At 39.5% G+C, this 230,686-nt stretch carries 241 protein-coding genes, 2 pseudogenes and 2 riboswitches (2 of these 245 running past the window's edge); of the genes and pseudogenes, 89 read left to right on the forward strand and 154 right to left on the reverse strand.

Translation table 11 applies throughout. From position 1 onward, the window contains the following. The 3 genes in view from CEY16_RS10585 to CEY16_RS10595 are tightly spaced (at most 10 nt apart) and all read left to right on the forward strand, a layout consistent with a single transcriptional unit that may run on beyond the window. On the forward strand, positions 1–849 hold the 3' portion of the coding sequence (locus CEY16_RS10585) for an ABC transporter ATP-binding protein (protein ID WP_101331990.1). Its footprint begins 159 nt before the window's first position; 849 of the gene's 1,008 nt are visible here — the last part of the coding sequence; its start codon lies beyond the left edge, outside the window; it ends in the stop codon at positions 847–849. Then, a complete protein-coding gene (locus CEY16_RS10590; protein ID WP_101331992.1) occupies positions 815–1,792 on the forward strand; it encodes an ABC transporter ATP-binding protein in 978 nt (325 codons plus the stop codon). Before CEY16_RS10585 ends, CEY16_RS10590 begins: the two co-directional genes overlap by 35 nt. Positions 1,793–1,802: 10 nt before the next feature. Next, positions 1,803–2,675, forward strand: a complete 873-nt coding sequence (locus CEY16_RS10595; RefSeq protein ID WP_101331993.1) for a DUF1028 domain-containing protein — start codon at positions 1,803–1,805, stop codon at positions 2,673–2,675. Between the two features lie 346 nt (positions 2,676–3,021). Here the strand turns inward: CEY16_RS10595 and CEY16_RS10600 are convergent, their stop codons facing one another. The 5 genes from CEY16_RS10600 to CEY16_RS15515 form a co-directional block, all read right to left on the reverse strand. Then, the gene (locus CEY16_RS10600) at positions 3,022–3,561 is read right to left on the reverse strand and encodes a YwhD family protein (RefSeq protein WP_101331995.1); all 540 of its coding nucleotides are present in this window, start codon (positions 3,559–3,561) and stop codon (positions 3,022–3,024) included. Positions 3,562–3,770: 209 nt separating this feature from the next. After that, positions 3,771–4,139 (reverse strand): DUF423 domain-containing protein, encoded by a 369-nt coding sequence (locus tag CEY16_RS10605; protein WP_101331997.1) that lies wholly within the window; start codon positions 4,137–4,139, stop codon positions 3,771–3,773. 23 nt (positions 4,140–4,162) lie between these two features. After that, positions 4,163–4,471 carry a YwdI family protein gene (locus tag CEY16_RS10610; RefSeq protein WP_101331999.1) on the reverse strand — a complete coding sequence of 103 codons (309 nt, stop codon included), beginning with the start codon at positions 4,469–4,471 and terminating at the stop codon, positions 4,163–4,165. A 69-nt stretch (positions 4,472–4,540) separates the two neighbouring features. Next, positions 4,541–5,920 (reverse strand): sodium-dependent transporter, encoded by a 1,380-nt coding sequence (locus CEY16_RS10615; RefSeq protein ID WP_101332001.1) that lies wholly within the window; start codon positions 5,918–5,920, stop codon positions 4,541–4,543. A 241-nt stretch (positions 5,921–6,161) separates the two neighbouring features. Then, positions 6,162–6,293, reverse strand: a complete 132-nt coding sequence (locus CEY16_RS15515; RefSeq protein ID WP_274379940.1) for a hypothetical protein — start codon at positions 6,291–6,293, stop codon at positions 6,162–6,164. 258 nt (positions 6,294–6,551) lie between these two features. On the opposite strand from CEY16_RS15515, the gene CEY16_RS10620 reads away from it, so the two are divergent. Beyond that, positions 6,552–7,907 (forward strand): YjiH family protein, encoded by a 1,356-nt coding sequence (locus CEY16_RS10620; RefSeq protein WP_101332002.1) that lies wholly within the window; start codon positions 6,552–6,554, stop codon positions 7,905–7,907. Between the two features lie 49 nt (positions 7,908–7,956). Here CEY16_RS10620 and CEY16_RS10625 read toward each other — a convergent pair whose 3' ends face one another. The 7 genes from CEY16_RS10625 to CEY16_RS10655 form a co-directional block, all read right to left on the reverse strand. Further along, entirely contained in the window at positions 7,957–9,192 is a 1,236-nt protein-coding gene (locus CEY16_RS10625) for a helix-turn-helix domain-containing protein (RefSeq protein ID WP_101332004.1), read from the reverse strand. Between the two features lie 127 nt (positions 9,193–9,319). Continuing rightward, positions 9,320–10,555, reverse strand: a complete 1,236-nt coding sequence (locus CEY16_RS10630) for an aminopeptidase (protein WP_101332005.1) — start codon at positions 10,553–10,555, stop codon at positions 9,320–9,322. A gap of 108 nt (positions 10,556–10,663) precedes the next feature. Then, complete coding sequence (locus CEY16_RS10635) at positions 10,664–11,467, reverse strand: TerC family protein (protein WP_101332007.1); 804 nt, start codon at positions 11,465–11,467, stop codon at positions 10,664–10,666. A gap of 370 nt (positions 11,468–11,837) precedes the next feature. Continuing rightward, positions 11,838–12,923 carry a DctP family TRAP transporter solute-binding subunit gene (locus tag CEY16_RS10640; RefSeq protein ID WP_101332363.1) on the reverse strand — a complete coding sequence of 362 codons (1,086 nt, stop codon included), beginning with the start codon at positions 12,921–12,923 and terminating at the stop codon, positions 11,838–11,840. Positions 12,924–13,017: 94 nt separating this feature from the next. Then, on the reverse strand, positions 13,018–14,283 hold the full coding sequence (locus tag CEY16_RS10645) for a TRAP transporter large permease (protein WP_101332008.1): 1,266 nt from the start codon (positions 14,281–14,283) through the stop codon (positions 13,018–13,020). Between the two features lie 24 nt (positions 14,284–14,307). Further along, positions 14,308–14,913 (reverse strand): TRAP transporter small permease, encoded by a 606-nt coding sequence (locus CEY16_RS10650; RefSeq protein ID WP_101332010.1) that lies wholly within the window; start codon positions 14,911–14,913, stop codon positions 14,308–14,310. 454 nt (positions 14,914–15,367) lie between these two features. Further along, entirely contained in the window at positions 15,368–17,164 is a 1,797-nt protein-coding gene (locus CEY16_RS10655) for a cation:proton antiporter (RefSeq protein WP_101332012.1), read from the reverse strand. 189 nt (positions 17,165–17,353) lie between these two features. Between CEY16_RS10655 and CEY16_RS10660 the strand changes: the two genes are divergently transcribed. Further along, the gene (locus CEY16_RS10660) at positions 17,354–18,925 is read left to right on the forward strand and encodes an FMN-binding glutamate synthase family protein (RefSeq protein ID WP_101332013.1); all 1,572 of its coding nucleotides are present in this window, start codon (positions 17,354–17,356) and stop codon (positions 18,923–18,925) included. Between the two features lie 88 nt (positions 18,926–19,013). Continuing rightward, entirely contained in the window at positions 19,014–19,319 is a 306-nt protein-coding gene (locus tag CEY16_RS10665; RefSeq protein ID WP_101332017.1) for a DUF3243 domain-containing protein, read from the forward strand. Between the two features lie 56 nt (positions 19,320–19,375). On the opposite strand, the gene lipA is transcribed toward CEY16_RS10665, so the two are convergent. Next, positions 19,376–20,311: a lipoyl synthase gene (gene lipA / locus CEY16_RS10670; RefSeq protein ID WP_101332019.1), complete on the reverse strand. Its 936-nt coding sequence runs from the start codon at positions 20,309–20,311 to the stop codon at positions 19,376–19,378. 19 nt (positions 20,312–20,330) lie between these two features. Next, positions 20,331–21,152, reverse strand: coding sequence for a lipoate--protein ligase family protein (locus tag CEY16_RS10675; protein WP_101332021.1), 822 nt, complete (start codon positions 21,150–21,152; stop codon positions 20,331–20,333). Between the two features lie 276 nt (positions 21,153–21,428). Between CEY16_RS10675 and CEY16_RS10680 the strand changes: the two genes are divergently transcribed. Further along, positions 21,429–21,761, forward strand: a complete 333-nt coding sequence (locus CEY16_RS10680; RefSeq protein WP_101332023.1) for a helix-turn-helix domain-containing protein — start codon at positions 21,429–21,431, stop codon at positions 21,759–21,761. 22 nt (positions 21,762–21,783) lie between these two features. On the opposite strand, the gene CEY16_RS10685 is transcribed toward CEY16_RS10680, so the two are convergent. From CEY16_RS10685 to CEY16_RS10755, 15 genes are all read right to left on the reverse strand, one after another. Continuing rightward, positions 21,784–22,401: a class D sortase gene (locus tag CEY16_RS10685; protein WP_101332025.1), complete on the reverse strand. Its 618-nt coding sequence runs from the start codon at positions 22,399–22,401 to the stop codon at positions 21,784–21,786. Between the two features lie 9 nt (positions 22,402–22,410). Continuing rightward, positions 22,411–23,037 carry a TasA family protein gene (locus tag CEY16_RS10690; protein WP_101332027.1) on the reverse strand — a complete coding sequence of 209 codons (627 nt, stop codon included), beginning with the start codon at positions 23,035–23,037 and terminating at the stop codon, positions 22,411–22,413. Positions 23,038–23,118: 81 nt separating this feature from the next. Beyond that, positions 23,119–23,988: a TasA family protein gene (locus tag CEY16_RS10695; protein WP_101332028.1), complete on the reverse strand. Its 870-nt coding sequence runs from the start codon at positions 23,986–23,988 to the stop codon at positions 23,119–23,121. 97 nt (positions 23,989–24,085) lie between these two features. Continuing rightward, positions 24,086–24,640 (reverse strand): signal peptidase I SipW, encoded by a 555-nt coding sequence (gene sipW, locus CEY16_RS10700; RefSeq protein ID WP_101332029.1) that lies wholly within the window; start codon positions 24,638–24,640, stop codon positions 24,086–24,088. Between the two features lie 33 nt (positions 24,641–24,673). After that, entirely contained in the window at positions 24,674–25,717 is a 1,044-nt protein-coding gene (gene tapA, locus CEY16_RS10705; RefSeq protein ID WP_101332030.1) for an amyloid fiber anchoring/assembly protein TapA, read from the reverse strand. Positions 25,718–26,093: 376 nt separating this feature from the next. Beyond that, positions 26,094–26,273: an SE1832 family protein gene (locus CEY16_RS10710; RefSeq protein WP_101332031.1), complete on the reverse strand. Its 180-nt coding sequence runs from the start codon at positions 26,271–26,273 to the stop codon at positions 26,094–26,096. Positions 26,274–26,335: 62 nt separating this feature from the next. Next, positions 26,336–26,860: a hypothetical protein gene (locus CEY16_RS10715; protein WP_101332032.1), complete on the reverse strand. Its 525-nt coding sequence runs from the start codon at positions 26,858–26,860 to the stop codon at positions 26,336–26,338. 102 nt (positions 26,861–26,962) lie between these two features. Further along, positions 26,963–27,925 (reverse strand): formimidoylglutamase, encoded by a 963-nt coding sequence (hutG, locus tag CEY16_RS10720; protein WP_143484625.1) that lies wholly within the window; start codon positions 27,923–27,925, stop codon positions 26,963–26,965. Continuing rightward, positions 27,912–29,177, reverse strand: a complete 1,266-nt coding sequence (gene hutI, locus CEY16_RS10725) for an imidazolonepropionase (RefSeq protein WP_101332034.1) — start codon at positions 29,175–29,177, stop codon at positions 27,912–27,914. The genes hutG and hutI overlap by 14 nt, the downstream gene beginning before the upstream one ends. An 18-nt stretch (positions 29,178–29,195) precedes the next feature. Next, positions 29,196–30,854, reverse strand: coding sequence for a urocanate hydratase (hutU, locus tag CEY16_RS10730; protein WP_101332035.1), 1,659 nt, complete (start codon positions 30,852–30,854; stop codon positions 29,196–29,198). A 13-nt stretch (positions 30,855–30,867) separates the two neighbouring features. After that, positions 30,868–32,346, reverse strand: coding sequence for a histidine ammonia-lyase (gene hutH, locus CEY16_RS10735; RefSeq protein WP_101332036.1), 1,479 nt, complete (start codon positions 32,344–32,346; stop codon positions 30,868–30,870). A gap of 97 nt (positions 32,347–32,443) precedes the next feature. Continuing rightward, positions 32,444–32,890: a hut operon transcriptional regulator HutP gene (hutP, locus tag CEY16_RS10740; protein ID WP_101332037.1), complete on the reverse strand. Its 447-nt coding sequence runs from the start codon at positions 32,888–32,890 to the stop codon at positions 32,444–32,446. Between the two features lie 123 nt (positions 32,891–33,013). Further along, positions 33,014–33,541, reverse strand: coding sequence for an acyl-CoA thioesterase (locus CEY16_RS10745; RefSeq protein WP_101332038.1), 528 nt, complete (start codon positions 33,539–33,541; stop codon positions 33,014–33,016). A 425-nt stretch (positions 33,542–33,966) separates the two neighbouring features. Further along, on the reverse strand, positions 33,967–34,161 hold the full coding sequence (locus tag CEY16_RS10750) for a hypothetical protein (RefSeq protein ID WP_101332039.1): 195 nt from the start codon (positions 34,159–34,161) through the stop codon (positions 33,967–33,969). Positions 34,162–34,398: 237 nt separating this feature from the next. Next, the gene (locus tag CEY16_RS10755) at positions 34,399–35,964 is read right to left on the reverse strand and encodes a BCCT family transporter (RefSeq protein WP_101332040.1); all 1,566 of its coding nucleotides are present in this window, start codon (positions 35,962–35,964) and stop codon (positions 34,399–34,401) included. Positions 35,965–36,275: 311 nt separating this feature from the next. On the opposite strand from CEY16_RS10755, the gene CEY16_RS10760 reads away from it, so the two are divergent. After that, on the forward strand, positions 36,276–36,758 hold the full coding sequence (locus CEY16_RS10760; RefSeq protein ID WP_162297920.1) for a tetratricopeptide repeat protein: 483 nt from the start codon (positions 36,276–36,278) through the stop codon (positions 36,756–36,758). A 41-nt stretch (positions 36,759–36,799) separates the two neighbouring features. Here the strand turns inward: CEY16_RS10760 and CEY16_RS10765 are convergent, their stop codons facing one another. From CEY16_RS10765 to CEY16_RS10790, 6 genes are all read right to left on the reverse strand, one after another. Next, positions 36,800–37,744, reverse strand: coding sequence for an L-threonine 3-dehydrogenase (locus CEY16_RS10765; protein WP_101332364.1), 945 nt, complete (start codon positions 37,742–37,744; stop codon positions 36,800–36,802). 32 nt (positions 37,745–37,776) lie between these two features. Further along, on the reverse strand, positions 37,777–38,967 hold the full coding sequence (locus CEY16_RS10770; protein WP_101332042.1) for a glycine C-acetyltransferase: 1,191 nt from the start codon (positions 38,965–38,967) through the stop codon (positions 37,777–37,779). A 316-nt stretch (positions 38,968–39,283) separates the two neighbouring features. Beyond that, positions 39,284–40,297 carry an ABC transporter ATP-binding protein gene (locus CEY16_RS10775; protein WP_101332043.1) on the reverse strand — a complete coding sequence of 338 codons (1,014 nt, stop codon included), beginning with the start codon at positions 40,295–40,297 and terminating at the stop codon, positions 39,284–39,286. Beyond that, the gene (locus tag CEY16_RS10780; RefSeq protein ID WP_101332044.1) at positions 40,275–41,297 is read right to left on the reverse strand and encodes an ABC transporter ATP-binding protein; all 1,023 of its coding nucleotides are present in this window, start codon (positions 41,295–41,297) and stop codon (positions 40,275–40,277) included. Before CEY16_RS10780 ends, CEY16_RS10775 begins: the two co-directional genes overlap by 23 nt. A gap of 21 nt (positions 41,298–41,318) precedes the next feature. Beyond that, positions 41,319–42,239 carry an ABC transporter permease gene (locus CEY16_RS10785; protein WP_101332045.1) on the reverse strand — a complete coding sequence of 307 codons (921 nt, stop codon included), beginning with the start codon at positions 42,237–42,239 and terminating at the stop codon, positions 41,319–41,321. 15 nt (positions 42,240–42,254) lie between these two features. After that, positions 42,255–43,154: an ABC transporter permease gene (locus tag CEY16_RS10790; protein ID WP_101332046.1), complete on the reverse strand. Its 900-nt coding sequence runs from the start codon at positions 43,152–43,154 to the stop codon at positions 42,255–42,257. 275 nt (positions 43,155–43,429) lie between these two features. On the opposite strand from CEY16_RS10790, the gene CEY16_RS10795 reads away from it, so the two are divergent. Beyond that, positions 43,430–45,103: a glutathione ABC transporter substrate-binding protein gene (locus CEY16_RS10795; protein WP_101332047.1), complete on the forward strand. Its 1,674-nt coding sequence runs from the start codon at positions 43,430–43,432 to the stop codon at positions 45,101–45,103. A gap of 209 nt (positions 45,104–45,312) precedes the next feature. Next, positions 45,313–47,952 carry a thermonuclease family protein gene (locus CEY16_RS10800; RefSeq protein ID WP_101332048.1) on the forward strand — a complete coding sequence of 880 codons (2,640 nt, stop codon included), beginning with the start codon at positions 45,313–45,315 and terminating at the stop codon, positions 47,950–47,952. A 148-nt stretch (positions 47,953–48,100) separates the two neighbouring features. On the opposite strand, the gene typA is transcribed toward CEY16_RS10800, so the two are convergent. From typA to CEY16_RS10815, 3 genes are all read right to left on the reverse strand, one after another. Then, complete coding sequence (typA, locus tag CEY16_RS10805) at positions 48,101–49,927, reverse strand: translational GTPase TypA (protein WP_101332049.1); 1,827 nt, start codon at positions 49,925–49,927, stop codon at positions 48,101–48,103. A gap of 178 nt (positions 49,928–50,105) precedes the next feature. Next, positions 50,106–50,555 carry a hypothetical protein gene (locus tag CEY16_RS10810; RefSeq protein ID WP_101332050.1) on the reverse strand — a complete coding sequence of 150 codons (450 nt, stop codon included), beginning with the start codon at positions 50,553–50,555 and terminating at the stop codon, positions 50,106–50,108. A gap of 13 nt (positions 50,556–50,568) precedes the next feature. Continuing rightward, complete coding sequence (locus CEY16_RS10815; RefSeq protein WP_101332051.1) at positions 50,569–50,859, reverse strand: HesB/YadR/YfhF family protein; 291 nt, start codon at positions 50,857–50,859, stop codon at positions 50,569–50,571. A gap of 154 nt (positions 50,860–51,013) precedes the next feature. Between CEY16_RS10815 and rarD the strand changes: the two genes are divergently transcribed. Together rarD and megL are read left to right on the forward strand one after the other, a co-directional pair. Continuing rightward, entirely contained in the window at positions 51,014–51,910 is an 897-nt protein-coding gene (rarD, locus tag CEY16_RS10820; protein WP_101332052.1) for an EamA family transporter RarD, read from the forward strand. 113 nt (positions 51,911–52,023) lie between these two features. Further along, complete coding sequence (megL, locus tag CEY16_RS10825; protein ID WP_420795532.1) at positions 52,024–53,196, forward strand: methionine gamma-lyase; 1,173 nt, start codon at positions 52,024–52,026, stop codon at positions 53,194–53,196. Between the two features lie 275 nt (positions 53,197–53,471). Here the strand turns inward: megL and CEY16_RS10830 are convergent, their stop codons facing one another. The 3 genes from CEY16_RS10830 to ltaE all read right to left on the reverse strand — a co-directional run bounded on the left by CEY16_RS10830 (position 53,472) and on the right by ltaE (position 55,701). After that, positions 53,472–53,909 (reverse strand): DUF6376 family protein, encoded by a 438-nt coding sequence (locus CEY16_RS10830; RefSeq protein WP_101332054.1) that lies wholly within the window; start codon positions 53,907–53,909, stop codon positions 53,472–53,474. A 72-nt stretch (positions 53,910–53,981) separates the two neighbouring features. Beyond that, the gene (locus CEY16_RS10835) at positions 53,982–54,635 is read right to left on the reverse strand and encodes a lytic transglycosylase domain-containing protein (protein WP_101332055.1); all 654 of its coding nucleotides are present in this window, start codon (positions 54,633–54,635) and stop codon (positions 53,982–53,984) included. A 40-nt stretch (positions 54,636–54,675) separates the two neighbouring features. Continuing rightward, positions 54,676–55,701, reverse strand: coding sequence for a low-specificity L-threonine aldolase (gene ltaE, locus CEY16_RS10840; RefSeq protein WP_101332056.1), 1,026 nt, complete (start codon positions 55,699–55,701; stop codon positions 54,676–54,678). A 177-nt stretch (positions 55,702–55,878) separates the two neighbouring features. On the opposite strand from ltaE, the gene CEY16_RS10845 reads away from it, so the two are divergent. Then, positions 55,879–58,377: a sensor domain-containing protein gene (locus CEY16_RS10845; protein WP_101332057.1), complete on the forward strand. Its 2,499-nt coding sequence runs from the start codon at positions 55,879–55,881 to the stop codon at positions 58,375–58,377. Between the two features lie 8 nt (positions 58,378–58,385). Here CEY16_RS10845 and pabB read toward each other — a convergent pair whose 3' ends face one another. The 3 genes from pabB to CEY16_RS10860 all read right to left on the reverse strand — a co-directional run bounded on the left by pabB (position 58,386) and on the right by CEY16_RS10860 (position 61,820). Beyond that, positions 58,386–60,125: an aminodeoxychorismate synthase component I gene (gene pabB / locus CEY16_RS10850; protein WP_101332058.1), complete on the reverse strand. Its 1,740-nt coding sequence runs from the start codon at positions 60,123–60,125 to the stop codon at positions 58,386–58,388. Continuing rightward, on the reverse strand, positions 60,122–60,715 hold the full coding sequence (locus tag CEY16_RS10855; protein ID WP_101332059.1) for an anthranilate synthase component II: 594 nt from the start codon (positions 60,713–60,715) through the stop codon (positions 60,122–60,124). Before CEY16_RS10855 ends, pabB begins: the two co-directional genes overlap by 4 nt. A gap of 550 nt (positions 60,716–61,265) precedes the next feature. Further along, entirely contained in the window at positions 61,266–61,820 is a 555-nt protein-coding gene (locus CEY16_RS10860; RefSeq protein WP_101332060.1) for a flavin reductase family protein, read from the reverse strand. Between the two features lie 119 nt (positions 61,821–61,939). Between CEY16_RS10860 and kynU the strand changes: the two genes are divergently transcribed. Further along, positions 61,940–63,214 carry a kynureninase gene (gene kynU / locus CEY16_RS10865; RefSeq protein WP_101332061.1) on the forward strand — a complete coding sequence of 425 codons (1,275 nt, stop codon included), beginning with the start codon at positions 61,940–61,942 and terminating at the stop codon, positions 63,212–63,214. Between the two features lie 18 nt (positions 63,215–63,232). Continuing rightward, positions 63,233–63,853, forward strand: coding sequence for an arylformamidase (kynB, locus tag CEY16_RS10870; protein WP_101332062.1), 621 nt, complete (start codon positions 63,233–63,235; stop codon positions 63,851–63,853). A 125-nt stretch (positions 63,854–63,978) separates the two neighbouring features. Here the strand turns inward: kynB and kynA are convergent, their stop codons facing one another. Continuing rightward, positions 63,979–64,806, reverse strand: a complete 828-nt coding sequence (kynA, locus tag CEY16_RS10875) for a tryptophan 2,3-dioxygenase (protein WP_101332063.1) — start codon at positions 64,804–64,806, stop codon at positions 63,979–63,981. 113 nt (positions 64,807–64,919) lie between these two features. Here kynA and CEY16_RS10880 point away from each other — a divergent pair, with 113 nt between their 5' ends. The 12 genes from CEY16_RS10880 (at position 64,920) to CEY16_RS10935 (ending at position 78,491) form a co-directional block, all read left to right on the forward strand. Further along, positions 64,920–66,911, forward strand: a complete 1,992-nt coding sequence (locus CEY16_RS10880) for a PAS domain-containing protein (protein ID WP_101332064.1) — start codon at positions 64,920–64,922, stop codon at positions 66,909–66,911. Between the two features lie 88 nt (positions 66,912–66,999). Beyond that, the gene (gene cysK, locus CEY16_RS10885; RefSeq protein WP_101332065.1) at positions 67,000–67,929 is read left to right on the forward strand and encodes a cysteine synthase A; all 930 of its coding nucleotides are present in this window, start codon (positions 67,000–67,002) and stop codon (positions 67,927–67,929) included. Positions 67,930–68,095: 166 nt separating this feature from the next. Then, entirely contained in the window at positions 68,096–69,223 is a 1,128-nt protein-coding gene (locus CEY16_RS10890; RefSeq protein WP_101332066.1) for a Fe(3+) ABC transporter substrate-binding protein, read from the forward strand. 202 nt (positions 69,224–69,425) lie between these two features. Then, positions 69,426–71,024: an ABC transporter permease gene (locus CEY16_RS10895; RefSeq protein ID WP_101332365.1), complete on the forward strand. Its 1,599-nt coding sequence runs from the start codon at positions 69,426–69,428 to the stop codon at positions 71,022–71,024. Positions 71,025–71,030: 6 nt separating this feature from the next. Beyond that, positions 71,031–71,768, forward strand: coding sequence for an ABC transporter ATP-binding protein (locus tag CEY16_RS10900; protein ID WP_101332067.1), 738 nt, complete (start codon positions 71,031–71,033; stop codon positions 71,766–71,768). Positions 71,769–72,093: 325 nt separating this feature from the next. Then, the gene (locus tag CEY16_RS10905) at positions 72,094–73,305 is read left to right on the forward strand and encodes an MFS transporter (RefSeq protein ID WP_101332366.1); all 1,212 of its coding nucleotides are present in this window, start codon (positions 72,094–72,096) and stop codon (positions 73,303–73,305) included. Between the two features lie 247 nt (positions 73,306–73,552). Further along, positions 73,553–74,350, forward strand: a complete 798-nt coding sequence (pdxK, locus tag CEY16_RS10910; RefSeq protein WP_420795535.1) for a pyridoxine/pyridoxal/pyridoxamine kinase — start codon at positions 73,553–73,555, stop codon at positions 74,348–74,350. A gap of 141 nt (positions 74,351–74,491) precedes the next feature. Next, on the forward strand, positions 74,492–75,127 hold the full coding sequence (locus CEY16_RS10915; RefSeq protein ID WP_101332069.1) for a class I SAM-dependent methyltransferase: 636 nt from the start codon (positions 74,492–74,494) through the stop codon (positions 75,125–75,127). A 46-nt stretch (positions 75,128–75,173) separates the two neighbouring features. Then, a complete protein-coding gene (locus CEY16_RS10920) occupies positions 75,174–75,647 on the forward strand; it encodes an S-ribosylhomocysteine lyase (RefSeq protein ID WP_101332070.1) in 474 nt (157 codons plus the stop codon). A 3-nt stretch (positions 75,648–75,650) separates the two neighbouring features. Then, positions 75,651–76,574, forward strand: coding sequence for a PLP-dependent cysteine synthase family protein (locus CEY16_RS10925; protein ID WP_101332071.1), 924 nt, complete (start codon positions 75,651–75,653; stop codon positions 76,572–76,574). A gap of 3 nt (positions 76,575–76,577) precedes the next feature. After that, positions 76,578–77,714 carry a bifunctional cystathionine gamma-lyase/homocysteine desulfhydrase gene (locus tag CEY16_RS10930; RefSeq protein WP_101332072.1) on the forward strand — a complete coding sequence of 379 codons (1,137 nt, stop codon included), beginning with the start codon at positions 76,578–76,580 and terminating at the stop codon, positions 77,712–77,714. A 159-nt stretch (positions 77,715–77,873) separates the two neighbouring features. After that, positions 77,874–78,491 carry a spore coat protein gene (locus CEY16_RS10935; protein WP_101332073.1) on the forward strand — a complete coding sequence of 206 codons (618 nt, stop codon included), beginning with the start codon at positions 77,874–77,876 and terminating at the stop codon, positions 78,489–78,491. Positions 78,492–78,581: 90 nt separating this feature from the next. On the opposite strand, the gene CEY16_RS10940 is transcribed toward CEY16_RS10935, so the two are convergent. Then, complete coding sequence (locus CEY16_RS10940; RefSeq protein WP_101332074.1) at positions 78,582–79,391, reverse strand: ion transporter; 810 nt, start codon at positions 79,389–79,391, stop codon at positions 78,582–78,584. A gap of 121 nt (positions 79,392–79,512) precedes the next feature. Continuing rightward, positions 79,513–79,613, forward strand: a riboswitch (guanidine-I (ykkC/yxkD leader). 45 nt (positions 79,614–79,658) lie between these two features. Here CEY16_RS10940 and CEY16_RS10945 point away from each other — a divergent pair. The 8 genes from CEY16_RS10945 to phoU all read left to right on the forward strand — a co-directional run bounded on the left by CEY16_RS10945 (position 79,659) and on the right by phoU (position 86,177). After that, the gene (locus CEY16_RS10945; RefSeq protein ID WP_101332075.1) at positions 79,659–80,009 is read left to right on the forward strand and encodes a DMT family transporter; all 351 of its coding nucleotides are present in this window, start codon (positions 79,659–79,661) and stop codon (positions 80,007–80,009) included. Further along, the gene (locus CEY16_RS10950; protein WP_101332076.1) at positions 79,997–80,311 is read left to right on the forward strand and encodes a DMT family transporter; all 315 of its coding nucleotides are present in this window, start codon (positions 79,997–79,999) and stop codon (positions 80,309–80,311) included. The genes CEY16_RS10945 and CEY16_RS10950 overlap by 13 nt, the downstream gene beginning before the upstream one ends. Positions 80,312–80,324: 13 nt before the next feature. Continuing rightward, complete coding sequence (locus tag CEY16_RS10955) at positions 80,325–81,503, forward strand: MDR family MFS transporter (protein WP_101332077.1); 1,179 nt, start codon at positions 80,325–80,327, stop codon at positions 81,501–81,503. A 265-nt stretch (positions 81,504–81,768) separates the two neighbouring features. Beyond that, on the forward strand, positions 81,769–82,779 hold the full coding sequence (locus CEY16_RS10960) for a PstS family phosphate ABC transporter substrate-binding protein (RefSeq protein WP_238378834.1): 1,011 nt from the start codon (positions 81,769–81,771) through the stop codon (positions 82,777–82,779). 94 nt (positions 82,780–82,873) lie between these two features. Next, the gene (gene pstC, locus CEY16_RS10965; protein ID WP_101332078.1) at positions 82,874–83,827 is read left to right on the forward strand and encodes a phosphate ABC transporter permease subunit PstC; all 954 of its coding nucleotides are present in this window, start codon (positions 82,874–82,876) and stop codon (positions 83,825–83,827) included. A gap of 1 nt (position 83,828) precedes the next feature. Beyond that, positions 83,829–84,713, forward strand: coding sequence for a phosphate ABC transporter permease PstA (gene pstA / locus CEY16_RS10970; RefSeq protein ID WP_101332079.1), 885 nt, complete (start codon positions 83,829–83,831; stop codon positions 84,711–84,713). Positions 84,714–84,725: 12 nt separating this feature from the next. Continuing rightward, positions 84,726–85,496, forward strand: coding sequence for a phosphate ABC transporter ATP-binding protein PstB (gene pstB, locus CEY16_RS10975; RefSeq protein WP_101332080.1), 771 nt, complete (start codon positions 84,726–84,728; stop codon positions 85,494–85,496). 24 nt (positions 85,497–85,520) lie between these two features. Continuing rightward, complete coding sequence (phoU, locus tag CEY16_RS10980) at positions 85,521–86,177, forward strand: phosphate signaling complex protein PhoU (RefSeq protein WP_101332081.1); 657 nt, start codon at positions 85,521–85,523, stop codon at positions 86,175–86,177. Positions 86,178–86,316: 139 nt separating this feature from the next. Here the strand turns inward: phoU and CEY16_RS10985 are convergent, their stop codons facing one another. From CEY16_RS10985 to CEY16_RS11005, 5 genes are all read right to left on the reverse strand, one after another. Next, positions 86,317–87,789 carry a UDP-N-acetylmuramoyl-L-alanyl-D-glutamate--2,6-diaminopimelate ligase gene (locus CEY16_RS10985; protein ID WP_162297921.1) on the reverse strand — a complete coding sequence of 491 codons (1,473 nt, stop codon included), beginning with the start codon at positions 87,787–87,789 and terminating at the stop codon, positions 86,317–86,319. 175 nt (positions 87,790–87,964) lie between these two features. Beyond that, positions 87,965–89,272 carry a M20 family metallo-hydrolase gene (locus CEY16_RS10990; protein WP_101332083.1) on the reverse strand — a complete coding sequence of 436 codons (1,308 nt, stop codon included), beginning with the start codon at positions 89,270–89,272 and terminating at the stop codon, positions 87,965–87,967. A gap of 90 nt (positions 89,273–89,362) precedes the next feature. Then, a complete protein-coding gene (locus CEY16_RS10995; RefSeq protein ID WP_101332084.1) occupies positions 89,363–90,289 on the reverse strand; it encodes an ABC transporter substrate-binding protein in 927 nt (308 codons plus the stop codon). A 40-nt stretch (positions 90,290–90,329) separates the two neighbouring features. After that, positions 90,330–91,025, reverse strand: a complete 696-nt coding sequence (locus CEY16_RS11000) for an ABC transporter permease (RefSeq protein ID WP_101332085.1) — start codon at positions 91,023–91,025, stop codon at positions 90,330–90,332. After that, positions 91,022–91,987 carry an ABC transporter ATP-binding protein gene (locus CEY16_RS11005; RefSeq protein WP_101332086.1) on the reverse strand — a complete coding sequence of 322 codons (966 nt, stop codon included), beginning with the start codon at positions 91,985–91,987 and terminating at the stop codon, positions 91,022–91,024. The genes CEY16_RS11000 and CEY16_RS11005 overlap by 4 nt, the downstream gene beginning before the upstream one ends. Positions 91,988–92,184: 197 nt before the next feature. On the opposite strand from CEY16_RS11005, the gene CEY16_RS11010 reads away from it, so the two are divergent. Next, on the forward strand, positions 92,185–93,027 hold the full coding sequence (locus CEY16_RS11010; RefSeq protein WP_101332087.1) for a putative RNA methyltransferase: 843 nt from the start codon (positions 92,185–92,187) through the stop codon (positions 93,025–93,027). A gap of 241 nt (positions 93,028–93,268) precedes the next feature. On the opposite strand, the gene CEY16_RS11015 is transcribed toward CEY16_RS11010, so the two are convergent. Continuing rightward, positions 93,269–93,655, reverse strand: coding sequence for a hypothetical protein (locus tag CEY16_RS11015; RefSeq protein ID WP_101332088.1), 387 nt, complete (start codon positions 93,653–93,655; stop codon positions 93,269–93,271). A 73-nt stretch (positions 93,656–93,728) separates the two neighbouring features. On the opposite strand from CEY16_RS11015, the gene CEY16_RS11020 reads away from it, so the two are divergent. Then, entirely contained in the window at positions 93,729–94,196 is a 468-nt protein-coding gene (locus tag CEY16_RS11020) for an ASCH domain-containing protein (RefSeq protein ID WP_101332089.1), read from the forward strand. On the opposite strand, the gene CEY16_RS11025 is transcribed toward CEY16_RS11020, so the two are convergent. The 11 genes from CEY16_RS11025 to CEY16_RS11075 are packed head-to-tail and all read right to left on the reverse strand — an operon-like array spanning position 94,184 to position 101,909. Then, entirely contained in the window at positions 94,184–94,513 is a 330-nt protein-coding gene (locus tag CEY16_RS11025) for a thioredoxin family protein (protein WP_101332090.1), read from the reverse strand. The two genes, CEY16_RS11020 and CEY16_RS11025, sit on opposite strands and share 13 nt — an antisense overlap. 51 nt (positions 94,514–94,564) lie before the next feature. Beyond that, positions 94,565–95,485: a type II secretion system F family protein gene (locus tag CEY16_RS11030; protein WP_101332091.1), complete on the reverse strand. Its 921-nt coding sequence runs from the start codon at positions 95,483–95,485 to the stop codon at positions 94,565–94,567. 4 nt (positions 95,486–95,489) lie between these two features. Continuing rightward, on the reverse strand, positions 95,490–96,452 hold the full coding sequence (locus tag CEY16_RS11035) for a type II secretion system F family protein (protein WP_101332092.1): 963 nt from the start codon (positions 96,450–96,452) through the stop codon (positions 95,490–95,492). 2 nt (positions 96,453–96,454) lie between these two features. After that, positions 96,455–97,900, reverse strand: coding sequence for a TadA family conjugal transfer-associated ATPase (locus CEY16_RS11040; protein WP_101332093.1), 1,446 nt, complete (start codon positions 97,898–97,900; stop codon positions 96,455–96,457). Between the two features lie 15 nt (positions 97,901–97,915). Then, entirely contained in the window at positions 97,916–98,725 is an 810-nt protein-coding gene (locus tag CEY16_RS11045) for a CpaE/TadZ family protein (RefSeq protein WP_162297922.1), read from the reverse strand. A 36-nt stretch (positions 98,726–98,761) separates the two neighbouring features. Beyond that, positions 98,762–99,469, reverse strand: coding sequence for a Flp pilus assembly protein CpaB (gene cpaB / locus CEY16_RS11050; protein WP_101332095.1), 708 nt, complete (start codon positions 99,467–99,469; stop codon positions 98,762–98,764). A 9-nt stretch (positions 99,470–99,478) separates the two neighbouring features. Then, positions 99,479–100,381, reverse strand: a complete 903-nt coding sequence (locus CEY16_RS11055) for a pilus assembly protein TadG-related protein (protein ID WP_101332096.1) — start codon at positions 100,379–100,381, stop codon at positions 99,479–99,481. Positions 100,382–100,396: 15 nt separating this feature from the next. Further along, on the reverse strand, positions 100,397–100,786 hold the full coding sequence (locus CEY16_RS11060; RefSeq protein ID WP_101332097.1) for a TadE/TadG family type IV pilus assembly protein: 390 nt from the start codon (positions 100,784–100,786) through the stop codon (positions 100,397–100,399). After that, positions 100,787–101,302 carry an A24 family peptidase gene (locus CEY16_RS11065; protein WP_101332098.1) on the reverse strand — a complete coding sequence of 172 codons (516 nt, stop codon included), beginning with the start codon at positions 101,300–101,302 and terminating at the stop codon, positions 100,787–100,789. Positions 101,303–101,350: 48 nt separating this feature from the next. Beyond that, positions 101,351–101,548, reverse strand: a complete 198-nt coding sequence (locus CEY16_RS11070; RefSeq protein ID WP_101332099.1) for a Flp family type IVb pilin — start codon at positions 101,546–101,548, stop codon at positions 101,351–101,353. Positions 101,549–101,564: 16 nt separating this feature from the next. Next, entirely contained in the window at positions 101,565–101,909 is a 345-nt protein-coding gene (locus tag CEY16_RS11075) for a DUF192 domain-containing protein (RefSeq protein ID WP_101332100.1), read from the reverse strand. 142 nt (positions 101,910–102,051) lie between these two features. Then, a riboswitch (cyclic di-GMP riboswitch) is annotated at positions 102,052–102,139 on the reverse strand. A 409-nt stretch (positions 102,140–102,548) separates the two neighbouring features. On the opposite strand from CEY16_RS11075, the gene CEY16_RS11080 reads away from it, so the two are divergent. Next, the gene (locus tag CEY16_RS11080) at positions 102,549–103,898 is read left to right on the forward strand and encodes a hypothetical protein (protein ID WP_101332101.1); all 1,350 of its coding nucleotides are present in this window, start codon (positions 102,549–102,551) and stop codon (positions 103,896–103,898) included. Between the two features lie 151 nt (positions 103,899–104,049). Here the strand turns inward: CEY16_RS11080 and CEY16_RS11085 are convergent, their stop codons facing one another. From CEY16_RS11085 to CEY16_RS11095, 3 genes are read right to left on the reverse strand one after another with little or no spacing between them, the layout of a single operon-like run. Further along, positions 104,050–104,346 carry a 4a-hydroxytetrahydrobiopterin dehydratase gene (locus CEY16_RS11085; protein ID WP_101332102.1) on the reverse strand — a complete coding sequence of 99 codons (297 nt, stop codon included), beginning with the start codon at positions 104,344–104,346 and terminating at the stop codon, positions 104,050–104,052. Positions 104,347–104,405: 59 nt separating this feature from the next. Beyond that, complete coding sequence (locus CEY16_RS11090) at positions 104,406–104,861, reverse strand: SRPBCC family protein (RefSeq protein ID WP_162297923.1); 456 nt, start codon at positions 104,859–104,861, stop codon at positions 104,406–104,408. 13 nt (positions 104,862–104,874) lie between these two features. Then, complete coding sequence (locus CEY16_RS11095; protein WP_101332104.1) at positions 104,875–105,606, reverse strand: DUF3784 domain-containing protein; 732 nt, start codon at positions 105,604–105,606, stop codon at positions 104,875–104,877. A gap of 139 nt (positions 105,607–105,745) precedes the next feature. Between CEY16_RS11095 and CEY16_RS11100 the strand changes: the two genes are divergently transcribed. The 4 genes and pseudogenes from CEY16_RS11100 (at position 105,746) to CEY16_RS11110 (ending at position 107,202) form a co-directional block, all read left to right on the forward strand. Continuing rightward, positions 105,746–105,949, forward strand: coding sequence for a hypothetical protein (locus tag CEY16_RS11100; RefSeq protein ID WP_101332105.1), 204 nt, complete (start codon positions 105,746–105,748; stop codon positions 105,947–105,949). Between the two features lie 30 nt (positions 105,950–105,979). Next, a pseudogene (locus CEY16_RS15520) lies at positions 105,980–106,183 on the forward strand (GAF domain-containing protein); the annotation flags it as partial. Continuing rightward, the gene (locus CEY16_RS11105) at positions 106,166–106,717 is read left to right on the forward strand and encodes a GGDEF domain-containing protein (RefSeq protein WP_274379943.1); all 552 of its coding nucleotides are present in this window, start codon (positions 106,166–106,168) and stop codon (positions 106,715–106,717) included. The pseudogene CEY16_RS15520 and the gene CEY16_RS11105, both read left to right, overlap by 18 nt. A gap of 20 nt (positions 106,718–106,737) precedes the next feature. Continuing rightward, on the forward strand, positions 106,738–107,202 hold the full coding sequence (locus CEY16_RS11110) for a hypothetical protein (RefSeq protein WP_238378835.1): 465 nt from the start codon (positions 106,738–106,740) through the stop codon (positions 107,200–107,202). Positions 107,203–107,256: 54 nt separating this feature from the next. On the opposite strand, the gene CEY16_RS11115 is transcribed toward CEY16_RS11110, so the two are convergent. Continuing rightward, on the reverse strand, positions 107,257–109,002 hold the full coding sequence (locus tag CEY16_RS11115) for an aromatic amino acid hydroxylase (protein ID WP_101332108.1): 1,746 nt from the start codon (positions 109,000–109,002) through the stop codon (positions 107,257–107,259). 412 nt (positions 109,003–109,414) lie between these two features. Between CEY16_RS11115 and CEY16_RS11120 the strand changes: the two genes are divergently transcribed. Further along, entirely contained in the window at positions 109,415–110,326 is a 912-nt protein-coding gene (locus CEY16_RS11120; RefSeq protein ID WP_101332109.1) for a helix-turn-helix domain-containing protein, read from the forward strand. A gap of 96 nt (positions 110,327–110,422) precedes the next feature. On the opposite strand, the gene CEY16_RS11125 is transcribed toward CEY16_RS11120, so the two are convergent. Beyond that, entirely contained in the window at positions 110,423–111,799 is a 1,377-nt protein-coding gene (locus CEY16_RS11125; RefSeq protein WP_101332110.1) for a bifunctional diguanylate cyclase/phosphodiesterase, read from the reverse strand. 246 nt (positions 111,800–112,045) lie between these two features. After that, entirely contained in the window at positions 112,046–112,192 is a 147-nt protein-coding gene (locus tag CEY16_RS15245) for a hypothetical protein (RefSeq protein WP_162297924.1), read from the reverse strand. A gap of 171 nt (positions 112,193–112,363) precedes the next feature. Here CEY16_RS15245 and CEY16_RS11130 point away from each other — a divergent pair, with 171 nt between their 5' ends. Both CEY16_RS11130 and CEY16_RS15605 read left to right on the forward strand, forming a co-directional pair. Further along, positions 112,364–113,266 (forward strand): helix-turn-helix transcriptional regulator, encoded by a 903-nt coding sequence (locus tag CEY16_RS11130; RefSeq protein ID WP_101332111.1) that lies wholly within the window; start codon positions 112,364–112,366, stop codon positions 113,264–113,266. Positions 113,267–113,314: 48 nt separating this feature from the next. After that, positions 113,315–113,614 (forward strand): TIGR04104 family putative zinc finger protein, encoded by a 300-nt coding sequence (locus tag CEY16_RS15605; RefSeq protein ID WP_101332112.1) that lies wholly within the window; start codon positions 113,315–113,317, stop codon positions 113,612–113,614. Between the two features lie 39 nt (positions 113,615–113,653). Here CEY16_RS15605 and CEY16_RS11140 read toward each other — a convergent pair whose 3' ends face one another. Beyond that, positions 113,654–114,244, reverse strand: a complete 591-nt coding sequence (locus tag CEY16_RS11140; protein ID WP_101332113.1) for a hypothetical protein — start codon at positions 114,242–114,244, stop codon at positions 113,654–113,656. A gap of 187 nt (positions 114,245–114,431) precedes the next feature. Between CEY16_RS11140 and CEY16_RS11145 the strand changes: the two genes are divergently transcribed. Continuing rightward, complete coding sequence (locus CEY16_RS11145) at positions 114,432–114,752, forward strand: ArsR/SmtB family transcription factor (protein WP_101332114.1); 321 nt, start codon at positions 114,432–114,434, stop codon at positions 114,750–114,752. A 60-nt stretch (positions 114,753–114,812) separates the two neighbouring features. Continuing rightward, positions 114,813–115,679 (forward strand): permease, encoded by an 867-nt coding sequence (locus tag CEY16_RS11150; protein WP_101332368.1) that lies wholly within the window; start codon positions 114,813–114,815, stop codon positions 115,677–115,679. A 156-nt stretch (positions 115,680–115,835) separates the two neighbouring features. Here CEY16_RS11150 and CEY16_RS11155 read toward each other — a convergent pair whose 3' ends face one another. Next, positions 115,836–117,263: an MDR family MFS transporter gene (locus CEY16_RS11155; RefSeq protein WP_101332115.1), complete on the reverse strand. Its 1,428-nt coding sequence runs from the start codon at positions 117,261–117,263 to the stop codon at positions 115,836–115,838. Positions 117,264–117,486: 223 nt separating this feature from the next. On the opposite strand from CEY16_RS11155, the gene CEY16_RS11160 reads away from it, so the two are divergent. Beyond that, the gene (locus CEY16_RS11160) at positions 117,487–117,765 is read left to right on the forward strand and encodes a hypothetical protein (protein WP_101332116.1); all 279 of its coding nucleotides are present in this window, start codon (positions 117,487–117,489) and stop codon (positions 117,763–117,765) included. A 104-nt stretch (positions 117,766–117,869) separates the two neighbouring features. Here the strand turns inward: CEY16_RS11160 and CEY16_RS11165 are convergent, their stop codons facing one another. Further along, a complete protein-coding gene (locus tag CEY16_RS11165) occupies positions 117,870–119,138 on the reverse strand; it encodes a YeeE/YedE family protein (protein WP_101332117.1) in 1,269 nt (422 codons plus the stop codon). Positions 119,139–119,304: 166 nt separating this feature from the next. After that, the gene (locus CEY16_RS11170) at positions 119,305–119,820 is read right to left on the reverse strand and encodes a VanZ family protein (RefSeq protein ID WP_101332118.1); all 516 of its coding nucleotides are present in this window, start codon (positions 119,818–119,820) and stop codon (positions 119,305–119,307) included. Between the two features lie 137 nt (positions 119,821–119,957). Here CEY16_RS11170 and CEY16_RS11175 point away from each other — a divergent pair, with 137 nt between their 5' ends. Further along, entirely contained in the window at positions 119,958–120,395 is a 438-nt protein-coding gene (locus tag CEY16_RS11175; RefSeq protein ID WP_101332119.1) for an SRPBCC domain-containing protein, read from the forward strand. Between the two features lie 17 nt (positions 120,396–120,412). Here CEY16_RS11175 and CEY16_RS11180 read toward each other — a convergent pair whose 3' ends face one another. The 5 genes from CEY16_RS11180 to CEY16_RS11200 form a co-directional block, all read right to left on the reverse strand. Beyond that, positions 120,413–120,931, reverse strand: a complete 519-nt coding sequence (locus CEY16_RS11180) for a GNAT family N-acetyltransferase (RefSeq protein ID WP_101332120.1) — start codon at positions 120,929–120,931, stop codon at positions 120,413–120,415. 32 nt (positions 120,932–120,963) lie between these two features. Further along, the gene (locus CEY16_RS11185; protein WP_101332121.1) at positions 120,964–121,485 is read right to left on the reverse strand and encodes a GrpB family protein; all 522 of its coding nucleotides are present in this window, start codon (positions 121,483–121,485) and stop codon (positions 120,964–120,966) included. A 109-nt stretch (positions 121,486–121,594) separates the two neighbouring features. Further along, the gene (locus CEY16_RS11190) at positions 121,595–122,077 is read right to left on the reverse strand and encodes a nucleoside deaminase (RefSeq protein WP_162297925.1); all 483 of its coding nucleotides are present in this window, start codon (positions 122,075–122,077) and stop codon (positions 121,595–121,597) included. A gap of 171 nt (positions 122,078–122,248) precedes the next feature. After that, complete coding sequence (locus CEY16_RS11195; RefSeq protein ID WP_101332123.1) at positions 122,249–122,794, reverse strand: macro domain-containing protein; 546 nt, start codon at positions 122,792–122,794, stop codon at positions 122,249–122,251. A gap of 113 nt (positions 122,795–122,907) precedes the next feature. Continuing rightward, entirely contained in the window at positions 122,908–123,729 is an 822-nt protein-coding gene (locus CEY16_RS11200) for an STAS domain-containing protein (RefSeq protein ID WP_101332124.1), read from the reverse strand. A 137-nt stretch (positions 123,730–123,866) separates the two neighbouring features. Here CEY16_RS11200 and CEY16_RS15335 point away from each other — a divergent pair, with 137 nt between their 5' ends. Together CEY16_RS15335 and CEY16_RS11210 are read left to right on the forward strand one after the other, a co-directional pair. Continuing rightward, a complete protein-coding gene (locus tag CEY16_RS15335; RefSeq protein ID WP_202908627.1) occupies positions 123,867–124,376 on the forward strand; it encodes a hypothetical protein in 510 nt (169 codons plus the stop codon). Between the two features lie 59 nt (positions 124,377–124,435). Next, positions 124,436–125,125 carry a GDSL-type esterase/lipase family protein gene (locus CEY16_RS11210; RefSeq protein WP_162297926.1) on the forward strand — a complete coding sequence of 230 codons (690 nt, stop codon included), beginning with the start codon at positions 124,436–124,438 and terminating at the stop codon, positions 125,123–125,125. 64 nt (positions 125,126–125,189) lie between these two features. On the opposite strand, the gene CEY16_RS11215 is transcribed toward CEY16_RS11210, so the two are convergent. After that, positions 125,190–125,897, reverse strand: coding sequence for a DsbA family oxidoreductase (locus CEY16_RS11215; RefSeq protein WP_101332126.1), 708 nt, complete (start codon positions 125,895–125,897; stop codon positions 125,190–125,192). 151 nt (positions 125,898–126,048) lie between these two features. On the opposite strand from CEY16_RS11215, the gene nadE reads away from it, so the two are divergent. Continuing rightward, positions 126,049–126,789 carry an NAD(+) synthase gene (gene nadE / locus CEY16_RS11220; protein WP_101332127.1) on the forward strand — a complete coding sequence of 247 codons (741 nt, stop codon included), beginning with the start codon at positions 126,049–126,051 and terminating at the stop codon, positions 126,787–126,789. 5 nt (positions 126,790–126,794) lie between these two features. Beyond that, positions 126,795–127,349 carry a cysteine hydrolase family protein gene (locus CEY16_RS11225; protein WP_101332128.1) on the forward strand — a complete coding sequence of 185 codons (555 nt, stop codon included), beginning with the start codon at positions 126,795–126,797 and terminating at the stop codon, positions 127,347–127,349. Positions 127,350–127,405: 56 nt separating this feature from the next. Here CEY16_RS11225 and CEY16_RS11230 read toward each other — a convergent pair whose 3' ends face one another. The 5 genes and pseudogenes from CEY16_RS11230 to CEY16_RS11250 form a co-directional block, all read right to left on the reverse strand. Then, a complete protein-coding gene (locus CEY16_RS11230; protein WP_202908628.1) occupies positions 127,406–127,678 on the reverse strand; it encodes a hypothetical protein in 273 nt (90 codons plus the stop codon). Between the two features lie 204 nt (positions 127,679–127,882). Further along, entirely contained in the window at positions 127,883–128,248 is a 366-nt protein-coding gene (locus tag CEY16_RS11235) for a DUF779 domain-containing protein (protein WP_101332129.1), read from the reverse strand. Between the two features lie 28 nt (positions 128,249–128,276). Beyond that, positions 128,277–129,797, reverse strand: coding sequence for an aldehyde dehydrogenase (gene adh / locus CEY16_RS11240; RefSeq protein WP_101332130.1), 1,521 nt, complete (start codon positions 129,795–129,797; stop codon positions 128,277–128,279). 334 nt (positions 129,798–130,131) lie between these two features. Then, positions 130,132–130,566 (reverse strand): annotated as a pseudogene (locus CEY16_RS11245) (peroxiredoxin-like family protein); the annotation flags it as partial. Between the two features lie 314 nt (positions 130,567–130,880). Next, entirely contained in the window at positions 130,881–132,077 is a 1,197-nt protein-coding gene (locus CEY16_RS11250; protein ID WP_238378836.1) for a multidrug effflux MFS transporter, read from the reverse strand. Positions 132,078–132,317: 240 nt separating this feature from the next. Between CEY16_RS11250 and CEY16_RS11255 the strand changes: the two genes are divergently transcribed. The 5 genes from CEY16_RS11255 to CEY16_RS11275 are packed head-to-tail and all read left to right on the forward strand — an operon-like array spanning position 132,318 to position 136,520. Continuing rightward, on the forward strand, positions 132,318–133,043 hold the full coding sequence (locus CEY16_RS11255) for a hypothetical protein (protein ID WP_101332132.1): 726 nt from the start codon (positions 132,318–132,320) through the stop codon (positions 133,041–133,043). A gap of 15 nt (positions 133,044–133,058) precedes the next feature. Beyond that, entirely contained in the window at positions 133,059–133,454 is a 396-nt protein-coding gene (locus CEY16_RS11260) for a GntR family transcriptional regulator (protein WP_101332133.1), read from the forward strand. Continuing rightward, positions 133,454–134,326: an ATP-binding cassette domain-containing protein gene (locus CEY16_RS11265; RefSeq protein ID WP_101332134.1), complete on the forward strand. Its 873-nt coding sequence runs from the start codon at positions 133,454–133,456 to the stop codon at positions 134,324–134,326. Before CEY16_RS11260 ends, CEY16_RS11265 begins: the two co-directional genes overlap by 1 nt. 12 nt (positions 134,327–134,338) lie before the next feature. After that, the gene (locus CEY16_RS11270; RefSeq protein ID WP_101332135.1) at positions 134,339–135,271 is read left to right on the forward strand and encodes an ABC transporter ATP-binding protein; all 933 of its coding nucleotides are present in this window, start codon (positions 134,339–134,341) and stop codon (positions 135,269–135,271) included. Beyond that, the gene (locus CEY16_RS11275; protein ID WP_101332136.1) at positions 135,264–136,520 is read left to right on the forward strand and encodes an ABC transporter permease; all 1,257 of its coding nucleotides are present in this window, start codon (positions 135,264–135,266) and stop codon (positions 136,518–136,520) included. Before CEY16_RS11270 ends, CEY16_RS11275 begins: the two co-directional genes overlap by 8 nt. 316 nt (positions 136,521–136,836) lie before the next feature. Here CEY16_RS11275 and CEY16_RS15250 read toward each other — a convergent pair whose 3' ends face one another. Continuing rightward, a complete protein-coding gene (locus CEY16_RS15250) occupies positions 136,837–137,001 on the reverse strand; it encodes a hypothetical protein (protein WP_162297927.1) in 165 nt (54 codons plus the stop codon). A 288-nt stretch (positions 137,002–137,289) separates the two neighbouring features. Between CEY16_RS15250 and CEY16_RS11280 the strand changes: the two genes are divergently transcribed. Next, complete coding sequence (locus CEY16_RS11280) at positions 137,290–138,045, forward strand: 3-hydroxybutyrate dehydrogenase (protein ID WP_101332137.1); 756 nt, start codon at positions 137,290–137,292, stop codon at positions 138,043–138,045. Positions 138,046–138,112: 67 nt separating this feature from the next. Here the strand turns inward: CEY16_RS11280 and CEY16_RS11285 are convergent, their stop codons facing one another. Beyond that, positions 138,113–139,897: an alpha/beta hydrolase family protein gene (locus tag CEY16_RS11285; protein ID WP_101332138.1), complete on the reverse strand. Its 1,785-nt coding sequence runs from the start codon at positions 139,895–139,897 to the stop codon at positions 138,113–138,115. Between the two features lie 212 nt (positions 139,898–140,109). Here CEY16_RS11285 and CEY16_RS11290 point away from each other — a divergent pair, with 212 nt between their 5' ends. Further along, positions 140,110–141,276: a PQQ-dependent sugar dehydrogenase gene (locus CEY16_RS11290; protein ID WP_101332139.1), complete on the forward strand. Its 1,167-nt coding sequence runs from the start codon at positions 140,110–140,112 to the stop codon at positions 141,274–141,276. A 1-nt stretch (position 141,277) separates the two neighbouring features. Beyond that, on the forward strand, positions 141,278–141,622 hold the full coding sequence (locus tag CEY16_RS11295) for a nuclear transport factor 2 family protein (protein WP_162297928.1): 345 nt from the start codon (positions 141,278–141,280) through the stop codon (positions 141,620–141,622). Between the two features lie 4 nt (positions 141,623–141,626). On the opposite strand, the gene CEY16_RS11300 is transcribed toward CEY16_RS11295, so the two are convergent. Beyond that, on the reverse strand, positions 141,627–142,265 hold the full coding sequence (locus CEY16_RS11300; protein ID WP_101332141.1) for a hypothetical protein: 639 nt from the start codon (positions 142,263–142,265) through the stop codon (positions 141,627–141,629). A 229-nt stretch (positions 142,266–142,494) separates the two neighbouring features. On the opposite strand from CEY16_RS11300, the gene CEY16_RS11305 reads away from it, so the two are divergent. Continuing rightward, a complete protein-coding gene (locus tag CEY16_RS11305; protein WP_101332142.1) occupies positions 142,495–142,764 on the forward strand; it encodes a hypothetical protein in 270 nt (89 codons plus the stop codon). A 71-nt stretch (positions 142,765–142,835) separates the two neighbouring features. Here CEY16_RS11305 and rlmN read toward each other — a convergent pair whose 3' ends face one another. Next, complete coding sequence (gene rlmN, locus CEY16_RS11310; RefSeq protein ID WP_101332143.1) at positions 142,836–143,912, reverse strand: dual-specificity RNA methyltransferase RlmN; 1,077 nt, start codon at positions 143,910–143,912, stop codon at positions 142,836–142,838. A gap of 164 nt (positions 143,913–144,076) precedes the next feature. Then, positions 144,077–145,246: a TraB/GumN family protein gene (locus CEY16_RS11315; RefSeq protein WP_101332144.1), complete on the reverse strand. Its 1,170-nt coding sequence runs from the start codon at positions 145,244–145,246 to the stop codon at positions 144,077–144,079. A 169-nt stretch (positions 145,247–145,415) separates the two neighbouring features. Between CEY16_RS11315 and CEY16_RS11320 the strand changes: the two genes are divergently transcribed. From CEY16_RS11320 to CEY16_RS11330, 3 genes are all read left to right on the forward strand, one after another. Further along, the gene (locus CEY16_RS11320; RefSeq protein WP_101332145.1) at positions 145,416–146,174 is read left to right on the forward strand and encodes an SDR family NAD(P)-dependent oxidoreductase; all 759 of its coding nucleotides are present in this window, start codon (positions 145,416–145,418) and stop codon (positions 146,172–146,174) included. 177 nt (positions 146,175–146,351) lie between these two features. Then, positions 146,352–146,807 (forward strand): GNAT family N-acetyltransferase, encoded by a 456-nt coding sequence (locus CEY16_RS11325; RefSeq protein WP_238378837.1) that lies wholly within the window; start codon positions 146,352–146,354, stop codon positions 146,805–146,807. A 57-nt stretch (positions 146,808–146,864) separates the two neighbouring features. Beyond that, positions 146,865–147,530 carry a hypothetical protein gene (locus CEY16_RS11330; RefSeq protein WP_101332146.1) on the forward strand — a complete coding sequence of 222 codons (666 nt, stop codon included), beginning with the start codon at positions 146,865–146,867 and terminating at the stop codon, positions 147,528–147,530. 99 nt (positions 147,531–147,629) lie between these two features. Here the strand turns inward: CEY16_RS11330 and CEY16_RS11335 are convergent, their stop codons facing one another. After that, a complete protein-coding gene (locus tag CEY16_RS11335; RefSeq protein ID WP_101332147.1) occupies positions 147,630–148,034 on the reverse strand; it encodes a hypothetical protein in 405 nt (134 codons plus the stop codon). Positions 148,035–148,068: 34 nt separating this feature from the next. After that, entirely contained in the window at positions 148,069–149,379 is a 1,311-nt protein-coding gene (locus CEY16_RS11340; RefSeq protein WP_101332148.1) for a TraB/GumN family protein, read from the reverse strand. Positions 149,380–149,572: 193 nt separating this feature from the next. On the opposite strand from CEY16_RS11340, the gene CEY16_RS11345 reads away from it, so the two are divergent. Together CEY16_RS11345 and CEY16_RS11350 are read left to right on the forward strand one after the other, a co-directional pair. Then, positions 149,573–151,066, forward strand: coding sequence for a UDP-N-acetylmuramoyl-L-alanyl-D-glutamate--2,6-diaminopimelate ligase (locus CEY16_RS11345; protein WP_101332149.1), 1,494 nt, complete (start codon positions 149,573–149,575; stop codon positions 151,064–151,066). 103 nt (positions 151,067–151,169) lie between these two features. After that, the gene (locus CEY16_RS11350; RefSeq protein ID WP_101332150.1) at positions 151,170–152,639 is read left to right on the forward strand and encodes a phospholipase D family protein; all 1,470 of its coding nucleotides are present in this window, start codon (positions 151,170–151,172) and stop codon (positions 152,637–152,639) included. Between the two features lie 199 nt (positions 152,640–152,838). Here CEY16_RS11350 and CEY16_RS11355 read toward each other — a convergent pair whose 3' ends face one another. The 3 genes from CEY16_RS11355 to CEY16_RS11365 form a co-directional block, all read right to left on the reverse strand. Beyond that, entirely contained in the window at positions 152,839–153,981 is a 1,143-nt protein-coding gene (locus tag CEY16_RS11355) for an ABC transporter permease (RefSeq protein WP_101332151.1), read from the reverse strand. 12 nt (positions 153,982–153,993) lie between these two features. Continuing rightward, positions 153,994–154,902: an ABC transporter ATP-binding protein gene (locus CEY16_RS11360; RefSeq protein WP_101332152.1), complete on the reverse strand. Its 909-nt coding sequence runs from the start codon at positions 154,900–154,902 to the stop codon at positions 153,994–153,996. A gap of 154 nt (positions 154,903–155,056) precedes the next feature. Then, on the reverse strand, positions 155,057–156,487 hold the full coding sequence (locus tag CEY16_RS11365) for a hypothetical protein (protein WP_101332153.1): 1,431 nt from the start codon (positions 156,485–156,487) through the stop codon (positions 155,057–155,059). Positions 156,488–156,698: 211 nt separating this feature from the next. Here CEY16_RS11365 and CEY16_RS11370 point away from each other — a divergent pair, with 211 nt between their 5' ends. After that, positions 156,699–156,881 carry an H-type small acid-soluble spore protein gene (locus CEY16_RS11370; protein WP_101332154.1) on the forward strand — a complete coding sequence of 61 codons (183 nt, stop codon included), beginning with the start codon at positions 156,699–156,701 and terminating at the stop codon, positions 156,879–156,881. A 106-nt stretch (positions 156,882–156,987) separates the two neighbouring features. Further along, positions 156,988–157,854: an SDR family oxidoreductase gene (locus tag CEY16_RS11375; RefSeq protein WP_101332155.1), complete on the forward strand. Its 867-nt coding sequence runs from the start codon at positions 156,988–156,990 to the stop codon at positions 157,852–157,854. Positions 157,855–157,914: 60 nt separating this feature from the next. Here the strand turns inward: CEY16_RS11375 and CEY16_RS11380 are convergent, their stop codons facing one another. The 3 genes from CEY16_RS11380 to CEY16_RS11390 all read right to left on the reverse strand — a co-directional run bounded on the left by CEY16_RS11380 (position 157,915) and on the right by CEY16_RS11390 (position 160,955). Next, positions 157,915–158,739: an ABC transporter permease gene (locus tag CEY16_RS11380; RefSeq protein WP_101332156.1), complete on the reverse strand. Its 825-nt coding sequence runs from the start codon at positions 158,737–158,739 to the stop codon at positions 157,915–157,917. 26 nt (positions 158,740–158,765) lie between these two features. Then, a complete protein-coding gene (locus tag CEY16_RS11385) occupies positions 158,766–159,701 on the reverse strand; it encodes an ATP-binding cassette domain-containing protein (protein ID WP_101332157.1) in 936 nt (311 codons plus the stop codon). Between the two features lie 147 nt (positions 159,702–159,848). Further along, positions 159,849–160,955: a hypothetical protein gene (locus tag CEY16_RS11390; protein ID WP_101332158.1), complete on the reverse strand. Its 1,107-nt coding sequence runs from the start codon at positions 160,953–160,955 to the stop codon at positions 159,849–159,851. A gap of 236 nt (positions 160,956–161,191) precedes the next feature. On the opposite strand from CEY16_RS11390, the gene CEY16_RS11395 reads away from it, so the two are divergent. Further along, the gene (locus CEY16_RS11395; protein WP_143484618.1) at positions 161,192–161,743 is read left to right on the forward strand and encodes a SurA N-terminal domain-containing protein; all 552 of its coding nucleotides are present in this window, start codon (positions 161,192–161,194) and stop codon (positions 161,741–161,743) included. A gap of 98 nt (positions 161,744–161,841) precedes the next feature. Here CEY16_RS11395 and argH read toward each other — a convergent pair whose 3' ends face one another. Then, a complete protein-coding gene (gene argH, locus CEY16_RS11400) occupies positions 161,842–163,221 on the reverse strand; it encodes an argininosuccinate lyase (protein WP_101332160.1) in 1,380 nt (459 codons plus the stop codon). A gap of 18 nt (positions 163,222–163,239) precedes the next feature. Continuing rightward, positions 163,240–164,487: an argininosuccinate synthase gene (locus tag CEY16_RS11405; RefSeq protein ID WP_101332161.1), complete on the reverse strand. Its 1,248-nt coding sequence runs from the start codon at positions 164,485–164,487 to the stop codon at positions 163,240–163,242. A gap of 655 nt (positions 164,488–165,142) precedes the next feature. On the opposite strand from CEY16_RS11405, the gene ectA reads away from it, so the two are divergent. From ectA to CEY16_RS11435, 6 genes are all read left to right on the forward strand, one after another. Continuing rightward, entirely contained in the window at positions 165,143–165,682 is a 540-nt protein-coding gene (gene ectA, locus CEY16_RS11410; protein ID WP_101332162.1) for a diaminobutyrate acetyltransferase, read from the forward strand. An 81-nt stretch (positions 165,683–165,763) separates the two neighbouring features. After that, positions 165,764–167,041 (forward strand): diaminobutyrate--2-oxoglutarate transaminase, encoded by a 1,278-nt coding sequence (gene ectB / locus CEY16_RS11415; protein ID WP_101332163.1) that lies wholly within the window; start codon positions 165,764–165,766, stop codon positions 167,039–167,041. Positions 167,042–167,060: 19 nt separating this feature from the next. Then, positions 167,061–167,447 carry an ectoine synthase gene (locus CEY16_RS11420; RefSeq protein WP_101332164.1) on the forward strand — a complete coding sequence of 129 codons (387 nt, stop codon included), beginning with the start codon at positions 167,061–167,063 and terminating at the stop codon, positions 167,445–167,447. 301 nt (positions 167,448–167,748) lie between these two features. Next, positions 167,749–168,540 carry a transporter substrate-binding domain-containing protein gene (locus CEY16_RS11425; RefSeq protein WP_101332165.1) on the forward strand — a complete coding sequence of 264 codons (792 nt, stop codon included), beginning with the start codon at positions 167,749–167,751 and terminating at the stop codon, positions 168,538–168,540. 92 nt (positions 168,541–168,632) lie between these two features. Further along, positions 168,633–169,295 (forward strand): amino acid ABC transporter permease, encoded by a 663-nt coding sequence (locus tag CEY16_RS11430; RefSeq protein WP_101332166.1) that lies wholly within the window; start codon positions 168,633–168,635, stop codon positions 169,293–169,295. A 1-nt stretch (position 169,296) separates the two neighbouring features. Beyond that, a complete protein-coding gene (locus CEY16_RS11435; protein ID WP_101332372.1) occupies positions 169,297–170,019 on the forward strand; it encodes an amino acid ABC transporter ATP-binding protein in 723 nt (240 codons plus the stop codon). An 81-nt stretch (positions 170,020–170,100) separates the two neighbouring features. Here the strand turns inward: CEY16_RS11435 and CEY16_RS11440 are convergent, their stop codons facing one another. Both CEY16_RS11440 and CEY16_RS11445 read right to left on the reverse strand, forming a co-directional pair. Beyond that, complete coding sequence (locus CEY16_RS11440; protein ID WP_101332167.1) at positions 170,101–171,024, reverse strand: peptide ABC transporter permease; 924 nt, start codon at positions 171,022–171,024, stop codon at positions 170,101–170,103. Further along, positions 171,021–171,920, reverse strand: a complete 900-nt coding sequence (locus CEY16_RS11445) for an ABC transporter permease subunit (RefSeq protein ID WP_101332168.1) — start codon at positions 171,918–171,920, stop codon at positions 171,021–171,023. The genes CEY16_RS11440 and CEY16_RS11445 overlap by 4 nt, the downstream gene beginning before the upstream one ends. Positions 171,921–172,137: 217 nt before the next feature. On the opposite strand from CEY16_RS11445, the gene CEY16_RS11450 reads away from it, so the two are divergent. Then, the gene (locus CEY16_RS11450; protein WP_101332169.1) at positions 172,138–172,437 is read left to right on the forward strand and encodes a hypothetical protein; all 300 of its coding nucleotides are present in this window, start codon (positions 172,138–172,140) and stop codon (positions 172,435–172,437) included. A gap of 79 nt (positions 172,438–172,516) precedes the next feature. Here CEY16_RS11450 and CEY16_RS11455 read toward each other — a convergent pair whose 3' ends face one another. Continuing rightward, positions 172,517–173,734, reverse strand: coding sequence for a threonine synthase (locus CEY16_RS11455; RefSeq protein ID WP_101332170.1), 1,218 nt, complete (start codon positions 173,732–173,734; stop codon positions 172,517–172,519). Positions 173,735–173,879: 145 nt separating this feature from the next. Beyond that, complete coding sequence (locus tag CEY16_RS11460; RefSeq protein WP_101332171.1) at positions 173,880–174,500, reverse strand: DUF3298 and DUF4163 domain-containing protein; 621 nt, start codon at positions 174,498–174,500, stop codon at positions 173,880–173,882. 172 nt (positions 174,501–174,672) lie between these two features. Between CEY16_RS11460 and CEY16_RS11465 the strand changes: the two genes are divergently transcribed. Then, a complete protein-coding gene (locus CEY16_RS11465) occupies positions 174,673–175,701 on the forward strand; it encodes a staygreen family protein (RefSeq protein WP_101332172.1) in 1,029 nt (342 codons plus the stop codon). A gap of 40 nt (positions 175,702–175,741) precedes the next feature. On the opposite strand, the gene CEY16_RS11470 is transcribed toward CEY16_RS11465, so the two are convergent. From CEY16_RS11470 to CEY16_RS11485, 4 genes are all read right to left on the reverse strand, one after another. Beyond that, a complete protein-coding gene (locus CEY16_RS11470; RefSeq protein ID WP_101332173.1) occupies positions 175,742–176,458 on the reverse strand; it encodes a sulfite exporter TauE/SafE family protein in 717 nt (238 codons plus the stop codon). Between the two features lie 163 nt (positions 176,459–176,621). Continuing rightward, on the reverse strand, positions 176,622–177,206 hold the full coding sequence (locus CEY16_RS11475) for a DedA family protein (protein WP_101332174.1): 585 nt from the start codon (positions 177,204–177,206) through the stop codon (positions 176,622–176,624). Between the two features lie 141 nt (positions 177,207–177,347). Beyond that, entirely contained in the window at positions 177,348–179,033 is a 1,686-nt protein-coding gene (locus CEY16_RS11480; RefSeq protein ID WP_238378838.1) for an ABC1 kinase family protein, read from the reverse strand. 28 nt (positions 179,034–179,061) lie between these two features. Then, positions 179,062–179,364 (reverse strand): phasin family protein, encoded by a 303-nt coding sequence (locus tag CEY16_RS11485; RefSeq protein WP_101332175.1) that lies wholly within the window; start codon positions 179,362–179,364, stop codon positions 179,062–179,064. 221 nt (positions 179,365–179,585) lie between these two features. On the opposite strand from CEY16_RS11485, the gene CEY16_RS11490 reads away from it, so the two are divergent. Further along, on the forward strand, positions 179,586–180,476 hold the full coding sequence (locus CEY16_RS11490) for a fructose bisphosphate aldolase (RefSeq protein ID WP_101332176.1): 891 nt from the start codon (positions 179,586–179,588) through the stop codon (positions 180,474–180,476). A 107-nt stretch (positions 180,477–180,583) separates the two neighbouring features. On the opposite strand, the gene CEY16_RS15050 is transcribed toward CEY16_RS11490, so the two are convergent. The 14 genes from CEY16_RS15050 to CEY16_RS11545 form a co-directional block, all read right to left on the reverse strand. Continuing rightward, a complete protein-coding gene (locus tag CEY16_RS15050; RefSeq protein ID WP_143484620.1) occupies positions 180,584–180,790 on the reverse strand; it encodes a hypothetical protein in 207 nt (68 codons plus the stop codon). Between the two features lie 78 nt (positions 180,791–180,868). Beyond that, positions 180,869–181,306 carry a VOC family protein gene (locus CEY16_RS11495; protein ID WP_101332177.1) on the reverse strand — a complete coding sequence of 146 codons (438 nt, stop codon included), beginning with the start codon at positions 181,304–181,306 and terminating at the stop codon, positions 180,869–180,871. A gap of 312 nt (positions 181,307–181,618) precedes the next feature. Further along, positions 181,619–182,185, reverse strand: coding sequence for a hypothetical protein (locus CEY16_RS11500; RefSeq protein ID WP_101332178.1), 567 nt, complete (start codon positions 182,183–182,185; stop codon positions 181,619–181,621). Between the two features lie 70 nt (positions 182,186–182,255). Then, a complete protein-coding gene (locus CEY16_RS11505) occupies positions 182,256–182,450 on the reverse strand; it encodes a hypothetical protein (RefSeq protein WP_101332179.1) in 195 nt (64 codons plus the stop codon). Between the two features lie 61 nt (positions 182,451–182,511). Then, a complete protein-coding gene (locus CEY16_RS15255; RefSeq protein ID WP_162297929.1) occupies positions 182,512–182,664 on the reverse strand; it encodes a hypothetical protein in 153 nt (50 codons plus the stop codon). Between the two features lie 76 nt (positions 182,665–182,740). After that, positions 182,741–183,259: a DUF4871 domain-containing protein gene (locus tag CEY16_RS11510; protein ID WP_101332180.1), complete on the reverse strand. Its 519-nt coding sequence runs from the start codon at positions 183,257–183,259 to the stop codon at positions 182,741–182,743. Positions 183,260–183,389: 130 nt separating this feature from the next. After that, the gene (locus CEY16_RS11515) at positions 183,390–183,776 is read right to left on the reverse strand and encodes a VOC family protein (RefSeq protein WP_101332181.1); all 387 of its coding nucleotides are present in this window, start codon (positions 183,774–183,776) and stop codon (positions 183,390–183,392) included. Between the two features lie 199 nt (positions 183,777–183,975). Continuing rightward, the gene (locus CEY16_RS11520; RefSeq protein ID WP_162297930.1) at positions 183,976–184,875 is read right to left on the reverse strand and encodes a phosphotransferase; all 900 of its coding nucleotides are present in this window, start codon (positions 184,873–184,875) and stop codon (positions 183,976–183,978) included. 24 nt (positions 184,876–184,899) lie between these two features. Continuing rightward, the gene (locus tag CEY16_RS11525) at positions 184,900–185,310 is read right to left on the reverse strand and encodes a hypothetical protein (RefSeq protein WP_101332183.1); all 411 of its coding nucleotides are present in this window, start codon (positions 185,308–185,310) and stop codon (positions 184,900–184,902) included. A 71-nt stretch (positions 185,311–185,381) separates the two neighbouring features. Beyond that, the gene (locus tag CEY16_RS11530) at positions 185,382–185,804 is read right to left on the reverse strand and encodes an NUDIX hydrolase (protein WP_101332184.1); all 423 of its coding nucleotides are present in this window, start codon (positions 185,802–185,804) and stop codon (positions 185,382–185,384) included. A gap of 33 nt (positions 185,805–185,837) precedes the next feature. Beyond that, positions 185,838–186,200, reverse strand: coding sequence for a DUF2200 domain-containing protein (locus CEY16_RS11535; protein ID WP_101332185.1), 363 nt, complete (start codon positions 186,198–186,200; stop codon positions 185,838–185,840). Positions 186,201–186,272: 72 nt separating this feature from the next. Then, positions 186,273–186,401: a hypothetical protein gene (locus tag CEY16_RS15525; protein WP_274379941.1), complete on the reverse strand. Its 129-nt coding sequence runs from the start codon at positions 186,399–186,401 to the stop codon at positions 186,273–186,275. Between the two features lie 109 nt (positions 186,402–186,510). Continuing rightward, complete coding sequence (gene mqo, locus CEY16_RS11540; protein WP_101332186.1) at positions 186,511–188,013, reverse strand: malate dehydrogenase (quinone); 1,503 nt, start codon at positions 188,011–188,013, stop codon at positions 186,511–186,513. A gap of 248 nt (positions 188,014–188,261) precedes the next feature. Continuing rightward, positions 188,262–188,642 (reverse strand): DUF4440 domain-containing protein, encoded by a 381-nt coding sequence (locus CEY16_RS11545; protein WP_101332187.1) that lies wholly within the window; start codon positions 188,640–188,642, stop codon positions 188,262–188,264. 337 nt (positions 188,643–188,979) lie between these two features. Here CEY16_RS11545 and CEY16_RS11550 point away from each other — a divergent pair, with 337 nt between their 5' ends. From CEY16_RS11550 to CEY16_RS11560, 3 genes are all read left to right on the forward strand, one after another. Beyond that, entirely contained in the window at positions 188,980–189,450 is a 471-nt protein-coding gene (locus CEY16_RS11550; RefSeq protein ID WP_238378839.1) for a DUF421 domain-containing protein, read from the forward strand. Positions 189,451–189,545: 95 nt separating this feature from the next. Further along, on the forward strand, positions 189,546–190,367 hold the full coding sequence (locus tag CEY16_RS11555; protein WP_101332188.1) for an MBL fold metallo-hydrolase: 822 nt from the start codon (positions 189,546–189,548) through the stop codon (positions 190,365–190,367). Positions 190,368–190,466: 99 nt separating this feature from the next. Further along, a complete protein-coding gene (locus tag CEY16_RS11560) occupies positions 190,467–191,276 on the forward strand; it encodes a DUF2935 domain-containing protein (RefSeq protein WP_101332189.1) in 810 nt (269 codons plus the stop codon). A 195-nt stretch (positions 191,277–191,471) separates the two neighbouring features. On the opposite strand, the gene CEY16_RS11565 is transcribed toward CEY16_RS11560, so the two are convergent. The 3 genes from CEY16_RS11565 to CEY16_RS11575 are packed head-to-tail and all read right to left on the reverse strand — an operon-like array spanning position 191,472 to position 194,353. Beyond that, a complete protein-coding gene (locus tag CEY16_RS11565) occupies positions 191,472–192,029 on the reverse strand; it encodes a TetR/AcrR family transcriptional regulator (RefSeq protein WP_238378840.1) in 558 nt (185 codons plus the stop codon). Positions 192,030–192,063: 34 nt separating this feature from the next. Then, positions 192,064–193,473, reverse strand: coding sequence for an efflux RND transporter permease subunit (locus CEY16_RS11570; protein ID WP_101332190.1), 1,410 nt, complete (start codon positions 193,471–193,473; stop codon positions 192,064–192,066). Further along, complete coding sequence (locus CEY16_RS11575; RefSeq protein ID WP_101332191.1) at positions 193,466–194,353, reverse strand: MMPL family transporter; 888 nt, start codon at positions 194,351–194,353, stop codon at positions 193,466–193,468. The genes CEY16_RS11570 and CEY16_RS11575 overlap by 8 nt, the downstream gene beginning before the upstream one ends. 341 nt (positions 194,354–194,694) lie before the next feature. Here CEY16_RS11575 and CEY16_RS11580 point away from each other — a divergent pair, with 341 nt between their 5' ends. The 3 genes from CEY16_RS11580 (at position 194,695) to CEY16_RS11590 (ending at position 197,770) form a co-directional block, all read left to right on the forward strand. Then, on the forward strand, positions 194,695–196,011 hold the full coding sequence (locus CEY16_RS11580) for a chloride channel protein (RefSeq protein WP_101332192.1): 1,317 nt from the start codon (positions 194,695–194,697) through the stop codon (positions 196,009–196,011). A 277-nt stretch (positions 196,012–196,288) separates the two neighbouring features. Next, complete coding sequence (locus tag CEY16_RS11585; RefSeq protein WP_101332375.1) at positions 196,289–197,287, forward strand: tRNA dihydrouridine synthase; 999 nt, start codon at positions 196,289–196,291, stop codon at positions 197,285–197,287. Positions 197,288–197,452: 165 nt separating this feature from the next. After that, complete coding sequence (locus CEY16_RS11590) at positions 197,453–197,770, forward strand: hypothetical protein (protein ID WP_101332193.1); 318 nt, start codon at positions 197,453–197,455, stop codon at positions 197,768–197,770. Between the two features lie 183 nt (positions 197,771–197,953). Here CEY16_RS11590 and CEY16_RS11595 read toward each other — a convergent pair whose 3' ends face one another. The 24 genes from CEY16_RS11595 to paaA all read right to left on the reverse strand — a co-directional run bounded on the left by CEY16_RS11595 (position 197,954) and on the right by paaA (position 221,401). Further along, positions 197,954–199,066, reverse strand: a complete 1,113-nt coding sequence (locus CEY16_RS11595) for a flavin monoamine oxidase family protein (protein WP_101332194.1) — start codon at positions 199,064–199,066, stop codon at positions 197,954–197,956. Positions 199,067–199,135: 69 nt separating this feature from the next. Continuing rightward, complete coding sequence (gene mqo, locus CEY16_RS11600) at positions 199,136–200,626, reverse strand: malate dehydrogenase (quinone) (RefSeq protein WP_101332195.1); 1,491 nt, start codon at positions 200,624–200,626, stop codon at positions 199,136–199,138. Between the two features lie 228 nt (positions 200,627–200,854). Then, on the reverse strand, positions 200,855–201,844 hold the full coding sequence (locus CEY16_RS11605) for an aldo/keto reductase (protein WP_101332196.1): 990 nt from the start codon (positions 201,842–201,844) through the stop codon (positions 200,855–200,857). Between the two features lie 114 nt (positions 201,845–201,958). Then, entirely contained in the window at positions 201,959–202,753 is a 795-nt protein-coding gene (locus CEY16_RS11610) for an ABC transporter ATP-binding protein (RefSeq protein WP_101332197.1), read from the reverse strand. Continuing rightward, a complete protein-coding gene (locus CEY16_RS11615) occupies positions 202,746–203,729 on the reverse strand; it encodes an ABC transporter permease (RefSeq protein ID WP_101332198.1) in 984 nt (327 codons plus the stop codon). The genes CEY16_RS11610 and CEY16_RS11615 overlap by 8 nt, the downstream gene beginning before the upstream one ends. Before the next feature lie 62 nt (positions 203,730–203,791). Beyond that, positions 203,792–204,793: an ABC transporter substrate-binding protein gene (locus CEY16_RS11620; protein ID WP_101332199.1), complete on the reverse strand. Its 1,002-nt coding sequence runs from the start codon at positions 204,791–204,793 to the stop codon at positions 203,792–203,794. A 55-nt stretch (positions 204,794–204,848) separates the two neighbouring features. Next, positions 204,849–206,291, reverse strand: a complete 1,443-nt coding sequence (gene lpdA, locus CEY16_RS11625; protein WP_101332200.1) for a dihydrolipoyl dehydrogenase — start codon at positions 206,289–206,291, stop codon at positions 204,849–204,851. Next, the gene (locus CEY16_RS11630; RefSeq protein ID WP_101332201.1) at positions 206,292–207,509 is read right to left on the reverse strand and encodes a dihydrolipoamide acetyltransferase family protein; all 1,218 of its coding nucleotides are present in this window, start codon (positions 207,507–207,509) and stop codon (positions 206,292–206,294) included. It lies immediately after the preceding gene. Between the two features lie 12 nt (positions 207,510–207,521). Next, entirely contained in the window at positions 207,522–208,541 is a 1,020-nt protein-coding gene (locus tag CEY16_RS11635; protein ID WP_101332202.1) for an alpha-ketoacid dehydrogenase subunit beta, read from the reverse strand. Positions 208,542–208,544: 3 nt separating this feature from the next. Next, a complete protein-coding gene (pdhA, locus tag CEY16_RS11640) occupies positions 208,545–209,600 on the reverse strand; it encodes a pyruvate dehydrogenase (acetyl-transferring) E1 component subunit alpha (protein WP_101332203.1) in 1,056 nt (351 codons plus the stop codon). Positions 209,601–209,628: 28 nt separating this feature from the next. Continuing rightward, positions 209,629–210,777, reverse strand: a complete 1,149-nt coding sequence (locus tag CEY16_RS11645; RefSeq protein WP_101332204.1) for a Leu/Phe/Val dehydrogenase — start codon at positions 210,775–210,777, stop codon at positions 209,629–209,631. Between the two features lie 23 nt (positions 210,778–210,800). Beyond that, entirely contained in the window at positions 210,801–211,193 is a 393-nt protein-coding gene (locus tag CEY16_RS11650; protein WP_101332205.1) for a thioesterase family protein, read from the reverse strand. A 141-nt stretch (positions 211,194–211,334) separates the two neighbouring features. Next, positions 211,335–212,303, reverse strand: coding sequence for an NAD(P)H-dependent flavin oxidoreductase (locus CEY16_RS11655; protein WP_101332206.1), 969 nt, complete (start codon positions 212,301–212,303; stop codon positions 211,335–211,337). Between the two features lie 88 nt (positions 212,304–212,391). After that, on the reverse strand, positions 212,392–213,171 hold the full coding sequence (locus CEY16_RS11660) for an enoyl-CoA hydratase-related protein (RefSeq protein WP_101332207.1): 780 nt from the start codon (positions 213,169–213,171) through the stop codon (positions 212,392–212,394). A 6-nt stretch (positions 213,172–213,177) separates the two neighbouring features. Then, on the reverse strand, positions 213,178–214,380 hold the full coding sequence (locus CEY16_RS11665) for an acetyl-CoA C-acyltransferase (RefSeq protein WP_101332208.1): 1,203 nt from the start codon (positions 214,378–214,380) through the stop codon (positions 213,178–213,180). After that, positions 214,377–215,252, reverse strand: coding sequence for a 3-hydroxyacyl-CoA dehydrogenase (locus tag CEY16_RS11670; protein WP_101332209.1), 876 nt, complete (start codon positions 215,250–215,252; stop codon positions 214,377–214,379). Before CEY16_RS11670 ends, CEY16_RS11665 begins: the two co-directional genes overlap by 4 nt. Before the next feature lie 33 nt (positions 215,253–215,285). Continuing rightward, positions 215,286–216,803 (reverse strand): aldehyde dehydrogenase family protein, encoded by a 1,518-nt coding sequence (locus CEY16_RS11675; RefSeq protein WP_101332210.1) that lies wholly within the window; start codon positions 216,801–216,803, stop codon positions 215,286–215,288. A 23-nt stretch (positions 216,804–216,826) separates the two neighbouring features. Next, entirely contained in the window at positions 216,827–217,603 is a 777-nt protein-coding gene (locus tag CEY16_RS11680) for an enoyl-CoA hydratase-related protein (RefSeq protein WP_101332211.1), read from the reverse strand. Between the two features lie 3 nt (positions 217,604–217,606). Then, a complete protein-coding gene (locus tag CEY16_RS11685) occupies positions 217,607–218,380 on the reverse strand; it encodes an enoyl-CoA hydratase/isomerase family protein (protein ID WP_101332212.1) in 774 nt (257 codons plus the stop codon). Then, positions 218,361–218,678: an EthD family reductase gene (locus CEY16_RS11690; RefSeq protein WP_101332213.1), complete on the reverse strand. Its 318-nt coding sequence runs from the start codon at positions 218,676–218,678 to the stop codon at positions 218,361–218,363. Before CEY16_RS11690 ends, CEY16_RS11685 begins: the two co-directional genes overlap by 20 nt. Positions 218,679–218,699: 21 nt before the next feature. Further along, complete coding sequence (gene paaD / locus CEY16_RS11695; protein WP_420795534.1) at positions 218,700–219,200, reverse strand: 1,2-phenylacetyl-CoA epoxidase subunit PaaD; 501 nt, start codon at positions 219,198–219,200, stop codon at positions 218,700–218,702. Positions 219,201–219,225: 25 nt separating this feature from the next. Continuing rightward, positions 219,226–220,062 carry a 1,2-phenylacetyl-CoA epoxidase subunit PaaC gene (paaC, locus tag CEY16_RS11700; protein WP_101332215.1) on the reverse strand — a complete coding sequence of 279 codons (837 nt, stop codon included), beginning with the start codon at positions 220,060–220,062 and terminating at the stop codon, positions 219,226–219,228. Next, positions 220,038–220,397, reverse strand: a complete 360-nt coding sequence (gene paaB / locus CEY16_RS11705) for a 1,2-phenylacetyl-CoA epoxidase subunit PaaB (RefSeq protein ID WP_101332216.1) — start codon at positions 220,395–220,397, stop codon at positions 220,038–220,040. The genes paaC and paaB overlap by 25 nt, the downstream gene beginning before the upstream one ends. A gap of 14 nt (positions 220,398–220,411) precedes the next feature. Then, entirely contained in the window at positions 220,412–221,401 is a 990-nt protein-coding gene (gene paaA / locus CEY16_RS11710; protein ID WP_101332217.1) for a 1,2-phenylacetyl-CoA epoxidase subunit PaaA, read from the reverse strand. A gap of 476 nt (positions 221,402–221,877) precedes the next feature. Here paaA and paaX point away from each other — a divergent pair, with 476 nt between their 5' ends. Beyond that, positions 221,878–222,699, forward strand: coding sequence for a phenylacetic acid degradation operon negative regulatory protein PaaX (gene paaX, locus CEY16_RS11715; RefSeq protein WP_101332218.1), 822 nt, complete (start codon positions 221,878–221,880; stop codon positions 222,697–222,699). A gap of 56 nt (positions 222,700–222,755) precedes the next feature. Here paaX and CEY16_RS11720 read toward each other — a convergent pair whose 3' ends face one another. Next, positions 222,756–223,286 carry a gamma carbonic anhydrase family protein gene (locus CEY16_RS11720; protein WP_101332219.1) on the reverse strand — a complete coding sequence of 177 codons (531 nt, stop codon included), beginning with the start codon at positions 223,284–223,286 and terminating at the stop codon, positions 222,756–222,758. A gap of 162 nt (positions 223,287–223,448) precedes the next feature. On the opposite strand from CEY16_RS11720, the gene CEY16_RS11725 reads away from it, so the two are divergent. Then, positions 223,449–224,435: an NAD(P)/FAD-dependent oxidoreductase gene (locus tag CEY16_RS11725; RefSeq protein ID WP_101332220.1), complete on the forward strand. Its 987-nt coding sequence runs from the start codon at positions 223,449–223,451 to the stop codon at positions 224,433–224,435. Between the two features lie 126 nt (positions 224,436–224,561). Here CEY16_RS11725 and CEY16_RS11730 read toward each other — a convergent pair whose 3' ends face one another. Further along, positions 224,562–225,857: a DUF2254 domain-containing protein gene (locus CEY16_RS11730; RefSeq protein WP_238378841.1), complete on the reverse strand. Its 1,296-nt coding sequence runs from the start codon at positions 225,855–225,857 to the stop codon at positions 224,562–224,564. A gap of 329 nt (positions 225,858–226,186) precedes the next feature. Between CEY16_RS11730 and CEY16_RS11735 the strand changes: the two genes are divergently transcribed. Together CEY16_RS11735 and CEY16_RS11740 are read left to right on the forward strand one after the other, a co-directional pair. Then, positions 226,187–226,777, forward strand: coding sequence for a DUF6241 domain-containing protein (locus CEY16_RS11735; RefSeq protein ID WP_101332222.1), 591 nt, complete (start codon positions 226,187–226,189; stop codon positions 226,775–226,777). 161 nt (positions 226,778–226,938) lie between these two features. Beyond that, the gene (locus CEY16_RS11740) at positions 226,939–227,427 is read left to right on the forward strand and encodes a pyridoxamine 5'-phosphate oxidase family protein (RefSeq protein WP_101332223.1); all 489 of its coding nucleotides are present in this window, start codon (positions 226,939–226,941) and stop codon (positions 227,425–227,427) included. Between the two features lie 225 nt (positions 227,428–227,652). On the opposite strand, the gene CEY16_RS11750 is transcribed toward CEY16_RS11740, so the two are convergent. The 4 genes from CEY16_RS11750 to CEY16_RS11765 form a co-directional block, all read right to left on the reverse strand. Beyond that, positions 227,653–228,687, reverse strand: a complete 1,035-nt coding sequence (locus CEY16_RS11750; RefSeq protein ID WP_143484622.1) for a hypothetical protein — start codon at positions 228,685–228,687, stop codon at positions 227,653–227,655. Positions 228,688–228,867: 180 nt separating this feature from the next. Then, on the reverse strand, positions 228,868–229,491 hold the full coding sequence (locus CEY16_RS11755; protein ID WP_101332226.1) for a class I SAM-dependent methyltransferase: 624 nt from the start codon (positions 229,489–229,491) through the stop codon (positions 228,868–228,870). Between the two features lie 133 nt (positions 229,492–229,624). Continuing rightward, a complete protein-coding gene (locus tag CEY16_RS11760) occupies positions 229,625–230,512 on the reverse strand; it encodes an AbaSI family restriction endonuclease (RefSeq protein WP_143484623.1) in 888 nt (295 codons plus the stop codon). A gap of 66 nt (positions 230,513–230,578) precedes the next feature. Then, a protein-coding gene (locus CEY16_RS11765) for a TetR/AcrR family transcriptional regulator (RefSeq protein WP_101332228.1) crosses the window boundary here: on the reverse strand, positions 230,579–230,686 show its 3' end. The gene runs 504 nt beyond the window's last position; the window shows 108 of its 612 coding nt (coding positions 505–612); its start codon lies off the right edge, out of view — the gene reads right to left on this strand; it ends in the stop codon at positions 230,579–230,581.

A 230,686-nucleotide genomic window follows, 5' to 3' on the forward strand; every position in this document is an offset into this window, starting at 1 on the left:
TCAATGATGCAATTACTTCCGAATAATGGTGAGATTTCTCAAGGGGAAATTCTATTTAATGGTCAAGACTTAACAAAATTATCGCAAGTGGAAATGCGTCAAATCCGAGGGAACGACATCTCAATGATCTTCCAAGAACCAATGACAGCGCTTAATCCAGTTTTCAATGTCGGATTTCAGCTGCGGGAACCTCTTCGTATACATAAAAAAATGTCTAAGAAGCAGGCCCATAACCAAGGAATAAAGCTTTTGAACCAAGTCGGCATTCCTTCTCCTGAGAAACGTATGCACCAATACCCTCACGAGCTGAGTGGCGGAATGAGGCAACGCGTGATGATAGCCATTGCACTTGCGTGTTCACCACAACTATTAATTGCGGATGAACCTACTACAGCACTTGACGTGACGATTCAATCACAAATCCTCGATCTAATTGACGACTTGAAGAAAGAGTTCAATATGGGTGTGGTATTAATCACCCATGATATGGGTGTTGTAGCAGAAGTCGCGGATCGGGTCATGGTCATGTACGCAGGAGAAAAAATAGAAGAGGCGGATGCTTATAGCATTTTTAATCATCCACAACATCCTTACACAAAAGGTTTGTTAAAGTCCGTCCCTAACGTCGATGATAAAGAACACAACTTAGAGCCTATCCCAGGGCAACTGCCAAGTTTAAAAGATCGATCAGATGCCTGTCCGTTTGTCGACCGCTGTGAATTCGCGATGGAGAAATGTGCGATACACTCTCCGCCGACATTTAACCCAGGAGTTGATCATTCCGTACGTTGCTGGCTACAGGAGGAAGATGAATATGAGCGAAACAACTCAGCCAATATTGAAACTTGAACAACTGAATAAGCACTTCCCCATTCGCGGCGGAATTCTTAAGCGTGTTCAAAACCATGTTTATGCAGTAAATGATATTTCAATTGAAGTCGAAACCGGGGACTCAGTCGGCATCGTCGGCGAATCAGGATGTGGTAAGTCCACTTTAGGTAGAACGATCCTAGGACTTGAAGAAGCTACCAAAGGAAAAGTTTATTTTAAGAATCACGATATCACCAATATCAAAGAAAAAAGCTTCAAAAAGTTTAAGAAAGACATGCAAATGATTTTCCAAGACCCATTTGCATCACTTGATCCGCGGCAAAGAATTGGCGATACATTAGAGGAACCATTCGTCATTCATACGGATCTATCAAAGAAGGAACGTCAAGAGCGTGTAGTTGGTCTTTTAAATGAAGTTGGTTTAAACGCCTCTCATTATTACAATTACCCTCACCAGTTTAGCGGTGGGCAACGTCAAAGAATCGGGATTGCTAGAGCAATTGCGCTTAATCCGGAATTGATTGTATGCGATGAGGCTGTCTCCGCACTAGACGTGTCTGTACAAGCCCAAGTCTTGAAGTTACTTCAAACCATTCAGGATAAGTACGAATTAACGTACCTATTTATCTCTCATGATTTAGGTGTAGTCAGACATTTTTGCAACAAAATTCTAGTAATGTATCTCGGGCACATGGTGGAATGGGCTCCAATTGACGAATTGTATGAAAACCCTACCCATCCTTATACAGAAGCACTCTTGAATGCGATTCCTCGTCCAATACCTGGTCGTAAACAGGAAAAAATCAAACTTACAGGTGATTTACCAAGTCCTTCAGACCCACCGAAAGGATGCCCATTCCACACTCGTTGCCCAATCGCAACGGAAGTCTGTAGTGAGCAGAAACCAGAGTGGGTAGAAATCAGTCCCGATCATTTTGTAGCCTGCCATCACCGTACTTAGGAGGAAGATTATGAGCGAATATTCGAAAGACATTGTCTCGACCTTTTCTATCGTAGGTTTCGACCCCGAAACAAACGAACTAGGAATAGCTGTCCAATCTAAGTTTTTAGCAGTAGGTGCAGTTGTACCTTGGGCAAAAGCTGGCGTTGGAGCCGTGGCGACACAATCAATGGCAAACACTTCTTACGGCCCAAGAGGTCTAGAATTGTTGGAAAAAGGATACTCTGCAGAGGAAGCATTAGATCAATTAATTAAAGAGGATGAAAATCCTTCCATGCGTCAAGTCGGAATTGTTGATTCAAATGGAAATAGTGCAACATACACCGGGCCCGATTGTTATTCTTGGGCCGGTGGACAATCAGAACCTCATGTGGCTGCACAAGGGAATATACTTGTTAATAAAGAAACTGTTACATCGATGAAGGAAACCTTTCAGTCCCAAAAATCTCTTCCGCTTGCTGAGCGTTTATTAAATGCTCTTGAGGCCGGTAATAAGGCTGGTGGTGATAGCAGAGGAATGCAATCAGCTGCCTTGCTCATTGTAAAAGAACAAGGCGGTTACGGTGGCTTCAACGATCGAGCCGTTGACTTAAGAGTTGACGATCACAAAAGCCCAATACAAGAGTTAATGAGGGTTTATCAACTACAACAACTCTATTTTGGTCAAACTGATCCAAATGATGTCGTAGAGATAAATCCTTCGTTACAGGCACAACTCACTGACAAGTTAGTCGAGAACGCATTTTTAGAAAATGCGAACCGCACAGATGATAACGCATTTTACAAAGCACTCCGTGACTATATTCATTCGGAGAATTTCGAAGAGCGCGAGCAAGATTACGGAAAAATCGATCAAAAAATAGTCGATTACATGTTGAAATAAATAAATTTATGTTATCCCCTTAACATATACCGTCTCTTACCCCAAATGAGAGACAAGAAGGCCTCAGCTTAAGCTGAGGCCTTTCCTTTTCACCCATTCACATTTCATTATTACCTTTGATCACACCTGTTGCTATCCTTTGTAGTGTTACAACACCATTCATGACAATATAAACCGGGGAAATACATTCTTATAAAATATAAACGGGGTTGACCGATAGAAGAAGATCAGCCAACCCCGTTTATGTGTCCTAATAAACATGATAACCCCATGTTTGACTCCATTTTACAAAGGATTTTCAAAAAGTACAATTGAAACGTGAAATGTTCACAATTCATTCATAAATTTAGGCTAAGATTCCCTTAAGCACCAAGCGGGAGTTAGCCCAATATTCTTCATTGAAATCCATCAGAAAATCACGCAGTAGCTTTTTTGAATGATCATCCATATGTTCCAGAACATAGCGACCTTTCAGTGATTTATCCATATGGTTCACGTGTTCAGCTAAAATTTTGTATCCTCTACGAGCTTCCCGGTCCACTAAAAGTTCACTCGCGGCAGCTCCATAATAATGAGGTCCACCATCCCCTCGTTCAACTGTGACCCACACAATCCAATATGGCTTTCCATTTGGAACATCCTCTTTATTCGTAGAGAAGCGGATTCGTTTTTCCACTGCACTTCTAGCATGCATTGCCGCCATATCAACCCATACCTTGTCTTCATTAGGGTCTACAATCAACGGAGACATATTTTCAAGGCTGATCGTTCCGACACCATAACCACCATGGCCGTCCGTTGAGTCATCTTTCATTATCGTGAACTGGTTACTCTTCTTTTCACCATTATTTTCATTATTGTTATTCATTTGATCGAATGATTTCATGCTTATACCTCCCTTTACGACTACTCATTCTTTATTTTGCCACATAACCCATGAATGATAAAGTAATCTATTTATGTACTTAAAAAATAAACTCTATGCGATTAGTAGGTGTCGTTGAAAATGAAATAGGTTTGGTTAAATCAGAAATAGGTTCAGTTAATTAATCAAAAACTGACGCTCTCCTGTTAGAAAGCGTCAGCTAATGTCTATTATACGATTTTCGTTACTGCGTACCCAAGGATGATCCAACCAATCAAGAAAGCCAAGCCTCCCACAGGGGTAATCATCGCGAGCGCTTTGATTCCAGTAACAGAGTAGATATATAAACTTCCGGAAAACAGTACAATTCCGATTAAAAATACCCAACCTGCTGTTGAAAAGCTTGATATTTCACTTCTCATGAGTAGTACTGCTGCAATGAAGATGGCCATCGTATGGAACATCTGATATTGCACAGCCTTCTCCCATGTCTGAAGCATCTTTTCGCTTAAGCGGCTTTCTAGTCCATGGGCACCAAATGCTCCTAGTGCCACAGCAATAAATCCGTTAATAGCTCCAATTAATAATAAGATTTTCATTTCAAGAACGCTCCTTCAAGCGGTTAAAAATCAAAAATTGACTCCCCATTCGCATCCTGCTCATCCAATCGGTTCTGGGATTTTGAAGGCTTTTTGAGTCCCATTGCCCTTGCTTCCATGTCAGAAACTTCACTTTCTGTTTCAGCCTTTTCAGGAGCATAGTTTTCAACTGGTTTAGAGGAGAAACCATCTCCTTTAGATGACAGAACAACATCAGCAAGTGATTGGATCGCATACATTTTCGAATGGATGTCTTTTTCTGAAGTATGATCGTCAATATCATTTAATTCCCGCTTCATTTTTTCAATAATGGTTTGATAGGAAATAGACATTCTTTTCCCTCCGCTTTTCATCGATCGTTCTCATTATAACATCCATTATTGGAACGTTCAGATCTGAAACTACATTGTCAGTAAAAGTTCAATCAAATAATCAATTATTCCTAACTGGAACAAGAAAATCACAATCATTAATACTGGTATCACAAATTTGACTAAGAAATACCATACTGAAGTCAAGCCCTGACTCTCGATTTCGCTGAATCTAGCTGCTCGTTTCTTCGGTAAATACCAACCAACGAATAGCGCGATGAGCAATCCACCTAACGGGAGCATGATATTAGCCGTAATATAGTCGATGGAATCAAGGATGCCGTTATCACCTATTGGCGTGACACCACTCCATATACCGAAACCAAGTGAAGATGCAATACCTAATATGAAGATAAATACTCCACACACTAGGGTAGCTACTTTCCTGGACCAACCTAATGTTCTATTGAAAAATGCGACCGGTAATTCTAATAATGACAAAGCTGATGATAATGCGGCCATTGTAAGTAATATGAAGAATACAATTCCAACCACATTACCCAAAGGCATACTTTCGAAAATCGTCGGAAGTGTAATGAACACTAATGGAGGTCCACTTGCAGGATCAACACCGAAGCTGAACACTGCTGGGAAAATCATTAGTCCTGCAATCACCGCAAAAAGAGTATCCATTAAACCAATACCGACAGTCGCGGCCGGTAGGCGGTCTTTTTCTTTGAGGTAACTACTATAAGTTAACATTCCACAAATCCCTATACTTAGAGAGAAGAATGCTTGGCCTAATGCCATAATATACACTTGTGGGTTAGATAGCTGCCCCCAGTCAGGTGTGAATAGGAACTTGACCCCTTGCATAGCATTATCGAGCGTCAACCCATAAACCGCCATTATTATCATCAATAGCGCGAGGGCAGGCATCAAGAAGTTGTTCGCTTTCTCAATTCCACCTTTAATTCCGCGCATGACGATAAAAATGGTGACACCTAAAAACAATGCTTGCCAGAAAAGCGGAGCATATGAGTTGGAGATCCACGCACCAAACGCAGCTCCAAATCCACCATCCGGTTCGTTCCAATAAGCGCCTGTTATATATTTATATAGATAGAATAATGACCAACCAGACACGACACTATAGAAACTTAGAATCAAGATGCCACCAATGACACCCATTAATCCAGTCAAATACCATTTCGTTTTTGGGGCTAATTTCCTGAATGACCCCACTGCATCCAATTGTCCCGCTTTACCAATACTGAACTCCGCCAAAAGTAAGGGAATTCCGATCAATAAGACAAAAAATAGATAAACGAGTAGGAATGTTGCTCCACCGTTCTCCCCGGCAACATAAGAAAATCTCCAAATGTTACCTAGTCCCACTGCTGAACCCATGGCAGCCAGCATGAAACCTAGTCTTGTTCTCCATTGATCTGAACCTTGTAAATCGTTCATCTCTTTTCACCTCGATCACATTTTAATAAATAACTCTGTTAAAGTATTAATGAATAAAAAATGCCACCGCCTAGCCATGACGAGTAGCTACTTTTTTTATTGTTTCGCATACTATAACACATGGAAAGGTTTTCACCAAAGGATGAATTTAATTTTTTTCACAGAAAAATTCTCCAAATATAATAGAAGGTATTTCAGGAAAATAAAAACACTGCCTTCATAAGCAGTGCCCCCGTCTGTTCTATCTACTTTTACCTTCTTTTTCGCTTTTATGCTTCTTTGTCATCCAACTGATAAATTCAATTTCTTCCTCTTTAAGATCCCTTTTTAACTCTTTTTCAAATTTGCCCTTTAAGCTATTTAATTCATACATAAAAAATTACTGCCTCCCCACAACCATTAAATAAAATGGCGAACCATCAATAAATCATATGAATTCTAACGACAAATATTCAATCAATTACTATTATACTATAAATTTCTACAAATGTTTAGAAGTTTTTTAAAAATTCTAACATTTTTCTGAAATACTATTGTAGTATACGATTACGTACGTTCATATAGTTTCAAATTGTCGTATATTAATTAGTATGTAATAATAAAATAAACAAATTTGATGGGAGGCTTAAAGATGAATGACTCACATAGTTTCACGAATCATTTGAAATTTATCATCTTATCCTTAGTCGGTATTTTATTATTCATGACACCGATTTCTTACAACGGGGAGACGAGTATCCCTGTCGCTATTTTGGCAGATGAATTATTGATTCTCCTTGGACCCACTGCAGTTTTACTGGTGGTACTACTCATTTCGATCGCTGCAATCATTTCATTATTCACTTTCATATACGACAAAATGAACCCAGGAAAACTCGATAGAGATTCCTTTTTCGGATCGCTATTTTTAGTTGGACCTGTTTGGCTTTCCGTGCGTTTACTTGGAATGATTTTCGTTCTACTCACATATTTCGAGATTGGTTGGGAAGGAATCTATTCAGGCGCAACCGGTGGGATGATACTTGGGGACTTATTAAGCTTTTTGATTGCTGTGTTCCTTTTCGCCGGTCTTTTACTACCATTACTATTAAATTACGGTTTACTTGAATTCATCGGCGCATTACTTACAAAAATTATGCGCCCAATATTCACACTTCCCGGCCGTTCAACTGTCGACAATTTAGCTTCATGGCTAGGTGACGGTACGATCGGTGTTCTTTTAACAAGCCGACAATACGAAGACGGCTATTATACGAAAAGAGAAGCTGCCGTTATCGGAACGACATTTTCTGTCGTTTCTATCACATTCACGATCGCAGTTGTGCAACAAGTCGAACTCATGCACCTATTTTTACCTTTATACGGAACGATATTTGCAGCTGGATTAGTAGCAGCTGTCATTATGCCGCGCATACCACCTTTATCAAAAATTAAAGATACCTATTATGATGAAAATCAGCAACCGTTGAATGAAGATATTCCTAGCCAGCATAATCCACTAAGTTGGGGGTATAAACAAGCTGTCAATCGAGCAAGTAAGTCGCCTGGATTATTAGGTTACTCTAAAGAGGCAGTCAAAAACGTCTTAGACATGTGGATTGGAGTATTACCAGTAGTTATGGCAATTGGTACGCTCGGGGTGATAGTAGCTGATACGACCCCCATTTTCACTTGGATCGGGCTACCCTTCATTCCAATTCTAGAATTGTTACAAGTTCCTGATGCTGCAGCAGCTGCGGAAACGATCTTGGTCGGATTCACGGACATGTTCTTGCCAGCACTGATTATTGGAACAGAGGTCAGTGAAATGACTCGCTTCATCGTTGCAGCATTAAGTGTTGTCCAATTGATCTATTTATCTGAAGTCGGTGGAGTTCTATTAGCATCCAAAGTACCAATCAACTTTACAAAACTAGTATTCATTTTCCTATTGCGTACCCTTATAACATTGCCAATCATCATCTTGATTGCTCATATTATTTTTTAAGATAGAAAAAGAAGTCCACTCGCCAATCAGACGGGTGAACTTCTTCTTTTTATACCATGAAGTCTTCCGTAGCCTTCATCAGGTACTCAGCAGACTTCTTATATCGATTCAATTCAAAGAGAACTTGGCCGATGAGATAATAATAATGCTTCAGTTCGGCTTCCTCTCCATTCTGTTCAAAAAATGGGATGGCCGTTTTACTCAAGTATGCTACTAAGTCCTCTTTTCTCTTATTCAATCGAAGGTCTAGCACGTTGAACTTAATATTATATCTTTTATTCGAGTAAACTCTAGCAATGTCAAACCCTTCCTGAATCTCTTTCTTTGCTGCTTCCATTTGGTCCCTTCTAAAATAGATAAACGATAAAAGGTACTTAGCGTTCAGGAAATCATTAGGACTAACTTGTAATTCAAGAGCTTTTCTAAAACATGCTTCGGCTTGATCATATTCGTATTTCTGAAAATGTATATACCCAATATGATGCTGTATACTAGCTCTGGTATTTGGAAAGACATGTTCAGCGTCGAGATTTTCCACTCGATTAAAATAAGCTTCTGCTGAACTAAAATCACCAACTAGACAGTAGTTGTTTCCTAATACGATCTGGCAATCAATGATTCTAGTATAGTACAGTTTCTCCTGAAATATTTTAAACGCTCGTTGGGCATATTTGTTCGAAATTAGGATCTCATTCAGTCGACTATAAACTGTGGCCATCACTAAATAAAGCTCAGGATCGATTTCATCCCCTAACTCTTGTTCTGCAATCCTTAAGTGCTCAATAGCATTAGAATACATACCTTTTCTTCTGTAGTAGATTCCGATGAATTTGTGGTAGCTATATGGGTAGAATTCTTTTAATATTACTTTCTTACTTTCTACCTCATCAATGAAGTCCTCTACTTCTTTCATACGATCAGTCACCAAATAATGCCCAAATAAGCATATGAGGTACAGGAAATATACATCAACATGGAGCTGTTCAGGTCTTAGATCTTTAACTTCGGTAAATATATCTTCAGACGGAGGTACATCGTATTCGTGGAGGTAGTCCAGCCATTTTTCAAGCTGAGACTTCAACTGCCAATCTACTTCACCTACAATGGTTTCTCGATCAAATTCCAACTTGGAACAAATGTGAGTCAATTGATCGTCACTGATGGAGGCATTATCATTTTCCAGCTTACTTACTTGAGCCACTGAACAAACCCCTTGGGCTAACTTTTCTTGTGTGAATCCCAGTTGGTTTCTACGCCATTTTATCGTTTTTCCGATCAAAGACATTTTTTCACCTCATAGTTCAATGAGAAAACTCGGCTTATTACCCAGCCCTAATGCGTTTACTCATACTTGATTACTTTAACAGAGATAATAATGCTTAACTGAGCAAAGTCAGCACTTTACTCAGGTACTAATTGATAGCCCAATCGCCATTTTCAATGATTGCTTCTTTATTACCTTCTTTAGTCACACCATAAACTTTCAAGTCGGCTGAACCGATCATGAAGTCTTCGTGAATAAGACTAGTATTAATACCATTTTCCTTTAATTCATCTTTGCTCATCTTTTCACCGTTTTTCACATTCGTCGGATAAGCTTCTCCCAAAGCTAAATGGCATGATGCATTTTCATCATACAACGTATTGAAAAAGATCAATCCTGATTGCGAAATTGGTGATGAATGCGGAACTAGTGCGACTTCACCTAGTCGAACCGCTCCTTCATCTGCTTCAAGCAAATGTTTTAAGGTATCATAGCCAGTTTCAGCCTCATAAGAAACCACTTTACCATTCTCGAATTTCAACTCAAAACCATCAATCAAGTTGCCATTATAGTTCAATGGCTTCGTGTTCTTTACCGTTCCATTGACCCCATCACGGTGAGGAGCTGTAAACACTTCTTCTGTCGGCATATTCGGATTGAATTCAGCACCTGTCTCAGCTTTTGCTCCTCCACCAGCCCATATATGGCCTTCAGGAAGTTCAATTCTTAGCTGGGCATTCTCTGATTCATATTCTAATGCTTCGTACTGTTTATTGTTTAAATAGTCTCTGATGGTATATAGTGTTTGATTATGTTGTTTCCAAGCTTCAATCGGATCATCTTGATCAACTCTTACAATTTTGAAGATTTGGTCCCACAGTTCTGATACCCCTTCTTCAGTATCTTTATCAGGGAATATTTTCTTCGCCCATTTATCCGTTGGCACGGACACGATTGACCACTGTACACGGTCGTTCATCATATAACTTCTGAATTCACTTAAAGCTTCTCCAGATGCTTTTGATGCCTTAGCAATCTTTTCAGCGTCGATTCCCTCTAATAAATCTGGGTTTGGCGCATAAATGGATAATACACCTCCACCATTCTTCACATGGTCAACTTGTCTTTTGACTACCCAATCAGGTACATTTTCAAGAACGGACATCGGTTCACGTTCATAACGCATACGAGTTAACACTTCATCTGTCCAATTAACATATACGTTTTCCGCACCTTCATCATAAGCTGCTTCTACCACGTGATGCACGAAATCTCTTGCTTCGATCGGAGCATTGATATATAGTGCTTGACCTTTTTGAATACCTACTCCCATTTCTACTGTTAGTTTTGCATACTTGTTCAGTTGCTCTTTAGTTGGTTTCATTGTTCCACTCCTTGAAAAATTTTCATCCGAATACATTATTTCATACTCTGTTGCTTTTAAAAAGCATTCTCAGCGCTTTTCTGTTAATTTTATAGTTCTTTTGTTGCATTATTTTTCTAATTTCTCAATCGTTTCTTCATGATCTTCTGCTGGTTGTTTAGGTGAAGTGAACCAACCGATCAATGCGATAGCCACTAGCACAATATAGAAAGTGAGTTTCCATCCTGCAGAGTGAGCGAAATCGTATGGAATCACTCCGATATCCTCATGAGACAACGTAATAACGAGTAACTTGACCCCTACCCAACCTACTATGACGAAGGCGGCCATTTCCAAGCCTGGACGTTGCTTCAGTAACTTCACAAAAACAGTAGCTGCAAAACGCATAATGATTACACCAATCAAACCACCAAAGAAGACGACTAGGAATTTACCCCCATCCATCCCACCGATCATTGGAAGTGGCGTTTCAGGTAATGCCATTGCTAGTGCAACTGCAGCTAAGATTGAATCTACTGCGAAAGCAATATCAGCAAATTCGACTTTCAATACAGTCATCCAAAAGCTAGAACCTTTCGTTTTAATCCCTGACTTTTCTTTCACACCTTCTTGCTCTTCACGTTTCACCACAAACTTCCTGAAAATATGGTTAATAGCAATAAATAGTAAGTAAATCGCCCCTAGTGCTTGTACCTGCCATACATCTACCAGGAAGGAGATGATAAATAACGAACCTAGTCGTAATACGAAAGCACCTGCTAAACCATAAAACAATGCTCTTTTACGTTGTTCTTCAGGTAAATGTTTTACCATGATTGCAAGGACTAACGCGTTGTCTGCCGCAAGAATCCCCTCTAACCCGATTAATACGATCAGAACCCATCCGTATTCAAGTAATAAGCCTACATCCATTTACTTTCTCTCCTTATTTGCATGAGTTATTAAATGATGCCAAATATTCTAGACCAAAAAATAACGGCCCTTACCAGACAGCTGGTAAAGGCCACATAAAAAGACCTTTACGCACATAGCATGTCCACGTAAAGGTCTCGCTAACAACAGAATGTTTGCTGCCACCATAGCCGGAGATTAGATCTCGTAATGACGACTATAATGTAACAAGCTACTCCCCTTTATATAAGTAAAATATTTGTCATTATTTATTTTATAATTTCACTTTACTCCCTAGGTTAAGTAAAGTCAACTATTATCAGAAAAGCAAGATTTATTATTATGTAAAAAAACAGCCCTGCTCGTGCAGGACTGTTTTCAAAGCCAAGATTTATTCACCTGACATAGATTCTATTTCTTCCATAAGCTTATCAAGAATAGCACCATCTACAGTAGAAACTTCATCACGATAGAAGTCACGAACTGGTTCAGCAAGTTTTCTGAACTCGTCACGCTGTTCTTCAGTTAGTTCGATGATTTCTGTAGGGTTTTCAGTATCTTCTTCAATTACAGTTAGATACTCTTCGTTCTGGCGCTCTTGCTCTTCATAAACCCACTCTTGCATTTCTTCAGTTGTTTCATCAATCATAGTTTGAATGTTTTCATCTAAGCCTTCGTACCATGTAGTGTTAACAGTAGTCATCGCTACATAGTTGTTGTGGTTAGAAATAGTCATTGTGTCCTGAACTTCGTGGAAAGATGCATCCGCAATAAAGAAGATCGGGTTTTCTTGCCCTTCAACTGTACCTTGGTCTAAACCAGTGTACAATTCACCCCAACTCATAGATTGTGGGCTAGCACCATACGCTTCATAAGACTCCATAATTAAAGGAGAAGTTTGAACACGCATTTTCAGATTTTCAAAGTCAGATGGTTCTTGAATACCTACATTACTGGTCCACTGCATAGCACCTTCAGTCCAGTAAGCTAGAGGAGATATATCATACTCTTCATAGCGCTCACGTAGATCTGTGTTTAATGCTTCACTTTCGTTCAAGATGTCTTGAACTGCTCTTGTGTCATCCGGTAATAGGAAGTGCAATGCGAATAACTGTCCTTCAGCTACCATGTTACCAGTGAAACCTGGAGACATAACAGCCATTTCAACGTTACCACTTTGTAACTGCTCTACCTGGTCCGTTTCACTACCTAGACCACCGAACTCATATACTTCAATGTTGATTTTTCCATCAGATTTCTCGCTCATACGATTAGCAAACTCTTCAGCATATACATACTGAACTTGTCCTTGTACTTCTTCAGTAACGAATCTCCAAGTCTGTTCCTCAATATCTGAAGAACCTTCACTTGCTTCTTCGTCACCGCCTTCACTTGAATCGTCGCCACTTGACTCATCTGTAGTGTCATCTCCAGAATCACCTTCTGAATCATCGCCACCACAAGCAGCTAAAAGCATACCTAATGTTAAAACTAATACCAAACTTAACAAAAACTTTTTGTTAAAAATAATGGTAATTACCCCCTAATAAATTATTTTTTCAAAGATTCTCTTACAATAACGCAAGAGAAATCTGTGGAAACAGAATTAATAGTATTGATATGACCACCATCATTAAAATGTATGGTGGTGTTCCTTTGATGACCTCCATATAAGGCCGGTTAAATACGGCACTTGCCGTGAATATGTCAACCCCAAACGGTGGTGTTGCTGAACCTAATGCCGCTTGGAAGGTGATAACGATTCCTAAATGTACAGGATCAATTCCTGCAGCACTTGCTGCCGGCATGAAGATTGGTGTTAATACTAATATAACAACAATCGGATCCACAAACATACAACCTACGAAGAAGAAAATCGTTACAATCACTAGCACATAAATTGCACTAGGGTCACTTCCTAAGACTGCTTCCGACAACATTTGCGGAACTTTTTCAATATTGATTAAGTAAGTAAACACTTGCCCACCTGCAACAAGAATGAATACTGCAGATGTTACTAACCCCGTTGATAAAGCAATGCTTGGGATCTTTTTGATATGAATAGAACGGTAAATAATTACCTCAAGAATGAATGCGTATAATACGGATACACCTGCTGCTTCTGTAGCAGTGAAAGTACCTGTGTAGATACCACCGATTACTACAATCGGGAAGCCTAAAGGCAATAAAGCTCTTATGAAAAATTGCCCTCTTTCTTTCCATGTTGCTTTCGAAGCAAGCGGTACTCCCTTAACTTTTGCATAAATCATACTATATATAGCGAATGTTAAGAATACCAATACACCAGGTAGAATACCAGCGATAAACAAGTCCCCGATTGAAGTATTAGAAGCTAAACCATAAATGATCAGTCCAATACTTGGAGGTACTAGTAAAGCTACGTCACTGGCATTAATTATTAAAGCTATAGCACTAGAATCTTTATAGCCATTTCTAAGTAAACGTTCGCGCATAGGTTTACCAATGGCAACAACCGTTGCCTGGGTAGAACCCGAAATCGAACCGAACATGGTACAAGCTGCAGCTGTTGTAACTGCATAACCACCTCTAATATGTCTAACGAATGAACCAATGAAATCTAGTAAACGATCCGCTGTCCGACCAGAGGTCATGATATCAGCAGCGAATATAAATAACGGTACACATAGCAATTCGTATGTTTCGATACCAGTGATTAACTGTCCCACCATTATCGACGAATCAAAAATTGGCAGATAAATCATTGCCACTACAAAAGGAGCAATAATCAATGGGATCATCATTGGGAAATTCAGCATCAATAGTACAAACATGATTCCTAGCAATAATGATAGCATGTAGATTTCCTCGCTTTATATTTTTTATACTTGTAGGTTATCATCTAATTCTCGTTTTTCGGGCTCGATATCATTATAGTCTAATGCATCTGTACCAATATAAACCTCTTTGTTGAAGATGTTTACGAGCATGTTACGTACATACTGGATGGCACCTAACAAAAAGCCAATCGGGAGGAACATATACATTAAATAAATCGGTACCCGGAGCGATGTTGTCGTGGTTCCTCGTTCATATGCATTCTGCACATATTGGAACGAAACGTATGCAAGGACGAACAATGCAATCGCTGTACCAAGAGGAATCAAAATAGCCATGAACTTCCTGAATTTGAAAGGCACTGAATCATAAATCGCTGACATACTAATATGCCTGCCTTTCCGGGCACCATAGCTTATTCCCATGAAGGTAGCAATGATAATAGCAAATTGAGCGACCTCAGCATGGAAATAAATACTTGGTCCAAATAACTCACGACTGATTACATTTCCACAAATCATAAGAGAAATGACAATGACTGATGCACTAAGGATGAATTCTTCCATCTTTAAGATCGCCTGATCAAGCATATTAAGGGCTTTCCCTATTCCTCGGAAGAATGGGTTATCAAAAAACGCACCTTTTTTCATGTTCCCTCCCCTTTCACTTATTACCTATATCTTTAGACTGATTAATTAATTCACATAAGACGTACATTTAATCGTACCTTACAAATTGTAAGCTCTACAACTCCTAAAAAAATTCATATAGCACAAATAAATCACTTATGCCGTGAAGAATTCAACTTGAAAAATACTATCCTTTTTTATCATCCACATATCTTTCATATAATTCAGAATGCTTATTTTTTGCAGGTTGACTGGATTTTATTTTTTATAGTATGTGTGTATTTATTATATTTATAAAATATTTCATACTTGAGAAAATTGTCGGAATATGAATTCTGAATTATTAAAAAATTATATCATGTCAAAGTACCCACAAGCAACCATACTGCTCTCATATAGTTACTATCAAAGGAGAAAACTAATAAAAAAATCTCCGCCACTTTATTTTAATGGCGAAGATTTTTAATTTATGAACTTAATGGTTATTAGGTTTTGTTAGACTGATTACTGTATCTCCAACCTCAGCCTTCGTGTCATTAGAAGGTGAAAAGAAGTCGATAGAACCTGATTTTCGAGCAACCATTAATAGTACACTTCCTTCTTCACGGTCCGCTAGATATTGCTTGAAGGAATATTGATCTGTGATTGAAGTTTTCTTAAACATATAACCACCATTGATCTTTTCATTCAACGATGTCCAGTTAGCTCCTTCTTCAAATAACTGCTTACCACTTATATGCTTACTTACATCTTCAAGGTGATCACCTTGATTCACTTGCAAAGGTAATTGATACAGATGTTCTCTTCCGAAAGAAGGAACGAATGTTGAACTGATCAAAGTGTTGTAAGAATCATATTCTGTCACACTAATCATGTATTCAAAAGGTGTCAGATCTATTTGGTAATCCGTCTGCTCAGATAAAATTTCGCAGTTCTCATAAGGTACATCCAATCTTCTAGCATGTGATAATCTACTCCAAGAAGAATCCGAAACCAAGACTGGAATATTTAAATCTTGTAGTACTTTCGCAAAATTGACTGAAAATTTACTAGACCCTACAATTAACACTCCTGGCTTACTTTCTGTAGATAACCCCAGCTTTTTAGACATCCATCCTAAAGAAAAACCATGGATTACAACCGTTGAAAATACTAAGCCGAAAGTGAGTGAAGTTAAAATCACCGCATCGTCGAATCCGGCCTCTAGTAGTATCCCAGCAAAATAACCAGAAACCGTCAGTGCTACAATACCTCGAGGTGCGATCCACCCTACTAATAGCTTCTCTTTGAACTGAAGATCCGTGCCGATTGTGGACAAGAAAATCGTTAATGGTCGAGCGACAAATAACATCAGTAAGATGAATGCAATGATGTTCCAATCAAAAATAGAAAGCAATGTCTCACGATTAAGGGATGCTGTCAGCATGATGAAAATTGCAGAAACCAGTAAAATGGAGATATTTTCTTTAAAGTGTCTCATATCACCAATTGAGGATATATGCATATTGGCCAGTGTCATCCCCATGACAGTAACAGCCAATAGCCCAGTTTCATGCATGACTGTATCACTTAGAACAAAGGCCATAATGACCGTGATCAAAACAATCGGTGACTTCAAGAATTCTGGAACGAAGCCATTTTCGAACATCCAACCGACACCGTACCCGAAGAAAACACCGATGACTACTGCTAACAACGAGCCCGTCAAGAAGGCCAATACTGTTGCAAATGTCACAGTATCGATTGTCAGAAACTTGATGAACTCAAATGCGAAAACGGCGATCAACGCGCCGAAAGGATCAACAATAATGCCTTCCCACTTCAAAATAGCGGCAGGCCTCGGCTTCAATTTGGCTTGGCGTAAAAGAGGTAAGATTACCGTAGGACCTGTCACGATGAAAATACCACCGATAACAAATGATACTGCCCAAGATAAATCAGCGACATAATGAGCGGCCAACGAACCTAATAGCCAAGCTAATAATGCGCCTATGGATACAATCCGAAAAATAGGCTTTCCTAAGCCTCGAATTTCTCGCAAATCTAGACTTAAACTTCCTTCGAATAAAATAATTCCAACCGCAATAGAAATTAACGGTGAGTATAATTCCCCTAGATCATTTTGCGGGTTCATAATTCCAAAGATCGGTCCAGCCATCAAACCGACAATCGCCATGACAACGATTGCTGGTAAACGAAAACGCCAAGCAACCCATTGGGATAACACTCCTAATGAACCGATCAACATTAATTTGAAGAGTAAACTTTCCATAAAATGCCCTCCCGCTAAAATGGTACAAACTGCTTAACTTATGTACTATTGTGGTATATAGACAAGTAAGGGGAACTGGTCTGGATAAAAGTTTATAAAAAAACGTGTTTTTATAATTAAAAACGCTCAGAACAATGCACACTTAGTAAGTCATGATAGCAATTATATATTTGAATAGGAGGGGAGTCAATGGCTGACATATTATCTAACGTACTATTAATATTCATTACTCTAATTTTAATTTTACCGGGTCTTTTAATGCTTTACGCTTTTTTCGTCGATCGCAACCAAAAGAAACATTCTGTTCTTAGAAACTATCCTTTAGTGGGACGAATGCGTTACTTTTTAGAAATGGTCGGTCCCGAACTAAGGCAATACTTGTTTTCTGAAGACGGGGATGCACTCCCTTTTTCCAGAAAAGATTATCAAGACATCGTAGTCCCTGCCAAATACAAAAATCGTATGGTCAGCTTCGGTTCAAAGAGAAATTACGATGACCCAGGTTATTATGTGAAAAATTCAATGTTCCCTAAACTTGAACAAGAAATGGCTATTACCCGAGAGCCAATGGTGCCTTCGTACTTGTATAAGATAGAAAAGGAATACTTATTTTCCCGAAAAGAGCACAGGGAAAAAGCTGAGGTAGACCCATACTTATTAAGTAAGGACTACGAAGTGGTGATCGGTAAACATGCAAGGCACCCTTTCCATGTTCAAGGAATGGTTGGAATGTCTGCGATGAGTTACGGAGCATTAGGTGATCGTGCAATTACAGCCCTATCAATCGGACTTGGCCGAGCAGGCGGTACTTGGATGAATACAGGTGAGGGCGGCGTTTCCGACTATCATTTAAAAGGGAACGTAGACTTAATTATGCAAATCGGTCCCGGCTTATTCGGTGTTCGTACAAAAGAAGGCGAATTTTCATGGGAATTGCTTAAAGAAAAGGCTGAAATAGAACAAATCAAAGCATTTGAAATCAAACTGGCCCAAGGCGCTAAAACACGTGGAGGCCATGTCGAGGCTGAAAAGGTGACACCAGAAGTTGCTAGAATACGTAACATTGAACCTTATCAATCTGTCGATAGTCCAAACAGATTCAAAGAGTTTGACGATCCAGTTTCAATGTTAGAATTCATTGATCAAATTCGTGACGTTTCAGGACTCCCTGTTGGAATGAAAATCGTTGTCGGGCAAGAAGAAGATGTCGTTCAACTAGCTGAAGCTATTAAAGAAACAGGCATCGCGCCAGACTTCATATCCGTTGATGGAAGTGAAGGCGGAACAGGAGCAAGTTACCAAGAGCTAGCTGATTCTGTCGGTCTTCCGATCAAAGCAGCTATTCCAATTCTTCATAAAAGCTTGAAAGAAGCTGGTGTACGCGACCAGGTCAAAATCATTGCGTCAGGAAAGCTTTTCACACCTGACAGAGTCGCGATCGCTCTAGCATTAGGAGCAGATTTGGTACAATTGGCTCGTGCTTTCATGGTGACAGTCGGCTGTATCATGGCCCAAGTTTGCCATACCAACCATTGTCCAGTAGGAGTGGCTACCACCGACGGGAAATTGCAACGCGCACTGAATATTGAAGAGAAATCTTACCGCGTGACCAATTACGTCATTTCGACGCGAGAAGGCTTGTTCAATATCGCAGCTGCTGCAGGACTGGAGTCACCTACTGAATTTAAAGACGAACATGTATCGTTCAAAGATTTACATGACGTAATCTATGAAAATCATTTATTAACGAACAAACAGTAATTCAATACAGCTTAATGTTTAAAAGTCTCTCTCACGGGAATGCATTTAGTAGGTACCAGTAATACCCAAATGAGAGGAGTTTTACAGAATGGCTGAAAATCCAGAAAAGAAAGTCGCTCATATGAAGGAAGAAAAGAAAGATGAGATCATGCAAAACTTCCAATACTTTAAAGACTATTTAGGAGATAAAGTTGAAATGGGAGAAAAAATTGGTCTTGATGACGACCAATTAACTAAATACGCAAAAAAAGTTGCAGATTATCTAGCAAAACAAGAAAAACCGCGTAACCGCGAAGAATATTTACTAAATGAAATGTGGAACGTGGCGAACGAAAAAGAACGCGAAAACATTGCACACGTATTAGTAAAAATGGTAGATCGCACGAACGATTAATCTGAGTGCATAAATTAACCCGGACCAATTAAATTTGGTCCGGGTTTTTAGTGTACTTAGATTGATGAAGCTGGTTGATTCTTAATGTAGTTTTCTTCGAATTGCTCACGACGAGCTTTTGAAGCTTCACTAACTTGTTCATCCGCGTGATAACTTGAGCGGACTAATGGACCAGCTTGGCAATGCTGGAACCCTTTTTGGAAAGCGATCTTACGTAGCTCCGCAAATTCGTGTGGCTCATAATAGCGCTCTACCTTTAAGTGATTACGTGTCGGCTGTAAATATTGACCGATCGTTAAAATATCTACATTGTGAGCTAAAAGGTCATCCATCGCTTCGATGATTTCCTCTTTCGTTTCACCAAGACCTACCATGATACTTGATTTCGTAGGAACATCAGGTGCGACTTCCTTAACTCTTTTCAATAATGTCAGTGAACGGTCATAAGTAGCTCTCGAACGAACCGTAGGGGTCAATCTACGAACTGTTTCAATATTGTGGTTAAAGATATCAGGCCCTGCATCCATTAACATATGCAAGCTATTGTAATCACCTTTCATATCTGAAGGCAATACTTCTACTGTCGTTCCTGGGTTACGTTTACGAATAGCTTTCACTGTCTCAGCGAAAACCGCAGCACCACCATCTTGAAGATCGTCTCTCGCTACCGCTGTAACAACCGCGTGACGTAAGCCCATGATTTCAACGGACTCTGCTACACGCTCAGGTTCTTGCCAATCGATTTCAGTCGGTAAGCCAGTTTGTACAGCGCAGAAACGACACCCACGTGTACACACCTTACCTAAAATCATGAACGTAGCTGTTTTACGAACCGCCCAGCACTCGTGGATGTTCGGGCAACGGGCCTCTTCACAGACAGTGTTCAAGTTTTTCTCACGCATCATCTTTTTCAAGCCAGTGTAGTTCTTGTTCGTGTTAAGTTTAATCTTCAACCACTCAGGTTTTCTAACGTATTCTTCTTTCTTAGACAAGCGATCCACCCCTTAAAGATTATTTGGCAAAATTCCATTCCTTCATTAGATACTTGCTATCAGCTAATTCTTTTACTTCTTGTTCTTGCTCTGGTGATAATTCTAATGGTTTAAACTCGACCTCTAGTCCTTCTTGAAAACCTTCATAGAAAGCCTGTTCAACTTCTTCCAATGAAAGCTTACGATTCAGAAAATCTTCCATTGTAGTAGCTTTTTCACTAAAGATTTGTTTTGCTTTTGCTTTTGCTTGTTCAGTCGGGTAGACGAACATATCGAATAACTTGTCCGTGTCCATCCCGATCGGCACTGACCCGTGCTGGAGAATGACACCTTTTTGCCTCGTTTGAGCACTTCCTGCAGCCTTTTTACCTTCAATGACTAACTCGTACCAAGAAGGTTCATCAAAACAAACGGCAGATCCCGTTCGGTTCAATTTCCCTTCAGGTACTGCAAGATCAGCTTCGATTCCTAACTTGCGGTAACCATCTAACAATCCTTGTGAAATCACTTTATAAGCTTCTGTTACTGTTTTCGGCATATCTGGATGTTTTTCAGAAACAACTATACTATATGTAAGCTCGTGATCATGAAGTACAGCACGTCCACCCGTCAAACGGCGGACTAAATCGAAGCCGTATTCCTCAATCGCTTTAACATTTATTTTTCCATCAATTTTCTGAAAGTACCCTAAAGACATCGCCGCAGGTTCCCACGTATAGAAACGCAAAACCGGAGGAATAATACCTTCGCTGTGCCACTTCAATAGACATTCATCCATCGCCATATTGTAAGCAGCGGACTGACTTCCTGAATTCAAAAACAGCCATTTCTCTTTTCCCATAGGATACACTCTTTCATTTTGTAACATATCATTTGTTAAAACACTAACATCATATCAATTATTATACCTAGTGTAAAACGTTTATACACAAATGAGAAGGATATGATTTTAATGGTGCACCACTTTATTGATATGAAGCATAAAATCTTCTTTATCTACTCCATATGACCTAAATCGTTTGATAATTGAAGAAATTATTAACTTTTTGTGCTATATTCTAAGAAGGAATTAAAAAAAGAGAAGAGAAGAAGCGTCGCTTTAAAGGGGGTACCGCCTATGATCGGTGAAAGAGTAAAAAGATATCGCAAAGCCATGGGTATGTCGTTAACTGAATTGGCAGAACGTGCTGGTGTGGCAAAGTCATATTTAAGCGCTTTAGAGAGAAATATACAACAAAACCCTTCCATACAATTTCTAGAAAAAATCGCATCCGAATTGAATGTGTCCGTCGACCAATTATTGAATGAACCAAAAGAGGGTAGTGAAGATCCAGACCCCTTAGATAACGAATGGACAAAGTTAGTGAAAGAAGCGATGGACTCAGGAATATCCAAAGAAGAATTCAAAGACTTCCTAGAATATAATAAATGGAAACAAAGTCAAAAATAAAAACCTTCCACGTGGAGGTTTTTTATTTTGAGGAATCTTCTATTTTTTTAGCGTGTACGATCAACCGATGCGTCGGATCAATCATCGGGTCACAAGTAATTAATGTAACTACTGACTGTTCCCCCATAGGATCCAGTACAGATAAATCGTCCGGAGTAACAACCACTTTTTCGAACACTTGATATGTTGTTTGGCCGTCTGTCGTTTCGATTTCGATTGTGTCTCCACTCTCAAGCTCGTCTAACCGGTTGAATTGTCTTCCATACGTATGACTTCGATGAGCCGCAATTGCCGTATTCCCGATCTCCCCCAATGGCGTCGTGTCACTCATGATACCTGCCCCAATTTTAAGGTTCTCTTCAGTAGCACCATGTAAAACAGGAAGCGTTAAATCCAATTTTTCTATGGTCAGGACGCTATGAACTTGGTCAGTAATCTCTGCTTCATCTTCAGATTCTTGAGTGTGAGTTGATTCCCCTTCTAACTCTGCTTCATCAACCTCGGCAAACACCCGATCTAGTGACTGAAACTCCGACACCAGCTGATTCTCTTGTGACGAATAATAACTATTTTCAAGCGTTGGGAAAAAGATCGTAAGAATTCCACCAATGATGAACACTAACCCTATCAAACGCTTCATCTGGCATCATCACCCTACATCTTTTCTTCTAGCTTTAAAATAGATGGTTCCACCTAAAGCTATCGCCAAACCACCAATGATGAAGTAGATGATCGATGACTCTTCACCAGTTTGTGGGAGGAAGCCATTGAATGATGGTTTATCAGAATTATCGCTGACGACCGGTTCGATCGGTTCACCATCCGCCCATATTTCAATTAAGAAGTCCATTTCAAGTCCCTGAAATTCATTTCCAGATTCATATGGAAATTCAGCTACAAATAACAACTCTTCTGATTCACCAGAAGCTAACTGGCGAGGTTCAAAACCAAAAAAGTCCCCAAGACTACCCTCAAATAGCGTTTCTCCATCATTTATGACAGTCAGTTGGAACTCATTATAAAGCTTTTTAGAACCGCTCGTTTGCTCAGCTTTAGATTGATAATAGTAATCCTTTGCACCATCATTGTTAATTGAGATGTTTCTTTCCACACGATCCCCAGGCTTCATGTTAGTTATATCAAACAACACCTCTGTTGGAGAGGTAATTAAACTTACTGAATCTTGTTCAAATGCACTAGATTCTAATCCCGGAAGAATAAAAATTAATGCAAATGAGGTGTACAAAAAGGCAACGAAAAAAATAAACCGCTTCATAAACTATGCCTCTTTTCTTCATGATATTGATTTAATAAAAAGGCAGGGACTCCCTGCCTTTTTATTTATGAATTCTAACTACTAGTTCCCAGTATTTGAATCGTCGACTACTTCATTACCATCATATTTTCCGTTGCCTTTTGTTTCTGGAGTAGCAACAGGATTACCGTCTCCATCAGTAGCATTTGGTGCAATCTTGTTATTTACTTCTCCATTACCCTCAGGAGTGTCAATATGGTAACCATTCCACTGAGTAGCTTCTAAGTTAAAGTAGAAGTCGACTTCATTTGTTTGGAATTTGTTTTGTATAAATTCTGAATAGTCTCCCCCAACTCTGTTCTGGTCATCCTTAAAAGTTATTTGAATAAATACAGCATCCTGATCATTCGGTTCAACTGGTAAACCTATTCTTGTATGGTCAGCATCTCCTGGTAATACTAAAGGTACTAAATTTATTCGTGGCGTACCATCTGTAGCTTTGAAATCATCTTTTACAGAACTTAGATCCTCTCTGAATAAGTCCCCTAATGTTAATGTTTCTCCAGACTTAACAATATTTTCTCTAGGTTCGTGACGTGGAGATTCACCGTCTTCATTCATAAAATCAATTTCAAATTGATCTAGGAAATCTTCCATATCCTGATTATAGCCTTGATCAGCATCAAAGTTATCTGCAGTTACATTTAATAACACTTCCTTAATAGCTAAAGAACCGACATTATTTAATTTGAAAATTCTTTGAACATTATCGCCTGGCTTCATGTTACCTAAATCAAAGTTCATGGTGTGACTAGAGTGATTTTTTCCAACTTCTAAATCTAATGTTCCTGCTGCAAAGTGGTTATTAATTGTAGCAGTGTCGTTAAAGGCTGCGTAAGTTCCACCCCCTACTAACGATAGACCCATTACCCCGGTCAATACTCCCATTCCAATTTTCTTCTTAATACTCATAAAAAAATCCTCCCTCTCCTACCCCACCCAACATGAGGTATGTAAATTAATTTATTTCATCGCTAGACCTATAAAAGGCTAGTCGATAAAAACTTGATTAAATTGAATCGGATTGCACATCTTCTTTCCTTAACCTTATTGCCTGATAAATTGATTTAATAGAGCTTAGTAATAGAATGATTCCAGGTATAATCAGTAAGGTAGCTACTCCCATAGAACTGTTTGCATAATCCATCATGTATCCTACGAAAGGAATATTAATCGAAGAGTGAACTCCATAAACGTTTTCTGCTTGAACAGGGTTAATATCAGCACTTTCATTGTTGTCACCCTTGGTTGTATATAGAACTCCACTATCGTTTTGGGTAACATCCATTACCCTGTGTGTTACGTAGACTCCTGGTTCAGATTGGAACATAATAACTTCCCCAACCTTTATGGAGTTTTTATCTATATTTGGATTGATTCCAATTACAGCACCCGTTTTAATCTCAGGTTCCATTGATCCGGAATAAACTACCTTTAGTTCTTGCCCAAAAATTTGCGGAGGTCCGTCTGATGACAGATTGGTAAACACTAATATTGATGTGAAAACTAGTGCTACAATTAAAAACACATTCACAACTTTGCCAATCCACTTAATTGCTTTCATATAATTCACACCTTCCTAACAATTGTCCACGGTTTATTCATCTGAATCTGTGTTTACTTTTTTGCTATTATCCGAATCTACATTTTCAACTTTATCCGTGTCAGGACCAACATTTTCTTTTTTCGCATCTTCTTCAGCTTGATCAGATTCTTCATCAGATGTTTGGTTGTTTTCAGACTCTGTATTATCTTCAGAAACTTCTACTTGTGAATCAGATCCGCTTGTTTCTTTCTTGTCTTCTTTGCTAGAATTTTTTTTGTTCTTTTTATCTTCACCAGTAGTAACGTTCTCTTCACCTGACTTAGAATCTTTATTGTCGGACTCATCGGCTTGTTCACTTGCGTCTTTAGTTCCGTCAGACTGTTCACGCTCTTTATCATCTACGTCATCATTTTCTTGACTCTCTTGTTGAGGTTTCTGAATACTGTTTTTTTCATCTTCTTCTTCAGAAATTTCATTTTCTACGTCCATTGTTTGCACTTCTATTTCGCTGCCTTCAAACATTTCTTCTGTTATTGTGATGGTACTACTGTAACCTCCAGAACTTTCTGATTCATTAATCGAAAGGTTCTTTCCTTTACCTTTGCCGTTTCCATTGGCATGCTCATCTGGTCGGATGAATCTGAATTTATAATCTCCAGGTTCAATTGGTCCGTCATAAATCAATTTTGCTTTATCACCTGATTTTATTAGAGGCGTTTCGCCTTCAAAATCCTCAATTTTTTCTCCGTCTTTATATACGTAATAGATCCAACTTGATTCCATGTCACCATCACCACCATTTTTCACCCAAGCAAACAGTTCATCTAAAGTTCCTCCAACATCCATTCCATCAAAGTCGAGAGAACTGTTATCCCAATCTCCTTCACCGCAAACGTACTCACCTTTATCATTTACATGCCAAACGCACGTTGATATGGATTCCTTAATTGTCTCTACATCATTAAACTGTGCATCCGTTCCACCTGTGCTTAGAGAAATACTTAAAAATGTAATGTATAACACCAAGAAAGCTTTCAAAAAGATCCTACGCTGCAATTGTTTTTTTCTCATCATAGTTAATCTTCCTTTTCTCAACCCAAACCCTCCTGGGATTCATTAGTTCTTAAATAAGAACAAAAAGAATCTATTAATCTATTTTTTGTTCTATATAAAGAACTATGATTCATAGTATAGTCATAAGAATCTACTTTGCAAACCTTCAAAAAAGGCCAAATATTCTAAATAAAGAACATTAATTGTTCTTTATAACGCATTTACTTCGATTTACTCACAATTTCTATCTTTTTTAACTTTTTTCATTTTTGCTCAGTACAAATGGATTAATCATAAAGTCTCATTATCTAAGCGCTTTCCTCACTACCTGTTAAATATATTGGATGGGGACCTGAATTATTCCCTAAAAATGCACAAAAAAATAACCACCCGATTTTGAGTGGTTATTAGTCATTATTTATTCTGCTTCTTGTAATTTTTTACGTACATCGGCGATTTCTTGTTCCAAACGCTTTAAATGTTGTTCAATCGGAATGGTCCGACCACCGATCGATTCCATCTTTTCTACATCGCCTTGAATTCGTATATAATCCATCTTTAAATGTTGTAGTTCTGCTTCTAATTCTGCTTTGTTCATGAAATCACTCCATTCTGTGTACATTGTAATCGAAGGAGTGGCAAAAGTTCAAGGTCGCTTATCTACTGTGCGTAAAATATGAAGTTATCTAAATCTAATAGTTGGGATTTCTCTTTCCCTTTCACTTCATAATTGATTTCGAATCCTCTTAAATCGTAATCGTACCCAGGATCATGCAAAGTTATTTTCATCACTAACTTCACGTTCTCTTTATTCAGTTGGTATTCTTCAACTGAATGGTAACCATCAATGATTGCTTTCGATTCCTCATTGACCGAATAAATGACATTTGTTTTTCTTTTCTCGTCTATAAACAAGTCAATTGAAATTTCTTCATTGTTTTCGAATTCACTGCCATCACTTTTGATGATTTTCACGTTTTGAATCACAGGAAAATCACTGCCAGTCCATTTTATGTTTTTGCCTAAATAGACAGACTCGTATTCCTTGAAAAGATTTGAGTATGCCCCAACATGGCTCATACTTTTAAACTTCCCTTGGTTACTCTGTGCTTCGACGACAAAATACCCTGTGACGCCTACAGCAAGGACAATCAACAGAATAACCAACCTCGATATTTTATTCATTCTCGTTTCACCCCAAAGATGTCGCTATCTTTAAATTATATTTCTAGTGTTTATATTATATTCGACACAATGAAATGAAATCCTTTAATTTTTTTTAATAAATTATAGTTTTTTTGAGTGGTTTCCCTTCAAATATGAAAATAGTACATGAGCTGCTACGCGACTGGTCATATTTCTCAAGTCCAATGTCGGATCGATTTCCACGATGTCCATCGCTTTGGTTTTCTTGTGCTGGGCACAGATTTCAACAGCTTTCATTAAAGAGTAACTATCCATTCCACCCGGTCCGATTGCAGGACATCCTGGGGCGTACGCTTGGTCTAATACATCCATATCAACAGAAATATAAATGGCATCTACTTTTTTGGATAAAGAATGAAGTGATTGCTCAATGATTTTGTCTATCTTTTGTTCAAAAACGTCCTTCATCGTATACACTTTTACATTATGTTCATTTGCGTAGTCATCATATCCTGCTGCATTCGTGAAATCCCTGATACCGATTTGAACCAAGTGTTCTCCTTTTAAGGATCCCCCTTCGATCAAACGTCTGAACGGAGTTCCGTTCGTCGGTCCGCCATCTTCTAAGTTGCGCAAATCGTGATGGGCATCGAATTGAATCACACCGACTTTTCCGTGGCGCTTTTGAAATGCATCAATAGAAGAAGCGCTGATCGAATGGTCACCACCAAGTACAAAAAGGTTATCAATCTTTCTTTTAGATAAAAGATCATCGATTGAGTCAGTAATCCTCCCTTGAGAATGTTGGACATCTGTCGGATGCATCAAAATATCGCCGAAGTCGTCGATTTCAAGATTTCTAAAATCATGACTCATCTCATTCGAATAAGTTGAATAACTGCCCATCGCCTGGCGGATCGCCCCTGGCGCGAACGACGCACCAGAATGACTAATCGACGGTTTCGACAATGGTGCACCTACTAAAGCATATTCCGATACACCTTCTGCCAGCTCCGTGGATTTCAACAATTGATCCATCTTCGTGACATATTGATCGACGAACTTAGCCTCGCCTGCAGGCTTCAAGTAGTTAGACAAGTAGATCACCTCGTTCGTACAACTTCTGTCCTGCCTTATAGACGGTTCGAACGTGGTTCACCCCGTAATGATAAGGGATGTACATATAGTTCGGTGCGTCCCAAACGACGACATCTGCTTTACGTCCGACATTGATTTGACCCGCTTCATCCCCTCGATTGATCGCATGAGCCGCGTTCACCGTAACCGCGTGCCAAATTTCTTCTGGGGTCATCTTCATTTTCAGTGCCGCTAAAGACATGATCAGCTGCAAGTTCTCCGTCACGCTGCTTCCTGGGTTGAAGTCCGTGGAAATCGCAATCGAAGCACCCGCTTCAATCATGTCACGAGCACGGGCGAACTCCCCTTTTCCTAGATAAAAGATTGTTCCAGGTAGCAAGACTCCGATTGTATCTGAATCCGCCAACTTGCTTATCCCCTCATCTGTCGCTACAGCTAGGTGGTCACCACTTCGAGCACCTAATTCAACTGCTAGATCCGTTCCACCAAGTGGATCGATTTCGTCTGCGTGCATCTTCAAATCGAAGCCAAGATCTTTTGCCTTTTGAAGGTAACGGCGTGACTGTTCGATCGTGAATACACCTGTTTCTGTGAAAATATCAACGAACTCAGCCAAATCTTCATCTTTGATTTCTTGAAAAAGATCCGCCATCTCATCGAGCAATTTTTCAGGATCCTCTTTGTAGTCCTCAGTAATTGCGTGGGCACCTAAAAAGGTCGATACGAGATCCAGTGGATGGTTCTCCCCTGCTTTTTTAGCAACACGCAATTGTTTCAACTCAGTTTCACGATCCATACCGTATCCACTTTTCGCTTCAACTGTAGTCACTCCGAACGAAGCAATACGATTCAAATGGAACATTGCTTTTTCATATAATTCTTTTTCCGATGCTTCGCGAGTCGAACGCACCGTGGAAAGAATGCCTCCTCCTTGCTTTAAAATATCTAGGTATGGAACGCCTTGTTGTTTAAGAGCCATTTCATGTTCACGAGATCCACCGAACACTAAGTGTGTATGTGGATCAACAAGTCCTGGTGTTACTAACTTCCCTTCACAATCAACCTTTTCATCAGCTTCCATCTTTTCCATTTCAGAAGAAGGACCGATTTTTTCGATCACTCCATCTTTCATCAACACGGCATAGTTTTCTTTTACCGACAGTTCGTTCATATCTTTTCCGCGGACCTGACCTTCGTGATCGTCCATCGTTAATAATTGGCCAATGTTATATAGTAGTGTCGTCTTTTTCGTATCCATCAAGGGTCACTCCTTCGTTTATTGTTTTTTCATCATTGGAATGTGTACGTCTTTTTCTTCAGCAGTCTGGTTCGCCAGTTCGTATCCTGCATCGACATGACGAGCGACGCCCATACCTGGATCTGAAGTCAATACGCGGTCCAATCGTGCTGCTGCATCCTCTGTTCCGTCTGCGACAATAACCATTCCTGCATGAATTGAATAGCCCATACCTACTCCGCCACCGTGGTGCACGGATACCCAGCTTGCGCCATTCACACTGTTGATCATCGCGTTCAAGATCGGCCAGTCTGCCACTGCATCACTGCCATCTTTCATTCCTTCTGTCTCACGGTTTGGTGATGCAACCGATCCACAATCGAGGTGGTCACGACCGATGACAATCGGTGCGGAAAGTTCGCCTGATGCCACCATTTCGTTGATGATTTTACCGAATTTCGCACGCTCGCCGTACCCTAACCAGCAAATACGTGAAGGCAATCCTTGAAAAGAGACCTTCTCTTTCGCCATACGAATCCATTTACATAAGTGTTCGTTATGCGCAAATTCCTTTAATAGAACATCATCGATTTTATAAATATCTGCCGGATCTCCTGATAAAGCTACCCAGCGGAATGGTCCTTTCCCTTCACAAAATTGAGGACGAATGAAGGCTGGAACGAACCCTGGGAAGTCGAAAGCTTTTTCTAATCCTTCATTGTAGGCTTCCTGTCGAATGTTATTACCGTAATCAAACGTGATAGCCCCTGCTTTTTGTAGGTCAAGCATCGCCTGGACATGCGTTTTAATACTTGCACGAGCATCTTTCAAATACTTTTCTTCGTCACTTTTTCTTAACTTCTCCCCGTCTTCTAATGAATAGCCCGTTGGTAAATAGCCGTTCAGTGGGTCGTGCGCCGATGTCTGGTCGGTCACCAAATCAGGGATTTCATTACGATGAACCATTTCAGGCAAAATATCTGCCGCGTTCCCTAAAAGTCCGATCGATAATGGTTCACCTTTTTCTTTCGCTTCATTAGCTAACTTCATCGCTTCATCCAAATCATTCGCTTGGCAATCCAAATAGCGATGATCGATACGACGTTGAATACGTTTTTCATCGACTTCGATAGCTATGACGACACCGTCATTCATCGTCACCGCTAATGGTTGAGCACCACCCATGCCACCAAGTCCAGCCGTGACAGTCAACGTTCCTTTAAGCGTTCCATCGAAATGTTGACGAGCCGCTTCAGCAAATGTTTCATACGTCCCCTGCAAAATTCCTTGTGTCCCGATGTAAATCCAGCTTCCTGCGGTCATTTGTCCGTACATCATCAAGCCCTTTTTCTCGAGCTCGCGGAAATGATCCCAGTTCGCCCAAGCAGGTACGAGATTCGAATTGGCAATCAACACTCGGGGTGCGTCTTTATGTGAAGGAAATACAGCAACAGGCTTCCCGGACTGCACGAGTAAGGTCTCGGTTTCCTCGAGATCTTTCAATGTATCGATAATGGCGTGATAACTCTCCCAGTTTCTTGCAGCTTTTCCGATCCCGCCATACACCACTAGCTCATCTGGGTTTTCAGCCACTTCAGGGTCTAGGTTGTTCATCAGCATGCGCATCGCTGCTTCCTGAATCCACCCTTTCGTCGTCAATTCACTACCTCTTGGTGCACGAATGTTTGATTCTGTCATTTCAATTCCCCCTCTAATTTTGTGTAAGCCAATCTTGCATCATTTCAATATCTTTAGAAAAGACTCGGTCCTTCTTAATGGAAGGTACGATTTCTCGCAAAGTCTCATAATACTCTTTTGTAATAGGAGCCATTTGTTCGATTCCGCGGATTTCTACTGCCTGAAGCGCACAAATTGCTTCGACCGAAATCACACGACGCACATTGTCAATCACTTGTGACGCGTGTCTTGCCCCAATCGTCCCCATGCTTACATGATCTTCCTGATTGGCACTAGACGGGATCGAGTCGACACTTGCTGGATGCGCCAATGTCTTATTTTCTGAAACAAGTGATGCCGCTGCATACTGCATGATCATCGCTCCTGATTGTAAACCAGGTTGCGGGCTTAAGAACGCAGGTAGGTCGTTCAATTGAGGATTCACGAGACGTTCGATTCTTCGCTCTGATATATTGGCCACCTCAGACATGCCAATCTTCAGCAGATCCATCGCAATCGCAATCGGTTGTCCGTGGAAGTTACCCCCCGATAACACCTTACCTTCTTCTGAAAAAATGAGTGGATTATCTGTTGCAGCGTTAATTTCGATATCCAACTTATCTTTTACATAATGAAGGGTTTGCCACGAAGCTCCAAGCACTTGGGGAATACAGCGAATCGAATAAGCATCCTGAACTCGCTTCTCCCCCTGTTTGGTCGTAAGCTTGCTGTCTTTTAAATACGTACGGATTCTCTCAGCCACTTCGATCTGATCCTGGTAACCTCTTGCTTGATGAATCAACTCGTCGAACGCATCAATGACACCTTCTAAACCTTCTATTGTCATCGCAGCAATTTTTTCAGAATGCTTCAGTATTGATTCAGCCTCTAGATAAGCCAGAGCGCCGACTGCAGTCATCGCTTGCGTTCCGTTGATCAGCGCCAATCCCTCTTTCGCTTTCAACTCAAGAGGCTTCAATTTTTCCTCATGCAAGGCTTCAGATGCAGGCTTTTTCTGACCTTGATAAATCACTTCTCCATCGCCAAGCAATGCGAGAGCCAAATGAGATAATGGCGCCAGATCTCCGCTAGCCCCTAACGATCCTTGTTGAGGAATCACTGGGTGGATCTGATGATTCAATAAATCGATTAGTCGCTCGATCAGCACTGGACGAACCCCTGAAAATCCTTTCAACAATGCGTTAGCTCGTAGCATGATCATCGCCCGCGTGACTGGTTCTGAAAAAGGTTCTCCGACACCACAAGCGTGTGAATGAATTAAATTCAACTGCAGCTCGTCGATATCTTCACGTTCAATTTCAACGTCACTGAATTTACCGAACCCTGTGTTTATTCCGTAGACTACCTCATGATTTTCAACAGCGTCTTCAACTGTTTTACGACTCTGTTTGACCTTTTCCATGCTATCCTCGGAGTAAGAAACCTCCTCACCGAGAACAGCCACTTTTTTTATATCTTCTAATGTTAAATGGTGACCATCGAGTACAACCATTTCATTACCTCCTTCATCCCACAAAAAAAGAGGCTTATCTCCAACTACATGTTGAAAATAAGCCCCCTATTGTCTAATTACTATGGGCATCTTTATATTAAATGTGATTAATTCCTAAACCAGATGTTTCGTGCTCCAACCCTTTGATGGGTGCACCGATCGTTCCATATAAAGCGACTGCAATCCATTCGCCTTCTTTTGAATTCGGGTATGGATAGCCACGAACGACGGAAAATCTCAGGCCGACCGTACGCATGACATCACCTAATTGAACTTGACCTCTCGTGACGCCTTGAACCGCTTCTAATATCGCATGATATAAAGCATGCATTTCACGGTAGAGTTGGTCATCAACCAATCCGTTTCGTTTAGCGGCAGTCTCGATCGCCGAAACAACCTTTTGAAGTTCCATCGAGCCAGTCTTACCTAAACAATAACGATAGGATGTTGCTTGAACTTTTTCTTCTGCCTCTTTGATCTCATGACTATTGGCTAATACTAACTGTAAGGCAGTCTTTCCAATTCCTGATTGTTGCTCGGTCATTTTTACACCATCAATTCTCTACGTGTTATATAAATTGTACTTTGTAGCCATGAAGCTGTCAATGTGATTCGGTGAGGTTTAGGCACGAAAAAAGCCAGGCTCAACGTCCTGACTTCTAGCTTCTTAATATTCCTCTCCCGTATTCCACGGAAGACTTGTTCCAAACTTTTTCGCTAGCATTTTCGAATCATCTCTTCTAGCTTTACGATACTCAGCACGTTTCTCTGCGCCATCATGAAGCCATTTTTCCTCTTCTGATTCTGGGTAGACTGATGGTACCTTTGTAGGTTTACCGTTCTCGTCCACAGCAACCATCGTCAAGAAGGCGGTCGTACATACTTTTCTTTTACCAGTCAATAGATTTTCCGTGATAGCTTTTACGAAGATTTCCATAGAAGTGTTATGAGTCCATGTCACGAATGCTTCAAGACAGATCGTATCCCCTTCATATACCGGGTTCAAAAAGTCGACCGAATCAGTTGAGGCGGTTACTACTGGCATGCGAGCGTGTCTTGTCGCAGCAATCGCACCTACATCATCAATGAAAGCCATCAGTCTTCCACCGAACAACGTCCCGTGACTGTTGGTATCAGGAGGTAAAACATGTGAGTTTCTTACAGTTAAAGAGTTGATACACGGTTTTGCTTTCATTCCCTCACCTACTTTAGTCTTTTCCTATACTATACCCTGCGTCAAAAGACTTAATCAAATAAAAAGTGTACCTGATCAAAGCATAACCTTACTTTTCATTGCTTATTCTGAAGTATCAAAAAAGAGCCCACGTATCACACTAAGTAGTTCAGTTTTGGAGTACAAACAATAAAAATGTATTATAAAATGAGCATTGAATTGCATAGCAATTTGAAGCTCATTTTTCATTGTTATATCAATGTTTATTTGTATGTTGAATAGTTATTTACACAGGAAAATGAAACCTGATTTGCAAACCTACAATAATTATTGAAGACCTGCAAAATCACGTGCAAAAACTAATGCAATTTTACAACAAAAAAAGAGCAACTTATCGAAAAATGCTCATTCTTGTTAAACTAACGTACCCGTTAGCACAAAACCGATTAGTAATCCTTTTTATTTCTATTATCTATTTTTCTAATAATAACAATTGCTTCAAGTGATACTAAGACAATAATAATAATTCTGGCTTCAATACTAAGTGGTTGGTATTCACCCATGTTTGCAAATAAAACAATTGCCAATGCTATAAATAAAAATGCCCTTATTAAAGAATGAAATATTTCCACTCGTCCCATCATGTAACCCCCTATTTATTTCACTAAACTGCGGCGTTAGTTGAATAACGTCCATTAAATCAATTTACCATTAAAATACCAAATGCCTTTGGATTTCTCCACATTCTGTTGTGCAATTATAATCACAATTAGCCCTACAATTTCATATGAAAAAAGTAGTCCAATAAAGGGTACAAATTGCAAATTTGTACTCCAAAACTGAACTACTTAGCATCACACGCAGACCCTCTTGATCATTTATTCATCTTCTTTTTTACGAATACCTTGTTCAATCGCTAACTTTTTAGCAACTTTCACTGAATCCCACACAGGTGGCAGGATCAAGATCGAAACTGGCACTGCGGACACTACAATGAAGTTTTGTAGCATGCCGATACTTCCACCACTATCTCCCATTGCTAGTAAAGCAACAGCAGTTGCACCGAAGATCAGCGCCCAGAATACTCTCAGATATTTACTTGGGTCATCATTACCTGTAACTGCAACGGCTGACGCATAAGACATGGAGTCAGTGGTTGTCGCAACGAATATCACGGTTATGAATAAGAAACCGAACGCTAGTATTCCACCAAGAGGGAGCTGGTTCAGTATCGCCATAACAGCAGCTTCTTGACCGACGTCATTCAGTGGTACAGATACACTCTCTGGAGTCTGGATTTCTAACCATACTCCTGTTCCACCTAATGTCGCGAACCAGAAGTTACTGACTAATGGTGCAATGATCGCCACAGCAATAATCAACTCACGGATCGTACGTCCTCTAGAGATACGGCTGATGAAGATCGCCATCATTGGTCCGAAACCGATGAACCAACCCCAGAAGAAAATGGTCCACCAACCTAACCAAGCACTATCTGCACGAGTCAAACTCATCATTAAGTAATTTTGAATTTGGAATGCTTCTGCAGCAATGAATGCATCAAAAATGAACATTGTCGGTCCAACGATCAGAATAAGAATCATTAGAACGACTGCAAATCCAACGTTGAAACGGCTTAAAATCTGAATCCCTTTATCTACACCGGTCACCGCAGAAATTGAAGCGATAGTTACAAGGATGACAATGAACGAGATCTGTGTAAATAAGGTACTTGGAACACCGAACAGCTCTTCGAATGCATAAGCTGCTTGCAGTCCTAGGAAACCAATAGCACCTATTGTTCCTGCTGCAACAGCAACAATAGAGGTTACATCAGATAGAATTCCGAAGATGTTATTTTTACGGTAGATCTTATCACCGAATACTGGGTATAAAATCGTACGTGGTTTTAAAGGCATTCCTTTGTGGTAATGTGCATACATAATAACAATTGTTGCAACGGTACCTAAAATCGCCCAAGCAGAGAATCCCCAGTGGAAAAATGCTTGAGATAAACCAGGGACGACACGGTCCCAATCACTCATGCCTTCTGAAGCGAACAACGGTGGAGTGTTCATGAAATGGGCCATTGGTTCTCCGGCAGCCCAGAAAACACCTCCACTAGCTAATAGCGTACACAAAATCATTGATATCCAACGGAAATATCCGTATTGAGGCTTCTCTTTCAAGCCAAGTCTCACTCGACCATATCTTGAGAACATCAAAATCAAACCAACAATCAATGTGGCAAGCATCAATAATTGCCAAAAAAGTCCAAAATATTTTACTGAAAAGTCAAACGACTTTGTAACCATTTGTGAAGTCAGATCTGGGGCAAAAAACGCGAATAATAAGAAGAGCAATAAGAAACCTCCACTTAAAACAAATGAACCCCATTGAACTCCGGTACCTAAGTACTCATCGGAGTAATATTTCTTTTTCATTCTTTTCCTCCTAGTTTGTTGTAATAGAATTTATAAGTAGTATGTGTCAAAATAAAGACATAAACACTCTTACTCAGCGTTTTGACGCAACTAATATTAAATTTTAGTTTTATTTATTCAATTAGTCAAAAGGGTGAACAACTATTATATCTCTATAATTTTACGTATTTTAAAGCGATTTTATTTTTTACTGTGAATTTTCTTTGAATTTAATAAATTTTTATATAATTTAAGGGTATATAAAATTATATTAAGTAGATTATCATTTCAAATTGTGATATGAGTATCGATTGATGGAGAGGTGTATAATTATGGATGGATTAGAACAAGCAATCATGTATCGAAAAGAAGGGCAACTGGAACAGGCTAAAAAGCTGATTATGCAAGCATTACAAGAGCAACCGAATGATCCCTACACATTACTTGAGGCTGGCTATGTCCATGACCAAATGGAGCTCGCCCCACAGGCGATTAACTATTACGAACAAGCCTTAGATAATGGACTTTTTGGTGATCATCGAAAAGACGGTTTATTATGCTTAGGAAGCAGCTATCGTGCAGTAGGCCTATATGAAAAAGCGAAAGAAACTTTAGAAATTGGCATGAGTGAATTTCCTAGCTGTAATGAAATGTATATCTTTTTCGCAATGACACTCTACAATTTAGGTGATTATGACCTTGCGATGGAAATCTTACTATCTAAATTAGCAGAAACGAGTAGTGATGGAGGAATACAAAAATACGAAGAAGCAATCAAGTTTTATTCTACAAGATTGGATGAGACTTTTAATTAAAGACAAAAAGGGTTTCGCACAACGATGCGAAACCCTTCTCTTTATACTCTTACCTTCAATTGTTGTAGCATATCTTCTGTCATTTTATGAATATCATACTTCGGATCAAAGCCCCACTCATCTTTTGCTGCGGAAGAGTCAATCGCATTCGGCCAGCTTTCTGCGATCTTCTGTCTTACAGGATCGACATCATAATCCATTTTGAATTCTGGAATATGTTTCTGAATAGCTTTTTCAAAGTCTTCAGGTGCAGCACTCATTGCTGAAACATTGAATGCGTTCCGATGTTCCAACTTAGAAGCGTCTGCTTCCATCAATTGAACGATCGCATTCACTGCATCAGGCATGTACATCATGTCCATGTGAGTACCTTCACCTATATACGATGTATACTTACCATTCTTCAATGCTTCGTAGTAAACTTCGACAGCATAGTCCGTCGTTCCACCGCCTGGCTTCGTGACATAAGAGATCAAACCTGGGAAGCGAACCCCACGTGTGTCTACTCCAAAACGCTGGAAATAGTAATCACATAGCAACTCTCCAGAAACTTTGTTCACTCCGTACATCGTAGTTGGACGCTGAATCGTATCTTGAGGAGTATTTTCCTTCGGTGTAGAAGGTCCAAACGCTCCTATTGAACTCGGAGTGAAAAACTGTGTATTCAAATCTCTGGCAACTTCCAATGCGTTAACGAGGCCACCCATATTCAAGTTCCATGCTAACTGCGGATTGTTCTCCGCTTTCGCTGAAAGTAGAGCAGCCAAGTGCATGATTGTATCAGCTTGGTACTTTTTCGCAATCTCATGCATTTGACCCGCATCAGTCACATCCAGAACTTCGAATGGTCCATTTCCAAGCGATCCGCTTTCGTCTTCACGAATATCAGTCGCAATGACGTTATTTTCCCCATACTTACTTCGGAGCATGGTAGTCAATTCGGATCCTATTTGACCCAATGCCCCTGTAATCATTATCTTTTTCATTTCTCGGTTCTCCATTCCCTTCCTTCTGATTCCTATATAACGTTCATTTCTTTTCCGACTTTTTCGTAGATTTTAATAGCATCATCCAGCATTTCTTTCGTGTGGGCTGCTGTAGGCATATTTCTCACACGACCTGTTCCTCGTGGTACAGTCGGGAACACAATGGATTTTGCGTAAACGCCTTCTTCGTTCAAACGCTTACTGAATTGTTGGGTAGTCTTTTCATCACCAATGATACATGGAGTGATTGGTGTTTCACTCTCTCCAATATCAAATCCTAAATCTTTCAATCCTCGCTTGAGGTAATCACCGTTCTCCCATAATTGATCATGAAGTTCTGTAGATTCCATCAGCAAGTCCAATGCTTTGATACAAGCTGATACATCCGCTGGTGATAATGATGTAGAAAATAAGAATGGTCTAGAACGAACCTTCAACCAATCAATCAAGTTCTGTTTACCAGCCACATATCCACCTACAACACCAATCGCTTTCGATAATGTCCCCATTTGAAAGTCGACTTTGTCTTGTAAACCGAAATGTTTAACTGTACCAGCACCTTTTCCTAAAACACCTGAGCCATGTGCATCATCTACATATGTGATCAAATCGAATTCTTCAGCGATTTGTACAATTTCAGGAAGTTTAGCAACATCCCCGTCCATTGAAAATACACCATCAGTAATGACCATGATTTTATTATATTGGCCTGATTCAGTGGCTTCTTTAGCCTTCTGGCGCAAGTCGTCCATATCAGAGTGATTGAATGGAATAATTTTCGCTTTTGATAAACGACAACCATCAATAATTGACGCGTGGTTCAACGCATCAGATAAAATAGCATCGTTTTTATCCATCACTGCTGAGATCGCTGCCATATTACAGTTGAAACCAGACTGGTAAGCAATTGCTGCTTCAGTTCCTTTGAATTCTTTCAGTTTTTCTTCTAGCTTCACATGAAGATCCAGTGTACCGTTGATTGTTCGGACAGCACCTGCACCGACCCCGTGTGAATCAACAGCTCCTTTAGCTACTTCCTTCAAGCGATCATCTGTAGCTAGTCCTAAGTAATTATTAGACGAAAGGTTGATTAATTTCCGGTCATCAATAGTAATGACGGGCCCGTTCGCACCTTGTACAGCGTCGATTTCATTATATAATCCTTGGTCCTTCAATTCTTGCAGATTTTCATTTAAAAATTGATTTAATGTTTCACTTGGCATGGTGTGACCTCCTGAAAAAATTATTGTTCTTCAACCATAATAACATTTTTTACTTAAATAGATAAATTATCATCAGAATTCAAACTTTATTCTGCACACAAGCATCATAGGTACATTTTTGCGTGCCTTAACAAAGCATTGGCCTTCCAACTAGGAAGGAACCCTTATTCTTAGAAAAACTTGGCTTATCGCCAAGTCCTAATGGCGAAAGCCTTTGTTTTTCACATACATTAATCCTTTAATAAATTAAACGTTCTTAAAGTAATACAAAAAACCTGACCCCATTTTATTTCGAGGCCAGGTTTTCAACTGTTACTTATTTGTGAGGCTGCATTTCACCTGAAAGAATTTTTTCCATATGGTGGCATGCTGATTGATGCCCTTCAGCCATATGGTCTAAATTACGAAGCTCAGGTTCTTCCTTCGCACAAATCTCCGTCGCAAATGGACACCTTGTGTGGAAACGACATCCAGTTGGAGGGTTGATTGGAGAAGGTACATCACCTTCCAGAACAATACGTTCTTTCTTCTTCGTTGGATCAGGAACCGGGATTGCTGAAAGCAAAGCCTTAGTATAAGGGTGTTGAGGGTTATCAAACAATGATTTCTTATCTGCAATCTCAACAACTTTTCCTAAGTACATTACTATGATTCTGTCAGAAATATGACGAACCACCCCGAGGTCGTGAGCAATGAATAAGAAAGTTAAGTTATATTCGCGTTGAAGCTTTTTCAATAGGTTAAGAACCTGTGCTTGAACAGATACGTCTAGCGCTGATACCGCCTCATCACAAATGATGATTTTAGGATCAACCGAAAGCGCACGAGCAATACCGATTCTCTGACGTTGTCCACCCGAGAATTCGTGTGGGAAACGATCCACCTGCTCACCACGCAAACCAACTTGCTCAATAAGCTCAATCGCTCTTTTACGTCGATCCTTTTTAGGAACAACATTTTGGATTTCCATAGCTTCTTCTAAAATTTGGCTGACCGTCTGACGAGGGTTCAATGAAGCATATGGATCCTGGAAAATAACCTGCATGTCTTTTCTGCGAGTACGCATTTCTTTTTTACTTAAAGCAAGTAAATCTTCTCCATCAAATTCAATCGCGCCGTCAGTCGGTTCATCTAAGCGTAAGATTGCACGCCCAGTTGTAGACTTACCACAACCTGACTCACCCACGACACTTAATGTTTCACCTTCGTAAATATCAAAAGTTATGTCATCTACAGCTTTAACATTATTGACTGTGCGTCCGAAGAATCCACCCTTGATCGGGAAGTATTGCTTTAAGTTTTTTACTTTAAGAAGTTCTTTCTGGCTCATATACTTTCACCTCCGGATCGCCGTCCCATCGATCAGTGTATATCCAGCAACGTACTTCATTACCATCCTTCATTTCATCCAATGATGGAAGTTCATTGAAGCATAAATCCGTTGCAAATGGACAACGATTAGCAAATCGACAGCCGTCAGGCATTTCTCTTGGACTAGGAACAGTCCCTTTAATCGGTTCTAGTTCATCTACATCAATATCATGACGTGGCAATGACTTAAGTAATCCAACTGTATAAGGATGTCTTGGATTCTTGAATAACGTTTCAATATCCGCAAACTCCACTACTTTACCGCCGTACATAACCGCTACATAGTCACACGTTTCAGCAACTACACCTAAATCGTGCGTGATCATGATAACGGACATTCCCATATCCTCTTGAAGTTCATTGATCAACTCAAGAATCTGAGCTTGAATCGTAACATCAAGAGCGGTAGTAGGTTCGTCTGCTATTAATAATTCTGGATTACAAGCAAGTGCCATTGCAATCATGACACGCTGTCTCATTCCACCCGATAATTCGTGTGGGTAAGCTTTGATTCTCTCCTCAGGCGAAGGAATTCCAACTAGTTTCAATAGCTCGATTCCTTTTTTCGTGCCGCCATTTTTACCTAAACCTTGGTGGACTTTCAGTGTTTCACGAATCTGTTGTCCTACCGTATATACAGGGTTTAATGAAGTCATAGGCTCCTGGAAAATCATCGAGATTTGATTCCCGCGGATACCTCTCATTTCCCTTTCAGAAGCTTTAGCCAAATCTTTTCCTTTGAAAAGAACTTCTCCGCCTACAATCTTACCTGGGTTTTCTAATAATCTTAATATAGATAAAGCAGTGATACTTTTACCTGAACCGGATTCACCAACGATTCCGATAGTTTTACCTTTTTCAACGGTAAAAGAAACACCGTCAACTGCTTTTATTTCACCATTATCATCAAAGAATGATGTTCTCAAATCTTTTACATCAAGAATTTTTTCTTTACTCATGGAATTCACCTCTCTTCCAAGTTAGTCTAGATCGATTCGTTTATTCAGGAACTTGTATGAAATGTCTACTAGTAAGTTCACGAACACGAAAATAAGCGCGATAATCAATACACATGCCTGCACGACTGGGAAGTCACGCGCTCTGATTCTTTCGATGACCAAGCGGCCCATTCCATTAATGGCGAAAACTGACTCAGTCAGTACCGCACCACCTAAGAAAGCACCGAATTGTAGACCTACGACGGTAACAACCGGGATCAAAGCATTTTTCAAAGCATGTCGATAAACAACTACTCTTTCTTTCAGCCCTTTTGCACGAGCTGTTCTAATATAATCTTGCGTAATTACATCAAGCATACTGGAACGAGTCATTCGGGCAATTATAGCCGCACCTGCTGTCCCTAATGTGATAACAGGCAATATAACCTGTTCCGGGGAACCCCAACCGGTCGCTGGCAGCCACCCCAAATCAATTGAGATATAACGCATGAGCATCAGACCTAGCCAGAAGTTCGGCATGGATAGCCCAAACAACGCGATGATCATTATGACAATGTCCGAAAGCGTGTAATGTCTGACGGCTGAAATGATACCTGCGAACAGACCGATGAATACACTTAAAATGGTACTATATAAAGCTAACTCGAATGTGATCCAGAACCTAGGTTCGATTTCATCAACTACTGGTAAGCTTGTTCTCCAAGAGTTTCCAAAATCAAATGTAACTACATCCCTTAGAAAGTCCAAATATTGGACTGGTAAAGGATCATTTAACCCTAGACGTTCTTCAATTTGATTCACTGTTTCTTGCGGTGCACTTTCTCCGGCAATGATATGAGCTGGGTTACCAGGAGTTAAGTGCATAAGTGAGAACACAAGAATCGTGACACCGAACAATACTGGTATCGTCTGAAGCAGTCGACGTACGACAAATTTAAACATTTTTGCACCTACCTCCTAATTTTTCATTTTCGGATCAAGCGCATCGCGTAATCCATCTCCAAATATATTAAATGCTAATACTACAACAACTATTGCTAGTCCTGGGAACAGTGCGATATATCCAGCATCAAAAATATACGCTCTTCCATCAGCTAACATTGCACCCCACTCTGGAGTCGGTGGTTGTGCACCCATTCCAAGGAATGAAAGACCTGTAGCTGTAAGGATAGCAGTCGCTATTCTAAGTGTAGCTTGTACAATGATCGGTGATAATACGTTAGGTAAAATATGCTTCGCTATGATACGGGCATCTGATGCTCCGAGCGCTCTAACCGCATCAACATATTCTAGCTTCCTAGTAGCTAAGGTAGAACCCCTTACGATTCTAGCAAACCCAGGAATGGAGAATATTGCTACAGCAATTACAACGTTGATTAAGCTTCCACCTAATACAGCAACAATTGCAAGAGCAAGTAAAATACCAGGGAAAGCAAGTAGAATATCCATACAACGCATAAGGAATGTATCTAACTTTCCTCCATAATATCCAGAAACAATACCTATGAAGACTCCAACGATACTACCTAGTACAACTGAAAAGAAACCTACCCCCAATGTAATATACATACCATGAATTACTCTGGTAAAAATATCACGACCAAGGTGATCAGTTCCAAACCAATGTTCAGCTGAAGGCGTTTTCAACTTATCAGCAAGATTAGTAGCATCATTCGGATCTTGTGTCGTTAAAAAAGGACCTACAATTGAAACTATCACTAAAAATAGGATGAGGTATCCTCCAATTAACGCAGCTTTGTTCTTTTTTAGTTTCTTATAGAAAGCTTTCATGCTTCTAACTCTAGGACTTTCAATCTTATCCGCATTGTTATATGTAACCTGTTGCGGAGATGCCATAATTAATTACCCCCTTATTTGTCTGTCATTTTAGACGCTTCATGTTTCCCCCAAAAAACACGAACCTATTTCTAATATTACAATGATGCTTAATAGATTACAATAATATTCGGGCAAAAAGTGAAATGGTAAAATATACTCTAATACTATTAAAAATGCAAACTTCTGAATAAAAAAAATTAACTTGATATTTCAGTAATTTTCAGATATATTAATAGAAGATTACAAGAGTTTGTTGTAGTCTCTAAAGAAAATCTCTAAGGGGGTAACAAGTAATGAAGTCAAACAAATTACTTTGGCTAATGGCCTTAATGCTAATGTTATCATTAGTATTAGCTGCTTGTGCTGGTGACGGTGAACCAGAAGAAGATGGTTCCGGTGACGAAGGTACAAGTGAAGACGGATCTGACGAAGGTTCAGATGAAGGTGAAGACACTGAAGGTGACAGTGAAGAAGGTTCTGAAGGAGATGCTGCTGCTAGCGATAACACGCTAATCATCAACATCCCATCTGATGCTGTTTCTCTATCAACTCAAGGTTCTAACGATGTTCCATCAAGTAACGTTGCTGAAAACATCTATGAAACTTTGACTGTGCAAAACGAAAACATGGAAATCGAACCTGGTCTTGCAGAAGATTGGGAGCAAGTTGATGATACTACATGGGAATTCTACCTACGTGAGGGTGTTATGTTCCATGATGGTACTGAATTAACTGCAGAAGTAGTAAAAGCTAACTTTGACCGCTTAGTAGACGAAGAAGTTGCATCTCCACGTGCATTCTTATTCGAAGCTGTTGAATCTGTAGAAGTTGTTGATGACTACACAGTATCAATCACTACTGCATATCCATATGCACCACTACTAGCAAACCTTGCACATAATGGTCTAGGAATCATGTCCCAAGACATTATTGAAGAAGACTATGCAGCAATGGAAGAAGGAGACGATCCTGATTCTTATATCAACCAAAACCCTGTAGGTACTGGTCCTTTCAAATTTGAAAGCTGGACTCCAGGTGATAAAGTTGTACTATCTTCAAACCAAGAATACTGGGGTGAAGCTCCGCAAATCGATGGTGTTGAATTCCAAGTAATTCCTGAAACTGGTGCGCGTATTGCAAACCTTGAAACTGGTGCAGCTCACGTAGCAGATGCACTAGGACCAGATGATGTTTCTCGTGTTGACAATACTGAAGGTATGTCAGTATTAACTCAAGATAGTGTATCTCTATCTTATGTAGGTTTCAACGTTCAAAAAGAACCATTCGATCAAAAAGAAGTTCGTCAAGCCGTATCAATGGCAATTGACCCATCTCAAATCGTTGAAGGTATTTACAACGGAATGGGTATCCCAGCTACTGGTCCTTTAGCTCCACCAGTATTTGGTTATGATGACTCAATCGAGCCACTTCAATATAACCTTGAAGAAGCTCAAGCACTATTAGAAGAAGCTGGTCTAGGTGATGGTTTCGAAACAACTATCTGGACTAACGATAACCCACAACGTATGGATGCTGCTGAGTACATTCAGTCTGCTCTAGGCGAAATCAACATCGATGTTGAAATCGAAGTTCTTGAGTGGGGTGCTTACCTAGAAAGAACAGCTAATGGTGAACATGACATGTTCGTTCTTGGTTGGTCTACTGTAACAGCTGACGCTGACTATGGTATGTATCCATTATTCCACTCTTCTGCTGTAGGTGCGCCTGGTAACCGTTCATTCTTAGAGAATGAAGAATTAGACGCTCTACTTGAAGAAGGACGTCGTGAAACTGACCCAGAAGCACGTCAAGAAATTTATTCAGAAGCACAAGAAATGTTAGTTGATATCGCTCCAATGCTTTACTTACACCACCAAGAGTACTTGTTAGGTGTTAGTGACAACGTTGAAGGATTCAGCGTAGATCCAACTGGTATCTACCAAATCAAAGACGTAACTATCAACTAATAATTTTATTCGATAGTTCAAAGAGCGACCTTAACGGGTCGCTCTTTTTTTGTTTAGTTCAATAGTTACACTTTATGGTTTAATATGGAATTCAATTGATATTATACTCCTGTTTTTCAATGAATCGCCAAAATTTACCGAAAATTAACACAAATATTACGAATAATATTCTATAATTAAAGCGATACAAAAAATAGGAGGTTGATCTTTTGGACAAGTTGAAATCAATTGTTTTTGGTGTGTTGTTCATATTACTTTCAAGCTTTCTTATTACACCTCAAGTTAACGCAGAGGACTTTGATGATCTAATCATCTCAGAGTACATAGAGGGGAGTAGTTATAATAAAGCTCTCGAACTATACAACGGTAGCGGAGAAACAATCGACTTATCTGAGTATACAATAGTGAATTTTACTAACGGCGCAAGCCAAGATCCTGAAGACGGAACAGCGAACTCATTACAATTAGAAGGCCAGTTAGAGACTGGCAAAACATTTGTTATTGTAAATTCCCGTGCTGGAGAAAACTTATTGAACAAAGCAGACTTAAGCGGTTCCTCTTCTGCCCTAAACTTTAATGGAGATGACGCGATAGCCATTTTTAAAAACTATGATGAATCTTCTCGTAGCGGAAATGTAATAGATTCAATCGGTAAAGTTGGAGAAGACCCAGGATCCTTCTGGGGAAATGAAGATACTAAAACCCAAGACCAAACTCTTGTAAGGGACTACTCTATCAAAGCAGGAGATCGCAATTTATCAGATGAATTCACCCCAGCTGATGAGTGGATCGCTTTTTATAAAGATACTTTCGACAATCTAGGTATACATGAAGAAGTTCAACCTCCTTCTGGTGAAATAGAAGATGAATACATTGCAACAGTGGACCGAATTGTGGACGGAGATACGCTTCATATCGAGGATCCGATTATGGGAGAAACAACAATTAGATTTTTGAACATGGATACTCCTGAAACTTATCATATGAATAACTATGATGAATCACTGATTCTTGAAGACCCTGACCACTCACAAAAATATCATGGAGATCAAGCAACTGCTTATTTGCAAGAATTGTTGCAACCAGGTGACGAAATCGTTCTTAAATTAGGTGAAGAGCCTATGGACACTTATGGAAGAATTCTAGCTGAAGTCATTCGCACTGAAGATAACTTGAATACGAACCTTGAATTAGTCAGACAAGGCTATGCCTCATCTTATTTTATCTGGCCAATCGGGGAAGAAGAAACCTATCAGCAGTATCAAAATGCTGTGCAGGAAGCTATTAATAACAATCGAGGAATTTGGTCTGAAGACACACCTTTAATGGAACTACCTTTCGAATTCCGTTCAAGGTATGATGACCGCGCATTATATCGTATGGTTGGTGATTCTGAAACGATGCAATACTACCTTCCAAATGATTATGAAGAGGTACCTGTTTCACAACGTATTTTCTTCGAAGACGAAATGACTGCATTAAATGCGGGGTATGAACCAGCATTCGATCGTGAACCGATTATCGCTGACGCACGTGTAGCTCCTGAAGGATCGAACGTCCTGATTGAAGGTACCGTTACCCATAAAGTCGAAGCTAGTGGTATGACGAACTATTATGTTCAAGATGATACGGCAGGAATAGTCGTGCGAACTGGTGATTTAAACGCTAACGTTGGAGATCAAATCCGTGCTGCAGGAACGACTACTGAATATTACGGCATGCTTCAAATAGAAGCGACTAGCTCCGAAGTTTTACAGGAAAATAGTGATCAAATCGAGCCTCCAGTAATTAGTTCAAGTCAGTTAGGCGAAGAGTTAGAAGCACAACTAGCTAAGATTGAAGATGTAGAAATTTTATCAGTTAATCAGTACAATGATTACACGGCTCGCGATGCTGATGGTGAGTTCGTCATTGATAACGATGCCGGTTTCCTTGAAGTTGGAAAAACCTATGATTCCATTTCCGGAGTGATCGATTACAACTACAACGAATTCAAACTGATGCCTCGCAGTGAATCAGACGTGCAAGAAGAATTACCAATGTCTACAATCTCTGAAGTCAGACAGGCTGAGCTTGATACACGCGTCAACTTTAAAGGTGTAATCACTGCAGCTTACTATGCTGGTGGAAAGTATAACTATTACGTGCAAGATGATACAGCAGGAATTGTAGTAAGGGCTTCTGAATTCGGAGGAGAGCTTGGAGATGAAATTCAAGTGAAGGCTAGAACTGAAGAGTATTTCGGTTTACTACAAGTGATACCAAGTGAAGATAACGTAGAAATTTTAAATGAAGACGTTGGTGTTCCTGAAGCAAAGGTCATTTCATCAACTGAGATCGATGAGTCACTGGAAGGTCAGTTAGTGACAGTTGAAAATGTAACGATAGAACCTGGTAACCAATTCGGGGACTATCCAGCGTATGATAAAAATGGTTCGTTTGTGATCGATTCAGTTATCGGAGACATTGATACAAGCGTTACGTATGAATCCATTACAGGTGTACTCACCTATAATTACGATGAATATAAATTGATGCCTCGTTTTGAGAAAGATTTAGTGGTCCAAGAGTCACTTCTCGGTAACTACCTTGAAGGCGAAGCAACTTTAACAGAAGTCACTGAATCTATTTTGGAGATGGCTGAGGAAGATGGGATCGAATCAGCAATGGTTCTGTTACAAAAAGAATTAGAAGCAGAAATTAATACAAACGGGAACACTGAGCAGCATATCAAATCTGGAATCAAGCATATCGAAAAGTCGTTGAATAAGTATTTCAACAAAGAGCAACCAGTCGAACTTAAGAAGATTGAAAAAGAGCTGGAAAAACTATTTAAGCGAAACAAATAAGTAAGCAGGTAAAAAGTGTCGGACGTATAACCACGTCTGGCACTTTTTTTAGTTTCGGCTAGGTTTAGGTTTAGAATCAACAACACACTTTATCAGCGCCTAAATATAAAAAGCTCCGAATTTCTTCGGAGCTTTCATCTATCATTATTTAAACTTTTGATTTTTTCTGTGCTCTTTCACGTTCGTTTTTATTCAAAATCTTCTTACGCAAACGAATCGTTTCTGGAGTCACTTCGCAATACTCATCATCATTCAGATACTCGATCGCTTCTTCAAGTGTTAACTTACGAGTTCCTCTTATATTCTGGGTATTGTCCTTTGTAGCTGAACGCACGTTAGTCATTGCTTTCTCTTTTGTGATGTTAACCGTCAAGTCGTTATCACGGTTGTGCTCCCCGACGATCATTCCTTCGTAGACCTCAGTACCTGGTTCTACGAAAATGACACCACGGTCTTCAAGAGCAAGAATGCTGTAGTTAGTTGCTTTACCTTTTTCTTGAGATACAAGAACACCTTGACGACGTCCGCCGACCTGGCCTTTAATCATCGGCTCATACGCATCAAACGTATGGTTGATGATTCCGTACCCTCTTGTTTGGGACATGAATTCAGTAGAATAACCGATCAATCCTCTTGAAGGCACTTTGAATTCTAATCGAACTTGGCCATTTCCTGTGTTGACCATGTCCACCATTTCGCCTTTACGCTGACCAAGTGATTCCATAACTGCACCTTGATAATCTTCTGGCACATCCACTTGAACACGTTCGACAGGTTCACACTGAACGCCATCGATTTCACGGATGATTACTTGAGGTTTTGAAATCTGCATCTCAAATCCTTCACGGCGCATGTTTTCAATAAGAATTGATAAGTGTAATTCACCACGCCCAGAGACAACCCAAGCATCAGGGGAATCTGTAGGTTCTACACGTAAACTAACATCGGTTTCTAATTGCGTCATTAAACGCTCTTCGATTTTACGAGCAGTCAAGTACTTACCTTCTTTACCAGCGAAAGGACTATTGTTCACAACAAAAGTCATCTGTAAAGTCGGTTCGTCTATTCTCAAAATCGGAAGTGGATCAGGATCATCAACTGAACATACTGTTTCACCAACGTTGATGTCTTCAAGTCCAGCGATGGCAATGATGTCACCCGCTTCTGCCGATTCAATTTCCACACGCTTCAAACCGATGAAGCCGAAGAGTTTGGTAATACGGAACTTCTTGATTGTTCCATCTTTCTTAATGAGCGATACATGGTCGCCCACTTTCATATTTCCACGTACAATACGTCCGACACCGATACGACCGACATAGTCGTTGTAGTCCAATAAAGTGATCTGGAACTGCAATGTAGCATTCACATCATGTGAAGGTGCTGGTACATAGTCCATGATTACCTTGAAAATTGGGTCCATCGTTTCTTGCTGATCTTCAGGCTCTTCACCAGAAGTTCCTTGTAATGCTGATGCATATACAACCGGGAACTCTAGCTGGTCATCGTTTGCACCTAGCTCAATGAATAGATCCAACACTTCGTCCACTACTTCTCCTGGACGAGCATTCGGGCGATCAATTTTGTTCAAAACGACAACTGGTTTCAGGTTTTGCTCAAGTGCTTTTTTCAACACGAAACGCGTCTGTGGCATACAACCTTCGTAAGCGTCCACGACTAATAAGACACCGTCCACCATTTTCATGATACGTTCGACTTCACCACCAAAGTCCGCGTGACCAGGTGTGTCTAATATATTTACACGAGTATCCCCGTAATTGATTGCTGTATTTTTTGCTAGAATAGTAATTCCACGTTCTTTTTCTAAATCATTTGAATCCATTGCACGATCATCTACTGCCTCATTATCTCTGAACGTTCCAGAATGATGTAATAGCTGATCCACCAAAGTTGTTTTACCATGGTCAACGTGGGCAATGATCGCAATGTTACGAATTTCATCTCTTGTTTGCATGCTTTACGCTCCTATCTTCAAGCTTTTGACTACTTATTAATACGTGTAACCAAAAAGTTGAACCTTTAATCCTTCATTCTACGGTCTATTTTAACCAACTGTCCTATTATAACAAAAATTCACCTAATATGATACAAAAAAATACTCACCATAAATTTATCGGCAAGTATTTCTATTATTAATCTTCCTGCTTCATCTTATCCAACGTCGGATAAACGGATTCCACACCATTTTCAGCAATCATACAGGCAACTCCTAACGGGGTTTCCCAAAATGAATCTGGGATGATCGGATTCCTCATGCTTGCCGCTTGATAAAGTGAACGGTAGATTTTATTCAAGTGCTTCTCAGTCGTTTGACGGTCTATTTCTTTTTCACCTCTGGCCATCAGGAATACATACCTCATCGATTGAAATATATTATCTCCAGGCATGAAAGTGAATTCTTTAAACAACCTTAATTGTTTTTCAGATCGTTCCGAAAGCGCCTGATTAATCGCGAGATCGTCTAGTCGTTCATACAACTGGCGATTAAGGTCTTTAAAGACTCTTCTCTTTTCCTGTTGCATCACTTCATCGTTATATACTTCTTTTAAAAAATCGAATGCTTTCTCCCTCGTCCATTCCATTCTTTATCACCCACTATTCTATAGGTTCGTTTGAATATTTCACTTCGTCATTTTTCAGACCGATATGAAGATCTTGTTCTTTAAAGAACCACACATCTTGTTCGTCTATTTGGAAAGAAACGTTCTTCTTTTCCACTTCTACTTGGGGCTTTCGCGCACTTTCTACAGCCATCCCAATTGAAAAACCATCTTGGAAGTCACTAGATCCACCGTATTTTGGAAAGAAACGCACTACATCCCCTTCGTCTAAATCAAGTTCATCTATGAACCATTCCACTGCTTCGTCTGTTATTTGAATTTCCATTTGGGCAGCCTCCTCTATTCACTTCTACCCTCAGTTTATCTAATAAGCTAACGTTCAACAACTTATAGCGTTCTAATAGAGCAATTACTTTGCTTTTTTCATTACGTTGTCGTAAAATTCTTGAATCGACACTTACAAAAAGGAAGTTACATATATGAAGGAAGAAAAATTAGGGACCATCTATGCAGGTTCAGCTTATATCTTGTGGGGATTTTTACCATTGTACTGGAGACTTGTCGAGACCGTACCAGCTTGGGAAATCTTAGCTCACCGGGTGCTTTGGTCATTTGTTTTCATGCTCGTTTTTATCATGATCTTGCGACGCTGGAATCTGTTTGTTGCCGAATGTAGAGATATTTTTTCACATTGGAAAAAATGGGTCGGTATCACGATAGCCGCCATCGTCATCAGTATCAATTGGGTAACATACATTTATGCAGTCAATACCGGACACGTTTTAGAAGCTAGTTTGGGTTATTATATCAACCCATTGATCAGTATCCTATTCGGCTTTATCTTTTTACAAGAACGGTTCTCTAGACTACAGTGGATAGCGATCGGGTTAGCCATCTTAGGCGTCAGCTACATGACCTTGCAATTCGGGTCGATTCCTTGGCTTGCGTTACTATTAGCAACATCCTTCGCTTTGTACGGATTATTGAAGAAAGTAGTCGATTTGAACGCAGTATTCGGTCTAACCATTGAGACCTTGATTATGACTCCAATAGCGCTTATCTTCATTGTCCAATTGGAGTGGGTAGGTACAGGCGCTCTTGGCTGGAGTTTCGAAGGACTGATTTTATTAGGTACGGGCATAGCAACCGCCGTTCCGTTGTTGCTATTCGCTCAAGGGGCCAAAAGGATTCCATTATCACTTGTAGGCTTCCTTCAGTACTTTGCCCCCACAATCATGTTATTGATCGGAGTCTTTTTATTCGGAGAATCATTTACCCAGGTACATGCCGTCACCTTTTCACTGATATGGATAGGGCTCATTTTATACACCTATTCCAGAGTCAGTATGCGACAAGTCAAGCAAGCCTTGAAATAGTTTCTACCCTACGTGCTACCTTTTCGGTAGCACTTTTTTCAGAATTCAATTGAAAACGCTTTCAAGTAGTATGTTATAATGAGGAAAAATAGCTTTATAGGGGAGGAATCATCATGGTACATAAGCGCTTTGAAACAGAAGTTGTACATCACGGATATGACTCGAAAGAACATCTAGGGAGTTTATCAACCCCAATCTTTCAATCTTCGACTTTTACATTTGAAACTGCTGAACAAGGAGAAGCAAGATTCGCTGGCGAGGAGCAAGGTTACATATATTCAAGGTTAGGAAATCCTACTGTCCAAGCTCTTCAAGAAAGAATGGCGGTTTTAGAAAATGGTGAAGCAGCTCTCGGATTTTCCTCGGGTATGGCTGCAGTATCAGCTACACTAATCGCTTTGACGAAAGCCAACGACCACATATTATGTTCCAAAGGCCTATATGGTTGCACTTTCGGCTTATTAGAGATACTTAAAGAAAAATATAACATTCAGTCTGATTTTGACTTCATGGATAATGAACAATCATTGAGAGACTCAATCAAACCAGAAACAAAATGCATTTATGTAGAAACACCAATCAATCCAACTATGAAAGTGATTGATTTAGAAATGGTTTCTCGTGTGGCAAAAGAGCATCAAATCCCAGTAGTCGTTGACAATACATTCTCATCACCTTATTTACAACGTCCGCTCGACTTAGGATGCGACATCGTCATCCATAGTGCGACGAAATACATCGGAGGACACGGCGATGTCATCGCTGGAATTCTAGTTGGGAAAAAAGAATTCATTGACGAAGTCACTATGACTACCCAGAAAGATATCGGTGGTACTCTTTCTCCATTCGATGCTTGGCTACTTTTGCGTGGTTTGAAGACATTACCTATTCGAATGGAACGCCATTCTAGTAATGCTGAAAAAGTCATGGAAAAAATGAAACAACACCCGAAAATCAAGCGTGTGTATTATCCATTTGATAAGGATCACCCTGATTACGAAGTCGCGTCCAAGCAAATGAAACTTGGTTCAGGTGTTATCGCTTTTGAACTTGATGGAACAAAAGAAGATGCTCAAGCATTTCTCAATCGATTGAATTTCATCAAAATCGCTGTAAGCTTGGGGGATGCCGAAACACTTATCCAACATCCGGCTTCAATGACTCATGCAGTAGTTCCAGAGGAACATCGTCTACAAATGGGAATTACCGATACTCTAATCCGTCTCTCTTGCGGCCTTGAAGCTTGGGAAGACATTTGGGAAGACATAGAAGCTAGCCTTAAATAATAGAAGACTTACTGTAATGAACTATTTTCTTAAGACGAACAATAAATATCCAAAATTACCACTGAGCGAGAGCAAAATACGTAGACTCCTACGGGAACAGCACGAGCTAAAGTATTTTTACTTTCTGAGGAAGCTGAGGCCCTGCCCATGGAAAGCGAAGTATTTTGAATGAGTGACTTATAAAATAAGGTTAAATAAAAAATCCGAACTGATTCCAGAGAATCGTTCGGATTTTCTTATAAGCAAAATGTTATGCCTAAACTCTTTATTTTTAGTTAAGGGAGTACATTTTCTATTTCATCTCTATATTGCTGTACTTTTTTAATGGATTTGACCAGTTCCATTTCTTCGAAAGCTGATGGATCAAATTGTCCAGAATCCATTTGTCGATTTGCTTCATCTATAGCTTCAAGGATCTGATCATTGTGATGCTCAATTTCACCATGTATACCTTCAGCAACAGAAGGGGGCTCCAATTCATTGAAAGCGCGGATGTCCGTCTCAGCTTCATCCATTAATCCTTTCAAGTGTTGCAAATCTTCTTCGTTCACAGACTTTTTATCAAGGTATGGAGAAAGCTCATCCGCATAACCCGACATTTTGTCAGTATAACCTTTCACTTCTTTCCCATAATCCACCGTATCATTTACTTGATCAAGTAACCCACACCCGGACAGCAAGGCAAAACTTAAAATAATGGTCATTAATCTCATAAGCTCTTACTCCTTATAAATTCAAATAGTCAATCTATCATTAATCTATTCTTTCGTACAAACATTATTCCATTATCCTAGTATTTTTCTTAGGTATGACTGGGTTTCTTCAAACGGAGGTACTCCATCATACTTATCAACGTTTCCTGGGCCTGCGTTGTATGCAGCTAAACCAAGCCTTACATCTCCATCGTATCTATCGATCATATCCTTCAAGAATTTCGTTCCACCATCGATATTTTGCTTCGGATCAAACACGTTTTCTACACCTAAAAAGCGAGCAGTCTCAGGCATCAATTGCATAAGGCCACTAGCACCGGCATGACTGACTGCATTTGGGTTGAAGTCTGACTCTGCATTTATGACCGAACGGATCAGGTTAGAATCCACGCCATATCTCGACGAAGCTTGTTCAATCAAGTCATCAAATTCACTAGGACCGAATGATTTTGTTAAATCCTGCTTCAATGCAATATTTTGCGGTGATAATTGATTCAACTGGGAGGATAGCCAGTCATTTGCAGAAGGTTGTGATGACATCATCCCACTCGTCTGATTGAGCAATTGGCCCCAACCAGTTGAACCAGCAGAATTCATCTGAGAACCCAACAACTGTTGAAATATTTGATTAAATGAGTTCGTGGTTTGATTTGAGTTCATACTGAATGAACTCTGGCTCATCGCCCGTTGATAACTCATCATTGCCTCAAGCATACGTACATCCATAACGCCTGTCCCCTCTTTAAACGTTCATTATTTTCTTCTATTATATCATGGTTTTTATTTCTTTTAGTACCATAATTGTCTTTTCGATGTCATTTGTCGACACATCATAATGCGTGACAAAGCGAATTAGGTTCGGACCGAAAGCAACCGCTTTAATTTCGAAGGACTCTAAGCGTTCAATCATGCCTACTGCATCCACGTTTTCATCTTCAATATCCATCAAAATGATATTCGTATCCACAGGGTTTGCCACCTTAAATCCTGCTTCCTGGATCCCTTTAGCTAATAGTTTAGCATTTGCATGGTCCTCATTTAATCTTTCTGTCATTTCTGAGAGGGCAATATATGCTGGCGCGGCTATCACACCTACTTGGCGAAGGCCGCCCCCAAGTCTTTTCCTCCACTTACGCGCTTGTTGAATGAAGGATACTGTTCCGGCAATAATAGAACCCACCGGTGCGCCTAGCCCTTTTGATAAGCAGATTTGAACCGTATCCGTCTGAGCAGCATACTCTTTGGCAGAAATTCCTGTCGCAGCAACAGCATTAAATAGTCTGGCACCATCTAGATGAAGAGGGATACCATGTTTTTTCGCAACTTCATAAGTCTGCTTCATTGTTTCTAAAGGAACCACTGCCCCTCCTGATCGATTATGAGTATTTTCCACACAAATCATTCCGGTTTCAGGCAGGTGAACATCTTCTGGACGAATGGCTGCTTCAACTTCTGTCGGATCCATAGCACCATGTTCTCCGCGTATAGTTCTCGGCTGAACACCTGCAAACGCTGAAATCGCTGCCCCTTCGTAATAAAACACATGCGAGTCCTCTTCAAGTATAATTTCATTGCCTTTATCACAATGTGTTAGTACCGCAATCTGATTGCCTTGTACCCCACTAGTTACAAAAAGGGCATCTTCTTTTCCTAGAATTTCTGCCGCTTTCTTCTCGAGCATGTTAACCGTCGGATCTTCCACATATACATCATCCCCTACCTCTGCATGATATCCCGCATCCCGCATGGCCTGGGTTGGTTTAGTTACAGTGTCACTTCTTAAATCTATCATTATATCCCCTCTTTCGAACTTTACTATATTTTAATTCAAAATCCGAAATATTAAAAGTGAGAAATTTCTGTCAAGTTTGTCAGTTTCCCTCGAACATTTCCTAACTATTTGGTAAACTATTATATATAATAATTAAGACCTATAAAACTAGGTAAAATTGAAAGTTCAGGTGGTCATATGAAAAATAATTCAACTGATATCCATACATCGTTATCTTTATCACATAACCCTGAGCATAATAACCAAGTGGATTTATATCAAAGTATTTTCACGAGATTCCCTGATGCTATTATTACGATCGATTTCCATGGCGAGATCATTGATATGAACCAACAACTACTTCTATTAATAGGATACAAGAAAGAGGAATTGGAAAACCAATCCTTTCCTCCTTTTATATCCGAGGATAAGAAAGAAGAGACTTACACTTTTTTCGAGAAGGTTATTTCAGGAAGGCCTGTGCAACATTATTCTAAACTCATACATAAGTTAGGCCACGAAGTACCTGTAAAAATAACCTCTACTCCCATTTACGAAAATAAAAAAGTTATCGGAATTTACGCTATTATCCACGATCTATCTGAATATGACCGAAATGTCAGGAACCTGACCCGTATTAAAGAAAGCTGGTTCCATGCTGAGTCTGTTGCTAACATCGGAAGTTGGGAAGTCAATGCCCAGTCAGGTGCTATCACATGGTCAGATCAGACATACAAAATATTCGATAAAAAAGAATGGATCAATGAGCCACTCGAGATGGAAGCAATCTTCGAAATGACTCATCCTGAAGATTATGAATTATTCCGAAACACTGTCTACAATGCTCTTGAGACTGGTGAAGAATATCATTTAGAGATCCGCATACATACTGAAGTGCACAATGATAAACATGTATATATAAAAGGGAATGTCGTCCTTGATGACGACGGAGAAGTAGTACGATTATTCGGTATCATTCAAGATATCACTAAGCTTAGAAACATAGAACAAACAATGGAATTCAATCAGAAAAGACTTTGGAAAATTTATGATTCTCTTGACCTTGTCATCTGGACGTACGATTTGGTTAATCGAGAGATAAGCTTCGTTTCAAAAGGCGTCGAAAATCTAGTCAACATCGACCGGTCACAGGTCATGCATGAAAATTTTGATTGGCCATCATTCATCCATCCAGAAGACGTTGAGACTTTTTTAGCTGAGCGGAAAAAGGTTTTTACTGGTAAAAAAATCAAACATGAATACCGTATCATCACGACTGACGGCCAAATTAAATGGTTGGAAGAGCAAGCCGTCCCAGTTTATGACCATAACCAAAAATTAATTAGGATGGACTGTGTTCTAATAGATAGTACTGAACAAAAGCAGTATCAGAAACATATGGAATACATTTCTCAATATGATACTCTTACTGGTTTAAGAAATCGTCATTCATTCGAAAAGTTGATAGAAGATAAAATCCGAAAACAACCTGATCGACCTTTTTGGATATTATACCTTGACCTAGACAATTTCAAATCGATCAACGATTCGTTCGGCCATGGTGTCGGTGATCAAACTCTTGAAGCTGTGGCACGACTTACTGAGAAACTGATTGGAGACCGAGGAATAGCTTGCAGGTTGAGCGGAGACGAATTCGTACTCTCAATCGATAACTTACACAAAGGTGAAACGATTGAAGCATTTGCCGAAGAATTGAAAAATCAGTTAGAAGGAACAATCGAATTAACAGACTACCAATTACAAGTCACAATCAGCATCGGCATCACTCAATACCCCCCTCATGGGAAAAACTTAAATGAATTGATTACTAATGCGGATGAAGCACTCTACCATGTTAAAGAAACGGGAAAGAATGATTGGCAAATCTATAATCAATCAGAAGATTCGATGGGCTATAACCGCTTTTTACTAGAGCAGGATTTACATGTCGCGTTAGAGAACGATGAATTAGAATTACACTTCCAGCCCATCATCAAGGCGGCTGATTCCGAAAGAGCGATTGTAGAGGCATTACTTCGTTGGAAACACCCAGCAGGAGGGTACATCCCACCGAATGTCTTCATTCCGATTGCTGAAAAAGCTGGCGTTATCCAAAAAATCAGCCAGTGGGTGTTAGAACAAGCTTGTTTGACCATCAAGGAGTTCCAATCAAATTACGGTAAAGATCTAAGGATATCTATCAATATATCACCGCAACGATTTTTGCGTTCGACATTCAAGAAGAGCGTGATAGAAACATTGAAAAAATACGATGTCAGCTCAGAATCTTTCATTTTCGAAATCACAGAAACGACGTTTATCCAAAATCCCGATATAGTAACCAAGATCATGAAGGATATGAATGAAGTCGGGATCCGGTTTGCCCTGGATGATTTCGGAACAGGGTATTCTTCGATCTCTCATTTAAGTATGTTCGATATTGATTTTCTAAAAATAGATCAACACTTCATTCGAGACATTCATCAAAATGAACGTCACCAAAGCATTTTAAAAGGGATATTCGTCATAACAAATGAATTGGATATACCAGTGGTTGCTGAAGGGGTAGAAACGAAAGAGGAATTAGATTATCTAGAGACTTATGGGTGCCAATTTTTACAAGGTTTCTACTTTGCTAAACCGATGCCCAAGAATAAATTAGAGGAATACTTTGCACCACAATCAACAAAAGGTTAGGCTCAGGCCTAACCTTTTGGTTTCATTTCTACTTCCATCCATCCTCGCACACTGTTAATGAATACAAGCTGTTCTACTTTTTCCAATTCGTCTTTAGTTAACGATCTTTCACTGATTTTTCCTTCCCTGATTAATGACTCTCTGTAAGTACCAGGAAGTAATCCATCCGTAACAGGAGGAGTAAACCATTCCCCTTCTAGAAGATAGGCCAAATTTCCATTGGTGAACTCCGTAATTTTACCTTCTTCATTCCATAATATCGTGTCAAAAACACAGGCTAACTTTCTTTCCTCATAGTGTAATCGATTCGTTGTTTTATGATATAAGAAAAGGTGCTCAGAGGACACAGGCTCATTTGCCAAAGACACTTCCAGTTTACCTTCTGTTACTTCATAAGGGTGTTTTTCAATTGTGAAATGCCCTTTTTTCGATACTAATAACCTGACTTTAAAGGTTTCACCATCCTGTTCCAGTTGGTCGAAAAGGTCTTCTAAATAGTTCCTCGATAGGTCGAACTGAAAATAATCAGCGGATTTCAAAACGCGTGACAGATGTTCTTCTCTGCATTTTATAGTGCCCTCTTCAACTAGCATCGTTTCTAGAAGTTCAAAGGTTGGCGCTTTTCTTCTAAGTACTTCTGCCTTAGACGCAGCTTCTTCAAATTCGCCTCCCGGAGATGAGTCCCAAGTTATTCCGCCCCCAACCCCATAGGTGGCTTCCTTCTTTTCCTTGTGGAAAAGGATCGTTCGGATCGGCACATTGAACACAGCTTTTCCGTCAGGTGTCAATAAACCAATCGCTCCACAGTAGACTTCTCTCGGTGAAGTTTCTAAATTATTGATGATACTCATTGTTGATTTCTTTGGTGCTCCGGTAATTGAACCACACGGAAATAACGCTCTGAACACATCCACCAACTTCGTCCCCTTCCTAGTTAAAGCATGGATAGTAGAAGTCATCTGATGAACAGTAGGATAAGTCTCAATGTTGAACAGCGAAGAAACGTTCACTGTCCCCGCTTCTGCTACTCGCGACATATCATTGCGAAGCAAGTCGACAATCATCACGTTTTCAGCTCGGTCTTTTTCCGAGTCGATTAACTTTTCCTTCAACTCAATGTCTTCTTCAGAGGTCCACCCTCTTTTGATCGTGCCTTTCATTGGTTTCGTCTCTAAATTAGAACCATCCCATGCGAAAAAAAGCTCTGGAGAGACGGACAGAATTTCATGTTCGTCTAACTCTAAATGGGCAGCGAAGTTAGCTTGCTGATTCTCTACTAACTGATTGAACCAGCTTCTCCTATCCAATTCATCCAATATCGTCTTCAGGCGAAAGGTGAAGTTCACTTGATAGGTCCTTCCTTTTTTTATTTCAGAATGTATGTCAGCAATTCGTCTTTTATATTCATTCTCAGAAATGTCCGCTTTCCATCTAGGGATCTCTCCTATATCAGACCTACTAACTTCTTTTTCAGTCTGAGAAGGACCTTCAAAAACTCCGAACCAGACGTAAGGGAGTTCCTTCAATCGATGAAAAGGCACATCTGGATAAAAGGCTTGAGCCGCTTCATAAGTTACATACCCAGCAACGTAAAATCCCTGTTGCGCTTGCCTTTCAGCTTCTTCCAAAACAGTCGGAACCTCTTCAACTGAGTGGGCGACCAATTCATTTAGGGGATTTTCGAAAACAAGTGGTCCTTCTTCGAGGAAGTCATGTAAAAATAAATATTTTAATCGAGCAGTCTTCACCCAATCACCTCCCCTGACTTTTTCAAATAGGTGGACAGAAAATTTTTCAAAATCCCCAAACCATCTTCGGTCAAGATTGCTTCCGGATGAAATTGAACACCTTCTATGTGATAGTCACTGGCTCTAACACTCATCACAACTCCTTCTTCCGTTTTAGAAGTTATAGTCAATGACTCAGGAAGAGTTTCAGTTTCAGCTATTAATGAATGGTAACGTGTCACTGGCAATGGTTGAGGAAGTTGTTCGAAAAGCGTCTGTTGATCATGTTCGATATAGCTCACTTTTCCATGCATTGGTTGCTTCGCTTCAACTACCTTTCCTCCAAAGGAATGGACAATGATTTGAAATCCTAAACAAATCCCCAATATAGGAACGCTCCCTTTAAACGAATCTACGATTTCCATGCTCTGAGGAATATCCTCAGGGTGGCCCGGCCCAGGAGATAGAATAATTGCGTCCGGATTCATCCGGTGGATCTGTTCCAAATTGATTTCATCAAAATGGTGCACTTCCACCTCTTGCCCAAGCTGATAAAAATAATCCACTAAATTATATGTAAATGAATCATAATGATCGATCATCAAAATCATTTTACCCCTACTTTTTCTAAGGTTTTTATATATAACAACTCTATTCTACAATAAAACAAATACGAAAGCGCCCTTTGATTAACAGGTAAAAGTGACGCAATTATCAAGAAAAGCGGCGCAATATAACCTATAATTTTCAGAATAACCTCTTTTCAATCCTTTTTCACCTAGAGTATGAAGAAAAGCTGCGCAATCCATTACTTAGGCTAGACAAAAATGAATCGGACGTAGTTTACACATCCGATTTCTATATACTTTCAAAAGTATTCGATTGAGTTTTTTTGAAAAATAGTTACGGATAAATCGATAAAAGTTACGGATAAACACCTATTAATTTCCAATAACAGTAGAAATACAGTCGATTTTACCATTAAATGGTTAATTAGTTACGGATAAAACTTTTTGAGAAAAACTTGGCTTATCGCCAACTCCTAATGGCGAAAGCCTTTGTTTTTCACACACTTTAATCCTTTAACAAATTTAAACATTCTTAAAGTATAAAAAAGCCGCTGACACGAGCCCCTCGTATCAACAGCCTCCTTACCAAAAATTACTTCTTTCGGACATCGAACGTCTCGCGCTTTGAAGTCGTTGTGTATTCAGAACGACCAAGGTACAAAGGAATCTTCAACGCCTCATCATCCGGTAAACCGTTTTCCATGAACTTGGTTTCATCGCGATAAAACTTTGTAATGTCCCCCACGAACCAATCATGGTCCCCGTATGAATTTACATCAATCACTTTACACTCATAAGCCACGTAAGCATCCTTCAAAATAGGAGCGTCGATCGTCATTCCTTTTTCATATTCCATGTTTCCTAACAAGAATTTATTCGTGTCTTTTCCCGTATATACACCTGTTTGTTGAATAAACTCAGCATGCTCGTATGGCAAAAAGTGAATGCCGAATTCTCCAGATTGTTTAATCAACTCATATGTATGCCTTTCCCTTCCGATGGCAACACCATAAATCGGAGGTTCAAACGATATGTAGGAATGCCAACCAGCAGCCATTACATTATTTTCTCCATTATAATTGGCAGTTACGATCGCCACCATCCCCGGGTAACTATGCATTACAGTACGATCCGTAGGTTTTCTCAAGAAAATTCCTCCTAATGAAACAAAGTCTATTCGCCAAGTATATCAAATTCTCCATACAGAATAGATTTATTTGCCTCGTAGATATGATATATTGTTGCTAAGGATAAGGAGTGAGTGACATGTTCGATTCAACTGAAAAATTTGCGAAACAAATGGACGAAAAGGATCCAATGAAAGGTTTCAAAAAAGAATTTTACATAAAAGAAAATCAGATATATTTGGATGGAAACTCTCTCGGCTTAATGAGCAAGAATGCCGAGAAGACTCTTCAGGAAGTAATGGATTCATGGAAAGATTACGGAATCGACGGATGGACTCAAGGCAAACACCCTTGGTTCTACCTATCAGAAAACCTTGGTGAAAAAGTAGCTCCTCTTGTCGGGGCAAAATCAGAAGAAGTGGTTGTTACAGGTTCCACCACGACTAACCTCCATCAATTAGTGACTACTTTCTATAAGCCTGAAGGAAAGCGTACGAAGATTTTAGCAGATGAACTGAATTTCCCTTCAGATATCTATGCTTTACAAAGCCAACTTCAATTGCACGGATATGATCATGAAGAACATTTAGTACGGGTGAAGAGTCGTGATGGAAGGACTCTTGATGAAGATGATCTTATTCAAGCGATGAATGATGAAATCGCACTGATCGTCTTACCTACCGTACTATATAGAAGTGGACAATTACTGAATATTGAAAAGCTGACCAAAGCAGCTCACGAAAGGAATATCCCGATCGGTTTCGATGGCTGTCATTCCGTAGGAGCTATCCCTCATGACTTCCATAACCAAGGGGTCGATTTCGCTTACTGGTGCCATTACAAATATGTGAACAGTGGGCCTGGGGGAGTTGCAGGATTATTTGTACATGAAAAACATTTTGGAAAAACTCCTGGTCTATCAGGGTGGTTCGGATCAGATAAATCCAAGCAATTCGATATGGAGCATACATTTTCCCCAGCTTATGAGGCAGGTGCTTATCAAATCGGGACACCTCACGTGTTCAGTGTGGCCCCTCTTATCGGGTCGCTCCAACTATTTGAACAAGCGGGCATTGAAACGATTCGAGAGAAATCGCTTCAAGCCACTCAATACTTGATGGATCTCCTCAATGAGCTATTGAGCGACCATGGATTTACAATCGGCAATCCAGTTGAGGACGAACGCAGAGGTGGTCATGTCAGTTTAGAACATCCTGAAGCAGCTAGTATCTGTAAAGCCCTAAAAGCTCACGATATCATACCAGACTTCAGATCTCCCAACGTCATAAGGCTCGCTCCAGTTGCTTTTTATGTAACTTATCAGGACATTCATCAAACGGTTATGACGTTGAAAAAAATTATGGATGAAGAATTGTATAAAAACTATAAAAATGAACGCGATGTCATCGCGTAGTTAAAGGAGTTGGCAAGGATGATCATTGATATTTCCAGAAAACTCAATTCGAAGACACCAACTTGGCCGGGAGATACGTCTTTTTCTTATCAACTGACCTGGTCTAAAGAGGAAACTGGGTCAGTTAACGTAGGGCAGATCACGTCCAGTTGTCACACAGCTACGCATGTGGATTCCCCTTTCCACTTCAACTCTAGTGGACTAACCATTGACCAACTGCCCCTTGAGCTATTTGTCGGTAATGCTTTAGTGGTCGATGTCTCATTTAAAGATGTTGTTCGCGTAGAAGATTTTGAAATGGTAGATTTATCAGGAGTACGACGGGTTATTTTGAAAACCAACGCATGGGTGGACCCGGAGCATTTTCCTGAATCGATACCAACGCTAGACCCTGAGTTGGGTCAATTGTTTCGTGAAAAAGGAGTAGAATTATTAGGGGTGGATTTACCTAGTGTCGATCCCCTCGATAGTAAAACATTAGATACGCACCACTCTTTTGAAGAAAATGGCGTGCATATTTTAGAAGGATTGCAACTCGCTCATGTCGAACCAGGTGAATATCGTTTGACCGCCCTTCCCCTCGCCATTGACGGGGCTGATGGAAGCCCAGTGAGAGCAATCTTAGAAACGTTAGAATAAATAATAAGTGAAGCCTATTCAATAAGAAAAATCCGAGCTAGATCCAATTCTATTCGTAGAATCAGGAATCATAGTTCGGATTTTCCTCTTTTAATGTCTGTATGCGAATTGACTGTGGCTAGGTATTAAAGCTGCGTTCTGACATTCCATAGTTCCGGGAAAAAGTAGTGATCGAGCACTTTTTTGAGATAGCCGACACCAGATGAGCCACCTGTCCCCTGTTTATGTCCAATGATTCTCTCAACTGTTTTCATGTGACGGAAACGCCACTGTTGGAACGCATCCTCGATATCAACAAGCTTTTCTGCCAGCTGATAAAGATCCCAATACTTCTCTGTATCTTTGTAAACCTCAATCCAGGCTTGCTCCACACTTTCGTTTGGCTCGTAGGTTTTACTAACGTCCCTTTCAAGTACCTCTTTGTCTATCGAAAAGCCTTCTTTTGCTAAACTCTTTATTGCCACATCATATAACCCTGGTGACTGATGAGCTTGCTTTAATTCCTCTAAAAGCTCAGGGTCCTTCTGATAGATTTTAAGCACATGGTCTGTTTTGTAGCCAAGAGCGAATTCAATCATTCGATATTGGTAAGACTGAAAACCTGAAGCTTGTCCCAGATGATCCCGAAATCCTAAATATTCACTAGGCGTCATTGTTGCCAGGACGTCCCAAGCACGGATGATTTGATTTTGAATTTCCGATACACGAGCTAACATTTTGAACGCAGGCTGATAATCTTTCTTCTCAATCGCCTGAATTGCCGCGCGGAGTTCATGTAGAGTCAATTTCATCCATAATTCACTTACCTGGTGTATAATAATAAATAACATTTCATCATGATGATCTGATAAGGGATGTTGACCCTCAAGGATCGCATCTAAATCCAGATAGTCTCCATAAGTCATACGTTCTTTAAAATCTGTATGTATACCAGACTCTTTTCTATCAGTCATTAATTGCACCACCTTTTAAATTCTCTGTCTACTCTTTACTATTTTATCATATTCTAACGCTTCATTTTCACCATGTGATAAGATGAGGGTGAACAGTTTTTGGAGGAATACATATGGACGATAAAATCAGCAAATGGATAAAAGAAATCAATAAAAAGGGAATCGTATTTGACACGGAGCAATCTGAAATTGCACGATTAGAATCCCTACATAATTTGGACTTACAATTTGATAAGCAAGACCCCTACTTTGATGATATTACCGAATTAGCACGAGACATGTTTGATGTAGAGATGTCTCTAATTACTTTTGTGGGTACAGACCGACAGCATTTCAAGTCATGTATTGGCTTTCCAGAAGACCTAGACCAAACTGGAACGAGTAGAGATATTTCCTTTTGCCAACATTTGATTGTGGAAGACGGTCCGATGGTAATAGAAAATGCTCATGAGGATGATCGCTTCAAAAACAACCCACTTGTAACAGAAGGTTATATTAGTTTTTACGCTGGTGTTCCGCTCCGTGTAAATGATGGACCTGTTTTGGGAACATTATGTGTATTGGACCCTGAGCCAAGGACTTTTTCCGACAAAGAGATGAAGCAACTTAAAAAGTTATCAAACTGGGTCATCACGGAGTTATCGATCAAGCGCAAGTTTAATGATTTATATAAAAAACAAGAAGAACTGAATCAAGTAATAGAAAAAAATAGATATCTAGCTGCAGGTGTGGACCACTCTTCCTCTTCGATTGTGATTACTGACCCTAAGGAAACTGGAAACCCTATCATTTATGTAAACGATGCCTTTACGGAACTTACAGAATTCACAAAGGAAGAAGCACTCGGAGAAAACTGCAAATTCTTACAAGGTACAAAAACAGACCCCGATAGTGTGGAAAGCATTCGTAATGCGATTAAAAATCAAGAACCAATTCAAATCGAAATCTTGAATTATAAAAAAAGCGGAGAAACCTTCTGGAATGAATTAATAATCAACCCAATCTTTGATGATAATGGCGATCCTATCTATTTCATAGGGGTACAAAAAGATATCACAAAACGAAAAGCAGTCGAACAACACTTATTGAATGAAGTGTTTGAACAAGACAACCTCTTCAACGCTTTACCTGAACTTGTTTTGATGCTGGACATAGAAGGCAACGTCAAGAAATCGAATCATCAACTCTATGAGTTCACAGATTATAATGAATTTGAATTAATGAACCGGCCGTTCTCTGATTTTTTACAGACAAAGGATTTACATGGACACTTGAAAGAGGCGTCCGATAACGATTTCCATAAGTTCGAGAGCTCTTTGATTACTAAAAACAAGCAATATCTCTCGTTTGAGTGGAGCTTAGTCTTAGTCAAAGATAGCAGAGGAAAACCAACAGGAATTGTTGCTATAGGTAAAGATTTGAGTATGCAACTACAACTGCAAAAAGATGTAGAGTATGCTGGAAAGCTACAAAGAGAAATGCTTCAACCTGGATTCAGTACTGATCGATTCAATTTGGAATTTCTACACCGCGCAAGTAATTTTGTGAGTGGTGATAGCTACGGTTATGAATATAATGCAGAGAAGAACTCTTTATTCATCTATCTGATCGATGTCATGGGCCATGGTGTAGCAACTGCATTACAAACAAGTTCAATCAAGCTATTATTCAACCAAATTTCTAGAAGGAATATATCAGTAAAAGAAAAATTAAGACTCGTAAACGAAGCATCCATTCCGATCTTCCCGAAATCTTATTTCGCGACCGCATTTTGTGCTGATATAGACTTGAATACAGGAGAAGTGGATTACGTCGCTGCTGGCATCAATCATTTCGCAACAAAAATGAATGGTGAAATGCAAATGAAAAAAGCTCCTGGACCTTTAATCGGCCTAACAAAGGAAGCATCGTTCCAAGAATATAAATTAACCCTTGAAAAAGGTGACGCATTATTCTTGATGACGGATGGAATCACCGATGAAATTCAAATCAGGGGTGAACAACTTCCTAATGATTTCAGCCAAGCACGTGATTATCTGCAAAGAGTTTCAGAAACACAATATCGTGATGATGATGCCACAGCGGTTTGTTTCCAGTTTATTTAAGATAAGAAACAAACCGTTTGAATGTCTTCAAAGTCTATTGGTAAACTAAGAATAAATACAAATGACAGAATAAAGGTTGTGGTCACTCATGCGTATAGTTGATAATATTGCTGAATTAATCGGAGATACTCCACTTGTGAAATTGAACAAATTAAGTCCTTCTGATGGAGGAGACATTTATTTAAAACTTGAAATGTTCAACCCAAGCGGGAGCGTAAAAGACCGCGCAGCTTATAATATGATGGCGGAGGCCGAGAAATCGGGCCAGCTAAAAGAAGGTTCTACGATCATTGAACCTACTAGTGGAAACACAGGAATAGGAATTGCGATGAACGCCGCCGCTAAAGGTTATAAAGCCATTCTTGTCATGCCGGACACGATGACGAAAGAAAGAATTAACCTTTTAAAAGCATACGGTGCAGAAGTAGTTCTTACGCCAGGCGATCAGAAAATGCCTGGAGCTATCGATAAAGCCAAACAGTTGGTAAAAGAAATCCCAGATAGCTTTATGCCAATGCAATTCGAAAACCACGCAAATGCTGATGCCCATCGCCATACTACAGCTAGTGAAATAGTCGAAGCTATGAAGCACCTAGGAAAACCTTTATCAGCTTTTGTAGCGACTGCCGGAACAGGCGGTACTATAACTGGTACAGGTGAAGAATTAAAGAAGGCGTACCCGGACATGAGCGTTCATGTGGTCGAACCAGCTGGCTCCCCTGTTCTTTCTGGAGGAAAACCTGGAAAACATAAACTAGTCGGAACAAGCCCAGGTTTCATACCAGAAATCTTGAATCAAGAAGTATATGATGAAATATTTAAGGTTGAAGACGATCATGCTTACGATATTACAAGACGACTAGCTCGTGAAGAAGGAATTCTAGTAGGTACCTCCGCTGGTGCTTCAACATACGCAGCAATCGAAGTCGCCAAAAGAAAGAAACCAGGTGAAGTCATCGTTGCTATTGCACCAGATACAGGCGAACGTTATCTTTCAGGAGATCTATTCGATTTCTAAATGTTTAATCCACTCCCGCTTTGAATAAAGTGGGAGTTTTCTTATGTAGTTTTATTCACCAATAAAATTTTTTGAAAAACCCTTGACTTGAGAATGGTTATCAGTAAGAATATAAATTGACAGTGATAATCATTATCAATAAAAAAGAGAAAAGGGGTTACATATCATGTCAAAAAGAAAACTAAGTTTAATCGCGTTTATATTACTACTGTCCTCATTGCTTTTAGTAGCATGCGGGAATAACGATAGCTCGGAAGATGAAAGTGACGATACAGAAGGTTCAGAATCTACTGGAGAAGAAAATAATGACTCAGAAGACTCAGAATCTACTGCAGAAGAAAGTGGCGAGGTGAACTTATATACGAGTCGTCACTATGATATAGATGATGAGATCTATGCTGCCTTTACTGAAGAAACAGGAATTGAAGTGAACATTATCAACGGTAGTGCTGATGAATTAATCGAGAGAATGAAACGTGAAGGTGAAGCGACTGAAGCTGATTTGTTCTTCACTGCTGACGCTGGACGCTTACATCGTGCCAAGGAGCAAGATTTGCTACAGCCAATCGAAAGTGAAACACTCAGTGCAAATATTCCTCAGAAATTGAGAGACCAAGACAACGAGTGGTTCGGTTTGACCAAACGTGCGAGAGTCATCGTTTATCATAAAGACCGCGTTGATGAAAGCGAACTCTCAACCTATGAAGCTCTAGCTGAACCAGAGTGGGAAGACCGTGTATTGATCCGTTCTTCTGAAAATATTTATAATCAGTCATTGCTAGCTTCCATGATCGAAATGAATGGTAGAGATGAAGCAAAAGCTTGGGCTGAAGGAATTGTAGAAAATATGGGACGCACACCTCAAGGAGGCGACCGTGACCAAGCAAAAGGCGTCGTTGCTGGTGAAGGTGATGTCGCAATCATGAACACTTACTATTTAGGTGGAATGCTGAACTCTGCTGATGAGGAGGAAGTAAAAGTAGCCGAGCAATTGGGCATTTTCTTTCCTAACCAAGATTCTACAGGTACACACGTCAATGTCAGTGGTGTAGGTGTAGCTAAGCATTCTAAAAATAAGGAAAATGCAGTTCAATTGATCGAATATCTATCTTCTAAGGATGCTCAGCATGAATTTGCAAGCGCAAACTACGAGTACCCTGTCAACGAAGATGTAGCTCCTGCTGATGTACTGAAAGATTGGGGCGATTTCACTGAACAAGATATCAATTTATCCATCCTTGGCGAAAATAACGCAGAAGCCGTACGTATTTTCAATGAAGTAGATTGGAAATAAAATTTGAACAATCACCAACTATTATATAATGATGTAGTTATATCCTCGATGTCATGATAGTATAGACAAGGATATGAAACGAAAGTTGCCGAATGAGAATATCAATTCGGCTTCTTTCCTTTTATTGAACTTGAATCATTTAGAGAGATAAAGGGCGTGGCACGAAGTGAATGGTTTAACTAAAATTAAGACATCCTTGAATATGTGGACCATTTTAAGTATCTTTTTCGTGCTATTAGTACTGTTACCTAATTTATCCATTATTGTACAATTATTCAGTGAACCGAATGAGAACTGGGTACACATTCGTGAATATATGCTTCAAGAATATATAACGAACTCACTGTTGTTAGCAGTAACTGTAGGTTTCCTGACAATGTTCATAGGAACTAGTTTAGCTTGGTTGGTTTCAGCTTATGATTTCCCTATGCGTCGATTTTTTCAATGGGGATTAATTTTACCACTTGCCATCCCCCCTTATATTGGTGCATATACTTATCATGGGATCCTGAATTATACGGGTGTCATTCAAACGACCTTACGAAACCAGTGGGATATAACAGTCAACCAGCAGTATTTCAACATAATGAATATGCCAGGTGCCATTTTCATATTTACATTGTTTCTTTTCCCATATGTTTTTACGATTACAAAAGCCTATCTATCAAGACAATCTACCTCATTGATTGAAAACGCTCGGATTCTAGGTAGCCCAGCTTGGAAAATATATTTCCGAATTGTTCTACCTGTGTGTCGGGCTTCCATCGTAGCAGGTGTCAGCCTTGTCGTACTTGAAGTGCTGAATGACTATGGTGTTGTAAAGTATTATGGAATCCAAACATTCACTACTGCGATCTTCAGTACCTGGTTCGGCATGGGAGACCTACAATCAGCGATCAAGCTAGCTGGCACATTGATGGCAATCGTAATTGTATTACTCATGTTCGAGCGTGTCGCACGTGGTAGAAAGCAGTTTAGTTTCACCACGACTAAGGTCAAACCATTGCAACCAACCCCGTTAGAAGGCAAGAAAAAATGGTTGGCTTTTGGCTATAGTATGGTTATTTTTTCATTGGCTTTCATCATTCCCGTCGTTCAATTGATTTATTGGGGAATATTAGCCTACGACCGCTTCTTCCAGTATGAGTTCATTCATCTCATATGGAATTCATTACTCGTAGCCTTTTCTGCCTCTGTTCTGATAGTGATCATGGCGATCGTAATCAGTAACTTTTCAAGACTACATCAAGGAATGCTGTCTAAATTGTTTCCTAAAATGACGATTTTGGGTTATTCTATACCTGGTGCAGTCATTGCTGTCGGTGTTGTGACCTTATTCACATCAATCGATAAGCAACTATTCGGTTTCTACGAATGGATCGGATTAGAGCCGACTCTTATTTTAAGTACGAGTCTATTCATGCTTATATTCGCTTATGTTGTCCGATATATAGCTGTTGCCTATAATTCTATCGAGGCCGGTTTTGACCGGGTAGGAAAAAACTTTACAGAAGCATCACGAATGCTCGGTATGAGCATTACTAAATCATTTATCAAAGTTGATATGAAACTGATCCGGGGAGCAATCTTCGGAGGGTTCATCTTAGCTTTTATCGATATTATGAAAGAATTACCTTTGACGTTGATTCTAAGACCATTTAATTTCGATACATTAGCAACAAAAGCTTTTCAATACGCAACAGATGAGATGATTTTTCAAGCAGCTATTCCATCTTTGATTATCATTGGATTGAGTGCTAGTGCGATCTATGTTTTTCATCATATTCTGGAAAGGGAGTAATACAACATGTTTGTTCACATTCATGATTTACAGTATAAGTATCCGAATTCGAACAAGATGACCATCAAGGATTTCAACTTATCCATTCAAGAAGGTGAAATCATCTCTATTCTTGGTGAATCGGGAAGTGGTAAAAGTACTGTGCTACGGTTGATTGCGGGACTAGAAATGCCTTCAAAAGGTAGTATTATGGTCGGCGATAGCTGTATGTGTAATCAATCCACTTTCACCCAACCAGAAAATCGTGGTGTCGGCATGGTATTTCAAGACTACGCCCTCTTCCCTCACATGACAGTTGAAGAAAATATAAAGTTCGGTCTCCAAAAATGGAACCGAAAAGAAAAGAAAATGCGTATAGCTGAGGTATTGGAATTAGTTCAATTAGAGGAATACCGTAAAAGGTACCCATATGAATTAAGTGGAGGTCAGCAGCAGCGTGTCGCTTTAGCAAGAGCTTTGGCTCCCAAACCGAAATTGCTCCTTTTCGATGAGCCATTTAGTAATTTAGATGCAGACTTACAGATTCGTATACGTGAGGAGTTACGTCGTATACTGAAATCTACTGGGATGACTTCAATCTTCGTTACACACGACCAAGAAGATTCCCAAGCATTAGCTGATCGAATTGTCGTATTGCGTGACGGGGAGATCAACCAAACCGGTACCCCTGAAGAAATATTCGGCACGGATTGTAATTTCTCAGATCGTTTAGCTGTGAAACCTAGAGTACTCTCTAGAGTATAAACCTTCAAACTCAGCCTACCTTTTAAAAAGGTGGGCTTTTTCTTTGCTCAGGTAAAAGGAGTGTTTGGCCTCTTCCCTTCTCCCATTAAAAGTGCAAGACACTCGACAAAAAGATTCAAATCTGATATTATTTAGACTGACGAAATAAACGGCTAACGAAATAAAAGTGAATTTTACCCTATTTATAAACTTAGGCATTTTATTGCAATTTCCTAGTTGATAGGTTCAATTCTCTTAACATTTCTGTAGGTATTTTATTAACTAGAAAGAAGGGTACGTTTTGACACAAGATCAAGAAAGGCTTGCAAAACGGAACTTGGCGATCATGTGGTTCGCCAATTTTTTTATTGCTGGAAGTATGACGATGGTCATGCCGTTTTTATCTTTATATATAGAATCGTTCGGAAATTTCTCAGATGATTATGTGAAAACATGGTCCGGGTGGGTGTTCGGGATCACCTTCGTTACAGCCTTCATCTTTTCACCAATCTGGGGGCGTTTCGGTGACAAATTCGGTCGTAAACCGATTCTGATCATTGCCGCTTTTGGCTTAGGAACAAGTGTATTTTTAATGGGGGCTGTCGACTCAGTTCTTCAGTTATTCATACTGAGATTTGTCATGGGAGTTTTCACCGGGTTTATCCCCATCTCTCAAGCGTTGGTTGCTACCCAAACTCCTAAAAACATTTCCGGCCGCGTTCAAGGAACGTTGCAGACAGGAACCGTGACAGGTACTTTGATGGGACCTTTACTTGGTGGCTTACTAGCGGACTCGATCGGTTTCGCTCAAGCTTTCCAATTTACGTCGATCACCATATTCTTAGCAGGTATTTTCGTCTTAGTGGGTGTAAAAGAATATCGCTTAAGTGATGGTGAAGACGATACAAAAGAATACTCAAGAAAGGAAGTTCTACAGCACATCGTACAAAAGCCTTTCTTGATCATGGTCATCGTTATTTCTATGTTCATCCAGATCGCCCATTTCGCTGTTCAACCAATTTTAGCGTTATACGTAGGTGAACTGAACGGGCCAGAGAATATAGCGTTGATATCAGGTATCGCCTTTTCCATTACAGGCTTAGGTAACTTGTTGATGACAAGAAGATGGGGTCGTATTGCGGATAGAGTCGGATATGATAAAATCCTCATTTCATTACTGATTATGGCTGCAATCGTTTATCTACCAGGTGCATTCGTCAATGAAGTGTGGCAATTAGTAATCGTAAGGTTCTTATTAGGGGTCACACTCGGCGGGATCATCCCTGTTCGCATGGCTTACATTCGTAATTCAGCCCCAATATCCATTCAAGGTGAAATTATGGGGTACAGCACAAGTTTACGTTTCTTAGGAAATGTAATCGGACCTGTCCTTGGTGGTGTTGTCGCTGGTTACTTCAGCATTTCAGGAGTGTTCATCATGACAAGCGGATTGTTATTGCTATGTGGAATTGCATTGTTTGTTACTAAATGGAAAGAAACACATGCATCACAATCAGTGAGCTCTGAATCTAAAGAAGCAAAACACTCTACCCTATAACCTACAACATTTGTCAGATTCCTCCTATCACGATACAATATAGGGTGGAAAACTAAAGAAAAGCGTAAGCGCCCGGTTTGGAACGTAGGGACTGGAATTCAACAACTGAGATAAAGGAAACACTGTGAAGTATGAACTGATGTTGACTTATCGAAGGTTGATGAGTGAAGTCACCTAGTTTTGGGCGCTGTAACTAGACAATAATAAACCAAATTATACATTCTTGTCTTATTTAGAAAAGCGAGGGATAATTATGAAAAAAGTATTTGTATTAGCCGGTTCGGATACAAGTGGTGGCGCAGGAATCCAAGCCGACTTGAAAACTTATCAAGAAACTGGTGTATACGGTATGACTGCATTGACAACGATTGTAGCTCAAAATCCTGAAAAAGGCTGGGCACATGATGTATACCCAATAGATGTTGACACAGTTCAAGCACAAATACGAACAATATTAGACGGTGTCGGCGTTGATATAATGAAAACTGGAATGTTACCGACGACCGAAATTATCGAATTAGCTGCAGAAACAATCGATAAATATAATTTACCAGCAGTTGTAGATCCAGTATTAGCATGTAAAGGCCAAGACGAACCCCTTTATCCTGAGAATGCTAAGGCACTAAGGGAACTGTTAGTACCAAAAGCGTTAATTACTACACCAAATTTATTTGAAGCTGGACAACTAGCAGAAATGGATAACATCACAACGATTGAAGAAATGAAAGAAGCTTCCAGTAGAATCCACGAACTTGGCGCTAAGAACGTCATCGTCAAAGGCGGACATGAAGTGGAAGGCGATCAAGCAGTAGATGTGTTCTACGATGGTGAGGTTTATATTTTACTTGAGAATGAAATCATCGACACGAAATATACTCACGGTGCAGGTTGTACGTTCGCTTCTGCTATCACATCAGCATTAGTGAAAGGTCAATCTCCAATGAAATCCGTGGAATTCGCTAAAAACTTCATTACAAATGCGATTCAAGGTTCATGGAGACTCAATCAATATGTAGGTCCAGTCAACCAATATGAGAATCGATAAATTTTCAAAGGGTTTTTGCTGACATAGGCAAAAGCCCTTTTTATTTAATTGCGTTGCTTTCTGAAGTTGTACCATGATATACTGTTTATTAAATTCCGACTAAATAGGTATGAATAGTAAACTATCAAGAGGTGAAGCGACATGGGTCGTGAGTTTTTGAATATATTTGATGAATGGGCTGACTCTTATGATGACGCCGTGTATGGGAAAGATGATCAGTATCGGAAGGTGTTTGAACATTATGATCAAATCCTTCATACTGTCGCGAATAAAACAAGGGGCCGGACTGTTGAATTTGGTATAGGTACCGGGAATCTTACTTTCGTTCTTTTAAAACAAGGAGTTGATGTAATCGGTGTTGAGCCGAATGATAAAATGCGGCATATTGCACAAAATAGATTTCCTGAATTATCAATTTTGAATGGTGATTTTTTAACTAACAGTATCACTGGTCCAATCGACACAATCACTAGCACATATGCTTTTCATCACCTGACTGACGGTGAAAAATTACAAGCATTGAAGCAATACCATCCACTGCTGAGCGAAGATGGTCAAATTGTATTTGCTGACACGATATTTGAAGATCAATCTACTTTTGAAAAAATGATCATTGGAGCAAAAAATGAAGGATATAATGATTTAGCTGAAGATCTTCAGAGAGAGTACTATACGACTATTCCGAAGATGGCCACTCTATTTGATCAGGCAGGTTATTCAGTAAGTTTCGAGCGACTAAATGACTTCGTATGGTTAATTCATGCGAAAAGAAAATAAATAAATTATCATATAACAAAGCAAAATTCGAAGGGAGAATTTTATTATGGCGGAAAAAATGAATGTAGAAAGTTTTAACTTGGATCACACGAAGGTGAAGGCTCCATATGTGCGATTAGTAGGAATTACTGAAGGACAAAATGGCGATAAGATTCACAAATACGATATCCGCTTCAAGCAACCGAACCAGGAACACATGGAGATGGATGGCTTGCATTCGATTGAACATTTGATGGCTGAAAATATTCGTAACCATATGGAAAATGTCATTGACATCGGGCCGATGGGTTGTCAAACAGGTTTCTATTTAGCTGTGTTGAACCATGATGATTATGATGAAATTTTAAATGCGCTAGAAAAAACGCTTCATGACGTACTTCAAGCAGATGAAGTGCCAGCGTGTAATGAAGTTCAATGTGGTTGGGCAGCTAACCATAGCCTAGAAGGCGCTAAAGTAATAGCTCAAGAAATGCTCGATCGTAAAGACGAGTGGAAAGATGTGTTCGGAGAGGAAGCGTAAGCTATGGATTTTGTCACCAAGATTCAAGATTTGATTGGCAAAACACCATTGATGGAACTGAGAAACGTTGATGTTCCAAATGAATGTCGCATATTTGCAAAGTTAGAATTCATGAACCCAGGCGGAAGTGTGAAAGACCGCCTGGGGTTAGAATTATTAAGTGATGCTTTAACTTCTGGAAAACTTAAGCCCGGTGGTACCATCATCGAACCTACTGCTGGTAATACAGGGATCGGATTAGCCCTAGCTGCTGTCAATCAAGGATTTGAGGTCATCTTTGTTGTGCCTCAGAAATTCAGTATGGAAAAACAGACCTTGATGCGCGCACTTGGAGCAACCATCGTTAATACACCGACAGAAAATGGGATGAAAGGTGCAATTGAGAAGGCTAAAGAACTTGAAACAAAAACAGAAAACTCCTTCTCCCCTGCTCAATTCGCTAATCCAGCTAACCCAAATACTTATTACAAGACACTCGGCCCGGAATTGTATCATCAATTGGATGGAAAAATTGATGTATTCGTAGCAGGAGCTGGTACAGGGGGAACTTTCATGGGGACCTCTCGATACTTAAAGGAACAGAACCAGTCCATTCGAACAGTTATTGTTGAACCAGAAGGATCGATATTAAACGGCGGGGAATCCGGACCACATGCGACTGAAGGAATCGGTATGGAGTTTTTACCAGAATATATGGATACTTCATATTTTGATGGAATCCATACCATTTCGGATCAAACCGCATTCAAAAAGATTAAAACCTTAGCAAAAAAAGAAGGTTTGCTTGTTGCTAGTTCTTCTGGTGCAGCTTTTGAAGCTGCAATGTTAGAAGCTGAACAAGCACGTCCAGGAAGTCACATCGTTACTGTTTTCCCTGATAGTAGCGAACGTTATTTAAGTCAAAACATATATGAAGGATGGGAATAGATCATGCGCAAGAAAACACAAATGATACATGGCGGGATTTTCGGCGATGAAGCAACTGGAGCTGTATCCACTCCTATTTATCAAGTAAGTACTTATAAGCAAGACGGGATCGGAGGACTTCGCCAAGGATATGAGTATTCGCGTACAGCGAACCCTACTCGTCATGCACTTGAAGAATTAATTAAGGACATCGAGGGAGGAAAACGCGGATTTGCTTTCGGATCAGGTATGGCTGCGATCACTTCAGTTATGATGCTTTTCAATAGTGGCGATCATGTTGTTTTCACAGATGATGTCTATGGTGGAACCTATCGTGTCATGACGAACGTAATGAATCGTCTAGGAATCGATTCCACTTTCGTTGATACGAGTGATCAACATCAAGTTCGTTCCGCAATCCAACAAAATACGAAAGCAATCTTTTTGGAAACGCCGACTAACCCACTACTAAAGGTGACAGATATTCAAGCCATTTCTGATTTGGCAAAAGAAAACAACCTATTGACGATCGTAGATAATACATTCATCACACCTTATTTCCAAAACCCATTAAGTCATGGTGCAGATATCGTCCTCCATAGCGCAACGAAATATTTGGGCGGACATAGTGATGTGGTCGCTGGATTGGTCGTGGTCAATTCAGATCAATTAGGTGAGAATCTACATTTTGTCCAAAATTCCTCAGGAGCTATACTAGGGCCACAAGATTCATGGCTATTGATCCGAGGTATTAAAACTCTCGGGATACGTATGGAAGAGCATGAATCAAATACGAAACGTATCGTTGAATTTCTAGATCAACACGATAAAGTCGGGAAAGTCTTTTATCCAGGACTGGAATCACATATAGGTCACGAAAAAATGAAGCAACAATCAGCTGGTTTCGGAGCAATGATTTCATTTGATGTAGGAAGTGAAGAAAAAGCTGATCAATTGCTTTCGAAAATAAAGTATTTCACATTGGCTGAAAGTCTAGGTGCGGTCGAGAGCTTAATTTCCGTTCCAGCGAAAATGACACACGCTTCAATCCCTCGCGAACGCAGATTAGAACTAGGGATTGCTGATGGGTTAGTACGTGTTTCCGTTGGGATCGAAGATATTGAAGATTTGCTTGAAGACCTGGAACAAGCCCTTTCATAAGTTGCCTTTATAGGTAGCTTTTTCTTTTTTCATTGATGTAGTTGATGAAGTTCGTATAATCAGCAAAAACTTATAAGGAGTTTTATTGATAAAAATATGTATAATAATCCCCTTTTCTACTCATCTTAAACAGTGTAGATATTTCAAAGGAGGATTATTATGCATAATCAACAAAACCCGAATGACCAACTAAAGCAATCAGAATCTATGCCAACTAACCTTAGTCACGGTGCTCACGAAATTTTTGATGCACATGAAACGATCGGTACAGTCATTGGCGCCCTGGAACACTATAAAATGTATGAACAGAATATCCAGGACCAGCAATTACAAGGGATTCTGAACAATCAGTATCAATACTTAAATCAATTGTACAACACAATGATTGATGCGTACCAAACAGGTCAACGTCCATCACAACCGACGTCCATTTACAATATGGAAATCAGTAATGATGTCACTTATGGTTTGACACCATCTCAACCGAAACAACCAACTCAAAACCCAGCGCAGTTGAATGATGAAGCTTATTCTGGTTTCATGCTAGGCCATTTAAAAGCTTGTGCTACGGCATGTACGACAGCTGGCCTGGAAGCAACTAATCCAGTAATGCGTAGAGTATTCCAAGACAGTGTCCCTAACATCAGTGAAATGGCATATGAAGTCTTTCTTTACCAGAATGACAAAAACTATTATCAAGTGCCTCAATTCGATCAACAAACGACTAGCGATTTATTGAATAGCTACACTCAAACAACTCCAACACAAGGTCATTAATTCATAACGGACCGGACGTAACTTTAACGTCCGGTTTGTTTATTGTTACCCTTCCATATTAAGAAAGCCAGGCTCAGCGCCTGGCTTTTACTACTTATTGGAGTGTTGGTTTTCTTTTATTATATCTTTCAATTCCTGTATTTCTCTTCGGAGCTCAGATACTTCATTTTTTAGAAGGTCCTCATTCGCTCCACCGTTTTCCAATTCATCGACTTTTTCAAAGTTGTTGACAATGACCCCGACGAACAGGTTTAATACCACGAATGTTCCGATAAGAATAAATGTAACAAAGTAAACCCAACCCCAAGGCGCCTCCACGAGAATAGGTCTCATGACACCACTTGCCCATGATTCAAGAGTGATCATTTGGAATAAAGTAAGAGCCGTATCTTGTAACGTACCGAAGTATTCAGCATTAATATCTTTAAAAAGAATCGTTCCAATAACACTGAATATGTAAAATACAATAAATAGTAACAGCAAGATTGTCCCAAGTGATGGAAGAGTAAGCAATAAAGCATTAACTAGCTTCCTTAACGAAGGTATGACAGAAATCGTCCGGAACACCCTTAGCACTCTTAAAATACGGAGAACTGTCACGAAAGCTGAGCCTACAAAGACAAAACCTGCGGCGACAATAATGAAATCGAACACATTCCATCCGTCGCTAAAGAAGCTCTTAGTTGGCTGAGCGGCAACCAATTTCATGCCTATTTCAATCGCAAAAATCCACAAAATGATTTGATCCGCTAATAAAAACCATTCTGTGTAACGAGCATATAGATCTCCATATGTTTCTACACCAATCAATATGGCGTTGATTATAATTAATGTGATAATAAAATTTTGAAAAGCAGGGGTATAAACATACCTGTGTGCTTTATCACGAATATTGTTCATTAAAAATCCTCCAATATTATTTATCAATGACACGATTGATTTTATCACACAATAAGTCATTATAGCATTTCCGCTTAGTAGATTTTTGTTACAATTCATGATAAGATTTTAACAATAATAAAGGAAAGTTTTCTAGGGTTCCGCAGTGTGAGACTGGACTGGTCCGAGAGAAAACACATAGTCTTATAAACTATGACACGGAGGGACAAAAGCCCGGGAGATGTGAACGTTACATCTTTCGGGCTTTTTGTATGGAGGTTTTATCTAATGAATAAGGACTGGATAAAGGTATTCGTCGGAGCATTTTTTGAAGTGCTTTGGGTGATAGGGTTAAAACACTCTGATGATATTCTCGCCTGGGGCGGCACGGCTATTGCGATCTTCATCAGTTATTATTTAATGGTCATGGCTGGGCAGCATTTACCGATTGGAACGATCTATGCCGTTTTCGTAGGGCTGGGCACCAGTGGTACCGTTTTGGCTGAAATACTTTTTTTCGCTGAACCAGCAAATCCTTTGAAATTAACATTCATAGGACTGCTTTTAATTGGAGTTATCGGCTTAAAAATGGTGACGGATGAACAAAGTGGAGAGGATGATGATTCGTGCACTGGATAGCATTAATCTTCGCTGGTGTTTTCGAAATAATAGGTATTCTTTCAATTAATTGGCTTCACCTGAAGAAAAACTTTTCATCTTTCTTGATTATGGTTTCAGGATTCACAATAAGTTTTGCTCTTCTGTCCTATTCAATGACTGAACTTTCAATGAGTGTGGCTTATTCCATTTGGACAGGTATAGGGGCTTCAGGAAGTGCAATTATCGGGATGTTATTTTTTAATGAAAAAGCTACTTTTTTAAGAATTTTATTCATCTTCATTATCATTTCAGCCACTATGGGCTTGAAAATTATCGATTAAAGAGGTTAGAAAAATGCCAAAAAGAGTATGGTTATTAATTATTGGAATGGCGATTAATGTAACAGGCGCCTCATTCATTTGGCCACTGAATACGATTTACATGCACCATGAACTGGGAAAGTCTCTAGCATTTGCTGGAATGATTCTATTATTCAATCAAGGTGCTGCAATCATTGGGAACCTGGTCGGAGGCACACTATTTGACCGAATAGGCGGTTATCGAACAGTGTTGACAGGAGGAGTCATTACACTATTATCCGCCCTCACACTCACTCAATTTCATACCCTCCTCCCCTACTCCATTCTATTGGTCACCATGGGATTAGGATCAGGTATCATTTTCCCTGCTATGTATGCGATGGCTGCTTCAATTTGGCCTGATGGCGGAAGACGACCATTCAATGCCATCTATGTAGCTCAGAATCTCGGAGTTGCTTTAGGTGCTTCAATTGGAGGGTTCATAGCTTTCTATTCTTTTTCATACATATTTATTGCAAACGCTATTCTATTCTCAAGTTTCTTCTTGCTTGTATTGGTAAAATTCAAGCCTATGGATCAGAGGCAAGATTCAAAGGCTTATTCCACAGTGCTCAGCCAGGGGGTAGCCATAAAAGATAAACGAGCGTTTTCTTCTTTGATGATTCTAAGTGTCGGATTCTTCATATGTTGGATCGCTTATGTCCAGTGGCAAACGACGATTGCTGCATATACTCAGGATTTGGGCATTACAATAGATAAATATAGCTTGATCTGGACGATCAACGGCGTCTTAATCATTCTCGGGCAGCCTCTGGTGAAGTTCGTGACGAAATACGTAACTTCACCAAAATCGCAAATTCTTCTAGGGAATACGATATTCATATGTTCTTTTATTTACTTATTGCAAGCAGAGACTTTCGCGGACTTCGCTTTAGGGATGGTCATCTTAACACTAGGGGAAATATTCGTATGGCCAGCCGTACCAACCATTGCCGCAGGATTAGCCCCAAAAGGAAGAACAGGATTCTATCAAGGTATAATAAACAGTGTAGGCACAGGTGGGCGTATGCTCGGTCCCACTTTTGGCGGTCTGATGGCAGATAACCTGCCAATTCAAGTTTTGTTCATGACACTGATTTTCTTACTTTTGATTCCATATGTTTCAACCTGGCTATTAACTAGAGTTGAACCCGAACCTCAAAAAGGCGCATAAAGCGTCTTTTGTTTTTTTAAAAAAGGCATTCCCTGATTTTTCTAATAAATAGAATTTAATAGTTAACTGAAATACTCAAATATAGGTTTTCAACCCCTTTTTCACTTCTTACATACCTATCACTTCCCTTCTCCCCCAACGATTCTAGCAAATTTACAATCTCTTAACCGTATCTTTACACTAACTTTACAGACATATAGCCAAGTCCACCTTATGATGTAGTTGTAAGCAAAACAACACACAAAAACACAAGGGGGACATTTTCATGACTCGCAAAATGTCAAAATGGTTAATTATTTCTTTATTTGCATCTCTTCTTGTCGTATTAGCGGCATGCGGTGGAGATGATTCGACTGATGGAGACTCAGCAGAAGACTCAGAATCTAATGAAGAAACAGGTTCAAGTGAAGAAAGCTCTGAGGAACTTGAAGGAAGCGTTGTAATTGATGGATCAGGTACTGTTTATCCATTAATGGCACGTTTAGCTGAAGAATACATGATCAATGAACAACCGAACGTATCAGTTGAAGTAAGTCGCGCAGGTTCAAGTGCCGGATTTGAAAAATTTCTAGTAGAAGAAAATGGAACAGACTTCAATGATGCATCTCGTCCAATCAAACCAGAAGAACAAGAAAAAGCAGATGAACTTGGATTAGATGTTATGGAAATCAAAATGGCTTTAGACGGTCTATCCATTGTGGTAAACCCTGAAAATGATTGGGCAACTGAACTAACAGAAGAAGAAGTACTAGACATTTTCTTAGCTGACAGTGAAGTGGAAACTTGGGCAGACATCAACTCTGAATGGCCAGATGAAGAAATTCAAACTTATGGCCCGAACGAAAACCATGGAACTTACGAGTTTTTCTTTGAAAATATTCTAGAAGAACAAGATCTGAAAGAAGATGCGAACCTTCAGCAAGAATACTCAACGTTAGTACAACTTGTATCAGAAGATGTTAACGGAATCGGATTCTTCGGCTTCGGTTACTATGACAACAACAAAGATCAAGTCAAAGCAGTATCAATCGACTTCGGAGACGGTCCAGTTGAACCATCACTAGACACAATCGGTGAAGAAGGACCTTATCAGAACTTCACTCGACCTGTCTTCACATACTTGAATGTCGCTCATGCTGAAGAAAAACCTCAAGTATATGACTATGCTGAATACTTGATGAATGCTGTTAATGATTACGCTGGAGAAACTGGCTTCGCACCTATCCCAGAAGAAGAAGCACAGCAACAGCTGGAAGATATTAAAGAAATTAAATAAGTTCCAAAGTTTAAAAGGTTAAAAATCAATAAAGGTGAGGGTTTGAACCCTCATCTTATTGTAATGTTTTGAAGTGTTAGAGAGGAGGATCGATATGGCAGCGAACCACGAGTCGAAAAAACCAAACCCGAGTGTACGCAACATGATCGATCAAAATAAATCATCAAAAAACCTTTCCCAGCTCGTAGGCAAGCTCATGCCATTTATTCTCTTTGCGTTTGCAGCAGTTTCGATTCTTACGACCGTTGGGATCGTCTATACGTTAATTATGGAAACAATCGAATTTTTTAAACGAGTACCGTTTGCTGAGTTTTTTGGAAGTACAAAATTGAAACCGTTAAGTGCGGAACCTGAATTTGGTATTTTACCATTGATCAACGGGACCATTTTATCATCGCTTATAGCAATGTTGGTCGCAGGTCCATTTGGATTAATGGCTGCCATTTATTTAAGTGAATATGCGTCAGATAAGGTTCGGCGCACATTAAAACCATTATTAGAAGTCCTAGCGGGAATCCCGACGATTGTTTATGGGTTCTTCGCGTTTACATTTGTAACTCCAATTTTAAGAGCCATTTGGCCATCAATAGATGCAACAAATATTTTGAGTCCTGGTATCGTCATGGGGATCATGATTATTCCAATGATTGCCTCTCTGTCTGAAGATGCGATGAACTCTGTGCCGAATTCTATGCGTGAAGGAGCGCTAGCGCTAGGTGCAACCCGTTGGGAAACAACATTTAAAGTGGTAATGCCAGCCGCATTCTCTGGAATTGTCGCTTCTTTCGTTCTAGCAGTATCACGAGCCATTGGAGAAACGATGATCGTCACGATTGCGAGTGGAAGCACGAAGAATTTCACATTCGATATAACTGAGTCCATGCAAACGATGACCGCATATATCGTAGAAGTTACCAGCGGCGATGCAGCAGCTGGTACAGATATTTATTATTCGATCTACGCTGTCGGGATGACATTGTTTGTAATGACATTATTCATGAACCTACTCGCACGATACATCTCTCGTAAGTTCAGGGAGGAATACTAACATGAAATATATCGATCATGAACAAGTACAAAAACAAATGAAGAGCAGGGTTTTGTTAAATAAAATCCTCCAAAAAATCTTTTTCGGAGCGACCATATTTGGTCTGATTGTACTCGTCATATTGATTGCGAGAGTGCTCATTCAGGGTATCGGTTGGATTGATATGGATTTCTTAACAGGAAAGCTTTCAACTAGCGCTGACCGCGCAGGTATTATGGGGGCCATACTAGGAACCGTCTGGCTGATGATGGTTGTCATCCTATTTACTCTTGTAATCGGAATTGGGGCAGCGATTTATCTGGAGCTCTACGCGAAGAAAGGCAAAGTCCAAGAGTTGATCCAAACGAATATCGCGAACTTGGCAGGAGTGCCTTCCATTGTCTACGGAATACTTGGGTTAACAGTATTTGTGCGAGCGATGGATTTTGGGAACGTCGTGATCGCAGGGGGATTAACCCTATCACTCCTTGTCTTGCCCATTGTCATTGTCGCTTCACAAGAAGCCGTCCGAGCAGTTCCTCAGGAGTTGACCGAGGCCTCATACGGGATGGGTGCAACAAAGTGGCAAACCGTACAGAAAATTATCTTGCCAGCAGCAATACCTGGGATTTTAACTGGATCGATCCTAGCATTATCCAGAGCGATTGGAGAAACTGCTCCACTAGTCGTTATCGGAATCCCAGCACTATTGATTCCGTTCCCCGGAGGGTTGTTTGACACATTTACAGCTCTTCCAATGCAAGTATATTACTGGACACTCGATTCAGTTCTAACAGAAGAATACGCGAATCTTGCGGCTGCTACCATCATCGTATTGTTAATCATCTTGTTTATCTTGAATTCGGTTGCGATCTTCATCCGCAACAAATTCCAGCAGCGTTACTAAGGAGTGGTGAATATGTCTCAAACTACTGAGAAACTAGTTTACGAAACGAATGACTTGAATTTATGGTATGGCAACACACATGCGTTAAAAAATATTAACCTATCGATTCAAGAAAAAGAGATTACCGCGATCATCGGACCTTCTGGTTGCGGGAAATCCACCTTTTTAAAAACATTGAATCGGATGGTTGAACTTGTCCCTAGTGTGAAAACGAGCGGTGATATTAAATATCATGACGCGAATATATTGAATAAAAACTTCCGACCAGAAGATCTACGGACCAAAGTTGGAATGGTCTTCCAAAAACCGAACCCTTTCCCAAAATCGGTTTATGAAAATGTTGCATATGGACCGAAAATCCATGGCATCCGAAACAAAAAGCTTCTCGATGAAATCGTCGAGAAAAGCCTCCGTGATGCGTATATTTGGGATGAAGTGAAAGATCGCTTGAAAGAAAATGCTTATGGACTATCTGGCGGTCAACAACAACGACTGTGCATTGCACGGACTCTCGCAATCGAACCAGATGTCATTTTGATGGATGAACCAACATCTGCACTAGACCCGATCTCCACATTAAAGGTGGAAGAACTGGTTCAAAATCTAAAGAAAGATTACAGCATTATTATCGTCACACACAACATGCAGCAAGCAGCCAGAATCTCTGATAAAACTGCATTCTTCTTGAATGGGGAAGTCATCGAATTTGACGCTACAGAAACGTTATTTTCGAATCCTAGTGATCAGAGAACTGAAGATTATATTACAGGAAGATTCGGATAATATATAAAAGGGCGGTGCTCATGCATGGTAAGAGAAAATTTTGAAGAGAAGTTAAATCATTTGAATGAACAGGTCAAGAAAATGAGTGAGTTATCTAAAGATGCACTTAACCAATCATTAAAATCGTTAGAAACTCAAGACGTAGAAAAAGCTCAACAAATCATTGAAAACGACCCCAATATTAATGCCTTAGAAGATGAAATAAACGATATCGCGATTTGGTTGATCGCAAAAGAACAACCTGTCGCAAAAGACTTAAGAAGACTGGTGACAACATTAAAAATCACCAATGATATTGAACGCATTGGCGACTTAGCTGTAAATGTATCAAAATCAGTTATTCGAATTGGTGATGAGCAGTTAGATGTTGAAATGCAAGATATATTAAGCATGGGGTCAATTGTAGAAAAAATGATTGATGATGTAATAGATGCATTCGTTAACGAAGACGTTAACAAAGCATTCTCTATAGCAGATGTTGATGATCAAGTAGACCAACATTACGGTAAGACTGTTGAAAAAATGCTGAACCATATGGCTAAACATCCCGAACAGATCCCAAGCGTCACTCAATTAGCATTCATCAGTCGTTTTCTAGAGCGAGCGGCTGATCACACTACTAATATTTCAGAAGGAATCATTTATCTAGTAAAAGGAAAACACTTTGATTTAAATGCATAAGACATATGCGGGGTCCTTGCCAAAGGCAAGTTAACCTATATATCTTTGTCAGCTGATTTGCGCGACAACAAACCACGCTGACAATAGTTGTGCAACACAACTTACCCCCGAAGTGGCTCGGCCTTATGGTTGAGTCACTTCATTTTTTTAGATGAATTTCGCGGAAAATTGGATGCTCACCGAACAAATACTTGACTGTGTCGAAGTCGGATCGAGTACCTAGTCGGAACGTCTGTTGATACTCTTCATGACCTTTTCCTGTAATGACAATCCATGACCCATCATCCGCTTCTTCAATGGCTTGTTTGATGGCTTGCGTTCGATCTATAATTACTCGACCTTTTTGTTCAGGGTCTGACTGGACATACTTCTTTAATGTATTTTTCATTTCAGATTCTTTAACACCATTCAAATCATCTAGAGTTAAGACATATTTGTCACTTAGGGTACGAGAGTTTTCAAGCATCATTTCACGTTTACTTTCATCCCTTTTTCCTCTGAAGCCAAAAACATGGGTGATTTGATTTGCACTAGACTCTCTTGCAGTTTTAAGACAATGATAAATTCCATTAGCCGTATGGGCATAATCGATGACTACTACTTTATTTCCCGGGAAATCGACAGTTTCAAAGCGTCCAGGTAGGTTCGAGAAATTTCTCAATGCCTCTAAAGATTTATTTAAATCTAATCCTAACCCTTCACTCACCATCAAACTCATCGCCCCGTTAAATTGATTGTGGAGACCCGGCAACATTAGATCAAATGGTTTTCTCTCTTCATATTCCTTCAGCCACACTTGGTCGGTTTCATGCAAAACACAAGCATCGCAGAAAGAGTCAATTCCAACCGTTTTGACCTCTGCCCCCTCATTTAACAAACGTTCGTGAACCTTTTTACCCCAGTCATCATCAAAATTGACCACTGCTAATCCATCAGGTTTCATTTGTTTGAATAACTTATACTTCGTCTCAAAATATTCTTCTATGGAATTATGGTAGTCCAAATGCTCCCCTTCGAGATTTGTAAATAGACAAACATCGAACGGAATACCAGCTACTCGTGATTGATTCAAAGCATGGGAAGAAACTTCTAGGACAATGACTTCATCATCACTATTATATAAAAATTTATATAAATCGACTGCGCTCGGCGTCGTATTTCTACTTGGTAATGATTTTCCGTTGATTATATTTTGAATGGTTCCAATTATTCCAGTCTGATAACCATTAGCTTCAAAGATCGATTTCACCATATAAGTCGTGGTTGTCTTGCCATTTGTTCCAGTAACACCCACGATTTTTTTATTTTTAAAAGGATGGTGGTAGAATTGGCTAGCGATAACCCCCAATGCTGATTTGGTGTCTTTTGTCTGAAGATAAGGTACCTCCAAATTTGAAAGTTCTTCAACACCAAGGACAGCAACTGCTCCTCTAGAAATGGCTTCATCAATGAACTTATGACCATTTTCGGCGTAACCTTTGATTGCAACAAAAAGATAGCCTTCCTCGATATCCCTGGAGTCATGAGAAAGTCCTTTTATATCAATCTCCTTCAGATTACATCCATCTATATTTAAATATTCAATTCCTTGTAATACGTCTGCGATTTTCAAATGATGATCCTCCAATATTGTCCGCTTAATTATAGTTGGACATATTACAATTTTAATCCCTTAATACATGCCTTACAATGCAAATACCCAATTTAATATGAATGTAATGATAAAGGTTATTTTTTCATCTAATAGTCCCAAGAAAAAGAAGTCAATCAAGACCAAAGTACCAAGATTAATTCTCACATAATTTCTCTGCCATTCTCTTTAAAACATGGACCGTCTTAATACAATCACTCAGTGAGGACCATTCTTTAGGAGTATGGCTCAGACCCTCTTTGCTTCTAGTGAATAAAAGCCCTACTGGCACATGCTTACCTAGCATCATTGTGTCGTGGCCTGCCCCACTAGGTAGCTTGAATGGAGTTATACCCAACGTTTCTTCTACCGCTTCACTAGCTTTCTTCTGCATCTCACTTGATATTTCAAGAGGTGCGATACTCATGCTTTCATTTATTTCAACTTCTAGCTGATGTCCTTCTTCTATATCTTTTGCACATTGCTCAATCAGCTCGACTATGTCCTTTTTGTAATCATCCCTGATATCACGGACATCAACTGTCAGACGTACTTCACCGGGGATGACATTCACACCATTCGGTAGGACTTCTAGTTTTCCCACCGTCGCAACTCCTGATTCACTAATGAGTGGTGGAAAATCTTTGATTTTATTTATGAATTCGCTGGCAGCGACCAACGCGTCCTTTCGATCATCCATAGGGGTATTTCCCGCATGACCCGCTTCTCCTATGAATCTCACATTTAACCAAGAAGGACCTGCGATCCCTGTAACTACCCCCACAGGGAGTTCTTTTTTCTCAAGTCTCTTCCCTTGTTCAATATGAACTTCTAAAAATGCATCAATTTCATCTAGCTCACCCTTCGCTCCAACAAACCCTTCTGGAGTTAACCCTCGCTGATTCAGTACTTTTTCGAAAGGTTCATCATCAAAATCTACACGCTTCTTTTCTTCGTTTATATCAAGTTCACCAACAAAAGCCTGACTCCCTAGCATACCACCATTGAACCTGGCCCCTTCTTCGTCTGTGAAGCATACGACTTCAAAAGATTTTTCTGGCTGATAGCCAGATTCTTTCCATGCTGAAGCAACTTCAAGTGCGGCTAACACACCTAAAGGTCCATCGAAGTGACCGCCATTAGGTACGCTATCTAAGTGAGACCCAGACATGACGACTCTTTCAGGATTTTTTCCTTCAAATCGCCCAAAAACATTTCCAGCACCGTCCATCCTTACTTTTAAGCCCACTTCTTCCATCCATTTCATTAAAAGTTCTTTAGCATCCCATTCTTCCTTTGAAAATGACATTCGACGGCTACCACCGTCCTCAGTCCACCCAATCTTAGATAACAAATATAAACGCTCTGCTAAGCGTCTACCCTTGATTCCTTCTTTATCATTTTTCGAATCATAATCTTTAAGCAATTTCTCCTGAAATTTTTCAGGTGAATCATAAACTTTCATCACGCTTCCCACCTTTTCAATATGAAAATCGCCCAGTAAGGGTTTCCTTAACTGGACGATTATTATTCAATTGTTCTAGTCTGTTAGAACTTATTCAATAATACCTTTTTCTTTTAAGAACTCACGTGCAACTGTTTGGTGTTCATCCCCATCAATATCAACACGCGCGTTCATTTCTTGCATTTCTTCTTCAGAGATCTGTCCCGCTAATTCGTTGATCGCTTCCTTTAAACCAGGGTTCTCATCCAACGCTTCTTGTCGAACAAGTGGAACAGCATCGTATTTAGGGAAAAACCCTTGATCATCTTCAGTTGTTTCTAAATTATATCGTTCTATTCTTCCATCAGTTGTAAAGGCAGGGATTAAATCAACTTCTTGGCTTTCTAATGCTTCATACATGACATTTGCGTCTAAACTTTCTGTTTCGGTAAATTCGAAAGGATAAACTTCTAGCATCGCATCGTAACCATCACCTTCACGCTCATAAAAGGCATGTGGAGCCCCGAAAATCATATCTTCATTTTTCGAGGTTTCTACTAAGTCAGAATAAGTGTCAGCATCATATCCACTGTCGGGGTGGTATGCCAGAGTATATGTGTTTTCAAAACCTAATGGTTCTAACCAAGTGACATTGAACTCCTCTTCATAACCTTCCTTCACACGGTCGTAAACACTATCGGCAGATTCTCCTTCTTCCGCTTGTTCATTCAGTACCGCTTCTAATCCAGTTCCCGTATATTCAACGTAAACATCGATGTCACCATCATCAATTGCAGGTGTCAGAATTGCTACTTCACCAAGTCCTTCTTCGTACTGCACATCAAAGTCAGTGTTTTCTTCCAAGTGAATCCCGATAATATAAGGTAAGATATACTGCTCAGTCCAAGGCTTACCACCAATGGTTACTGTACCTCCAGATTCAGAATCTGAATCAGACCCTCCTCCAAGTACACCACAAGCACTAAGTAACCCAATTAATAATATAGCTGTAAATAATACTGCAATATTTTTTTTCATCTAAAATTCTCCCTTCATTCCCTTTAATTCAAGTTCCACTTTATTTGATCTGCATACCTTTCGGCGTAGACCTCTTTTCAAAAAACTTCAATACTAAATCGAATAAAATAGCTAAAATCGCTACAGGGATGGCACCTGCTAGTATCAAATGTTGATTATAAGATTGTAATCCACGGTAAATGACGTCACCTAGGCCGCCCGCACCAACAAAAGTCGCCAGCGTTGCTACACCCACGGTGAGTACAGTTGCCGTTCGAATACCAGCCATAATGAAAGGTAAGGCGAGCGGAAATTCAACACGCCACAAACGTTGACTTGTAGTCATCCCCATCGCACTGGCTGCTTCTATCATGGAACTATCGACACGCGAGATTCCTGTATATGTGTTTCGAACAATAGGTAGTAACGCATAGATCGTCAAAGCGATTAATGCGGTGTTTGTCCCAATTCCGATCATAGGGACTAAAAAGCCGAATAACGCTAAGCTTGGAATCGTTTGCAATATGGCCGTTACACCAATCATTGGTTCAGCTATCTTTTTAACACGTGCAATCCAAATACCTAAGGGTAAGGAAATCAGACACGCGATTGAGATGGCAATGAACGATAACCATAAGTGCTCGACAAAAGCAGTCTGTATCAGTTCTTGTCTACTTTCGACAACTTCAAGGAACTCCTTAACTGCGTCTATTAACTTATTGATGGAATCTTTGATACCACCGAAAAACTCATTCATGAATGATCACCTCTCTCACTTGCCAGAGCTTCAAGCAAACGGTCTTTAGTCAAATAACCCTTCACTCGCCCTTCTTGTGTGACTTTGACAGATTGGTAGTTCTTCTCAATAAAGTAAGGTATCAATTCATCAATTTGTGTCGAGTCATCCATCTCTACAGATTCTCCGTGATAACTTGAAATCAACCACTCTTCGTAATTCCTGATGGTCTGACTACTTGTTCTCATGAACCTAGTAATCCGTTCTTCACCTAGGAAGGACCTTATGAAATCAGAAGCAGGTTGTCTCAACACTTCTTCAGGGGTTCCAATTTGTTCAACTTCTCCCGAACGCAATATGACCACACGATCCGCAATTTTCAAGGCTTCATCCATGTCATGAGTCACGAATACAATAGTCTTCTTCAGACGGTGGTGAAGTTCCTTCAAATGGTCTTGTAACTGCTCTCTACTAATGGGGTCAAGCGCACTGAACGGCTCGTCCATCAAAATGATATTAGGGTTGCTTACAAGCGCGCGTGCCACACCTACTCGTTGTTGTTGTCCACCACTCAATTCAAGTGGATACCTATCTTTGAATACTTCAGGCTCAAGCTTTACCATCTCGAGCATCTCTTCAACTCGGTGGGTCCGTTTTTCCTTAGACCATCCAAGTAACTTGGGAACTACTGTAATGTTTTCTGCTATCGTCATGTGAGGAAATAATCCGATTTGCTGAATCACGTAACCAATCGAGCGTCTCAACTCAACGACATCTTTATCATAGATCGATTCTCCATCAATATGTATATCACCTGATGTTGGAGAAATTAACCGATTGATATGCTTTAATAATGTCGTTTTACCGCAGCCACTTGGTCCGATGATACAAGTCAATTCTCCGGCCTGGATATCTACATCGATTTCGCTCAATGCTGTCGTCCCATCCTCAAATTGCTTCGTTAATTGCTTGATTTCAATCAAATATGTTCACCTCTTTGTTTTAGGGGACACAGTATAGGGTAAAAGTCCAAAATATAAAATACCATTTCCCTACTTAAATATAATTCAAACAAAATTTTCACAAAACTTCCACTCATAGATGGTACAATTGATTCTAATAGATTGGTCCTATAAATTGATAATTCTATTAAAGATTAGAAAACACAAGGATGTAGCGTATGAGAAAAGAGAGCAAAAAAAGTTTCGCAGCTCGAACCATCAGTGGAGTAATTTCCATTTTTAAATGTCCAGTTTGCGGAAGTGAAATGAAAATTGAAGATTTATCAAAACTCGTTTGTGAGGAAAACCACCAGTTCGACCTCGCTAAACAAGGTTATTTGCATATGGTCCAACAACATAAAAAAACGAAATACAGTAAGGAGTTATTCGAATCCAGGCAAGATATATGTCAATCAGGCTTTTATGATGGGTTGATCGATGGGTTACATGAGGTGATTTATAAGTTACAAAACTCTAAGCAACCGTCCGTTATTTTAGATGCTGGTACTGGGGAAGGATCTCACCTCGTTCGTCTATCAGACCAATTAAATGAAGAAGTCAAACCTATCGGAATGGATATTGCTAAAGAGGGTATTCAAGTAGCAGCCCGTTCATATACCCAGGCTACTTGGATAGTTGCTGACCTTGCTAACATACCACTCCAACCACATTCAGTAGATTTCTTACTTAATATATTATCACCAGCAAATTATGACGAATTCAAGCGAGTGATGAATGAAGAAAGTAACTTGATTAAAGTGGTGCCAGGAGAGAAATATTTAGAAGAGTTACGAGCACAGGTCGGCCACGATGCATATTCCAACGAAAAGACAGTTGATCATTTGTCGGAGCATTTTACGCTTATAGAGCGAAAAACAGTCCATTATAAAGCTGAGATCAATCCCCAAATGTTCGAAAACCTGATAAAGATGACTCCTTTGACGTGGAACACAGACCCAGCTGATCTGAAGTACTGCGAAAGGATTACCGTTCATCTAGAGATATTAGTTTGTAAAAAGTGAATTTTACTCGCTTACTAGCAGATAGTTACGGATAAGCTCCTAATATATGTATCAATTGGGTATTACTATTTAATAAATTGCGCTTTTTTCATGAAATAACTACGGATAAAATTTGGTAAAAGTAAAATGGCGTAATTCAACCCATTAAATGTTTGGGTTTTGCATGTTTTTGGTGGAATAATGACGCAATTAACATGCAAATTTAAGACCATAAAAAAGAGCGCTTTAATAGCGCCCCTTATCATACGTCCAATTTTCTGAAAGTGATGATGAAGAATAATATAAAACTAACTAGCATCGTCGTACCACCCACGATGAAGTAAACCGTAACGAAAGCATCAGGTAAACCAAATGGTCTCACATAGTATACAAACATTCCAGTCGATAAACCAATTGCGCCAATGATCGAGGTCCACACATGCGTTGTGGCTAATTTCGTTCTCATCGGATGGAAGACTTTATAAAATACTGCCCAGGCGAAAAGGCTCAGCCAACCGACAACCAGGATATGAGCATGTACGGTACGGAATTCATACCCACCCGAACCTGCCATATGGGAACCTATAAATGCTCCGACTAAAGCAAATGCTGCGGCAACACGTATTAAGACTTTACTGTATGAGTTCATAAAAAAATATCCTCCTTGATTCAATGTAGCGTTACTATAAAAATAACACACTCCAAAGACTGTAGGTGAGGTAATGAGTAAACATTCTGTGAATGAAATGTGGGAAAACTTTTTAAAAACATTAAATGAGAGAAAAAGAGATCAAGCTACTTTTGAAGCATGGCCATTTGCGAATGATGCCGATACAGCCAAAGAGTTAGCAGAGTTAGTAAAAAAAGGGGACAAAACTGCCACATGCTCTCTATATCGTATGTATGAAATCGGGAACGAGCCTATTCCTACAAACGGTCAATATAATGTAATAACCGATTGGGATGGAAATGCAGAAGTTATTGTCCAAACGACAAAGGTGGATGTGATTCCATTCAACGAGGTTCCTAAAAGCTTTGCTTTCAAAGAAGGAGAAGGAGATAAGAGTTATGAGTATTGGCACCGAGTACATGTGGATTTTTTCACAAATGAACTCGAAGTTTTTAATGAGCAATTTCATGAAGACATGTTAGTCGTCTGCGAAGAATTTGAGGTGGTCTACCCCAAATAATTGGTATAAATTTTGTTGATTTTCTCTTCAAAAGGTTCCATTGGGACTACGCGAGCTTCCCGAACATACTCTTTTCCGTCCACAAACAGTAACACTACTGGTACAGTGAAAATCGAGAACCTGCCTGCAACATCAGGAACTTTATTGACATTGACTTGCTTCATTTCAACTTTTGGATAGCGCTCGATGACATTCTGAACTTGAGGCTGCAGCCCATGACAAACGCTACATCTCTCTCCAAAAATATAAAGCAATGCAAGGGGCTTGTCGTCAATCCATTGATCGATCTCCTCAACAGAATTAAAGTGATTTTCCATTTCAACACCTCCACCCTATACATTTCCCAACCTTAAGATATGCTACTCTTTTTATTGCGAAAAGACGTCCATGATTTGTATGACTGCAGGACCTAACAAGACAACGAAGATACACGGAAAAATAAAAATGACCAGAGGGAACAACATTTTGATCGGGGCCTTCATCGCCTCTTCTTCCGCACGTTGTTTACGGCGCTGGCGTACCTCTTCCGATTGGACCCGTAATATTTGTACCATTCCTACCCCGAGCTGCTCTGCCTGAATGATACTACCAATCAACAGCTTCACATCATCTACCTGAACTCTTTCACGAACGCCAGATAATGCTTCCTTTCGTGTCTTACCTAACTTTAATTCCTCTAAGCAACGCTGGAATTCTTCTGAAAGAACGCCAGATTGTTTCGAAACCACCTTACTCAAAGCAGAATCGAAGCCTAACCCCGCTTCCATACTAACAGCCATCAGATCGATGAAGTCGGGCAACTCTCTTACAGCTTGAGTACTTCGTTTAGCCGCCTTCATTTTTAAATAAACGTAAGGAAGATAAGCTGCCAAACCTGCCATCAATAAAACAATTAAGAAGGTTCTTCCGAACGATAGGTTTCCTAACCACGCTAATAGAAATCCTAGCATAGGAAATGCAACAAACAGAACTAGTTGTCCTACCCTATACTCAAATGGGGTCATTCCCATCGGATTACCTGCACGCAAAAGCTTGAGTTCCATCTTCTCTTGCTTCTGATCAGGCATGCTTCTCCTGAAACTTCGTTTAAATTGCTTCCATTTTGGCTGGACAAGCCTTTCCATTAAAGACGAGCGTTTATTTTCTAAAGGGTCATCTATTTCGTCTTCTTGGCCCATACCTTCAATTAAAAGACGTCTGCTTTGAACCTTAGATTTCCGCTCCCGCCAAAGTAGTACCATTCCTCCTAAGGTGAAAAACAAAGTCAAAATATATAGCATTGTTACCATGTATTCACACCTCGATCGTCGTAATTTTTTGGATGAAGATAAATCCTATGATTGACGAAATCCCAGCAAAGATTAATAGAGCAATACCAATAGGGGTCGTAAATAGAACCATCATATATTCCGGATTGACAAGGAACAATAATCCCGCAAGTACTGCAGGCAATGCTCCCACAACAACTCCAGACATACGACCTTGCGCTGTCAGGGTTTTAATCTGACCTTGGATTTTCACTCGTTCACGAATGGTATGGACGATTTTCTCAAGTACAATCGCTAAGTTTCCTCCGACTTGACGTTGAATGACAATCGCTTGGATCATTAAGTCCAAATCTTCACTTGGCACTCGGTCTTTCATTCGGTTTAAAGATTCTTCTAAAGACGAACCGTACTGCATCTCTTTCAACAATTGCTGAACTTCTTCTCTTACTGGCGAAGGTGCTTCCCTCTCCACATTCTGTAAAGCTTGAGCAAAGCTGAACCCCGCGCGCAGTGCACTGACAATCGAAGAGATCATTTCCGACAAATGATCATTAAATTTATCGATTCGCTTCTTCCTTCTATGAGCGACAACAACTTTTGGAATGATGAAACCTATAATAGCTCCGATGATCAATACCGGCCACTGTTCCACGAACAAATATAATATCCCTGCAGTAAGAGCTATTGAAATCCACTGGAACATAATAAACTCTTCAGGGCTGATGGGCATTCCAGCTTGATGAAGTTTCATCTCGATCTTAGAAGCTTTATCTTTTTTTCGAAGGTTTTTACGAATTCTTTCCTTTGCTAGTCTGAATTCAACAACAGGCTTCATCTTCTCTTTTGATTCAGGGGTATGTTCTTCTTCGAAAATATATTGCTGGACCCTTTTCTTCATCTGTTTGTTCTTAAAAAATAGCGCGTTGAATACAGCTAGAAAAAATAGAATAGAGGTCACAAATACTAATAATAAAACCAACCCACTCATCCCTACCACTCCTCTTCTCTCACAAAGACATTAGCAGGGATGTTTAAATTCGCACGTTCGAGTTGCTCATAAAACTTCGGTCTTACTCCAGTTGGAACAAGCGCTCCTTGTATTTTTCCGTGGTCATCGATGCCCGTCTGTTCGAATTCGAAGATATCTTGCAGTACGATGATATCTCCTTCCATTCCTTGGACTTCTGTAATCTTAACAATCTTACGAGAACCATCTTTTAAACGGGACTGCTGGATGATCACATCGATCGCACCAGAAATCTGGTCACGGATCGCTTTGATCGGAAGTTCGACTCCTGCTAGAAGGACCATTGTCTCAAGACGTGACAACATATCCCTCGGGCTGTTCGAGTGCCCTGTAGCAAGGGAACCATCATGCCCTGTGTTCATCGCTTGTAGCATATCCAGGGCCTCCGCACCTCGAACCTCACCGATGATGACACGGTCTGGACGCATCCGCAGAGAGTTTCTAACTAAGTCACGAATCGTAATCGCGCCGGTCCCCTCGATGTTTGGAGGGCGTGATTCTAGCGAGACAACATGATCCTGACCCATTTGTAATTCCGCTGCATCCTCGATGGTGACAATCCTTTCATCATTAGGAATGAAACCAGAAAGAACGTTCAAGGTCGTCGTTTTACCAGAACCGGTTCCTCCACTGACGAAGACATTCAATCGCGCTTTTACACAAGCATCTAGAAAAGTCGCCATCTCTTGAGTCAGCGTCCCGAAACTTACTAAATCGTCGATTGTAAAAGGATCCACTGCAAACTTTCGGATGGTGATTGTAGGTCCATTTAAGGCAAGGGGAGGTATAATAGCATTTACACGCGAGCCATCAGGGAGTCTCGCATCGACCATCGGGCTACTTTCGTCGATTCTACGTCCAATCGGCGCGACGATTTTCTCGATGACATGCATGACATGTTCATCATCACGAAACGTAATGTCAGTATGAACAATCTTTCCCGAACGCTCACAATATACTTGGTTCGGTCCATTAACCATGACTTCCGTTACTTCTGGGTCGTTTAAAAGGGGATTAATCGGTCCGAATCCAGTCAAGTCGTTGACAAGTTCATCTATCACTTTTTTACGATCGACCGTTCTGAATTGTTCGTTATCCCGGATCATTTCAACAGCGAATTCTTCCACTTTATGTACCAAGTCTTCAGGATCCTGGTCACCTTTAATCTCTTTTAATATTTCTTTATGGATCATATTCTTTAAGGCTATATGTTTTTCATCACGTACTGGCTGGGCATTCGTCTTCAACTTTGGCACTTTTTTCTCTACAGGATTAGTCGGAGGATCCACCTTTTGCGTAGCTTCTGAACGTTTTTCTTCGGTGGTTTTCTGATCATTTTTCAGTTGGCTGTCTTCTTTTTTTACCGAAGTATCACCCTGTTTATTCTGAAGTCGTTCAAGTAAACTCATCGCTGTATCCTCCCCTTATTTTTTTGAAAACATTTTACCAATGATCGATGGCTTGTTACCTAATCTGGAGCCACCTTGGTTAGAAATGATTCCTTCTGCCATTTTAAATATACTCTTTGATATATCCGATTTCGTACGGCTTGTGACAAGCGGAATACCTAAGTTCATTGACTGCGCAGCCATCTTGAAATTGTTAGGAATGTAATCCGCTTCAGAAATTCTAAGCATGCTAGGGACTTCATCAGGCTTGATCAAACTTTCCATATTATATCGATTCACAACTAAGTTAAGCTTATCTTGCAGTTCCAATTGATGAATGGTTTCGATTAATAGTTTAGTATTTTTTAGTGATGATACTTCAAGTGTCGTTACCGCTATGACCCGATCAGCTGCTTCGATGAAATCAATCGTAGAATCCTTGATTCCATGACCTGCATCAACGACGATATAATCGAAATTCTTGGTCAGTGCCTGGAGTGACTTCTGGATTACTTCAGTAGTTATGAGTTCTGCGAATTCTGGACGATCAGGGGCTGAAAGAACGTGGACGCCTGATTCGTGACGAGTCATATAATTCGTTACGTTATGTTCGTCTATGCGATCAATTTCTTCCGATAGATCCTTTATAGTAAAAGAAGGCTGGATATCTAGCGCCAGTCCGATATCACCAAATTGAAACTCGCCATCGATCAATGCTACCTCAACATTTTTCTTTTTTAGTGCTAATGCCAGGTTAGTTGCAATGATTGTTTTACCGACACCACCTTTGGCACTCGATACAGCGATGATTTCCCCTCGTTTGTTTTCGTTCTCTTGGTCTGCCATCATTAGTTCCTCCTACTACTTACCAACTTGCTACGTTTATGAGTCATCTTCTTCGTCATTTTGGTTGATTCTTGAGTGTACGGTGAAGTGAATCGTACCGCGTTCACTAGAATTAACCAGCCCTACAGCTTCTTCAGGGGTCAGTTCTAGAGTAATCGAACTATACTCTGCAAACTCTTCTCCAGCTGAATTTGAAACCATTTCACGTCCAACCGCTAACACTCGTACATTTTCCAATAATAATTCAGTTATTATCTCAGAATCAGCCTCTTCGTCTTCTTCACTTTCCTCTTCCTCTGAATATGTAAAGATAATATCTACCCGATCTTCTGGATCTATTAAATTGGATACTGAGCGTACCATGTCTGTTCCGATTGAAACCCCTCGCTGACCCTCTTGGACTTTTCTGGAAATAAGTTCCTGTTCGTCCTTATCAGACTTCAACCGGTGTTGAAGGACAATTTCGTCAGACTCTAATGTTGTAGTGGTGAATTTGCCAACTGCGTCTTCAGTAGTTCGAATAGCTGATGGATGTGCTTGCTCCTCAGGAACCGACTCCAACATGACATCCTCTGAAGTGATCGTTTGGTTTTCCTGTATGGCTGAAGTCGTTACGACTACATCGACCATAGGAATTTCCTCTTCATCCGTTTCTGTTGCTTCGTTCTGTGTAGAATAGAAAAAAATAGCGGTCGTAATGAGTGCCATTAGGATCGCTACAAGAAATAATAATTTTGATTGCATATCTGTCACCTACTCCGTCAGTCTTACTGTAAATGCTCCACGTTCTACCGCTTCGTCTAATTCAAAACCTGTTCCCGTACGTTCTATGAAAGTTCCACGGATCGTATCATCATCGTGACTCATGGCTTCTGAAATATAAAAATAAGCAAACCCCGTAATTTCAACTTGTTGCATTTGATTCTGATCATGATTGTAAGGTTTATAAACAGGTATAAGAAGAATGCGTCTACAATCCCGTTCGTACATGTTTTCACAACTGTTTACCAACTCTTCCACAGAACTTCTCGTTTTACCTGCGATATTACCCGTCTGTGTATCAAGTACATCTCCCACAGTAAGTTCATAATCTGATCCCCATAGCAACGTCTGCTCATAAGTTTGAGCCCCTGGACCATCCAAAGCGAGGACCCCGAAGTTTCCTGTATCTGAATCGCCAGCATCGACTTTCAATGAGTATTCTTCTCCGTAATTAAGTTGAACGGATTCATCGATTCCCAAGGGTGCAGCTCCAATCGCTCTTCCCATCTTTCCTAAACTGGCAGTGGCTCGCGCCTCCACATCAATCGAATCGATACCGAATAATTTCATGAATACTGTGTTAACTGGTTTCTGTAGCTCCAATGTCACTTTTTCGTCCAAATTAATGATAATACCTGAGAACGAATCTAACTCTTCATGGTGACCCAGGGTTTCATCGACTATTTGCCTTACAGTCAGTTCATCGTCAGCTGTCAGTTCTTGCGCCCCCGACAACACACTTGCATTGGCGGTTTTTTGCAAATGTGTCTTTGTCATGTACAGCATGCCACCATCCACTACTAAGCCTGTCATCGCCAAGAGAGCTGTAAAAGAAAATGTGACGATCACCGCTGCGTGCCCTCTTTCATTTTTAAAGAAAGACTTGAAATTCATCACTTATACTCTCCTTCACTCTACTCGAATCGTTGAATCAGCAGTGAGCTGGACCGCACCGTCGAATATTTGTTTAGCAAAAGGGGTGAATGGTTCTACTGGGTAAGTCAAGGTGACCGTTACATACTCTCCTGACTTTCGGCTTGCATCATCTGGAGAAACCGACACTTCAAGCTTATCCGAATCACCCGTTTGAAAATTGTTGTGAGCAAATTCCACAATTTCACTGTCCTGATAACCGAAACCACCTAGACGAACGGTTTCTTGAGCAGTGAAGTGCAAACCAGTATAGGAATACATCATCCGTCCAACATCGAATACTCCTACTAAAATAATCATTAATAAAGGTATGATCAACGAAAACTCAACAATCGATTGTCCCTTCTGGTCACGGCGAAGCCTCATCTAAATCACCACTCCGCCAAAGAAAAACGAAACAACCGCTCCGCCAACGATCGCTACACCGTAGGGGAACGTTTTCTGAAACGATTGTTTCTCTGGAAGATCAAGATTCATTCCATATCTCATGTTGAATAGAGCACGAAAGAAAGATTTCATACGGTTGAAAAACCCACCTCTGAACAGCAAGATCGCTAAACCGATCACCGCTCCGATCAATGCCATATAAACCGCCGTAGCAAAAACAAAAGCCGGTCCTTTAATCGCACCGATCACCGCTAATAACTTCACATCTCCAGCACCCATTCCACCCATCAGATATGGAATCAATAGAATTCCGAAACCTAAAAGCAAACCTAGAAAAGCATTCATCAATCCTTCTAGACCAAAACTGATTGGATTAAGGAGGAGAGCCAAAACTAAAGCTGGTAGTAATACGTTATTGTAGATTTTTCGATTTTTCACGTCTGTCACGACACAGATAAGTAACACAATAAATAAGAGCAAATTAATCAACGTCATGGTTCTCCTCCTTTCCAAATCTATTTATTAATTAGGGGGTAAAAATTATTATCCTGTTGTAGAATCTGTTCCAGTTGGTGTTTCATCGAATTTAGCAATCACATCATTAAACGCATCAATAATTGCATCTCCAAACGTAATCAATACTGCTACAACTCCAACTGCTAAAACTCCTAAAATCAACGCGTACTCAGCCATACCTTGTCCATCTTCTTCTCTTAAAAAGTTCTCAAAAAATTGTTTCATAACTTTAATCTCTCCCTTAAAATATAATGTTTAGTTGGTGACCGATCGCCGTGTCCGTATCCACGATAGTTCCAGCAGTTACTTCGATCACTGATTCAGCATCTTTTCGTCGCTTCCCGATTTTATTCGGCAATAGCCCAATGTCTAAGGCAACCACTTCTTGTGATTTGTTAATGTAAATGACGTCAATGGGATACCGCATGAAATAGGAATGCACCGACTGGCAGGGTTTAATGTGTAAACCGTTCCCTGATGGTAATTCTTTTGTATACATGAGCCCTTTCAACCTCTTGAAAAAGGTGTAGGCTTGTTGGACATTGTCACCAACAACTTGATTGTTACTCAGGTTAACGATTTTCACGTAAGAATTTCACCTCCTGGATATAAAAATAACCCCGCCATTACCGATAGGCGGGGTTATTGTCTATGAAAAGTCCACGAAATACACTTCCACTGGCTCTTAGATGGGAGGTTTTCGCTTTGTTTGCATAGATCCCTGTTCCTTCGGTAACTGGCTGGCATTGTGCGTGATGCACAGAAGCCCCTGTAGCTTTGCGTCACTGGTTTTCACCAGTTTTGCCATTATCGAGATGCAGCAACTATTCAGTTTGCTTGACTAAATCTTATTGCTAGAATAAACCATTACTACCATACTAGGAATCGGTCAAACTTACCAATTATTTATATCTTTAGATATACAAACATCCATATATCTACAAGTCCTAGTTTAATAGTAGGATTAAATTGATTAACAGGTAAACTTTTCTTCTGATTAATTGAAAAAAATGGAAACTATATAGTTTTATAAGATTACTTTTTTAATATTCGAAAAAAAATCATATTTTTTGAGGTTTTTTTTGAAAATAGTTCAATTGAATGTGATTTTTGCAAAAATCACAGCTTAAGGACATTCAATTGAACTATAACAATGGATATTCTAAACCATTGGAGTTGAATCATTCGTTTGATAGGATGGTAGTGGATATAAGGAGGGGATCAGATGAAAAGGTTACAGTTTCATACTTACACTGGGTTTGTACTCATTTATATCCTCCTTCTTTTTATAGATTCTGAGATATTGTTATTTACCCAAGGCGTCGTCGGGATGCTTGCCCTGCTAATTTCGTTTAAAGGGGCTACTAGAACATACCAAATGATTGGAATCATTTTTACGATCATCTCATTCCTTCTGTTTTTTATATTCGAATTGGAGTATGCAGAGCTGGTTTACTATTTCACTTCGATGGGTCTATTGTTGTCACTTTTATACTTGATTCCTTTCATCAATCACTTCATGATTGTCGGAAAGTACGACCAATCCATGTATGATGTACTTAAATCTAATACACCAAACTTAGGAAAGTTTTACGTCAAATCCTACTTAACGAGTTATGTCCTGACGATCTTCATCTTTCTATCGACAATACCTTTAGTTTATCGATTTATTCAAGCCAAAACAGCTATCTTCAATGACAAAATCACCCATCAATTCGCTACTAGAGGTATTTTAAGACCTTTTGCTGCAGCGAATGTTTGGAGTCCTATCGAAGTATATATCGCTTTAGTAGTTGCAATTACAGGAGCATCCTATTTACATCTGTTACCGATTCTATTTGTCTTTTCTCTTATAATGGTCCTATCTGAATTAGCATTGGGATACTTTAAATATCGAAAGCATGAACTCACTTCTGAAAGTTCGAGTACAAGTCAGGCCTCAGAAAACATGAGAAAGCTGTCACATTTAGGAGCTTTTCTGATCTTCTTCATTGGTACCGCTTCTGCAGTTCATTTCATAATTGGGCTCGAATTTTTTGAAGCGATTGTTCTAATCATTGTCCCTTACACGATCTTTTGGTCGATTATGATCAATAAGCTTCGTACATTCATCCGTTACAACCAGGAAGTGTGGGGAGATCACATTTGGACGATGCAGAATTTCGTCATGTTATTGGTTCCAGTTGGGGTTTTTAACGAAATCGTGGAGGTTACCGGGATCTTTGAAGGTGTCTTCGATTCAATTGCTTGGATGGAGGAATCTCCATTAATCCTGTTGATCGTCTTGATGTTCAGCTCAATGATTCTAGCGTTTTTCGGTTTTCACCCTTTGGTGACATTGAGTCTTCAAGGAATTTTCGTCACCCCTTTTCTAGATACGATCAATCCGCTTAGTGTTTCGGTGGTGATGATTATTTCGGTCGTAGCAAATGATATGACTGGAACATTCAATGTGCCAATTACGATGCTTAACCAATACTTTAAACGTAATCCGTATCAGCTGACAGCTTGGAATATCGGATTCGCATTACTATTCGGAGCAGTAGGAGTCTTCATCGGATATTTAATTCTATAGATAAAATGACTTCAAATGATCACTTGTTATCATGAAGGCTCTGTTATCGTTCATTTTTATTATTTAAAGATAGTTGAACTCACCCTTGGTTCGCTTTCTGACGACCTGGATGAAAAAACACCGTCTAGCTGTGCCAGACGGTGTTTCACTATTATTTTTCTTTTTGCTCATACAACTCATCAAAGTGATGGGCCATTTCAAAGTCTAAATCGGTAAGTCCTCTTTTTTCCCAAGAAGATATTTTAAGTGTAACCACTTTATAATCGATTGCAATGTTTGGGTGATGCTGCTGACCTTCTGAATACGCTGCTACCCCACTCACGAATTCGATTCCGTGCAAATAATTTTCGAATTTATATCTTCTTCGAATCCATTTTTCATCTACTAGCTTCCACTCGGGCAGTTTATCCAATTCCTGTTCGATCTGTTCATCTGATAGTCGTTCCATGATTTAACCTCCTCAGAATTTTACCTATTCATACATTTCCCATGTGAGCTTTATCGTAATCACTCGTCAGTTTTTTGATCGGAGCGATTTTCGACAAATTTTTTCATTTGATTCAAGTGCTCGCTGTCTTCTTTTTTAATGATATAAGTGATAAGTGGCTTCATCAGTCGATTTCGGATTCCTTTAGTATTAATTTTTCCTTCAAATTCAACCCTTGTACCTTCTTTAACTTCTTTAAAAATATAGACGTATTCTAATAGAAGATTATTTTGTTCACTTTGAACGACAAAACGGCGATTTTTTTCATATTCAGTTACCTTCAAAACCGAACTAGCTTCAAATTTTTTGATTTGACGGGTCTCTTTTATTTCAGTTCCAACTCCTATTGGACCGTCCGTAAGAATTTCTACACCGGTCACATGATCCATCGCTTCTTCTGCGTGCTTAAAATTAGACACTACTTCAAACACCTCTTCTACAGGTGCCTTGACTACTACTTCCCTAGTAAAGCCCATCATTAGTCTCCTTTCAATTTCCATTTAATTCATCGAACCAACCTTCTGTGATTTCCTTGCTTTTATGATTGACAATCAAATACTCCTCTTGGCTTTCTACGTATAAATAAGGAGAGCTTTCAGTCCTTACAAACAATTTACCTCCGCCATAAGGCTTTTCCAACAAAAAATTACCCTTTAAAACACCCGAAAAGGCGAATCCATTTGTTCGTGCTATAACCTCTGGTAACTCATCTAGTAACTGAACTTCTTCAACCTCTTCTAATTCCCATTCTACTCCATAAACCCCTGACACTTCGAATGATTCATCATCTATTGTAACTACGGGATCTTTCAAACCGACATACGTCAAAACAGCTACCCCTATGAAAACAACCCCAGTAATACTACCTGTTAGCCAATAAGCTTTTTTTCGCTTTCTAGGAACCTCATATTTCTGTATGTAGATCGTCCAGCTCATGATTACTATTAGAAAAAGGGCTATTCCTATTTCAAAAATATAAGGGACTTGAACGACGCCAGCTATAGTGATGAATAACAAAAAATAAAACGTGTACTTCAACATTTTTTCAACAGCATCGGTATAACCACTTGATTTCAAATATTCCTTCTCTTCTTCAGGCCTATTTGAAAAACCGGACAGTAAACTATACTCTTTTTTCTTAACGATTAGGTATGCCAATCCACCATGAATCAGTAACGCAAACCCCATAACAATTAAAAAAATCAGAGTTCCTGTGTTCATGCCTTTCCCCCTTACTAAATCACACGACAAATATATACAATTATTTTCTTGAGATTAATATCTGCTTACTTCAAATATGATACAATTGTATCATAATATGCTATCAGAATATTCCGAATGGAACGCGGGGTGCTTATCAATGTTCAACAACTTTAAAACCAAGTATCAGAGTGTAGAGCACGCGGGTGAAGAACTCCTCAAATTGGTCAGCCAATTTATTGAGGTTAATTCCTTTTGTATTGCCAATTGGGAGAATAACGAAAGCCATATCATGAAAGCTTTCAATCGTAAGGAGCTGATGGTCCAAGAGGGGATTACACAAGCTCGTCTAGATATGTATTGAAAGTTCGTAGCTGATACTGACCGTGAGCCAGTAATTATCCCAGATACTAAGTACAATAAAGAAGCCTTTAGTATGGCAATCACAAAAGAAGCTAATATCCAAAGTTTCTTAGGAGTGCCCATTGTTTTGAAAAATGGAAATTGTTACGGAACATTATGTGCTCTACATAACCACCCCCATGAATTCTTGCAAAAAGATGTTGATTTATTAAGAACGATGGCAACTTTCTTCTCACATGTGATAGACCTGGAAAAGCAGTTGCTGACCGATTCTCTGACCAACGCGCATAACCGTCATTATTTAGAACGATTATTCAATGACTACCGTAAAGAAGACCGTGGATTCCAATCTATCTGTTATCTCGATTTTGATCACTTCATACAAGTGAACCATTCATATGGACATGAAGTTGGAGACCAAATCATGATCCAAGCAGCTAGTCGATTAAAAATCCTATTAAGGGGATATGGTAAAGTCGTTCGTTTAGAACAAGACGAATTCATCTTACTTTTTGACAAAATCTCTGACTTAGAGTTCATTAAGTTATTAGATGTCATCATTGATTCTATGGCCGAACCTCACCTTGTAGGTAACGAGCCACTAACATTGACATTCTCAATCGGTGTAGTCCGCAACGCAGGTTCATATGACACCTTCCAAGAAGTTTTAACTCAAGCAGATAGCGTAATGGCCGTAGCAAAAAAACGAGGTAAAAATAATTATGTAATTGACGAAGTAATGGATGAGGTTGACGAAGCCTTGCACTAGACACAATGAGAGGTGATTTTTTGGAAACAGTAGATGAAAAAGGCAAAGAACAATGGCATAAAGAAGAAGCTGTTAGCAACTTCAATCTGACATGGGACTTGATCGATAAAGTCAATCGCTCGAAAGAAGAAGATTTACTCATGATCCACCAAGCACATGCTTCGAGATTCCACTGGGGACAGATCGGCACTCCCATTGAATTAGCTAGAGGGGAATGGCAAATTTCAAGAGTATATGCCCTACTCCAAATGGGCGAGAGCGCTTTATATCATGCTGAAATGTGTCTAGGATACTGTGAAGAAAACGATATTGGTGATTTCGATTTAGCATTTGCCTATGAAGCGCTGGCCCGTGCATATAAAGTAAGCAAATTTAAGACGATGTCCGAGAAGTATTATGACCTTGCAATGCGGGCGGCAGACGATATAGAGAAGCCCGAAGATCGGAACCACTTTTTAAGTGAGTTAGGTACCATAAAGGATTAAGAAAAGCCGCCCTAGAATAACGAACTACCATTATTCCAGAGCGGCTTTTCAGTTCTAATTTTTTACTAATTCTGCATGACTAGCAACTTTTTTACCTCTATCGATTAACGTCTTCAACTCTTCACTTCTATCTTTCAATCGTTCTAATTCAGTTTCCACTTCTTGTTTAGCTAAAGGTAACCAGTCATTACCCTCGAGTAATTCGAAAATCTCTATTCTGAGCAACCAATCATCTGTATGACTTGCTTGCAGTTCTCCCCATACTCGCTCTAATTCTCCTTCAGGGTCATCTACTCGACCTTCACGGATATCACGAACCTCCTGATACAATTGCTCCAAAGGTGATAATGCAGGTTGAACTGTTGAGCGGTCTTCATCTTCCTCTACAACTTCAGGATAAAATGCCTCACCATCAGCAGCTCCGGCAAATACTGATATGATACTTTCGCCAACTGCCATATCAAAAGTTCCCCATTCAGGTTCAAAAAGAACATTGTCCCCAAGTGACACCTTGCAATTCGTAAACGGTATCAATACTAGTCTTCCATTTTTACGCACAAGATCTTCTACTTTTCCTTCAACCGTCACGCCACTTTCAAATTCCAAGATTACTTCTTCTTCCTTTATAATTCCTAGCTCATTCAATTGACCTTCCGACAGTTCTTCTAGCGGTGCATCGACAGATTTTAATCTTCCTACTGGGGAACCAAATCCATCTGCATGATAATCAGTACCATGACCGGGGATCTGAAGGTCATCAGTCGCTAACGCAGTAGGACCTGATGTTTTGAAATAAGCCGCTTCTCCAGATACATCTGTTATACGTTCGCTGAATATGCCTGTAATTTGTAAGCCTGAAGACAATACGGTAGTTGCAGTGTTTTCTGACTGAATTGCTTTATCCAAGCTTTCAGTTCCACCTTTTTTGAATGCCATTTCTTCCGCAAATTCTTCAAGACCTTCAATCAATTGTTCGAAACTCTCGCATACGAATAATTGAGGTTGTGGTTTGGTTATGTCAAACCCAGTATGCACAATTTCTTGAACGTCAAACGGGATTTTTTTCACTTCAGGATTTAAAATATTACTTCCTTCAGCAACTGAAGATAAAAGACCCGCACCATAGATTTTTGGTTCATCAACAGTACCAATCAATCCGTATTCAACTGTCCACCAGTACAAACGGCCAATCTTCTCTGCTTCTGATAAACCTTTAATTGCTGTTTCTTTTTCATCCAAGGTTTGTTTGGCATCCGCTATTTCCTCTTCGGTCGCATCTCCTTTTTCTAGAAGATTAGAGTAAGTACGTAAAGCTTCAAAATGTTCATGTTCCTCTTTGGTGGCAATTGCTTTTTTTCCAATTTCACCGAACAATTTAACATATTTTGAATAGGTTTCATCACAAAGTATCGGTGCGTGGCCGGCAGCTTCATGAATGATATCTGGAGCAGGTGTGTATTGTATATTTTCTAATTTACGAATATCCGTCGCAATAGGTAGCACACCATTCCCTTGAAATTCAAAGAAAGCTACTCCTGGAATAAAACCATCGATAGTTGCAGCTCCCCAACCAAAAGGTTCTAAACTTTTATTCATTTGATTAACATTCGGAATTTTTTCAATGGTAATCCCTGAAGCTTCTAAACCATCAGTATATGTCTCATGCGCAAGGTCTTTCAATGTATGATGGTTTTGACGCATAACAAAACGCCAAACCGAATGATTAATGGGTGTGTAGGATTCATAGTGCTGATTCGCCGTATACTTCTTCAAATGTTTTGGTACTGTTTTTAAACTCATTAAATCCGCCTCCTTGAATACATCTGCTTAAAAGCATAAACGCTTAAACGCTTTTAATCACTAAAGAAATGTTATACACTAATTTACAAGAGGTATTCTAAGTTGTCAATATATATTAATATTTTATGTGTGTTAATGAGATCTGTTCAAAGCATTAATTTACCAATTTAGTTATGAGTGTTATAAAAATTGTAAAAAATATTTCCATTTTTTGATTCATTTCCGTTTATTTCTATGATAAAATGTTAAGATAAACACATTCTATATTTAAATTTTTTAAATATTTAAATAAATATTTAATAATTTCTTCAATATTGAGTTTCTATCACACAAAGATAAAAGATAGCAAAATTGGTAATTGTTAAGCGGCGAACTAAATACGAGAGGTAATATAATTGAAGGGACTATTCTTATGAATAAAAATCCTACATTCAATAAAAGCACAGAAATCGGAAAAAGAATACAAGAGTTGAGACACTTTTTCAAAATGACTCAAAAGGAGTTAGCCGAGGGGATTTGTACTTCTGCTTACATTAGTCGAGTAGAAAACGGATCTTCTATCATTAACGCAGATTTATTATTCATGATATCGGAAAAATTCGGTGTAGATATCAACTATTTTTATGACTCACCATACAGCCTTCGGGAAGATCATTCATTAAAAGTAGAAAATGAAGCTCGCGAATATGTTAATATCGGAGATTATGAAGCTCTCGAATTGCTTATACAAAGGGAAGAGAAAACACCTTTCATGCAAAACGAAAGATTTAAACAATTTATTTTATGGCATAAATCAATTTGTGAACGTTACCTATATGAGAATTTGGATGAGGCTTTGAAATTGATGGATGCTGCGTTATCGCTGTGTCACACAAGTGAAAAAGCGATGTCCGAACGCGAGATTCAGATGTTTATGCACAAGGCGAACATATATACAGACTTGGACTTGGACGAGAAAGCAATAAAACTTTATCAGAACCTTTTAACAGCAATTGATACGTTACCAACTCTTACTAATAAGAGTATCGCGGTAATGGTCCACTATAACCTAGTGAGAATGTATTTCTACCAAGAAATGTATGATGAAGTTCTTGAGCTAGCTAATGACGGAATAAATATATGTAAGCAAACCCAATCAGTTTATGGTTTAGCACACTTATATTACATTATAGCTCGAACTTATGCAGAATTAGGAAATTACCAGTCTGCATTAGGTTACTACAGAAGATCTAACGACATGTTTAATTTCACAAATCAGGAACGACACAGCAAAAAAGCTTTGAAGGAAATTCAAGAAATTGAAGATATGTTAAAAACTTTATAAAATTCCGTCTGTCATGTAAGAAATAAAACCCCGAATAACGGACCTTCTCAAATGTCCATTACTCGGGGTTTAGTTCATAATTCAAGCACGTGTTTTTTAAAAGAATTCTTCTAACCCTTCAACTGTAGTAGGTTTGCTATAATAATAACCTTGAAAGATACGACAACCGAAACTCTGGATAATATTCAAATGCTCCTCCGTTTCGATCCCCTCTGCTACTACATTCAATTCTAAATCTATTGCTAGACGGATAATTGTCTCGCAAATACGTTGGTCTACCGTGTTTTCATTTACGTCATGGACGAAAGTTTGATCCAGTTTAATCGTGTCAATCGGCAAGTATTTTAAATAATTCAAGGACGAATATGTCGTTCCAAAATCGTCAATTGAAATTCTAATACCCATACGCTGGACCTCTTCCATGATAATTGCGACGTCTTTCAAGTTCTCCATCAAGGAAGTTTCAGTAATTTCAATTGAAAGATAATCAGCTGGAAAACCAGTATCATCCAAGATTGATTGTAACCTTTCCACGAACTTACCATTAACGATGTTTAATGCCGAAGTATTCACAGATACTCGGAAAGGCCTTCCCAATTCATCTATTAACTTTTTCATGTCATGACAAGCTTTTCTGCATACCATTTCGTCTATATGATGAATTAACCCATTTTTCTCAGCAAAACAGATAAATTGATTGGGTGGTACTAGCCCTTTTTCAGGGTGCTGCCATCGAGCTAACACCTCTACGCCATATAATTGTTTTTCGTCATCTATCATTATTGGTTGGTAGTAAGGTACAAATTGTTCCTCTTCAATGGCATGTTCGATTACAGACTTGTAACTATCCGTAGTTTCATAAATACTCTCCAACTGCTCATCACGTTGTTCATGATAAGTAATATCTAACTTGACACGTTCACTTTCAGCTTTTATATAATTTGAAATGATCAACGAGATTAGTTCGTTGTAGGATTTGATTGTATCAATTTCTTGTGCGCTCGGTCTTTGTACTTCTTTTGAATACATCGCAAAAGTTGCAATCACTTTATTTCCGCCTGGGGCGAAAACTGGAACCGACCAACAAGATTTCAAGTCATGCTTTTTCGCAAGGTCTCTGAAATCCTCCCATTTTGGATCTTTGAAAATATCTTCAGTTATCACAATCTCTTTCTTTATGACCGAAGCTCCACATGTTCCCATTTGATCATGAACCTGTCGGTGGTTACAATGTTCTACCAATTCATCGGATAAAGTATGAGTAACCCCATCCACAAATTCCGAACCACTTTCGTTAAGAATCATGATGGTACAATAAGTACCTTCGAACCTTTTTTCAAAAAACTTCAATGACTTGATTAATACATCCCGTAATGGTATTCCATCACTAATGTATTGAGCAATATACTGGTAACCCTCTACAAAGTCTTCCGGAGACAACACTCGCTCTTCAGTTGCAAATTCGTGTACCATTGTAAAGACCTCCTGACATCATATTTAGACGCTCATCTGAAATTTGTTAGTGAATCTATCGACTGCTATAATATATAATCAATATGTCATAAACTTTCGACATAATTTGCAATTTAGTTAAAATAAAATATAAAGTAATATTTTTTCACTTTATATCATGGTGGGTTTATTTAGAAAGAAAAGGGCTACACGTTACTAAGCGTGGTAGCCCATATACAATTGGTGGTTGTATTATTTTATTCCTTCTTAGTCTAAAGCTCCAAGGTCATTCTTATCTTTACCGATTCCCATAATTTCCATTTGGACTGTTTGATCACTGCTATAAACACCATCAGCAGTAGTCAATCCAACTGCAAATAAAATAATTGCCATGAACGTAATAATTTTTTTCATGAATATTACCTCCTACTTTTAATTTGATACTATTATCCTACCACGTTATCAAAAAGTACTAGATACCAACCTCAAGCGATATGAGCAAAAAATGTATTGTATTTCTTTGATTTACTTCGTTTTTCTAGAAAAATATAAACATTGGAATATTTTTTTGAAAGGATTTGTAAAATGAGCGAATATCTATCAAACAATAGTAGAGAAGATATCGGGAGAAGAATCCTTGAACTACGAAAATATTTTCGTATGACTCAAAAAGATCTTTGCGAGGGGATATGTACACAAGCCTATATAAGTAAAATCGAAAATGGTTCTTTAGCTATTGCTGCGGATATTTTGTTCATGATTGCCGAACGATTCGGAATAGATATAAATTATTTCTATGATTCGACTTACAATTTACGAGCAGATTATTCATTGGATGTTGAAATTCTATCTCGAGAACTTGTCCAGCTAGACGAATATGAAGAGCTTGAAGAGTTAATTAAGAGAGAAGAAAAAACCCCATTAATGCAGAATGACAAGTTCAGACAATTCATTTTGTGGCATAAATCTCTGTATCTTAGATATCTATATAAAGATTATGAACAATCTTTAAAGTTATTGAATGAGGCTTTGGACTTATTTCAAACAAGTCAAAAAGTAAAGTCAGAAAGAGAGGTACAGATCTTACTGAACAAAGGAAACTTATACGTAGATATAGATGACTACGATAATGCTATAAAGATTTATTTAGAATTACTAGAGGCGATAAAACATATCCCAACTCTTACTAATAAAAATTTAGAAATCATGATTTATGTTAATTTAGCAAGAACATACACGTTGATCGGACAATTTAAAAAGTCTGCGGAACTTGCTGAAAAAGGAATATTCTTAAATAGAAAGAATCACTCTATGTATGGCTTGGGTAATCTCTTTTTTATACTCGCTCGCAGTCATGAGGAAATGCAAAACTTCGAAGAAGCCCTTGAAAACTATCGACATTCAAAATATGTTCTAATACTAACTGGAAATGAAAAGCTAGCACCAAAAGTCCAAGTGAAAATAGATGAAATTAATCAATTCACCTAATTTTTTTAGTCATATACTCTTAATTATAGCTCCTAAGGATGTGAAATAATGCCAACTTGTGCACATTGCGGCCGCAAATGGTCCTGGAAACAATCTTTGAACAGAATGTTTACTCTAAGCCAGGAAATACAATGTCCACATTGCCATCGCAATCAATTTTTTTCTAAAAAAACACGGACCATTAATGCTGTGTTAAATATGTTTATCGTTTCTCCTCTTGCTATCAATATCTTTTTCGATTTAACTCCTTGGATGTTGTTAGGAATGATTGTTGGAATATTCCTAGTTTTAGTGGTAATTTTCCCTTTCTATTTGGAGTTGGACAAAGAAGATCGACCACTTTGGTAAAACAATAAAAGGCAACCCATTCATATGGGTTGCCTCTTCTTATCTATCAAATGGCACTAAATCGTCTTCAGTCAATTCTTCATCACCTATAAACTTTTCTCCAAATATAAGGATGCTGTGGTCATTAGACGGTCCTACACGTCCAGACATATATTGTTTGTCAGTTGTTTCATTCCACACGATTCTAAAGTGTAATTGATCTTGCTCTCTATTGGAATTTGTCAAATCAACATTCACCAATTCCATTTGAAAAATACGATCTCCGTCATGATCATACTGTTGAATAGACATGTCATTGAATTGAAATGGGAACTGTTGTTGGTTAATTTGAATTCCCCCACTCCCTGAACCGAATAGAACATTTTGGTTAGCTTCCGTCACTCGGGTATCTGATATATCTAGCTGCATAAAGCCTTCAACCGATTCATCTGACATATCGTACTCGAATTTATCCAAATTATTTTCTTTATACATTTCAACTGAACTTTCTTCCTTCATCTTGTCATTAGCCAACTCAGCGTGCAATTCCCAAGTTGGTGTTTCGTACCCATTTCCTTCGTCACCTGAAGAAATGAATACGATCATTAATACGATCAACAGACCAATTACCCCGTAAAAGATTGTTTTCACTCTATAAAACTCCTAATACTTTATATATTTTAATAAACTTATTCCAACTCCTAATATACTACATTTCCAACAAAATCGTTAACGAATATAATAAATCAAATTTTTTTTGATTTATTAGTTGACTTTTGAGATACATATGCATATATTGGAATTAGATCAAATAAATTTGATGAAAGGATGAAGCTAAATGACACGTGAATGTGCAGTAAATGAAACTTCATTAGATGATACATTTCAAACTTACGAGAAGAAATTCAAAGCTTTAGCAGATCAACGTCGTCTGCATATTTTAAATGAAATCACTGAACAAGGTGAAGTGTGTGTTTGTGATTTATCAGATAAACTACACTTACCACAATCTAAATTATCTTATCACTTGAAATTGTTGCTGGATGCAGATTTGATTCAGAAAGAAACCCGAGGCACTTGGAGTTATTACACTTTAAACCATAAAGAAATGAACCACTTGTTATCAGAAGAGCTGTGTTGTCTGTTTCGACGGGACTAAATTTTTTTAACCTATTAATCAAAAAAAATTGATTAATTAAGAAAGAAGGAAATTACCATGATGGAAATTCTAAAAAGCTTTATGGGTATCGCACTGGAATTGACTGTTTTATTTGTAGGAATATCTTTTCTCATCCACCTTATACAAGGATTTATACCTTATCAAAAAATGGAGGAGCTGATGGATAAAAGTCACCCTCTGATCAGTGCTTTGATTGCTGTCGCGTTCGCTTTTGTAACACCATTTTGTTCTTGTTCAACCATACCGATCGTTGTGAATTTATTAAAAAATCAAGTGAAATTTTCAATCGTCATGATCTTCTTATTTGCATCGCCAGTGCTAGATTTGACGATCGTTAGTTTGATGACAGTCATTCTTGGTTGGAAAGTAGCTTTGATCTATTCACTCGCAACGATTGTTTTATCGATCATCATCGGGTTTTCACTCAGTTTTCTTGGTTTTGAAAATCAATTGAAGAATGTCATGATGGAGAATTTCTCCCAACAACAACAAGATAAGCGGTTCGACTTAAAGCTCGCATATAAAGAAACTATGATTTTAATGAAACAGGTTTACCCTTTCCTACTCATAGGTGCCGGTATTGGTGCAATCATCCATGGGGCAGTGCCTAGTGAATGGATTGCGACTTATATGGGCGGCGAAAGTTGGTGGTTGGTACCGATCGCAGCAGTAATTGGGATACCTCTATATATAAGGCTCTCAACCATGATCCCTATTTCACAAATACTGATTGTGAAAGGAATGGCTCTTGGTCCAGTCATGGCACTAATGATTGCGTCTGCTGGTGCAAGTTTACCTGAAGTGACCATGTTGCATAGTATTTTCAAGAAAAAGCTAGTTCTTGCGTTCGTCACATCAGTAATCATGATGTCTACATTATCTGGATTCTTATTCTACTTAATTTAAGGAGGTGAATTTGATGAAATGGATCAAATCAATTTTTGATAAAAAAACCGACAAGTCTTGTTGTGATATCGTCATTAAAGAAGTTGAAGAAGAAAAGGAAGCTTGCTGTAAGAAATAATTAAAGAGAGGGGCAACCGCCCCTCTCTTTAATTTGACTTATTCAGGCTCGGGATCAATACCTGGCCGTGAATGTTTAATGAAAAATGCTAAGCCGAGCCCGATCGTCGCAATAATAGTAGCTAACACAAATGACATGTTCACACCGTGAATCAGACCGCTGGTGCCTTGAGATGGTATAGCTTGGTTAGTCATGATTGTGACAAGTAGTGCCGTTCCAACCGCTCCTGCTATTTGTCGCATCGTATTGTTCATCGCAGAGCCGTGTGGCATGAGCTTTTTAGGTAACTGATTCAACCCTGCTGTAGTTACAGGCATCATAACCATCGAAATACCGAACATCCGGGCCGCATTCACAATAGTTAAATACATAAATGTGGTTTCTGTCGTTAAATTCGTAAACATTAATGATGTAACTGTCAGTAATGTAAGGCCGCACACAGCGAGCCATTTAGCTCCGAATTTATCAAATAAACGTCCCGTAATAGGATTCATGATTCCCATGAGAATCGCCCCTGGAAGCAACATCAAACCTGATTCGAATGCTGTAAAGCCGAGCATGTCTTGCATAAATATCGGTAAGATGATGGCCCCTCCTATCATTGTGATAAAGGCGACCATTCCAATACCAGTCGTCAACGCAAACATTTTATATTTGAATATACGGAATTCGAGAATCGGCTTCTTCAACCTCAGTTGTCGGGAAATGAATAAGATAAGCGTGACAGCACCAATACTAAGTGAAGTAATTACCTGCCAATTACCCCAACCGACATTCCCAGCAACACTGAACCCATACAATAGTCCTCCGAACCCAAGTGTAGATTGAATGATCGACACAGGATCGACCTTAGGAAATGTGCGTTCAGTTACATTTTTTAAAATGAAGTAAGCTAAGATGATATCCAAAATAGCGATTGGTAATACGACATAGAATAGGCTTCTCCAAGGGAATTGTTCGACTAAATAGCCTGATAATGTTGGTCCAATTGCAGGTGCGAAAGCAATTACAAGACCGAACATACCCATGGCTTGGCCTCTTTTTTCAATAGGGAACACTAAAAACAAGATTGTTTGCATCAGCGGTAGAATAATGCCTGCACCCGATGCCTGTAAAACCCTTCCTGATAAGAGTACGGTAAAGTTAGGAGCAATAGCGCATACAAGTGTGCCCAAAGCAAATAGCCCCATTGCCGTAAGGAATAGTCTTCTCGTAGTGTACCGCTCGATTAAAAAGGCAGTGATAGGAATCATTATACCGTTAACAAGCATAAAAATAGACTGCAACCACTGAGCGGTGTTTGCAGTAAGATTCAGGTCTCGCATGATATGTGGAAGCGCAGTACCTAATAAGGTTTGATTCAGTATCGCTATGAAAGCACCGGAAATAAGTACAATCATCAAAGGTATGCGATTTATGGATGGAGTGCCGTCTTCATTCGTTTCTATGTCATTAGATTCTGTCATTGTGATCCTTCTCTCTTATGTATAATCGCTAACATTTTATAGTAACAAACATAAAAGAAGTTAGCTAATGGTTTGTTTGTCTCGAATTTCGATCTTATCCATATCAGTGACGAATAAAGAAAGCCCCTATAAGTAGGGGTAATCCCATTTCCCAACCCAAACACTTCACTTTTAATTAAGGATTTGGCAATGATAAAATTTGTAAATAGAGGAGGTTTTCTGTATGGATCCTATTGAATTAACATGGTATATATTGATCGGCTTAGCCTTGGTAGTGACAATATTTTTTGTTATTAAAGATCGTAATAATGAACGTGCAGACATCAAAGAAAGACGAGAGTTACAAGCCTCTGTCCTCTATACAGCCGTTATGTTTGTTATAGGAATTACTTTTTTGATAGTAGAGGGATTCTCTATAAACGTGCTCATTCTTGCTGCATTCTTCGGTATTGGGGTCTGGATGACGAAACGCGCATCAGCTGAATATAAGAAAAAAAAATGAAGTCAATGGGTTATAGTTCGCTTTCTAACCCAATAGATAGAAATAGTTTTATAATCTTCTGAACATGTAAAAGAGCTTGCGGATTTTCGCCACAAGCTCTTTTTCTAACAAAAAGTATCTTTCGATTTGGGTACAGATAGCCCGAATAAAGGCCGTAAATATAAAGCAACGAAAGTTCCAGCCAGTGCAAGAATCCCCCAAATGTAGCCGTGTAGACTGAATGAAGCAATTCCTCCGAAGTATGCTCCAATGTTACATCCGAATGCTAACCTCGCACCATAACCAAGTAACAGTCCGCCGATTACGGAAGCCATTACATTTTTACCGTTAATCTTAGAAAACTTGAACAAACCACCTGCTGCTGATGCTAAGAAAGCTCCTATGATCACTCCAAAGTTCAATACTGTCGTTGAGTCAGCAAAAATTGACGCTTGAAGTACTTGTGCACTTTCACCAGACCAATAACCCCAGCTAGCAACATCGAAGCCTATGAAGTCAGCCACCTTGGATCCCCAAAGTGCGAATGCCGATGTTACTCCCCAAGGGGCTCCACGTGTCATTAAAGTTAGAGCATTCAAGATTGCTAGGACAATTGCGGCAGCAAATAGTGGCCATGACCCTCTCAATATACGTTTCCAACCTGAAGTCGTTGGAACAGGTGCCATTTTAGGTACCCTCTTCTTCTTTTCGACTACCAATGTGATCCACGCAATCAAACCGAAGAGTGCGATTGATAATAGCCATGCTCCACCGTAACCTAAGCCTGTAGTAGTAGCTAGAGAAACAGGTTGAAATGATGGCAGTTCTTCTGTCCAAAACGGTAGATGATAAGCGCCTATCGTTGAACCGACGATGAAGAACAATAACGTAATGAACATGACGGTACGTCCTCCACCAACTGCGTATAAAGTACCGGAGGCACAACCTCCACCTAACTGCATTCCTACACCAAACATGAAAGCACCAACTATAAGACTCACCCCTAGCGGAGCAACATAGCCAGATACACCTGTATCAAAAAAGGATACGCCGAAAGCTAAAATAGGTGCGAATAAGGTGACGGCGGCCGCCAACATGACCATATGGGAACGAAGAGCTTGCCCATTCCCTACTGACATCACCCGTCTAAATGCAGATGTAAAACCAAAGCGAGCATGGAATAAAGTATATCCAAGCCCCAACCCTATGATTAGTAGTAATGGTTGCATTGCGTGGAAGTTAACCATCAAATAAACCATTAAAACAGCAGTTACCACTAACCCTCCGATGATCAACTTCATTTGTGGAGGATTCAACTGTTTATTTTCACGTTCAACAGGATCTTTAACTTCATCTACCGGCTGAACTTTTGTATTATTCATTGTTGATTCCATATATATTTCTCCTTTTTCCTATAAATTTAGTCGGGATTATATTTTACTTTATACATATTAAAGAGTTATAAAGGTTGTGTCAATGGAATTGTTTTATGTATCAAAAAACCTTCCACCCAAATATTAGAGTGGAAGGTTAATAGGTTATTTTTTTCAAAAGATTTATTTATACTTTCAACCACTTTCGGAACATAGCGAATATTACATACCCGATAGCTGTCCCCAGTGTGTTAAAAAACAAATCGTCTACTGTCGCACTTCTATTCACAGTAAAATATAATTGGGTGAATTCGATCGACAGTGAAAACAAAAATCCGGCGATTAACGTTAAAAGGAAATAGCGTAGGAATTTCACTATAGAAGGAATCAGTATACCAAAAGGAATGAACAAAGCAATATTTCCAAAGGAATATAGCAACATCAACTCAGGATCAACCATTCGACTCAATTGATAAAAAAGTTCTGTATCAAATCCTGTAGTACCTCCCTGCCCTACAATAGGGGGAGTGAATCGGAAAGGTTCCATTGTTAGGTAAAATACGGCCAGTAAATACACAAACAAGAGATTTCCAATGAATTCTCGTTTGAATCTGATTTTTCGATTTCTACTTCGCAAAAATCGAAATAACACCCATAATAGCATTACTGAGGCAAGAACAATCCATACATAAAGTGCGCTCATGATGACTGGCTCCTTTTCTCTTTGGCTATCAATCTAATTTTATAGAACTTCATTATACTTGATTAACGATTTAAGCGAATATATTTAGGGTACATTATATTATGTATAGAATCTAACATTAAGAAGGAGCCTTTGTCATGACAAATTCACTTATCGTAAAAAATGATATTCATATACATGCAGACCCTTCCACTGTTTGGAAGGTTTTAACCGAACCAAAATATGTTGCTCAGTGGGACGAATTACCAGAAGATTATCCCGAAGAGGCGATGACCATAGGTAGTAAAGTAACATGGGATTTACCAAATGGCGGTCAAACAATCACAAAAGTAATTCGTGCTGAACAAGAAGAAGAGCTGATCGTGGACCTATATGTAAGTACGTGGGATACACGTCCCGAAGAAGGGGATGTCGTTTATCGTTATAACTTAAAACCACACAATGGTGAGACTCACTTATTCATTGAGATAGGAGATTTTTCTTTGGTAGAAGACGGCGAGATGTACTATGACGCATCAGTTGAATTCGCTGAAGAAGCCAAAAAGAAAATAAAAGAGTTATCAGAGGAGACTTGATCGGAATTTTATTCCGATCAAGTTCTTTGGCTTTTATTAACTGAGTAAATATTTACACCCTGTCCATTGAATTCACAATTTTTTTCGAGTTTCATGCCAATGAATTCAGCCACTTTCGAAGATGCTTTATTCTCAGGTTGAATGATAGAAATTAGTCTACTAATATTAAGCTCTTCAAAAGCATAAACCTTCAAACTTTTTGCCACTTCCTTGGCATACCCTTCATTCCAATATGTCTCGTCAATCCAAAAACCAACTTCTACTTCTTCCCTATCATCAACCACCTGTTTGACAAGCCCTGCATGTCCAATTGGCTGTAATTCATCTTTTTTCATTATGAGCTTTAGGCCATAAATAGAACCCTCATAAGAACCACTTAGAATCCTTTCAAAAAAAGCTTTCGATTGATCATGGTTTTTTATTTTTCCATCCCCGATATACTTCATCATACGAGGGTTAGTTAGCATGGAGTTGAGAAAAGGGAACTCATTTTCCGTATAATTTTTTATTACCAATCTATCAGTTTCTAATTTCATTTATTCCCCACCTCCAAACATAATTATTTAGTTTAGCTGTTTAAAATACGGTCGACGAATGTCTTTTTGGCTTCAGAGTAAGCCATTTGATCATCTGGAAACTTTTCTGCTAGTTCTAGTTTTAAATGCTCATACTCTTTAGCAAGTGCCTCATCTTGATTCAGTCGATCACGAAATTCTACGTGTGCCTTCCACCATTCACCTTGATACTTCACAATATGGACTATATGTGTTTTCTCTAAGTTCTCCAAGTCGGAGAATTTTGCGACCACTTCTTTTCCCTCAATATTCACCCGGCCTAAATGATAGTACCCTTCTTTATTCAACTTTTTATGTTCAAAGCTTTTAAAATCATCCATGGTGCGCAACCCTACCAAGATATCCACTAAAGGTTTTGCTTTAATTCCTGCAATAGCGGTACTTCCTATATGTTCAATTTCTACAACCTTATCACCTAATATTTGCTCTAAAGTTGATTGCTCTCGCAAAAATGATTTTTTCCATTCTGGGTCTGGCTGAGATAGAAACAACTCATTATTCCTGATTCCTAACATCTAACCCCTCCTTTTCATAGTAGTTATAGAGTAAGGGATAATACTACCAAATAACAGTCTGATTTTTTAAAAAATAATATGCTATAATAGACTTACAGAATTCTTAATATTAAACACCACTGAATATTCTATCGGCCGCTTCAGGGGCATACTTTTTTAATAGCTCTTCACTCTCCTCTGCCCTGATATCACCGACATAATTATACAACCTCTTATGAACATAGTTATTTGATTCAATAAAGGTGTCCATCTCCATATACGCATCCTTCACACCAAACACGACATTTCGGATATTAGCCAGAATAATAGTCGGAAGACACATCACACACGGTTCCACTGTACTGTAAATGACGCACTCCCTTGCATGTCGACTTAAATGCTCAGCGCCGGAATTAAGTGCATTGATTTCAGCATGCTTCGTACGGTTATTCCATGTATGTATTTTGTTTGATCCTCTTGAGATAATTTCTCCTTGATAATGAACAATAACCGAACCAATCGGCAAATCGCCTCTCTCCCCTGCTAGTCTCGCTTCTCTTAATGCTTCCCCCATGAAATAATCATGATCCAAATGATCAATATTCTTCAACATACCCATCATAACCTCCAGTATTTTCCTTACAATACTAGTTCAATAAAAGGCGTGGTAACTCCTTTTTTAACTTGATCAAGTTTACCTAAGTGAAGATGATCATCTTACATAATAAAAAGCACACCGAATGTTCAATTCAGTGTGCTCTCTGATGAATAGTTCATATCATAATTAATCACTCGAGCTACCTAATTCGTCTGTTAAAAAATCCTCATAATCCCCTAAATCGCGCGACCCGAACAATACGAATCGTACATGCTTAAGGTTATTCAGATTTTCTAGTTCTCCTAAGACAGTCGGAATAGCAACTTTTATAGCCTCATGCTGGGGATACCCGAAAGTTCCAGTTGATATGGCAGGGAATGCGATACTCTCCAAACCTTTTTCTTCTGCAAGCCTCAAGGAATCTCTGTAACACTTAGCCAGAAGTTCATCTGAGGGATTATTCAATCCATAAATCGGTCCAAGACAATGGATTACATGTTTATTAGGAAGGCCGAATGCTTCGGTCATAACCACTTCTCCAGGTTCTAGAGGTGCGTGCGGTGCACAAGCTTCAGCGAGTTCTGGACCGGCTTTTCGATGCAAAGCTCCTGCTACCCCTCCACCCGTAACCAATTCAGCATTTGCTGCATTGACTACTACATCTATATCACTTTGAGCGGATATATCATCTTGTATACAATCAAATATCTTTCCATTCCAATTCCATTTCATACCAAAAACCTCCATAGCCAAGCTGAGACACCAGCTTAACTATCTATCGTTTCCCTCAGTCTAATAACGCGAAACATAAGAATACGTTACTCTAGGGAACGCAACCAAATATTTTACTCAAAAAGTTCTTTATGTTTTTTAATTGCTAAATGAAGTGATGAATACGTCTCAATCGATTTAAAATCGATTCCTAAGTTGATCATTGTTTGAGCAACTTCAGGACGAATTCCCGCTAAAATTGCGTGCGTGCCAACTAACTCCATTGATTCAACGATTTTGAAAATATTGCTCGCGACTAATGTATCAATCACTGGTACTGCTGATAAGTCTATGAAAATATGTGATAAATCCTGTTTGCTAGCTTGATCTAACGCAGTACTCAACAGCAGGTCAGCTCGTTCAGTGTCGATTGTACCAACAATAGGAAGCACAGCTGCACCTTTCACCATAGGTACTACAGGGGCTGATAATGTCAGGAAGTTGTTATGTGCAGTTTGGATTTTTTCCTTATAAGTCTCGATGTACTTTGCTGCGAAAGAGTGGACCGCAGTATCTAATAAAGGATCAATCCTCTCGACAATTGAAAATGTTGTCGCTACAGTGAACTCTTCTTTTATAGCGATTTTTTTGATTTCCTCCCAAATAGTCAGTCTAGTTCGAGATACACCTTCTAAGGCTTGACTAAGGTCACCACCATGTTCAATTGAGTAATTCGCAATTTCCTTACCCCAATCAGAGATACCTTTAAAATCAATTCTTTCTTCAGCACGACAAGCATCTATGAAGAATGTTACCAATTGAAGCCTGACTTCGCTTGCTTTTTTGTCTTCTTTAGATTCTGAATCCGTTGCTAATTTGTCTGCGACGTCGTTTTTCTTTTCTTCAAGACGATCACAGAGAATCTTCATCTCTTCTCGAATAGTTGCTTCATGCATGAAAGTCACTCCTCATAAGTTCTTAAGTAACATTATATACTAATTCGATAACAATTCTCAAAAATTAGTTTATTCAATGTTCACAACCGCCTATAACGATGAATATGATATCTAAGACTATTAAAGGAGGTAAATTGATGTATCCTAACCAACCCAATCAACACCCGATGCAACAGCCTTATGGCAATCAAAATATGATGCCCAACCAACAAATGGGGGCACAAGAAAATATGATGCCCAACCAGCAAATGGGAGCACAAGAAAATATGATGCCTAACCAGCAGATGGGTGTGCAACAAGAAAATTTAAGTCCAGAGCAGCAAAAGAAGCAAATGTACGATATGTGTAAAAATAACAAATTGCACATGGTCACTTTAGAGACAAACGATGGAAAGTATGTCGAAGGAATAGTGGATGAGTACGATAAGGAAGGCGTCACTCTAATTATGCCAAGTGGTGACATGGAAAATCAAGAACGTGTCTGGTTCGGGGGAGGATTTGGCGGACCAGGGTATGGACCGGGCTTCGGGCCAGGGTACGGAGCAGGTTTCGGTTATGGCCGTTATCCAAGAAGATTCCGTCGATTCAGAAGACAACGTTTCCCATTTTTCGGCTTAAGAAGATTTTTCTTCCCATTCTTTTATTAAGGGAGACAATACCCCAGTCAAAAAAGCTGCCTCTTTCATTTAATAGAAGGAGGCAGCTTTTGTATGCCAATTCATTACCGGAAAGGTTGGTAAGTGTGGCGACTCCTATTGTATATAAAGCATTAGGTGATTCATTGACTGTTGGTGTTGGCGCATTTTTTTCAAAGGGATTTGTGGGCCGTTATGCAGAAAAATCGGTTAATCATCTTCAGCGTCCTATTCGAACCCAAGTAATAGCCAAGAGAAAAATGACTAGCCATGATTTAGTCAAATTAACCCGAGACGAACATCAATTGAAAAGTATTAGCCAAGCGAATATTATTACAATTACAATCGGGGGAAATGATCTATTGGAGGCAAACCGTCTCTTTCTTTCAACATATCACCCTGAATTCTTTGAGCAATCCGCTTTCGATTTATATATGAATGTATCTACCATCTTATATAGAATCAAAAAAGCAAAAACGAACGAGGGATCCCCTTATTTAATCAGAATCATAGGATTGTATAATCCTTATCCACAGTTAAGTTATAGCGATTACTGGGTTGAGCGCTACAATCAAATACTTAGATCTTTTTCTTCGGATCACATTGTCTTTATAGATATATATCCTTTCTTCCAGCGTACTGACAGAAATCTACTCAGCTTTGACGGTCTTCACCCAAATAAACATGGTTATGAAATCATCGCTAATGAGACGGCAGAAAAAGGTTACTTCCCATTGATCAACCGATTTCAAAGATATTAAAAACCCCTTAGTATAAGAAACTAAGAGGTTTGTACTTTGGTATTTTCTATTCATTTAACGGAGTTTATTCTCCACAAGAATCGCCATCGCAATATTCTGTTTTGGATGATGGATTCAGAACTTGAATAGGCGAGTTCTGTTCCTCTTCGTACACTTTTTCAAGTACTTCCTTAAAAGATTCAGTTGGTTGAGCCCCAGAGAGCGCATATTTTTCATTAAATACAAAGAACGGTACACCCTGGACACCCAATTGCTGAGCTAACTGTTGGTCACCCACTACAGCACCTTTGTAGTGACCTTCAGCTAACACTTGCAGCGATTCTTTCTTGTCTAACCCTACTTCTTCTGCTAAATCAGCCAGAATTTGATGCTCACCGACGTCCTTGCCTTCTGTGAAATAAGCCTTCATCACTCTTTCCATAAATTTATACATTTTACCTTGTTGTTTTGCATACTGACTTAATCGATGCGCGTCTTCCGTATTCGTGGGTATGACCTGATCAAAATGAAAATCAAGACCCTCTTCCTTAGCTTGCATAGCCATTGATTCGTTCATTTCTTTACCCTTTTCATACGAAACACCATATTTATTAGCCAACATTTCATGAATGTTCTGGTTAGTATTTTTTTCTGCATTCGAATCTAATTGAAAGCTTTTGAATTCCACGTCTACTTCTTTTGAATGAGCGAAGTCAGATAACGCTCTCTCTAATCGTCTTTTGCCTATATAACAAAATGGACAAACTACATCTGACCAAACTTCGATTTTCATCGGAATCCCTCCAAACATCTACTCTTTTCACATTATTGAATATGAACTTCCAGAAATCAACTAACTTGTTTATTTTAAATCGGTTGGTTTATTTTCTGTTGATTAAAGGAAAGGATAAATAAAACGTACGTTAATGAAAGGAGCCTCTCTTTTGGAAAAAAGAATCGATTACCTTGTAAATTGGTTAAAAGAAGAAGTGAATCAATCAGGTGCCAAAGGTGCACTAGTAGGTATAAGCGGAGGTATTGATTCAGCTGTTGTTGCCTATTTGATTAAAAGAGCTTTCCCTGAAAACTCTTTCGGGGTGATTCTTCCCATCAATCAACGTGTAGAAGACCAGAAAGACGCGGTTGCTGTCGCTGAAGATTCCGGCATTCATTATGTAGGTATCGAATTGACTGAAACATTCCAAACAGCCGTAAAGGCAATGCAAGAAAAGATTAATGATGAGTGGAATGACGAAAATGACCGCATGGTAAAAGCAAATTTCCAAGCGAGACTTCGCATGAGTACAATGTACGCTGTTGCGCAAAATTATGATTACTTAGTAATCGGTACAGGAAATCAGCCTGAGACTTACACTGGATATTTCACAAAATACGGAGACGGTGGAGCTGATTTACAACCTCTCCTCAACTTAAGCAAACAGGAAGTTCGCGAAATGGCTACTGAGTTAGGCGTAACAGACCAAGTAATCAATAAGCCGCCAAGTGCAGAGTTGTGGGAAGGCCAGACGGATGAGGATGAATTAGGTGTATCCTATGACACGATCGACGCATACATCCGAGGAGAGAAAGTGGACCCAGAGGACGAAAAAAGAATCAAACAGCTGCACAAAGGGTCCGCACACAAACGATCAATTGCACCTGGACCTGATGAGTTCAAAGGATGATATAAATGAAAAAAACAGCACTAGTCATCATTGATATAATCAATGACATGGAATTCGATGGAGGAGAACGGCTTTTAGAACAAAGCAGACCGATCGTAAAGCCAATTCAAAAACTTAAAAAACAAGCCAGAGAACTTGATTTGCCGGTCATTTATGTAAATGACAACTTTGGCCTTTGGCAAGAAGATAAAGATGAACTAATAGAGCACTGTTTAAAAGGACGCGGAAGTGAAATAGCCAATCAACTAAGACCTGAAGACGACGAATTTTTCATCATTAAGCCGAAACATTCAGGTTTTTATGGCACTCAGTTAGATATTTTGTTGCGACAGTTGGAAGTACAAAACCTTGTATTGACAGGCGTTGCAGGTGACATCTGTATACTGTTCACTGCCAATGACGCTTACATGAGAGATTATAACCTCTGGGTTCCTAAAGACTGCATGGCATCAGAAGTAGAGAGTGACAATGATGCCGCACTGCAAATCATCAAACGGTCGACCTTTAGTAACATTAAACCGACTAGTGATGTGACGATAAAAGACGCTTTTTCTACTTAAGGATTTGTTATAAACGCTTGGAAGTTTCTCCAAGCGTTTTTCCGTCATTATCTTGGCTAACTTGCTTTATTTCTCAATTTCAAATTTGTTCGAACAATTGTAGCTGATAGAATTAAAACAACTAAACTCGATATAAAAAATCCAACTGCGTAGGAAGGAATACTTTCTTCTGGTACTCTATCATTTATTTCAATACCTAAAAAATATAGTCCAATACCCTCTCCATCAACATCTGAGCCAATTGACCACAAATCTAATCCTTTGTTAAGCAATAAAAATCCAAATAAGATTAAAACTCCTGCAATTAACCAGCGACTAATATTATTCATTTTTTCCCCCCTTAACACAATAAAACCGCCATTAATAATCTTATTCTATTTTACCATGAAATTTCCATATAAAACTTCAGAAAACCATCAAAACAAAATGAAAGACCAAATCATTATGCGATTTGGTCTTTAAATTGATAAGGAAACTCTACTGTCTTTCCTAAAAAATTGAGCTATTCAATTTTCTTCGGCTCGTTTAGATCTTCACTCCGCTTCTTGCTGTAATTCCTTGAACTCTTCATCCGAAAATGCTCTAGACCTTGTTAGAAACCTCTTCCCTTCCACACCTTCTAAAGAAAACATTCCTCCTCTGCCATCGACAACATCGATGATCAACTGAGTATGCTTCCAGTAATCATACTGACTAGCATGGATGTAGAAAGGGCTTTCTCCAATTTCTCCAAGAAAAATATCTTGATCCCCAATCATGAGATCTCCGTCTGGATAACACATCGGAGCGCTGCCATCACAGCAACCACCCGACTGATGAAACATGATTGGACCGTGCTTTTCCTTCAACAATTCAATCAATTCTAACGTTGCATCTGTCGCTGTGACGCGTTCAACCATAGTAGAACCTCACCTTTCTAATCGGATCCTAGAAAAATCCTAATTTCTGAGGAGTGTAGCTAACCAACAGGTTTTTAGTCTGCTGATAATGATCCAGCATCATTTTATGATTTTCTCGTCCGATACCAGACATTTTGTAACCACCGAATGCTGCGTGAGCAGGATAATCGTGGTAACAGTTCGTCCATACACGCCCCGCTTCAATGGCTCTGCCGAAACGATAAGCTGTGTTAATATTTCTAGTCCATACACCAGCACCCAAACCGTAAAGCGTGTCATTCGCAATTTCAAGAGCTTCTTCGTCTGTCTTGAATGTAGTAACGGCTAAAACAGGACCAAAGATTTCCTCTTGGAAAATACGCATCTTATTATGTCCTTTGAAAATCGTAGGCTGAACATAATATCCGTCTGAGAAATCGCCGTCTTTCTTATTCTGTTCACCACCAACTAGACATTCTGCACCTTCTTGCTTACCGATATCTAGATACGAAAGAATCTTCTCTAATTGCTCACTTGAAGCCTGAGCACCCATCATCGTATTCGGATCCAGTGGATTGCCTGTAGCAATTGCTTTAACTCTTTCAATTGCACGTTCCATAAATTCATCGTAAATGTCTTCATGGACCAGTGCACGTGAAGGACATGTACATACTTCCCCTTGGTTCAATGCGAACATGACAAAACCTTCAATCGCTTTGTCTAGGAAATCATCATCTTCATCCATTACATCTTTGAAGAAAATATTCGGTGATTTACCACCAAGCTCAAGTGTAACTGGAATCAAGTTTTGAGAAGCATATTGCATGATCATACGACCTGTCGTCGTTTCACCCGTGAATGCCACTTTACCGATACGAGGATTCGATGCTAGTGGTTTACCCGCTTCTAAACCAAAACCATTGACGATATTCAAAACACCCGCTGGCAATAGATCTTCAATCAGTTCCATTAATAAAAGAATAGATGCAGGCGTTTGTTCAGCAGGTTTTAATACGACACAGTTTCCTGTCGCTAATGCTGGAGCTAGCTTCCACGTAGCCATCAATATCGGGAAGTTCCAAGGGATAATTTGACCAACTACTCCGATTGGCTCTTGGAAGTGATAAGCAACTGTATCATTGTTGATCTGACCGATAGACCCTTCCTGAGCTCTAATAGCACCAGCGAAATACCTGAAATGGTCTACAGCCAACGGTAAGTCCGCGTTCAGCGTTTCACGAACCGCCTTCCCGTTATCCCACGTTTCAGCAACAGCTAACATTTCTAAATTTTCTTCAATCCGGTTTGCTATTTTATTTAAAATATTCGCACGCTCTGCTGCAGAAGTCGCTCCCCACGCCTCTTTTGCTGCATGAGCTGCATCTATTGCTGCTTCAACATCTTCTTTCGTCGATCTCGGCACTTCACAGAACGTTTTACCTGTAACAGGCGAAACATTTTCAAAGTATTGTCCATTTTGCGGGGCCGTCCATTTGCCACCAATGAAGTTTTCATAGCGATCTTTGAAATTTACCTTTGCACCATCTGTGTTAGGAAAAGCATACGTCATACCCATTCCTCCAATTAAATTATTACAAGCCCAGAGAACTTGTCCACATAGAAAATCATTACATTAAATGTATGCGCTTTCATTTTTGAATATGTAAACAAGTGATCGAGAGCTAGTACATTTAATAATATCAAAAAATAGCTAATATTCAAAATAGTTAATCTTATTCAAGGTTGCTAAATGAAAAAGTGGCGCAATTCTCTACGAAAGCGGCGCAATAACGACCAAAATATGTAATAACCCTTCTCGTAGCCGATGTTTTTGGACCAAATCACATCAAAAATCGCAATTAAAAAACCTGCACCCGATTTTATACATCAGGTACAGGCTCTATTTAATCTGCTTGTTTCACTTGTTTGATCACTTCATTGATATTGGCATGTTTTTCTGGAGAAGTATCAATATGTTTCCACAAAACATTTCCTTGCTCATCGAAAATCCAAGTTCCACCTTGAATATAAACATCTTGACTAGTCATCGCCTTTTTAACGACCTTAGCCTGCTGTTTATCTTTCGGAATGAAATTCTTCACTTTACCAGATAAAAACCCTAATAAGGACTTTGAAAGTAATTTGAATTTCGGCATTGTATGGTGCCCCATACCTCTATAAGCTTTTCTCTTTGGATCTCCCACAATAGGGAAAGGATATGGTCCAAATGATTCCAAGAAGTCACTTATAAATGATGCATTAGAAGGGGCTACAGCTATTACTTGAAACCCTTCTTGACTGATTTCTTCATACTGCTCACGCAACTGCGCGAGATATTTGCGACAGAATGGTCAACCAAGGTGTCTACCGAATACTAAAACAGTTTTTTCATTTTTAAGAAGATCGCCCAATCGCACATCTCCCTGTTCTTGTGTTTCTACTGTATAATCCAAGTTCACTTTTAACACCTCTCTTGATTTAAATATTACCTCATACTCATTTCTTAAACAGGTTGCTTCATTAAAAAATCTGCTGCTTCCTATCATACATTTTCACATCGTACATGCGACTCACTCGCTCTCTTGTCTGTGTAATTATTGTATAGAATTATTTACCCATAATCAAATAATACGAAACATAAGTTATGCAAAAGTTATTCAGAACGAGCAAAAATGACAAAGGCAAGGGCTGATAACGCTTGGCAAGTCAATATAATCAGGGCCAATGGCAACAATGTGGTTGTGCCCGCTACACCGACTAACGGAGCTGCTATTCCTCCAAATACGAACTGGAATAATCCTAACAGTGCTGAAGCACTACCGGCATTCCTATCTTGGGTCTGCATCGCTAACGATAAGCTTGTCGGGTTGATCAAACCTGTACTTGATGTCACTAAGAACAAACCAAATATGACAAATAGTAATGAAGCTTCAATCATAGAAGCTACAACTAAACTGCTTCCACCAATCAAAGCGACGAGGAAGCCTACTTTCAGGATCTTCTCTTCAGGAACCTTACCCGCCAGTCGACCAGTCACTTGGCTCATACCTATGAAGCCCATTGCATTTAATCCAAAGACAAGTCCATAAATTTGAGGGGACAAATCGAAAATCCCCTGTAATACGAATGATGACCCTGATATATAGGAGAATAAAGCTGCAGCCGTAAAGCCCTGTGCTAACGCAAAACCTATATATCGCTTATGTTTCAGTAGCCCCCTAAAAACCATTAATGAATTTTTCAGGCCAGCCTGGGAGCGTTGATTTTCATCTAACGTCTCTTTAATCTTATAAATCGTCATGATCAATAGTAAAATACCCAGAACGGATAAGACGACGAATATACCTCGCCATGACGTTAGAGCTAATAAGCCTCCTCCAATTACAGGAGCTAGGATTGGAGCAAGTCCCATAACCAAGATCAATAATGCGTACATTTTTGTCAGTTCGTAGCCTTCGTATAAATCACGGACAATCGAACGACCGATCACGATCCCTCCCGCTCCAGTAAGACCTTGCAAGAAACGGAAAATTACGAGGAACCAAATGTTCGGAGCAAAGGCACACAAAAAAGAAGCGATGATGAATAATGTCACCGATATCATCAAAGGCTTTTTCCGTCCATACACGTCGCTTAATGAACCTATAACCAGTTGACCGATTGCGATACCTAGCAAGCTAGCAGTCAAACTTAATTGCACAAGAGATGTGCTCGCGTCTAATTCCGATTGAATCGCCGGAAAGGCTGGTAGGTACATATCGATCGTTAATGGGACCATCGCCGTCAGCGCCCCTAACAATAGCACCAACAGCCATTTTTTCTCTTTCATAGGGTGAATTGTATTCTGCATTTAATACTGCCTTCTTTCTATAATGTCTAACTACTAGTATGAAAAAGATTCACCATCCTCACAAGTTTAATGTCTTATTTTTTAATAAAACTCAATAAGACTTCACGTTTTTAGTACAGCCTCCTGCTGCTCTCCTTAAATTATTCGCAGAGAAAGTATTGCACTTTTATATACACTGTGTATATACTGTATATAAAGACATACACAGTATGCACAGCACATATTTCAGGAGGAATCACCGTGGATAACTGGAAAAAAGCAGCTTGGATTGCAAAATTTGAACTTAAAAAATCATTGCTTGGAATAGTTTTATTATTAGTTATTTTGGCCATATTGCCCTTCCTGGTCCATAACTCATTCGAAGATTATATGCAGAATAATTACATGGGGTTCGACGGGTTTTTCATTATAATCTTCGGCTTTCTAGCAATCTGGTGTAAACCGAAGCACTTTCAATATCAAAAAATTGAAGGGGATCTATGGGCCTCTCCCTACTTTGTCATGCTCCATCAACTTTCGATCCCTAAAGACGTGCTTGTGAAAAGCCGTTTTATCGTTTTCTTTACGTATTCGATTCCCTTTCATATTTTACTGTTAGTTGTTATTTATGCTTTTGTACCCTATGTTCAATCGCTTTTTAGTATTTGGGAATTTGTAAGCTTCGCTATCATTTGGATTGGAGTAGGCATTGTTATTGGTGCCATTTATCCTGCGAGCGATTCAGGTGATTATGTCACAATGCAAAAAATGATCGTATATTTTATCGCTGGGGTTATGGGTTATTTCTTAGTTTCTTTTGCGTTATATTACTTCAGTGACTACGGCATCGTATACTGGACGGCCGAATGGGCAGCGAACTACCCACTCATTTCGATCATCATTTCGGTACTTATATCGACCTTAAGCATTCAATATTGGATTCATTATACGAAGAAGAACATGAACAAAATCGATTATCTAATTTAGGAAAGGTGGCGTCCCATGGAATTACCTATCAGGCTTTCACATGATTCAAAAGAACCCTTCTATCACCAAATAGAAGAACAATTAAAAGCACTGATTTCAAGCGGGCAACTAAAAGAGGACACACCCTTACCTTCCATCCGTGCGTTATCGAAAGACTTAGAAGTCAGTGTCATTACAACTAAAAGGGCGTATCAAAACTTAGAAGTGCAAGGTTTCATCAGAACAGCCCAAGGAAAGGGCACGTTCGTCAAAGCTGTCGATCAAACTGAAAAAGATGAAGCAATTCGCAAACAAATCCATCAATCATTGGAAGAAGCAGTGTCCAAAGCTCGAAGCTACCAATTTTCAAAAAATGAAGTTTTTAAAATTATTGATGAAATATATGAATCCTTTGAGAGGAGGAACCCGTAATGAGTAAATGGGTAGAAATTAACGAAGTAAGCAAAAAAATTGATGAATTTCATTTAGGTCCAATAAATCTATCTGTAGAACCAGGCACGATCACTTGTCTAGTAGGTAGTAATGGTGCAGGCAAAAGCACACTATTGAAAATGATGGCTGGACTTGTGAGCTATGATGACGGTAGCTTGACCATGTTCAATGAGGATTACTTGATGAACAAAGACGATTGGAAACAGCACGTTTCCTATATGCCACAGAGTCTATTAGGTTGTGACCCTTTCAATGGTCATCAATTGAAAGAATTAATTTCAACTTGGTATCCAGACTGGGATGAAGAATATTTCAATGAATTAGTAGACTTATTTGAAATTAATTTGAATAAAAAATATGGCAGGCTTTCTCCTGGTGGGAAACAACGCTTGAACATCGCACTCACCTTGCCCAGAAATACCAAACTACTATTACTGGATGAACCTACATCCCACATTGATATACCAGCAAAGGCAAAATTCATGGATGAAATTGTCCGCTGGATGGATAAAGGCGAACGTTCCATCATCATGAGTAGCCATCAGGCAGATGACATCAAAAAACTAGCGGACTATCTTGTTCTTTTTCACGAAGGAATGCAGTTGGGCACCTTCGAAAAAGAAGAACTTACGCAACAATTCCAGAAATATTGGATGCAAGAGTCATTGCCTCATGAAGTCATTCCAGGTGAAATCGACCGAAAAGGAGACAGAGTGATCATCTCCCAAGACAATGTCGAAACAGAAGAATTTTTTAAGAAGAATCAATTAAGCTATATTAATCGTGAACCTTTATCAGTAGAGGAAATCATCACGGTTTTATTAGATAAAAAGAGAGAGAAAACAACATAGGAGGCAAGATCAATGGAGAGAGTGTTAAGTGTTAGTCAGTTGGGAAAATCGTTTAAGAATGACAAAGTCCTCAGCGATATCTCATTCGACGTCCACAAAGGTGAAATCATGGCCATTTTAGGACCGAACGGAGCAGGAAAATCAACAACGATCCGCAATATCATGGGAATTCTATATCCAGATGAAGGCGAGATTAATTTTCATAATCACAAAGGGAAAGAAATACCTCGTCACAGGATTGGTTATTTACCAGAGGAACGCGGTCTTTACAAAAACGTAAAAGTGATGGATATCCTATTGTATTTTGCAGAACTCAAAGATTATCCGAAAGAAAAAGCACGCAAGCGCGCATTAGAATATTTGAAGAAATTCGATTTAGAAGGTAAAGATAAAGTTTCCGTCGAGGAGCTTTCCAAAGGGATGGGGCAAAAAGTTCAGTTCATTGGCTCGATTATCCATGAACCTGACTTGTTGATATTGGATGAACCTTTCTCAGGACTAGACCCTGTCAGCCAAGAATTGTTCAAACAGGAAATCAAAGAATTGGCAGCTAAAGGTACTGCGATTTTATTAAGTTCACACCAAATGAACCTGGTTGAGCAAATGTGTGACCGCCTTTTCCTAATTCATCGTGGACGCAAAGTGATTTATGGTTCGATGGATGAAGTAAAGACGGAATATGCCAACTTCAAATGTACGATCCATGGTCAGAATAACATCTCTGAATTGGAGAAGGTTCCTGAGGTTACTAGAGTTGAACAAAATGGGGACATTTCTATTTTGTATCTTACTCAAGATGTTCGAGTATCCACTTGGATCAAGTCGTTGCCTGATACATTAGATATTCAGGAATTATCTGTCGACCGAATCTCATTACATGAAATTTTCATAGATATTGCAACTGATCGCAACATCGCCGAGGAAGCAGGTGTTCAACATGCGTAATAGTTTAAAAGTTGCCAAGTGGGAAATGCGCCGCAACATGAAGAACAAGTCTTTTATAATTTCATTGTTTTTAACACCGATCATTTTTATCATTTTCGCCACCGTCCCAACGCTTTTAAGTAACATGGGAGATGACGACGCAGACGCTAGAACCGTTTATTTGAACGATGAATTAGGCGTTTACGAATCAGTCGAACCTGTCATAGAACAAGAAGAATTCGTCAATTGGAATGTGATAGAGACAGACGAAGATATGGCAGCGATGCAGGATCGTTTGGAAAACGAAGAAGAAGCTGTGTTCATTTTATTGAATGAGCAAACATTAGAAGAAGGAAATGTGCAAGTGCTTTTAGGTGAAGAAGTAAATGAAGGGTTCGTCAATGACGCCCGTTTCTTTGAACAACCTCTGCGGCAACTACAGTTACAACGCGCAGGTCTTTCAGAAGAAGAAACGCAAGTGGTAGCGAGTCCATTGAACTTCGAAACAACGAAAGCTTCTGTCCAGCCAGATGACGAAGAAGTTGCAAGTAATGATGGTTTACCTTCATCCCCTATGGATTTCATGGAGCAAGCAATCCCAGGAATCTTTGCAGGAATCGTTTTATTCTCGATTGTCATTACAGGGATGATGATCTTCCAGAGTGCTTCTCAAGAGAAAAAAGATAAAGTAGCAGAAATCATTTTATCATCCGTAACACCAGGAGAACTGATGCAGGGAAAAATCATCGGCTATTTCGGCCTAGGCATCACGCAGGTTGCTGTATGGTTAGGCTTTGCGGTTCCTATTGCCATGTGGCAGCTAGACGATGTACCTGTTCTTGAATACTTACTCGTTCCTGAAACACTATTATTAGTCGCGATTGCGATTCTAGGATACTTATTGTTCGCATCACTATTCGTAGGAATCGGTGCGACCCTTGAGGACGCAACGACAAGCGGAAACTTTCAGAGTGTCGTATTAATGCTTCCGTTCATTCCTTTCATTTTGATCGGACCGATTTTGAGTGATCCAAGCGGTATTGTTGCTCAAGTAGCATCATTCATTCCGTTTACTGCACCAGGAGCATTACTAATTAGATTGTCTATGCTAGAAGAATGGCCATGGCTCGAAGTAGGTATAGCGATCGCAATCTTATTGGTAAGCATCTGGATCTTTATGAAACTAGCAGGTAAAATCTTCAAAATTGGTATCTTGATATATGGTAAAAATGCCACTCCGCAAGAAATTTGGAAATGGTTAAGAGCATAGCATGAGGGATTGTCCCAGTAGCTGTTATAGCTGCTGGGATTTTTATATGAATTGGGTTTTTGATAGCACAAGTCTCAATAGTGAACATCCATCTAATGCTAGTGAGCGTTCACCTACAAGTGATTCATTACAATCAAAACGGATCTTAACAGAACTATCGTATTGAGAAAAACTTGGCTTATCGCCAAGTCCTAATGGCGAAAGCCTTTGTTTTTCACATACTTTAATCCTTTAACAAAGTTAAACATTCTTAAAGTATAAAAAAGCCAGCTACTCATATTAATGAGTAACTGGCTTTCTTATGATACAGATCTTTCTATCGATGGCTGACTTCCATTTCTAGGTCCAAGCCATTTGTAACAGGATCTATATTAAATGTTGCTTTGCGTTTATTAATTGTTGTTGAGATGTTTTGTGCTGCGAATACTACTGCGAAAAATGCAAATACAACTGCCGACAAGATAATAAGAGATGTTAACATGCTCTCAAATCCCCTTTCTCCCTAAATAAATATATTTATATATCTTTGTTTACAAGTATATAATATCAAATATTAGTATAATTTCAAGCTTAATGGACAAATTCTTTGATAAATTATCTCATACTTCACTATATAGTCACATGCTCTACATTTACCTATACTTTAAAGCAATAAAGATAAGATGCTTGAACGCGTGCATGGCGCGCTTTACAGCCCTTCGAATCATTCATTTCAGAAAAAGGATATCTTTGATTTTCATCGAATTACTTTAATATAGGGGGCGGTACGATGAATGATCAACGAACGGTAGTCGTTACAGGGGCAGCTCAAGGAATCGGGTTCGCCATTGCTAAAGCATTTAGTGATCAAGGAGATTACGTGGTAATTGGTGACTTGAATCAAGAAAAGGCTGAAGAGGCCGCTTCAAAATTAAATCAAGCTAAGGGTTACCAAGTGGACGTTTCAAAAGTAGAGGAAGTCGAACGATTTATACAAAAAATCATTAATGAATTTGGTAGTGTGGAGGTCTTGGTGAATAACGCTGGCCTACAACATATAGATCGAGTAGAAGATTTCCCGGTAGAGAAGTGGCAATTGCTTTTAGATGTCATGCTCACGGGGCCTTTCCTGATGACGAAGTTTTTGATTCCACATATGAAGGAAAAGCAATACGGTCGAATTATCAATATTTCCTCCGTTCATGGAAAAACAGCTTCGCCTTATAAATCTGCCTACGTTTCTGCTAAGCATGGAGTAGTCGGGCTTACAAGAACAGTAGCAATTGAAACAGCTAATGATGGAATTACAGTCAATGCGATCATGCCAGGTGCGGTACGAACGAAGCTAGTAGAAAACCAGTTGGCAAGACTTGCGGAGGAAGACGGCACGACTGAGGAAGAGGCTCTAGAGAATAATTTATTAAAAAAACAGCCGATGAAACGGCTATTAGAGCCAGATGAAATTGCCCACACCGCCGTATTCTTAGCATCTGACAGAGCCGGTGCAATAACAGGAGAAACAGTCAGCGTCTCAGGCGGTTGGTAAAAAACCTAAACACAAACAGAAAAACTCCCGGTCAGTTCGCATTCAGAAACTGCCGGGAGCATTTTTATTAATCTATAAATTGGTCGAAGAACTCAAGTACTTTTTGATAGACCTTTATTTCATTTTCTTTCTTCGAGAATCCGTGACCTTCATCATCAAGCACTAGATACTCGACATGAATACCTTTATCGCGAAGTGCTTCTACAATCTGATCTGACTCAGCCTTAACTACTCTCGGGTCTTTTGCACCCTGGATGACGAGCATCGGTTTATCCATGGAATCCAAATAGGTAATTGGTGTATCTTCCTCCAATTTCACCTTATCTTTAACTGGATCTCCTACCCACTTTTCCATAATCGGCTTCCAGTGCTCAGGGACAGACTCTATGAAGCTGAATAGATTACTAACTCCAAAAATATCAACGACTGCCTTGAAATATTTTGAGTGACGGCCGTGTAGCAGAAGCGCCATATAACCACCATAGCTACCACCCATCAACAAGATTTTGTCACGATCTACGTAACCTTCCCGTATGAGCCATTCCAATCCTTCCACGTTATCAAGTCTTGGACCGTGTCCCCAATCACCTTCTACCATCTTCATGTACTTCAATCCGTAACCGCTGGATCCACGGAAGTTGGGGGCAAATATGCTGTACCCTCGATGTACCAAGAATTGGAACAACGCACGGAATGACGAGCGTTCTGCTGCTTGTGGTCCTCCATGTGGCCACAAAATTACATGACCATTATCATTTTCTGGTTTAGCTCGGAAGAACAAGGCTTCAATCTCAAGTCCATCGAAAGAAGGATACTTTACAATTTCAGGAGTGGACATCTCGTCTTGACTGACTCCAGGTACACCGAAGTTGGTCAGGTTCGACCACTTTTCACCAACCAACTGATAAATATTGAAAGGAATCGTTGCTGAACGTCCTAAAATATATACATTGCCACTTTTTGATACCTTTAGTTGTTCGATAACATCACACGGAGTATCTACCTTCCTAATCACCCCATTAAACAAATCAAAACTGAATAATCGATCTACCACCCCTTGGTGACTAACCACATAAAGCAACTCATTTTCTTTATCGTATTTGAGATTTGAAATATCTTGACCTTCGAAATCATTCATTTTCTCGAACTTCTCTTTTTTAATATCATATTTTGCAAGGTAGCCTTGATCGGCACCGTAATTCGTCGTGAAGTAAATATCATTATCGGAAGTGAATACTACACCACCAAAGGTATGATCCGGCCCTTCCTCATCTGTAAGAGGATATGATTTACCGTCATGTTGTACATACAAAAGATTACTCGTATTAGAAATATGTTTTCCGTAGACAACACTTTTACCATCAGGGCTTACATCAATTAAAAACGTAGCTGCTCCATCACCGTGTACGATAATTTCTTCCTCATCGTTTTCAATATCATAGCGATAAATTTTCAAAAACGTTTCATCGTCCTTTGTAGATGAATAATACAAATAACGTCCATCCTCTGAAAAAATAGTACCCATATGTCGTTTTCCTTCTGCTGTTCTTAGGTCGACAAGTTCACCACCTTGGGTAGGTACCGCGTATATCTGTCCGTTTTCGTCGCCATCCTCGTCGCTGATTGCCACGATATATTTTCCATTCGGTTCAAAACCGATTTCACTTGTGCTTTGATCATGAGCGGTTAACGGATAAGGAAATGTATTAGGTAAGTCCATCCCCCACAAATTATATTTCCCATTAAGATTCGTACTGAATACTAGTTGTTTTTCGTCGGGACGCACGGCGAACGTCTGAATGCCATACGTTTGAAAGAATTGCTCAACTCCCGGTTTCTTAAACTCAATCATCTTTTTTCCCCTCTCTTTTTCATGACTCTTTTATCATTTCTAGAAAAAAATAAACTTTCCTACCTCATTGTATATTTTTTTGAAAATTAAGTCATCTAAAACAAGTCGTAATTCCTCTCCGTCTCCAGAAGGAAATTATCTTATGCTTAAAACTGCGATTCCTTAATCTATCTGCTATTATTTAGGTAAATACATGAATGGAGGACTTTGCCATGTTACGTGTAATCCTGTTACTCTTCTCGCTCACGCTCATAGCCGCATGTGGCCCGGATGAGAAGGATGAAAATATGAATACAGAAGATTCACAGGAAAGCGAGGAAGTTGTGGAGAACGCTGAATCGGAGGACCAAGGAGAATCTGAGACAGATGAACCCGAAGAAAATAAAGATCGTTCAGAGGACGGGCAATTCACTGATAAAACTGAGGTTCTAACGACTAACTTGGAAATACCGTGGACAATTTCCAAAACTGATGAGCGCCTTTACGTTACAGAACGAGCTGGGCGACTATATGAAATAAATTTAGATGGAGAAAAGAACGAACAGAGCCTCAATCTACCAAGCCCCGTGCACCATGAAGGTGAAGGCGGATTACTCGGTTTCGAACTCGTGCCACCTTTTGAAGAATCGCAACAAGCCTTCGCATACTACACCTATCAAGATTCTGGTGAAACATTCAACAAGGTCGTTTTATTAGAAAAAGATGATGAGGAATGGACGGAGACCTCTATTCTTTTAGATGAGATACCAAGTGAGCGCATTCACAATGGTGGGCGTTTGAAGGTAGGGCCAGATGAAAAGCTTTACATTACTACAGGAGATGCTGCAACCCCTGCGCTTTCTCAAGACCGAAACAGTTTAGCAGGAAAAATTTTAAGAATGAACCTTGACGGTACTATTCCAAGCGACAATCCATTCGATGACTCTTATGTCTATTCTTACGGCCACCGAAACCCTCAGGGATTAGCTTGGGGTGATGATGGAACGATGTACAGCTCAGAACATGGCCAAAGTGCTCACGATGAAATCAATTTGATTGAGGCTGGCAATAATTACGGTTGGCCGGAAATTGAAGGAGACGAAACTTCGGAAGGCATGGAAACTCCGTTCTATCATACTGGCGAAGAGACATGGGCTCCGTCAGGAATATCTTTTCATAACGAAAAGCTTTATATAGCAACACTAAGAGGCTCTCGAATTATAAAACTCGATCTATCAACAAAAGACGCCGAAACTGCCGAAGAAGGGTTCGGACGGATGCGCGACGTATATATACAAGATGGATCGATTTTCGCGATCACGAGTAACCGTGACGGTCGTGGATCACCGACCGAAGAAGATGATCGATTGATTCGAATAAACATTGGTGAGGATGAATGATATGACAACTGAAAAGGAGAAGTTCTTACGAGAATTTAATGAAGCCTTCGTGGCCGGAGATGTAGATTTTGTAGCGGAAAGTATTACTGACGATATCCAATCCCATATGGTTGGTGATCAACTGTTGGAAGGTAAAGATGCAGTCGTCCAAAGGCTTAACTCAATGGATGCTGAAAAACATCATGATTTGACCATCGATAAGATTATCACACATGGAAAAACTGCATCGGTGAATGGTGTCATCACAGTTGAGTCAAAGAAAATCCACTTCTGTGATGTGTATGAATTTAATAGTTTTAAGAACCCGAAAATCAAAAAGCTCACCGCTTATGTGATCGAAGAGTAGTCACTTACCAAAGAGAAATGTTTTTGCCAAGTTCTTTTTCATAAATATCACCCGAGGAGTCCATCTCATATTCAATCCACCCAACATAGTGTCCGTCATTCTTCTCTGCTTGCTGCTCCTCCCATCCGCCTGCCGTACTGAACCACACACCTGTCTCATCACCTGGCGGGTTACCTGGATCCGGGTGGCTGGAACCATTTGAGGCAATGAGTTTACACCTGCTAAGCCGGATGAATTCTTCTGGGAATTTGCTAGATGCCACACGACAACCAGTGAAAATCACTTTGCATCTATCGCAAAAGCGGATGTCCCCATTCTTAATCAACCTTCTTAAGTCTTTGATGTACCTTGCATCGCGGTGGTCATACGTCAGCGGATACGAATAAAAACCTGAAATATTCACCCCACCAAGCTTCACCCCCCCACGATTTCCGTCGGGGTCATATGGCCACGCATGGCTGAACACATACAGCTTTTCAATGCAATTCTCCCCCCCATTTGTAGCGTCAACCAAGTGTTGAAGCAGTTCCTTCCCAGACCCCCATTGCTTGGTATTGTTTTTACCGACAGCTCGCGATCCCCAAGCTTTGAATGCCCCTTCGTCTTTTCCTCTGGCTGCAAGTGCCAATTGAACTTTCGCCATTCTGACCGCATCCTTTATTAGTTGTTAATAAAGTTTATGCAGCGGAGTTGAACATCATTAATTCTATGAAGGAAGTTTCGCTGGAAAAGCTGTTGAATTGAGAATGCAGAAATAGTTACGGATAAAATCACTAGTGTTTCATCAATTTTTTAGAAGTGGATTTTAATTTAATCTTCCAAAATGTAGAAAATGTGATAAAATACTATCAAATTAAGAGGGGGGTAAAGCTTTGAAAAACAAAGATTTTGTTCTGTCTATCACCTTATATGCATTTTTAGGATATTTATGGCTGCTTTTTATTGATCACATTGGTGAAATAGCTAATACAATGGATAACGTTTTAATCTTTGGAGGAATTATTATTCTTTTAGGAACTGTATTGTTTGGGGAAATTGTAAGGCGAGTAACTCCATTTAATGAGTATAAAAACAGTCACCCCGTAAAAATTGCTGGATTTGTCTCTTTTGGTTTAGTGGTGGTGGCTAGTTTGTTTGTGTAAATTTAAATCGACTCTTTCAGGTACGCACCCAAAAAAAGAGCCCTCTATTTTGAGGACTCCTTCATTAAAATTTATGCTTTTTCTTTCTTCTTAGCTTTCTGTAACTGCTTACTGCGTAATTGACCACAAGCTGCGTCGATATCTGTTCCGTGCTCGACACGAACACCACACTTGATGTTATTTTCAAGCAGGATCTCGTAGAACTTCAGAATATTTTCTTTAGAGCTACGTTCGTAATCGATGTGTTCAGCAACTGGATTGTAAGGAATCAAGTTCACGTAGGATAAATGCTTCTTATCCTTCAACATCTCGACTAACTGACGTGCTTCTTCGGGATGGTCGTTCACATCATGAATCAAAATATACTCGAACGTAATCCGCCGGTTCGTCTTTTCCAAGTAATAATCGACAGCTGGCATCAGCTTCTCAAGCGGGAAAGCCTTATTGATTTTCATCAATCTTGTACGCAGCTCATTATTCGGCGCGTGAAGTGACAATGCAAGATTGATTTGAATTCCTTCGTCTGCGAACTTATACATCTTATCAGCTAAACCACTTGTTGAAACGGTGATATGACGAGCACCGATTGAAAGTCCTTTTTGGTCGTTCACCACTCGAAGGAAATCCATCATGTGATCGTAGTTATCAAACGGCTCTCCGATACCCATCACGACGATGTGGCTGACACGCTCTTCTTTTGCTTGATCATCCAAGTGGTGTTGAACGTTCATAATCTGCTCAACGATTTCGCCACCTGTAAGATCACGGTTCTTCGCCAAAATACCACTTGCACAGAATGAGCAACCGATATTACAACCGACCTGTGTCGTCACACATACGGATAAACCATAATTGAAACGCATCAATACCGTTTCGATGTAGTTCCCATCTTCTAGCTCAAACAGAAACTTGATCGTACCATCTTGAGATTCTTGCTTGATTGCCTCTTTAAGCGTTTGAATCTTATAATTCTCCTTTAAAAGATTCAAGCAATCAGAGTTCAAGTTCGTCATCTCATCGAACGATTTGACACGCTTCTTATATAACCAGTCCCACACTTGTGTTGCACGGAACTTCTTTTGTCCATTCTCAACCAACCAATCGCGCAATTGTTCTTGCGTCAAACCATAAATGGATGGCTTACTCATAAATAATCCTTCTTTCTTCAATAAATGCTTTTTATCCTTTGTCTATACTACTGAAAATCGGCCCATAATTCAACCGATAGCCGTTACAACCAAAAGCTTAAGCGACCTATTTTAAAAGCGAAAGCCCGCTTTTTCTTTTTAGAAAAAACAGGCTTTCTTCAATACTATCTTAAGTTTTCAATAAACACTCGGATGACATCCGCTCCACCGATGAATGTACCCAGTGAGCTTCCGATGTTCGTCAACACTACAATAAGTAACACTCTCGTTGCTTTATTATCCCAGAACCCTTTAAGCGTCTGAACATCTTCTGATAAATTCTCGAAATCAGAGACATTCGGCTTACGGATCCACGCTTGCACTAACCCAGCAAACCACCCAGCTGCTAACAAAGGATTCAGTGAACTGAAAGGTGCCGCGAGAAATGCTGTAAGAACAGTCAACGGGTGTCCTAGAGCAATTGCCGCACCAAGCGCGGACAGGGAGCCATTCCATAAAATCCAACTGATGGTCTGTTGCCATCCAGCAGCAGGATTCATCGCAAATGTATAAGCAATCACGGATAAGATAACGATTGGAATCATCCATGCAAACACTTTAGGTTTTTTTGATTTTTTAGGCACACGAGCCAACCGTTCTAGATCGTGATCGCGGTAAATCTCTTCCTTGATCCCCGGGACGTGTGCAGCACCAAGTACCGCCACTACTTTTTCACCAGGTGCAGTTTTGATTTTTTGAGCTAAATATTGATCTCTTTCATCAATCAAAGGAACCTTCAACTTTGGAAATGCTTGAGTGAACTCTTTTAACACCGAGTTAAGCATATCTTGAGACTTCATTTTCTCAAGCTCTTCTTCAGTGACCTTATCCTGACTGAAGATACTATAAAAAACTGACATCATCAGCTTCGCACGACCCATTAGGCCAATATTTCTCCATATCCGAGAAAACGTTACTTGGATATTTCGGTCAGCTAAAACCAATTCAGCCCCAATTTCTTCAGCCGATTCAACCCCTTGGATCATCTCTTGCCCAGGTTTGATCCCGAACTGTTTAGCTATTCGGTTCTGGAATGATGAAATCATCATGTTCATCAATAAAAGAGTCGATTTCTTCTCCTTGATTACCTTGAAGATATTCATATTTTTCCACTTATTATTATCTTTAATCGATTGGAAGCGTTGATCATCCAACTCAACACATACCGAGTCAGGTTTCTCTTGCTCAATCACTTCTTTCACCTGTTCAGCACTTTGTTTCGAAACGTGTGCTGTACCGATTAGAATAATTTCTTTACCATCTACAGTTAATCTGGTTATATTTTCTTCCGACATGTAAGACTTCCTTTTTTTCGAAAATTAACATTCATAACATCTATTCTAACATTTTTTCTCTGCATTTAATGAAAGAATCCATTATTTGTTTGATGAATTTTAAATCGTTGGACACTGGACTTTATTTGCCATACATTTAAGAGAGATATAATTATGAGGAGGACGAACATTGAGCCCGACAGTACTAATAACTGGAGCAACAAGTGGAATCGGTTTGGAACTTGTAAACTTGTTTGCTGAGGATAAATACGATATGATCCTAGTCGCTCGAAATGAAGAAAAATTACAAGAGCTTGAAAAGACATATAATCATGTGACCATTCTTCCTAAGGACCTTAGTGAGCCTGAAGCAGCTAAAGATGTTTTCCACTTCATCAAAGATCATAATCTTCAAATCGACACCCTAGTCAATAATGCTGGTTTCGGTTTGCTCGGCACATTTGATGAGCTACCTATCGAGGAACAATCAAGAATGATTCAACTCAACATCAATGCGCTGACGGAGTTGACCTATTACTTCCTTCCTGAAATGAAAAAGCGTAATCACGGTAAGATCATGAATGTTGCTAGTACGGCAGCTTTCCAGCCAGGACCGCTTATGGCTGTCTATTACGCTTCAAAATCTTATGTACTTTCATTTTCAGAAGCGTTGAATGTTGAACTTGAAGATACTAATCTCAGTTTAACCACACTTTGTCCAGGGCCGACACAAACTAAATTTGGTGACGTTGCAGGCGTAAGTAACACGAAGATGTTCGACAGTGCCATGCCCGCTTCTATTGTCGCCCAAAAGGGTTATGAAGCGATGCAAAAAGGTAAAGGCGTCGTCATTACCGGTCGAATGAACAGCTTCGGTGCAATAGGAGCCAAATTCCTCCCTCGGAGAACAGCAGCAAGGATTGCCAAACGAATCGCCCAGGAAAAATAAAAGAGTTATCAAGTAGTTCATTTTTGAGGTGCAAACATACAGTCTGTACTCTTAATTGAACTACTTTTTTTATATGAAATTGCTGGGTTCACAACAATTAAACTTATAGTGTGGTAACCGATCGATTCTTGGTCTTTTCATGGTAAAATAAGTATAAAAAGAAGAGGCAGGAAGAAAATGAATATCCAACTACAAACAGAAAGACTAAAACTTACTCCTTGTTCTGAGCAATCATTATCAACTTATGCGACTGACGAATTCGAAATTGGGCCTCATATAGAAATGTATCTTGAAGAAGTTAAGGAAGATGCCTCTGTTATTGGATGGGGCGTTTGGCTAGTTATAGATAAACAGAACAATAAAATTATTGGAGACCTTGGATTTAAAGGTAAGCCTGATGCAGAAAAATCCGTTGAAGTAGGATATGGAATCACCACTTCAGAACAAAACAAAGGTTATGCAACAGAAGCATTGAAATGTGTCTTTGAATGGGCATTTAACTTTAATTCAGTAGAAAAAATAAAAGCTGAATGCCTTAGAGATAATACCGCCTCAATTAGAGTTTTAGAGAAATTGAACATGCAGAAATCAAAAACTGATAACGACATGCTCTACTGGCAATTAAATAAATGAACTATTCTTTAAACAATCAGAACGTTAGTTGAAAGATAATGTATAGGGGTGTTTGTCATGAAATTTATATCGAGTATGTTGTTGAAGCCTAAATTGAACAGTTTTATTTTTGAAACGTTCTTAACGGAATTCAATGTTTTCTATTACTCAATTATAGGGTGGTTCAAACAGCCAAACGTGAACGATAGTGAAAAAACGTATTCTTATCATAAGACCTCTCAACTAAAGACCTTTGTAATTGTGTTTTCAATTATTATTCTTTTGGAAGGGATATTATTTCATTATCTAATCCAACTATGGAGTGATGTAGCTGCATGGGTTTTCACCGCACTAAATATTTACGCTTTGTTATACATAATAGGGCTATATAATTCTGCAAAGCTATTACCTCATCGTCTGTTTTTAGACCACCTTATTATCCATTTTGGATTTCAGAGCAGTATTAAATTAAATCTCAGTGATATAGATTGTATAAAAGCCGTTGAAGAAAAAGGTGATATTTGGGGGGATAAACCTAAAGACAAATACCATTCAGTGTTAAATGTGGATTCGCCTCAGTATGAAATTTTCTTAAAAGAACCTTCTCTAATGAAAAGCTCATATGGGAAAAAGAAATACGTTAAATCAGTTTTATTTAGGGCTGATAATCCAACTAAAATGCTTGAGAAGATAAATAATAATATTAAGTGTACAAGTAATGAGGCGGAAACAAGAGAGTTTTGACACTTATAGGTCATCTTTAAGAATTCGATTGACCATGAGGATCCTGTATAAAATTTTTTTCATCTTTAATTCCTATTTTTTTATATCCTCGAAAAACCTTTATGAAACAAATAAAAATATAACAAAAATTGATATGAATACTGTATCAGCAATCGCCAAGTACAATCCAGCGTTCGATTTTTTCACTCTTGCTAAACTATAATTAAATAAGCTGTCGTATAAACTTATTACGAACAAAACGAATGAAATAATTACGACAAAAGTGCTCTCCGTAATTAACACTGCAAATATGTAAATCAGCCATCTTCGAAAGAAATTAAACAATAATCCGATAAAAAGCAAGGAAAGCGAGGCTGGATCAACTTCCAAATCATTAGAAGAAATCTCGTTAAGTCCTTTTTTTATATTCTTATAATCCCTTAAGAAACTAATGTTAATTACCAATACAATTAAGCAGTACAAAATAATATAAATATCTTCATTACCTTCTATAAGATCCCACAAACCCTAACCCCCTCGCTTTTATTGCCTAAAAAAACTAGTGCACCTTCTCCACGTCATAACCCTCTTCTTCCAAAATCGAAACGATATGAGGTTCTAGGATCAAGTGAAGGCTACCCACAATCACGAAATATGTTTGGCCTTCGCCATTCTCTAAGAAGCCTTCGATTTCCTCTGCCATACCATAATTTCTGTCATCATTAATTGCCTTCATGAATGCCTCAGCTTCTTCATCAACCTCATCTGTCGCAACTTCTTCTTCCATCAATGAATCCAATAGATCGTCTTCGTCTCCAGCTTTATATAACTCGAACATTTCAAGCATATCCTCTTCCATTTCTTCAAGTGAAATCAAAGAATCCTCGAGCATTTCAATTTGATACTCTTCAGACGTGTCAGCGAAAATTCCTAGCTGCTCCTCCACCGTTTCAAGGTCTTGGACTTCTTTGTCATCCATGTTTGCTTTATTTAGAAAATATTGGTCCACTCCGAATGTGTAACCTAATTCTTGCATCATCAGCTGCTGAATCAACGTCGATAAAAACCAAGGTTTATACTGTTCAACCATCTCGACACCTAGACCAAAGCCGTTCAATGCTTGATCAACTTCTTTGTATAGATCTTCTGGCAAATGGTCTTGAAGAGTAGTTCCATCTTGATAAGTTCCTAACTCATTATTCAGTTGCTGCATTTCTCCCATATCCACATTATTCAAATCGATCTCGGGTACAATCACATCAGATTCATGATAAGCCGTTTCTATTTTTTCATGTAATGGATAAAAATCTCTTGTTCCTGCATGAATCGTCCCCTGCAGGTATACAGTAGTTCCCTCATTCTCTACTTTCCACAGGAATCCGCCTGGGCCATCAGGTCTTCCGTATGTTTTTTCATTATGTATGACTTCAATTTCGTTAGCGGTCAATTGATCTACAATTTCTTGTTGATCATCAACATCTCTATAAGGATTCTCCGATAAGTCAACCTCTTTTAGACCTTCCATTTCAAGCAAAACACTGATATCTGAAATGTCGTTATCCGAAAGGTCCAACATTTCAACTCCATCAAAGGCTTCCAAGCCACTTAGTTCCATTATCTCACTTTCAGATAAATCTAATTCGGAAACTGTTTCTACATCGCTGACTGACCAGTCCTCTTCTGTGTTATCTATTTCATCAGCAATCGCGGCTTCCAAGTTTTCATCGGAAAACTCTACTGTTTCTTCCGATTGACAAGCTGCTAACAAACCTACAACCATTACCATCACAATAAGAATTCTCTTTTCTTTCACCACTCGAACCGCCCCTACTTTTCCAGATAATTGAATCGTACCAAACCCCTCTACCAATAGCAATAACACTTAGTACAAAATTGTTCCTCAATAAAAGGTTTCAGTTTCATCATTACGTGGTAATGGATACGTAATAACTTTGTCGAATTTTTAATAACAATTTGCAATAAGTACATGTTCTTTGAGCGTTTGCAAATACTATTTATCATCCAATGAACGAATAATCCAACCATGTTAGTGGGGAACATCTATGAATATTCATTTCACGTCACTTGAACAATTAAATATTTCAAATATATGGGGACCAAGGGAACAGGACGTATCGGACTTATCTTTCCATTCCGACCGAATCGACCCTCCCTCTATTTTTTTCTGCATAAAAGGTTCTACAGAGGACGGGCATAAGTATATACTTGACGCCATTCAAAAAGGAGCCAAAGTGATTGTCGGGACGAACGAGAAGGTCCTCGAGCAATCAAGCTCATTACATCCTGATCTTACGTTTATTTCTGTAAAAAATATCAGGCAGACAATGGCCATAATTGCTAAATATATGTATAAAAAACCGGATGAATCATTAAAAACTATAGGAATCACAGGGACCAATGGAAAAACGACTGTCGCCGCATATGTGCGGTCATTACTTTCTTTATTAGGTATACGTACAGGATCTATCGGGACGACCGGCATTTGGTCAGATAACCAAAAGCTCCCCTATAAGAAAAGTACACCTACCACTCCTGAATCTTTAGATATATTCAGGATTTGCAGACAATTATCAGATTTGAAAAATGATGCCGTGGCGATGGAAGTCTCTTCAATTGCCTTAGACCAGTACAGAGTGGAGGGCATCGATTTCGATGTGGCCATTCACACCAATTTTTCTGAAGAGCACTTGGAATATCACAAGACAATTGAACATTACAGAGATTGTAAATTACGTTTGTTCAAACAAGCTAAGACTGCGGTTGTCAACATTGATGACGATGGTATGGCTGACGAAATTCTAGAAACGTACACAGGACCATTAATCACTTATAGCCTTGAGAGTGATACAGACGCCGATTTATTTGCATCGAAGGTCAATGTAGATGAAGATGGAAGCTATTTCGATCTTACTTATCAAAATCAAACTTACGAGCTTTTTGTCCCTGTCTTCGGTGATTACAATGTTGCGAATGTGTTATCAGCAATTGGTTGCGCACTCCACCTAGGCTATACAATGAATGAAATCATACATGTCATCGGAAAACTCGAAGGTCCACAAGGGCGGTTTGAAGTAATTTCTAAACCAAACAACCAAAAAGTGATTCTTGATTACGCCCATACACCCGTTGCACTAAATCGCCTAATTGAGGAAGTTAAGAAACTAAAGTATGAACGATTGATTGTCATGATTGCGGGCATTGGCATACGCGACTTCAACAAAATGCCAAAGATGGCACAGATGATTGAAGGACAGGCTGATGAAATTGTCGTGACAGTCGATCACCCTGGCTATCATGACCCACAAGAAGTAGTCGATCAAGTGATGACAGGTTTCAAAGAACCCACTGCATCAAACATCCACACTTCATTAACTAGAAAAGAAGGTGTGGAGAAAGCATTACATCTCTCCAATGAGGGCGACATCATTCTTTTGACAAGTGGTTGCATTAATGACGCTCAGATTATCAAAGGGAAGGAGGTCCCTCATTCTGATACGGACATTATTGATGACTACTACGAAAAATCCCTTTGCTAATTTTTTTAGGCAGGTAACTATTAGTTATCTGCTTTTTTCGGTTATGATTAAGGGAAATAAGGGTATGAAATGATAATAGACTTACATAAAAGGGCGATGAAAAATGCAAATTTACAGAAAGTGGTTCCAACGGAAAAAGTGGCTATTCATAATAGGCCTAGCACTTATTTTAATTACAATGATGCTCTTCCACAGACTCAAGCCAATTCCGGAAGGGATGTCATATGCAGGGGATGTTCATCAGATTGCAGAGGATGATATTGAATTTTTGTATGATCTGACATACGAAAAAGATGGCGAGGAAGTTTATGATCAATCAATTTTTGATACGTTATACCGAACGATTGAAGAGGCCGAAGAATTTCTCATCTTAGACATGTTCATGATTAATTCATATACAGACGGCTCTCGGGATTATCCAGAGATCAGTTCAACCGTTTCGAACAAAATTCTTGAGCAGATGGAAGAACACCCTGACTTAAAAGTTGTCTTCATCAGTGATGTTATCAACACCACTTACGGGTCACACGAGGCAGAACAATTAGCCCCTCTCCGTGAGGCAGGAGCTGAAGTCATTTTTACAGATCTAAACCGTTTACGGGATCCAAACATTTATTATTCAGGACTTTGGCGTTCTGCGTTCCAATGGTTTGGGCAGAAAGGTAACGGATGGATTTCGAATCCGATGGTCAAAGATGCTCCCCAAATCACGTTACGTTCCTTCCTGAAATTGTTCAATGTAAAAGCAAATCACCGGAAAGTAGCAATTACAGAAAATGAAGGAATGATCATTTCTGCCAATCCACATGATATGAGTGGTTTTCATTCTAATATCGGCTTTAAAGTCAAAGGTGAGATTTTAAAAGATATGATCACCGCCGAGAAAGCTATCGCAGAATTTTCAGGAGGAGATATGGGAGCTTTTCCTACCGAAGAGGAAGTCGATGAACTAGTTGAGCCTTCTGAAGGTGAAGATTCCGGAGTGCAAGCTCAAGTTGTTACAGAAAGTAAAATTGAAGCATCAGTAGTAGATGCCATCAATCGTGCAGAAAAGGGCGATGAAGTCTGGGTAGGAATGTTTTACTTGGCCGACCGTGAAATCGTGGATGCGCTCGAGGCTGCAGCTGATCGTGAAGCAGAGGTTAGAATCGTACTAGATCCGAACCAGAATGCTTTCGGTAACGAAAAAATGGGACTTCCGAACCTTCCAGTAGCTGGGGAATTGCAAGAACTCAACACTGACTACCTCAATATTAGATGGTATGACACGAATAAAGAACAATTCCATACTAAACTTCTTTACGTCCGTTATTCTGATGAAAGTGAAATTATTGGTGGATCCGGGAATTATACATCACGAAATATGGATAACTATAATCCAGAAGAGAACTTAAGAGTCATCGCTTCAAATGATAGCGAGATTACGAACAATGTGGACGAATATTTCAATAGAATTTGGAGTAACGAAGATGGCATATACACTGTTGAATATTCAGAGAAACAAAACAGACTCTCAACAGTCAAATATATAGGGTATTTATTACAAAAAATGTTCCAAGTAACAACCTATTAAGCCTGAGAAATTTGTACTCAATCTATTTTTACTTTTAAATAAAACCTCTATCTTAGCTATAGACAATTTGTCGGTAGCAAGATAGAGGTTTTTCATCGATTTAAATATGTTCATTTCGCGAGGAAAGCTGTGCCTCGGAATATTTTTCAATCATTGCAAAATTATTTCCCCGGAAATAATGCCAAGTTTCGACACCAAATTAGCTCTTAGCATCTCTCAAAAACGGCTTGAAAACTCGAGTGGCAATCAACAACCCTATGCCTCCTACCCCTAGCAAGATAATTACCGAAAGGCCGATGTCTAAAAAGTTAGCACCTCGGAGCATGATGTCTTGAAAGCCTTGTTGCGCCCAATATTGTGGTACGAATAGACCAATGGTTTGAATGAAATCAGGCATGATCTCCATAGGAACCCATAAGCCTCCTAACATCGCCCCACCTAATGCAAGAATTTGTGTGATCATGATGCCGAAATTCTCACTTTTAGAAAATAGAGCTATCGCTAAGCCTAAGCCAGTTGTCGTTAACGTCAACGCTATAGTTAAGACAGTGATTGCTACAAGATCTCCTAAGTATAAGTCGTACACAAAATAGCCGAATCCCAGCAGTGCCCACGTTTGTACAAAAACGATCAGTATAAAAGGGATCCATTTACCAATTAAATATTGGTACTTATTCAATGGTGTGCTCGTAAGTCTTGCAAGCATACCGCTTTCTTTATCTTTAAGAAAAGAAGTAACCATGGAAATGATGATGAAAAATGTGAACATAACTGTATAGCCCGGTACAATTTGAGTAATGGCATTCATTTCTTCCGACTCATGACGCGTTTGATCAATTGTTACTGGGGGCTCCAATAGTGCATCTTGCTCAACTTCATCATCCACATACTGTGTAATCATGCGGTTAATCTTTTGTTCTTGAAACCCGTTTGCTATATTTTCTAATAAATTTTGAACGGGACGTACGTTATCTTGCTTAACTCCATCAAAATGGAATTCAACTTCATTCGCTTGACCTTCAAATAATTTTTCCTCAAATCCCTCAGGAAGGAAAACGAAAGTACTTATTTCACCAGATTCGATCAAAGAAATAGCTTCCTTTTTGCTCTCAGCTTTCTCTAATTCAAAGACCTCCGAGCCCTCAACGGCTGAAAGGAACTGTTCAGACATCTCAGTTTCATCCTCGTCCATATAATGGATGGTATATGTAACATTATCTACTTCTCCAAACATAAAGGCGAATAAAACAATAAATAGAATCGGCATTCCGAGTAACCAGAAGAAAAAGCTCTTATCCTTTAATTGTTTCTTCAATTCATTTTTAGCTATACTCCAAATCATAAGCTTCCTCCTCTAGTCTCTTAACGAAGTGCCTGTCAGTGTCAGAAAAATATCTTCTAGGCTTCGTTTAGAAATCTCCAAACGTTCAACACTTATATTTTTTTCTATGAAAATACTCGCCAAATCATCCATGACTTTTAACGGTTCTTCCGTTTCCACGACAAAACCATCCTTCACCTCTGTAACCTCTCCGAATGTAACCAAATCTTTCTTTTTAATGCCTTCACTCTGTACGAAGATGGAAGGGGTGGCGTGCTTCTTCAATATTTCACGGATTGAACCATACTCGACGATATTCCCGCTATCTATCAAAGCGATTTCATCACAAAGATTCTCTACTTCTTCCATGTAGTGACTTGAATAAAGCACAGTCTTTCCTTCTTTTTTTAAATCTTTTATAATATCAAAGATATAATTTCTAGATTGAGGGTCTACGCCAACTGTAGGCTCATCCAGTATGATGATTTTCGGGTTATGAAGTAATGCACAAGCGATATTCATCCTCCGTTTCATCCCACCTGAAAAAGAAGAGACTAAATCTTTGCGACGGTCATACAGTCCGACTTTTTTCATTACCTTGTCCATCGCATGCTTTAAGTCATTTCCTTTAAGGCCATAAATTCTACCAAAGAACGAAAGGTTATCGATCGCAGTCAATTTTTCTTCTAGACAAATCTCCTGTGGTACATAGCCTAGTTTTTTCTTGATAGAATCACGGTTTTCTCTCAAAGGTTGGTCAGACACAAGAGCCTCACCCTCAAAATCTTCTAAAATACAGGACAAAATCTTCATCAATGTTGATTTGCCTGCTCCATTTGGTCCAATTAGCCCAAAACAAATACCATTACTGATATGTAGATTCACGTCATCAAGAGCAACCCTTGGTCCGTAATGCTTGTGAATATGGTTAAGCTGAATCAATATCTCACTCCCTAACATTTTTTATCTATTTACTACTTAACATTATACATAATTTTATGGGTATTCTTTCACATATATTATATCTAAGATTGTTTTATAACTATAAACTATCATTAAAAAAGTCGGGCGAAAGTACCCGACTTTTTCTACTAAGCTACCAAATCCAAATGGCTACCAGCGTCGATATGATCAAACCACACATAACTGGAATGAAGTTTTTGCGAGCCAACTCTAAGGCTGAAACACCACAGAACCCTGCTACTGCAACTAATGATGACCATGCGACTAGCGTTCCACCACCCGTCCAGATTGAACCCATCTGTCCGATAGCAGCTAGTGTTGCTGAGTCGATATCACCTGTCGCCAAAGCTCCTGACAATGCTCCAGTTAGTGGTAGACCAGAAAATCCTGATCCATCTAACCCAGTGATGATTCCAATGATCAATATCCCAAAGGCGGTCAAGAATGCACTTTCTGGAATGACGTTTTGACCCGCTTCAACTAGATCGAATAATAATGCCGGGCCCGCTTCTTCTCCCATCGATAATATTCCTGCAGAAAAGTCGCCACTTCCAAGAAAGAAAAAACCTGCAATTGGGATAACTGGACCCATAGCCTTGAAAGCAAAGACAAAGCCATTGGTAATATGTTCACTTATACGGTCCAACGCTTTTACTTTACCAAAAGCGATCGAAGCTGCGGCTAAAAGTATGACGGCAACTCCACCGATTAAAGCTGCACCGTCCCCTCCTTCGAACCCACCTTCTCTTCCACCTGAGAATTTGGTATAAATCATAAAAACCATAATACCAAGCATTGCTAGCGGAACGAGAATAGCGAAGATCTTTTTCAAACGAGGTGAGGAGGTCGTAGCCATCGTACTCGACACTTCAGACTTCGTTTGACCAGGTAACGTCTTCAATTCTTCCAGGTTTTCAGGATCATCTGGCTTCCTAATATTCTTCCTTGTCATAAAGTAAGCTATTGAAATAGCTATTGCACCAGCGACCAAGGAAAGTAACAAAGCCTTACCGGCTACTGCACCTGTCGAAACACCTGCAGATGAGGCACTAAGCATAGGTGCTACCTGCATAATATAGTCTGAAGATAACGCCATCCCCTGCCCAGCCAAAGCTACTACCATTGCTGCCCCTATAACAGGTAAACCAACGCGGACTGCTGCTGGTACCAATAAAGCACAAATCAAAGGAACTGCTGGGGTAGGCCAAAAGAATAATGAAATGACAAACGTTATTCCAATCAGCACAACATAAGCAATGTGCCCATTGGTCATAATCTTTTGCACAGGCGCAATCATTTGCTGATCGGCACCTAAATCTTTTAATGAATGAAGTAAAGCGACCATAAACGTAATGATTAAAAAAATACTGAATAACTCTTTGGCAGCCGTTAGATTCGCATTAAAAACTGCCGTAAAACCTGTTACTAAACTTCCTTTATATAACCACGCCACTAAAAATGTTCCTAAAAGCGTCGGTAAGACGACTCCTTTACGGAACACCATTGTCAGTATTACAACTAACGTCACGATGGCGTAAGCCCAATGAGCTACTGTCAATTCCACCTTGATGTCCCCCTTTTGGAACATCATATGTATACACGCCTATGTTGGTGCGCGTACGAAACGAACAAACTACTTTTTTACATTTACATTTCAAATTGGCAGAATGAGTTTAACTTTTCATACATTCGGATATCTGAACAGCACAAGCTAATAATAAAAGTAGCTTACAAAGAGAACCATATATTATAAATTCAAAACTGGAGGTAATATCATGAACCTTATGAGAGCGAAAGATATCAAAGAAGATCCAAATATGAGAAACGTAATTTATAAAGACGAGTATGTTTATATTGAAGATATTGATGATGAAAACCAGAAAGCTACCATACACTACGTTAAACGTTCGGAAACAAATTTCGAAGTGGACGTACAAGAATTAAAAGAAGAAGAATAATTCACTCAAAAGAGCCTCTTTTTAGAGGTTCTTTTTTGCATAATTGTTAGTCAATTGTTTAATGCTTAATCAGAGCTCTTTTTAAAAACAAGGAGGAATGACAGGTATGGATCCAAGAGATATGCAAAAGGGCAGCACGCCTCGCCAACATCAGGATAAACAACCAGGCATTGAATCAAAAATGAACCCTCTCCCTCATCAACCTAAAGAGTATAAAGGAACCGACAAACTGAAAGATAAAGTCGCTTTAATTACAGGTGGCGACAGCGGAATTGGCCGTGCGGTGTCCCTTCTATATGCTAAAGAGGGAGCACATGTGGCCATCTCGTACTGGGATGAACACGAAGACGCTGAAGAAACGAAGAAAATGGTCGAAGCAGAAGGGGTCAAGTGCCTCCTGTTACCGGGGGATATTAAAGATCCTTCACACTGCGAAGACCTCATTTCTAAAACAGTTGAAACCTTTGGAAAGCTCAATATTCTAGTTAACAATGCTGCCATTCAATACATTCGTGAAAATATTGAAGACATTACGAACGAAGAGTTTGAAGAAACGTTCCAGACGAACTTTTTCTCCCAGTTCTATTTGACGAAGGCAGCCGTTCCACACATGTCATCAGGCGATTCCATCATCAATACATCGTCGATCAACGCTTACCAAGGGAACGCGATACTAATGGATTACTCAGCAACTAAAGGAGCTGTTACAGCCTTTACACGAAGCATCGCACAAAGTTTAGCTGATCGCGGAATCCGAGCGAATACGGTTGCACCTGGACCCGTTTGGACCCCATTAATTCCTTCTTCTTTCGGTGAAGATGGTGTTGAAAAATTTGGGCAAAACAATTTAATGGGTCGCCCAGGTCAACCATCAGAACACGCTTGGCCATTCGTCATGCTTGCATCAGATGAATCATCTTATATGACAGGACAAGCGATTCACATTAATGGAGGCTCATATACCTCTTCTTAAAATCAAAAAAGCAGAAGCGACCTAAGAGTCCCTTCTGCTTTAATCTTTATATTATATCCACTATGCATTAGCCCTCTTGAAACTGACCGTCGCAAGCAGTACAAGCACGACTGAAAAAGCTACAATAAATAAGATTTCTTCAAATATCGTCACTTGTCTGCCGAAAACTGAAATGTTCAAGCCCATCGTTTCCGTAACAACGGATGAAAGGTTATCAACATCGATCATAATTTTCTTCATGACGTCCACTCCGTATGTAACGGGGTTAATTTTAACGATGACGTCCATCCAAGCGGGCATGTTATTCACCGGGAACAAAGCTCCGGATAAGAAAATCATCGGCATGACCAGTATTTGCACTGTCAGCTGAAATCCTTGAGTAGATCTTATAAGGCTCGCAAATAACAGCCCTAATCCAGATAAAGCACATGCTAACAAAAACATGAACGGAATCACCTGAATGATCGCCATGAAATCATAAGACAATCCAAGGAACGGAATCAGAGCAAATAAGATGACTCCTTGAATCGTAGCAACCGTCGCTGAACCAAGCATTTTACCTACCGCAATACTTACACGTGAAATCGGGGATACTAGAATTTCCTTCATATACCCGAAGTCCTTATCTTCAATCACGGACATCGCAGAAAATACGGAAGTCATCAACAGTGTCATCGCAACGATTCCTGGAAATACGAACTCAACATAGTTGAAACCTTCAGCTTCTCCCATGTTGCCTGTCATCATCGTTTCCATCGTGCCACTCATTCCTCCACCGAATATTAGTAAAAATAGTATCGGCATCGTAAAAGATCCAAAGAGTCTAGCCCTGTCGCGAAAAAATTTCGTTATATCTCTTTGCCAAATGGCGAAAATACCTTCCATATTAGTTCCTCTCCTTTCCCCATCGATTATTTGTCACTGCTCTCACCGATTTTTCTACCTGTAAATGCTAGAAATACATCATTCAAAGTCGGTTTTCTGATATTCAACCGAGTGACTGGGATATTCAATGTCTTGATGAATGTAGAAATGAACGCGTCACTACTGGAGACCTTCAAATGAATCGTATCCTCTTTTACTGTCACTTCCGCCCCTTCTACCTTTTCACGGATTTCTTCAAGGGCCTTCTCATTATCCTCTGTAGATAGCTCTATGATATCCCCGCCGAGTTGATCTTTTAAAGCTGTCGGAGAATCAATAGCGATAATTTCTCCTTTATCCATAATAGCGACACGATCGCTGATTTCAGCTTCATCTAAGTAATGAGTAGTCAAGAACATCGTAATTCCTTCTTTTTCCTTTAACTTCAAAATATATTCCCATAGATGAGCACGTGTTTGAGGGTCTAACCCCACAGTCGGCTCATCCAAAAACAATACTTTCGGGTAATGCAGCAATCCACGTGCGATCTCTAATCTACGCTTCATTCCACCGGAGTAAGTTTCTACTCTTTGTTTGCGCTCGTCCACTAAATCCACAATTTCCAAAACTTCTTGAATACGTTCTTCCCGTTTCTCTTTAGGGACTTTATAAAAACGACAGTGCAGCATTAGATTTTCATTGGCTGTCAACTTTTCATCTAAGGTGTTTTCTTGAAAGATGATCCCGATACTTCCTCGTACCTCATCCTTATGTTTCTTTACATCATAACCATTGATGACGATACTTCCTGAAGTTGGAGGCAGCATCGTACAAATCATATTTATGGTAGTACTTTTCCCAGCTCCATTCGGTCCAAGAAAACCAAAAATTTCTCCTTTTTCTACTTCAAAATTTATACCTTTAACAGCATCCACTTTTTTATATGTCTTTGTTAAATCATTCACTTTAATAATTGATCCCATAACTTGAACTCTCCCTTCAAGTGACATAATCACTACTCGTATTATCTATTTAATGGTAATGGAAGTCAAAATCCTCTAGGAGAAACGATGAAACTAAGTATATAAAAAATAACCCGCTCACTTGGAACGAGTTATAAACTTATAGATTTAATTTAATTTTTGTCGACTCATCGTAACACTCTGCCTGTTCAACTTCTCATCAAAGAATACAAGTTCGAAGGTATCCTCAGCTGTTAAATATATAAGGAAGTTTCTTTTCACAGGTTCCTCTGACACAGAAACCCCTCCACCATTGTTACTATCTGCCTTTACTTGAGCAGGATACAGGTACAACTTATACGCATTAGTGTCCAAAGGTTCAAGTTCGTACTTTGCCACACTAGGAACCTCAGATTCATTGATTAGATTGTTCTCCATTATGAGAAAACCCTCTTCATCAAAAGATAGTTTCGCTAAAGTATTTGTCTCTTTCAGCAGATTTTCATCTTGGCTGATCCAATCTCCTTCTAATAATGGTAAATCGACTGTTTCCTCAGGTTCTTGGACTGGCAAATATTCATAGATGAACTCATAGAGTCCCATTTCTAATCCTTCATATCGTTCTTCTTGGATGCCTGAATCAACCTCCAACTGGTAAGTAGGCACGAGCGGGTCCGTATATGAAACGATGTTTTCAGAAATGGACTGAACATAGCCACCTTTGAAATAAATATAGGTTTGGTAAAAATAGCGTTCATCTTTTTTAAATTCATCTTCAGGAAAAGCAACAATCGAGGATGATACCCCCGCATAACCTAACTTCACACCATCGGATGTAAGCATAGACATCGGAAAGTAAGTAGTTCCATCAGCATCTTCAACAATATCTTGGGCATCTCCGTCACTGTCCCGTATCATGATCGGATACTCTGTCCCACCAGGCTCAAATTCCATTGCTTTCTGTTCTGCTTCCTCACTATCTGCAGCTTCAGGCTCTTCCTCCACTTCAGGTGATGTCTCTTCTTCTTCACTTGATTCATTATGTATTTCAGTCTCGTTTTCACTTTGATCATCTGCTACTACCGTGTCATCACCTTTTTCTAATACAATGGAAAACAAACTAGCTCCAACCGTAATGAAGCTGATGATAATAAGCGAAACTGTGAATGGAGTGAATGCGTTCTTCTTTTTTCTCAAATTCACAGAAATCAATAGAACATAAAGAAAGATAACTACGATGCTTGCTGCTAGTAATGCTAAAGTAATGTTGCTCATGATCTTCCCCTTTGAAAATATTATTTCGACCGCTTCTAGTATTGTGTTGTGTGACCGGATGTATGAAAGTCGCTCACCATAGTTTACCATAGAGTTCTTTCATCTGTTATACCTAGTAGTTATTTATAACTAGAACAAATCAAATTTCAAATGGAAAAATTTAACGGTAAAGTTAAGAAAGAGTGAGATTGTTAAATAAAAGTTGTGGCAGGATTAATTGGTCTAGAGGTGTTAAGATGTACAAAATATTTAGTTGTATTTTTATAATAAGCGTAAGTTTCATAGTGGGATGTTCCGACTCAACAACATATAACAATGATGATGTAGCTGCTGTTGTAAGAGGAGAAGAAATAACAGTGGGAGACATTCGCTTTTTTGCCGAAATTCAAGATGAAGACTTTCCTAAAGCGGTTGAAGCAAAGGTTAGGGAAACTATTGTTATTCAAGAAGCTAAGAAAATGAATATCAATGTCTCAGATGAGGTCAAGAAATCTGTTGAACACTTTGGTATTTACCCGCCAGATGATGTAGATACTGAACAAGCGAACAAAATTAGAGATTTCGCAGAATCTCAGGCTGAAAAATTTCATATGGAACCTGAAGAGTTTCATAAGAAATTCATTAAAAGAAGTGCTGAGAGAAGTGCATATCAAAACGCATTTTTCAAAGAACATTTAGGTAAGCCTGATACACATGAAGAGGCCGAAGAAATGAATGAAGAAATACAACTGATCGTTGATGGACTGATGGAGAAACATGAGGATGAAATTGAAATACTCATTAATTAATGGAATATCATTGGTCAAGGAATGAATAAGAAAATATTAAAAGCGAGCTCTTTACCCCAAATGGTTAAAGCTCGCTTCTTTAGTCAATAATCCTGAATCTAAGCCTTGCTTAGCATCTTTTTTGCTTTCTCTATTTGTAGTTTCACTTGTTGCTGTGACGTTCCGCCTGTACTATTTCTGGCTGCTACCACATTCTCAGGGGCCAATACGTCATAAATATCTTCTTCAAATAATTCATGGAACTTCTTGTATTCATCAAGAGTCAGGTCCAGTAAATATCTCCCGCTTTCGATGGCATAAAGAACGATTTTTCCAATGACTTCATGAGCTTCACGGAATGGAAGCCCTTTGGTCACTAAATAATCAGCGATATCTGTTGCATTAGAGTAATCCTGACTTACTGCCTGATACATATTTTCCGATTTAACTTCCATCGTCTCGATCATCGGAGCAAGTAACTGCAACGAACCTTCGACTGTCTCCACCGTATCGAACATGCCCTCTTTATCCTCTTGCATGTCTTTGTTGTAAGCTAGCGGCAATCCCTTCAAGACCGTCAAAAGACCCGTCAAGCTGCCGTAAACTCTGCCCGTCTTTGCGCGTAACAATTCCGGTACGTCTGGATTCTTTTTCTGTGGCATGATACTTGATCCTGTAGAAAAAGAGTCATCAAGCTCAATGAACTGGAATTCCTGGCTACTCCAAATGACCATCTCTTCAGACAACCTAGAGATATGCGTCATCATGATCGAAGATGCTGATAAAAATTCCAGTATAAAATCGCGATCACTGACGGCATCCATACTGTTAGGATAAACTTCATCGAACCCTAACAATTCAGCCACTCGTTCACGATCAATTGGAAAGGTCGTCCCCGCAAGTGCACCGGCCCCTAGTGGTAACCAGTTCAAGCGGTCTAGACTATCAATCAAGCGTGATTTATCGCGTTCCAACATCCAAAAGTACGCCATGAGATGATGGGCAAATGATATTGGTTGTGCACGTTGTAAGTGCGTATATCCAGGAATCAGCGTATCAATATTATTTTCCGCTTGAGAAACAATGGCTGACTGGACCGCTTCAACTAGATCAATGATTTGATAAGTATGATTTTTTAAATAAAGATGCATGTCAGTCGCTACTTGGTCGTTCCGACTTCTTCCAGTATGAAGCTTTCCTCCAACAGGACCAATTTCATCAATCAGAAACTTCTCTATATTCATATGAATGTCTTCATTAGCAACATCATACGTCAGTTCTTCTTTTTCGAGCTTCTCTTTTACCTTAAGCAATCCTTCAGAAATTTCTTTCGCCTCTTCTTCAGAGATAATTTTACGCTCTCCAAGCATTTGGACGTGTGCTAAACTTCCCTGGATATCTTCATTCGCTATTTTTTGATCGAAGGCAATCGAAGCAGTGAGCTCCTCAACAAGTTTATTAGTGTCCTTTGTGAACCTTCCACCCCAAAGTTTTGACAAGCCTGATCCCTTCCTTCTCTACTTCTCTTCCTGAAGTGCGATATATTCATCTTTTAATACATGGCCATTCTTATTTTCATTCACTTCTGTATAAACTTTCGTCGTCAATCCCCATAATTTGATAAAACCGACTGCAGCATTATGGTCAAACGCGTCCCCTTTTGAGTAGGTTGCAAGTTCTTCATTATAAAGACTATTATCAGAGTATCTTGCTACCACATTTATATTTCCTTTGTGAAGCTTAACCTTGATTTTCCCAGATACCACGCTTTGCGTCTGCTGCACAAATGCTTCGATCGCTGGCTTCAAAGGAGAATACCATAGACCATCATAAATCAATTGTGTCATTTGCTGATCAACGGTCGTCTTGAATTGAGTGATTTCGCGAGGCAGTGTGAGAAATTCAAGTTCTTTATGTGCTTGAATTAATATTAGCGCAGCTGGAGTTTCATAAACTTCACGCGATTTGATACCGACAAGACGATTTTCAATATGATCAATACGGCCGACTCCGTGTTTTCCACCGATATCATTTAATTTCTCAATCAACTGGACCAATCCCATTTCTTCTCCATCTAATGCGACAGGCTTTCCATTTTTAAATGAAATCTCTACATATTCCGCTTGATCAGGAGTCGCTTCAACCGGGTTCGTCCAATCAAATGCTCCTTCTGGCGCTTCCGTCCAAGGGTCCTCTAGCACCCCAGCCTCGCATGCTCTTCCCCAAATATTCGCATCAATTGAGTAAGGGTCCTCCACAGTAGCAGGCACAGAAATACCTTTCTCCATAGCATACTCAAGCTCCTCATCTCTCGTCATTCCCCAATCACGGACAGGTGCAATGACTTCAAGGTCCGGGTTCAGCGCTTTGATCGAAACCTCGAAACGGACTTGATCATTCCCCTTCCCAGTACAACCATGAGCTACTGCTACAGCTCCCTCATTTTCCGCAACTTCTACTAGTAACTTCGAAATCAGCGGACGAGATAGTGCAGATGAAAGTGGATACTTCCCTTCATATAAGCAATTAGATTGCAGCGCAGGCAATATGTATTCGTTTGCTAGAATTTCTTTAGCATCGACCATAATTGCCTTGATCGCTCCCACCTCTATCGCTTTATCTTTTACTTCTTCAAAATTCTTTTGCTCTCCAATATCCAAACCTACCGCAATTACATCATAACCATACTTCTCTTGAATCCATTTAATTGAAACAGAGGTGTCTAACCCACCTGAATATGCTAAAACGACTTTCTCTTTTGCCATAAAAAGAAACTCCCTTTCTCTTCTTTCGTGTTTTTATTCATTACATTGTATTATTATACAAAATACGTTATAAATCAAGGATTTTGGTGAATCCTTTACGAAATTTTAATAATTCTATATTTAAGATTCTTCTCTACTACCATTAATTGATCTTAGCCTTTGATCAGTTAAATACCAGATGAATTGAGTTAGCGATGAATTAGGTTCGGTTAAAAGCCATATACATTTAGTTGGCGGTGACAAAAGTTCAGTTAAACACCGTATACATTCAGTTAACGGAGGTTTAAGTTCAATTGAAAAAAATTAGGTTATCTTTTCAGCAGAACGGGTATGGATAAACCATCTTCTAAATTAAATTTTTATTTTTCCACGAATTTCTCGTAAGAATATATCATTCCACTCATACTTCAAATCTTGCCTGAACCCTTACTACTAAAGGAATCACGTTAACCCTACTGTTGTTAAGTAAAAATTTCCCACCTCTAAAATCTTTAGAAATACTGACAATGCGTTACCATTTTTTATGATTATCACTCTGAATAACACTAATCATGATTAAGCGTGCTCAATGCCTGATAATCGCGTTCTATCTGGTTTGATTAAAAGTATGCGCCCCCTTAATATATTAAATGGAGTGAAAAATTTTACTAAAAATATGAAGGGAGCAGTTAACATCAAAAGTCCATTGGCTACTAAAACTGTAGAACCTTTAGAAAACGTTACAATTGAAAAACCAACTGTTGAAGATGGTTCAGCTATGTGGGAATTAGTGAATAATTCTTCACTAGATCAAAATTCGGCTTATAAATACTTGATGATGTGCGAATATTTCGCAGAAACTTGTGTTGTTGCAAAAGAAGATGATAAAGTGGTTGGTTTCGTTACCGCTTTTATCCCCCCTGAAAGGCAAGATGTTGTTTTTGTCTGGCAGATTGGTGTCGATTCCTCACAACGAGGAAAAGGAGTTGCATCCAAACTTCTAGATGAATTGGTTAACAGAAAGGCTTGCCGAGATGTTCGCTTTTTAGAAGCGACCGTTACTCCTTCCAATCAAGCTTCCCAATCTTTATTTAAAAGATTTGCACGTGATAATGACACCGAGTGTAAAATATCAGAGTGCTTTTCTGAGGATTTATTCCCTAGTGATGAACATGAAGAAGAGTTGACGTTCAGAATAGGGCCTTTAGAAAAATAGCTTGAAATCAACACCCGTTATATGTATATGAACCAGAATACCCCACGGGGTAATTCGATAAATTATAAGGAGGAACATAACTTGAGTAAAACAGATTTGAATATTTTCGAAACGATGGAATCAGAGGTACGTAGTTATTGCCGTAACTTCCCGACTGTATTTACACAAGCAAAAGGACATAATATGTGGGACGAGGATGGGAAAGAGTATATCGACTTTTTCTCCGGAGCAGGAGCTCTGAACTATGGACATAATGATGAGAAGATGAAAGCAAAGTTAATCGAATACATTCAGAACGATGGTATTACTCATTCATTAGACAAGGCTACAACAGCCAAAGGAGACTTCATTAACGAATTCAATGATGTGATCTTAAAACCAAGAGGGTTGGACTATAAAATCATGTTCCCTGGACCAACTGGAACAAATACAGTAGAGAGTGCACTTAAGTTAGCACGAAAAGTCACTGGAAGAACGGACGTTATCAGTTTCACAAATGGTTTTCATGGCATGACGATTGGTTCACTATCAGTTACAGGTAACTCTTCTAAAAGAAAAGGTGCAGGAGTTCCTTTACAGCACGCTGTCACTATGCCATATGACAGCTTCGTCGGAGAAGATTTGACTACACTCGAATACCTAGAAGCATATTTAGAAAATAGCGGAAGTGGTGTAGCTATTCCTGCAGCTATGATCGTAGAAACCGTTCAAGGTGAGGGTGGTATTAATGTTGCTAGCTCTGAATGGATGAAAAAATTAGATGATATCTGTAAGCGTTGGGGCATCCTACTTATTATTGATGATGTCCAAGCGGGAATCGGACGCACAGGATCGTTCTTCAGCTTTGAAGAAGCAGGAATTCAGCCGGATATTGTTTGTCTATCTAAATCATTAAGCGGGTATGGGCTCCCATTTGCAATCACGCTATTCCGTCCGGAGCTAGATATCTGGTCTCCAGGTGAACATAACGGAACTTTCCGCGGTAACAACCATGCGTTCGTAACTGCGACTGCCGCTTTAGATTATTGGAAAGATGAAGCATTTGAAGAAGGCATCAAGGAAAGATCTGAAATGACTCATGAGTACCTTGAATACCTCGTTCAAGAATATCCTGAGCTTAAAGGCAAAGTTAAAGGCCGTGGCTTAATGGTGGGAATCTCGTGTGAAGAACCTGAATTAGCTTCTAAAGTTGCTGAAGAAGCATTCAATCGTGGCCTGATCATGGAAACAGCTGGTCCTAACGATGAAGTGTTCAAATTATTCCCTGCCATTAATATTGAAAAAGAAGCATTAAAGCAAGGATTAGAAATCATCGAAGAAAGCATTAAAGCAACGGTCAAAGCACCAGTAGCAAATTAATTTGTAGGAGGATTTAGCAATGAAAGTAGTATCATTAGAAGACGTAAAAAACTCAGAAAACAACGTAGAAGGTGGAAATTGGATCAGCAGAAGACTGATCTTGAAGAAAGATAACATGGGCTACTCTGTTCATGACACAATTATCAAGGCAGGTACTGAAACTCATATCTGGTACCAAAACCACTTAGAATCTGTATATTGCATCGAAGGCGAAGGAGAAGTCGTAACGTTAAAAGATAACAAAGTATGGCCTATAGAAAAGGATACTCTGTATGCTTTAGACGAAAACGATGAGCACTTACTTCGTGCAAAAACTGATATGCGTATGGTCTGTGTATTCAATCCAGCAGTCGCTGGCACTGAAGTACACGATGAGAACGGAGTTTATCCAGTAGCAGAAGATTAATCTCTAATAGGATCAGTATGATACCTACAGCGATCCTGTAGGTATCTTTTTATACTAAAGAGCATAACGTGTTGAAAATTTTACCATAAAACCCTTTTGTTTCTGACGTTAATATTTTGAAAATTCGGGAGGATTTAAGATTATATTGAAGCGATTGTAATTTATAATCAGCTTACTCGCTTAAATCACATGGAAGATTGAATAACCACTGATTTTCAGCTTATATCGAAATTTTAATTTTCTGAAAACCATGAGATAATTATTAAGTACCACATAAAATCTGGAAGGGGACTAAATAAGAGTGAAAAAATTACTATTATTACTTACTACATTACTTACTATTGGATTTTTAGTTGCTTGTGGAACAAGCGACGACAGTAGTGGTGACGGTAACGGTGATGGAGAAGGCGAAGGCGAAACTTACACCGTTGCTACTGATGCAAACTTCCAACCATTCGAATACAAAAATCCAGATACGGGTGAGATGGAAGGGTTCGACATTGAATTAATTAGAGCAATTGCTGACGAAGTCGGTTTCAATGTTGAATTTGAAACGATGGAATTTGACGGATTGATTGCGGGTATGGAGTCAGGACGCTATCCGATGGCAGTAGCCGGAATATCAATCACAGAGGACCGTAAAGAGTCCATTGATTTCTCGGATCCATACTATGATTCTGGTCTCGTTTTAATGGTGCCAGAAGAAAATACGGATATTAAATCAATTGATGATGTAGCAGGGAAAATGATTGGTACAAAACAAGGTTCTACAAGTCAACAATATTTAGTCAACAACACTGACGCAGAGGTTGAGGCTTTCCCTAACATATTGAACGCTTACAATGACGTTCAAGCAGGGCGTTTAGATGGTGCATTATATGACCTACCTAACGTTCAGTACTTCATTAAAGAAAATGCTGAAGGTGAACTAAAAACAGTCGGTGAAGTTTTCGAAGGTCAGCCATATGGTATTGCTTTTGAAAAAGGTTCTGATCTAGTTGAACCTGTTAACGAAGCGCTTGCAACTTTGAAAGAAGACGGAACATACGATGAAATTTATGAAAAATGGTTTGGTACTGCGCCTCCAGAATAAACACATATTACTCAACGAGATTATTCAAGCGTAACAAGTAAATTGCTTGTTACGCTTTTTTTCACTTTTTAAGATAAGGAGAGGTTTTTAGGATGATTGAAGCGATAATGGAATCACACTATATAAAAAGTCTTCCATATCTTCTTGAAGGAATTATGTGGACTTTAGGAATCACTATCTTTGGTCTTATTCTCGGATTCATCGTAGGAGCCATTGCTGGTTTAGGAAGAATCTCGAAAAGCAGTATTATTCGAGGCATTGCCACTGTTTATGTTGAAGTAGTCCGAGGAACGCCGATACTTGTACAAGTATTGTTCATCTACTACGGTCTCACAGAGGATCTCATCGGTTTCAACATTGATAAGTTAACCGCTGCTATTATTGCTATTACAATCAATGCTGGTGCATACATAGCTGAGATTGTGAGAGGTGCTGTCGACTCAATTGATAAAGGGCAGCATGAAGCAGGGAGAACTGTCGGTTTAACCGAAAGACAAACGATGCGCTATATTGTGTGGCCTCAAGCATTTAAACGAATGATTCCACCTTTAGGAAACCAGTTCATTATCAGCTTGAAGGACACCTCTCTATTCTCGGTTATTGCTGTAGGAGAAGTCCTCTATATGGCTAAACAATACTATAATCAAAACTTTTCACAGACTGAAACATTGTTGATGGTTTGTTTATTATATTTACTGATCACCATTCCGACGAGCGTATATTTACGTAGATTAGAAAGGAAGTTGGATGTCTAATATGATTACGGTTAAAGATTTGCATAAATCATTTGGAGACAATGAAGTATTAAAAGGAATCGACGCAAAAGTAGATGAGCAAGAAGTGGTTTGTGTTATCGGACCATCTGGATCAGGTAAGAGTACATTTCTTCGTTGCTTGAACCTTTTAGAGGAAGTGACATCAGGTGAAGTGATGATTGATGGTGACGTTTTGACTGATCCTTCAGTTGATATCAATGAAGTTCGTTCAAGAGTGGGTATGGTGTTCCAGCACTTTAACCTATTCCCGCACATGACTGTCTTAGAAAATATCACAATCGGACCGAAAAAGGTAAAAGGAATCAATAAAGAAGAAGCTGAAAAAAATGCGTTACCATTATTAGAAAGAGTCGGATTGTCTGATAAAGCAGATCAGTATCCAGAAAGCTTGTCTGGTGGTCAGAAGCAACGTGTAGCGATTGCAAGAGCCTTAGCTATGAACCCTACCGTTATGCTTTTTGACGAACCAACATCTGCCTTAGATCCTGAGCTAGTCGGAGACGTGCTAGAAGTTATGAAAGGCTTAGCACGCGAAGGTATGACTATGGTTGTTGTAACTCACGAAATGGGCTTTGCTCGTGAAGTAGGCGACCGTGTATTGTTTATGGATGAAGGGGTCATTATGGAAGAAGGAGATCCGAACCAAATCTTCGAAAACCCACAAAATCCAAGAACTCAATCATTTTTAAGCAAAATTCTATAAACAGTAGACTACAATTTAAGAGAGGCAACCTCTACAGATATGTAGTGGGTTGCCTTTTTTTGTAGAACACTTCAATATCATTTACTTATAAAAATACGTCTCTTTCCTTTTGGATAAGTCCTGCAAACCTTGAGCAAACAAATGAAACGTAAAAATAGTGAAAGTCATAGCAAATGCTGACCAAAATGGAATCCAGATCGGTCCCCTTAAATCACTTATTGAATTCATCAACATCACCGGCCAAGTAATCGATTCGTTCCTGATTTCAAACTGTCCAATCTCTGCTTGAACGAGCCCTTGTGAGATGAAGATTCCGATAAACCCCAACTGTCCAAGAAGAAACATGACTTTACCTAAATCTGTAACCATATGAACCACTAGATTCCTAAACATAAACGGTAAATAGTAGCGCTTTAACAACCTCCATTCACTAACACCTACGGCAATACCACTAATCATATGTTCTCTGGAAGAAAGCTCATCAAATTCATCCTTTAACATATCGCCTACTCTTCCAACTTCAACAGATGCAATAATCAAGATTAAGATAAAAGGTCTATTTTCTGTAAGAAGTACAGGGGGGAGCATCGCTAATAGGACTACCATGATGACCGTGGGCACATAGGAAAGAAAACGATTGAAGACCTTTAATATCGCGTGCGCACCAAATATTTTTTTATGGGCTAAGTAAGAAAGTGAAAAAGCCATTACATATCTCATCAGGGTGATAAGACACACAATAAATAAAGTTTCTTTTGCACCAATGACTAGAAGGCTCAACAAATCCCTGCCATCTTGGTCTGACCCTATTATATGCTCATTGGATGGAGCATACGGAGGAACCGAAATCTTCTCTTCTGTTTTCTTAAAAGGGGTTTCTGTCAGCTCGGAATCGACTAAAGGAAGATATTTTCCAAAAAACGCGATAAAGAGAAGGAATGCCAGCATCAAAGTTCCCAAAGTGAATAATTGATTCCTTTTTATAAAGAGTAAACTCTTTTTCATTGCCGCTTCACTTCCCTAGGAAGCAACAAAAATCTTGCTGCTTGTAAGCCAGACATAACGCAGAACATTAACAATAAAAATGGAATCACTAGTGCCAATGCTCTGATCGGTTCATTATTCAAAACACTCTCCAATAACTGATAACCTGCCCCATTATAATTCGAAAGCAATTCGATAATAGGCAAACTAGACAAAATATAGAGCATGACGAACTGTGATTGATGAACAATCGAAAGCCCACAATTCTTAAGCATATGCCTTAGGACCATAAATAACGTCAGCCCCTTTGAAAAATCCGTACGAACATGCTCCTGGATTGATTCGTTTTCCATTGCAACCGAAGTAACCTTCACCATATGTAATAGAGGGAATATCATGAGTGAGATCAAAGGAATAATGAAGCTATACCACTCATCATTTCCGAACAGGCTGAAGTGTGGTAGCCCCGCACGGATCATTTTGATCAACAGATATTGAATAGCTATGAATAGGAAAAAGTCAGGAATGGAGCCGATCACCCATGTAAAAAAAGACATAACTTTTCCACGCTTGTGCTCTCGGTAATAAAACTGCACAACTCCAATCATTGGGCCCAGAAGCATAACAAGGAAAAAAGTAGGAATGATAATCTTTAAACTCCTCACCAAATACCTATGTACTTCATTGACAATTGGCGTTCCAGCCAACGTCGTGCCAAACCCCATCTCTGTCTGGAAATGAGAAATGATACCAGCTATATTATCTAAATAAATTTCTAAAGTAAACGGGTGATCAGCTTCAAATTGTAAAGGGCCTGAAAGCGAAACTTCCATCTCTCTTGGCAATAAAAGAATCAGAATAAACCCTATCAGCACTAGTACAAACACCAATAAATTTCTACATAAAGTCCATAACATAACGATTCCCCACAAGACCCAATTTATCTAGCTTGTACTATATATATTTTCCTATTGAAGACCTTAGAAGGAATTTCATTATATAACCACAATCAGTTGTGAGTGTACGATCCATGACACAATGAGAAAATCCTACTGTGACAAGATTTGTTGTTTGAAATGATGATGAATGTATTAAACTGAAATAAAGAAGAATTAGTTTAGGGGTGTCAATGAGATGGATGATTTATCAGTTGCCTTAAAATGGTTAGCACAAGCTTCTATTATATTAGGGGGAGTACTATCGATATATTGGTTTCAATATACAGATGAAGGAAAAAATTTTTGGAGTACCAAAATTAAAAACTTAAATATGGAAAAATTGAATGAAAATGAACAAGAAGTAAGTCCTTCCAAATTACGTGGCATTATTACGGTTATTAAGAATGGCTCCTTGTTATTAAAAGTGTGGCTCTTTTTATATAGTATCTTTTTTGCGTCTATGATTATCATGGCTTTAATCGCAGTAACAACATAAATAACTCCGGAAAATAAAACACGGGAGTTGAAGCTGAGCTTCTTCTCCCGTGTGATTTTTAGTCAGTATTATAACTCAATCAGATAAGAACATTTTCAGAAACTTTTTTCCAATCTTCATATGTCTTTATGGTCGGTGTACCTGTTGCTTCCCATGGTAAGTACTTCATGGCATGAGAAGTGTTGAATAAAACGACTTCATCATCCTCTTTAATCCAACCTTGCTCCACCAGACGAGTGAACCCTGCCCACGTGGCTGCACCTTCAGGCGACGAGGATATTCCCTGAGCACCATTGGTCTTTTGAGCTTGCTCAATTTCTTCCTTAGATACCGTTACTGCAGTACCGTTTGTTTCGCGCAAAATAGAAACAATCAGATCTCCATCAGGTGGATTAGGTACGCGCATACCGGTAGGCTTAGAAATAACATTTTCTGTTTGGGAGTTGAAGTCACTATCATTTTCCATAGCCGAAACAATAGGATCACACCCTAATTCTTGTACACTCACCATACGAGGTAGGTCTCCCTCAATGAAACCAAGCTGCTTCAGTTGCTGAAAAGCATTCCAAATACCTATGACACCTGAACCTCCGCCTGTCGGATAAACGATGACATCAGGAAGATTCCAATTAAACTGTTCAGCAAGTTCAAGTCCCATCGTCTTCTTACCTTCTGCACGACCAGGCTCTTTCAAGGTACCGACGTTGTACCATCCCTGCTCTTGTTTTCCGTCCTCGATGATTTTACCAGCGTCATGTATAAGCCCGTTCACTAAAAAAGTAGAAGCCCCGTATTGGACACATTCATCCACTATAAGGCCAGGGCAGTCCTTGGGCACAAACACATGAGATTCCATCCCTGCATAGCTAGCATAAGCAGCTAATGCCGAAGCAGCATTCCCGTTTGAGTTTACAGCTACTTTGGAAACCCCATATTCATTCGCAATCGATATCGCAGAAGAAAAGCCACGGGATTTAAAGCTCCCCGTTGGATTCTGCTCTTCCCTTTTGATCCACAGTTTCTTAACTGGATATTTCTCCTCTGCTTGATTCATTCGGACAAGAGGCGTCCATCCTTCTCCTAAAGATACAATATTCTTTTCGTTTTCTACTGGTAAGAGTTCAGAGTATCTCCACATAGACGTGCTTCGATTCTTCAATCTTTCCTTTGTAAGAGTTTTGCTTACACGTTCTAAATCGTACTCTACTAGTAGTGTTCCACCACAATCACATTTGCTTTCCTTTAAATTGAAAGGGCTCTCTTTTCCACACTTGTTGCATACAAACCAAAAATGCATGTTCAGATTCTCCTTAGTCATTTGATTAAAAGTTTAGTTGATTGTTAGAATATTTTTGAATAATACTATTATAACATGTATGAAATCTAAGGGAATCATCATCAGAATTTGTCATTTTCTCCCGATTATATAAAAACACTCATCATCAATTATTAATGACCATCTGGCCAAGAGGCCCGTCTTTATCAATGATATCCTGCAGATCATAAACCGAGATAGGGAACATCGGAAAACCGAATACATAAGCAGTAATTTCATAAAGCTGATAATAGATTACTAGAGCTTTGTCAGCGATATAAAAGTCTTGATCAGGACTTATTCTAGTAAAGCCGTTTACGAGAGAAATGTCTCGTTCTTCTATTTGCAACTGTACGAGTTCTGAAATTCTTTCTACATAATCACTTCCCGGCATAAACAAATCCCCTAACGAATAAAGCTTTCCATCATCTAAACCGAATGTTAAAGACTTGATGTAAGTCGTTCCATGCGCTGCGTGATAATGATACGTATAGTTGGATAGTGATAAACTTAGGACCTCCCGCTGGTTGTTCTTAATTTCATACTGTCCGACCATGTCAACTACTGGAGTTGGCATGCCACCTTCTTGCAGCTCAATAAGCCCCCAGTTCTCATTCGTAATCACCTGATTAATAGATCTTTCCACTTCTTTATTCTGCATCCCTAGCACTTGTGGGTAAAGAACCGTTTGATTCGGTCCCTTGCTGATACTCACTGTCGCAATATGAACAGGTAACGAAAAAGCCATGCTGTCCATTCCCCCTCTTCAAATAACTCATCATATACTTATTCATATTTTCATCCTTATGAATTATTACGAGGAACAGGAGAATGACGCACACAGCTAGTACCTAAATGTCACTACTCTAGGCATCCGTGCATAAACTTAATCATACGACTGTCTTATAGGAAGTGATTATTTGAGCAGATTAGAACCAGAGAAACTTTCAGTGGAATTCAGAGAAGGCGTTACTAAAAGAGAACCGATTATGCCAAGAAGGTATACCCTCACCCACTCCGATATTACAGCGGAGCTTTTTTTGACGATTGGATCGACGTATGCCTTTGATCAAATCAATCCAATGCGAGATGAAGTGCTAGGAGAATGGATTTTAAATGGAGAAAACTATATTTACATGGCGTACGTATATGTAGATGGTGGAGGACCTTATAACCCTGCTACTGCCACTATACGAAACCAAGTATTCAGACGAGAATTGCCCCTTGCCTTAGAGGCAATAAGATATGGGGATAGGCAATTTTTTAACGTACATCCGAAGCTGGATAATGCCCCGCTCATCATATCCTTCATGTCCTCAGATCCACAGTTTAATAAAAGGGAAAATTGGGGGACTTTTTCAGACTATACAATAAGAATATCTTCTTCAAAAAAAACTGATTGCATAAGCCTTGCGGAGGTTGAATTGAAAACTGAGATGCGTAGCTTATGGGAGGAACATGTTGCCTGGACACGGATGACGATCATCAGTTTAACATTCGATTTACCAGACGTGGACGAAGTGATCACACGCCTTCTTCAAAACGCAGAAGACATGGGAGATGCCCTCAGACCACTATATGGCGATCAGATTGGAGATAGATTCGCTGAATTGATCAAGGAACACCTGTTGATAGCTGCTGACCTGGTCAATGCAGCCATTGCTGGTGATGCGGAAGCAGCTACTGAAGCAGAGAGAAAATGGTATGCAAACGCTGATGAAATCTCCCTCTTTATGAGTAAAATCAACCCATATTTATCTGAAGAAGAATTTAGGAATATGTTCTACACCCATTTAGATTTAACGAAATCAGAAGCAGTTGCCATGATTAACATGGAATACGAGAAAGATATCCAGATTTACGATGAAATCGAGGAACAAGCATTGGGTATGTCTGATGCAATCACGGATGCAATCGTTAAACAGTTTCCACAAACTTTCAGGATGTAGGTTGTTTTAAAGGTTGGGGTAGAGCCCATTACTAGTATGGCTACCCCAGACTTTCTATCAATAGATAAACCCCCGTCATCCCCAAGATGATATACGTAAAAATCCTGAAGATATGTTGATCGATCCAACTGAATAATAGCTGTCCTAAATACAACCCTAGCAGTACTAAAGGTAGTGCAAGTCCACCGGAAACCCATACCGTTTGGCTAGTTCCAGCAAAAATTACTTGGATGAGCAGACTCATCAAATAGATAAACAAATAGAAAGCAAGAGTTGTCCCTCTAATTTTTTCTTTTTGAGTATCTGCTCCTGAAAAATACAACAAGATCGGCGGCCCTGGCATACCTATACTGCTTGTAAAAGAACCAGAGAGCCCGCCCACAATCAAATCTCTGCGCTGACTTTCTTTTATTCGAAACCTCAACATCAACAATATAGTTAAGATTAAAATGACAAGACCTACTCCTAGCTTCAATTGATTGATATTAACCGTCAGAAAAATGACGATCCCAACTGGAAGACCTACCGCACTCCCCATGATGAAACGTTTCATCATGCCGAAATCGATATCTTTTTTGATTTTCGCAATCAAAGCAATTGAGATGACCAAAGACAATACTAAATTTATTTGAATCGCTTCACGAGCTTCAAAGATCAATAATAAAAACGGAGTGGCTACGATAGAAAAGCCAAACCCCGTACTTGTTTGAAGAATAGAAGCTATTAATATAATAATTACGAATATAAATATTTCCATGAGTCACCCACTTAAAAAATCTATTAAGCCTAAAAAACGGACACCGATTAACACCGGCATCCATTTTTATTCTTTATGAACTCTTATCTATATTATCTCATATCCAATATTGTAAATAAACAGGACCGTGCCTAGTGGGAATGGTCGGGACAAACTTGACCGTTTAGGTCACACCTTTCATTCTCGCAGCTTTTCTCCTCTTTATTTTCGCTGAAATATAGTAGACAGCGGCGAGGATGATCAATCCAGTAATAACGTACTGCATGCCCTGGAATGCCCCATAGGCTTCTCCAACGACCCCGAGGCCACCTAGGTAAAGCATCAACAACGCTACAGGAAAGACTCCAATAAACGTAAAGATTCCATAGCGGAGCGGGGAAATTTTACAAACAGCAGCTACATAGACGATGTACCCCATACCGAGAATTCGGCCAGCAGCTATGGTCCATCCACGATACTTTTCCATGAACTTCACCATACGTTGCTTTCGTTTGGATTGAACCCGCTTCTCCACTTGATGCTTGAATCTGATCGACAGCACATAAGGGATATAAGCGATCAAAGTATAAACCACCGAGGCTACAAAACTGACCCAAACCAGTTCCCAGCCCGAAGGATTAATCAAATAACCATATATTAAAAAGATGATGGCAGCAGGAAAAGGAACCGATAGAGCCTCGATTCCTATACCAAGCACCAGACCAGTCATTCCTAGCTCCCTTAAAATATCAAATATAACTTCCAACATGCGGAAGACTCCTCTCATAATTACACTTGTCTTTTCTATTTACCCCTAACTACATCTAAAATAACAGTCATTTTTTCACAAAAAAAAAGAGAAGGAACCTCTCCCTCTCTTCTAACTCTTTAACTCTATAGTGGTGATTGGTCAAAACCGTCCCGATCGGAAAATGGAATAGATTAACCAGGCGAACATTAACATCGCAATCACAAAACCAATTTCAATGGCTGGAATATTCCATAGCATGGAGGTTTGTCTTCCCATTGCTGAGCCTATAATCAAGCCGACCATAATTAAACTGAAAGATAATAGCACGATACTGAATGATAACCTATTACTTACCTCATCAAGTTTAGAAAAGAATCGATCAGCCTTTGGGATGGAAATTTCAATCGGAATCTTGCGTTGCTTAGCCATTTTACTAAGCTCACTGACCACTTCTGGCAAATCTTCCACTATATCGCCGTAGTCACCGACTTGTTCAAAGACCTTCTCGGCAATCCGTTTAGGATTATACTTCTCTCTAATCAATGCACGGCCAAATGGTTCAGCCGCTTCAACCATATTGAATTCAGGATCCAGTTGATCGATGACCCCTTCTAATGTCAGAAAAGTCTTCCCAACCATTGTAAGGTCAGTTGGAATGGCGATTTGATGCTTCTGAGCAATGGAGAATATATCGGTAATCGATTGCCCTAAACTCATTTCATTACTAGGAATGTTATAATACTTGATTAAGAACTGATCGATATCCCCTCTTAATTCATGCTCATCAATATCTTCTGGAACGACCCCCATTTTCTTGACCGCTTTAATCATGTCGTCAGCATCCTGTTTATCCATCGCCATGACTAATGATGCGAGCTGGGTTTTCATCTTTGGAGATAGACGTCCCACTAGCCCAACATCAATCAATGCAATGCCATCGTCCTCTGTCGCCAAAATATTTCCAAGATGAGGGTCTGCGTGGAAATAACCATCCTTGAATATTTGGTAAAAGATGGCGTTGACCACTTGTTCAGCAACTTGATTCAAACCGAAATTATTTTCCTTCAAGGCCTCTGTATCATCTAACTTAAAACCTTCTATAAATTGCATCGTCAAGACTTTCTCAGTTGTGTAATCCCAGTAGATCTTAGGAATGTGAACCGTATCATCCTCTTCAAATTGCTTTGTCATCAAGTCAGCATTACGACCTTCCTTCTCGTAATCCAACTCATCTTTAATCGCTTTAGAGAATTCACCAACGATATCTACCACTTGATAATCGGCAGCCCACTGCATCCGTCTCTCGGCTCGTACCGCTAGTTCATGGAGTATTTCTAAGTCTGTATGTATCTGCTTCTGGATGTTCGGACGCTGGACTTTGATCGCGACGTGTTCCCCTGACTTGAGCACCCCTTGATGCACTTGTCCAATTGAAGCCACACCAATTGGTGAAGGATCCAACTCTTCAAACACTTCATCTACCGGCCATCCCAATTCCTCTTCAATGATCGCCTTCGCATCTTCAAAAGGAAAAGGCTCGATTTCATCTTGTAAATAAGACAACTCCTCAATAATGTCATCTGGAATGACATCTGGACGAGTGCTTGCCATTTGACCAACCTTAATAAAGGTGGGACCCAGCTCTTCTAAAAAGGAACGGATTTTTACACCTGTAGATTTCGATTGATTATGTTGATCCTGCCTGACATAAACACGGCGTGGTAATGAAAATACTTGATCTAGCCCTAGATCTTTCACAATAGACCCAAGCCCATTACGGGAAAAAGCAGTTGCAATCTCACGATAACGGCCCATGTGCTTCATTCTTTGTCTAAAAATAACCATCTCCCTCCTTCTCTACAATCTGTGGAATCTATTCTTCATTTCTGATTCTATTTTCTAACTCTCGAACTCTTTGTTCTAACGCGTCATAGTCGTCCTTTGTTGGAACTTCCAATTCCTCTAAACGTCTCTTTAACTGATCCTGCACTTTTTGATCTAACTGTTTTTGGCTCTTTTCACCTTTTGTCTGTAGGTCTTGGAGAACACTATTAGACTCTTCTCTGGTCATCTGTCCTTTTTCCATCAGCTCGTCAATAACTTTATCAATCTGTTCTTTACTTGCTGAAGCTAACCCAAGTCCTATGGATAAGCCTTTATTGAATGAATCCTTCATGATGAGGAGACCTCCTTTTCACGATTATTGCTTTAGTTTTACTTTACCCTGAATGAAATTTTTAAAAACAAATATTTAGTTCTATCTCTAGCATTCAGAAAGAGTTTTGTTCATAATGGAACTAGGTGGGTTCACACCCCTTCGTGTGTTAATAAAAACACACTACTGGGAAAACTCTAGGTAGATGATATTTAATTATTTAAAATAAAGGAGTGGAAAATATGAACCAACAACAATTTGACAAAATCAAAAACGGAGAAGGATTTATCGCCGCGCTAGACCAAAGTGGTGGAAGTACTCCAAAAGCTTTAGCTGCATATGGCGTACCAGAGGATTCTTATTCCGGAGAAGATGAAATGTTTAAGCTTGTCCATGACATGAGAACAAGAATCATCACGTCCCCTGCTTTCAGTTCAGACAAAATTCTTGGTGCGATCCTATTTGAACAAACGATGGATCGTCAAATCGAAGGTAAATACACTGGAGATTATCTTTCAGAAATCGGAGTCGTTCCATTTCTAAAGGTCGACAAAGGACTTGCAGATAAAGAGAATGGCGTCCAGTTGATGAAACCAATCCATGATTTAGATGACACATTGCGCCGTGCAAACGAGCGTCATATCTTTGGAACGAAAATGCGTTCTGTTGTCCATGAACCGAACGAAGAAGGAATCAAAGCCGTTGTCGATCAGCAATTCGAGATCGGTAAACGCATTATCGAAGCTGGCTTAGTTCCAATCATTGAACCTGAAGTGGACATCGATAGTTCAGACAAAGTAAAATGTGAAGACATGCTGAAAGAGGAAATCTTGAAGCATTTGAATGAGCTTTCAGAAGATCAAAACGTTATGTTGAAATTGACGATTCCAACGAAAGCGAACTTGTATAAAGAATTGATCGACCACCCACGTGTAGTACGCGTAGTCGCTCTTTCTGGTGGTTATTCACGCGATGAAGCAAACGAGAAGTTGAAAGAGAACGACGGATTAATCGCAAGCTTCTCTCGTGCCTTAGCATCTGACTTAAATGCGAAGCAATCAGATGACGAATTCAACGATAAGCTACAAAGCGCTGTCGATTCGATTCACGATGCTTCTGTTAACAAAAAATAAACAATGAACTTGTAAAGCCTGGCTTCCGTTGAATGAATGCCAGGCTTTTTTAATCTCACTATTATTCAACGAACGCCCTTAGTAGTTGAAGTAACTATGTTTTTTCTTTAAAAGCAATAACTATGAACACAATACCGATTACTATAAATATTGAAAGTGTTATCAAAAAACGAAATCTCTGGATTAGTCGGCCATGAACCCGTATTTGTTTGAGCTAGCCAATATACATAGGAACTCAACCTTTCAATTGAATAAATCAGACCACTTGCCAAAATGAATATCGACCCTAAAATTAAATATGTATTTTTATTCATACGATCCCCCCCCTTTAGTTAAAGAATATTAAACCGACTGAACTTCCTCTAAGAAGAATAAATTGATTCCCAAATAATTTACTCGATCTTTTCCGCCAACTCTAAAATAATTCCTTCAGGTCCACGAACGTAGCATAATTTATAAGTGTCTTCATAGTTTTGTATCTCACCAATAAGTTCGGTGCCCTTCTTTTTCATTTTGGCAACAATGGATTCTATATCTTCAACAGCAAATGCAATATGCCGGAGACCCAAAGTATTTGCAAAAGATTGCTGAATACCTTTTTCATCTACCGGCTTATGGAATTTGACCAGCTCCAAAGTTGCTTGGCCACCCGGTGCCCCTAACATGACAACCGTCTCTTTAACGTCATTAAGTCCAATTATTCGTTCTACCCACTCACCTTCCACTTCTCCTTCTCCTAACATTTCCAGCCCAAAATCGAGAAAAAATTCTTTAGCAGCAGAGAGATCATTTACAATTACACCTACATGGTCTATCCTATGAACCTTCATAACTACTCCTCCCTAATCCTGATATTTTGGAACACCTAATTCGTAAAAAATATAAAATATCTATATGCTTCGTCACCAAAAAATTAGCATACTATGATTTCACTTGTTATTGATTTCTTTTAATAAAGAAATTACTTTTTCGTTTTGTTCTATAATCGTATTGTTTTGCTTTCTAATTGCCGTAAAATCGAATAAAAAAACTAGTAAAATAACTATTATAAAGATGGTAAGCACGTCAATTCCCTCCTAAAACAAATAGTACACATTCCCCAATAACTCTTATTTAAGGGGCCACAATATAACTCACTTTTTTTATGTAGGAACCGTTATTGTTTCCTCAGTCTTTTTAGCAAAATTATATAAATCACCGTCATCAAACCCTGTTGCAAATATAACTCCTTTTGAGAATCTAGACGAGTGCTCTAGCAAATAAGTGTTTGTATACGTAATGGTTGATGAAATCGTTAGGAATAATCCTAAATAAAAATTTTCATTTAACAAATTATACAATTCACTATATAGGGAGATATCAGGGTATCTTCCTTCAGGAAAATAATCGTTGTTGGCTGCCCAATGATCATCGTTTATTTCCCATTCGGTCGAACCTGTGATATAAAGTTGAATGTAGTCTTCACTTTCAAAAAGACCTATATTAAAGGCAAGAATCGCTTTCGGTACTTTCTCCTTTTCTAACAACCTGTTAAGCCAATCCTCAAATGGTTTGTAGCTATCAGCTAGCTGGTTTCTAAAGTGACCTAAATCAACGGATTCATCTATACTTTTTACATACTTATCAATAATAGCGAATCCAGTATCTAAGGTCGGGACTTCTTCGATTAACGATTGTATTAGCCTATCTATTTTTTCTATATTTGACATATTATCATACCTACTTTCACTATTATGTTTCCCACATGATTAATAAAGAGTTAGCTTACTATTATGATGCTTAGTAATTTATAAATTTACTTATTAGATTTAAACCAACAGCTCCAGTTATAATCGTCGTTGTAATTAAAGTTATGATAAAAGCAAGTGTTCCTGTTTGATAGATACCTGTTGCCACAGTATATAGCCACCCGAGTTCAATAATTAAGACTACAACCCATAAAATGTATAAGCCAATCAATTTATCTTTATTCAATCGTTATCGCCCCTTTAAATAAATGATGAACGATCAAACCCATTAGTTATAAAACAAATTGCTATTGAACATTTATTTTTACTGCATAGTGAACAGTCCCTTGTTCCCAATTAGCAATGATTTCATACAATATATTACCTCGTTCACCTACTTTAAATGAAGTTCCTTCAACGTCAAGTTCTCTTTCCTTTTCACTAGTATTCCAATTGTTCACTTTTATTTCTTGAGGATGTCTACCAAAACTAAAATAATTACAGTATTACTATCAAAGTTTATTCACCTACTAACATTTAACCTTCCTCAACATCAACAGTTACTTCAGCGAATAATTCCTCATCAAAATGTACTTTAAGTTTCCATAACCCACTTGATGGGAACTTCATACCAGATGGCGTATGGGAATCAGCACCATTGTTTGGAGAAAGACTAATACCTGGATACTCCCATACTGTTTCATCGAGTCCTGATAGTAAAACAGGGTGTTCCTCTCCCTCTTCATTTACACCTACAACCTTGAAATCACCAGTAATATCATCATCTGCACCCCCAAAATGCCACATATACTTATTGCCCCTATTTGCTATTATTGGGCGCGCTACCGCTTCACCTTTTTCTCCTGAACCTACCAAAAATCCGGCTTTTTCTTCTTCCCCAATTAAGAGATATTCACCTTCAGTACCATCATTAAAGGTTACAGGGATATGAAAAGTTGGACTAACTTCCCAAATTTTGCTTTCTTCTTGTTCCTTACAAGCAACCAATACTGCTAAAAGGATTATTAGAACCAAGATAAAGATTTTGCCTTTCATACACATGCCCCCCTTTAATTTAAGTCGCCCAATAGTTAATCTATCTCATTTAGTTAATTAAATATTAACATAATATTCCAAAAATTTATAAAATATTTAAAGACGATCCATTAATGACCGCCTTTCTAAATTAATTAGAGGTATATGAACCACTTGAAGTATTGATTTCCCCTAGCTCAATTCTATTTCCATCAGGGTCTTTAAAAACCGAAATAGCTCCCCAATCAAATTCCAAGTTTTTATGCATAAAAAGAACACCGTTTTTCTCTAACCTTTTCACTTCTGTATCTAAGGACTCTACATCAAAACGTAGTACGGTTGGATTCTGCTCTCTTTGTTTTTCTTGAACCGAACCAACTCCACCTTTTTCTACCATTAAATAACCATTAGGTAGATCAAAAGCAACTAACGATTCTTTAATATTTCTTATGGATAATTTCAAAACATCTCTATAAAATTTGATGCATTTTTCGTATTCTTCCACAAATAATATCAATCCAAATTCTCTAAAATTCACAAAATCACTCCATGTTTTAATATCTTTTTAAAGGTTAGTCTGATTCTTGAAATATTTTTTTCCACATCACTTGCCTACATATGTTTTTAATAATTTATTACTTAAGCAATAAGGATGATATTTTTACGAAAACCCTTCTTGTATCCGTTTAATTGAACTTTTCCCACTAATAGTTTTGTATTAAATAATAACTCTTCTATCATTCTGTCTTTATGAAATTTGTAGTAATAATATCATCTAGCCTTTCTCGCCTCTCCATCATTAACTCAGCATGCATACAAGTTTTATCGTTAATCCCGTTATTAAGTAATAAGGCAACCATTCCCCTAGTGAACCATAAAGTAATATTTTCTCTAAGCACGGACCAATTAAAATCTTGAAAGTTTGATATATAACCGTTCTTAAAACACGTTAAGTATGTTGCTATGTGATTGTCATTTTGGTTCCAATCCAATGAGGATGTAATCACAGCACTTATATCAAAATGGTTGTTCCCTCTTCTTACTTCACCAAAATCAATTATATAGATATCTTTTTGACTAAAAATCAGGTTCCAGATTCCTAAATCCCCATGAATAAAGCAGTTGTTATCATGATTGATGTTAGAACATTGATCTACCTTAAAAGTTAACTGGTCTTTAAAGTTTATTGTGGAGACTTCATCAATTTTGTTAAGTTCGTTCCAAATTTTGTTTAGATTAAATCGGTCTTGTTGCTCATGTACACCATTAACTTTATGTACTGATGAATGGAACAGAGATATGGTTTGTCCTAATTGATAAAAGTTTATTTCTTTTGGTTTTTGACTATGCTCGATATATATTTGTAGGTTATATACACTATCGTTGATTGTTATAAAAGGTTCTTTATTGTTGCTCAACAAAATCTTAGGGGATACATTCCGCTTGTTTAATTCTTCTGAAATATGATATTCGGTAATCGCTTGCTCCCTGTCTTTCACTTTTCTTAATATGTATTTTTGATCTAATGTGATGACTGTTAAAGCTTCTGAAGTATTACCTTCAGTTATATTTTGAACACCAATAACTGGCTTTATAGCATAATCCTTAGAAAGCCTTGTTAATTCACGCAAATTCAATCTTATCCCACCTAATAAAACTAACTAGTTTAACATATCCAACGCTATATCTGAGAGCCTATGTCTAATGACCAATTGTACTTTTCTCGCTTTTTCGTTTATGTCTTTTAAATCCTTTGCTTGTATTTTCCAAGGTAATTTTGTTTCTTTTTCTAAATTAATAACTTCTTCCTCAATTAATAACTTGTGATTTTCATATATCTTAGTAGCAAATAACTCATCTTTAAATTCACCTGGTAGTCTATAATTTAATTCGTTAAACCATTCTTGAAATTCATTTTCACCATACTTGCTAACCCTTTTTTCTAACGGAGTGATAATTTCTTCAACAAAATCTCTGTTAAAACCCATTTCATACATGGCTGTTTCGATTTTCTCTAATGAGAAATTTATGAATGAATTTCTATCCTTGAAGCCAAGAATTTTCTTAATCATTTTTCTCCTCCTAAAACAATCTTTTTCTTTTCTACTCTTTAGAAAGTGGATCAAGGATAAGAGTTGAAGTCTTACTGGTGTTCAAAAAACAAACTATCTCTCACCATATTTACTTGCTCAATCATATGACCAATGTTCCCTTCACCAGCGTACAGCGACATATCAAAAAAGTCCTTATTCAGTTCTGACCAATACAAAACGTTTTCATCTCCTGATACCCTTACATCTCGCTTTAATCTACCAACATAAACTTCAACATAACAATTTTGTTGATAATATTTAAAGTCCATTAAGTGATGGAGGTTAATATCCTCTTGAGAGATACATGTTTCTTCGTATAGTTCCCTGTATGCTGAGTCAATGCCAGCTTCACCAATTTCGATTTTGCCTCCTACTAAATTACTTAATCCTTTATAAGGATTCTTTAATCGTTTACACATAAGCAATTGGTTCATATCTTTGTTATAAATCATTAAAACATTATACCCTTGCATGAAAAACCTCCTAATAAATATATAAATAGGCCTTTAATTTTTTGATCGTTTCCGCAAAATCTTCTCCATCTTTTTTCCTTTAGCTAACTCATCGATCAGCTTATCCAAATAACGAATTTCCCGCATGGTTGGTTCTTCGATTTCCTCAACTCGAACACCACAAATGACTCCTTTTATTTGGTCACGTGAAGAATTCATTTGGGGAGCTTCCGCAAAGAAAGTCTCAAAGTCAGTCTGTTTTTCCAGTTGCTCTTCCAACCCTTCCTGGCTATAACCAGTCAACCAATGGATGATTTCATCGACTTCTTCTTTGGCACGGTCTTTTCTCTCCGCCTTTTTAACATAATGGGGATAGACACTTGCGAAACTCATCGTATAAATCTTAGGTTTAGTCATGGAAAATCCTCCTTATGGAAAAATTATCTGTATATCATCTACTTCTTCTACATTCACTGAAAAATACCTGTATTATTTAATGAACTCTTTCACAGAATCGGGTAATAACTGATACCCTACTCCTTCGTATTTAATATCTAATAAGGCAGCCACCACGAAAATGACACTAATAACCGGCACCCATAATCTTCTCTTCTTCATCACCAACATCCTTTCATATCATCTCATCTTTTCCCAAAATATAAGAAAAAGGAAGTATAAGTGCACTTCTCAGCCAGTTATACTTCCTTTGATTTATCTATTTTCAATTTTATGATTCAGAGCTATCCTGATCGACTAATCCAAGTGTCTTCTCTGTCGACTCATGAATCTCATGGATCAACTCTGGATTATCCGATAACTTCTGTCCGTAAGATGGAATCATCTCTTTAATTCTCGGTTCCCACTCTTTAACATGATCTGGGAAGCATCTTTCAAGTACATCGAGCATGACGGATACCGCCGTAGAAGCACCTGGTGATGCACCAAGTAATGCTGCGATAGAACCGTCTGATGCGCTCACAACCTCTGTACCAAACTGGAGTGTACCTTTACCACCATCTTCGGTGTTCTTAATGATTTGAACGCGTTGTCCAGCCGTGACCAATTTCCAATCTTCACTTTTAGCATCCGGAACAAATTCACGTAAGGCTTCCATCCGTTGTTCTTTATCCAACCGTAATTGCTGAAGCAAGTACTTAGTCAGAGCAAAGTTTTTAAGTCCTGCTGCAGACATCGTGATAAGATTATCTGGCTTTACAGAAGCAAATAAGTCCATATTCGAACCTGTCTTCAAGAACTTCGGAGAAAATCCAGCAAACGGTCCGAAGAATAATGACTCTTTATTGTTGATCATTCGAGTATCCAAGTGTGGCACCGACATTGGTGGTGCGCCCACTGGAGCTTTCCCGTACACTTTCGCACGGTGTTGTTCGACCAATTCTTGATTTTCACTAACCAAAAATAACCCACTGACAGGAAAACCGCCCATCCCTCTTCCTTCACGGACGCCCGCTTTTTGAAGAAGGTGGATGCTTTTACCGCCGCCACCAATGAAGACGAAATTAGACGTATGCTCCTCGACTGAACCAGAGTCCAGGTCACGAGCCTTCACTTCCCATGAACCGTCAATCTTCTGTCTAAGATCATCAACATTATGATTGTATTGCACGTTCACACCTTGCTCTTCCAAATGGCTGAACAATTTCCGTGTCAATGCACCAAAATTGACGTCCGTCCCTGGCTCAATTTTCGTAGCAGCGATCGGTTGATTCAACGTGCGGTCCTTCATCATTAGAGGAATCCACTTCTTCAGTTGTTCCGGATCATCAGAAAATTCCATCCGCGAAAATAAAGGATGGTTAACCATCTTATCGTAACGTTTTTTCAAAAAGTCTACGTTATCTTCGCCTAAAACGAAACTCATATGTGGCAACCCAACAATGAATTCACGAGGGTTTTGAATCAAGTTACTGTTTACTAAGTATGACCAAAACTGCATGGACACCTGATAGTCCTCATTGACTTTGATCGCTTTACTTATATCAATAGAACCGTCCGGCTGCTCATTCGTGTAGTTCAACTCGCATAACGCAGCATGTCCAGTCCCCGCATTGTTCCATTCATTAGAACTCTCCGCTCCTGGACCTTCCAACCTTTCAAAAACGGTGATGTTCCAATCCGGAGCTAATTCCTTCAACAATGACCCCAGCGTCGCACTCATAATTCCAGCACCAATTAAGATAACGTCTGTTTGTGTATGTTCGTTGCTCATTTATCTTTCAGTCTCCCTAACTTGGCTTCATATATAGCCGACTATTCACTAACTATCAGTAGACATAGTTCGACCTAGTAAAACATTTCCTCACTACTTCCAGTTTATCACTAATGGTTGGGAATTAAAATAATTATTGTGCATATTGCGGGGTTAAGGTGACCTTTAATTTGTAAAAAAATCTCCACTCATCACTATACTAGTAATGCAGGCTTTGAGGATATTTGTCTAATTAAGCCTACTAATTTTCAATACCTTTCCATATGTTGTCTAAATAACTTCCAGCCATCCTTTTCCTTTTTGAAAACTTCCATCGCCAAAGCACTTGCCACTTTTTCACCCGATAGATAAAAATCTATAATTGAAGAAAAAATCATTTCATCTTCTGATCTAAGATGATTGGTTAAATCATTATACTCCCACACTGGAGATTGATTGTTATAAGAGTTAATTGTTTCGACATTAGATTTTTTATATGAATCTCCATCGTAAATCTCATAATCAACGTCATTGTAATATCCAAAATAACCTATAAAATCATCTGAAATCCATCTGTTGATTTCGTGTACGTCGCCATTATTTAAAGTAGTACGGTACCTTTCAACTTCTTTTAGTGCTTCTTTCTCCATTCTTTTACCTCCACTCGCTTTGATTAATTTTTTATTACCGACATATTAACATATATTTCTAATCAAAGAACCTAATTTTAGTGAACTGATACGTGAATTCGGTCTCTAAAAATAGTGTATCTATGACTCAAACAATGGAAAGGATGATAGTATAGTAGATTTTTAGATAATGGACGAGCAGGTGGACTAGCGGTGTTATTATTGATGGCAACGAAACTAGTAATAGGATTCATTTTATCTCGGCTATTGTCTTATGGGAAATGCAATATATGAAGAAAGTGTGCCTATTTCTCAAATATTATTTACGATTTTTTTGTGGGGAGTTTTATTATTTTTAGTGGAAATCATCTCACAGAAGTCCCTCTTTTTACGAAACAAGTTCGACGGGAAGCCCTCAACCGTTATCCGAAATGGACAGATTGACTATAAAGAACTAAAAAAGAGTCGAATGAATATAGGGCAACTACAGAGTTTGCTCAGACAATCTGAAATCTTCTCCATCCGGGAAGTAGCCTTTGCCCTTATAGAACCTAATGGATCAGTCAGTGTTATAAAAAAATCCCAATACCAAAAGACAACATTAGAGGATTTCAATATGGCACCACAGCCCGTGTATCTTCCAATCACTTTGATTAAAGACGGGCAATTAATTAATGAGCATTTGAAAGAAGTAAATAAAGACGAGCAGTGGTTAATGAATCAGCTAGCAAATCACAGCATCAGTAACATGAAAGATGTGCTTTTTGCAGAGTGGTTAGAAGGCGATGGGTTATTCGTTGTTCCACATGAAACGCAAGCATACTCTTGAAGATCTTTCTATAAAACCCTCAAAATTGTATAGTATTTCCGCTTCTCCTCATAATAGCTCTTATCGATTATATTAAAAAATGGAGGCTCATAAGAATGAAACAAACTGATGATGATTTTTCGGAGAGTTTTTTGCCATTATCCAGTTTACAAAATGGCTTTGGAGAGGAAGTAACTAAAGAATTGTTTCAGTATGTCAATAAAATCGTCAATGTGTTTTTTTATGGCGAGGAGAATTCAGATCGGTGGGTATTAATAGACGCGGGTATGCCACACGCCAAAGAAGACATTATGAAAGTGGCTAAAGAACGCTTTAAAAAGGATTCCGAGCCAGCAGCGATTATTTTAACCCATGGGCATTTTGACCATGTTGGAGCCCTTAAGCCTTTGTTAGAGGAATGGCAAGTTCCGGTATATGCTCATGAGCTAGAGTTGCCTTACTTAACTGGACAAAAAGATTATCCAAAAGGGAATCCAGATGCAGGCGGAGGTTTAGTCAGCGCGATCTCCCCGATGTTTCCGAATCACGGGATTGATCTCTCCAAATATGTAAGAATGCTTCCGAGCACTGGTGAAGTTCCAGAAATGCCGGGTTGGAAGTGGTTTCATACACCAGGACATACAGATGGGCATGTATCCCTTTTTCGGGAAAAAGACCGTCTACTTATTGCTGGAGATGCGTTTGTAACAGTCAAACAGGAGTCCCTATTCAGTGTAGTTACTCAGAGGAAAGAACTGAGCGGACCACCAAGATATTACACTACTGATTGGCAGAAAGCCAAAAAATCGATCGAGACGTTGTACCACTTATCGCCACAAATAGCGGTTACAGGTCACGGCATGCCATTTGAAGATGATGAACTCTTAGCTTCATTAAAAGACTTGCTTGACCGCTTCGATGAAAAATCATTTCACTAAAGACGACATAATTGAGGCTCTTAAGAGCTTGTCATGTACTTCTTTTCATTTATCCTCCTTCATATACATTTGTAGAGAATTTAAAATGGGAGGAAACGAATGAGGAACTTCATGGATAGTGCTGAGTTTGAACATTCATTTTGGTTACAAGTGTTAGGAGACCACGCACGGTTTATTAGGGATTCACTGTATCCATCTGAAACTGAAAATGTTAAGCATGCACAAGAGTTCGCCAACATTTTTGACCAATACTTAAAATTGGTCCGTGATGGAAATGTGAGTGACTACAAGTCTTTTTCAGGTGAGGTGGAAGCGAAGGTCCAAATGTTTCGCCAGTTTAAGTTAAACTTGCTGAAACTCCAGCTTCAAGGTAAAGTCGGTATTCATCTACCGCCGACTTTTATCAACCATATGGTGAACGAACTAGACGAATATTTACTTGTCATCAGTTATTTGAGTAAAGGTGAAGCTCCACCCGTATTTCATGAGGTGCACCACCATACGCTATGGCTACTAGATGCAAGTGGTCATGCAGGTGCGATCAATGATGAACTTGACGGAGTAGAAATGCGTTTAAAAAAGAAAAGCACGGAATTTGCCAATCACTTCAACGATTTTTACTTAAAGGCAGTTGAACTTGCAGGTTATTTGAGGACTAATTTAAATGATTTCCCAGCCCTTCAACGGTTTAATAATGACGTCAACGCTGAAATGCATTTATTTAAAGTGTTTCTTAGGGAACTTGAAGAAATGGAACTTTCCGAAACGGTTCTTGGTACCTTTTCCGGCCTGATGGCTGACCACATGGCAAGAGAAGAATGCTATTACTTATATAAGTTAGCCGAGTCTACTAACAGTAATTATCCGGACTGTGACCCCGCTAAGCCTCGCACCAAAGATCCTTATTAAATAAATAGGTGTGGGAAAGTCTGCACCAAGTCCTTCCTACACCCTTGCGTATCCAATTTGATTATGCTGATGGCAACATTGTTTCTTTTTCTTTATACATTATCGTTAGCAATCCGATTATAAACTAAGAAAGAATAGTACCTTAAACAGACATGAGCGAAAAGATACTGCTGTACGGTTGTTTTAATTAAATCCTTAAATAGTAGAAAGGATTGATTTTGCATGTTTTTTCGCTATATCTCTTCGCTCTTGTATAGTTAACTTGTTAAATTGTTGATCATTAGGCAATATAAGATAACTTAAAAACACGCCTCCCAACTGTCTTGCACAAAAGTCGATATCAACTTGTTGACCCTTACGTTCAAAATGATATTCTAATCCTTTTTTTAAACTTGAAAAAATAATTTCTGGTAAATTAATTTTATCTGTTAAATTTCCTCTTAAACTCTCTGATAAAAGCATTCTTACTAATTCATAATTTTTTGATAAAATTTCTAGTCGATCTTCAATAATGTTCATCAAAAATAATTCAGTATCATCTTCTTTTGCGATTTTCAATACTTTGGACTCAAACTTTTTCTCTAATACATGTTTGATAACTGTAATAAATAGGTTTTCTTTCGTGGAATACCTCCGATACAGTGTAACTTCTGCCACGCCTGCTTCTTTAGCAACTTCCTGTGTTGTCCCTTGCATTCCTTTTTTTATAAAAACAGAGATAGCTCCTTTAAAGATTTGTTCCGTTTTATCCATCAACATTCGTCACCTTCTCTCTATTTTTGAATGATTAGCCGGTTTGTGAAAATAATGATGTTTTTTTTATTTTTACAAACCTATCTAAAATAATCAAGATTGGCGGCATTACAATTAGTGTAGAGAATAAAGCAAGTGAAATGTTAATGAGAGTCATTAGTCCAAAATTGCTCAAAATCACAAAATCGGATATAAGCAAGGCACTAAATCCACCAATTGTCGTGATAGCTGATACAAAAACGGCTTTACCAATGTTTTTATTGGCCATTTTGATAGCTTCCCTACTTTGATAACCTTTCTCTCTTTCTTCATAATATCTTTCCATGATTAATACGGTAAACTCTGTACCAATCCCAATAATTAATGCTCCCAATGTCGCAGTTAGTGGTGTGTAACTCATATCAAGAAAGTACATTGCTAAACCAGACCAACCCACAATGAATATAATAGGCAATAAAGGGATAAAAGCTTTGACAGGATGACGATAAATGAGTAACAAACTAATGAAAACAAGTCCCATTCCAAGTAATGTCATTTGATATCTTCCAGTCGTTAGACCCTGCATCATTTCCACATCTAACACCGATTTACCCGTAATGGTTGTTTCCGCCGCATCCAGATTATTATTTTTCAAATAAACGCCTAAGTCATTAATGAATATTTCTAATTCACTTGCTTCTAAATGTTCAATTCCTACCGTAATATGACCTTTTGTCTGTGATTCATTTAAAAAGAGTTTTAACCGGTCTTCAGGTATGTTAGTAACGGTTTCCTTAAATTGTTCGCCTTCTGGCAACTCTTCATTGTTCATTTGCTTCACAATGCTCGTAAGCGAGTTTGTGTTTACAACAACTTCAGGAAACTCAGTTTCAATGGATTCTGTCAAATTATCAACCCATGTATTCACTTGATCTGAAAAGATATCGTCGCTTTCATATACAATGGATATTTGGTCTGTTGTGCCGATAACATCCCGTAATTTATGAATGTCGTTTAGTTCCTGTGTATCCTGGGGCATAAATGTCTCAACATCTGTTTCCGCATCAGCATCCAGGTCCACCCAAATACCAAAAATTGCAGTGACAGCTGCGATTATGATGATTACCCAACGAAAGGTAATCGTTTTCCTGGTGATCCACCCAAGTACTTTATCCGTTTTGGGAGGTGTCTTCTTTTGTAGTTGTTTCGGTTGTTCCTTTTTTTCATTATTAAAGAAATAGTCTCGTGTAAATAATATTGGAGTTAAAAAAAACAACCCTAGAATAAAACTTACCACTAAACCAATTGTCAACATTTTACCGAAGTCTTGGATCATTGGTACAGGTGACGTATACAATGAAATAAACCCAAGTGCTGTAGCAATCATTGCAGTTAAGACTGCTGGAGCCATCTTCGTTACCGTTTTATTTAAACTGTTCTTTGCTTTAATTTTATTGTTATTCATTTGAATCCTCCTTCGTCATTTCCTCTGCATAACGATTTTGGAACTGAATGGCATAATCGATACCGAGTCCAATTAAAATTGGAAAGACAGCCATCGATACCATGGTAATTGGTATTTGTAACCAGCCCATTAAACCAACCGTTCCGATAACTGCAATGAGAACGGTTACTAATGGCAATAATCGCCATCGGACTTTAAAGACAATAGACAACACAATGACCATGATTATTAGCGCAAGCCCCATCATGGATTTAATACTCTCCTGCATGGAAGTTCGAGTAGCATGATCAAGTACAGGTTTCCCAGACACCATTGTTTCTGCTGATTCAATTTCTTCCCTATCCAAATAGTTGTTGAGCGACTCAATTACTTCTGTTTTCTCTGCATCTTCTGTGGCGCCATTAAGCTTTATTATCATGGTCATGTATTGATCATCTATGACTACTTCTTCAAACACTGGGCGAAGTTCGCCATTATCATAAATCATCTTATCCAGTGTTTGTTGGCTTTTAGGGAATCCATCTTTAAACTTTTCCGATTGGTTGTTTGCCATTTCTTCCACAAGTGTGACTGGACTTACTATACTGTATATCGAATCATTCATTTGCAGCGTATCTTCAATCCCTTTCATATGCTCTAAATTCTCTAGGGTAAGTAAATTTTCCGATTCATACAAAACAATAATCGACTCTCCCCCAAACTCTTCCTCTAACATTAAGTTATCTTGATATACAGTCGAACTAGGTTCTACTAGCGTATCGTTCCCGGTCGCCATAAATACACCTTTTACGCCTACTGCTAATAGAATCACTATAATCACTGTAAAAAATATGGACTTTATCGGGTATTTACTCAATACTTTGGCAATCTTTTTTAACATATTCCTGTAATCCTCCTTTATCTAGCTACTTAAATGTATGTTAGTAATAACTTTCATTAATTAGAAAAAAATTAGCCCTCTTCTAATGGGCACTTTTTTAAATACAATGTTAGTTATCACTAACATACATATTAGCAATAAATATCATGATTGTAAAGGAGGCTTTGAAAAGCATAGGAAACCGTATTTGTATAAAGTAAGAACTTTCGCTCTTAGATTGCTCCCTTTTTATTCGTATAGATTTTGGATATGATTCCCTTCGCTTCATTTAATAATTTATATGCAATAGGCAAAACTACAATCGATATTCCCACTAGGTTTAGAAATGAGGTGAGTTGTCGATGCTTCAAAAATATAAAAACTTTTTTTCGATTCTTATTCAGTGGATTTTCTTTGGAAGCATAATTGGTTTAATCGTTGGTTCGGCAACAACTCTCCTTTTAGAAGTAAACGATTTTCTGGGGGATGATATACGTTCAAAAAGAGATTGGCTTATTTTGTTTCTCCCCTTTGGAGGAATAATCATAGGGTACATATATATGAAATACGGAAAGGTATTTTCGAATAATACCTTGAATGACACGGCTGAATTAAATAATCTCGTGATAGACACAGTTCATGGAAAAAAAGAAGTACCGCGTAGAATGGGGCCCATCGTCTATTTCGGGACTTTTATAACAGTCTTGTTTGGCGGTTCTACCGGTCGTGAAGGTGCAGCGATCCAAATGGGAGGCAGTGTAGCTGCAGCAGTCAATAAATTCTTTAAAGTAAACAAACTCGACAAAAAAATCCTAATGATGAGTGGAATAAGCGCTGGCTTTGGTTCTGCCTTTGGTGCACCCATGACCGGTGTTGTATTTGGTATGGAGATGGCTGCATTAGGAAAATTGAGATTTGAAGCACTTGTACCATGTCTTACGGCGAGCTTTGTTGGTCACTATGTAACGACAGCAGCGTGGGGACATAAACACGAAGAATTCATCATACAAAACGTACCTGAAGTTTCGATTATTATATTTATGAAAGTTATTCTCTTAACTCTCATCTTCAGTTTGATCAGTGTTTTCTACTGCCAGTTGAGACATGGAATACAAATTTACTCCGAGAAACTTTTCAAGAAAAATCATATGAAAAGAGCATTTGCTGGAGGAGTCGTCATTGTAGTATTAACATTGATTGTTGGTTCACAAGACTACAATGGCCGGGGATTAGAGATGCTTCAACAATCTTTCCAGGAAGAAGTCCCTCCTTTTGCTTTTTTCGCCAAGCTGATCTTTACTGCGGTAACCTTAGGCAGCGGCTTTGTCGGTGGGGAAGCCATCCCCTTATTTTTCATTGGCGCAACACTAGGTAATGCTTTACATACATTGGTTGACTTACCGATATCGTTTGTTGCTGCATTAGGATTAATTGCTGCCTTCAGTGCTGGTGCCAACACCCCTTTGGCGGCCTTCCTTTTGGCAATGGAGATGTTTAATGGAGAAGGATTAGAATACTTTTTCGTTGTTTGTTTGGTTAGCTATCTATTCTCAGGACATCATGGATTATGGCCGTCGCAGAAAATATATGCACCTAAGAGCCGTTTATATAATCTTCCCCCTGGAGAAACCATAGAAAATGTAGAAAAACAGAAAAAACGCATTAAACAGAATGAATGATGCTGAAAGCCGGCTACCATTTTCTCGTTCGCACCCAGCATTCTGGGACCTTAGATAAACGCCTTATGGCTATTCAGCTTAGTTGTCGGGACCAGGATGGTATCAAAGAGAATTTTTGTTAAAAATTAGACAAACCCTTCCCTTGAACTTTTCGTTTATACCTATTAAAGTATATAATGATGAAATCCAGCCTGAATATGTTCAGCCTGATGAATTAAGCATTTTTACTTTGTATTTTTGGGAACATGTTTCCCTTAACGAAAGGGTTCAGATATATATGAAAGACAATTTTTGGAATGAGTTGCCGCGACCGTTTTTCGTGCTGGCACCGATGGAAGCTGTGACAGATGTCGTGTTTCGCCACGTCGTGAGTGAAGCAGCGAGTCCTGACGTCTTTTTTACAGAATTTACGAATACGGAGAGCTACTGCCACCCGAAAGGTAAAGACAGCGTCAAAGGTCGCCTGACATTTACGGAAGATGAACAGCCGATCGTTGCGCATATTTGGGGAGACAAGCCTGAATACTTCCGCCAGATGAGTATCGGAATGGCCGAAATGGGCTTTCGCGGTGTAGATATCAATATGGGATGTCCAGTGCAGAACGTTGCAGCGAAGGGTAAAGGATCTGGCCTGATTCGATACCCAGAGACTGCAGCAGACATCATTCAAGCAGCCAAAGCAGGTGGAATACCCGTCAGTGTGAAGACTCGTCTTGGATATACGGAAGTCGACGAATGGCGCGACTGGTTGAAGCACCTGTTTGAACAGGACATTGCCAACCTTTCCATTCATTTGCGCACAAGAAAAGAGATGAGCGATTACGATGCTCACTGGGAGCTGATTCCTGAAATCAAGCAACTCCGGGACGAAGTCGCTCCTCACACGCTTCTGACCATCAACGGTGATATCCCTGATCGTCAGAAGGGGATTGAACTCGCAGAAAAATATGGTGTGGACGGCGTCATGATCGGACGCGGGATCTTCCATAACCCATTCGCTTTCGAAAAAGAGAAGAAAGAGCACACTAGTGAAGAGCTACTCGATCTCCTCAGGCTGCAACTCGACCTTCACGATAAATATTCAGAAGAACTCGAACCAAGACAGTTCAAACCTCTTCGACGCTTCTTTAAGATTTACGTCAAAGGTTTCAGAGGTGCCAGCGCTTTGAGAAACGATCTGATGAGCGCCAATTCAACCGATGAAGCACGTGCGCTGCTCGATGAATATACAGGGGGCGGAAAATTGAAGGAAGCAGAAGGATTTTCAATATCTTAATGATAGTCCGGATTGTTAGAACCTAATCATTTACCAGAAGAGAAAAGCAATTAGTGCTTTTCTCTTTTTTATGATTAAAAAAGTTATTATTTCCCTTTAATTTTTTGTTAATTTTGTTTATATATTTCCTTATCGGTTATATAGATGTAATAAAGGAGGGATTTTATGTCAAACGAATATGTTATGGAAGGATTAGCGAACCTTTTTAAAGGTAAAGAAGCTGTCGGTGGAAAGTTGTATTTATCAGAAGAAGAATTAAACCACCACCCTCACAAATTAAACGTCCAAAAGGGAGATACCACCATTCGCTTAGAAGAGGTCAGCGAAATTGAGTCAAAAAAATCTTTTAAGGTTCTCAATAACGTAATGATCGTTAAGACAGTGAGTGGTGAAGAACACAAATTCGTGGTGAATAAGCGAAACAAATGGGTTGATAAAATCAATTCATTAAGAGAACGCAGTGAAACAACCACAGGGGTATAGGATTGTAGGACCGACATAGAGACATAAAGCAACCAGATATACTTAAGAAAACATTCAGTCGCATATTCTAGGATACAAAACACTGAAAGAACTTCCTACCAATCAGGAAGTTCTTTTTCTTTATTTAGATAGAATAGTATGTTTCCTTGTTGGGAGATCGACGTACTAGTGATCAAAAGATATTTACACCGACCTACTCGTAATATCCTTCGCTCGTAAAACTGCTTTTTCCGCTGCCAAAAGAGCTCCTTCAAGATGACCCCCACCATGCTGCGAATCAGCTTCTGTACCTGCAAAGACAATCTTGTTTTCCCACATTTCCGCTTCTGGTGGTAGGCCATAAATCGGAAATTCTCTTAACGGGTCCAAGTCCTCCTCTACTGCCGTCAGGGAATCCTGGGACCAATCCTTATATAAAATCGTCTCTACTTCTTGTGCAGAGGGTCCAAAAAGCCGAACCAGCTGGTCTTTAACTTGTGCTAATACTCTATCCTTTCCAAATTGCCGACGTGTTATTGCTGGCATACCGAAGAACCCGAATAACGCACCAGATCCTGTTTCGGGTGAAGCATCATGAATTTCCTGTAATGGTCCAGCCCAACTCGTTGCAAAACCAGAGAGACCAGCTTCCCTCCAAAAAGGTCGATCATAGATAGCAATAGCCTTGGCCTGCCCTGCCATCCATGTCGGTTTACTGACAAGGTTATTAATGACGTTTGGAGGAAGAGAAGGTGAGAATTCGATCTGCTTCGCCACAATTCTTGGAGGCAATGCTAAGATGACGGCGCTCGCTGAAAGCGTTCTTGGCTGTCCATCAGCACCATCTGCTTCAATCGTTATAGCACCTTTTTCATCATATCGAATGGCTGTCACCTGGGTTTCTAATTCTACTACTTCATCGGGAATAGTACTTGTTACTGAATCGATTAATGTCTGCACACCGCCTTTTATTCTTACGGACTCGCCTCCCGCATTTTCAGGGAGTATCATTCGTTCAGGACGCACATTTTGATCTCGTTCAGCAAGTATTGTGCCTTTGGCGTACTGTTCGAATGTATCTATGTTCAGTTCTTTTACAAGGTTGGTAATTCTACTTTCAAACTGCGGCCAAAACCATGTGGGACCTAAGTCAAAGTTGCCTAGCTCAGGTCTATTGTGTACAGAGGTGCTTAAGACTCTGCCACCACACCGATCTCTAGCCTCTAGAACCTTACATTCTATGCCTTCTGCAGTCAGCAATGACGCAGCCCACAGACCACTTAAGCCCGCTCCAACAATAACAATTGGATGTTTCATGTATTTTCACCCTCTCCACTCTTATTATTTGTCTTACCACTGAGTGACAACCACATTGTGGCCATTTTGTTATTTTTCTTTTCTCTCTAATGCCAAATCTTTCATCGTTGATCGTTTGATTTCACCAATAAGTTCAGGTTGAGCAGATAAATTCTCTCCATAAGATGGAATCATTTCTTTAATTTTCGGTTTCCAGTGCTCAAGCTTTGTAGGGAAACAATCCTCAAGTAATCGAACCATGTCGGAAACAGAAGTCGAAGCACCTGGCGAACCTCCGAGAAGTGCCGCCAATGTTCTGTCCTCACTATGAACAACCTCCGTATCACTGAATTGGATGATTCCTTTGCCCTCGGACGTATCCTTGATCACTTGTACGCGTTGCCCCGCAATTTTCAGCTCCCAATCCTCGTCTTTTGCATCAGGGAAGAATTCTCGTAATTCATTCATTCTTTCCTTCTTTGTTAGACGTAGTTGCTGGATCAAGTATTGCATCAGCGAGAAATTTTTGATGCCTGCCGCAGCCATCGTAAATAAATTATTCGGTTTAACCGAGGTAAAGAATTCTTTTTTGGAACCTGACTTGAGAAATTTCGGTATAAAGCCTGCGAATGGCCCGAAAATCAACTTTTTTTCGCCACCAATATACCTTGTATCTAAATGGGGAACGACCATTTTTGGTGCACCCGGTGGATTTTTGCCGTACACTTTTGCATAATGCTTTTCGATGATTTCTGGGTTTGTACATTCCAAATACTGCCCGCTGATCGGGAAGCCACCAATGTGTTTTCCTTCAGGGAGCCCAGTCTTTTGTAGTAAAGGTAAGCTCCCCCCGCCTGCTCCTATAAAGACAAACTTAGCTCTATGGCTTCGAACTGACCCTTTTCCATCACGAACTTTCAACTCCCATAACCCCTCAGAAGCTTGTTTAATATCCAACACATTGTGATTGTAATGGATGTCTACATCCTCTTGTTCTAAGTAATTACACATTTTACGTGTTAGTTCCCCATAATTTACATCGGTGCCATCATCGATCTTCGTTCCAGCAACCGGTTCATCTGAGGAACGGTTATTCATGATAAGCTGGAACCATTCCGTTAACTGCTCCCTGTCTTCCGAATACTCTATTTCTTGAAATAAAGGGTGCGCTGACAATGCGTCATATCGCTTTTTTAGAAATTGAACATGGGCCTCCCCTTTAACAAAACTCATATGAGGCAAACCAGTAATGAAATCACTTGGATTTTCAATTAATTTTCGTTTTGCCAAATGAGCCCAGAACTGCCTCGATAATTGAAATCGTTCGTTAATTTTTACCGCCGCCTCTATATCAATGGTGCCATCTGGCTGTTCAGCTGTGTAATTCAACTCACATAACGCAGCGTGTCCCGTACCTGAATTGTTTCGTTCATTAGAACTTTCCCCACCGGCAGATCCTAGCTGCTCAAACACGGTAAGCTTCCAATCAGGTTCTAGTTCTTTAAGCAATACACCCAAAGTGGCACTCATAATCCCAGCACCTATTAACACAACGTCGGACGTAGATGTTTCATACTTCATATGAACATACCCCGTTTTTTAATAGTCTTGTAGACATTTTATATATTCTAAGGTTATTTCGCAAAAGACTACTACCGAAACAATTGAACATATGTTTCTCTTCAATAGAGTTCGTTACCAAAAATCCAACTAAGAATTCGACGTCTAAATAAAAAAAGAGCCGATCCCCCAGCACAGGGTGGCTCCTCAAGTGAATGAATCAGGAACAATTCTCTTCAAAAACAACTGCTATTTATTTGGCAATGGAGCATGTTGTGAAATCAATCCTTTATCCACTAATTCACTCCAGAAAGCTTGCGGAATTTCTTGCTTCATCATTTCTACATCCTCTGCATTATGCTCGGGACGAGTTGAACCTGGAATCACGCCCCTTACAGCTGGGTGTGCAGTTGAAAACTGTAAGGCTGCCGCTTTCAAGCTTACGTTATAACTATCAGCGATTTCTTCAAGCTGTCTAACTTGATTCAATACCTCGTCAGGGATATCAGCATAATTAAAGTGATTTCCGCCAAGCAACACACCAGAATTAAACGGGCTACCTACCACGATATCGACACCTTTTTCTTCTGCTTTCGGCATCATACGCTGTAAAGCATGCTCATGCTGTAAAAGAGTGTATTGGGTAGCAGATAAGCATACATCCGGCTGGCTTTCTTCCAAGTCCAACGCAAGTTCGATTGGTTCGGTTGTATTTACACCGAGTCCCCAGGATTGAATGACCCCTTCTTCACGAAGGCGATTTAAGACTCGAAACGCTCCATTTCTAGCCTCATCAAACTTCGTAATCCATTCATCTCCATGAAAATCAGGGGAAACATCATGAACAAACACCATATCTAGACGATCAGTTTGTAACCGTTCCAGACTTTGTTCAATGGACTTCAGAGTCGCTTCCTCTGTATAGTCAGTAATTATTTTGTTGGGACGTCCATCCTGGAAGATCCCCTCTTTTTCTTCTTTCTCATCAGAGATATACCGTCCAATTTTCGTACCTATGAAATAATCATCACGATTATACTCCGATAAAGCTTCGCCTAAACGCATTTCCGCTAAACCTGCTCCATAAAAAGGGGCAGTGTCAAAATAGCGTACTCCTTGATTCCAGGCGGATTGGATAGTTTCCTGGGCTTCCTTTTCAGGAACGTCTCTGAACATATTCCCGAGTGGTGCGGTTCCAAGACCTACTTTATGTTTAAGCGCTTGCTCTAACGACTTCATCACAATTCCTCCTCGTATTATGAAGATCTATTGGTCTTTTTCCGCAATTACCCTGTGCGAAACATGAGGAGTTGATAAAGCAAAAAATCAAGTGAGTTCAAGTGATTTTTAAATTTAACCTAATACCGCTTTATCGCTCGCAATTTGTTCGCCACGAATGCGCTGGAATTCGTCTAGTAAGTCTTTGATTGTGAGATTTTGTTTTTCTTCGCCTTTAACATCGAAAATGATTTGGCCTTTGTCCATCATGAACAGGCGGTTACCTAAGTCTAGTGCTTGTTGCATGTTGTGGGTGACCATCATGGTCGTTAAGCCAAATTTAGAGACAACATCGCCTGTGATTTTTGTTATTAACTCTGCTCGTGACGGGTCGAGTGCTGCTGTATGTTCGTCTAATAATAAAATGTTAGGCTCTGTAAAAGTTGCCATCAAGAGTGATAAGGCTTGGCGTTCTCCGCCAGATAGTAAGCCAACTTTCGCATTCAGGCGGTCTTCTAGTCCTAAGTTGAGCGTATCAAGATATTCTCGGAAATAGTCTTTTCGTTTTTTTGAAACACCTGGAACAAGCCGACGCTTCTTGTCTCTGGCGTATGCCATGGCTAGGTTTTCTTCAATGGTCATGGATGGTGCTGTTCCTGCCATTGGGTCTTGGAACACGCGACCTATCATTTTTGCGCGCTTATATTCAGGAAGGTTCACAACGTTTTTATCATCAATCAGCACATCGCCCACATCGGGAATTAAGCTTCCTGAAATTACATTCATGAGTGTTGATTTACCTGCACCATTACTTCCAATAACCGTCACGAATTCACCTTTTTTTAATTCTAAATTAATATCATCTAAGGCATTCTTCTCGTCCGGTGTACCTTCATTAAATGTTAGGGATACGTCATGTATTTTAAGCACTGGCTTCACTCCCCCTTCGGTCCATGAGTGCTGCTCGTTTGGCTAGTCGACGTTTTTTCTCACGTCTTGCTTGTAATACTTTTGGAGTGACAAGTGCCACTATAACTAATACGGCTGTAATTAGTTTTAGGTCACTCGATTCTAAAAAATCAACTCTTAGAGCAAGTGTGATGACGACACGATAAACGATCGCCCCACCGATGACAGCGAGCGTCACTCTTGCGATCGTTTTTTTACCGAATAATGCTTCTCCGATAATAACGGATGCTAACCCGATAACGATCATACCGATGCCCATGTTTAGGTTTGCAAAACCACCATGCTGTGCGACTAGTGCACCTGATAATGCGACTAACCCGTTTGATAAACCGATACCAATGATGATTAAAAAGTTTGTGTTGGCGGATAAGCTGCGAATCATCTTTTGGTTATCACCCGTGGCACGAATGGCAAGGCCGACTTCGGTTTTTAAGAAGTAATCAAGAATAAACTTAATCGCAATCGTCACGATGGTCATGATAATTAAAATTGCCCAGGTCGTCGGAACTCGATCTGCTCCGATAAATATACTGTTTAAAACTGAATCAATTGCTGGCGACCAGAATGATTGGATTTGGTTAATTATTGTATTTTCATTTAGCATGGAAACCGTTGGCTGACCCATAAATCTAAGGTTAATTGAATATAATGCAATCATCATGAGAATCCCTGAAAGTAGTGCATTGATTTTTCCTTTAGTATGAAGGATTCCTGTAATACATCCTGCAATAAAGCCTGCAAAAGCACCTATTAATGTTGCCATGATTGGAGACATTCCATTAACGATTAACATTCCTGTAATGCCTGCTCCTGTTACAAAACTTCCATCTACCGTTAAATCGGGGAAATCTAGTACTCGGAAGGAAAGATAAACTCCTAAAGCCATAATGGCATAGATGGCTCCTGATTCTACTGCACCAAATAATGATATTAGCATGTCGCCCTCCCTTTCGTTATGTATATGAGTAAAGCAGGCTAGGCCTGCTTTACCACTTATACTTATTCTTCAGTTTCTATAAATTGAGCATCTTCATCCCAATCATCATTCCATTCAATGTTCTGCTCCTCAGCAGCATCTTTGTTAATGAATAGTTGGATTTCTGGTGGATACTCCGGGGCGATTTCGTTTGTTGCTTTATCACCTTGTAAGATTTCTGCAGCCATTTCCCCTGCACGGTATCCAATCGTGTGGTAATCAATACCGAATGTTGCAAAACCACCTTTTGCTAATGAGTTTGGCTCACCTGTTATTAGTGGAATGTCTTGGTCATTGGCAACACCAACCACACTATCTAATGCTTCTACTACCGTGTTATCTGTTACGATGAAGAATACATCAATATCACTTACGAGCGTTGTTGCTGCTTGCTGTACTTCAGAAGCATTAGCTACAGTACGTTCTTCAATGCTCAGGCTTGTGTCTTCAACTGCTGATTTAATTGAATCAATTTGAGCAACTGAGTTTGGCTCACCTGCGTTGTATATTAGACCTACTGTTGCGCCATCAAAATACTGATCGATAAATTCGACAGTCGTCTTAATCGCATCTGGATGTAAGTCAGATACACCTGTTATGTTTTCACCCGCTTCATCCATTGAAGGAACTAAATCCGCCGCTACTGGATCTGTTACTGATGTATAAACAATCGGAATGTCCTTTGTCGCATTTAAAGCCCCTTGTGCACTAGGTGTTGAGTTAGCAAAAATCAAATCAACATCATCTGCGACAAAACCATCAGAGATCGTCTTCACATTGTTCTGGTCGTTTTGTGCGTTTTGAAAATCGTACTCAACATCCAAACCTGCTTCTTCCAATGCTTCTTGGAAACCTTCATACGCTAAATCCAGAGAAGGGTGCTCAACAATCTGTGTTGCACCTACAACATATGAATCTGAATCTTCACCTGAATTATCGTCTCCACCTGAACTATCATCTCCACATGCAGCTAGTAAACTTAAACCAACTACAACTACAGCCATTAATTGAATCCACTTCCTCATTCAACATCCCCCTTAATTTTTAATGAACCATTTTCATTAAATACTTAGTTTAAAATTAAAAACTCCTTTCTTTAATTTTTGTCTGTTCCTTCTGAGGTGGGTTATGGATAGCTTGACCTGTTAAAGCTTCAACAGCTTCAAGCAAGCCTTCATTGGTACTCGGATGAGCAAATAATGGAAACCTTATGTCTTCAACCTTAGCTGCCATTTCAAGAAGTTGGACGAAAGTGCTCGATAATTCGACAGCTCCTTCTCCAATCATATGGATACCAAGAATAATCTCGGTTTTTGCATCACTTATTACTTTAATGGTTCCATCAGTTTTGCCAGTTACTTTGGCATAACCATTGGCATTTAAATTGAACTGACCAACCAGGTATTCGAGTTCGTTCTCCTTAGCTTCTTGTTCAGTTAACCCAACTGAAGCGACAGGTGGGCAGGTGTGTATAATCGTTGGTAAAAACGTTAAGTCTGCCTCTACATTCTCACCCGCAATAGCTTCTGCAGCTACTTTTCCTTGTTTAATCGCTTTAACAGCAAGCGACGGTCCTTCTGTGACATCACCAACAGCATAAATATTTGATGCTGTTGATTTCATAGTATGATCAACGACGATTTGACCACTTTCTGCTTGCTCAACTCCAAATCGATTGATTCCGAGTGAATCGAGGTTCGGTATGGGGTTTCCACTCGTAAATAAATGAGTCCCTTCAATCGATTGAACTTTTCCTTTTTGATCAGTAAGCTGTATCGTCACACCCTCATCCGTTTCTTCAATGGATTGGAGTGAGTCTTGTTGAATGACTTTGATCTTTTTCTTTTTAAATGATCGCTTAAGTTCCTTTTCGATCGCCTGATCTAGATCAAGCTCCTCATCTTGAATAAGCGTCACCTTTGAACCAAAGGACTGATAAGTTGATGCCATTTCATAGACAAGATAATCATGTCCATAAATTAAAAGATGGTCAGGTACTTCATTTAAGTCGAAGAGTTCATGGGATAATAGAATTCGGCTACGCGCTTTTGGAAACCCTTCTGGTAAAACAGCCGTGCTCCCCGTTGCGATAATTGCGTGTTTGAAAATATACGTATCGAACTGATGACCATATTCGACACCGATTCGGTCTTCCTTGGTAAACGTCGCTTTACCTTGAAGCACTTCGATTTTATTCCCCTGACAAAGGGATTCGACCCCTGTTCGAAGTTGTTCGGTGATTTTAGTTTTATAGGTTAGTAATTTGTCTAAATCTAGCTCGGGTTCGCTGACCCCAATCCCCATTTCTTGCATTTGTGGCACTTCAGATATTTTCTTACTTGTATGAGTCCAAATTTTAGAAGGGATACAGCCACGGTTTAAACAAACGCCACCTAAGTCACCTTCTTCTACTAGTGTGACTTGTAAGCCGAGTTGGGCGGCACGTATGGCTGCTGTGTATCCGCCTGGCCCGCCACCTATTATGACGAGGTCCCGTTCTTCTGTGATTTCTCCAACAACCATTTATATCATCTCCAGCATGAGTTTGTTCGGATGTTCGATTAGACTAGCTAAACGATTCGTAAAGGCTACAGCTCTCGCTCCGTCCGCCACACGATGGTCGAATGACATCGATAGATTCATCATATAACCGATGACGATTTCGTTATTGTCAGTGACAATCGGTACTTTTCTGGTCTTATGGAAAGCGATCAATCCTGTTTCTGGGTAGTTAATAATTGGTGTTGCACCGGTGCTACCTAGTGGACCGACGTTGCTGACGGTGAATGTACCATTTTGTAAATCAGCGTGGTCCAGCTTTCCTTCTTTAGCTTTATGCGTGAGCTCTTTAATTTCATCATGAAGTTGTTGAATCGATTTTTGATCAGCATGGTGTAAAACAGGAACGATTAGTCCATCTTCTGTATCTGATGCCATTCCGATATGGTAGTCTTTTTTCAATATAATCTTTTCATTTTCTTCATCTAGTTCGGCGTTAAATACTGGGAAGTCTTTTAAAGCGATTGTTAGTGCTTTAACTAGGAAGGCAGAGACTGAGATGGAAACTCCTGAGGCTTTCAGTTCCTCACGAAGCTCGACAACTCGTGTCATGTTGATTTCATCAAAGTGTGTCACATGGGGTATAGTGTAGATTGATTTCGTCATTTTTTCGGCGATCTTTTTCCGAATACCTCTGAACGGAATTTCATCTGGCTGGGTTGGTTTTGATTGTGTTACTGGTATAGTTTCAGTCGCTGGTTCTGTTTTTGGCGTTTGTTCTCCATTGATAAATTCGTAAACGTCCTCTTCTGTCACACGACCTGAAGGATCTGACGGCTGGACTTCTTCGATATCAATTCCGTGATCGCGAGCAATTTTCCTCGTATACGGTGTTGCTAACACACGATTGAGTGTTGTTTGCATACGTCTTGGCTGCATGGTTTGTTCACTTGCTTTAGCAGGTATTGCTTCTTCAGTTGGTTCAGGTTCAGATGCTTGATTCGCCCCTTCACCTTCAATATATAAAAGGGTCGTTCCAACTTGTACGGTTTCACCAACAGGTACGATGATTTCTTTAATGGTACCTGCACCAGGTGATGGAAGTTCGGCGACCATTTTGTCTGTTTGAACTTCAACCAGTGGCTGGTCGGTTTGAACGGTATCGCCTTCTTTCACGAAATAGTGGGCGATTTCCCCTTCTGTCATACCTTCTCCGATATCGTGTAGTTTGACTTCTAGCATTGAAATCCCCCCTTAGAAATGCACCGCTTTTTCTATACTTTGTAAGATGCGTTTCGGTGTTGGTAGGTAATGTTCTTCTAGCGCGAAGAATGGTACCGGCACATCGAAACCTGTCACGCGCTCGATTGGCGATCTTAAGTATAAGAAGGATGTATCGTTAATCACAGACAAAATATCGTTGCCGAGGCCACCTGTACCATGCGCTTCATGTACGATTACGGCACGACCTGTTTTTTGAACAGATTCTGCGATCAGGTCACGATCAAGTGGATAAAGTGTCTTCAAATCAAGCACTTCACAGCTCATCCCTTGTTGCTCGGCTTGTTTAGCAGCTTGCTTAGCTACAGGTACCATCGCCCCCCAAGCAATGATCGTCACGTCTGTTCCTTCTTGAATTTTTTCGCCTTTACCAATTTCAACGGTGTATTTACCCGTTGGAACCTCTTCTCGTTGTGCACGATAGCTACGCATCGGTTCCATGAATAAAACCGGATCTGGATCCTCAATTGCAGCGATTAATAACCCTTTAGCATCATATGGTGTAGCTGGACAAACGACTTTAATCCCAGGCATGTGTGTGAATATCGTTTCTGCACTATCTGAATGGACTTCAGGTGCACGAATACCGGCGCCATATGGTGTACGAATAACCATTGGAACTGAATATTTGCCCATTGTCTTCATGCGTAAACGGGATACATGGGTCATGATTTGGTCGTAAGCTGGATAAACAAACCCCATGAACTGCATTTCTGCAATCGGTTTAAAACCATTTACCGCAAGGCCGACTGAAGTTCCAACTATCCCCGCTTCAGATAATGGTGTATCTACCACGCGGTCTTCTCCAAATAGTTCTTGAAGACCTTCAGTCGCACGGAACACACCGCCGTTTTTACCGATATCTTCACCGAGTAAAATGGTGGTGTCATCATGTTCAAGCATGGTTTTCATCGCATCGTTAACTGCTTGAACCATTGTAATTTGTTGGGTGGTTTCTTGTTGTTCTGCTTGCTTTTCCATTTTTACGTTCATCGCTTACTCCCTCCCGATCAGTTCAAGGTAGGATTCTTTTTGCTCCACTAATTGTGGAGGTGTGTTGGTAAATACATGATCGAATAAGTCTTCCGGTTTAGCTGGCGGATATTTTTCCATCGCCTCAAGTGCTGATTCGACTTCTTGAGTAAGCTCTGCTTCCGTTTTCGCAATCCACTCTTCATCCCAGAAGTCATTATTTTTCATATAATTTTCTAAGCGTTCGATTGGATTAACGACATTTTCACCCTGGCCTTCTGGACGGTACTTTGTTGGATCATCGGCTGTTGTATGTGCGCCTGTTCTCCAAGTCACCGCTTCAATTAATGTTGGGCCTTCGCCCGATCTTGCACGTTCGACAGCTTTTTTCGTTTCAAAATAAACGGAGAACACATCGTTTCCATCAATTCGGATACTTGGTATGTCGTACGCTAATCCTTTTTGGGCAATCGTTTTTGAATTCATTTGTTTTTCTATCGGTACTGAAATCGCATATCCGTTGTTTTGATTAAATAAGATGGTTGGTGTTTTAAACACACTCGCGAAATTCAATCCCTCGTGGAAATCACCTTCCGAAGTTGCACCGTCTCCAAAATAAGCTATGGCTACATTTTTTGTGCCCTTTCGCTTTTCTGCCCAGGCAGCACCTACTGCGTGCGGAATTTGTGTGGCAATTGGCACTGCTGCTGGGAAAATATTTTTACCTTCTGGTGGTACACAACCTTCAGCGCGGCCGTTCCAGTAGAGGAATGTGCGCGTCATATCTGAACCGAAAGTCAACATGGCACCATGGTCACGGTAAGTCGGGAATAACCAATCATCAGAATCGAGCGCTAAAGCACTTCCGACTTGTGACGCTTCTTGACCTTCAAACGGTGGATAAGTCCCGATACGACCTTGGCGTTGAAGGCTAATCGCTTTTCTATCAAACAGGCGAATGCGGCTCATATGGTAATAGAGTTTTCTCACGAGTTCTTCGTCTATGTCATTTTCATAGCTTGAATCTATTAAATTACCTTGATCATCGATGATTTTTTTCATCGGAAAATGTTCTTCCATCTCTGTTCCCCCAAACCTTTTGTAATGATTATCGTATGCTCCATTTCGGGCTAATAGTACGAGTGTAAAAACTGTTTCGTTTTTCTCTTGCTGCCATTAATTTTTCACAGAATTGGTTAGCTGCTTCTACTGTTGAGACTTGGTTCATTTCTGCTGTTTTATAAACTTCAATCATCGTGTTATAGATTTCTTTCGTTTTTGCTAGCACGCGCTTCTTGTTTGTTCCGTATAGTTCATCCGTCACTTGAATTAAGCCGCCTGAGTTAATGATGTAATCGGGTGCGTAAAGGATGTCTCTTTTAGCTAATTCAACACCGTGCTCTTCTTTTAACAATTGGTTATTAGCTGAACCTGCAATTGCTTTGAACTGGAATTGCTCGATCGTCGTATCGTTTATGATGCCACCTAGAGCACACGGAATGAAGATATCTGCTGGCTGACGATAGATTTCGTTTGAGTCGACAATTTCCAAGGTGCCTGATGTTGTCATCGCGTGTTCTTGTAAACGCTCAATGTTATTTTCAACGATATCAGAGACATAAATGGTGGCACCTTCTTCAAGTAAGCGAACGGCTACTTTGAACCCGACTTTCCCAAGCCCCTGAATCGCATAGGTTACAGGCTGTAAATCTTCGTGATCGAACAGCATTCTGATAGTAGCTTTTATACCGTAAATGACCCCTTCTGAAGTAGGAATCGATGAATCACCACCGCCGCCATACTCTTCCGGAAGGCCGACAATATGGTTCGTTTCCTTCATGGCATGAACAAAGTCTTCGAGGGTCGTTCCCATGTCCGTGCCTGTGTAAAAACGACCGTGTAAAGACTCAACGTACTGACCAAAGGCACGAAATAATTCAGGCGTTTTATCCGTTTGCGGGTCTCCTATAATTACTGCTTTTCCACCACCAAAATCAACGTCTGAGGCTGCACATTTATAACTCATTCCTTTGGACAGGCGCAAAGCATCTTCTAATGCTGCATCAAAGTCTTCATAAGGCTGCATGCGACAGCCGCCAATTGCTGGTCCAAGTTTAGTACTATGTATCGCAATAATGGCTTTTAGATTGGTTGATGGGTCATTACAAAAGACGACCTGCTCGTGTTCTGCCATTTTGTCGATTAAAGACAAATTTTTATTTTTATCTCCTTGAAACGATTGGGTTGCGAAGCTCATAATAATCCTCCTAAGTTAGGAACTTATTTATTAGACACAATTTTCTTTTGAATCAATTCTTTAGGTAAAATCACTTGCTTGACTTCCCCTTCTCCTATTAACTGATCATTATGCCGAGCTTCTACGGTTGTGAGGACTAGTTGATCGCGGTGTTCTATTAGAGTGGCTGTGAGAGTAATATTGGCTTGGTACGGGGCAGCATCGATGTGTTTAACCTGTACAGCTGCTCCCATTCCTTCTTCATGGCCTTCTAGAAAAGGAAGAATAATTTTACGTGATACCCATTCCATGTGGTACACCATGGCGACTGTCGAGTAAACCGGATGAACCACTTCGCCTTCAAAACTAGCAAACATATCTTCTGTCACTTGAATATGGATGGTCTCTTGTCGACCAACTACCATACCAGGTTTCATATCATCGCTCACCTTCTATACAGAATTAAAGCGCTTTCATAACTAGACAAAAAATTTTATATAACGATTTTTTAACGCTATTTTATCACTGTGTCATAATATTTACAATAAATTGTTAGAATAATTAATTTTTTCAAATAATTAATTTTTTCCAGTGTTTAAATGTAGGTTGTTCAGTTGCGACTTCATCTGCTCTGAAGCTTGATATACCATGCCTTCAATTAGCTCTTGGACTGTTGGAATATCTGTGATCAGACCTGCGACTTGACCGCTGTTAAGGAAGCCATTTTCTAGGTCACCTTCTAAAGCTCCTCTAGCATGGAGTTCTTCAGTGGTCATGTTGCGGTATTGATCTCGGGTCAGACCTGACTTTTCTAAGTCGGTGATTTTTTGCGCATAAGGTGTGTCCAGAATTCGTCTGATTTGGCCTACTGTTCGGCCGATAATAACCGTCCCTGTGCCATTAGCTTCAAGAACTTTATTTTTGTAATTGTCATGAAATGGCGCTTCCTGTGTGGAGATAAATCGTGTGCCCATTTGCACACCGCTTGCTCCTAACATGAGTGTTGCTGCAAGGCCTTTTCCATCACCAATGCCTCCTGCTGCAAGTACTGGGATGTTTACATTTTGTACGATTTGCGGGATCAGCGTGAATGTAGTGAGCTCGAGGTTCGAGTTGATCCCTGCTGCCTCGTAACCTTCTGCGACCAAAATATCCGCTCCCGCTTCTTCCGCTTTCTTCGCATGTTTTACCGACGCGACAAGCGTCATAACTTTGATGCCATGTTCGTGAAGGTGCGGAATGAATGGCGCTGGGTTGCCTGCGGATAGTGATACGACAGGGATTTTGTGCTTGATCACTAGATCGATGAGATCTTCAGCATGTGGTGACACAGCAAGTGCGATGTTCACCGCGAACGGTCGATCCGTGAGCTCTTTTGTTTCTATAATGATTTGATCAACTTCTTCTGGCGTCATCGTTCCACAACCGATTGTTCCGAGACCACCTGCGTTCGATACAGCGGATGTCAGCTGAGCATTACTGATATTACCCATCCCACCTTGAATGATTGGATATTGGATATTTAGCATTTTGCATACGTCGTTCATTATGTGACCTCCTTCGTTGTATTGGTGCGACTGGTTGATTGCCTGAGTGGGTTGCTTGAGCTCTCATATACCCCAACGAACTCTCATACTACTTCCCAGTGAAATTCGGTTGGCGTTTTTCGCTAAATGCGCGCAAGGCCTCTTGACGATCTTTAGTCGGAATCGTGAGTTCATAGGCTTTTGCTTCAATTGCGAGTCCTGTTTGAAGATCAGCACTCATGCCGCGGCTAATGGCGTATTTAGCTTGTTGAATAGCTACGGGACCGTTCCCTAGAATTTCGCTCGCTAACTGCTCACAAGTTTCATTCAACTTTTCTTTTTCAACGACTTTAAGTAAAATTCCAAGGTCTAAAGCTTCGGAAGCTGACATTTTCTTAGCAGTAAAAATGAGCTCTTTCGCTTTCATTTCGCCTACAATTCGAGGCAGTCGCTGCGTTCCACCTGCACCTGGGATGATTGCCCAGCTCGTTTCTGTGAGCCCCAACTTCGCCTCTGACACCGCAATTTTAAAATCACAAGCGAGCATCAGCTCAAATCCCCCACCAAAGCAGTAACCGTTAACGGCAGCAATCGTCGGCATCGGTAACTCTGCTAAGCTGTTGGTCATATCCTGAATGGCTTTCACGTTGCGACGGACTTCAGATTCGTTCAAGGTTTTTCGTTCCTTCAAGTCTGCACCCGCACTAAAGGCTTTTTCACCCGCACCCGTTACGATCAAAACCTTAACGTCAGGATCTACGTGAATGGCATTCATTCGATCTTTCAAATCGCACAGCATATCGTAATTCATACTATTTAACGACTCTTCACGGTTCAACGTTAAATAACCGATTCCGTTTTCTTTATGGAATAGTACCGTCATGTTCATGACCCCTTATTCGATATTCTCAACCATCGATGCAATCCCCTGGCCGACGCCGACACACATCGTGGCCAAGCCATACTTGGTATTCCGCTTTTTCATTTCATGAATCAAGGTCGTTAAAATTCGTGCACCACTTGCGCCGAGGGGGTGCCCGAATGCGATCGCCCCACCGTTTACGTTCACTTTAGATGAATCAAGCTCCAATTGACGCATGCATTCTAATGACTGCGATGCAAAAGCCTCGTTTAGCTCAACTAATCCGATATCCTCAATCGAATGTCCTGTCCGTTTTAACAGCTTCTGAGTGGCACGAATAGGTCCAAGCCCCATCACGGCTGGTTCGAGTCCTGCAGTTGCCCCTCCCACAAATTTAACTAGAGGTTTTAAGCCAAGTTCGCGGGCTTTATCCGCGCTCATTACGAGTAACGCTGATGCGCCATCATTCACTCCAGAAGCGTTACCGGCTGTGATCGTTCCACCTTCAAAAATAGGCCGTAACTTCTCTAACTTCTCCAAAGTCGATGTCGGCCTTGGATGCTCATCATCTGTTACCGTGATCTCGGTACCTTTTCGGTCATGATAGGTTACAGGTATGATTTCTTCTTTAAAGCGATCTGATTCCATCGCTCTTTTCGCGCGCATCTGACTTTCATAAGCGAATTCATCTTGATCTTTACGAGAGATCCCATAACGCTCGGCCACATTCTCTGCTGTTTGTGGCATAGTATCTGAACCATACATTTCTTCTAACTTTTGATTAGTAAAACGCCAGCCAATGGTTGTATCGTACATTTCCATGTTGCCCCGAGGAAATTCTTTCTCAGGCTTTGCCATAACAAAAGGGGCACGTGTCATACTTTCTGTCCCGCCTGCAATAAATACATCACCTTCACCAACCGCAATCGCTCTGGCGGCGTACATGACCGCATCCATGCCTGACCCGCATAAGCGGTTAACTGTCGTACCAGCTACTTCCACAGGCAAACCGGCTAACAACGCTGACATCCTTGCGACATTTCGATTGTCTTCCCCAGCCTGATTGGCATTGCCTAAGACGACTTCTTCAACCAATTCAGGTGACACATCAGGATTCCTTTCCATCAGAGCCTTAATCACAATCGCCCCAAGATCATCTGGTCGAATGTTTTTTAAAGCCCCTTTATATCGACCAATGGGCGTTCTGACTGCATCTACTATAACGACTTCATTCATTTTTTAACCAACCCATCTTTCTCTGTGTAATCGTAAACACCTTTACCGGATTTGCGACCAAGGCGACCGGCTTTAACGTACTGTTCAAGTAATGGTGCTGGACGATATTTTTCACCTAATGTTTCGTGTAAGTATCTGAGATTATTCAAGCGAGCATCTAAGCCGACTAAATCCCCGAGCTCAAGCGGCCCCATTGGATAGTTCAACCCTAGTTTAATCGCTTTATCAATATCTTCAGCCGTGGCTACACCTTCTTGTAGCATATGAAAAGCTTCGTTCCCTACAAGCGCACTGATCCGACTGGTTACAAAACCAGGGAATTCATTCACTTCAACCGTCTCTTTACCCATTTGTTCTGAGGCAGCTTGAATGATTTCAACCGTTTGATCACTCGTTTCAAGGCCACGCACAATCTCTACCAATTTCATCTTGTGAACCGGGTTAAAAAAGTGCATGACAGCCACTTGGTCTGGCCGCTCTGTAAATGACCCTAACTCTGTGGGACTAATGGTAGATGTATTTGATGCTAGAATCGCATGTTCAGGAGCATGGGCATCTGCTGTTTCTAGCACTCTTTGTTTTAACTCTCTTCTTTCCGGAACCGCTTCAATCAATAAATCGCAGTGAGCCGAAGCCCCCTCCAGATCAGTTGTCGTATGAAAGTGGTTGAATAGTTCAGTTTGCTGTTGTTCGGTTAATTTTCCAATCTGAATGCCTTTATCGGATGTTCGTTTGGCGTGCTGGTAGGCTTGGTCCAACTGTTCCTCGGACACATCTACTAGGGTTGTGTTGAAACCTGAAAGGGCCGAGACATAAGCTATGCCTCGCCCCATCACTCCAGCACCCACGACTGTAACGTTTTGGATCGTCATGGACACTCTACCTTTCTTTGGAACTATGATTTTTTATACGTTAAACGGATTAAGAGGTTTTGGCCCGTAGTAAGACAGGACACTCTTATCTTCCATATATAAATCTAGTGTTTCGACGGTTAGCTCGCGTCCAAACCCTGATTGTTTATAACCACCGAATGGGGTTCCAGGGAATGCCGAGAACGGGCTATTCACCATCACAATACCTGCTTGGATTTGGTGTGCAACACGTGTTGCGCGACCTTGATCTGTCGTCCAAATCGCTGAACCTAAGCCGTACTTCGTATCATTCGCACGCTTAACCACGTCTTTTTCATCTGTGAACTTCTCAACAACAACCACTGGCCCGAAAATTTCTTCCTGAACAGCTTTCATGTCAGGTGTTACATCCGTGATAACGGTCGGTGCATACCAGTGACCATTTTCGTGACCATCAGGATAGATTTGCTTACCACCTGTCGCAATCGTTGCGCCGTCTTCTTTGGCTGACTGGACATAGCCATCAATGACTTCTAATTGGTCTTTACTAATGATCGATCCAAGGTGAGTTCCTTTATCCATTGGGTCACCTGACACAAGCTTCTCTGTCTTTTCAATGAATTTTTCCATGAACTCATCGTAAATCGATTCGTGCACGAACATGCGCGAGCGCGCTTCACAAGACTGGCCTGTGTTGAAGAAGATTCCGAATAACGATCCAGCAACTGCTGCTTCCATATCTGCATCTTCAAACACGATGTTCGGTGATTTACCACCAAGCTCTAATGTAAGACGTTTCAATGTTTGAGAAGCTTTTTCCATAATGTCTTTACCTGTAGGCGTTGAGCCAGTGAAAGCAACTTTATTCACATCCTCATGCTGTACTAAGTAATCACCAACAACAGCACCTGAACCTGGGATGGTATTCACGACCCCTTCAGGAACACCCGCTTCATGGCAAATTTCATTTAGAATAATCGCCGTAATTGGAGTTAGAGACGCCGGCTTAATGACGACTGAACATCCTGCCGCAATCGCCGGAGCAATCTTCCAAGCTGCCATCATCATTGGATAGTTCCAAGGGATAATCTGCGCACATACGCCCAACGGCTCTTTATGCGTATAGTTAAAGAAACCGTATGGCATGTTATTTACTTCACCACGATGCCCTACAATTGCGCCCGCGTAAAATTCAAAATCCTCAATCGACTGGTTAACCTGAACAGTTGCTGCCCCCACAGACTTACCACTGTTCAGAACTTCCATTTCGACTAATTCTTTAAAGCGCGAACGCATAATCTCAGCAATTTTATTCAATACGCGTGCACGTTTGCCTACTGGATACTTGCGCCACTTTCCATTGTCAAAAGCATTGCGCGCGGCTTGAACCGCTTTTTCTGCATCTTCTTCATTCGCTTTTGCAATCGTTGCAAGAGACTCCCCTTTAGCCGGGTTAAACGTATCAAATGTGTCACCTGAACTACTTTCTACACGTTCACCGTTAATAATCATCGAGTAGTGCTGGCGCTTCATCTCGCCAACTTCTGTAATAGCTTCTTTAGTCATTTCCATTTCGAATCGCTCCTTCTATTAATCTATTGACCTGTATACGTCGGTTGTCGTTTTTCTTTAAATGCTTGCACACCTTCGCGATGATCTTCGGACTGACCTGCGATGCGCTGGGCAAAAGCTTCTTTTTCCAAAAATTCATCGTAGGACTCGTGCATGCTATCCATCATGTAACGCTTCACGAGTGCTATCGATTTTGTCGGCATGCTCGCTAAGTTCTGAGTAAACTCATTTACTTTTTCATCCCACTCATTCTCTTCCACAACTTCTGTTACGAGGCCTAAATCGTGAGCTTCTGTTGCTGTCATCGGTTTCCCTAAAACGATCATCTCCATCGCTTTCGCATAACCGATTAAACGCGGTAAATGGTACATCATCCCCGAATCAGGCACGAGACCGATTCCAACAAACGCACTCAAAAACTTAGCACTAGACTTCATCAACCTGAAATCGCAAGCTAACGCTAAACTCATCCCTGCCCCTGCGGCTGTTCCATTTACAGCTGCAACTATAGGCTTCGCTGTGTCCTTAAGTTGTTTTAACATGGGTTGATAACGTGTTCTAAGGAACTCTGCATGGTTTGTATCCTCATCAACATCCTGCAGATCCTGTCCGGAACAAAACGCTTTTCCTTCACCGGTAAAAACAATGCAACGAACTTCCTTATTTTTATCAGCAGACTTCAATGCTTTTGTAATTTCGTAGTTCATTTCTTTTGTAAAAGCGTTATAAGCTTTCGGACGGTTCAACGTAATCGTGGCTACCCCGTCTTTTTCGCTATAAAGAATCGTTTCAAAATCCATGATTTACACCCCTTTAAAATGAGGAGGTCTTTTTTCAACAAATGCTTTCATGCCTTCTTTTTGGTCTTCAGAATCAAAAGCTAAATAAAAATTCTTCCGCTCAAGTTTCATTCCATCCATGAGCGACAAATCTTCAGCTGCTCGAACAGCTTCCTTAATTAAACGTACCGAGATCGGTGCTTGATTTGCTAAAGATTGAGCAAAGCGCATCGACTCTTCTTTAACAAGCTCAGGGGCTACCACTCGGTTAACGATGCCTAATGACTGCGCTTCATCCGCTTTAAACGGTTCACCAAGCCAAATCCACTCTAAAGCTTTACGTTGCCCGATCGCTTTAGTTAGTAATTGCGTGCCACCTGCACCAGGCATGACGCCTAACTTCACTTCCGGGAATCCAAATTTGGCATCTTCACCCGCTATAATTAAGTCACAGTGTAGCGCCAACTCAAAGGCACCCCCAAGACAAAATCCATTAACTGACGCGATCACTGGCTTTTTAATCAAAGTCATGCGATCCCATACGGCGAAAGGATTTGCCATTTCCATCGATAGTGGCGTTTCTTCCATCATCTCGTCAATGTCCGCACCCGCCGCAAACACTTTATCATTGCCTTTGATCATCATTACTCGAATTTCTGGGTTTCGATCATACATTTCTAGCTGATCAACAATCTCATCCACCATCTGCCGGTTTAACGCATTCAAGACATTTGGGCGATTAAGCTCAACCACCCCAACTTGACCCTCTTCATAAACCTTAATTAACTGATGGGACATTTACTTCCTCACCAATCACTAATGTCACAATATCACCGGCAAATTTCATAACATCCTTACCAGATGCTTTTCCTTCATCTGTTTTCATTGCTGCCTGTAATGATTCATGGTCGTCATAGAACATTTCGCAAAGTAAGTAATAATCCGTTTCTCCCATTGGCGATCCAACGATTTTCGTCACTTTCATGTCTCTAAGTCCTGGAATCTTCTGAGTAATCGGTGTATGTGTGTTGAAGTAGTGCTCATCAAACTTCTCTTGATCCTCTGGTTTCTTGTAAATAGCGATTAATTTTACCATTTAAATTTCCCCTCTCAAATTTTAATTAATAACGTAATCCACCACTGGTTTCATGGCTTCAAATGGGTTTCTACAAGACGTGCAATATAAAATACTTCTACAAGCAGTCGGTCCGAAAACATTCTCCATGGATGTATAATCTGATCCACAATACGGGCAATCCACGGTCCACTCTTCTCCAGGTCGGTAATTCTCAGGTGGAGGAGCTATGCCGTGCTTCTTCAATTGCCTTTTGCCTTCACCCGTTATAGCATCGGTTGACCATTTTTCTTCAAATGAAAAGTGAACCTCACAGCTCTCAACCCAAGCCATCTCTTCAACAGCTGTCTTCACATTCTTCTTAATAAAATCAAGTGCCGGGCACCCTGCGAAGGTTGGAATCATCGTGATAGAAACCGCTCCTTCATTCACAAAAACCTCATGTACCATCCCTAAATCTGCGACACTTACATTCGGAAGCTCAGGATCATCGACGGTTTTTAACACCGCACGAATCTCCACTTGTCGTTGACTGATTGGCATCATCATTCACCCCCTAAGATGTGGCTTACCAAATTGCTTCCTTATCACTCATATATACTTCAGACAAAGTTGCTAACGCTTGATCTAAATCTTCCGTATGTTCACCTTCACGGCCGCTTCCGTATTTCTTACCAAGTGATCCTGAAGGTAAGTTCTCAATCGTTTTTGACACTTCATTCAACCATCGCTCTTTTAGCTCATCTTCACCCATTATCAAGCCGAAGTGCTCCATTTCAGTAGCTTTGGAACCGTATTCCAAAACATCGCCGAACTCTTCCCATGCTTCATTAAGTCTTGCTTCAATCCGTTCGCGCGCCTCTTCTGTTGAGTTCAACAACTGCTTCATCCAGATCTTCCAGTGTGCTAAGTGGTAGGGCTGCTCCATCAAAACTTTTCCTGCAATATTCGCAAGTGGCTTATAAGAGCTCTTTGTAACCGCTTCCAATTTCACCTTTTTAAACGTTTCATATAAAAAATTTCGAACTACTGTCAACGCCCAGTCGTAATAAGGTTCATCTAAGTAATTGCCGTCACCGTTTCTTTTCTCTAAGTAAATGCCGTTACGCCTCATGTCCGAATGACGCTCGTGCGCCAACACATCAATTTCGCCTTCGCCTAAATCCTCTAGCAACTGATAAAACATGAACGCATGCCCCATCGTGTTTTGTGTAATGGAGGAAAAAGCAACGTCTTCTTCGATGTGAGGTGCTAAGCCTAGCCATTCCGAGCCGCGAAAAGAAATGAGAAAATCATCATCAGCTAACTGAAAGATCAATTCTTTTAATGCCGTGGAATAAGCTACATCTTGCTTAGCCTCTTCCGCTGATTTAACGTCCATCATGATTTCTTCACCTCTTTCCATGACAGAATCTCTTTTTCATCCAGCATGCCTTGTTCTTTTTCTTTCCACTTTTCTCTTAAGTAACCGTAACCTTTCGTCTTACGATAATCTTTGTTATCCAAGCGCTTCGTCCAGTTTGCACGCTCTTCACTCGTCATCCGGCGCACATTGCTTCGTTTCACGACCCACACATCCAGTACATCTTCACGCCGCATAAAATTCTCAACCGCCATGCTTAAGGCCATCTCTTCATTTGGCGCGAGCAAGCTGAATTGATGCTGAATCGGTGCCTTTGTACTTTTTTTACTAAAGACTTCATACTCTTGATAAAAATTAGATTCTTCTGTGTTGCCCATCATATCCTCCCCCTCTATGAACCGACCTTATCTGCCGCTAACGCCTGACGTACCCAACGGTTGTTTTCGTAAGCAATCTCTCTTAAACGAAGGCGTTCTTTTGAGCGTGGTCCTTTATTTTTAATGATTTGTTTAAATTCATTCCAGTCTGGCTGTTGGTAATTCCACTGTCCTCGTTCTTCATCGTAATGAACCGTTTCATCTGGCACGGTTAAGCCTAACGAAAACACGCGTGGTAAATACTTATCTAAGAATGCCTGGCGTAATTCTTCGTTAGAGCTCTTTCGAATTTTATATTTGATCATAATGTCTTGCTTTGATGATCCAGTTGTATCAGCTGATGCCGGCCCAAAGAACATTAGAAGTGACGGCCACCAGCGGTTCAATGAATTTTGTAAAATTTCACGTTGGTAATCTGTACCTTCTGCTAATGCCATGATGATCGCTTCGCCGTGTTGAGCGTGGAACACTTCCTCCTGACAAATACGTTGAAGCGCGCGTTGATAAGGTCCATAAGACGCATCTAACATATTGGTTTGCGAAATAATCGCCGCTCCATCCACGAGCCAACCAACCATCCCAGCATCCGCCCACGTTTTTGTTGGCATATGAAAGACGTTGTGGAACTTTAAATCCCCACTAAGTAGGTCTTCCATGATATCTCCACGATCTTTTCCGTAAGGTTTCATTAAATCTTCCGCTACACGTAATAACAGTTGCCCATGTCCCATTTCATCTTGAACTTTCGCCATGATACCAAGCTTTCGTTTAAGCGTAGGTGCCTTAGGCGTCCACTCCTTCTCAGGTAGTGCCCCCATAATTTCACTAATTCCGTGCATCGATATAAGTTTGATTAAAGCTTGACGGTAATCATCTGGCATCCAATCGTCCGGTTCGATTTTTTCTCCAGCTTCAATCCGGGCCATAAACTGATCGTATTTCTCTTGATCGTCCACGAACTCACTGGATTTTTCCTCTCCGCCATACTCTATATAGTTATACATATAGCAACATCCCCTTATTACGTTTGTTTAACGTAATAGTATCAAACCGTTATACTTTTGACAATAAGAAATTATAATTTTCAAAAAATTGCACTTGTACTATACCATCCTCTACTCTATTCTATGAACATGTTATTGTTGGCATTCTTTTTTACATCGCTGTTAGAGAATGTTGTTGATTCTGACGAATCGCTTAGTGGCGGACGCTTTCCTGGGGGCGCGGCTTCAACTTCCCAAAACTCACCTCCGCGAGTTTTGCGTGATTTTCAGCTCGCGCTGTTCCCCCTAGGAGTCGCCGCCTCATGCAATTCATCAGAATCAACGAGGGTTTATCAAAAGTTCCTCCAATTTATCAACAATTTCCTTTAAAAAAGCCTTACACTTAAGCGTTCCGGAAAATTAATCTATGAATATTCGTTTGTTTTGTAGTAGAATAATCACTACACTCAACTAGATGATGAAGGAAAGGATCTAACATGGATAAACAATTTAATACACGTTCGATGATTTTTACGTTATATGGAGATTACATACGCCATTATGGTGACGTTATATGGATTGGTAGTTTAATTAAATTACTTAAAGAGTTCGGACATAATGAGCAATCCGTTCGCACGGCTATCTCACGCATGAGTAAACAAGGCTGGGTCCAATCTGAAAAAAGAGGAAATAAAAGCTATTATTCGTTGACTGATCAAGGTCGGGCACGAATTGATGAGGCTTCCAAGCGAATCTATAAATCTGAATCACCATCATGGGATGGGATGTGGCGAATTTTGGTATATACGATTCCAGAAGACCAACGCCATTTGCGAGATGAGTTACGAAAAGAGCTCGTATGGAGTGGGTTTGGATTGCTCTCCAACAGTTGCTGGATTACTCCCAACCCTTTAGATGAACAGGTTCATAGACTAATTGATAAATATGATATTTCTTCCTACGTTTCATTTTTCCATGCGTCATATGAAGGGATGAGCGATCCTAAAAGCTTAGTAGAAAAGTGTTGGGATTTAGATGAAGTGAACCAGAAGTATTCAGAGTTCATCAAGGAGTACAGTGAAAAGTATTACATCGATAAGAATAAGATTGAAAAAGGCGAGATTAGTGACGGGGCTTGCTTCATGAAGTGTGCGGCGCTCGTCCATGAGTACCGCAAGTTTTTATTCGTCGACCCGGACTTGCCGGCTGAGCTATTGCCTGATCAGTGGTTGGGCGACTCAGCTGCAGCGCTATTCTCTGATTATCACAAATTACTAGACGGCCCCGCGATCCGCTTCTTTGAGTCCGTTTTTGAATAAAGATAAGAAAAAGCAGGCTTATTAGGGCCTGCTTTTTTTAATGGGCTGTTACATCTTCACCGCTTCACTTCTTCAAAAATCTCCTTATCGCGAAACTCCTGCCCTTTCTTGGCATACGTTTTAATCGTCTCGTCGATCATTTCCATATCCTTATCTGTTAACTCTCGCACGACTTTACCAGGTGAACCGAGCACCAATGAACGTGGTGGGATTTTCTTACCTGATGAAACTAAGCTATTCGCACCGATAATCGAGTACTCTCCTATTTCTGCTCCGTCTAGTACCGTTGCCCCCATTCCAACAAGTACCCCTTTTCGAAGTGTGCATCCATGAACGATTGCATTGTGGCCAACCGATACGTCATCTTCTAGAGTTAATGGGAATTTCTCATATAAGTGAGCCATTGAATTCTCTTGGATATTACATCGTTTACCGATTCGAATTGGCCCTTCGTCACCTCTAACAGTTACGTTGAACCAAATGCTAGATTCTTCTCCAATTTCAACATCACCAATGACTTGCGCACTGTCTGCTATAAATGCTGTTTCGTGAATTCGTGGAGTCTGTTCCTTATAACGATAAATCATGTGGACCCTCCCTATCAATTTGTCTTTTTAATATAACACATAAGTTAATGGCCGTTTTTATTCGTTAAGACGTTGACAGCTAAAAACTAGTTTTGTATTCTTTTATATAACATATAATTAAACGAACGTTAATAAATCGTTATACTTTTAGGAGGGTATTATATGAAAACATATGATATTACCATTATTGGTGCAGGTCCCGTTGGTTTATTTACCGCATTCTATGCTGGAATGAGAGAGGCGTCCGTTAACGTTATTGATAGCATGCCGCAAGTTGGAGGACAGTTATCAGCACTTTATCCTGATAAGTACATTTACGATGTGGCCGGCTATAAAGGTGTAAAAGCCCAAGACCTCGTTGATGATTTATATGATCAAGCGCAAACTTTTTCACCAACGATCCACTTAGAAGAATCCGTTCTAGATGTGCAGCAATTAGAAGAAAACCTCTTTGAGATCACCACAACCAAAGGCACGCACTATTCTAAAAGTATCATCATCACCGCAGGTGCAGGTGCCTTCCAACCGCGTAAACTAAAAGTAGAAACAGCTGATTCGTATGAAGGTAAAAACTTACACTATTTTGTGAAAAATCTAGAAGACTTTAAAGACCGAAACGTACTCGTTTGTGGGGGTGGCGATTCCGCTGTTGACTGGTCACTTGCTTTAGAACCAATCGCAAAGGAAGTCACACTTATTCATCGCCGACCAAAATTCCGAGCACACGAGCACAGTGTCACTCAACTCGAACAATCAAGCGTCAAAGTTGTTACACCATATGAAGTCGGTGAACTCATGGGAAGTGATGAGGCGATCGAACAAGTTCTTTTAAAAGAAGTAAAAGGAGAAGCAACTCAAATCCTTGAAGTGAACGATGTCCTCGTGAACTACGGATTCGTCACATCGCTAGGACCGTTGAAAGATTGGGGACTTGAGATTGAGAAAAACTCGATCCTCGTCAATTCTAAAATGGAGACCAGCATCCCTGGTATCTTTGCAGCAGGCGATGTTTGCACCTATGAAGGAAAAGCCAAACTCATTGCAACGGGATTTGGCGAAGCACCAATTGCTGTAAACCATGCAAAAGCAATGATCGATCCGAAAGCAAAACTCAATATTCATAGCACACACTTATTTGCGAAGTCTTAAAATTTTAGTGGAAGAGGTGATAAACATCCGACTCTCGCACCATAAATCCTGAGGAAGCGCAAAATTCCCCTTTAAGAAGACAACTCAACTTCACAGCGACTTCTTAAAGGGGATTATATGACGGTACTACGCATGCTTAATCGGAGGCACTTCCCCGCACACATTTGCAATCTTGTTGCACGTCTCGTAGAAACGTTCGAAATCAAGCTGATGCAACTCATCGGTATCCGTAGATTCCATAATGTATTTTGCAAACTGCCACGTATCTTCTTTAACATGTTCCTCGCTTGTAATAGCTATTTTATAAAGGGCTTCAAGCAAAGAGTCCATCACCGTCATATCCTTTTTGCCATAAAGACGGATCTGATACAAACCCTTGTAGAGGTAATCCCTGAACTTTTTTGGTTCCATCATAAAGCGCAGATCTTCATTCTGGTCAGCATAATAGCGATAGGGTTTATGAACCGATGCCAGATCAGATAAAAGTGATCCAATACGGTTTATACTGTTCACGGCTGTATGAGGATCATTAATACTCGGCGAAATTGATTTCACCGCAATCTCAACCAATTTCTGAATCGAAAATTCGATATCCTGAACATTCGTCCGCTCATTACCAACCAATATATAATTTAGGCACCCACTCATGTCGTCCGCCTCGTCCGTCTGACTTCTTTGCCAATAATAGAACGCAGGAGCCCCTTTCTGAACAAAATCTCCCACTTGATATACAGACGAGAGGAGAATGTCATGACTTTTAGCGAATCTAAGCAACCCTTCGATTTCTATTCCTTGCAAATAACCGGATTGATTTGCCTTCACTACATCCCAAGAGTTCTTTTGCCACTCTTTGACTTCCTCCTCGTTCCACTCGGTGGCCTCCTTATAATCTTTTTCACGGTACGTGTTATCGATCAGAACCGAGGTGTCATTGCGAATTTGACCAATCAAATTATTCACTTGTAAAAATCGTGAAGAGTGGTGGATGAAAAGAATGAAAAATCCTAGACAAATAACCGCGGTGGTTACTGTGAAATAAGCGCCTAAAAATTCTTTCTGATTACTAGTTCCAAGTAACAACAGGTTAATCAAGGTAAATAAGAATCCGAAAGAAAAGACACCCAGTACGTGTTGGGTGACCCGACTCTTCATAAAATCCTGCAGTGTTCGCGGCGAGAACTGAGTTGAATACGTAGTCAGAACAACCATAATCGTAGAGAAACTAATTGTTGTCATCGTCAACACAGAAGTAATCAGTGCACTATAAAGGCTTGCGGCTGTACTTTTTTCAACAAAGAGCTCAGATAAGGCACTTCCATCCATGTTAGGAACAAGCCACGTATCCATCAAGATGGTCAAAGTAACCGTCACCAGTGCAATTAAGCTATAGACGGTGGGTAAAAACCAGAAACTATCCCGCATCCTCACCCATATTCGCATCGTATTCATGAAAATCTCTCCTTTTTAAAATTCGTGTAAGTAGATGATCGCTGAAGTTCGGAGAGATTGTTTCCTTTCCGTTTTCAAAAAAATATCATCAGTTAAGTATAAACCTTTAAACGCTTGTGCACGAATGATTGACTCATTCCAACTTTTAACTGGTAGTTGAATTCAATTCTTTAATTTATCCGAATCCTAAAAGAATATTTATCGTCTACAAGTGTAATTTCATTTTTAAAAAATTATATGATTGAATTAACTTACCATTATCTGTAATATGGGTAGGAAGAATCATTAGGGGGCCGTAAGACATGTGGAACAAGATTTACAAATGGACGTTAGGCTTATTGATCTTGCTTGCTGTTGGTGGTGGGATATATTTTGCTACATATATCATGATGGACACAACAGATAATAGCAAATCAGCACAGGCTGAGAACGATGATGATAATGAAGAGGAAGGTGAAACCTTTTCACCAAAGAATGTTGAAGAAGATGAAAAAGAAGTGAAGGAATTATCCGAAGAGAAGTTCGAGGAATCAACAGATAATGAGAACTTGAATCCCTTTGGCGATCAAGAGCTTGCAGAAAATGTTGATGAAAAACTTGTTCAAGACTATATCCATCAGATGAGCCATCAAAAGGTGAGAGCTGAGGAAAAATGGGGATTTTATCGAATCACAGAAGAACGGATCAATTGGGTGATTGAAGTAGTAAAAGCAAATAATTATAACCATGGTGATCAATACTTGGACATTCTCAACCAATGGAAGGAAGGGAACTTCTCCAACATTGATGTTCACCATAACATCATATGGGAGCTACAAGGTGGGAATGTAGGAAGAGCCACAGGAGTTCTAAGTGAAGAAGAAGAAAAAGCGTATATTGAATCAGCTGAATAAGTCCGAGGAATCGGGCTTATTTTTTTCCACACAACATGATATCTCTTGTATTAATATCTCCGCACATTAAAACGCCTCTGGAAAAGTGTCTCCTGCTGCCATCTGATTAATTTTAAATGTAAAGGGTAAAATATTTCTAATACCGTAGTGAGGTGATGAAAATGTCTAACAAGCTGAAACAGGAAGAAATTGAAACGTTAAGGGAGTTAATTAAGGATATAGATACGGCAATGCTGACAACGGCAACGGAAGAAGGCCTTGTTTCCCGCCCGATGAAAACGCAGGAAGTAGAGTTTGATGGAGACTTATGGTTCTTCACCAAAAAAGAAACTGATAAATTTGATCAGATTTTACACGAGCAGGATGTAAATGTGGCATACGCAGGTGACTCCTATGTTTCTGTGCGTGGAAGAGCCGAAATCGTTGAAGACACGGAAAAGAAAAAAGAATTATGGAATAAAGGACTTGATAAATTCATGCAAACGTCTTATGACGATCCTACCGTGGTCCTCATAAAAGTGAATGCGGAAGCAGCAGAATATTGGGACAGTGGTAGTTTTACGAAGAAAACCGCCTTTTTCTATAAACGAATGACAGGGCAAGATACTGAATCAACAGATATTAATGAAACGATTGAATTGGATAAATAACAGCGAAATGGGTGGTCTTGATATGGGACCACCCATTTTGAGCTTTTCAATAAATAGAAGATGGCCTTCGCCTCAAACTTTTCCCAGCGCAATACTACTATATCTTCCTAGAGAAAAAGATATTCTTGAGAGCTTTGCTTTAACGGCGTGGCGACTTAATCAAAAAAAGAGACAGTTGGCATATACAACTGTCTCCTTTAGGGTTAAATATAGAAATTTATCATATTAGTTACGAGTCACATCGTGTACGATCCATCTTCCATTATTGACCATCAACACGTACTGCATTTCCACATTTCCGGTTAATTGATTGTCTCGCTCTTGTGTGACGATCACATTGGTGCCTTTATTATTCGCATAAGAAAACTCTTGGTCTTCTTGTAAGAAGATTGGTCCATCCGTTTCTTTTACATATAATCCGTCATCTCTTTCTTCAAAATACGTGTCGACAATGTGTGCTGCCCAATGAGCTGACATGAAGTGTCTGAAATGTTCTTCTAATCCTTCTTTAGTGGTATATTCTTTTTGCTTACCATTTTCGTCCGTGTAATTAATCACTTTCTTAAATGCTTCTTCATATTCTTCTAGAACTGTTTGAGCTCTGTCTTTACTCATTGCTGGTGCATCGTTTTCAGCGTTTGAAGAATCATTGTTGTTCTCATCAGTATTTTCATTTTCTTCAGATTGATTGGATTCGTCGCTTGTTTCTTGGCTAGAAACGTCGTGAACAACCCAATTTCCATCTACTTCTTGTAGTTCATATTTCATTTCCACATTTCCAGTTAATTCATTATCACGATTTTGAGTAACTGTTGCGGTACCATCTTCATGATTCGTAAATGAATACTCCTGATCCTGTTGTAAGAACGTTGGTCCATCAATTGCTTTTACATATAACCCGTCATCTTTTTCTTCAAAATAAATGTCGATAATGTTTGTTGCCCACTCAGCAGTCATAAAGTTCTCGAAATGTTGTTGAAGTCCATCTTTTGTCTCGTATTCATTCTGTTTCCCTTGGTCATTCTTGTTATTTATTACATTATTGAACGCTTCCTCATACTCACCAAGTACATTTGCCGCTTCTTCTTTATCCATCGAATGACTATCACCATTTGAAGCACGATCGCTTCCTTCTGATTGGTCAGTGTTCTCCGAGTTCGCCACTTCCTGTTCCGTTTGTTCCGCTTCTGATTCAGTAGTGGTTTCATCCCCATCACCTGTAGCACCTTGGCCACAAGCAGCAATCAGTAAGACTCCCATTAACATTGTACTGAAAAATAGATTTTTTAAGATAATACCCCTCCTATATCTTTTGTTATTCCTTATGACGCTAGGATAAAAAATGTAGTTGCAGAAGGGGTGGAAAAAATTTCTCTAATCAAGTTTATATAATTCAACATTTAAAAAGCCCTCTCCCATCGGAAGAGGACTCTCTTTATGTCATTTTATCTTTTTAGAAACTATGAAATATTCTTGAGAGCTTTTCTTTAAACACTCCGTATCGATTACTGAAAAGTTCCCTTCCTCAAATGTGTTGACTAAATCGTTTCTATTAAATGAATTTATTTTTGGCACTATGTTGATCTTGCTTCCCATGAATAAAAAGCCACTAAGAAGTTTCTTTTCTCCGAGGCAAGGTGTTACAGATATTAATAATCCCCCCGGCTTCAGAAGTTCCTTCATTCTTTGGATAACCATATGTTCGTCTTCCAACAAATGCAGAACATAACTAGCCAAAATAACATCAAAAGAACTTTCCACAAAACGATCATCAAAAATATCTACGTGATCGTAGTCTATATTTTGAATTTGCCGTTCTTTTGCCTTTCTTTCTGCAATACCTATCATTTTAGAAGAAGTATCAATCGCATGTATTTCCTTTACGTATTTCGCAATTTCATTGGTGATCAATCCGGTTCCGCAGCCGAAGTCTAACACAGTGTCACTCGTTTTGAGATATGGTTTCGTTTTTTCTATTATTGTGAAGTAAGTCTGTTCATCCTTCTTCTCTAATTCATAATATTTGCTTGCAGTTTTATCCCAAAAGCTTTCTGACTTAATCATTTTAGGATGCACCTTCTTTTATTCAGTTTTAATTTATAAAAAAAGAAACCTATAAAGAGGTATAACAGTCACTGACCTACATAACTTAAGTTGGTTAATACCAGACCTTTTTTAAAAGCATTTACAATTATACTTATTTATCTATCTCTAACGATTCCCTAATTCGAGTAAATCTAATGAATCGACGGTTCTCAGGTTGTAGGTCTTCTATGACTTTAAACACACCTATGAATCTATACCGATTTACTCCTAGATTATCTTTGAATTTCGCAAACACCGCTCGCTCTCTACCTTTTTTAACCGTTTCAGCAAAGCTTTCCTCTCTTGCTTGAAGAATCTCTTCATCCTGATTTGATTCGTCAATATAAGACCAATCCTCAGCAAGCACATTAATCCATCCTCCAGCAGCGGACTTTAAGTCACCACCGACGTTGATTGAGAGTTTAGGACACCAAATCCATAAATTCTCTCTGACTCGAAAATAACTCCTTTGATAACCTTTAGCATTTCGATTAAAGATGGTATTGGCAATATCCTTAATATATTGAAACGAAATATCATCATAAATAGATAATGTTTCCTTCTGCATCAATTGAGCTAATTCTTCCTCATATGTCGGCCACGACAACTGTAAACTGTCTGCTTTTTGTTTTATGTAATGAACAACACCATCTATATCTTTATTGATCTGTTCGATCGTTTGGGTAGCATCGATACGAAAAACACGAAAATCACTAATCTCCTCCTCACTTATAGATGAGATAATATCATCCATTCTCAATTCATCTGCCTCGACCTGCTTCTTATGAAAAGCTTCGTCCACTTCCACCCCAACATGGACTTGTGGAAAATACAAATCTATCAAAGCATAACCTGTGTCTGTTCGTTTTACATACTGCTGGGTTACAGGCTTTATATCTAGACAGCCTAACTTGTGCCAAATTGCCGTTAAGATATAATTTTCATAGTCTTTCTTATTTGTTTTAGAAAACGTTTTAATCAGATAGTCTCGTTTACTCAAGCGCAAATTTCCTTCCCCAATTTAAATTTTCAATTTTAAAATTTAAATCAATATATAAAATCTATTTTATGACTTAAACCTTTTCTCATTTTTGATCCCATTAATCATAATCTCAAAAAGCACACCTTGTTCTTGACTTAAAGAAAATCCACCTTGTTTTAGACTCCAGTCATA

The organism is Halalkalibacillus sediminis (assembly GCF_002844535.1).
Taxonomy (GTDB): domain Bacteria; phylum Bacillota; class Bacilli; order Bacillales; family Alkalibacillaceae; genus Halalkalibacillus_A; species Halalkalibacillus_A sediminis.

Excerpts from the sequence above, each read along its gene's own strand:
- CEY16_RS10890 (WP_101332066.1), top strand. The coding sequence starts at position 68,096 with ATGTCAAAAAGAAAACTAAGTTTAATCGCGTTTATATTACTACTGTCC.
- CEY16_RS10795 (WP_101332047.1), top strand. The coding sequence starts at position 43,430 with ATGAAGTCAAACAAATTACTTTGGCTAATGGCCTTAATGCTAATGTTA.
- CEY16_RS10645 (WP_101332008.1), bottom strand. The coding sequence starts at position 14,283 with ATGCTATCATTATTGCTAGGAATCATGTTTGTACTATTGATGCTGAAT.
- rlmN (WP_101332143.1), bottom strand. The coding sequence starts at position 143,912 with ATGAGTAAGCCATCCATTTATGGTTTGACGCAAGAACAATTGCGCGAT.
- CEY16_RS11355 (WP_101332151.1), bottom strand. The coding sequence starts at position 153,981 with ATGATTTGGAGTATAGCTAAAAATGAATTGAAGAAACAATTAAAGGAT.
- CEY16_RS11295 (WP_162297928.1), top strand. The coding sequence starts at position 141,278 with ATGACAACTGAAAAGGAGAAGTTCTTACGAGAATTTAATGAAGCCTTC.
- CEY16_RS11270 (WP_101332135.1), top strand. The coding sequence starts at position 134,339 with ATGGAGAGAGTGTTAAGTGTTAGTCAGTTGGGAAAATCGTTTAAGAAT.
- CEY16_RS11280 (WP_101332137.1), top strand. The coding sequence starts at position 137,290 with ATGAATGATCAACGAACGGTAGTCGTTACAGGGGCAGCTCAAGGAATC.
- phoU (WP_101332081.1), top strand. The coding sequence starts at position 85,521 with ATGGTAAGAGAAAATTTTGAAGAGAAGTTAAATCATTTGAATGAACAG.
- CEY16_RS11145 (WP_101332114.1), top strand. The coding sequence starts at position 114,432 with ATGACACGTGAATGTGCAGTAAATGAAACTTCATTAGATGATACATTT.
- CEY16_RS11090 (WP_162297923.1), bottom strand. The coding sequence starts at position 104,861 with ATGGGCTTTACTAGGGAAGTAGTAGTCAAGGCACCTGTAGAAGAGGTG.
- CEY16_RS11725 (WP_101332220.1), top strand. The coding sequence starts at position 223,449 with ATGAAAACATATGATATTACCATTATTGGTGCAGGTCCCGTTGGTTTA.
- CEY16_RS10945 (WP_101332075.1), top strand. The coding sequence starts at position 79,659 with ATGAATAAGGACTGGATAAAGGTATTCGTCGGAGCATTTTTTGAAGTG.
- hutU (WP_101332035.1), bottom strand. The coding sequence starts at position 30,854 with ATGACAGAATCAAACATTCGTGCACCAAGAGGTAGTGAATTGACGACG.
- CEY16_RS11690 (WP_101332213.1), bottom strand. The coding sequence starts at position 218,678 with ATGGTAAAATTAATCGCTATTTACAAGAAACCAGAGGATCAAGAGAAG.
- CEY16_RS11200 (WP_101332124.1), bottom strand. The coding sequence starts at position 123,729 with ATGCATGAAGCAACTATTCGAGAAGAGATGAAGATTCTCTGTGATCGT.
- CEY16_RS10880 (WP_101332064.1), top strand. The coding sequence starts at position 64,920 with ATGGACGATAAAATCAGCAAATGGATAAAAGAAATCAATAAAAAGGGA.
- CEY16_RS11450 (WP_101332169.1), top strand. The coding sequence starts at position 172,138 with ATGGATGATTTATCAGTTGCCTTAAAATGGTTAGCACAAGCTTCTATT.
- CEY16_RS11080 (WP_101332101.1), top strand. The coding sequence starts at position 102,549 with ATGAAAAGGTTACAGTTTCATACTTACACTGGGTTTGTACTCATTTAT.
- CEY16_RS10895 (WP_101332365.1), top strand. The coding sequence starts at position 69,426 with ATGTGGACCATTTTAAGTATCTTTTTCGTGCTATTAGTACTGTTACCT.
- CEY16_RS10590 (WP_101331992.1), top strand. The coding sequence starts at position 815 with ATGAGCGAAACAACTCAGCCAATATTGAAACTTGAACAACTGAATAAG.
- CEY16_RS11740 (WP_101332223.1), top strand. The coding sequence starts at position 226,939 with ATGTCTAACAAGCTGAAACAGGAAGAAATTGAAACGTTAAGGGAGTTA.
- CEY16_RS11445 (WP_101332168.1), bottom strand. The coding sequence starts at position 171,920 with ATGTTATGGACTTTATGTAGAAATTTATTGGTGTTTGTACTAGTGCTG.
- CEY16_RS10770 (WP_101332042.1), bottom strand. The coding sequence starts at position 38,967 with ATGCCAAGTGAAACATTAAATCAATTTTTAAATGAAAATCTGCAAGAA.
- CEY16_RS11605 (WP_101332196.1), bottom strand. The coding sequence starts at position 201,844 with ATGAAGTCGTTAGAGCAAGCGCTTAAACATAAAGTAGGTCTTGGAACC.
- CEY16_RS10835 (WP_101332055.1), bottom strand. The coding sequence starts at position 54,635 with ATGGATGTACGTATGCTTGAGGCAATGATGAGTTATCAACGGGCGATG.
- CEY16_RS11455 (WP_101332170.1), bottom strand. The coding sequence starts at position 173,734 with ATGCATTTTTGGTTTGTATGCAACAAGTGTGGAAAAGAGAGCCCTTTC.
- CEY16_RS10905 (WP_101332366.1), top strand. The coding sequence starts at position 72,094 with ATGTGGTTCGCCAATTTTTTTATTGCTGGAAGTATGACGATGGTCATG.
- CEY16_RS11045 (WP_162297922.1), bottom strand. The coding sequence starts at position 98,725 with ATGGCAGACCAAGAGAACGAAAACAAACGAGGGGAAATCATCGCTGTA.
- CEY16_RS11555 (WP_101332188.1), top strand. The coding sequence starts at position 189,546 with ATGAAACAAACTGATGATGATTTTTCGGAGAGTTTTTTGCCATTATCC.
- CEY16_RS11470 (WP_101332173.1), bottom strand. The coding sequence starts at position 176,458 with ATGGAAATATTTATATTCGTAATTATTATATTAATAGCTTCTATTCTT.
- paaD (WP_420795534.1), bottom strand. The coding sequence starts at position 219,200 with ATGCCAATCAGTCAACGACAAGTGGAGATTCGTGCGGTGTTAAAAACC.
- CEY16_RS10755 (WP_101332040.1), bottom strand. The coding sequence starts at position 35,964 with ATGAAAAAGAAATATTACTCCGATGAGTACTTAGGTACCGGAGTTCAA.
- CEY16_RS11190 (WP_162297925.1), bottom strand. The coding sequence starts at position 122,077 with ATGTTGAAGAATATTGATCATTTGGATCATGATTATTTCATGGGGGAA.
- CEY16_RS11030 (WP_101332091.1), bottom strand. The coding sequence starts at position 95,485 with ATGGTAACAATGCTATATATTTTGACTTTGTTTTTCACCTTAGGAGGA.
- CEY16_RS11290 (WP_101332139.1), top strand. The coding sequence starts at position 140,110 with ATGTTACGTGTAATCCTGTTACTCTTCTCGCTCACGCTCATAGCCGCA.
- CEY16_RS11750 (WP_143484622.1), bottom strand. The coding sequence starts at position 228,687 with ATGGGAGTCTTACTGATTGCTGCTTGTGGCCAAGGTGCTACAGGTGAT.
- CEY16_RS11475 (WP_101332174.1), bottom strand. The coding sequence starts at position 177,206 with ATGTTGGAAGTTATATTTGATATTTTAAGGGAGCTAGGAATGACTGGT.
- CEY16_RS15515 (WP_274379940.1), bottom strand. The coding sequence starts at position 6,293 with ATGTATGAATTAAATAGCTTAAAGGGCAAATTTGAAAAAGAGTTAAAA.
- CEY16_RS11250 (WP_238378836.1), bottom strand. The coding sequence starts at position 132,077 with ATGCAGAATACAATTCACCCTATGAAAGAGAAAAAATGGCTGTTGGTG.
- CEY16_RS11040 (WP_101332093.1), bottom strand. The coding sequence starts at position 97,900 with ATGAGTTTACTTGAACGACTTCAGAATAAACAGGGTGATACTTCGGTA.
- CEY16_RS11405 (WP_101332161.1), bottom strand. The coding sequence starts at position 164,487 with ATGGCAAAAGAGAAAGTCGTTTTAGCATATTCAGGTGGGTTAGACACC.
- CEY16_RS10660 (WP_101332013.1), top strand. The coding sequence starts at position 17,354 with ATGGCTGACATATTATCTAACGTACTATTAATATTCATTACTCTAATT.
- CEY16_RS10760 (WP_162297920.1), top strand. The coding sequence starts at position 36,276 with ATGGATGGATTAGAACAAGCAATCATGTATCGAAAAGAAGGGCAACTG.
- CEY16_RS11300 (WP_101332141.1), bottom strand. The coding sequence starts at position 142,265 with ATGGCGAAAGTTCAATTGGCACTTGCAGCCAGAGGAAAAGACGAAGGG.
- CEY16_RS11185 (WP_101332121.1), bottom strand. The coding sequence starts at position 121,485 with ATGTTAGGAATCAGGAATAATGAGTTGTTTCTATCTCAGCCAGACCCA.
- CEY16_RS11055 (WP_101332096.1), bottom strand. The coding sequence starts at position 100,381 with ATGAATTTCAAGTCTTTCTTTAAAAATGAAAGAGGGCACGCAGCGGTG.
- CEY16_RS11105 (WP_274379943.1), top strand. The coding sequence starts at position 106,166 with ATGGCAACTTTCTTCTCACATGTGATAGACCTGGAAAAGCAGTTGCTG.
- CEY16_RS11230 (WP_202908628.1), bottom strand. The coding sequence starts at position 127,678 with ATGAATAATATTAGTCGCTGGTTAATTGCAGGAGTTTTAATCTTATTT.
- CEY16_RS11175 (WP_101332119.1), top strand. The coding sequence starts at position 119,958 with ATGACAAATTCACTTATCGTAAAAAATGATATTCATATACATGCAGAC.
- CEY16_RS10630 (WP_101332005.1), bottom strand. The coding sequence starts at position 10,555 with ATGAAACCAACTAAAGAGCAACTGAACAAGTATGCAAAACTAACAGTA.
- CEY16_RS10665 (WP_101332017.1), top strand. The coding sequence starts at position 19,014 with ATGGCTGAAAATCCAGAAAAGAAAGTCGCTCATATGAAGGAAGAAAAG.
- CEY16_RS11390 (WP_101332158.1), bottom strand. The coding sequence starts at position 160,955 with ATGAGCAACATTACTTTAGCATTACTAGCAGCAAGCATCGTAGTTATC.
- CEY16_RS11490 (WP_101332176.1), top strand. The coding sequence starts at position 179,586 with ATGAACCAACAACAATTTGACAAAATCAAAAACGGAGAAGGATTTATC.
- CEY16_RS10990 (WP_101332083.1), bottom strand. The coding sequence starts at position 89,272 with ATGAAAGTTTATGATTCACCTGAAAAATTTCAGGAGAAATTGCTTAAA.
- CEY16_RS11495 (WP_101332177.1), bottom strand. The coding sequence starts at position 181,306 with ATGAAGGTTCATAGGATAGACCATGTAGGTGTAATTGTAAATGATCTC.
- CEY16_RS15050 (WP_143484620.1), bottom strand. The coding sequence starts at position 180,790 with ATGAATAAAAATACATATTTAATTTTAGGGTCGATATTCATTTTGGCA.
- pstC (WP_101332078.1), top strand. The coding sequence starts at position 82,874 with ATGGCAGCGAACCACGAGTCGAAAAAACCAAACCCGAGTGTACGCAAC.
- CEY16_RS11370 (WP_101332154.1), top strand. The coding sequence starts at position 156,699 with ATGAACCTTATGAGAGCGAAAGATATCAAAGAAGATCCAAATATGAGA.
- paaC (WP_101332215.1), bottom strand. The coding sequence starts at position 220,062 with ATGGAAAGAGGTGAAGAAATCATGATGGACGTTAAATCAGCGGAAGAG.
- hutH (WP_101332036.1), bottom strand. The coding sequence starts at position 32,346 with ATGGTTGTACTCGATGGTCACCATTTAACATTAGAAGATATAAAAAAA.
- CEY16_RS11395 (WP_143484618.1), top strand. The coding sequence starts at position 161,192 with ATGTACAAAATATTTAGTTGTATTTTTATAATAAGCGTAAGTTTCATA.
- CEY16_RS11315 (WP_101332144.1), bottom strand. The coding sequence starts at position 145,246 with ATGTCGGAAGAAAATATAACCAGATTAACTGTAGATGGTAAAGAAATT.
- CEY16_RS15250 (WP_162297927.1), bottom strand. The coding sequence starts at position 137,001 with ATGTTAACATCTCTTATTATCTTGTCGGCAGTTGTATTTGCATTTTTC.
- CEY16_RS10620 (WP_101332002.1), top strand. The coding sequence starts at position 6,552 with ATGAATGACTCACATAGTTTCACGAATCATTTGAAATTTATCATCTTA.
- CEY16_RS11635 (WP_101332202.1), bottom strand. The coding sequence starts at position 208,541 with ATGAACGTAAAAATGGAAAAGCAAGCAGAACAACAAGAAACCACCCAA.
- CEY16_RS11500 (WP_101332178.1), bottom strand. The coding sequence starts at position 182,185 with ATGTCAAATATAGAAAAAATAGATAGGCTAATACAATCGTTAATCGAA.
- kynB (WP_101332062.1), top strand. The coding sequence starts at position 63,233 with ATGATCATTGATATTTCCAGAAAACTCAATTCGAAGACACCAACTTGG.
- CEY16_RS11000 (WP_101332085.1), bottom strand. The coding sequence starts at position 91,025 with ATGAATGAGTTTTTCGGTGGTATCAAAGATTCCATCAATAAGTTAATA.
- CEY16_RS11180 (WP_101332120.1), bottom strand. The coding sequence starts at position 120,931 with ATGAAATTAGAAACTGATAGATTGGTAATAAAAAATTATACGGAAAAT.
- CEY16_RS11060 (WP_101332097.1), bottom strand. The coding sequence starts at position 100,786 with ATGAGGCTTCGCCGTGACCAGAAGGGACAATCGATTGTTGAGTTTTCG.
- CEY16_RS10960 (WP_238378834.1), top strand. The coding sequence starts at position 81,769 with ATGACTCGCAAAATGTCAAAATGGTTAATTATTTCTTTATTTGCATCT.
- CEY16_RS10640 (WP_101332363.1), bottom strand. The coding sequence starts at position 12,923 with ATGCTTTTAGCTGCTTGTGGTGGCGATGATTCAGAAGGTGATTCTGGA.
- CEY16_RS11620 (WP_101332199.1), bottom strand. The coding sequence starts at position 204,793 with ATGAGGAAGTGGATTCAATTAATGGCTGTAGTTGTAGTTGGTTTAAGT.
- pstA (WP_101332079.1), top strand. The coding sequence starts at position 83,829 with ATGAAATATATCGATCATGAACAAGTACAAAAACAAATGAAGAGCAGG.
- CEY16_RS11735 (WP_101332222.1), top strand. The coding sequence starts at position 226,187 with ATGTGGAACAAGATTTACAAATGGACGTTAGGCTTATTGATCTTGCTT.
- CEY16_RS11385 (WP_101332157.1), bottom strand. The coding sequence starts at position 159,701 with ATGGGATCAATTATTAAAGTGAATGATTTAACAAAGACATATAAAAAA.
- CEY16_RS10715 (WP_101332032.1), bottom strand. The coding sequence starts at position 26,860 with ATGAATAAAATATCGAGGTTGGTTATTCTGTTGATTGTCCTTGCTGTA.
- CEY16_RS11265 (WP_101332134.1), top strand. The coding sequence starts at position 133,454 with ATGAGTAAATGGGTAGAAATTAACGAAGTAAGCAAAAAAATTGATGAA.
- CEY16_RS15525 (WP_274379941.1), bottom strand. The coding sequence starts at position 186,401 with ATGAAGAAGAGAAGATTATGGGTGCCGGTTATTAGTGTCATTTTCGTG.
- CEY16_RS11165 (WP_101332117.1), bottom strand. The coding sequence starts at position 119,138 with ATGGAATCAACAATGAATAATACAAAAGTTCAGCCGGTAGATGAAGTT.
- CEY16_RS10925 (WP_101332071.1), top strand. The coding sequence starts at position 75,651 with ATGGATTTTGTCACCAAGATTCAAGATTTGATTGGCAAAACACCATTG.
- CEY16_RS11755 (WP_101332226.1), bottom strand. The coding sequence starts at position 229,491 with ATGATTAAGTCAGAAAGCTTTTGGGATAAAACTGCAAGCAAATATTAT.
- CEY16_RS10610 (WP_101331999.1), bottom strand. The coding sequence starts at position 4,471 with ATGTCTATTTCCTATCAAACCATTATTGAAAAAATGAAGCGGGAATTA.
- CEY16_RS11345 (WP_101332149.1), top strand. The coding sequence starts at position 149,573 with ATGAATATTCATTTCACGTCACTTGAACAATTAAATATTTCAAATATA.
- CEY16_RS10935 (WP_101332073.1), top strand. The coding sequence starts at position 77,874 with ATGCATAATCAACAAAACCCGAATGACCAACTAAAGCAATCAGAATCT.
- CEY16_RS11460 (WP_101332171.1), bottom strand. The coding sequence starts at position 174,500 with ATGGCTTTTTCGTTACCTGTTCATATTGCGACAGTGAGTATCAGCAAG.
- mqo (WP_101332195.1), bottom strand. The coding sequence starts at position 200,626 with ATGAAGTATGAAACATCTACGTCCGACGTTGTGTTAATAGGTGCTGGG.
- cysK (WP_101332065.1), top strand. The coding sequence starts at position 67,000 with ATGCGTATAGTTGATAATATTGCTGAATTAATCGGAGATACTCCACTT.
- pdhA (WP_101332203.1), bottom strand. The coding sequence starts at position 209,600 with ATGGAAGAACATTTTCCGATGAAAAAAATCATCGATGATCAAGGTAAT.
- CEY16_RS11130 (WP_101332111.1), top strand. The coding sequence starts at position 112,364 with ATGAGCGAATATCTATCAAACAATAGTAGAGAAGATATCGGGAGAAGA.
- CEY16_RS11615 (WP_101332198.1), bottom strand. The coding sequence starts at position 203,729 with ATGCTAATATCATTATTTGGTGCAGTAGAATCAGGAGCCATCTATGCC.
- CEY16_RS11215 (WP_101332126.1), bottom strand. The coding sequence starts at position 125,897 with ATGAAAATCGAAGTTTGGTCAGATGTAGTTTGTCCATTTTGTTATATA.
- CEY16_RS11660 (WP_101332207.1), bottom strand. The coding sequence starts at position 213,171 with ATGAACATGACGGTACTATTCCATAAAGAAAACGGAATCGGTTATTTA.
- CEY16_RS11100 (WP_101332105.1), top strand. The coding sequence starts at position 105,746 with ATGTTCAACAACTTTAAAACCAAGTATCAGAGTGTAGAGCACGCGGGT.
- CEY16_RS11275 (WP_101332136.1), top strand. The coding sequence starts at position 135,264 with ATGCGTAATAGTTTAAAAGTTGCCAAGTGGGAAATGCGCCGCAACATG.
- CEY16_RS11085 (WP_101332102.1), bottom strand. The coding sequence starts at position 104,346 with ATGGAACGACTATCAGATGAACAGATCGAACAGGAATTGGATAAACTG.
- CEY16_RS10830 (WP_101332054.1), bottom strand. The coding sequence starts at position 53,909 with ATGAGATTAATGACCATTATTTTAAGTTTTGCCTTGCTGTCCGGGTGT.
- cpaB (WP_101332095.1), bottom strand. The coding sequence starts at position 99,469 with ATGCAATCAAAATTATTATTTCTTGTAGCGATCCTAATGGCACTCATT.
- paaB (WP_101332216.1), bottom strand. The coding sequence starts at position 220,397 with ATGGGCAACACAGAAGAATCTAATTTTTATCAAGAGTATGAAGTCTTT.
- CEY16_RS11530 (WP_101332184.1), bottom strand. The coding sequence starts at position 185,804 with ATGCAAGGGTATAATGTTTTAATGATTTATAACAAAGATATGAACCAA.
- CEY16_RS10810 (WP_101332050.1), bottom strand. The coding sequence starts at position 50,555 with ATGGAATGGACGAGGGAGAAAGCATTCGATTTTTTAAAAGAAGTATAT.
- CEY16_RS10815 (WP_101332051.1), bottom strand. The coding sequence starts at position 50,859 with ATGGAAATTCAAATAACAGACGAAGCAGTGGAATGGTTCATAGATGAA.
- CEY16_RS10955 (WP_101332077.1), top strand. The coding sequence starts at position 80,325 with ATGCCAAAAAGAGTATGGTTATTAATTATTGGAATGGCGATTAATGTA.
- CEY16_RS11160 (WP_101332116.1), top strand. The coding sequence starts at position 117,487 with ATGGATCCTATTGAATTAACATGGTATATATTGATCGGCTTAGCCTTG.
- CEY16_RS10680 (WP_101332023.1), top strand. The coding sequence starts at position 21,429 with ATGATCGGTGAAAGAGTAAAAAGATATCGCAAAGCCATGGGTATGTCG.
- CEY16_RS11670 (WP_101332209.1), bottom strand. The coding sequence starts at position 215,252 with ATGACGATCCAAAACGTTACAGTCGTGGGTGCTGGAGTGATGGGGCGA.
- CEY16_RS11590 (WP_101332193.1), top strand. The coding sequence starts at position 197,453 with ATGTCAAACGAATATGTTATGGAAGGATTAGCGAACCTTTTTAAAGGT.
- CEY16_RS10995 (WP_101332084.1), bottom strand. The coding sequence starts at position 90,289 with ATGAAAAAAAATATTGCAGTATTATTTACAGCTATATTATTAATTGGG.
- CEY16_RS11170 (WP_101332118.1), bottom strand. The coding sequence starts at position 119,820 with ATGAGCGCACTTTATGTATGGATTGTTCTTGCCTCAGTAATGCTATTA.
- CEY16_RS11115 (WP_101332108.1), bottom strand. The coding sequence starts at position 109,002 with ATGAGTTTAAAAACAGTACCAAAACATTTGAAGAAGTATACGGCGAAT.
- CEY16_RS11665 (WP_101332208.1), bottom strand. The coding sequence starts at position 214,380 with ATGAATGAAGTCGTTATAGTAGATGCAGTCAGAACGCCCATTGGTCGA.
- CEY16_RS10920 (WP_101332070.1), top strand. The coding sequence starts at position 75,174 with ATGGCGGAAAAAATGAATGTAGAAAGTTTTAACTTGGATCACACGAAG.
- CEY16_RS11225 (WP_101332128.1), top strand. The coding sequence starts at position 126,795 with ATGAAAAAAACAGCACTAGTCATCATTGATATAATCAATGACATGGAA.
- CEY16_RS10605 (WP_101331997.1), bottom strand. The coding sequence starts at position 4,139 with ATGAAAATCTTATTATTAATTGGAGCTATTAACGGATTTATTGCTGTG.
- CEY16_RS10915 (WP_101332069.1), top strand. The coding sequence starts at position 74,492 with ATGGGTCGTGAGTTTTTGAATATATTTGATGAATGGGCTGACTCTTAT.
- ltaE (WP_101332056.1), bottom strand. The coding sequence starts at position 55,701 with ATGATAGATTTAAGAAGTGACACTGTAACTAAACCAACCCAGGCCATG.
- CEY16_RS10695 (WP_101332028.1), bottom strand. The coding sequence starts at position 23,988 with ATGAGTATTAAGAAGAAAATTGGAATGGGAGTATTGACCGGGGTAATG.
- CEY16_RS10780 (WP_101332044.1), bottom strand. The coding sequence starts at position 41,297 with ATGAGTAAAGAAAAAATTCTTGATGTAAAAGATTTGAGAACATCATTC.
- CEY16_RS10655 (WP_101332012.1), bottom strand. The coding sequence starts at position 17,164 with ATGGAAAGTTTACTCTTCAAATTAATGTTGATCGGTTCATTAGGAGTG.
- CEY16_RS15605 (WP_101332112.1), top strand. The coding sequence starts at position 113,315 with ATGCCAACTTGTGCACATTGCGGCCGCAAATGGTCCTGGAAACAATCT.
- CEY16_RS11120 (WP_101332109.1), top strand. The coding sequence starts at position 109,415 with ATGAATAAAAATCCTACATTCAATAAAAGCACAGAAATCGGAAAAAGA.
- CEY16_RS11350 (WP_101332150.1), top strand. The coding sequence starts at position 151,170 with ATGCAAATTTACAGAAAGTGGTTCCAACGGAAAAAGTGGCTATTCATA.
- CEY16_RS11285 (WP_101332138.1), bottom strand. The coding sequence starts at position 139,897 with ATGATTGAGTTTAAGAAACCGGGAGTTGAGCAATTCTTTCAAACGTAT.
- CEY16_RS10745 (WP_101332038.1), bottom strand. The coding sequence starts at position 33,541 with ATGAAAGCAAAACCGTGTATCAACTCTTTAACTGTAAGAAACTCACAT.
- ectA (WP_101332162.1), top strand. The coding sequence starts at position 165,143 with ATGAAGGGAGCAGTTAACATCAAAAGTCCATTGGCTACTAAAACTGTA.
- CEY16_RS10790 (WP_101332046.1), bottom strand. The coding sequence starts at position 43,154 with ATGGCATCTCCGCAACAGGTTACATATAACAATGCGGATAAGATTGAA.
- CEY16_RS15335 (WP_202908627.1), top strand. The coding sequence starts at position 123,867 with ATGTATCCTAACCAACCCAATCAACACCCGATGCAACAGCCTTATGGC.
- CEY16_RS11020 (WP_101332089.1), top strand. The coding sequence starts at position 93,729 with ATGAGTAAACATTCTGTGAATGAAATGTGGGAAAACTTTTTAAAAACA.
- CEY16_RS10775 (WP_101332043.1), bottom strand. The coding sequence starts at position 40,297 with ATGAGCCAGAAAGAACTTCTTAAAGTAAAAAACTTAAAGCAATACTTC.
- CEY16_RS11650 (WP_101332205.1), bottom strand. The coding sequence starts at position 211,193 with ATGAAACCTGGTATGGTAGTTGGTCGACAAGAGACCATCCATATTCAA.
- CEY16_RS10685 (WP_101332025.1), bottom strand. The coding sequence starts at position 22,401 with ATGAAGCGTTTGATAGGGTTAGTGTTCATCATTGGTGGAATTCTTACG.
- paaX (WP_101332218.1), top strand. The coding sequence starts at position 221,878 with ATGGATAAACAATTTAATACACGTTCGATGATTTTTACGTTATATGGA.
- CEY16_RS11375 (WP_101332155.1), top strand. The coding sequence starts at position 156,988 with ATGGATCCAAGAGATATGCAAAAGGGCAGCACGCCTCGCCAACATCAG.
- CEY16_RS10675 (WP_101332021.1), bottom strand. The coding sequence starts at position 21,152 with ATGGGAAAAGAGAAATGGCTGTTTTTGAATTCAGGAAGTCAGTCCGCT.
- CEY16_RS11580 (WP_101332192.1), top strand. The coding sequence starts at position 194,695 with ATGCTTCAAAAATATAAAAACTTTTTTTCGATTCTTATTCAGTGGATT.
- CEY16_RS10930 (WP_101332072.1), top strand. The coding sequence starts at position 76,578 with ATGCGCAAGAAAACACAAATGATACATGGCGGGATTTTCGGCGATGAA.
- CEY16_RS10710 (WP_101332031.1), bottom strand. The coding sequence starts at position 26,273 with ATGAACAAAGCAGAATTAGAAGCAGAACTACAACATTTAAAGATGGAT.
- CEY16_RS11730 (WP_238378841.1), bottom strand. The coding sequence starts at position 225,857 with ATGCGGGATAGTTTCTGGTTTTTACCCACCGTCTATAGCTTAATTGCA.
- CEY16_RS11070 (WP_101332099.1), bottom strand. The coding sequence starts at position 101,548 with ATGAAACAATTTTTTGAGAACTTTTTAAGAGAAGAAGATGGACAAGGT.
- megL (WP_420795532.1), top strand. The coding sequence starts at position 52,024 with ATGGTACATAAGCGCTTTGAAACAGAAGTTGTACATCACGGATATGAC.
- CEY16_RS11440 (WP_101332167.1), bottom strand. The coding sequence starts at position 171,024 with ATGAAAAAGAGTTTACTCTTTATAAAAAGGAATCAATTATTCACTTTG.
- CEY16_RS11535 (WP_101332185.1), bottom strand. The coding sequence starts at position 186,200 with ATGACTAAACCTAAGATTTATACGATGAGTTTCGCAAGTGTCTATCCC.
- rarD (WP_101332052.1), top strand. The coding sequence starts at position 51,014 with ATGAAGGAAGAAAAATTAGGGACCATCTATGCAGGTTCAGCTTATATC.
- CEY16_RS11435 (WP_101332372.1), top strand. The coding sequence starts at position 169,297 with ATGATTACGGTTAAAGATTTGCATAAATCATTTGGAGACAATGAAGTA.
- CEY16_RS11675 (WP_101332210.1), bottom strand. The coding sequence starts at position 216,803 with ATGGAAATGACTAAAGAAGCTATTACAGAAGTTGGCGAGATGAAGCGC.
- CEY16_RS10855 (WP_101332059.1), bottom strand. The coding sequence starts at position 60,715 with ATGATTTTGATGATCGATCATTATGATTCATTTACATATAATTTAGTG.
- sipW (WP_101332029.1), bottom strand. The coding sequence starts at position 24,640 with ATGAAAGCAATTAAGTGGATTGGCAAAGTTGTGAATGTGTTTTTAATT.
- CEY16_RS11195 (WP_101332123.1), bottom strand. The coding sequence starts at position 122,794 with ATGAAATGGAATTGGAATGGAAAGATATTTGATTGTATACAAGATGAT.
- CEY16_RS11685 (WP_101332212.1), bottom strand. The coding sequence starts at position 218,380 with ATGTCCCATCAGTTAATTAAGGTTTATGAAGAGGGTCAAGTTGGGGTG.
- mqo (WP_101332186.1), bottom strand. The coding sequence starts at position 188,013 with ATGAGCAACGAACATACACAAACAGACGTTATCTTAATTGGTGCTGGA.
- hutP (WP_101332037.1), bottom strand. The coding sequence starts at position 32,890 with ATGACCGAGCAACAATCAGGAATTGGAAAGACTGCCTTACAGTTAGTA.
- CEY16_RS11630 (WP_101332201.1), bottom strand. The coding sequence starts at position 207,509 with ATGCTAGAAGTCAAACTACACGATATCGGAGAAGGTATGACAGAAGGG.
- CEY16_RS11010 (WP_101332087.1), top strand. The coding sequence starts at position 92,185 with ATGAGAAAAGAGAGCAAAAAAAGTTTCGCAGCTCGAACCATCAGTGGA.
- CEY16_RS11680 (WP_101332211.1), bottom strand. The coding sequence starts at position 217,603 with ATGGATTTTGAAACGATTCTTTATAGCGAAAAAGACGGGGTAGCCACG.
- CEY16_RS11585 (WP_101332375.1), top strand. The coding sequence starts at position 196,289 with ATGAAAGACAATTTTTGGAATGAGTTGCCGCGACCGTTTTTCGTGCTG.
- typA (WP_101332049.1), bottom strand. The coding sequence starts at position 49,927 with ATGCAAACAAGAGATGAAATTCGTAACATTGCGATCATTGCCCACGTT.
- CEY16_RS10845 (WP_101332057.1), top strand. The coding sequence starts at position 55,879 with ATGAAAAATAATTCAACTGATATCCATACATCGTTATCTTTATCACAT.
- CEY16_RS11125 (WP_101332110.1), bottom strand. The coding sequence starts at position 111,799 with ATGGTACACGAATTTGCAACTGAAGAGCGAGTGTTGTCTCCGGAAGAC.
- CEY16_RS11485 (WP_101332175.1), bottom strand. The coding sequence starts at position 179,364 with ATGAAGGATTCATTCAATAAAGGCTTATCCATAGGACTTGGGTTAGCT.
- CEY16_RS11720 (WP_101332219.1), bottom strand. The coding sequence starts at position 223,286 with ATGATTTATCGTTATAAGGAACAGACTCCACGAATTCACGAAACAGCA.
- CEY16_RS11420 (WP_101332164.1), top strand. The coding sequence starts at position 167,061 with ATGAAAGTAGTATCATTAGAAGACGTAAAAAACTCAGAAAACAACGTA.
- CEY16_RS11235 (WP_101332129.1), bottom strand. The coding sequence starts at position 128,248 with ATGGTTGAACGCGTCACAGCGACAGATGCAACGTTAGAATTGATTGAA.
- CEY16_RS10765 (WP_101332364.1), bottom strand. The coding sequence starts at position 37,744 with ATGAAAAAGATAATGATTACAGGGGCATTGGGTCAAATAGGATCCGAA.
- CEY16_RS10785 (WP_101332045.1), bottom strand. The coding sequence starts at position 42,239 with ATGTTTAAATTTGTCGTACGTCGACTGCTTCAGACGATACCAGTATTG.
- CEY16_RS11560 (WP_101332189.1), top strand. The coding sequence starts at position 190,467 with ATGAGGAACTTCATGGATAGTGCTGAGTTTGAACATTCATTTTGGTTA.
- CEY16_RS10900 (WP_101332067.1), top strand. The coding sequence starts at position 71,031 with ATGTTTGTTCACATTCATGATTTACAGTATAAGTATCCGAATTCGAAC.
- CEY16_RS11380 (WP_101332156.1), bottom strand. The coding sequence starts at position 158,739 with ATGGAAGGTATTTTCGCCATTTGGCAAAGAGATATAACGAAATTTTTT.
- CEY16_RS11260 (WP_101332133.1), top strand. The coding sequence starts at position 133,059 with ATGGAATTACCTATCAGGCTTTCACATGATTCAAAAGAACCCTTCTAT.
- CEY16_RS11645 (WP_101332204.1), bottom strand. The coding sequence starts at position 210,777 with ATGAGCTTCGCAACCCAATCGTTTCAAGGAGATAAAAATAAAAATTTG.
- CEY16_RS11155 (WP_101332115.1), bottom strand. The coding sequence starts at position 117,263 with ATGACAGAATCTAATGACATAGAAACGAATGAAGACGGCACTCCATCC.
- CEY16_RS10625 (WP_101332004.1), bottom strand. The coding sequence starts at position 9,192 with ATGTCTTTGATCGGAAAAACGATAAAATGGCGTAGAAACCAACTGGGA.
- CEY16_RS11595 (WP_101332194.1), bottom strand. The coding sequence starts at position 199,066 with ATGAAACATCCAATTGTTATTGTTGGAGCGGGCTTAAGTGGTCTGTGG.
- CEY16_RS11330 (WP_101332146.1), top strand. The coding sequence starts at position 146,865 with ATGAAATTTATATCGAGTATGTTGTTGAAGCCTAAATTGAACAGTTTT.
- CEY16_RS10600 (WP_101331995.1), bottom strand. The coding sequence starts at position 3,561 with ATGAAATCATTCGATCAAATGAATAACAATAATGAAAATAATGGTGAA.
- CEY16_RS11545 (WP_101332187.1), bottom strand. The coding sequence starts at position 188,642 with ATGGAGAAAGAAGCACTAAAAGAAGTTGAAAGGTACCGTACTACTTTA.
- pstB (WP_101332080.1), top strand. The coding sequence starts at position 84,726 with ATGTCTCAAACTACTGAGAAACTAGTTTACGAAACGAATGACTTGAAT.
- CEY16_RS10690 (WP_101332027.1), bottom strand. The coding sequence starts at position 23,037 with ATGAAGCGGTTTATTTTTTTCGTTGCCTTTTTGTACACCTCATTTGCA.
- CEY16_RS11575 (WP_101332191.1), bottom strand. The coding sequence starts at position 194,353 with ATGTTAAAAAAGATTGCCAAAGTATTGAGTAAATACCCGATAAAGTCC.
- CEY16_RS11655 (WP_101332206.1), bottom strand. The coding sequence starts at position 212,303 with ATGAACGACGTATGCAAAATGCTAAATATCCAATATCCAATCATTCAA.
- CEY16_RS11525 (WP_101332183.1), bottom strand. The coding sequence starts at position 185,310 with ATGATTAAGAAAATTCTTGGCTTCAAGGATAGAAATTCATTCATAAAT.
- CEY16_RS10650 (WP_101332010.1), bottom strand. The coding sequence starts at position 14,913 with ATGAAAAAAGGTGCGTTTTTTGATAACCCATTCTTCCGAGGAATAGGG.
- CEY16_RS11095 (WP_101332104.1), bottom strand. The coding sequence starts at position 105,606 with ATGAACACAGGAACTCTGATTTTTTTAATTGTTATGGGGTTTGCGTTA.
- lpdA (WP_101332200.1), bottom strand. The coding sequence starts at position 206,291 with ATGGTTGTTGGAGAAATCACAGAAGAACGGGACCTCGTCATAATAGGT.
- CEY16_RS11325 (WP_238378837.1), top strand. The coding sequence starts at position 146,352 with ATGAATATCCAACTACAAACAGAAAGACTAAAACTTACTCCTTGTTCT.
- CEY16_RS10595 (WP_101331993.1), top strand. The coding sequence starts at position 1,803 with ATGAGCGAATATTCGAAAGACATTGTCTCGACCTTTTCTATCGTAGGT.
- CEY16_RS11570 (WP_101332190.1), bottom strand. The coding sequence starts at position 193,473 with ATGAATAACAATAAAATTAAAGCAAAGAACAGTTTAAATAAAACGGTA.
- CEY16_RS11150 (WP_101332368.1), top strand. The coding sequence starts at position 114,813 with ATGGAAATTCTAAAAAGCTTTATGGGTATCGCACTGGAATTGACTGTT.
- CEY16_RS10750 (WP_101332039.1), bottom strand. The coding sequence starts at position 34,161 with ATGGGACGAGTGGAAATATTTCATTCTTTAATAAGGGCATTTTTATTT.
- CEY16_RS11025 (WP_101332090.1), bottom strand. The coding sequence starts at position 94,513 with ATGGAAAATCACTTTAATTCTGTTGAGGAGATCGATCAATGGATTGAC.
- CEY16_RS10940 (WP_101332074.1), bottom strand. The coding sequence starts at position 79,391 with ATGAACAATATTCGTGATAAAGCACACAGGTATGTTTATACCCCTGCT.
- hutI (WP_101332034.1), bottom strand. The coding sequence starts at position 29,177 with ATGGATACGAAAAAGACGACACTACTATATAACATTGGCCAATTATTA.
- kynA (WP_101332063.1), bottom strand. The coding sequence starts at position 64,806 with ATGACTGATAGAAAAGAGTCTGGTATACATACAGATTTTAAAGAACGT.
- paaA (WP_101332217.1), bottom strand. The coding sequence starts at position 221,401 with ATGTATAACTATATAGAGTATGGCGGAGAGGAAAAATCCAGTGAGTTC.
- CEY16_RS11430 (WP_101332166.1), top strand. The coding sequence starts at position 168,633 with ATGATTGAAGCGATAATGGAATCACACTATATAAAAAGTCTTCCATAT.
- kynU (WP_101332061.1), top strand. The coding sequence starts at position 61,940 with ATGTTCGATTCAACTGAAAAATTTGCGAAACAAATGGACGAAAAGGAT.
- CEY16_RS11510 (WP_101332180.1), bottom strand. The coding sequence starts at position 183,259 with ATGAAAGGCAAAATCTTTATCTTGGTTCTAATAATCCTTTTAGCAGTA.
- CEY16_RS10635 (WP_101332007.1), bottom strand. The coding sequence starts at position 11,467 with ATGGATGTAGGCTTATTACTTGAATACGGATGGGTTCTGATCGTATTA.
- adh (WP_101332130.1), bottom strand. The coding sequence starts at position 129,797 with ATGACGTATGCTTTTCCTAACACAGATGGTGCAAAGGTAAATTTCAAA.
- CEY16_RS11065 (WP_101332098.1), bottom strand. The coding sequence starts at position 101,302 with ATGACGTTGATTAATTTGCTCTTATTTATTGTGTTACTTATCTGTGTC.
- CEY16_RS15245 (WP_162297924.1), bottom strand. The coding sequence starts at position 112,192 with ATGAAAAAAATTATTACGTTCATGGCAATTATTTTATTTGCAGTTGGA.
- CEY16_RS10615 (WP_101332001.1), bottom strand. The coding sequence starts at position 5,920 with ATGAACGATTTACAAGGTTCAGATCAATGGAGAACAAGACTAGGTTTC.
- CEY16_RS11480 (WP_238378838.1), bottom strand. The coding sequence starts at position 179,033 with ATGGTTATTTTTAGACAAAGAATGAAGCACATGGGCCGTTATCGTGAG.
- CEY16_RS11035 (WP_101332092.1), bottom strand. The coding sequence starts at position 96,452 with ATGAGTGGGTTGGTTTTATTATTAGTATTTGTGACCTCTATTCTATTT.
- CEY16_RS11015 (WP_101332088.1), bottom strand. The coding sequence starts at position 93,655 with ATGAACTCATACAGTAAAGTCTTAATACGTGTTGCCGCAGCATTTGCT.
- CEY16_RS11565 (WP_238378840.1), bottom strand. The coding sequence starts at position 192,029 with ATGGATAAAACGGAACAAATCTTTAAAGGAGCTATCTCTGTTTTTATA.